Genomic DNA, 227,153 nt, shown 5'->3' with positions numbered 1-227,153 from the left:
GAGCAGCGTGGCGCACCGGCCGGATTCGTTTGTCTGCGTGCGGCGTTGCAGGACGGTCGCGCAGAAGTGCGGTCGTGGACGCTCACCACGTATCGCCCGCTGGTCCGCTTCACCTCGGCCCGCGCGGAGGGCACGTACCATCGGGCGGGCTGGACCGCCAGGGAAGGACAGGGGCAGACACGGCCCTGGTCACGCGTGGCTGAGGATCGCCAGCAGTGCCACGCCCTCGGCGAGGACCTGGGCGGCGAGCGCCCACCGTCGCACCACCGCGGCGGGCGCGGCAAGCGCGACGAGACAGGCCACAGCGCCGAAGCCGAGCCCCCAGGAGAGCAGCGACCCGGGGAGCCATGTGCCGCACTGCTCTCCGTACGTCACACAGCGGGAGGCCCGCTCGGACGCCAGCGTGAGCAGACCGGCGACGAGGGCAGCCGGTGCGAAGAGGAGGGCGCACACGATGGCCCAGAAGCGGGTGCCCCGGGCCTGGGGCATCGGAGCGGGAACTGTTTGGTTCATGTCCCGATCCAATGTCGGCTTCACCGGCTCGTACAGCCGTTGTCCTACTCATCCGGGATGTGCGCCGTACTCAGGTCGGTTGGCGGCAGAGTTGACGTCCGCGACGATCTGATCGGCTCGCATCGCCGAAGCTGAACGCGAAACCTGCACGCACCCATCATTCGACGTAAGCCCATGCGCGCGGGTTCGCTCGGGTACACCAGGGAAGTCCCGGATCGTTCGCGATCGCAGCCTGTATCCGCCGCCCTGTCCTCCAGATCGACCCGCGGCAGCGGCAGCCCCCGGCTCGTTGTGCCCGCTGGACTGGCGGCTGTTCCTACCCCAGGAGTGGGCGGATGACGCCGTCCGGCGCCGGCGGACCGGCGTCCCCGAGGACGTCGGTCACCGGGAGAAGTGGCGGCTGGCACTGGATGCCCTGGACGAACTGGCCACATGGCACCTTGCGCCGCCGGTCGTGGTGGCGGATGCCGGCTACGGACAGAACGCCGACTTCCGCGCCGGCCTGGCCGGGCGGGACATCCGTTACGCAGTCGGCATCCGCGGCGATATCACCGTCCAGCGCCACGAGGGTGGTCCCCGCCGTCCCCGCCTGGTCCGGCACCGGCCGCCGGCCGGCGCCCCGCTACCGACAGCCACCGGTGACGGTAGCGGAACTGGCCGCGGCCGCCGGACGGGAAGCCTTCAGCGAGGTGACCTGGCGGGAAGGCTCCCGCGGACCGATGACCTCCTGCTTCCTCACCATGCCTGTCCGGCCGGCCGGGGTACGCTCACGCCGGCCGGCCCAGGCAGCCGCGGAGGCCGAGCACGGCCAGTGGGACGGCGTCCTGCCCCAGGTGCGGCTGCTCGCCCAATGGCCCGACGGCGAGGACGAACCGACCCGCTTCTGGCTGTCGGACCTGCCCGAGGACACCGCCGTCGCCGACCTGGTCCGCCCGGCAAAGATCCGCCGGCGGATCGAACACGACTACCGCGAACTCAAGCACGGCCTCGGCCTGGACCACTTCGAAGGCCGCTCCTGGAACGGCCGGCACCACCACGCCACCCTGGTCACCGCCGCCCACGCCTTCCTCACCGAACAGCGCCTGTCCCCAAAAGCCGACACACCGGACTCACCCTCTACCAGACCCTCGACGCCCTCCAAGACCTCCTGAACTGCTGGACCGACATCTGCAGCACCTGCCACCAACCTCTGCCCAGCAGGGCCACACCAAGATCAAGACAGACCTAACGGAGTCCTACTAGTAGATCGTCGCGGCTTAATTTTGCTGTGTGGTTGGGTAGAGGTGGCGCAGCGCGTGCGTCGTCGGTGGTGAAGTGCCAGTCGACTTGGCGCTGGTTGCTGTTGGTGTGCTGCTGCCAGGCGGCGAGTTCGGTGTTGAGCACGGCGAGGTCGTCGATGCGGCGGTCCAGGCACTGGCGGGTGAGGGCGGAGAGCTCGATCTCGGCGATGTTGAGCCAGGACCTGTGTTCGGGGGTCGCCGCGGTGGTCGCAGACATCGACAAGCGGCTGCGGGCTGAGATCCGGGAGCGGCAGCGACACCGCGAGCGGATCGCCCGTCTCACCTCCGGGGACAACCTGGCGCTGCCCCCGGAGGTGGTCGAGTTTCTCGACCGGCTGCGGGCGCTCGGGGTCGACGAGCGGATCGTCCAGGTCGAACGCGACGGCTGGAACCCGCTGGCCGCGCACTCACCCGAGCGAGTCCCGGAGTGGATGGCACGCAAGCGGGAGCAGATTGCCGACCCGCAGCTCATCGACTTCTATCTCACCCTGGGCCAGGCTCTCGACCGGACCGACGACGATCCACGGATGGTCGAACTGGCCGACAAACTGGCCGCCTACCTCACGCAGTTGGCCGAAGAGCAGGGCGAGGACTACGTCGACGATGCCGATATCCAGCCGCCCTTCGCCAAGCTGATGGACACCCTGGCGTTTGACACCGTGCCGCCGGCCCGCCGGCTGATCGAACTGCTGAAGCGGCGAGGCTGGACCGGCTGGACCAAGCTCGAGCGCGTGGACCCTAGTAAATCGTCGCGGCTAAGTATTGTTCTGGTTGGTGGGGTTGGGGCCGGGCAAGCTCCCCTTGTCGCTTCCGTTCGGCCGGGCAGGGGTGCCGTGTCCTCACAGAAGAAGTATCCGGTTGCGTTGAGTGCCGAAGATCGTCTGGCGTTGGGACGCGTGACGACGACGGGGGTCCGCAGCTCCGGACGATCGGCAAGCGCGGCATCAGCCACCACGCAGGAGCGGGCCTGCCCCGCCTCGCCACCTGATTGCCGACGGCCCGGCCATGGTAACGCCGAGTGCCCCTTCAGCGCGGGTGGGCTGAGATACTTCGGCCATGGAGGCTGGGGTGACGGGGAGAGGCACGCAATCGGACCCGCCGCCGCACGGTGCCATGTCTCATCTCCCTCGTGCGGCGTCTCCCGCGCCGCGAGCCCCCTGCCTGGGACCACCCATATCGGCATCATGAATTTATGTTGAACCACCTCTGAAGAGCGAATGTCGCATCGCGGCTGATCGGCCAAACGTCGCTGGTCAGCGAACATTCCGGCCGACGGTGTCACGACTGCGCGGAGGTATGTCGCGCGAGCTGGAACACAACCAACCGCAAACCCCGGGTGTCACACGCAATTGTAAGAACCGCATACGCCTCATGGAGGTTTGCAATGCCCTCTCCTCTTCTCGTCAGCCGCCGGGCTTTACGTGCTGCGTCGGCGCTGACGCTGGCTCTGGGTACGGGGCTGGCCGCTCCACTCTTCCTGACCGGGACGGCCGGCGCCGCGACGACGTCGTCGGCCACCGCCGCGTTCAGCGCGAGCGACCACGCGATCCTCTACACGGCCGCCTCCGGCCAGACCAACAAGGTGACCGTCACCGCGTCGATGACCAGCGGCTCCACGCAGATCACCTATGTGATCGACGACTTGGTTCCGATCAGCTCGGGGTCCGGCTGCACCTACCCGAGCAGCGCGGACCGAACCAAGGTCTCCTGCACGGTCGAGACCCTGGAGAGCCAGGACCCTTACGCCACCCTGAAGCTGGCTCTCGGTGACGGCAACGATGTCGTCACCTACAACAACGCCACTGACCAGGCGTACTACTTCGCCTCCATCGACCTCGGTGCCGGCAAGGACACGCACACCGACACCGGGGGCGTCAACGGCAACGATGTCGACGGCGGAGCGGGCGACGACACCCTCACGGCGGGCGGGGTCACGGTGGCCCGCGGCGGTGATGGCAACGACACGATCCACGCCGCCGACGGAACCATCGCCCAGGGTGGCAACGGCAAGGACACGATCTACTCCAAGGGCGAGGACAGCGCCGTCGACGGGGGAGCGGGCGACGACGAGATCCACGGCGAGGCGGACAGGCAGAGTCTGTCCGGCGGCGACGGCAACGACACGATCTACGGCGGGGCTGGAAACGACTTCCTCTACGGTGGGAAGGGCAACGACGTCCTGTACGGCAACAGCGGTGATGACACGATCTACGGAAACAGCGGTGACGACGAGCTGTACGGCGGCCCCGGCAACGACACACTCTCCGGGGGCCCCGGCAGGAACATCGTCCGCCAGGACTGACCTCTTCACAGCGCCCTCGGGCAGGAGTCAGCGCGAACGCGGTGATCTCGTTGGTCTTGTCCCGCACCGCAACTGGCTGACGGTGCGGCCGGCCGCACCGGCGGACAGTAGGTGGGCAGCGGGCGCGGCACCGGTGTGCGAATCGCGGGCGCTCTTGCCGCCCACCGCGACCGCCTGGGCCCCGTCCGGGGCGTGGCCGAGCAGGTCAGCGAACCCTCCGGGGCACACCAGGGCCAGCACGCGGCGCAGGTGGCACATCGAAGCTCCGATGATCAGGCGACTTGGTAGGTCTCCTTGATCATCGGGGCTTCGTTGCGTGTGCTCTGCTGTGATGAAGGTGGGTCATATCGGTGTGATCTGCCGGCGCTTGGAGTCGTCAGGACTATGGATCAGCCCTGGGTGTGCGGGTCAGGAGGCGCTGCGAGCGCATAGGCGGTGACCAGCCCGGCCACGCCGAGTACGCAGTTCAGGTAGATCGACGTGGATTCCGATATTCCGTTCCCTGTGATGATCAGGATGATTCCGATCACGAGAATCGCCAGGAATGCCATGTAGTGATCGTGAAGCACGTCTCTGAAAGTGATGTGCACGCATCCTTACCTCTTCCTGTCTTGTTCTGCCAGGGGTGAGGTTCATTCGATCAGTTCCCCCGTCGGCCGTCCACGGATTCCCGGATGTCCCGATCGGCACGGAACCCCGGCGCATTCTGTGCGTGCGATGCCGAACGTGGGATCTCAGGCGCCCGCAAATATGGCACTCTTCACCGAACTTCAAGGAAGCTCCGTGAAACTCTGCGCCTTCGAGGGCTCTTGTGGGAAGATCTCAGTCGCCCGGTGGGGTATGCATTCGAGGGGGCACCATGGGCACCAACCGACATTCCGAGACACCGCCCGTGCGGCGCTTCGCCGCGGAGTTGCGACGGTTACGCATCACCGCCGGCGAGCCTCAGGTCAAAACTATCGCCTCGCGGGCCCAGTGCAGCCCGGCGACCGTTTCCGAAGTGCTCAACGGCCACCGCCTCGCGAGCGAGACGGTCACCCGTCGTCTGGTGGCCGCGCTCGGGGGCGACTGGGCACACTGGGGCCAGTTGTGGCGTGCGGCCAAGACGGAACTCGACGATCTGAGGCAGGACACCCTGGGCGCGCGGCGGGACTCACGGACTTTCGGCACGGCGCCGGACCTTTCCGAAGCGTTCCGGAGCACCTCCCAGATGGAGATGGTGTGCTACCCGAACCCGCCCGCCTTCTTCAAGGCCGCAGCCGATCACATTCGCGCGGCCCGGTCCGAAGTCCGCCTTACCTACGTGCGGCTCCACCCTCCCACCCAATGGGGATCCACGGAACCCACCTCTTACTACGACACGGTATTACAGTGGGCCAGAGACAACTCGGCCGAATGCGCGAGCGTGCGGCGCATCATCGGCGTCCCCGAACGCAAGGGCGTACCGAGAGCAACCTACTTCGAGTGGCTGAGGCAACACCAGGACGAGGTCACGGATCTCTATACCTACGAGGCACGCGTCATGCCGTGGAGTGCTTCCTGCGCCTGGTACAACAGGGGCCTCATCGACGACACGGTCACCTTCCTCTCCTTCTCCGGTGCAGGTCGCCGACAGCTCACGGGATTCAGCGTCGACAATCCCCAGTTCCTGGCGCACTTTGCGGACAGTTTCGATCAGGCCTGGGGTGCGTTGGAACCCCTGGACGCCTACGTGTCCAGGCACTCCGCACCGACCACCCGCGCAACCGAGACCCCGGCACCCGAGGACCGAAGGCCCGGCACAGCCGCGGCAACACCATCGCCGCACAAGGGACGCTGAGTGTCCCTTGTGCGAAGGGCTCGGTCTGGCCTCCAGCGCACCGAATGCCGCCACACTCGGACGGCTCCTCGCCCGCGTGGACGGCGGCGCCCTCGACGCCGCCGTGGGCGCCTGGCTCGCCCGGTACTCCGCCGACCCGGTCGGCGAACCCGGCGACACGCTGGTTGGTCTTGCCGCCGACGCCAAGACCGTGCGTGGATCCCGCACCGACAGCCAGGCCGTCCACCTGCTCGCCGCCGCGTTCGACTACTGCCAGACCCTGATCGCGGCAGGATCGAGACGAAGACCATCTACGCGATCAGCAGCCTGATCCTCCGAACAGGTCAGGCGGGCACGGCTCGCCGAACTCGTCCAGAACCACTGGACAGTTGAAGCCCTGCACCACGTCAGAGACGTCACGTTCCAGGAGGACGCCTCGCGAGTACGCACCGGCCCCGCACCCCGTGCCATGGCCGCCCTGCGCAACGTCGCCATGGGACTGATTCGCCGGGCAGGCTGGACCAACATCGCTGCCGCAGCCGGTCCCGCCCCCCAACACGCGAGCGCCATGCTCGGGCTCACAGCGTGAGAACGCATCGACCCTGGGGCAGGAGTGAGCGCTGCTCAAGACGTTCAGCCACATACCGACACCGTGTACTCCGAGGTTGCGACACCTATACGAGCTCCTACGCAGGGGCGGCAAGCCTCGTGCATGTGAACGGTTCGTCGATCCGGTAGGTGTCGTGCTGCTCGTCGTAGACGATCGGGCACTCGGTGTTCGGGTCGCAGAGTTTCTCGATCTGGCCTCGATCAGCGGAACTGATGGTGAACCAGTACGTGTTGGTGTCCCGGGCAACCCGCTCGCATCTGTAGAAGAAACCCTTCACGCCAGGCCCGAACACGTCGCTGGCGGCCAGCTTCTTGTTGAGGTTGATTTTCTCGCAGTCGGCCTTCATACCGACGTTGGTGGTGTCGGCCGCCTCGGTCGTATATCCCTTGGCGGTGTGGGTTCCCACACCGTCCAGGTCCGCTCCGGCAGGGCGATCTGTTCGGCGACCTCGGCAAGCAATGGGCTGTGGGGTGCGGGCTTCTCAGACCGCGGTGTGGCGCCGACCTCCGAGAAGCCTCCGGCGGCTGCTCACGCGACATGTTCCTGCTGGAGCCTCGTTGGGGTTCGGCCGTATGACCGATCGCGTTCGGAGCGCGGGAGGAGTTCGCCCCCGTACCGGGCCAGCGGGAGCATGCTGCGCAGGTGGAATGTCAGGCGTGGCCAGCACCACGGAAAAAACGCTCGGCAGCAGACGAAGGCACGGGGCAAAGTGACCCCATGAGCGCAAAAGGCCTGGAGAAGGATGGGACGATCGCGCGTGAAGGTGCGCTGAGCCGCGTGTCAGAGGCCTTCGACCCCGTCATCGTTGCCGCCCGGGCTCTGATCACCGAGATGTTCGACAGCACCCGGCTGCACAGCGCCTACGTCTACGGCAGCATCCCCCGCGGTGCCGCCCTCCCCGGCATATCTGACCTCGACCTGCTTCTCGCCCTCCGCCACGAACCCACCGAGGCGGACCGAGCGGACACCAAGACGATCGAGGCCACTCTCGACCGTTCCTTCACACAGATCGACGGCGTCGGCATCCTCTTGTCCAGCGCACGCGCCCTGCTCAGTGACCTCGAGCGCTATGACGGTGGCTTCTTCGTCGCTTGTCTGTGCACCCCGCTGCTGGGCGGCGACCTTGCCGAACGGCTTCCCCGCTACCGCCCAACGGCCCTGCTCGCCCGCGAGACGAACGGTGACCTCTCCCTCGCGCTCCCACGCTGGCGTACCCGAGCGGCCGAAGCCGCCACGGAAGCGGACCGCAAGACCCTCAGCCGTCTTGCCGCCCGCAAGGTCGCGCGCACCGGCTTCACCCTGGTCATGCCTCGCTGGGGCGGCTGGACCAGCGACCTCGGCGAGTCCGCCGAGCTCTTCGGCCGCTACTACCCTAGGCGCCGGGAGCAGATGCGCCTGGCCGCGGCCACAGGCCGCACTCCCTCGGCAGATCCGGCGGTACTCAGCATGCTCATCGACGACCTGGGGCCCTGGCTCGCGGCGGAATACACAGCCGTGCACGGCGAGAAAGCACCCCGCCCTGAACCGGCCTGAGTGGCGTCGATTTGCCATTGTCAACTTGCCCTGCGGATGGGCCGCTTCGTGAACCTCAACAAGGTTCCGGCCACGGAAAATCCAGACGGACCTGCCTCCCGTCGCGCCAGGTGCCGATAGTGCAGCAAAAAAGGGAGAGGGTACGGGCCGCCGACTCGGCACGCACCCACCTCCTGGTCATCGTGCTCGCGCCCTCCGCGGCGGACCGGTCACGCGTGTCCACGCTCCAACGGCGTGGGGTGGTCGGTCCTTTACCCTGTGGTGATCATTACAGTCTGGGCATGGCCATACGAGACGAACTGCTCATCGATCTGATCAACCGTACGGAGATGGAGGGCGGTGGTCCTCGTATCACGGTCGTAGCGGAGGGCGCGGTGGTGACCGGCCGTATCGTGCCGCACCGGCACTGGGCAACGCACATCGCCGGTCGGCTCGGTGAGGCCGATCTGCCGGACGAACGCTTCGCCGAGGACTTCGAGCGGGAGGCGGCGGAGCCCCTGGCGTATCCGCCGGCGTTTCTCCACCTCCAGGGCTGTCACCTGATCTCCGGCTCCAGTAGCCTTCCCGCCGCGCTGGGCGAGTTCTTTCGGGTGTCACTGTCCGCGGTGAGCGCATGGAGCGTGCGCTGAACCACGCGGGAGCCGGTGCATCCCGACCGCGGCCCCGCTGTTGATCCACGTCCGTCGGCTGGAAGTGTGCATATCCACGGCGCGCATTCCGGGCCGGGGCACCCCGGTCATTACCTGTCGGTTGCGGCGGTGTCGCGTTCGAGCACCGCGGCGGTGCCAGCCTCCGCGGCGATGTTGTGAGCGAGCCCGACTGCCCGTTGCGGGTGAGCGGGCTCGGCGGTCGGCTGAGCCGGCAGCACCTTTGCCGACCACCACTGGTTGCAACAGGCGGCGGCGCTGCTGCTGCTCAGCGGTGACATGGACGCGACCACGCAGCATTGCGCCGATCAGCCGCCGCATGGGCGTCGGGGACAGCGGTACGTGTGGCTGGAGGCCGGGCACGCCAGCCAGAACATCTCCCTCCAGGCCGCCGAGGTCGGACTGGGTGCGGCCCTCGTCGCCGGGTTCGACGACGACCGGCTCTGTGGGCTCACTCCCGCTGTCGTTCCATCCGGTCAGCACCCGCTGGGGCTGCTCGGGATCGGCCAGCCGGCCGATCGGCAGGGCTGATCAGCGAGCTTGGGTGGTCTTCATTTCGTCGGCGCACGCATCGTTGAAGGCTATTCAATTGCCCCTCGCATCGAAATGACTGACGGTGCGTCAAATCAACACATGCTTCCGCCCTTCAGCATGTTCATGGTAGAAACTCCTTCCACGCGGGGGGTCTTCTTCCGTGGTCTCCGTCATTCACCTGAGGTCGTACGCCTCCTCCCTCCCCGTTGTTGGTGGTGGTCTGTTGGCGTGCCATCGGATGGCAAGAGAAAGGTGCTTTCATATGGCCCTGCGCCACAGAACACGGAACGCGAGCCGGATCCTAGTGATATCCCTAGCGATGTGCGGACTCGCGACGGCGGGTACGGCTGTCGCGTCCGCGGCTGATGAGCCGACGCGTGAGCAGCTCCTGGCGGACTGCGAATCCGGGGAGGGAAAATGCACTTTCAACTCCCCTCAGATCAGTGAGCCGTACCTCGGTAATTTCCAGCAGGTCTCGGACACGCTCTACAACTGCAGTACTTCGGACAGCACCAAGAAGCTGAGCTGGACGCAGAAGGTCGGTTCGACCGACTCCGTCGGAGTCTCCATCACCGCCGGCGGAAACATCATGGGCATCGTCGACATCAGTGTGACGGCGAACTACGGCCACACCTGGACCAGGGAGTCCTTGGCGTCGGACGAGCAGAACGTGACGGCAAAGCCCGGGGAAGTTGCGTGGATCTCCCGTGCCCAGTTGATGCGTGATGTCTCCGGTACGTGGCAGACGCACTACGACAGCCCCAAGTGGGATCACTACTTCTGGTTCGTTCCGGACACCATTTCCAGCCCGGCGGAAAACGGAACCGGCGGAAAGAACAGCGCGGTCGTGGTCCGGAGCCGTCCGATGACCGAGGCGGAGAAGTCGTCCTGCGAAGCCAGCGGAAAAGCGGTGTTCGCCAAGGAGGGGTGACCCACTGGCAACCAGGATGATGAGACGGACGACCGGAGGACCCCGGTCGGTCCGGCATCGGCGGTCAGCGGTCGTTCGGGGTTGACCAGCCCGGCGTCCGAGAGGGCCGCCCACGGGGGAGGGGGGAAACGGCCCCCTGGTACGGACATCGTGCGGTCCGTGCCGAGCGTGATCGCGCTCAGCACGGACCGCATCCCACCAGCGCTGGAGCGGACTTCGGCGCGGGCACCACATCCCCAACGCAAAGTGGCCCGCCGTCAGCGGATCTGGGCGCCGTCGGGGAAGTCGGTGGAGCGGGAGAGTTCCTCCCAGGTGCGGATGTCCTCGTCGACGGCTGCACGGCCGGTGGTGACCAGACGCAGGGCGTCGGAGCCGAGGACGAGGTGCGCCGGCGGTTCGGGAGAGTCCAGCACGGTCAGCACGGCGGCGGCCGCCTTGGCCGGATCGCCGAGCTGGTTGCCGCTGGCCGCCTGGCGGGCCGCCCTGATCGGATCGAACAGCTGGTCGTAGTCGCTGATCGAACGCTTCGCCCGCACCATGGAACGGCCCGCCCAGTCGGTGCGGAAGGAACCCGGCTCGATCGCCGTCACGTGGATGCCGAAGCCCGCCACTTCCTTGCCGACGGCTTCCAGAATGCCTTCCAGGGCGTACTTGCTTCCGCAGTACGCCGACATCCCCGGCACGGTCATCAGCCCGCCCATCGACGTCACGGCAAGGACATGTCCGCGCCCGCGTCGCCGCATGCCCGGCAGCACCGCCTGGATCGTGGCCGCGGCACCGCCATGCCCGCTACTCTACACAGTGCAGATTTTCTTCTGCGTCACGTAGATTTTCGTGAGTGGGCGATAACCTGGGCCCATGGTGACGGACAGGCCCCGGACGGGCAGGAGGCAGCGGGAGGCACCGCGCAAGGGAGACCTCCGTGAGCAGGCGATCCTCGACACCGCGGAGGCGCTCCTGGAGAAGGTGGGAGTGGAGGCGATGACCGTGGAGGCCATCGCGGCGGGCGCCGGCATCTCCCGCGGCTCGCTCTACTTCTACTTCGTCTCGAAGAAGGACGTACTCACCGCGCTGGTCGCGCGCACCCTCGACACCCTGCGCAGGGGAGCACTCCTTCCGACGACCGACGCCACCCTGGCCCCTCGCGACGCCATCGCGCGGGCAGTTCGCGGAACCGAGCGCATGTGGCGGGAACACGGCCGGGTCATGCGCACCGCCGTCGACTACTCGGCCGCCATCCCCGAGATCGGCGCCCTGTGGTCGTCCACGGTCGACGACTTCGGCCGGGGCATGACCGCGATCCTGCTCCAAGGCGGCCTGCCGGACGGCCCCGCTCCCACGGACGCGCCGGCCCTCGCCGAGGCGCTGTGCTGGATGACGGAGCGAACCTTCTACCGGGCCTTTGTCCAATCCCCCGAACAGCTTCCGGCGGCGGCGCGAACCTGCACGGAGATCTGGCATCGCACGCTTCCGGCCCCTGATCTCTGACCGGAGCAGGCAGGCTGGTTCCCCTGGGATGCTGCGCAGCGGGCGAGGCGAGGGCGGACGACGGTGCCGACCGCCCGCCCGGCTTCGGCGAATGCGAGATGCGCCGCCACCACGCCGGCCGGCCCTGGGGAGCGGGTACTGCTGACGGCCTGCTGGGCCCTGTCGGGTTACGGGCTGCTGCCCATCCGCGCGCTGGCCTGGCTGGTCGTGAAGAAGCTGGGTGCACGCGCTCCATCAGATGTGTCGCGCGCGTGGTCCACGCGCGCTTCGCGGTCTCACCGGGAGAACGCGTAGGTCCGCAGGGGGTCGACGTGCAGTTCGTAGGGCCCGAAGCAGTCGGCCGTGAGGGTCGCGACCGGAGCGCCGCAGGGACAGGCCCGGTTGAGCCCCTCGTTGCCTGCCGGCCCGCAGCACCCATTGCTGTTCTCCCAGTGGGGCAGCGGCTGGAGATCGGCGGCGTCGTCGGGATGGACCAGCACCGTGTGTCGCGTGCCCGCCGAGATGACGAAGCCTTTTGCGCGGCAGACCACAGGTCCGCGTGACTGAGCCGGCTTCGGGTCATCCTGATCGTCCTGCACGACGTAGGGAGGTCCCCAGGGCTCAGGGTCGATCGCGTAGTGGCCGCGCGGAACGGTGGAACGTGCGCGGCGTGTCTTCTCGTCCCGGTCGCGTTCGTCGTCCGAGACGTCGGGGACGGCGGCAAGCTCGGCCAGATCCGGCGTGATCGTGGCGCCGCACTTGGAACAGAGGAAGACGGTCATCCCTTCGTTGTAGCGCTCAGGACTGCTGCCTCGCATCCCCGTTCCGCTGCTCTGGGTCGACGCGCGCGAGGGCGCCACGGAAATCGGGCCTGCCGAGGCGGACGGCGGTGTGGTGGGCCGCGGGGCCGCGTATGGCGGCGAGCTTCTGCGCGGCGAGGCCTGGCCTCGATCGCGGCGACCTTGCCGGGCCAGCCCTACTCAACTTGGCCTGCCTCCTGAAGCCGGTCGAAGGCAACGGCTGCCCCGTCGACTGAACGAATCATGGAGATTTCGCAGTTCAGGGGCAGATGCTGCCTGCTGTCGCTACGGTCACCGGGTGTGATGGACGTTTGAGCCACTCGTCCGGCTGTTGCGGGCTGTGCGCGCAGGGTAGTTGGATGATGAATGTCCGTGATCGACAACGTTGGAGGTCCATCGCCGTGGCTGACGAGATCCGCTCCGACATCCCGCATTCCGCGCGGATCTGGAACTACTGGATGGGCGGTAAGGACAATTACGACATCGACCGTCAGGTCGGCGACGCCTCCCTGGAGATCGACCCCGACATCGGAGAGATGGCGACCGAGAGCCGTAAATTCCTGATCCGCGCCGTCGATCATCTGGCCGGCGAGGTCGGTATCCGGCAGTTCCTCGACATCGGCACGGGTCTACCCACCATGCGAAACACCCACGAGGTGGCTCAGGACATCGTCCCCGACGCCCGCGTCGTCTACGTCGACAACGACCCCTTGGTGCTGACCCACGCGCGGGCCCTGCTGACCAGCACGACCGACGAGGGTGTCACCACCTACGTAGAGGCCGACTTCAACAACCCCGAGCACATCCTTGAGGAGGTCAGAAGCATCCTCAACCTCACTCAGCCGGTCGGCGTGATGTTCATGGGCGTGCTCGGACATGTCGAGACCTACGATGGCCTGCTGCGCATCGCGAGAACGGTGCTGGCCGCGGTACCACCGGGCAGTCATCTGGTCTACTGGGACGGCACCACCGATAGCCCGTACTACGTGCGGATGTGTGAGGAGTACGCCAAGTCCGGTGGTGTGCCCTATATCCCGCGAACGCAGGATCAGCTGCGCGCCGTCTTCGACGGTCTCGAGCTGCTCGAGCCTGGTTTCGGGAAAATCACGCACTGGCGCCGACCGCATCCTGAGCTGGCCGGGGTGCGCGATATCGCCGCCTATGGCGGGGTCGCGCGCAAACCCTGACGGGCCATCACGGAGGTCTGGCTCCCGTGAGGGCGCCGGATGATGGACGCGATGACACCGAGCGGTTCCGCGGACGTACCTCCGAGCAGAAGGGGGTCGCGTGAAGGTTGCTCTTCATCGCCAACGAGATCCAGCCAGGACCGGGCCGCACCGGCACGACGTTCGCCTGCGACGCCGAGGACGTCACCTTCGACGCGGTGAGCAGCAGGCGCGGGCGGCCGAACTCGGCAAACCGCTCCAGGGTCGGCTGGAAGCCCTGGTCGGGCACGGTGCCGTCGCGGTCCGATGCCGCGGCCTGTGGACCGGCATCGACATCGACCCCGCCCTCATGACCGGGCGTCGCGGGCGGGGTGTTCACCGGCCCAGTGCGGTGTTTCCCTGCCGGGAGGCCTCAGCGGAAGGCCGAGAGGTGTCTCCGCACCCATCCGCCGAAGTTCTGGGGTGCGCGGCCGAGGACTCGTTCGACATCGGGAGTGACATCGGGACCGATCCGCTGTTCGGCGGGGGTGGGGTCGCCAGTCGCCTGCCCGGTCAGTCCGGTCGTGGCCATCGTGTTCAGCCGGTGGACCACACCGATCCTGTGGGCCCTGCGCACCTACGGCCGTCAGCGGTTCGTCGGGCTGGAACGGCGGATCACCCGGGTCACTCCGAAGGTGCTCACCCAGCGGCTCAGACGACTGGAGCGGGACGGACCGATCGTGCGGACGTATCACCCCGAGGTTCCCCCGCGGGTGGAATACGAGATCAGTGAGCTGGGGCGCAGCCTCGGTCCGCTCTTCGCCCACCTCACCGAATGGGCCGTCGACACCACGGAGAGAGTCGGGCGGGCGCGGACGGCTTATGACACCGATCCGGCGCGGTGAATTCCGGAGTCGGCCGCGCCGGACGCTGCGGCCGTCGTCGAGGCGCACCGCGACGCCGCCCCCTGTCTCTCGCGCGGCCTATTTGGATTCGACTCGTCCGAGCGGGTCGGGGTCGGCGGCCAGCGCGTCACGCTCCGCCTGCCAGGCGGAATCCCCCGGGTAGAGCTCGCTGCGGAGGTAGGCCCAGGTGAGCCGCTGGACCGCGGACACTCGCCCGGGGTTCTCGTCCGTGGTCTCGGCGACGTCGTATCCGGAGACCCCGCCGAGCCCGTGCTCCGCGTCGAACAGGGTGAGCAGGGACTTGGGGCCGGGGGAGAGGACGTAGGGATCGGTGTGCCAGTCCGGGCCCCGAACCGTCAGGTGGGCAGAGGTGTCCTTGTCGCCGGCGACCACGAGCGCGGGCGTCGTCATCTTGGAGAAGTCCGTGGTCAAGAAGAAGGAGTAATGCTCGGCCACGAACTCGGTGAGGGCGTCGCCGCCCCTGCCGGGCGCGGCAAGCAGGACACCCGCCGTGATCCGGGGCTCGGCCAGGTTCACTTCGGTCCCGTCGTCCGGATCGGTGAGCCGGGCACCCAGCAGCAGGCTCGCGGTGTGCCCGCCCATCGAGTGCCCGGCTACGGCGACCTTGCTCTGGTCCAGGCGTCCGAGGAGCTGCGGGACGGCGGCCTCGATCACGTCGATCCGGTCGAGGATGCGCTGCATGTCCTCGGCTCGTGATCGCCAGTACAAAGGCGCCCCGGGGGTGTCGGGAGCCAGGCTCAGCGTCCTGGAGCTCAGATGGGTCGGCTGGATCACGACGAAGCCGTGTGCCGCCCAGAAGTTGGCGAGGGGGGCGTAGCCGTTCAGTGAGGAGAGGTTGTTCGAGGGCCCCTGGCCGTGCGAGAGGAGGATGATCGGCAGGTCGTCCCCGGTCACGGGCGCGGAGACTCGCACCTTCAGGTCCACGGCTCGGCCGGGAGCCGGCAGCACGACCGGACTGACCGAGAGGACGGGAGTGGGCGAGCGGAAGGTGCCGCCTGGGTGAGTCGGTGCACTCATGATGCGTATGTCCCTTCAATGGCCTCCGCAGCCGGTCTCATGCGGCCGGTGGGGGAGGCGGACAGGAGCGTCCGGCTTCGACTAAACTGAAAGCGGAGCGTTGTTCCATTTAATATAACGGAGCAGTGTTCCGCTTTGTCAACGGCCATCGGAAGGAGAGCGCGGTGCCCACCACAGGCCAGTCCGGGGAGGTGCCGTCCCGAAGCAAGCGGGCCGACGCGCTGCGCAACCAGCGGACTCTGCTCGCCGCTGCCGCCGAGGTGTTTGTCACCTCCGGCGTCGACGCGCCGATCCGTGAGATCGCGGCCAGGGCGGGGGTCGGGATGGGGACGATCTATCGCCACTTCCCGAATCGGGCGGATCTGGTCGTCGCTGTCTACCGTCACCAGGTCGAGGCCTGCGCCGAGGCCGGCCCGAACCTGCTGGACAGTGCCGACTCTCCGCTCGCGGCACTCCGTCAGTGGATCGACCTTTTCGTGGATTTCCTGGTCACGAAGCACGGACTTGCGAACGCGCTGCAATCGGACAGCAGCGGCTTCGACGCCCTGCACGCCTACTTCCTCGACCGCTTGGTGCCCGTCTGCGAGCAGTTGCTCGACGCCGCGGTCAACGCTGGTGAAATCAGGCCCGGTACGCACGCCTACGAACTGATGCGGGGTATCGGCAACCTCTGCATCGGACGGGACAGCGATCCCCGGTACGACCCTCGTCGTCTGGTTGAACTGCTCCTTCAGGGACTGCGGCGACCGCGGTCATCCTGATGTCGACGCCGAGCCCGTGAGTGGCGAGGTGCTGCTCCGGTGGGTGGCGGAACCCGCCGGTAGGCGGCCGGGGGAGAGGGAGGCGAACGGATCAGTCGGTCACTGCCGTGCGCAGCATCTCCCGGTGCGCTCGGGCCATGGCCATCAGCTCATCGAGTGTCTCCCGCGTCCCCATGAGGTCGGTGATGTGCTGGGAGAACCGGTCGCGCTCCTGCGCCATCCGCTCCAGGGCGGCATCGGAACTCTCCTCGCCGGCGCATCCACACAAGGCACCGAGACCGACGGGCGCTGCGGCTCTGAGGGCAGTTGGCCGGGCCGGGTCGAGAACCGCACCGAGCCCCAACTCGCCAGCCTTCTCTGCGCCCCCGCCCGGGGCGATCAGCCCCCTCTCGTAGGCGTAGACGACAGCCTGGACGCGGTCGCGCAGGTCCAGCGTCGACAGGATGCCGCCGACGTGGCTCTTGGCCGTGGTCGGGCTGAGGAATAGCCGGGAGGCGAGTTCGGCATGACTGAGGCCCGTCGCGAGTAGGCGGAGCACCTCGAGCTCGCGCGGGGTCAGGCCGGACAGGTCGCGCGTGCTTGATCGTGTTGGTCAGTGCCCCCTGTACGACGCGATACGCCGCGAGGTCCACCCCCGGTGGCAGCGGATCCGGCGGCAGCGACACCCCGACGCTCACGGGCGTACTGGCGGCGCGTACTCGTGCGACGAGCGCCCCGAGCTGTGCGAGCCCCGGCTGGGGCTCCAGGCCGTCGGGCCTCTCGTGGTCCGGTGCGGCCTGCAGGCCCATCACGTGGCGGAGTTCGGCCATGGCGGCCCGACCGCCCGCCTCGACGGCCAGCATGCCTCCTTGGGCTGCTCGGGCGCCGTGTACCCCACTGTGCGGGCCGCGCCGGCCTGGATCACCATCACGCTCACATTGTGGGTCACCACGTCGTGCGGTTCGGCGGCAATGCGGGCACGCTCCTTCTCGACGGCGCGGCGCGTGGCCTCCCCCTGAGCGGCCCGCAGTTCTGTCACCCGGTCCCGGCTGGAGACCGGCCGCAGTGGCAGAAAGTGGCAGAAAGCGGACGAGACTGGCCAGCATCCCTGCCACCAGGAGCACGAATCCCGGGCTGGACCATCCCGGGAGCACGGGTTCCGCGTTGCGGAAAGCGAGCACCCGTCCCGCGGTCAGGATCGTCCGGCAGTGCTGCTCACGGTGGACGATCACGGGCCCGGTGTCCCGACCACACGGCGCGAAGAAGTCTTCGAACGCTTCCGAAGGGGCCCGAACAGCTCCGGCTCCGGCCTCGGCCTGACGCTGGTCGCCCAGCAGATCGCCTTGCACCAGGGCCGGATCACCGTAGGGGACCGCCCCGACGGGCGCCCCGGAGCACGCTTCGAGGTGTGGCTGCCCGTCACCGACATCTCGGCGGGGGAGGGCACCCTGCCACTCGTGCGCCCGTATTGGCTGACGGATGCCACAGGGCGGCAGGATCCTCGTACGGCCGCTGTCCAACACATTCCGCCGACCCGGTGACCGGGCTCCGATCCATCGTCCTCTGGTGCGCCGATGATCCGAACGAAAACCCCTAGGTCCGTTCCTGTCCCGTGTCGGGGGTGCCCGGGGTGCCGGGGTCGGGGGAGTGCTCGGCGAGTTCGGTGGCCCAGGTGGCCGACCAGTCGACGAGGGGGCTGAGTGCCGTGTAGGCCTGTCGTCCCAGCGGGGTGAGGGCGTAGTGGCTGTCCGGGGTCTGGTGCACCAGACGTGCCTCGATCAGTTCGACGAGGCGTTGACGCAGCACGCTGGAGGACATGTCCCCGCAGCGTCCTCGAAGGGCTCGGAAGCCCAGGGCGCCCTCGTGCAGTTCCCACACCACTCGCAGGCTCCATCGCCGGCCGAACAGATCGAGCGCGGCCATGAGAGGGCGTCCGGTGGTCGAGCCACGTACCGGCCGTCCTGGTGTCGGTGTGACCATCGCGGCCCTCCTTGTGCTCCGGCGGATCCACAGCCCCTGGTGTTTCGGTTTCCGAAACACTAGCATCGCTTGGTGATTCGGAATCCGAAACACTCCACGTGGGGGGCAGCATGACGGCGTTGACCACACCGGTGTGCCGGCAGTTGGGGATCGAGGTGCCCGTGGTGCAGGCACCCATCGGGTCTGCGGTCACCACGGACCTGGTGGCTGCGGTGGCGGACGCGGGCGGGCTCGGCACCCTCGCCCTGACGTGGGTCACCGCCCAAGAGGCGGTGCGCCGGATCCGGGAGGTCCGGCGGTTGACGCCGAGGCCCTTCGCCGTGAACTTGGTGCTGGACTTCCCCGTCGACGAGCTTCTCGACGCCTGCCTGGCGGAACGGGTGCCGGTCATCTCGACGTTCTGGGGTGACCCCTCGGCCGTCGCCGGACGCGTGCGCTCGGCCGGCGCCGTTCACCTCCACACCGTCGGTTCCGTCTCCGAGGCCGAACGCGCCGTTGCCGCAGGGGTCGATGTGATCGTGGCCCAGGGGTGTGAAGCGGGCGGCCATGTGCGCGGGGAGACCACCACGATGGCGCTCGTGCCCGCAGTCGTGGACGCCGTGCACCCGGTGCCCGTCATCGCCGCCGGCGGCATTGCCGACGGGCGCGGGCTCGCCGCCGTACTGGCTCTCGGGGCCCAGGCCGGATGGCTGGGCACCCGATTCCTGACGGCAAGCGAGGCGGCCACGCACGAGGTCTACCGCCAAGCCGTGATCCGGGCGGCGCCGCAGGACGCGGTGCACACGCGCTGCTTCGACGGCGGCTGGCCCGACGCCCCGCATCGTGCACTGCGCAACTCCACGCTCAGCGCCTGGGAGGCCGCGGACCGTCCCGCCGCGCCGAACCGTCCCGGAGAAGGCGCCGTAGTGGCGCGCGGCGCCGACGGACGGGCCTGGCCGCGTTACGAGGACATGGTCCCGGTGCCCGGCATGTCGGGCGACCTGGAGGCCCTCGCCCTCTACGCGGGCCAGAGCGCCGGGCTCGTCCACGACACCGCCCCGGCGGGCCGCATCGTGGCCGACATCGCCGCTCGTGCCGCAGCCCTCATGGGGCGGATGCGGACACCCTGAGGCTGTGTCCACGTCGCGGTCGAGCTCGTGCACTCCTTCCGCTGAATCAAAGAAGTGGCTCTCGACCACGATCGTGGTCGAGAGCCATCCGCGTGCCCGCACGGGCCACGGCAACGGGCGTGCGCGCGGCGGGGCTCAGCTCTTGGTCACGAAGACGTGTGCGGCACTCTGCGTGGGGAGTTCGGCGGTCTCCCCACCGCAGCCGACCATCACACCGCCAGGCGACGACGTCACGCTCACGACCGCGCCGGGCCGCACTCCGGCGCGCCGCAGGGTGTACATCAGCCGGGGGTCGGTCTGGATCGGCTCCCTGATGCGCCGTACGACCGCGCTCGCGCCGTTCGGCCCGGGCTCCAGGTTGCTGAGGCTGACCATGGTCTCGTCAGGGAACGGACGCACCGTGCTCTTCTCGCCGAGCTCCTCCAGGCCCGGGATCGGGTTGCCGTAGGGCGACTGGGTCGGGTGCCGCAGCAGATCCAGGACGCGGCGTTCGACGGCCTCGCTCATCACGTGCTCCCAGCGGCAGGCTTCGGTGTGGGCCTGCTCCCACTCCAGCCCGATCACCTCGACCAGCAGGCACTCAGCGAGCCGGTGCTTGCGCATCACGCGGGTGGCGATCCGCCGTCCCTGCTCCGTCAGTTCCAGGTGCCGGTCGCCGGCGATGTGCAGCGGGCCGTCGCGCTCCATACGGGCGACGGTCTGGCTGACGGTGGGGCCGCTCTGGTCCAGGCGCTCGGCGATGCGAGTGCGCATGGGGACCACACCTTCCTCCTCGAGCTCCAGGATGGTGCGGAGATACATCTCCGTGGCGTCGATGAGTCGGGACATGCTGTTCGTCAGGCCGGGGTCTCGGCGGTGGCGGTCAGGACCGCGCGGCCGAGGATGTGGCCGGCCATGGTGAAGCCGAGGACGGCCGGGGTGGCGTCCGCCGGGATGCCGATGGACTCGACGTCGAGGGCGTGCACCACGACGAAGTAACGGTGCGGGCCGTGCCCGGCCGGCGGGGCGGCGCCGATGAAGCGGGCTGCGCGGGCGTCGTTCGGCAGCTGGAAGGCGCCCTCGGGCAGGCCCGAGCCGGTGTCGTCACCGGCGCCCTCGGGCAACTCGGTGACGGTGGCGGGGATGTCGGCGACCGCCCAGTGCCAGAACCCGGACCCGGTGGGGGCGTCGGGGTCGTAGACGGTGACGGCATAGCCCTTGGTGCCTTCCGGCGCGCCGCTCCAGGACAGCTGCGGGGAGACGTCCTTCCCGCCGGGGACGCCGGAGGAGAACTGCTCGGGTGACCAGGCGGCGCCGTCGGTGACGGTGGTGCTGGTAACGGGGAAGGGGGCCGCCTCGGGGAGACGGGCGAAGGGGTCGTTGGCGCTCATCGCGTCGTTCCTTTCAAGTCGTGCTGTGGGGGGCGGTGATGCGGTCGGCGGAGGGCCCGCAGCGTCGCGTAGCGGCGGGCACTGCCGTCGCTTTCATCGCCTGTCGATCGACCATAGCATCAATAATCGATTATTCGCTGGATCGTCTATGCTGGAGGCATGACAGAGACGGCCCACACCTCGACCTCGTCGGGGAAGCAGATGCTCTCCGAGCAGGTCTACGCACACCTGCGGGACGCGATCATGCGCGGGGACTACGCCCCCGGAGACGCCCTCAAACCGCAGGACCTCGCCAAGGAACAGGGCGTCAGCCTGGCCGTCGTGCGCGAGGCGCTCGTGCGGCTGGTCGGCGAGGCCCTCGCCGACCGGCTGCCCAACCGCGGCTTCGCCGTCCCGGCCTTCTCCGACCGCCGCTGGCAGGAGATCGCGGAGGCTCGCCGGACCATCGAACCGGTCGTGCTGCGCATGTCCATCGAACGCGGCGACATCGACTGGGAGGCCCGGGTACGAGCCGCCCACCACCGTCTGGCCCGCACCCCGGCGTACGTGCCCCAGGAGGGCGAGTACTACAGCGGCGCATGGTCCGAAGCCCACCGGGTCTTCCACCGCACCCTGCTGGAGGGTTGCGGCAACCCCGTCCTGCTGGAGACCTTCGACCGCATGTGGACCGCGAGCGAGCTGGCTCGCCGCTGGTCGGCGCGACGCAACCCCGACCGGGACGGCGTTGTCGAGCACCGCCGCCTGGAGGAGGCGGCGCTGGCCCGCGATGCCGATACCGCGGCTGAGGTGCTGGCCCAGCACCTCACCATGACCGCGGCCGTCCTGACCGGCTGCACCGACCACGAACCCTCGAAGGAAGGCTCGCGCGGCGAGCAGCCACCGGGCTTCGACCACGAGCGGTAGAAGAAACGGGCGCTGCTGCGTCTTCCTCGGCACCGGCCGCATTCAGCGACCGGGAGCGTCAGGCCAGTCCAGCCGGAACAGTGCCTCCGCGTTGCCGGAAGCGATCTTGGATCGGTCCGAGGGCCCGGGGATGGCGTCGAAGAACCGCTCGACCGCCGCCGCGCCGGGCCGGTGGAAGGGGTAGTCGGTGGAGAACAGCACCCGGTCGGCACCGGTGAAGTCGAGAGCGTGGCGCAGCAGTCGCTCCTGGAGCATCCCGCTGCTGGTGATGTGGATGTTGGTCGTGATGTAGTCCGACACCCGGCGTTCGAGGTGCTTCGCCATCGCGGAGAGGCCGTCGGCCCGATCCATCCAGAACAACAGCATCTCGCCCCAGTGTCCGAGGACGAGCTGAAGGTCGGGGTGGCGGTCGAACGTGCCACGCAGGATCAGCCGCAGCGCGGACAGGCCCGCCTCCACGTGCCAGCCCCAGCCGAAGGTCGCCAGACCGAGGTCGGTCAGTGGATCCAGGCCTCGGTACGCGACATCGCGCAGCTCGTTCGACGGGATCTGCGGGTGGATGAAAATGGGCTGGTGCAAGCGGGCCGCGGTGGCGAACAGGTCGTCGTAGGCGGGATCATCCAGCGTACGGGTGCCCGTCCGGCCGTGGATCATCGCGCCGACGTGACCCAGCCGGGTGGCGCACCGTTCGAGTTCTGCGGCCGCGGCCTGCGGATCGCTGGTCGGCAGGGTCGCGAACGCGCGGAAGCGGGCCGGATGCGCGCCGACGGCCTCGGCGGCCTCGTCGTTCGCCTCCCGGGCCAGCGCGATGGCCTCCCGGGCGGGGAGTGCCTGGGTGGCGGGCGTGACGACCGACAGGATCGAGACGTCGATCCCGGCGGCGTCCATCGCCTCGATGCGTCCCTGGCCGATGTCCTCGAGCCGGGCCTGGTTGTCGCCTGTGGTGTTGAAGGCGATGCTTTCGTCCCGGGCATCGTGCTGAAGGCGCTCGAGCGCGTCGCGGATATCGACGCTGTTCCAGTGCTCTTCGATCGCGATGATCTTCACGTTGATGTCCTCCGGGCCGTCAGTGGCGGACCGCATGCGCTACCAACGGACGCCCTCATTCTGGTGGTCCGGGTATCGCGGTCCGCCCCTGGCGGCCTGGGCCTCGATCGTGTCGATCGCGCCCAGGGATGTTTCCGGCCGGTCGTCAGGCGCGCGGCGGGGCCGTCCAGGTCGGTGGGTTTCACCACGGGACGGTCTGACCGAAACGATCCAGATACTCGAGACCAGGCTTCCCCAGCCTCGACAGCAGAACGTCCATCACCCGCGGCACACTCTCGTCGATGGTGAGTGGCGCATCCGGCCCCCCCAGGGCCGTGCGGACCCAGCCGGGCGCCATGAGTGCGAATGCGCGCTGCGTTTCGGACTGCCGGGCCGAGAAGCTGCGCATGAACATGTTCAAGGCCGCTTTGCTACCCCGGTAGACCTCGCGCAATCCGGTCGTATTGTTCGTGATGCTGCCTTGTCCGGAGGACATCACCCCGATGAGTCCAGTCGGAGACACGAGGCCTTCGAGTGTTCCGATGACGCGCATGGGGCTGAGCGCGTTAGTGACCATCACCTCCACGAAGTCGTCCGTCGGAACCGCACCGATCGGCGTCTGCTCGTTGTTCGTGGTCCCTGCGTTGACGAAGAGCACGTCGAGTCGTCGTTGCGCGAGACGCTCGTGCAGGGGCGCCAACTGTGGGGGCTCGTTGATGTCGAGATGCTCGACGGAGACGCGCCCGTCGGAGCGGTCCGCGAGATCGTGCAAGAGGGTTCGAGCAGTTGCGTCTCGGACCGTGCCGATGACGTTCCATCCTCGGTCGAGAAATTCGGCGGCCATCGCGTACCCGAGACCGCGGGATGCCCCAACAATGAGAGCGGTCGGCGTGTGCCGGTCCGCGTCAGTCGATGACACTTGGCGTCATCCCCCTACTTCGAGTTTTGAGCTCACAGCGAGCTTCGTCGTGAACGTGTCGCGACCCGAGACGGCGTCCGCCGGCGTCGAGGTCGCCATCGGAGTGCCAACCGCCGCGAGCGGCACCCCGATGCGCTCGAAGTGTTTCCGCCACGCCGCCCTCGGGGCACGTCCGGGGCGTGGATTTGTACGATTGCCCACGTGACTGGAGTGTTCATGGCTGAATCCGCCGCTGTGCAGCCGGACGATGTGCGTGTCATTCGTGCGCTCCAGGTGGCTCCGCGGGCCTCGTTCGCCTCGATCTCGGCTGTGCTCGGCCTCACCGAAGGCGCCGTCAGCCGCCGTTTTCGTCGGTTGCGCGCCGATGGCGTCATCCGCGTCGTCGGCGTCGTCGATCCGGGGGCGCTGGGACAGAGCAGGTGGCTGGTGCGACTGCGGTGCCGCCCCGGCAGCGTTACGGCGATCGCCGACGCACTGGCGAAGCGCGACGACGTCAGCTGGGTGGCCCTGGGCGCCGCGGGCTCGGAAATCACCTGCGCGGTCCGGTCGCGGACTCGGGAACAGCGCGAGGACCTGCTCGGTCAGCGACTTCCGCGCACCGCAGCCGTCATCGACATCAACGCGTCCGCGATGCTCCGTCAGTTTGTCGGAGGCCGCGGCCACTACTGGGCCGCTCTGCACGGCACGCTGACCCCACAGCAAGAGTCGATGCTCGGGAGCGATGGCACCCCTTTCATGGAATCCCCGGTTGTCGCTCGCGATCCGGTGCGCCTCACCCCCGAGGACGAGAAGATGCTCGACCTTCTCGCGGCGGACGGTCGCGCCAGCCTTGTCGATCTCGGCGCAGCGGCGGACCTCACGCCTGGGCGCGCATCACGCCGTCTTCAAGCGTTGTTCCGGCTCCGGGTCGTCCACGTAGATGTCGAGATCGTCGCAGCAGCACTCGGCTATCACGCTCGGGCGAACCTTTGGCTCCGCGTGCACCCGTCGGCAGTCAAGAGCGTCGGACGCACACTCGCGCGGGAACCCGAAATAGCCTTCGCCGCGGCCGTCTCCGGCCCCTACAACATTCATGCCGTGGCGCACTGCCACGATCTCGATGAACTGTTCGAATTCACTGCGGAGCGCATCGGGTCTCTGTCCGGACTCGAGAGCATGGAGGTCTCTCCTCTGCTCCAGCAGATCAAGCAGGCCGGCACACTCGTGTCCGGCGACCGCCTCGTCGAGCCGCGAAGCGCTCGAGCGCGACGCTGAAGGTGCGGACCGCGACTCGACCACCCAGCGCGCACAACACGACTTCGTCGACGAACACGGCTCGGGTGCAGGCGTCCACTTCCCGGTGGAAGACCGAGACTCCCGTCCTCGTACCGGTCCTCGGCGCATGTGGCTGAAGTGGTGCTGGACCGTGTACATCTCCCCGTGCCACGTTCAAAGTCGCTGGGGAACAGGCTTGCGAAGCCATGGGAAGTCGACGACGAGCTGTGGGTGGTGATCGGAGTTGGTGGACGGTAAAGGCGTCGACAGCGCCCCTCGGCACCTGGCAAGGTGGCCGCCCGTGACAAGCAGTGAGTTGTGGACCCGTGCGACCGCCGACCGGTACGACGCCGAGGAGACCGAGATGTCCTCGGCCGCCGTTCTCGGACCGACTCTCGCCTTCCTCGCCGAGCTCGCCGGAGACGGCCGGGCACTGGAGTTCGCCATCGGGACCGGACGAGTGGGCGTCCCGCTCCGGGAACGCGGCGTGCCGGTAGTCGGCATCGAACTGTCCGAGCACATGGCAGCGGTACTGCGGCGCAAGATCGACGAGGACACGCTCCCGGTAGTCATCGGGGACATGGCCACCACCGTCGTCCCCGGAGAGTTCACCCTGGTCTATCTCGTCTACAACACCATCACGAACCTGCTCACGCAGGACGAGCAGGTCGAGTGCTTCCGCAACGCCGCGCGTCATCTGGAGCCTGGCGGCCGATTTGTCATCGAGCTGGGCGTGCCGCCGGTGCGGTTCCTGCCGCCTGGCCAGGTCGCGGTGCCGTTCGACGTCTCTGAGCAGCATCTTGGCTTCGACACCTTCGACCTGGTCGAGCAGATTCTCGTCTCGCACCACTTCACCCGCGACGGCGACGACGGCCGCTACCGCCGCGGCAACTCCCGGCACCGGTACGCCTGGCCGACGGAGCTCGACCTGATGGCTCGGATCGCAGGGCTCGAGCTGGAACGTCGCGTCGCGGATTGGGGCGGGGGGCCGTTCACCCAGGACTCCGCGAAGCACATCTCCGTGTGGCGCAAGCCAACCTGAGGTCGGCCACCGGGCCGTCAACGTGAGCCGTGCCTGACGTGCTTCCAGAGGTGGCCGCCCATGCCAGAGCGGTTCGCAGCGCTGATGGCCGGAAATCGCGGCCTTCAAGATCGCGCTTTCCGGAGCATCGCACCAGCCGCCGACCGGCCACGCCCGGAAAGGCGTGGCCGGTCAGCGGCTCGGGGGCACCTTCGCCAGGAGGTCTCTTCCCACCCGTGCGGGCTCAGGCGTGCGGTGACATCAGCGTGCGTGCCCCAGACGGGGGGCGGGGTATTGAGATCCGCATCGCGAGGGTGTGAGATCACAATCGCGTTGAGGTGCGGGCGGACGACATGGACGGGCGAATGTCACGCGAGGGCCGGTGGCCGCATGGTCATCGCGCGCTTCGCCGACGGCACGGAACGGCATGTCACCACCGTCACCCCGGCCAAGCTTCCCCGGGCGGTCTGCTGAACCGGCGCATCGGTGCCGACACACTCGAACGCGTCGGCACGCGTCATCTTCCTGGACGTCGACGCCGTACCGTCACCCGCTCCGGTGCCCGGAACGACAGCAGGCCCAGCATCGGGGGTGACTCCACCTCCGCGAGCTCCACGTCCGGAAGCAGGGACGCGGCCATGCGCAGCGCCACGGCTGCTTCGGTACGAGCCATGTGCGCCCCCGGGCAGAGATGGCGGCCGAGGCCGAACGACAAATGCTGTCGGCCGTTGGGCCGGTGCGGACAGAGCTCTGCGGGGTCGGCGAAGACCTCGGGGTCGGAACCCGTTCCCATGAGCATCAAGAGGAGCTCGTCCCCAGCGGGAATCCGTACCCCCGACAGTTCCACGTCCCGTGCGGCCACTCTCCGCCAGGTCGTGACCGGTGGCTCGCGGCGTATGACTTCCTCCACCCACCGTTCGCTGAAACCGTCTTCCGTGGCCACCCGCGACCAGATGTCCGGGTCCGCTGCCGCTCTGCGCAGCACGGTGGAGATCAACTGACCGGTCGTGGACTGGCCGGCGATCAGGACGAAGAAGCACGCGGCCACGGCGGTCCTCCGATCGAGCACATCGCCGTCCGGCAGGCGATGCTCGCGCAGTGCGCCGAACAGACCGCCCACGGAGGCATCGTCGGCCTGTGCCATCAGCCACCGGTAGAAGGCTCCCACCTGCTCGGCCAGGTGGACCTGGCGCTCCAGCCGGGGTCGGCCGTAGAACAGTTCCAGCGCCGCGTCGCTCCAGGACACCAGCAGTCGCGGCTCGACGTCCTCGATTCCGAGCACCCGCATCATCACCCTGCAGGGCAGCTGCCGTGCGTACCCGGCGGAGAGGTCGTACACGGAGTGCGCCGTGACATGGGCTTGTGCCTCGGACAGCAGCTCCCGAGCACACTGCTCGATCAGGGGTACCGCGGCGGCTACCCGGTGTGGGGCGAAGAACCGCGTCACCAGCCGTCGAAGCCCCGTGTGGCTGGGGCCGCCGTTGTTGGCGAGGGCCGGCGGCAGTGCGAACCCGTCCTCGGCGAGAGTGCGCAGGGCCGGTATCGACAGACGTGAGATCGCCTTCTGAGCGTTGTCCGGAAGGTAGGATTCCGGTTCCAGCAGCACTCGACGCACATCGGCGTACCGGCTGATCAGCCACAGGCCGGTGCCGGGGTCGTGGTGAACCGGTGTGGAGTCCCGCAGAGTCCCCAGGGTGGGAAACGGGTCGGTGACGAAGGCCGTCCCGAGGAGATCCAGGAGCGCGAGCTCGCTCTCCTGGTCGATGCCTGGGGCAACACCGCCGACCATCATGTGCTCCTTCGCCGGGTAGTTAGTTAACGTTAACTAGCGGCGACACTAGCGGGCCGTCGCTTGACCTGTCCAGATCCGGCTCAGGCGAACCCGTGGTGACCCGCACCGGCGGGATGTTGGACCACGCGACAGCGACATGCGCAGGCGGCCTTCGCCGCCTGGGAGGAAGCGGGCTCCGAACCCATGGGCGACGTAAGCGTCCAGGTCGAGGAACCCCGGGTCCTGAACGTGCTTTCCGGACCCGGGGTTCCTCGGCCTGTTCGAGGTGTGAGGCGAGAAGGGGTGGGGTGGTGTCAGCAGGTGTTGATCATGCTTTGCAGGGCCGACTTCTCCGAGGACTGCACTTTGAGCCCCCAGTGGTACTTCACGTGGACCCACATCTTGGCGTAGGTGCATCGGTAAGTGGTTCTCGAGGGCTGCCAGGTGGAGGGGTCCTGGTCGCCCTTGGCCTGGTTGACGTTGTCGGTGACCGCGATCAGCTGCGGGTAGCTCAGGTCGTTGGCGAAGGACTGCCGCTTGCTGGTGGTCCAGCTGCTCGCCCCCGAGCGCCAGGCCTCAGCCAGCGGCACCACGTGGTCGATGTCCACGTCGGAGGCCGCGTACCAGGTGGCGCCGTCGTACGGGCTGTACCAGCTGCCCGAGGTCGGGTAGCAGGAGCCGTCGACGACCACGTTCGTACCGTCCCGCTTGAGCACGGTCTCGCGGGTGTTGCAGGTTCCGGAGATGGTGATCCAGTGCGGGAAGAGGTCGCGGGAGTACCCGGTCATCGACCCCTCGGATGCCACGGTCAGCGTGTTGAGCTCGGTCTGTGCGGTGGAGGCGCTGGGGATGTTGGGCGGCGTGGCGGCCGCGGGAGAAAGCACGGTCAAGGACAGCGCGATGGCGCTCAACGGCGCCATCAGTAGGCCAAGTCGGCGTCGGCGTTGCAGGGTGGGTGCACGGAACACAGGAGCCTCCCCGTAGGCGGAAGGGATGGTGCCTGTGACTGTGGGGCGTCCGGATGGCCGCCCGGTCGCCACTGCGTGACCGAGTCATGACAACAGGTGAAAGCCTCGTAGCCCAGCGTTATCGGCGGGGCATGCTGCCCTGTGCTGGGGCATGCGTGTTCGGTCCCGCTCGCTATGATGCGGCTCCGTTTCCGGTCCGAGAGGGATTCACGTGTCGACTCGCATGCTGACGGCGCTTGCCGTGGGCTCTCTTGTACTCGTCGCGGGATGTTCGGACGGCGGTGATGACGCCAAGAGCGACGGGCCGCCCACCAGCACGGAGTCGTCACCGGTGGCCTCGCAGTCCAGGTACACCAAGTTCGCGGACTTCCCGGGCAAGGACTTCGTGACGACCGAACCGGGGATGCAGCTTGGCGTACGGGTGAAACCTGTGGACACCAGTTGGACACCCGAATGGGCAGGTGTCGGCTGATGCCGGAAAGCACTATGTCGCCGTCTATGTCGCCGTGACCGGGGAGGACCGCAGGTGAGCCGGCGTGGCTTTCTCGCGGGTACGGCGGCCGCCGCAGCCACGGCCGGGGTTCCCGCGAAGCCCAGGTGGCGGCCGCCGGTTCCGCTGCTGCCGCCACCCGCCCGAACATCCTGCTGTCGCGGTCATCGGTCTTCAGCGGCCGCTACGCCCACAACCACGGGGTCCGCAACAACAAGGCCTCCTGCCAGCTGGACCAGAGCACCACGGTGCAGCGCTACCTGAAGCAGGCGGGGTACCGCAGCGGCCTGTTCGGCAAGTACCTCAACTCCTGGACTCTCTCGGACAACCCACCGCACTTCGAGGAGTTCGCGCTGCTGCAGCCGGGGTACGTCGACGCCCAGTGGAACGTCAACGGCACCGTCCAGACGATCAACGGCTACACCACACCGTCGTCAAGAACCGGACCCTGAACTTCATCGACAAGGCCGTCACGGATCCCCGCCCCTGGTTCGCGTACGTCACCCCGTACGCCTCGCACGGCCCGCGCACGCCCGAGGCCAAGGACGCGGGCACGGCCGTGCCGGACTGGAACGGACGGCCCTCCGTGCCCGAGAACAACCGGGACGACAAGCCGGCGTACATCAGGAACGCGACCGGGACGCCGGCCGACGGCCAGACGATCCGGGCGGAGCAGCTGCGAACCCTGCTGTCGGTCGACGACGCGGTGCAGGCGTTCAAGGACAAGCTCCAGGCCCTCGGACAGCTGGACAACACCCTTGTCATCTACACCGGTGACAACGGCTTCAGCTGGGCCGACCACGGCTGGACCAAGAAGTCGGTGCCTACCGCCCGGCCCACGAGGTGCCGTTCTACCTGTCCTGGCCGGGCGGCGGCCTGGGCGCCGGGACCACCGACAACCGCATCGTCGCCAACATCGACATTGTGCCCACCATCCTGGACGCGGCCGGGATCACCCCGACCCACTCGCAGGACGGGAAGTCGCTGCTCTCCTCCCACACCCGCGACCACCCACGCCCGACAGCTCCACCGGGAACATCGGCTTCCGAGTGGCCGCCTCATTCTTGGCCGATTGTGCAAAGTGAAGCTTGCTTTCTTGGCTGATGCGCACACCCCTCCGCGCGCTCCGTTCCGCATCATCAGGGGCCGGACAGTGCGGCGGCGGAGGGAGCAGCATCGTGGACGGTGTGCGGACACACCCGCGCGGCGGGCAGCAGAGCCCGGGGGAAGACGCGGGTGGCAAGAACAGGTTGACCAGGCGACGCAGCGTGTCGAGCCTGGTCGCCGACGCGAGCGGCGGCCCGCTGCGCCGCACCATGGGGCTTACCCAGCTCACGCTGCTCAGCGTCGGTGCCACGCTCGGCACCGGAATCTTCGTGGTCCTCGGCCAGGCGGTGCCGGAGGCCGGTCCGGCGGTCGTGATCTCCTTCGTGCTCGCCGGGGTCACAGCGCTGTTTTCCGCCCTCTCGTACGCCGAGCTGGCGGGCATGATCCCGGGCGCCGGATCCTCGTACAGCTACACCTACGCCACCCTCGGCGAACTGGTCGCCTGGGTCTGCGGCTGGTGTCTGATCCTCGAGTACGGCGTCTCGGTGGCCGCGGTCGCGGTCGGCTGGGGTCAGTACGTCAACGAACTGCTCCAGCTCACCGTCCACTGGACCCTGCCCGACTCGCTCGCGGCACCGCCCGGCACGGGCGGGGTGCTGAACATCCCCGCCGCCGCGATCGTCATCCTCGCCATGGTGGTGCTGCTGCGCGGCGCCCGGGAGAGCGCGGTCGCCAACACCATCATGGTGGCGGTGAAGATCGCCGCACTCGCGCTGTTCTGCGCGGTCGCCTTCACCGCGTTCCGCGCCGGGAACTTCCAGCCGCTCTTCCCGCTCGGCACGGCCGGCATGAGCGCGGGCGCCGCCTCGCTCTTCTTCTCCTACATCGGCTTCGACGCCGCCTCGACGGCGGGCGAGGAGGCCAAGAACCCACAGCGCGACCTGCCACGCGCCATCATCCTCTCGCTCGGCCTGGTCACCGCTCTGTACTGCGCGGTCGCGCTGGCGGCGGTCGGGGCCATGCCATGGCAGCGGTTCGAGGGCACCGAGGCCACGCTCAGCGAGGTCCTGGTCCGTTCGGTCGGCGGCGGTGCGCTGTGGCCGATCCTGCTGTCCGCCGGCGCGGTCGTCGCCACCACGAGCGTCGTCCTCACCGTGCAGTACGGGCAGACCCGCATCCTCTACTCGATGTCCCGCGACGGGCTCGTCCCACCGGTGTTCTCCACCGTCCATCCGCGGACCGGAGTGCCACGCGCCAATATCGTCATCGTCTCCCTCTTCGTCACGGTCCTCGCCGCGCTCGTGCCGCTGGGCGCGCTCGCCGACGCCACCAGCATCGGCACCCTCTTCGCCTTCACCCTGGTCAACGTGGCCGTCCTGATCCTGCGCCGCCGCAGCCCGGAGGCACCGCGCAGCTTCCGGGTGCCCCTCTCGCCCGTGACACCGCTGCTGGGAGTGGCCTGCTGCGGCTATGTGATGTACGGGCTCGGTGCCGACACCTGGATCGCGTTCGGCGCCTGGATGGCCGTGGGGCTGGCCGTCTACGGGCTGTACGGCATCAGGCACTCCAGGCTCCAACAGCTCGGCCAGGCCGACCCCGACGCCGCCACCGAGGAGACCGCACGATGACTCGTCTCGACCCGTCCACCGACGTCGTGGCCCTCACTCGCGCCCTGGTCGACACCCCCTCCGAAAGCGGTGACGAGGCGGCACTCGCCGACGCCGTCGAGGCCGCGCTGCGCGCCCTGCCGCATCTCACGGTCGAGCGGATCGGCAACTCCGTCGTGGCCCGCACCGGCCCGCGCCGCGACCAGCGTGTGATCATCGCCGGGCACCTCGACACCGTCCCCGCCGCCGGGAACCTCCCCTCCCGTCTCGACGGGGACCTCCTCCACGGCCTCGGAGCCTGCGACATGAAGGGCGGCGTCGCGGTCGCCCTCCGTCTCGCGGCGACGCTCACCGCCCCCGTGCGCGACGTCACCTACGTCTTCTACGAATGCGAGGAGGTCTCCGGCGACCGCAACGGACTCGCCCGGATCGCCGCCGAACGCCCCGACCTGCTCCAGGCCGATCTGGCGATCCTCATGGAGCCCTCCGACGCCGGTGTCGAGGCGGGCTGCCAGGGTGTGCTGATGGCCGACATCACCGTTCGCGGCGAGCGCGCGCACACCGCCCGCTCCTGGATGGGCGTCAACGCCGCCCACCGTGCCGCCGTCGTCCTCCAGCGGTTGGAGGACCACACCGCCGAGCGCGTCGTCATCGACGGCCTGGAATACCGCGAAGGGCTCAGCGCCGTCGCCGTGCGCTCGGGCGTCGCCGACAACGTCGTCCCCGACCTGTGCGTGATCACGGTCAATCTGCGGTTCGCGCCCAGTCGTTCGCCCGAGCAGGCCGAGGCGTACCTCCGCGATCTCTTCCCCGAGCCCGTGTACGAGGTCGAGATCACCGAGGTCACACCGGGCGCCGCTCCGGGCCTCGGCCGGCCCGCCGTGGCCTCGCTGGTCGAGGTCCTGGGCGTGGCACCCCGGCCCAAACTGGGCTGGACCGACGTCGCCCGCTTCGCCTCGCTCGGCACGCCCGCGCTCAACTACGGCCCCGGCGACCCGACCCTCGCGCACACCGCGGGGGAGTACGTCCCCATCGCGCAGCTGCGCGAGTGCGAGCGGCGGCTCACGGACTGGCTCGGCGGCTGAGATCCCTACGGCGACTCGTCACCCCGCAGCCCGGCGAGCGTCCGCAGCTGGAGCCACAACACCAGGCGCTCATCCGGATCGTCGATGTCGATACCGACGTGCGCCTGCGCCTGCCTGAGGCGGTAGCGGCAAGTGTTGGGGTGCACGGCGAGCAGTTTCGCCGCCCGGGCCATGTCGCATCCGGCGTCCAGCCAGCACACCAAAGTCCTGGCGTAGTCCGTGCCGTGTTCGGCGTCGTACGCCAGGACGTCCCGCCAGCCCCCCGCCGTCAACTCCCGCCGGGCGCCGATGACCTCGGCGAGCCGGAGCAGGACGGCGCGGGGGCGGACCTCGGCCACCGTCGCGACCGACTCGCCCGGCCCGAGGACCCGCAGCACCAGGTCGGCGTCGTCCCGTGAGCCGCGTATCTCCGCGAGGCCCGTCACCACATCGCCGATCCCGGCCCGCACCGGCACCCGCAGCGCCTTCCCGGCGCGCCGCACGATGTCCTCGGCGAGGCGTCGCTGCCGCTCGCCACCGCGCCCGCCCGGCTCGCCGGCCACCGGCAGCAGCGCGTACACCACCCCGTCGACGAGGACGCACGCGTGCCGCCCGTACCGCGCCTCGCACTGCAGCCGTACGAGATCCAGCAGCCGCAGCGCGGCCTGTTCGCCGTCCGGCGCGGAGGCCGCACCGTCGAGCGCGAACGCGGCCACCCGCACCGGGCTGCCGGGGGCCAGGCCGAGGCGGTCGGCGGCGGTGGCGGGCTCGGCGGTGCCGTCCAGCAGCCGGCGCAGCAGATCACCCGTCAGATGCCGGGACAGCTCCTCGGCCGCTCGCGCCCGCAGCAGGAGCAGGGCCGCCGTGGAGGCGCCCTGGGCGAGGGCCTGCTCGGCGTCGGGGGCGAGGGTCCCGTCGTCCACGGTCCACAGCGAGCCGAGGGTCTCCCCGCCCGCCCGGACGGCGATGGCCAGCCGCGGCAGTTCGTCACCGCCGAGGGCGGCGAGGCGCACGGGGCCCTGCGAGGCGAACAGCACGCGGTACTGCTCGGTGTTCCCGGGGCTGCCCGGCACCTGACGGCCGAGGATGCCCTGTCTCCGGGGCTCGTCGACGGCCTGCCCGGGGACGGTGGAGTAGGCGAGGATGCGCTGGCGCGGGTCTTCGATGACGGTGGCGCCGCCCACGGCCGTGGCCACGGCGTTGACGAGCGAGAAGAGGTCGCCGAGCGCGGCACCGCCGGCCGTGGGAGAGGGCCGGGCCCCGATCGCCTGGGCCAGCAGCAGGTGGACGTGGTGCCAGGCGGCGTCCTCGTCGACGGCGAGCAGGGGCAGCCCGTGCTCCTCCGCCTCCGCGAGTGTCTCGGTGGGAGGCTCGTCCTTGCCGCGTACGACGAGTCCGGCCAGACCGGCGCCCGCCGCCTCGCGCACCAGCGGTCCGGCGGCACCCGCCCGCACACCGACCGCCAGCAGCAGGGCGCCCGGCGCGCGAGCCGGAAGCGGGGCCTCGGCGTCGTACAGCAGGACCTCGGTGACGGGGGCGGCGAGACCGGCCGGGGCGGTGAGCAGCCGCAGCGTGGACTCACCCAGAGTGTCGAGGAGCTCGCCGAGGGTGCGGGCGTCCATGGCGTGCCCCTTTCTGTCCGCACGGATTGGCTGATCGCAACAGGACTCTAGGTCTCGCTTGTACTCATGGACAAGAGGGATGAGGTCACGGCCCTGGACACTCAAGGACATGACATCTGTGACGATCTCCGACCTGGGGCGCACGCCGGACGAGGCGCCCGCGGCCGAAGCCGAGGCGGTTGCCTCCGCCGCCGCCCGCACCGCCGGAGTCACCGTCCGCACCGTGGACGACGTGGCCGGTATACGGGCGGTGGCCGACTTCCTCGCCGATGTGTGGCAGCTTCCGCGCGCCACCCCGCCCTACCCGACGGAGGTGCTGCACAGCCTCGTCCACGCGGGAGGCGCGGTGCATGCCGCGTACGCCGCCGACCAGCGGAGTGAGCGGCCGGTCGGGGCGTCGGTCGCCGTCTTCGGGCCGCCCGCCGAGCGTGCCGTGTACTCGTTCGTGGCGGCGGCCACCGCCTCGGACCGGGGCGTCGGCTACGCGGTCAAGCAGGCCCAGCGGGCGTGGGCGCTGGAGCGCGGGGCGCACACCATGCGCTGGACCTTCGACCCGCTGGTCAGCCGTAACGCCCGGTTCAACCTGGTCAAGCTGGGCGCCGTCGGAGCCGAATACCTGGTCGACCTCTACGGACCGATGAGCGACGGTGTGAACGACGGCGACGAGAGCGACCGGCTCACCGCCGACTGGGACCTCGTCACGGGGACGGCGCGGGCTGCCGACCCCGCCGAGGGCCGCGCGGACGCCACCGTCTTCCGGCACGCCCCGGACGGCGGCCCGCTCGCCCTCCGGGACGACCGGCGCTTGTGGTGCCGGGTGCCCGAGGACATCGTCGCGCTGCGCGCCGCCGACCCGGCCCTGGCGCTGCGCTGGCGGCACGCCGTACGGGAGGTCTTCACCGACGCGTACGGAGAGGGTTTCCGGGCGACCGCGATGTCACGCGACGGCTGGTACCTTCTCACCCCGCACACCCCGCACACCCCGCACACCGTGGACACGTCCCCCACCCCGGACACCCCTGCCCTCGAGGCCACTTCGGAGGACCCGCGCACATGAGGATCGAACGGGTCGAACTGCTCCATGTCTCCCTTCCGCTGGTCACCCCCTTCCGTACCTCCTTCGGGACGATGACCAGCAAGGACACCTTTCTCCTGCACATCGTCACGGACGAGGCCGAGGGCTGGTCCGAGTTCGCCGCCGACCCGGAGCCGCTGTACTGCTCGGAGTTCGTCGCCGGTGCCGAGATCGTGATCCGCGACTTCCTGCTGCCGCGCGTCACCGCGCTCCGTGAACCGACGACAGCGGCCCTCGCGCCCGCCATGGCCGCGGTCAAGGGGCACGAGCTCGCCAAAGCGGCCCTGGAGACCGCCCTGCTCGACGCCGAGCTGCGGGCCCATGACATGCCACTCGCGGCCTTCCTCGGCTCGGTCCACGAGCGGGTGCCCGCCGGGGTCTCCGTCGGCATCAAGAACTCCCTCCCCGAACTTCTCGATGACGTGGAGAAGTACCTGGCCGAGGGCTACACCCGCATCAAGCTGAAGATCGAGCCGGGCTGGGATCTGGAGCCGGTGCGCGCGGTGCGCACCCGGTTCGGTGACACGCTGCCGCTACAGGTCGACGCCAACACCGCGTACACTCTCGCCGACGCCGAACACCTGCGGAAACTCGACGCGTTCGACCTGCTGCTCATCGAAGAGCCCCTGGAGGAGAACAACCTCCACGCCCACGCCCTGCTGCAGCAGCGCCTGACCACCCCGGTCTGCCTGGACGAGTCCATCCATACCGCGCGTGACGCCGCGGCAGCGATCGCGATGGACGCCTGCCGGGTCATCAACGTCAAGCCGGCCCGGGTCGGCGGCTACCTCGAAGCACGCCGCATCCACGACCTCGCCGCCGCCCACGGCGTCCCGGTGTGGTGCGGCGGCATGCTGGAGACCGGCATCGGCCGGGCCCCCAACCTGGCGCTCGCCGCGCTGCCCGGATGCACCCTTCCCGGCGACACCTCGGCCTCCAGCCGGTACTTCGCCGAGGACATCACCGAGCCGTTCGTCCTGCGGGACGGCCACCTGCCCGTGCCGACCGCGCCCGGCATCGGCATCGCCCCGCTGCCGGACGCCCTGGCCCGATTCACCACGGCCACCCGGGAGTTGTACAGCGCCGGACCGGGGAACCGGCCCCGGCCGACCCGGGTAGGTTGACGCATCGCCCGTGATGGGACCGAACGACGGTTGGCCGTGGGATGCCTCGCAATCCACTGACCTGCTGCGGGTGACGTTCGCCCGCGAGCCGGCGCCGCTGATGGAGCTGGGGGTGACCCTGGCCGCGATGCAGCGCCTCCGGCTACCGCCCGTCTTCGGCAGATGGCAGCGGTCGCTGCGGCGGACCCTGCCGCGGGGGCGCGGCCGCTGCTCGATCTGGTGCCGCCCTCGGGCCGGGGGCCGCTGCTCATGGTTCCGCTCAGCCGGGGGCTGGACGACGGACTCGATGCAGTCCTGTCCACGCCGGGCGGTTACGTGCGTTCGGGGCTCGACCGGGTCTGCTCGGCCGGTGACCCCCTGGCTTCGCGCCCTGGCCGATCAGGATCGCCACGCCTGGCGGCTGCTGGTCGGCTCCCCGCGCACCGCGTACGACCGCGTGCTCGGGGAGGCATGGGGCACCATCCGGTCCGCCTTCGACGCCGAACGCACCTGGCTGCTGGCCGAGGAGGGCATCCGGGCCGCCCTGGCCGGGCTGGCCCCGGGGCCCGGATGGCGCGGTACGACGCTGGCGTTCGACTGGCCAGAGGACGCGGTGTTCGAACTCGACGGGCGGGGCCTGGTGCTGCTGCCGACCACCGTGTGGAGCGGCTGGCCCATGCCGGCCCCGCGGCCCGGCCTGCCCAGCGTCCTGGTCTACCCGGAGCTCAGCCCGCTGCCGCTGCTCGGCGAGGGGCCGAGTGCCGAGCCGCTCGCCGCCCTGCTGGGGTCCACCCGGGGCGCCGCCCTCGCACTGCTCACCCGGCAGCGCACCACGACCGACCTGGGCCGAGCTGTCCACCGCCAAGTCCTCGGCTTCCGAGCACGCCAAGGCGCTGCGGGCGGCCCGGCTGATCATCACCGAACGCGACGGCAAGGCCGTCTGCACTCCTGCACCCCGCTCGGCCTGGACCTGCTCGCCGGGACGAGTGGCCCGGGGCACCGCGTCCCGCGCCCCGGCGGCGGGCTGGAGCAGCACGACCCGAGGTCACGGGGTTCCCTCTACCGACCGGCTCCCCAACGCACGGCCGGCGGATGCCGCCCCGGGGCGGAGCGGGGGGCCGTGACGCTACCGCTCCACTGTGTTGCTGGAGGGGCTGGGGGCGGTACGCGCCGGTCGGCGGGTACCGCCCCACCTGCCCAGGGCCGGGTTACGGCAGGGGCGCGCGGCTCGTGCGCACGGTCCACCGGCCGTCGGTGCGTGTGAGCCGGATCGGGTGGTCAAAGCACTTGCTGACCTGATCGCTGGTGAGAACCTCGCCGACGGGGCCGGAGTTCGCAGCGCGGCCGTCGCGCAGCAGCATCACATGCGTGGTGCCCGGAGGAAGCTCCTCCATATGGTGCGTGACCAGCACCGACGACAGCTCCGGAAAGGTGCGCTGCAGTGTGTCGATCCGTTCGATGAGCTGCTCGCGGCCGGCGACGTCAAGCCCGGTGGCGGGCTCGTCGAGCAGCAGCAACCGCGGATCGGGCAGCAGCGCCCGCGCGATCAGCGCACGGCCCCGCTCACCCTGGGACAGCGTCGGCCACCGTGCCTGGCGACGGGCCCCGAGACCGAGCAGTCCAATGAGGTGGTCGGCCCGCGTGACCTGCTCGTCCGCCGGGCGCCAACGGGGCACCGGCTCGATGGTGCTGGTCAGTCCGGTGAGCACCACGTCGCGAACCCGTAGGGGGGAGCGCGGTGCGTGACGCGGGTCGACATGGCCGACGTACGTGCGCAGTTGACGCAGATCGACCCTGCCCAGCTCATGGCCGAGGACCTCGACCGTGCCCCGGGTCGGGTGGGTGAGCGCCCCCATCAGGCTGAGCAGCGTGCTCTTGCCCGCGCCGTTCGCGCCGAGTAGCGCCCAGTGCTCACCGGGCCGCACCGTCAGGGATATCTCGTGCAGGATCGGATTGCCGTCGCGGACGAAGTCCACGTCGCGCAACCGCAGTACGGGAGCCGCGTTCACGAGCGGGCCTGCCGGGCGCGATTGACTCCGGCCATGACCGCGTTGACCGAAGCGGCGAGCGGGGAGGTGTCCCAGCCGGCACCCCACCAGGTGGCGCCATCCACTTCGCACTCGACGTAGGCGACGGCGGGGCTGCCGGGCCCTGCCGTCGTCGCATGCTCGGCGAAGTGGCGGATGTCGGCACCCATCCCCACGCTGCCGAGTGCGTGGGTGAGCGCCGACAGCGGACCGTTGCCGATGCCCCGCAGCCGCTGCTCCTGCCCGTCGGCGCACAGGACACAACTGAACTGGTGCTCGCCGGGACCGGTCTGGACGGTTTCCCAGGACGTGAGGGCGAGCGGACCGTCGTCGGCCGGGGCAATGTAGGTGGTGCGGAACAGCTCCCACAGCTCGCTGTGCGACAGTTCGAGGCCGCTCGCGTCGGTGGCCCGCTGCACCGTGCGCGAGAAGTCCGGGCGCATGCCCCTGGGCAGGTCCAGGCCGTAGTGCGTCTGGAGCAGGTGCGCGATACCGCCCTTGCCGGACTGAGAGTTGATCCGGATGACTTCCTCGTACGTGCGGCCGATGTCACCCGGATCGATCGGCAGGTACGGAACCTCCCATGCCGCCTCCTGCGGAGCCATGCCTGCCACGGCGGCCTGCTTGGCGTGGTGGTCCATGCCCTTGGAGATGGCGTCCTGGTGCGTACCGGAGAACGCGGTGTGCACGAGGTCGCCCCCGTACGGGTGGCGGGGGTGGACCGGCAGCCTGTTGCAGTGCTCGACCACCTCGCGCACCGCGTCGATGTCGGAGAAGTCGACCATCGGGTTCACGCCCTGCGCGTACAGGTTGAGGGCGAGGGTGACCAGGTCGACGTTGCCGGTCCGCTCGCCGTTGCCGAACAGGCAGCCCTCCACTCGCTGGGCGCCCGCCAGGACGGCGAGTTCGGCGCAGGCGACCCCGGTGCCGCGGTCGTTGTGCGGGTGCACCGAGAGGATCACCGCGTCGCGGCGCGCCAGGTGGCGGTGCATGTACTCGATCTGGTCCGCGTACACGTTGGGCGTGGCGATCTCCACCGTGGCCGGCAGGTTGTGGATCACCGGCCGGTCGGGGGAGGCGTCCCACAGCTCGGTGATGTTGTTGCAGACCTCCAGGACGAAGTCCGGCTCGGTCAGATTGAAGACCTCGGGCGAGAACTCGAACCGGATATCGGCGCCCTGCTGTTCCTCGGCCCGGCGCATCAGATAGGCCGCGGCCTCGTGGATCAGCTGGTGCACCTCTGGGCGCGAGCGCCCCAGGACGACATTGCGCCACGCCGGCGCGGTGGCGGTGTAGAGGTGGATGACGACGCGGGGGAGCCCCTCGATGGAGGCGATCGTCCGGTCGATGAGGTCATTGCGGGCCGCTGTGAAGACGGAGATGGTCACGTCCTCGGGGACCGCGCCGCTCGTCGCCAGGTGACGTACGAAGTCGAAGTCGGTCTGGCTGGCGGACGGGTAGCCGACCTCGATCTCCTTGAAGCCCATCGTGACCAGGAGGTGGAACATCCGGCGCTTGCGCGCGGTATCCATCGGTTCGGCCAGCGCCTGGTTGCCGTCGCGCAGGTCGACGGGCACCCACAACGGAGCCTGCTCCAGACGGCGGGACGGCCACGTCCGGCCCTTGAGGGGGAGGGCGACCCGCTCGTGCGCGGCCTGGTAGCGGTGGTGCGGCATCGCGCTCGGCCGCTGCGGATTCCAGGCCGGAGCACCGGCCGGGCGTGGCGCGGACGGAGTGCGCAGCGTGGGAAATGTCGTGGTCTCTGAGGAAGTCATGGGGCAGAACTACTTTCACTGGGCCAGAAGCTGACCGGCACACCAAGCCCCCGCTGCGGGGAGCCGGTCGAGTCAGGCCCCGCAGCGGCGGCCAAGGAGAAGAAGCTCGCGCAGCGGCATGTCGGGTACGGTAACCTCGATCCAACTCCTCAGACAAGCTGAGGTGTAAGAAGGTGCAGGACCATGCCACTGAGCGCGCTGAGACCAACCCCCCTGGTCGAACAGGCCACCGACCGCCTGCGTGAGGCGATCGCGGGCGGGGAGTGGCCCGTAGGTACGAAGCTCCCCGGTGAGACCTCCCTCGCCAAGATCCTTGGCGTCGGCCGCTCCACCGTCCGCGAGGCGCTCCGCGCGCTCGCGGGGGCCGGACTGGTGCAGGCGCGCCATGGCGCCGGTGTATTCGTCATCGCCACCAAGCCCCAGGAGAACTGGTCGACCCGGCTCCGCCAGGCCGCCGTCACCGACGCCTACGAGGTCCGCATCGCTGTCGAGGTCGAGGCCGCACAGCTGGCCGCGAAACGCCGCACCGTAGACGACCTCGCTGCCCTGGATGCCGCCCTGGACCGCCGCCGTGAGGCGGCGACAAGCAGTGACGCCGAGTTCGTCGACGCCGACATCGCGCTGCACGCGGAAGTCGTCGCCGCGGCCCACAACCCTGTGCTGACCGCGCTGTTCGCCGAATTCCTCCCCGTGCTGCGGCAGGCACTGATCGACCTCGTGGAATTGCTCAACCTGCGCTCCGGCGACCCGAACCACGGCGACGAGAGTCATGCCGCCCTCGTCGACGCCATCGCGCGGGGGGATGCCGAGGAGGCGGGGCGTCGGTTGAAGGAGGAGCTCCAGCAGACGCTCACCCAGCTGCAAACCATCTGAGCTGAGGCCATCGACAAGCACGCTGCGCTGACAGTCAGGGTCTTCTGGCGCGCCGGCGCGTTCTCGGCGTGCTCATCCGCGAGTTGTCAGTGCCGGGCCATCCGGCCGACGGCCCAACGGCCACAGAGGGGAGCGGCGTACATCCAAGGGGCCTTGAGTGGTTTCAGCGGCACGTGTAGGTGAAGGAGACGGACACGGTACGCGGGGCCGGCGAGGTGATGAGCAGCTGTGCCTTCGCGTCGTCCGTTCCCCTGCCGTGGAATGTCCATAGCAACCGCAGTCGAGCCTCGTGCTGCCCTTTGCCGAAGCGTTCTTCAAGCGGTCCTGATGAGGTGCCATCGCTGCGGTTCCATCGATAGGTGACCGTTCCCGGTTGCCCGTTGGTGCCTACCACGGCGACCACTTCCGCGGTTTGGTCACAGGTGAGGGTCGCGTTGGTGTGCGCTGTCACCTTAGTGATCCGCATGTCCGGTGTATCCCGTGGCCAGAGCAAATAAATCAAGACTGCGGTCAGCACCGCTGCCGCCAGACGGTACCGCCGCAACCAGCGCAGACGACCGTGGCGTTTGCTGTGGTCTGCGCCTGGCACAGCGCCGTGCCAGACCTCAGCTGCGGTACCCCCCACCCCCGAGGGGGGGACGCCTGGGCCGAAGCGGAACACACCGGACTCATGTGCCGTGGGAGTTGCCCCGATGGGTGGGGGCATGCTCTCGGTCTGTACCTCGGTGGCGCCTGATTGGCTGCTGGACCAAGCAGTGTCGAGAGCGGTGGCACAGTAGGCGTCGTCGTCAACGTTTCCACCCTGGGCTGGAGGGTGGATTCGTACGGTTTCTTGCAGGTCGGGGTCGGGCACGGTTGGCTGCAGATCCGGGTCAGGCACTGTCGGGTGCAGTTCCGGGTCCGGTAAGTGCCACGGCAAACCTGATTCCTCGACACCGTCCGTCATGTCAGCCCTCGCATGTGCATCATGGCCTCTCTCGCGCCGGCCGCAAGAGGATCAGCTCCACTTAGGTCCCTTGTTGATCACATCGCTGATGATGGCTGTCTGATCGTCACCGACCCGGGCGATGACTCATGGGGCGCGCCAGTGCCAGGCCGGGAATGTCCTGTCCCGGCCTGGCATCGGTCATCTTGATCACCCGGGCTCGCCCTCTACCCCGGAGTGGCTGGGGTCAGGGGTGGTGGGTCCGGGGGTGGGGGTCCCGGAGGGGTCGTCATGGTGACCGGTGTCAGGGGTGGTGGGTCCCGGGGTGGGGGTCCCGGAGGGGTCGTCATGGTGGCCGGGGTCAGGGGTGGTCGGCCCGGGGGTGGGAGTCTCGGAGGGGTCGCCATCATCGCCGGGACCAGGAGTCGTCGGCCCGGGGGTGGGAGTCTCGGAATTCCCGTCACCCGTGTCCGAACCCGCCCGTGACGGTCCTTCGGGAGCGGTAGCTCCTACCGACGGTGATGGTCGTGGTGTCCCGGTGTCCCGACCTCCGTCGTCTGTAGAGGTGTCCTCCCTGGAGTCTGTGTCCGTCCTCCCCGAAGGACTGCTGGAGTCGTCGTCGCCCGGCTTGAGGGTGGTGACGGCTTGTGCGTGCGCCCCGGTCTGTTCCGCGTGAGCCGCTTCCTGACCGGCCCAGCCTCCTGGCATCAAGCTCATGATCGCAGCTACCCCCAGGGCAGCCGCTCCGGCGATCAGGGCATCTCGCTTGAGGAGTTGTGTGCGGCGGCCTCCTGGTAGCACGGTGAGGGCCAGGTCCGCGGCAGCGCCTACTGGGGTCGTCTTGAGGTGTGAGAACACCAGGGGCAGCAGGGCCGCTAGGGCGGCCAGGCGGCTTTGGCCACGCTCTTCCCAATCGGGCCCGTACGCGGACGCGGCGACCCGTTCCAATTCTTGGAGGAAGGCAAGGGCGTTCTCCGGTCGCTGTGCCGGGTCCTTGGCCATGCCGTGCAGTACCAGGCTGCGCACCGCTTCTGGCACGTCGTCCAGCGGCACCGGCGCGTTGACGTGCTGCGCGAGGAGTTCCCACGTCGTGCCGTTGAATGGGCGTACGCCGGTGAGACACTCGTAGAAGGTGACGGTGGCGGCATAGACGTCGGTGGCCGCGGTGGCGGACTCCTGCCTCCACTGCTCGGGTGCCATGTACGCCGGTGTGCCGTACTTGCAGTGGTCACCGGTACGCGCGGCGATACCGAAGTCCGCCAGTTTGGACTGGCCGTCCATGCTGACCAGCACGTTTTCGGGCTTGTAGTCCCGATGCACCACGTCCACGCTGTGAGCGGCGGCCAAGCCCAAGAGGGACCCTTTGAGTACGACCAGCGCGGCCTCGGGTCCGGTTGGGCCCTCCTGGCGCAGCAGCGCGCGCAGGGCAGCACCGGCGATCAGTTCCATGACGATGGCGGCGCCCTGCTGCGCTTCGACATACTCGTACAGCTGCGTCACATGAGGCGAGTTCAAACTGCTGAGGAGCTTGGCCTCGGTCTGGAAGGCGGTGCGAAATGCAGTGCTCGTGCCCAGTTCTTCATTGAGATACTTGATCGCGACATGCCGGGCGGTCGCCGTGTGCAGGGCGATCACGACCCGGCCGTTGCCTCCCCTGCCCAACTCCTGGACGTTGGCATAGCCGGGCACGGTCCATTCTTCAGAATGTCGTCCGGGTGACGAGTTAGCGGAATTCCTTAGTCCTGTCATTGCTCCCCCTGGGACCTCGGTTATCACGACCCCTTCCGAAGTACCATAGGAATGTGCGCCAGATGAGCGCAAGCTTGAACGGTCCCCGTGCGGTAACAGCAGTCTGGCAGATCCGTAACTGTCGCGTGATAAAGATTCTGGATCTTTCAAAAGTGGCCACATGTCGACAGCATTGAAGGTTTATGGTCAACTCGCCGCTAAGACGGTGTCCTATGTGGCGAGGGGGCATTCGGCTTCGTATGGGGGCGGGATGTGTGGAGCTGAATCGCTTCGGACGGGCTGTTCGTCTGTAGGAGATCACCAGGCCGTTGGTAGCAGCGGAGTGGGTACGGCTGCCACGTGGGGCATGCTACGCCGGCTGTCCTTGGCGAGGAGTACGCCAGGGATCTGCGTCGCCTTCACCGGTCTCGGGTCGGGCTCACCCGGGGCGCTGGCCGGCCTGCAGGTTGTGCAAGGAGGGGGCGTAGGAGATCCCGACGATCAAGCCGTCCGCCGTGAGAAGTCTGGCAACTGTCTGGCCCCACGGCTCGGTGCGGGCCTGGTGCACCAGCTCGAAGCCCGCGCGCTGAAGCTCGGCACCGGCGGCTGTGACGGCCCGGCGCGCTGCCACCGCCGGAACAGCACCTACACCGCCCGCCAGGAGCGATAGCAGTCCGGGACGTCGCGCCAGGGCGCACCGACCCCACCCGCCCTCTGATCGCGTCGACGAGCTGCCGTTTCGTCCACGCCGACGGCCGACCACGACCGCGTGGGCACAGGCAACAGCGGTTCAGCCGCGTCCACTGCTCATCGGTCAGGTAAAGCCGCCTCGTCACCGCTTGGGTGGCCACGAGGTCTCCGGTGTTCAGGTTTTTCTTGGTCGATGAACCCTTTTCCTGAGACCTCACTTACCTCATCACGACACGCCCGTCACACCGGACTTCGAGGCAGACCCCAGAAACCTGGTGCCGAGGCGTGACCGATGGGCATCAAAGTGGGTTGAGGCGGGCCTTGAGCAGGCAGAACTCATTGCCTTCGGGGTCGGTCAGGACATGCCACTGCTCCTGCCCCGTCTGACCGATGTCGGCCGGGCGCGCACCAAGCTTCAGAAGGCGTTCGAGTTCGGCGTCCTGATCGCGGTCGGTGGCGTTGACGTCGATGTGCAGCCGGGATTTCCCCTTCTCCGGCTCATCCCTGCGACTGAGGATGATCGTCGGCTGCGGACCGCCGAACCCTTCGCGCGGCCCGATCTCCAACGTGCCGTCGTCCTCGCGATCGAGTACGACGAAGTCCAGGACCTCGCACCAGAACCGCGCCAGCACCTCAGGGTCGCGGCAACCGAGGACGAGTTCACTGATACGACATGCCATTGACGAAACCTGCTCTCAGCCCGGGAACTGCCAGGGAAACCACACGCGAACCTCATGGGCTCCCAGCAGTGAAAACAATCCCGCGATCGTACCGGACCAGGCGAGCCGGGTGAAATGATTTCAGAGCCGGGCCGACCCTGTCCGGGCGGCCGGGCAAGGCCGGTGGCCATGCAGTAGGGAAGCTGAGAGGACGGCTCCGCCTCACCTGGGATCGCACGGACACGCGGGCCGGTCGGTTCTGTTGACTCAAGGTCTCTACGGGTCAGGGGTACATCGACCTTGCGATCGGCGCCTTCGGCGAGGACGCGGACGACCGCCCGCAGTTGGTGCGTACGGCTCTTGAGCGGGCATGCGTTTTTGCGGATCGCGCTGTGCTCGTTGGGGATACCCCGGCTGATGTGAGGGGTGGGCTGGCCGGTGGCGTGCGTGTGGTGGCGGTGGCGACCGGGCGCAGCAGCACGGAGGATCTGCGGGAGGCTGGAGCTGAGGTTGTGGTTGACGACCTCTCCGACACACGGCAGGTACTGAAGTTGCTGACGAGTTGAGCGACGAAGAATGGCCCCATGAGGCCGGTGTGCCTCAGCCTCGGTCGATTGGGTTCTGTCCGGCGGATCATGTGACTGCCTGTTGGCAGGGTCGTTGTTCGCGGTGAAGGGCGGGCGATCTCACCGGATGCCGAGCGGGAACGGCTGCGCCGTTTTTGCCGGTGAGCAACGGGCGTTGTGGCGGGTGGCGGGACCACCGGCAGGTCATCGATGGGACGGGTCGCCCCGTAACGCCAGGGGAGACCCGGTGGAACCCGGCGCTCACACCTCTCCCGGCTCACCCTCTCCGGCGTCCTCTGCCGGATTGACCACGCCCAGCAGGGCGAGACAGATGTGCAGCACGGCGTCCTCCAGGGCGGGGACCTCGCCGATGCGCCCGCGGCGCAGACAGCGGCAGACGGCTTCGTGTGTGGCGTCAGCCGCGGCCATGTAGGTCTCATCGGGGACACGGCGGTGACCGGGAACCCTGGTGTGCCAGGCGCGCATCGACTCGGCGAACCAGGAGCGGCAGGAGTCCTGGTGCTCCTGCGCCCGGCCGCCGGCCGCCGCCGTCTCCAGGAAGAACGCCCTGGCGAATTCCGGCTCTTCGGCGATCAGCCCGAGAAAGGCACGGATCGAGGCACGAAGCGTCGCCACACGGGAGAGCGACTGCGCCGACGAGCGGGCAAACGACGCCTCAAGCCGCTTGACCATCAGCTCGCGGCCCGTCTCCGCAGCGGCGATGAAGCACTCCTCCTTGTCCGCGAACAGCTCGTAGAACGTCTTGCGGGACACGCCTGCCCGTGCCGTCACATCGGCCACGGTCGCGGCGATGTAGCCCTTTTCGGCCACCACGACCGTCATCGCGTAGAGCAGCCGCTGACGCTGCGAACCCGTCACACGCTCCCGCGCGAGCCCGTGTGGCCCGCGGGGAAGGTCGGTCAGGCTCGGCTGCAGCAGCGGCGGGATTGGCTCTCTCATGAGTGAGAAACATTCTGGTACACGTTATAGACGCAAGCGTTTCTCACTACGAGTAGGAGCGCACCCCCATGAGAAGTTCGACTGCCCTTTCGGCGCTGACCGCCTCGCTGGCGGCCCTCGCAGGGATCGTGGCCGCCGCCCCGGCCTCTGCGCAAGCGGCCTCCGCGGCCACGACCTTTACGGTCGACTCCACCGAAGACGCCGTGGATGCGGACGCGTCCGACGGTGTCTGCCGCACCGCCCGAGGCACCTGCACCCTGCGCGCGGCGGTCATGGCCGCGAACGCCCAGCCCGGCAGCACGATCGAGCTGTCCGCCGCCCACTACCGGCTGACCATTCCCCCCGACCCCGACCAGCTCAACGGGCGCACCGCCGACCCGACCAAAGGCGACCTGAACATCCTCGAGCCGACCACCATCCGGGGGGCCGGGGCGCGGGAGACCATCATCGACGCCGACCACATCGACCGGGTCTTCCGCATGGGCGCCGACACGCAGCTGTCCGACCTCACCATCACCGGAGGAGACGCCAAGCAGCGGGAGGTGCCCATCACCGACCCTGGCGGGGGCGGCATCGCCAACAGCAAGAACATGACGCTGCGCCGGGTGACCGTGACGGGGAACCGCGCCGGCTACGGGGGCGGCATCTTCAACATCCCCAACTCCCACCTGTCCCTGATCGACAGCACCGTCAGCCGCAACATCTCGGGCGAAGCCGGCGGCATCCGGTTCGACGACACCGGCACCGTGGTCAATTCGACGATCGCGGACAACCGCGTGACCGACGACTGGGACCGGCCGGGCAGCCTGTCCGGATACGGCGGCGGCATCGACATACGCGGCACCGGCCTGGTGGACATCCGCAACTCCACGATCACCGGCAACACCGCCACCGACGGCGGCGGCGGGATCAACATCGCCCCCGCCTACCTGGACAGCCTGCCGGGACCCATAACCGACCCCATCAACCTGCCGCTGGGTCACCTCGCCCTGAAGAACACCATCATCGCCGAGAACACCATCGGCGAGGCCACCAGCGACTGCAAGAACGTCTTCGCCACCATCGAGTCACGAGGCAGCAACCTCGACAGCGGAAACAACTGCCATCTCACGGCCAAAGGCGATCTCCCCAGCCGTGATCCCCACCTCGGGCCCCTCGGCGCAAACGGCGGGCCGACGGACACCGTGGCATTGCTGTCCGGCAGTCCCGCCATCGACGGCGGCGCTGACTGCCCGTCCGCCGACCAGCGCGGCGTGCTGAGGCCTCAAGGCCCGGCGTGCGACATCGGAGCCTTCGAATACGAGCACTGACCCCCGTCCCTGCTCCTTCCCCTCGCCCCTCAGGGACTCCACGAACGCGTGGAGTCCCTGAGGTCGGCACGGGTCGGGCAGGCCGCGGAAGCGTTACACGGTGGATCACGAGGGCCTCCTGCAGAGGGGTGTCTGCTCGGCGCCCCCGGGGGTTGCCGGCGGCATAGGAAGTGTGGGCGTTCAGGGCGGTGGCCAAGGCCAGCCGCGTCCTCGAGTCCAGGTGGCGTCGTCCACGCCGGGCGCGGCGCGGAAGGCGGCCCGGGGGTCCGGCGGACATCAGGGTGAAGGCGATCGTCAGGTCGCAGGCCGGGGCGCCGATGCCGAGCCCGCCGAAGTCGATCACCGCGCTGAGGCGGCCGTCTCGCCGAGGATCCTGCTTCTGCACCGTCACCAGCAGCACGCCGACGTGCTCGCGGGCCCGCGCTCCGCCGTCGAGCAGGGCACCTGCGGCGAGGACCTGGTTCGCCGCTGATCAGCCACCTCACTCCGCGCCGCACCGCCAGGCCCCCGCTCGAAGACGTCTGCCCGCTGCCCGCCCGGAGCAGGGGGATGAACGAGTCCATGGCTTTCCTCGAAGCGTCCTGTGATCGGGCCCGCCGCCAGGCCAACGGCCCGTCGAAACAGCGATTCGCTCCGACGGGCCGAACACGGCGGAACACGGCCGAACACGGGCCGGGAAAGCGGGCCGGACAGCGGTGGGGTGCCAGGCCGGCGTCAGGTGCCAGACCCTGAGGGCGCGCTACTTGGTGAGGTAGGCGTTGTAGATCGTCTGGTCCACCGCGTTCCCCTGCTTGTCCACGGCGTGGGCCCGGAACGAGACGGCCTTGCCCGCCGCCGGGTTCCTCACCGTCACCTTGCCCGCGGTGACGCTGAGTTTCTTCCAGTGCGCCCCATTGTCGCGGGACACATACACGGCGAGTGACGTGAGGTTGCCGCCCGCGGCCGAGCCCTGCACGCTGACGGGGACCTTGACCGTAGCGCCCGCCTTGCCGGTGCTGCCGAGGCTGAGCGATGGCGTGAAGCACACGACCGAAGCCGGGAGCTTCGTAGCGTTCGTGACCTTCTTGGAGGGGAAGCTCCAGCTGGCGGCGATCTTGGTGGAGACCGAGGCGACCTTGCTACGGGTGACCGATGTCGTGAGCTTGTAGTCGGCCCGCGCAGCCGGCACCTTGAACGGGAGAGTGCCGGTCATGGGATCGTCGTTGGACCCGACCTGCACGCCGTTGCGGTAGAGCGTCGTCTTCGCCTTGTCGTAGACCGAACCGCCGGTGTGATGTGCGCCGTCGGCGAAGAGCGGCACAGTGCCGGTGATCTCGTTGCCGTCGCGGAAGAGTCCGAACTCAGACCCGAGCTTGGGGCCGAAGACGCCGACGTTGAAGACCTTCGCGTACGCCTTGCCTGGCTGGTAGACCGCGTAGCCGGTGTCGTGCGCGACTTCGGCATCGCCGTTGGCATCGACCTGCTCGAACGACAACGCCCACCGCGGACCTTTGCCGTTCACATACAGCGTGCCGGTATACGGCAGCTTGCGGAGGACGACCGCGGCGCGAGCGATGCCGACACCCGTTTCCCCGAACGCCGCGATGGAGCCGCGCTTGCCCGCGACCGAGGCGCCCAGCTTCGCGGTGAGTTTCGCGAAGTCACCCTGGGCCGCGTGCCGGGTGAAGCCGGTGGCGAACCTCGTCTCGCTCCGGCCGTAGGTCACGAAGTACTCCGGGCCGTTCCCAGCGGTCCGGTAGTTGCTCTGGAACTGCTCGCGAAGCTCTCCGGGCGCCGCCTTCGGCCCGAGATGAGCGGTGCGGAAGCCTTGGTAGGAATCCAGGTTCCAGGTGGTGGACATGCTGTAGTCCCCGACCGACACCATGACGTCGGCAGAGGCGAGTCCGGGGGTCGCCGCGGCGTTCGGGACCGTGATGTCAACGGGCTTGGCGGTGCGCGCGTCGACCATCACGGCGGTGTCCTTGGTGACCTGGAGGGTGGGCTGGTTGATCCAGTCCGCACCCTTCCAGTCGTCGTCGATCCCATCGACGAGAACGGTGCCGCTGAGGATGTACCGCCCCTTGGGGACCCGTACCTTCCTGTCGCCGCCCTCGCTGGTGATGGAGAACTGCTGGCCCTCGGCGGCGCCCGTGAGTCCCACCAGATCGGTGGTGTAGTTCTTGGCTGCCCGGCCGTTCCGGCCCAGATGCGTGACGGTCACGTCGTACGACTCGATCTCGCGCTCCACCCCGGCAGCCGTACGGACCGTCTGCCCGCCGCCGGTCGCGGTGATGTACGCGCTGTACGTACCGTTCACATCGCCGCCGAGCCGCGTGTCTGCGGTGATGGACGTGGTCTTCTCGCCCTTCGGCGGGATGGTGATCTGCTTCTTCCCCAGGGTGAAGAACCCCTTCGGCGCGGGCTTTCCGTCCGGCCCGGTCCCCGTGATGGCGAGAGTCAGCGTGACCGGCTTGGTACCGAGGTTGCGGTAGGTGATCTTCTTGGTGACCGGCTTGTCGTCGGTGTGCGGGTACAGCTGTTTGCCCAAGGAGACCGAGCCGGGCTTCGCGAGGACCGTCTGCTTGACTGCCTTGCGCAGGTCGATCCGTCCGGTTCCCTGCTGGAAGGGGCTGTAGCCCTTGCCGGGCGTGGTGGAGCCGGTCAGCAAGGCCTTGATCTGATCACCGCTCCAACGGGGGTGCTGCTGGGCGAGGATCGCGGCGGCTCCCGCGACGTGCGGGGTCGCCATGGACGTCCCCGAGAGGGCGACATAGCCGTCCGCGACCGGGGTGCCCTCGCGTTCCATGAGGCTCCCGGGCGCGGCCGCGGCGCCGATGGACACGCCGGGCGCGGTCACATCGGGCTTGACCGCGCCGTCGCCGATGCGCGGGCCGGTGCTGGAGAAGTCCGCGAGCCTGTCCTCCTTGTCGACGGCGCCCACGGTGAGCGCGGCGTCCGCGCTGCCGGGCGAGCCGATTGTGCCCGAGTCAGGGCCGTCGTTTCCCGCCGCGATCACGAACAACGTGCCGGTGTCCGCCGAGAGCTTGTTCACGGCCGCTTCCAGCGGGTCGGTTTCCGGGGTGTCCTCGCCGCCGAGGCTGAGGTTGACGACATCGGCCTTCTCGGCCGCCGCCCACTCCAGGCCCGCGAGTATGCCGGAATCCTCACCGGAGCCGGTGTCGTCGAGGACCTTGCCGTCGAGGATCTTCGCGCCCGGCGCCACGCCCCTGTACTTGCCGCCGGACTTCGCGCCCGTACCGGCAGTGATGGAGGCGACGTGGGTGCCGTGGCCGACACGGTCGTTGTTGTCCGGGGCGCTGGAGAAGTTCTTCTCGGCGATCTCCTGGCCGGCCAGGTCCGGGTGGGTCTGGTCGACGCCCGTGTCCAGCACGGCGATCTTCGTGCCTTTGCCGTCGTACCCGGCTGCCCAGGCCTCCGGCGCGCCGATCTGCGGCACGCTCTTGTCCAGGCTCGCCGTACGGATGCCGTCCAGCCATACCGTGTCGATGCCGGCCGCCGCCGCACGGAAGGGCCCGGCGTCCCGCGGCGTGCTGGTGAGGGCGTTCCAGACCGCCGTGGCGCCCTGAGGCGGCGTGATGACGGCGTCGGCGTTCAGGCGCGTGAAGCTGTGCCGCACCTTGGTGGCACCGGCGGTACGCAAGCCAACCCTGGCAGCGGGTTGTTCGCCCTGGTAGCGGACGATGAGCTTGAGCCCTTTGCGCTGCGACGCGCGGTAGGCGGGCTTGCTGAGCGAGGTGACGTCGAACAGGCGCCGGTCGACGCGCCCGCTGCTGATGAGCCGTGCGGCGTCCAGTGGCACGGCGTAGAAGTCGCCGTCGACCTGCTGGAACTGTATGGGTATGCGCTCACGCCCCTTGGCCCGCGTCAGGCCGGCCGGTCGGCCCCTGGCGTCGACCGCGATCCGGTCACCGGTGATCAGCGTGATCCAGTGCTTGACGGCTGGCGGCTTTCCGGCGTCAGCCTTTGCGACGGGGGCCTGAGTGTTTCCCAGCATGCCGGTGTCGGCCCGGGCGGCTCCTGCCTGGGCGGCTCCCGGTTCTCCGCCGGCTGCCGGCTTCCCTTCGGTGGCCGGAGCCGCTCCTCGGTTCTGGGCCACCGCCGATGCGGTGGTCATCCCGGCTGTCAGTGCCACGGTCGCAGCCCCGGCCGCCGCAGCAGTCCATAACTTCCTTACATTTTTGCGCACCTTTCCCCCACATGAGAGAGGTTGATCAAAAAGGAAGGGGAACATCCTGTTCCCCCGGCTCAGTATGCTGTTGATGGGGCGAATACTCAACCGTGAGTCAGTAGTGGGTAGTTGGGGCTGCTGCTACCTGCGGCTCTCCACCTCGACGCCGCGCTGCCCGCACGCGCCTGACACGGATGCAGTCTCCACCCGGCTTGCCCGACGGATGCATCACCGAGACCGGACTCATCGCGGTCCGACCGTGACGTGACCCCGGACGGAAACCTCAGGAGCGCCGATAGGCCGCCGCGATCCAATCCCGGAACGGACGTCGGTGTACGGCTTCTGCTACCTCCGTCAGCAGATGCCCCAGCGGCAGCGCGAGCTCTGCGTCCAGCTCTGCCATGGCCGAGTTCGTCGCATACCACTCCGCCTTGATCTGGGGCAGCAGAGAGTGGGCCTTCGGTGTGAGCTCGATCAGTCGGCGGCGTGCGTCTCGCGGGTCGGGCGTGTGGGTGACCAGGCCCGCGCGGGCCCTCTGGGTCGCCGTCTGGCTTGCGGCCGAGTGCGTGACCCCCGCTGCGGAAGCCAGGTCACGGACCGAGAGTGGACCTTCCGTCAGCAGTGCGCGTACGACGGGGGAGAAGCGGGGCCGGTACCCGGCGAGACCCTGCTCCTCGTAGACCTTGGCCACGTCTCCGTCGAGAAGCTCGAGGACGTGGCGGAGCAGGGTCCCGACGGCAACGGGGTCCGGGGTCTTCCTCATCCCGTTAAACTCACAGCGCTGTGAGATGAACAGGAGGGTGCGTGCCCCATGGCCGAGCTCTATCCCCCCATCGAGCCGTACGAACACGGCGTGCTCGATGTCGGCGACGGCAACCTTGTGTACTGGGAGACCTGTGGGAATCCCACGGGCAAGCCCGCCCTTGTCCTGCACGGCGGACCGGGCTCCGGCGCAGGACCGTTCTGGCGTCGGCTGTTCGACCCCGCGGCGTACCGCATCGTGCTCTTCGACCAGCGGGGGTGTGGGCGGAGCACGCCCGATGCCGCCGATCCGCAGACCTCGCTCGCGGCCAACACCACGCAGCATTTGATCGCCGATATCGAGTTGCTGCGGCAGCGCCTCGGCATTGAGAAATGGCAGGTCATTGGCGGCTCCTGGGGCGTGACCCTCGCGCTGGCATACGCCGAGCGGCACCCCGGACGCGTATCCGAGCTGGTGCTCTTCAGCGTCACGAACACCAGTCGCCGTGAGGTGGAGTGGATCACCCGGGACATGGGGCGGATCTTCCCCGAGGAATGGGCCAGGTTCCGTGACACCGTGCCGGAGCGGGAGCGCGACGGCAGCCTGGTAGAGGCATACGCCCGGATGCTCGCGGATCCCGATCCACATGTACGGGAGCAGGCGGCACGGGAGTGGTGCCGGTGGGAGGACGTGCACGTGTCCACCCACCGGGGGTACACACCCGATCCCCGTTACGAGGACCCCCGCTTCCGGCTGCGCTTCGCCCGCCTCGTCACGCACTACTGGCGGCACGCCGGCTTCCTCGAGGACGGTGTGCTGCTGCGCAATGCCGAGAGACTCGCAGGCATTCCCGGCGTGATGGTCCACGGACGGATGGACATCAGCGGGCCGCCGGACGTGGCGTGGCGGCTGGCACAGGTGTGGCCGGACGCGGAGCTCGTATTGATCAGCGAGGAGGGACACGGGCTGTCAGGGGAGGCCACCACACATGCCGTGTTGACGGCCACGGACCGGTTCCGGCCGGCCACGGGTACCACCCGCAGCCCTGCGCAACAGCCCACCACACCGACGGGACCCCCGCAGAACGGGCGACCTTCGGCAGGTCGTCGCGGAGGCGGGGGAGGGGTTCGCAGCGGCGGTCGGTGATGATCGCGACGGGTCCGCGTGCGGCGGTGGCCGGGCGCCTCGGTGACCGTCGTCGCCGTGACGGCCCCTCCCGCCCTCAGCCGGGGCGCTCGGTGAGACCATCTCCACCACGATCTACGAGGGGGTTGGGCGTACATGGCACGCCGGTCCGGTGCAAAGGCCAGAGAAGCGCGGCGCGCACGGGAGGCGAAGCGGGCCGAGGAAGCGAGGCTGGCGGCGAAGCGGGCCGCGCCCGGCGGCGAGGGCGAGAAACGCCGGGGGAAGCTGCGCGGGAACCTCTGGTAGGTGGTCGGCGTGCTGGTCCTGCTGGTGCTCATCGGCGGGACGGTGCTACTGGCCTTCTCGCAACTGCTGGAAGACATGTGGCGTGACCTCGCTCCGCAGTGGCCCGGCGGCGGGTACGGCTTCGCGGCCTCGGCCGGGTTCGTACTCTTCCCGTGCGTGACCGGTGTCGTCGTAGGGCTGGGCGGCCTCTTCGAGGACGTCACGGGATGGCGGCGGAGACCAGGGCCACGCCGCATCGCCAGGGCGGCGGTCACGGGGTGCTCGCGGCGGGGAGCGGCCTGCTGGGCACCGTCGGCCTGGTCGTGGTGACGACGACGCTCGAGGGCAAGGGGACCACCCGCTCGGACAGCCTCGCCGTCTTCCTCCGGAGCGAGTACCCCTCGGTCGGCCATGCGGCGCTGGGCGGCCTCGTGGCCCCGCTCGCAGCCGCCCCGGCGACGGTCAAGCTCCAGGAGCTGCTGAGGCGCCGGGGGCGGCGGCCCGCCGCGCCGTCAGCACCTACGGCGGACTCGGTGGACTGAGGTTGCGTTGCTCGTCCGGACACCCGTCCGCGCGGTCGGCGAGGGGCGCGGATAGCTGGCGCCATGGGGCCTCCGGGGGACGAGCCGGGAACGAACCCTGGCGCGCAATGCGCGCCAGGGTTCGACGACAGTCTCAGTGGGACGTGGGGGACAGCTGGAGCTTGGCCTTGCGGCCGGAGACCGACTTCACCCAGATCTTCAGGTTGTTGAACATGACGGTGCCGCCCGGACTGGTGCTGCTGCTCAGGTGCGCTCCGCCCGTGGTGACGGTCGCCATCTTCACGGACCGGGAACTGACGTGCGTGATCTTCAACTTGCCGAATCCGAACGTGCGGCTGTTGACCTTGAGGGTCCTGGGCGCTGAGACGGAGGTTTTGCACCGCCCGTCGTAGCAGGGGCCGTTACTGGCGGCAGACGCCGCCTGCGTCATAAGGCCGAAACCCAGTGTCCCCGCCAGGGTCAGCGTCACCACAGTCGTCGCGGCTCGCCGGCACATGCCCACATTCATCCGCTGGACCTCCTGTTTTGAGGGGTTGATCCCGTTTGGGCATTTCTAACCCGCCGACTCTGGGACCCCTCCCAAGGACGCGCGCGATGTGTGTGAAGAACTGGCTCGCCTTGTTGCGAGGTCGCCGCTGGCGATGCCACCGGTCGGTGCGGCGTCGGCCTCGCCCGCACCGCCCTGCACCAGGCCGGTCCGCGCCGCGTCCTGGGCGCAGCCGCACCGCGTCCGCCCCACCCACCAGCGGCACGGGCCGCGAACCCGTCGGTGCCCGCGTGTCGTCGGCCGCCCTGGTGGAGGACCACTGCGCGGGCGACCAGGATCATGGCGATGACGCTGCGCCTGTCAGTGCGGCAGCCGCGTGCTGATCGGAGGTGGCCGTGAGGGCCCCTCGTGCGGGTACTGGTCTGAGGTGGAAGGGCCGGTATCGGTGTCGTACCGGCCTCCCACTTCCTCGTGCCCGTCAGCCGGGCCAGGTTCCGGTCAGGCGGCGGACGGCCGTGGCGCCGGCGCGGTCAACGGCCGCTTTGACTGCGGCGAAGAGTGCGCCTTGCAGCGTGGCGGCGAGCAGCACCTCGCGCCAGGAGCGCTCTTCGTCGGTGGCGTCCGGGGCGTCCTCGTCGTGGCCGAGCATCTTCCACATCTGCGTGAACGCCGCTCTCGCGGCCATCCCGCTGACGGCACCGAGCGCCAGACCGACCGGCTTGTAGGCGATCTTCGCTGCCTTCACCCGACTCACCCCTTCCGGCGGCGGGCCAGCCACACCAGAACGGCCGCACCCACTGCCGCCAGCAGCATTTTGCGGTTGCCCCGCGCCAGCCGTGCTCCCTGGGCTGCCTTCTGTCGCATAGGCTCCGGCGCCTTCTCCTGCCAGATCAGCCCGGCCTGGATCGCACTCGCACGGGCCTGCTCGGCGGCTTGCGCGGCTTTGTCCTTGACCGGGTCGGGCAGCTTGTCCTGCGCCTGGTGTGCGAGGTCGGCGGCCTTCGCCTTCAGTTCGCCGGCCTTGACCGCGGCATGCTCCTTCAGCTCGTCGGCCTTTGCGGCAGCCTCTCCCTTGACCTCGGCGGCCTTTTCCTGGGCGCGCGTCTTGATGTCGGTCCTGGTCGCCAGCTCCTGGACCGTCTGCCCGAGCTTGGTCCGGGTCTGCTCGACCTGCTCGCGCAGCTCCTCGGTGCCGGCGGCGGTGGGCTTGTCGTGAGGCGACTGGGTCATCGGTGGGCACTCCCCTTGATCTCGGCCACGTCGGCCTTCACGTTCTCGATCGTCTGCTCGGGCGCGGGCGGTGCGGCCTGGTCGACCTGCTTCTTTCCGCTCATGGCCATCACCGCGGCGATCACACCCAGCACCGCCGTGACGATCAGCGCCGCCGCCCACACCGGCAGCGGCACGGCCAGCGCGGCGATCGCGGTGGCGACCAGCGCCTGCAGCATCAGGAAGCCGACGATGCCGGCGCCGCCGAACAGACCACCGCCTTTGCCGTAGCGCTTGCCCTTCTCCTTCATCTCCGCCTGCGCCAGCTTCATCTCGCCGCGCACCAGCTCGGTCAGCTGCTGCGAGGCGCGCTGCACCAGCTCGCTCACCGGCGCCTGGCCCGGCTGGTCCGTGCTGTGGCCGGATCCGGAATAGTGCGGCTGCGTGCTCGACACGGCGGTCACCTCCCGTCCCTCTGGGATCCTGTGGGCCGGGCTGTGTCCTGCGCCCGACCATCCGACGAGCGCGCGAGTACCCAGAACCGGGGAGTTCAGGGCAGGGGGTGTGACCTGCTTTCCACCCCGGACGCGGTGCTGCGGGGTTTGACCGCGGTTGTATGGGTGAGCGGTAGGGCGCGGTCTGGCGGGTTGCGGCGGCCGTGGCCGGCTTGTCCCTGGTGCGCCTGGTGGTTGGGGCTGCCGGGCACACCGAGCTGGTCCGCTCGAGCAGGTTGCGGGCGGGCCGGCGCCATCACGCAGATCCGCTACCAGTTCCGGACGAACGGTCGCTGGGTCACCCACTACCGCAAGGCCGCCATCGACTCCACGACAGGCGACACCGTGGAAGGGGACGCCCGCTACGACAACCGGCACAAGACGCGGAGCGTGGGGGGTCCGCTCGTGCCTGGTGGGCACCCTGCTGCATGTCATCACGAGCGCCGCCAACGTCAACGACATCATCCTGACCGTCAACCTCGTACGACGGCATCTCGCCCCGTCGCCGGACGACCCCGGTCGGCCCCGACGGTGGCCGAAGCCCCTCCTGGGCGACAAGGCGTACGACTCGAAGGCTCTGCGCGGTGAGCTGCGACGCCGCCGCATCCAGGCGTGATCGCCCGCAAGGGCATTACGAGCTCACAGAAAAGGATTTGAGCGAGGCGGCGCCCCGTTGCTAGTTTCGTGGTGGACCGTGAAGTCGTCGTATGGAGGTGAGCCCCGTGAACACAGTTACCCGTGGGTGCTCCCTCAACCCGTCACGGTCCGGCGGCTGACGTTCGGTGTCGCCAGGAGCGCCTGAGATCGAGGCACTCCTGGAAGGAGACTCCGATGAACACGAAGCCTTTCACATCTGGCCTGAGCGAGAACGCGGTGATGATCACGCGCGTTGCGGACAGGCAATGGCATGCACTGGATGACGACCTGGTGGTTGGCCGCGGGCATGCGGAGCACCGGCCCGACGGACGCTTGTTCGTCAGCATCGACGCCTGGCACGACGCCACCTTCGACCGGCTCGCCGAGGCGATGCTGGCGGAACTGCCAGCGCCGTTGTACACGGTGGTCGACGAAGCCGACGTCGAGCTGACGGCCGGCTGGCGGCGGGCCGGTTTCACGATCGGGCGCCGCGAGTGGGAGTACGTCGTGCCGACCGACCCGCGGGGCACGGGGCTCGAAGCAGTCCTGCTGCCTTCGGGCGTGACGATCGTGCCCGCCGGTCAGGCGGACGAGAGTCTGCTGCGGGCGGTGGACCGCGCGATCCGTGACGAAGTCGCGGCGACGGTCGGGTGGAAGTCGATGCCCGCGGAGGTAATTCCCCGCCCCGAAGGCGACACCATCGTCGATCCGTCGAAGTACGCGGTGGCCGCGGCGCCGGACCGCTACCTGGGTCTGATCCGGGTGGTGACGGTGAGCCGGCCGCGTATCGGGCTGGTCGCGGTCCGGGCCGGCGAGCAGCGCCGCGGCATCGCGCGGGCGCTGCTGGCCCACGCGCTGGGGACGTTGCACCGCTCCGGGTTCCCCGCGGCCCGGACCGAAGTCCAGGAGTCCAACCAAGCAGCCTCGGCGCTGTTCGAGGGCATCGGCGCCCGGCCGATGAGCAGCAACCTGGAGCTGGTGCGATGACGAAGAACAAGAACGTCATCGAAGTCGAGGGCAAGGTCGTCGAGTGCCTGCGCAGCGCCATGTTCACCGTGGAGCTCGAGAACGGCCACCAAGTGCTCGCGCACATCAGCGGGAAGATCCGCAAGAACTACATCAAGATCATGCTGGAAGACCGGGTGCTGGTGGAGCTCCCGCCGTACGACCTGACGCGCGGCCGGATCGTGTTCCGGTACCGGAACTAGCGGCGGTCGGGCGCCTTCCGCGGTAGCTGATCCTGGGGTCCCGGTCGCGGCGTTTCCGTGACCGGGACCCCGATGATGGCGCGCCCGGCCGCGGCGCCACCACTCCAGCCGCCGCCAGCAGCTCTGGCCCGAGCCGAACCTCAGCTCCAGGGGCAGCAGTTTACGAGCTCTCAGAACGGCTAACACAATGAGCCGAATGGTCAGTGGCTGACCAAGCAGCAGGGGTGAGGGACGATGTGGCAAGCGTTCGACAGAAGCAACTGTGGGCGCGTTTCAATGCGTTCAGGATCGCTCCTCGCAGTCCGGACCGGTGAGGCGTTGGGCGAAGCGAGCCCCTACTGCCAGGACCATGAGAACCGCGGTGCATCCGCCAAACAGCATGACCGCGGATGGAGAGGTGCGGTCCAGGATGACTCCCGCTACGAGTGCACCAATAGAGAAGGTTGCCTGGAAGGAGGCGGTGAACAGGACCGATGCCGCTTCCGGGGCATGCGGTGCGGCCTTGGAGAACCAGGTCTGCGACGCGACTGGCACGGCGCCATACACCATGCCCCATACGATCAGCAGTATCACTGCGCCGGTCTCCCAGCGGCCCAGCGCTGGAAGCAGGAGGGTCACCGTGGCGATCAGTCCGGCCGCGAGCCCGAAGATGGTCCGGGGATACCGGGCCACCCAGGCGCCGCCCAGGAAGTTGCCGAGGATCCCGGCGGCACCGTAGAGCAGCAAGAATGTAGTGATCAGACCGCCACTGGCGTGGGTGACCTGCTCCAAGAATGGTGTCACGTAGGTGTAGGTGCCGAAGTGAGCCAGCACAACAAGGAACGTCAGCAAGAGCGCGAAGCGGATGCTGACGCTGCGGAGCATGCCGCCCAGGACGCCCAGCCGTGTGTCCCGGACCGGAGGAAGCGGCGGCACGAGCAAGAGCAGCATGATCAGTACGCCGACCGTCAGCGCTCCCATGAGGGTGAAGGCCGTTCGCCATCCGGCGAGATCTCCGATGAGGGTGCCAGTCGGCACGCCGAGGACGGATCCCAGCGGGACGGCAGAGAAGATCACAGCAGTAGCCCTGCCGACCGAGGCCGGTGGCACCAGTCGTTCCGCCAACCCCGCACCGATCGACCAGAAGCCGCCGATACCCGTGCGCGCTCGCCGTGATGGCCCTCGGGGCAGGACTGCTGTACCGGGCCTTCCGCCGCAACGGCTGGCTGTGACAGCGAACGCCGCCCGGAGCCTGCTGCCTCCGCTCCCGGGAGCCGCCAACGGCGACCCTTCCCCAAAGCTGACCGGCACAGCGGCATACGGGAGTTCGCGGAGCGGGGCGAGGTGGAGCGGGTCGGGGCCGTGGACGGGTGCTTCTTCGAGTTGGCGTCGTTGATCAGCAGGTGCGGATTGGGGATGTCGGGCCGGCGTCAGCGCCGGTGTTCCTGCCGGGCACCGACGGTTCGCCGTCGCGCCTCGGGTTACAGCAGGCGTGTGAGAGGCAGCGCCGCGATGTCGGGAGCGGGCCGGGAGACATACAGGTCGGTGTGGTAGTAGCCGTCCGCTTCCTTGTCTGCCGTGTGCAGTCCGTTCGCAGCCAGGGTGTCGAACGCCGCGTGTCGTTCGGCGCTGTTGGCGAAGCGGCGCTGCCGGAAGGTGCGGGTGGACAGTTTCTCCGTCACCAGCCCCGAGCGGGCGAGCAGATCGGCGATCGGCTGGTAGGGCACGGTGCGCAGTACGAAAGCCGCGACCCACGGCGGGGTCGGCATGGAGTCGAGAAGCCTGGTGAAGGTGCGGGTGAAGACGTAGCCGACGCCGCCCGTGACGGTGATGAGGTCCGTGCCCGCCAGTGTGCGGCGCAGGGCGGGGCTGGGTTCGGTGACTTCGAGGTTCTCCGCGAAGGCGTGGTCGAGCAGGCCGACGGCGCGGGCGTATCCGACGGCTCGGGCTGCCGAGTCGATGCCCGTGGCCGTTGCGGCTTCCGGGCGGCGGCGCTCCGCGAAGAAGGTCCGGTCCTCGGCCGCGAGGTGCCGGGTCGGCAGGGCGGAGAGGTGGTGGGAGGTGTACCGGGTGTACAGGTCCGGCAGAGTGACACGGTGGTTGAGGAGAGCTGTGTTGATCCCGTAGGAGCAGCACAGGTCCACCACGTTCAGTGGCGTCCGGTCGGGGTGAAGGCAGCGTAGGGCGTGGGCCAGTGCCTGGAAGACGGCCTGGCCATGGTGGGGTATCTGGTACTCGAGGGATCGCAGGGTTGCGAAGTACGGGCGTGGGTCGGGACAGTCGTAGATGTCGTTGAAGTTTGCTTTGCCCCAGTCGGCGTTCGCGGTGATGTTGCTCGCTCCTGCTGCCATGAGCGGTCTCCTGACCTGCCTGGGCCGGTGGGAGGGACCCGATGGCCGCAGGGATAAGGCCGGCGCCTGTGCGCTCGGCGGGCCGCGCCACGGCTCCACTTTGTCCTCTCCGGCACCCGGCGGCAGCCTGGAGGGGCCGAATGGGTGATGACGGCCCGTGACCAGGGCCTTGGTACGGCCGGGGCCGGCCGGGGCGGCGGGAGTGTGTGGCGTCCCGGTTCAGCTCCCGGTCCGCGTCATCGAGGACGAGGTGCAGGCATCGAACCGCCGAGCCGGAGGCTCCGACCGCGCCGGAGGGAGGGCCGTGGAGGTGCGTCACGAGACAGGATGACGAGTGGTGCAGCTGGTCCGCGCGTCATGATCACGGAATGAGACGCCGATGTGATCGGTGCGGATGGGGCGAAAGTATCGCTGGAGAGGAGTCGACATGTCGTCGAACCGACGTCGCAAGAGGAAGGCCCGACGCAAGGACGGAGCCCACCACGGTGGCCGCCCCCAGTCCTGACCGGAGGCGCTCTACCGAGTGACACCGACGGGCCCCCCGAGCATCTGGGGCCACTGGCCCGCGTGCTGGGGAGACCCGTCAGTGAACGTGGAGCGGCCCTGCGCCGGGCGCAGGGCTCGGGGAACCGATCGCGCCGTCACTTCGCTGCCGGCGCGGCCCCGGCCCGGGACGAACGCTCCTGCCACCGGTCAGGGGACGCACGCTCGAGTTCGGCCCGTATCGAAAGGGACGGGGATCAGCGGTGCGGGCGTCGCCCCACTGGCCCGGTGGGACCACGGTCCGCGATCGATGCCAGCGCCGCCACGAGCGCGCAGGCTCCGGCGGCCGCGAGGATCGCCACCGCCGGGGAGGCGGTTTCGATGAGCACACCGGTCAGCGGGCCCGCGACCGCCCCTCCGGCCATGATCGCCGAACTGTGCAGCCCCGTCGCCGTCCCGCGGGCCGCGTCCGGGGCAAGCCGCCCGACTCTTTCGGCGGCGGCGGCGAGTGCGGGCGCGCAGAAGAATCCGGCGGGCATGAGTAGCAACGTCATCAACCACCACGGTCCGCCGAGCGCCACCGGCACCGGCCCGGCCGCAAACAGCCCGAGCAGTACCGGCAGCGGAAGCGGGCGCGCTGCGGCGCCGTACAGGAAGCCGCCGACCAGGGACGCCGCGCACCAGACGGCGTTCGTCAGCGCGAACCACCCGGTCTCGCCACGCCCGGTCAGCGTGGCCACCACCGACAACTCGGTGGCCGACTGGAGCAGGATCGCCGCCGCCGCCCCGGCGAGCGCCGCGACCATGGGGCGGCCCAGCCAGCTCCGCACGCGGGGCGCGGCCGCGGTGCCGCCGGGCCCGGACAGGTCGCGTGTGGGCGGGTCCAGCAGCCACAGCGCGAGCGTGGTCACCAGGAACCCGCCGCCGACCAGCCACATCGCCACCGTCGTCGGCAGAGTGAGAGCCGCGGCGCTGCCGAGGGCCGGCCCCACGATGTAGGACACCTCGGCCGACATCGCGTCCAGGGCGAACGCGGGGCGGCGGTGCGCGGGGGTGGTCATGGCCCCGAGCGCTTGGCGTACCACCGAGAACGCCGGCAGCGTCAACGCCCCCGCCGCGATGGCGGCGAGAGCGAGCCACCTGGGGTCCAGGAACGGGCCGACGCCCCAGAACACCGCATCCGCGCACCCGCACAGCGCGAGCACCGGGCGCAACCCGAAGTGGTCCACCATCCGGCCCAACCCCGGGGCGCCGACCGCCATGCCTCCGGCGAACGCGCCGCCGACCATCCCGGCCACGGCGAACCCGCGACCGTGGCCCACCGCGACGTGCAGCGTGAGCACGACACTGGTCGCGGTGAGCGGTAATCGGGCGGCGAAGGCCACCCCGTAGAGCGCCCGGATCGAGGGCAGCGCCAGCACCTCGCCATAGCTCGCCGGCGCCGCGCGCACCGGATCGAGTCCGATGTGCCGGGTGGCCGCAGTGGGTGCGTGTTCGGTGCTCATGCCGCTGTCTCCCGCTTCGTCGTCGTGGCCCCGGTCGTTTCGGTCCTGGTGGTTTCGGTCCCGGTCGTTTCGGTCCCGGCCGTCTCGCCACGCGTCATGCGGGCGTGCAGGGGGCCGGTCATCGCAGTGGTCACCAGCGTCATCAGCACCAATGCGAGGTACAGGGCGGGCGGCAGGATCCCCGCCGCGTAGGCGGCCTGCAGGACGACCAGTTCGGTCAGGCCGCGCGTGTTGAGCAGCACCCCCAGTTCCAGCGCGGCGTGCGGGGAGCAGCCGCCCGCGCGGGCACCGAGGTAGGTGCCGCCGACTTTGCCGACGATGGCGAGGACGAGCGCGACCCCGGTCGCGAGCCACGGCAGGACGTCGATCTCCGAGGTGAACACGCCGGTACCCGTCACGAAGAAGAGCACCGGCACCAGCGCCTGGCCCACCCGCGTCACCGGCTCCACCGCGGCGCACCACGCACCCCCGCGGCCGTCGTGGGGAATCGCCAGCCCCAGCGCCAGGGCCATCAGAATCTCGTTGACGCCCAACACCTTGGCCACCAACGACAATCCGAGGGCGACCACCCCGATGAGCACGGCGCTCAGCGTCCTGGACCGCCCACCGGGGACCCGGCGCAGCGCGACCGCCAGCAGCGCGGCGAGCAGTCCGATGCTCAGCAGGGTGCCGATCCGACCCAGCACCGCCGGCACCGACCCACCACCGGCGATGGCGATGGCCAGCGCCAGCACAGCCCAGGCGACGAGGTCGATCAGCGCTCCCGCGCCCAGGGCCAGCCGCGCCGCCGCGGTGTGCACCTGCCCACGCTCGATGAGAATCCTGGCCAGCACCGGCACCGCGGTGACGCTCAGCGAGACCGCCAGCACCAGGGTGAAGGCCGGTGTGGGGGCGGTACCGCGCAAGGCGCTGCCCTGCCCCTGCAACCACACGGCCATGCCCACGCCGAGCGCGGCGGGCGCCAGCAGTGCGCCGATCGCCGTGCTCACCAGCGGGCGTGCCCTCGGTGCGGTGGCACCGGATGTGAGCTCGTGCCCGACGCCGACCATGAACAGTACGAGCCCGCCGTGCGCCACCAGGTTCAGCGCATCCCATCTGCCGTCGCCGAACAGAACGTGGCGGAGCCCGGTTCCTCCCGCCCACACCAGCAACGGACCCGCCAGCAGGCCGAGGGAGATCTCCCCGACGACCTCCGGCTGGCGCAGCAGCCGGGCCAGCCAGGCACCGAGGCGCGCGGTGGCAAGCACGATGATCAGCGCCAAGACCGCGAACACGGTCCAGCGCAGTACGTCGGACATGCTACGACTCCGATGGTCGTCTCGGGGCAGGAAGAAGGGTGATCGGACGGTCGTCGAGAGAACCTCGCCCGTGGTGGCCGGATACCGGGCGACCACGCCGGCGACACCCGCGCGGGCCGAGGGCGTCGAGCATGTCGGGCCAACCCGGCGCACGCTCCCGCGTGCCCGCGGCCGGCTCGGCGCGGACCAGCACCCAGCCACCTCGGCGCGGGTGAGGGGGAAGATCAGGGTCGGCGCCGCGCCGATCGGAGGCTGGTCGCCCAGGGCGACGTCGAGCGCGCCCCGGGCGTTGCCGCAGGCCGGCCTGGTCTCGACCAGCGCCGGCCACACCAGCGACCACCCCACCGTCCGCGCCCGCCCGGTGACCCGGGTGGCCGCCGGTCGGAGGGTGCGAAAAGGTGCTCCATCGCGTGCGCAGGCAGTCGAGCGCAGCGTCGGCCCCGCCTGGTAGCGGGGGACTCAGCGTTCCGCATCCTGGGGTCCTGGCTTCCTCTTGCGGTAGGTGTAGATGCCGACTTCGGTGGAGTCGAAGATCGTGACGGTATTGACCGTTTCGAGGGTCCAAGGCACCGTCGTAAACACTTCACGGAGTTCTTCCTGTGACTCGAGGTAGTCCCGCAGGATCGCGACGACCACGGCCCCGTCCGGTTTCAACCACCTGTCCATGTTGCGCACTGAACGGTGTCCCGCGTGGTTGCGCGTGATGACGCCCGTGGTCACGATTCCGTCGAAGCTCGCGGCCGGGAAGAATTCAGCGTCCTCCTCCAAGTCGCAGCGGTGGTAGTCGCGGTACACACCTTTGCGACGTGACACCGCGAGCATCTCGGCGGACATGTCCACCGCTTCGACGTTCGTCCAGCCGAGCTCGTGCAGTTCCTCTCCGCACAATCCCGTGCCTGCACCCGCGTCGAGGATACGGCTGTCCCGACCGGGGAGTGCGCGAGCGAGAGCGCGTGCGGCCGCGATCGGTGAGACGCGATAGCCGGCCCCAAGGTCGTCGTCGTAGGTGGACGCCCATGTGTCGTACTTCTCCGCGAGGACGTCGCGCTCCACCGGCTCATAGATCCAGGAGAGGAGTTCATCGACGCTACGCGGCATGTCGGGCCACCTTTCGGCATGTGAAGCCGGACCATCCGACTTCTCCCGCGTCGATCCCGTCGATCATGGCCTGGTACGGGACCGCGAGTTCGGGAGCCAATGCGGTCACCTGCTTCACCAGCAGCTCGTAGGTGCCCTTGAGATGCCGGCTCAGGTCGATGGTGTCCTCCACCTCGAATCCGGCACCGGCAAGGCGCGCGACGTACTGCTCCGCGCTGAACGTCGGCTCGAAGAGCAGGCGATCGTAAATGAGCCGCTGGGACGTGGGGCCGACCGGCGTTCGCGGCGTGGTGAGGTCGTCGAAGGCGAACACACCGTCGTCCCGGAGCACGCGGTGCACCTCCGCGAGCGCACGCGAGCGCTCGTGCACGTGGTAGAGGGTGGCCTGGCTCCACGCGTGCGAGAACGCCCCGTCGGAGTACGGGATGTCCGTCGCGGACGCCTTTCGGAACGTCACCCGTGCATCGGGATTCGTCTCGCCCAGGCGTCGTGCGTTGTCGGTCCGGACCTGACTGAGGTCGATGCCGGTCACCTGACACCCGGTGTGCCGCGCCAGCCAGACCGACGTGGTGCCGTTTCCGCAACCGACGTCCAGCACGGTGGAGCTCCCGGTGATCCCGCTCCGCGCGAGCAACTCCTCATCCCAGTCGCGGAAGGCGGTGAGGAGCTGCTCGGCTGTGCTCTGTGACCGCTCAGCGGTTGGATCGGGGAAGTAGCCGTAATGCAAGCCTCCCGCCGGATCCCAGAAGGACCTGTACAGATCGTCCTTGTGGTCGTAGTACTGCTCCGTATCCTGTTCGGTGAACAAAGCACATCACCTCCGGTTGTGCAACAACGCCGCGACCCTGTTGATTTCGTTGGCCAGCGTGACCAAATAGTCCGAAGCACTGCTCTCTTGAGTGATCACAGTGCAGAAGATCCCGGTCGATCCGATGTCGTAGGCCAATCCGTAACCGTCGACCGAACCGGGGCTGAAGGGAACAACCCCCATCCTCGGCACCGAGGTCGTTGACAGCTCGAGCCGGGAATGCAGTCGCTCCCATGCAACGTCGTCGAACATTTCCGCATGGTCACCAAAAATGTGCTCGCCAAATGTCTTCAACGCGAAGAGGTGACGCTCCGAAGCCGAGCCGGTTATGCACTCGGTCTGCCGACGGCGATGTTCGGTGGCGGTACGAATCAGGGCCGCGCGCCGGTCCTCCGCGGACGCGTTCTCACCCTCCAGCCGGATGAACTCGAGCATCTCCGGCGACACCGGCCGCATCACTTCGATCCGACCGCCCGCATAGCGCGACATGTCAACCGGCTGGTACGCCCAGGCCGGCCTTCCTCGTAGCCCGACGTGAGCCAACTGTGCCGCCACGTGGACAACGGCGTCGGCCAGGAGCCCACAGGTCTCCGTGCCCGCGTTCTCCACACGGGCGGCAACCGTGGTCAATCTGCTCTCCTGTGCCAAGGCGAACTGCTGCGCCTTGCTCGCGGCCCGCTCCAACACGGGGCCGACGTCGTCCCAGCACAGTTCCTCGCGCCGCACATCGGACCGGCCGCCCTGCGGGGCCACCGCGATTTCCGGAGATTTTTCCCGGACATGTGCGGTGAGCGCCTGGAAGCTCGCCATGTCCCCGCGGGAGTGTTCGAAGCTGAAGCCGATGCGCCCGTCGAGGTCGAGCATGATCTGCGCCGCCTTGTCGTGCCACCGACTGGCTGGATTGCCGACCATGAAGCGATGAGCGGCCTCCGCGACGCTCTGTCCCTCGGCGTCGTCGAGGCACAGCACGAACATCGCCGTTTCCACCGTCTGAAGAACGTGCGCGTTGTGGGGGCCACTGTCGACCAGGACGTCCCGCCACACCGCCCACTCCGTTCGCCGCGCCGCGGTCAGCGCCGCGATCGGCGTATGCGTGGCGGGCGGAAGCCGGAGGATCTCCTTCATGATCTCTTCCAGCTCATGCGGGCCTCGACTGCCCCATCGGGCGCGGACGCGGTGCATACGGCCGGCGCGCAGAACCACGAAATAATCGGATGCGGGATGGTCGGCGATGGTGTCGCGTTTGAGTCCCGGTATCCGGGTCGCGCGGAGGAGTGCGGGGTCGCCGTGGTCGTCTTCCCCCTCCCGCAGCGTGTACTCGACCGCGGCGAGCGCCACGGCCGCGACCCACCGGGCGTAGCCGACACCGGTCGGCCGGAGGATCTGGGTTGGCACCAGGACGGCGCTCTGGCATGCGGGCAGCGGACGCCGGTCCTCCAGGTACGTCTCCACCCACAGCGGTTCCAGCCAGCCGGATCCCGTGGTCCGGCCCCACGCCGCCAGGGCTTCGTGCAAAGCGGGCCCGTCCCCGGTGAGGAGCTTCTCCACCAACGTGCTCGTCCTACGGTGCTGCTCATCGGTCTGCAGCGGGCGGACCGCCCGCAGGTACTGCCGGCAACTGGCCTCCAATGAGGGCAAGGGCAGCGGCGGCTTGGCCTTATTCATGGCCCCCCGCCCTCGTCGCCCGCAGGGCTTGCGCGACGGCCCGCGACCACACCGCCACCGCGTCGTCGATCTGCCCGGCTGTGACGATCAAGGCCGGCATCATCCTGACCACGTTGCTGTGCACGCCGCACGTGAGCACCACCAGGCCGAGTTCCGCCGCGGCCTGCTGAGCACTCCGCGCCGTCGCGGGGTCCGGTGAGCCGTCGGGATGGCAGAACTCGCTGGCAGCCATCAGGCCCAGTCCGCGGACATCCGCGATGGCGGAGTGCTCGGCGGCGACACCGCGCAACCCCTCGACCAGCCTGCTGCCTTGCCGCGCGGCGTTGTCCACGAGCTTGTTGTCCTCGATGACGTCGAGCGTGGCCAGCGCGGCGGCGCACGACACCGCGTTGCCGCCGTAGGTGCCGCCCTGCGACCCCGGCCAAGCGCGTTCCATCACCGTGGCGGAGGCCGCGATCGCCGACAGGGGGAAGCCGCTGGCGAGCCCTTTCGCCGTGACCAGCACGTCCGGTGTCGTGCCAGGGCTGTGTTCATGTGCCCAGAATCTTCCGGTGCGGCCGACCCCGGTCTGGATCTCGTCCAGCACCAGCAGGATTCCGTGTCTGTCGGCGCGTTCGCGCAGTCCGGCGAGGAAAGCGGGTGGAGCGGGGACGTAGCCGCCCTCGCCCAGCACCGGTTCAACGAAGAACGCCGCTGTCTCCTCGGGCGCACTCTCGCTGGCCAAAACGGTGTCCAGTTCCCGCAATGCGAAAGCGACGGCCTGCTCTTGGGTCATGCCAAGGCGGAACGCGTGCGGGAACGGTGCCACGGCCACGCCGGGCATGAGGGGACCGATGCCCGCGCGAAACCGGGTGCCCGCCGTGGTCAGCGCGGCGGCCCCCATGGTCCGGCCGTGGAACGAGCCGGAGAAGACAACGGCGTTCTGCCGGCCCGTGGCGTGCCTGGCGAGTCTCAGCGCCGCTTCGACCGCTTCGCTGCCGGAGTTGACGTAGAACAGCGCATCCAGGTTCGCCGGCAGCACCGTGCCGAGCCGCTCGGTCAGCGCGAGCAGCGGCTCGTGTCGCACCGTCGTGTACTGTCCGTGGATCAGCTTCGCGACCTGGGCTTGCGCGGCTTCCACGACGCGGGGATGGCAATGCCCCGTGCTGGTCACTCCCACACCGGCGGTGAAGTCGAGGAAACGGCGATCGTCGGCGTCGAAGAGGTACATGCCCTCGCCCCGCGTCGCCACGATCGGTACGGCCTGTTTGAGTACCGGGGACAGTTGTGCCACCTTTTACCCTCACTTCTTCGCGATTGCGGTCAGGCGGAGAACTGCGCTGAATCCGCGCCGTGCGGCGGCGGGAGGAAACCGACGTCGACCGCCCAGTCCAGTGCGGCGGACCACCACTGGCGGGTGGGCTCGGCGAACCGCACACCCAGCCGCTCCAACGCCGAGGCCGTGCGGGTGCGTTCGATGACGACGTTCTGTCTCTCGAGTTGGGACCACAGTGCGGCCAGTCCGGTGGTGGCGCCGAAGGCGGATTCGTCCACCAAACGCACGGGGTAGCCGTAGTCGACGAGCCACCGCACGAGTTCGTCATGGTGGACTTCGTGCGGTGTTTCGATGTGGTACACGCCCGGAGCGGCGTACGGATGCAGTGCGATCGCGGTCATCGCTGCCGCAACGGTGTCGACGTGGGAGAAGGCGAAGGTCACCGACGGCCGGTGCGGCGCCACGCCGGCCTGGACGTAGTCGTGAATGATCTGGTAGATCCGATTGTTGTCGATGTTGTGCTGGAAGGCGCCGGTTCGGCTGTGCGCCGCAACATGGCCGCTGCGGTGGATGTACACCTGACGGCCCTGCGCCGTCCAGGACCGGATCAGCTCCTCCGCGTCGTACTTCGTGCGCTCGTACGGGTTGCGGAAGGACTGCCCGATGCTGAGATCAGCCTGGCTGAAGCGACGCACGGAACCGTCGACGTGACCGGCCACCGCCAGCGTCGAGACGTGGTGCAGCCGCACATCCGCCCGCCCCGCGTCGATCCACGACAGGAGGCGGCGTACGCCCTCGGTGTTGGTGCGCTCCAGTTCAGCGGGTGGGGCCACCAGTCGGACATCCGCCGCCGCGTGCACGATCACCCGGGCGTCGCGAGCGGTTGCGGCCTCCGCCTGGGACAGTCCCAGGTTCTCCTCGGTGATGTCACCGACGACGATGTCCACGGCTCCGCGGAGCGGCTCGACGCGCCGCATGGCTTCGTCCCGCTCGCCACGGACCAGGCACGTCACATGGGCGCCTCGGCTGACCAACTCGGTCAGCACATGTCCCCCCAGGTAACCGGTGGCTCCCGTCAGCAGCACCGGTACCGGTTCGTGCACCGCCTCGAGGCGCGGCTGCTGCTGGGCGACGGTGCCCAGGTGCAGGACCGCTCCGGAGGTGGATATCGGCGAGACCACGAGTGGGGGGACCTCGGCCAGACCTGCCCGTGCCGCGACTCCGTGGCTGAAGGCGGTGAAGATTCCTTCCGCCCGGTCTGCGGCAACCTTCGACTCGTCGTACACGAGATCGGTCACGAGTTTGCCGTGGATGATACGAGCCGTGAGCCGGACATCGTAGAGCGGATCACCACTGGGACAGCGTGCGGCGCCTGCCGTCTCGGTGGCGACGGTCCACCGCAACGACTGTTCCTCCGGCAAGCGGAAGGTTCCCAGGAAGTTGAAGCCGACGTTCGGACGGGGGCCTGCCGTATCCATCGGCAGTTGCGGCGCCTGGTGGACGCCTCGCTCGATGTCCCGCGTGCGGTCGTGGGCCTCGTCCGCGCCGACGAGGTCGATTCTCACCCGCTTGACGGCGGTGAACCAACCGACGGTATCCATGTAGTCGGCTTCGTCCCGTCCATGCGTCTCGACCTCGACGGTCACCTCGCGTTGGGCGCTCCACGTCCTGAGGCCATCGCCGAACGCGGCGAGCAACACTGCCTCCAGGTCGTGTGCTTGCCCGCACCGCGCGGTGAGAACGGTGGTGGCCACCTCGTCCAGCCCCCAGGTCAGCGCGGCCGGTCGCGGTGCGTGGCCGCCGGCTCGTGGCACCGTGCGCGGACTCAGGTCCGCGGTGCGCGACGGCGTCACGATCTTCGCCCACTGGTAGTAGTCACCCGACGAGGTGAAGCGCGGCGTCTGCCCTGCCCGTGCCTGCGCGTATGCCGCGGCGAGATCGTTGAAGATGATGCGCCAGGACACGCCGTCCACAGCCAGGTGGTGCACGGTGATCACGAGCCGGTCGTCGATGCCACGACCGCCGATGAACAGATGTCCCCGGACGAGCCTCCCGGCCTCCAGGTCCAGGCCGTCTTGCAGGGCGCCGCCCATCTCGTTCACGGCAGCGCTGATCTCGGTCGGCGTTGCGGGCAGAAACGAGAAGGTCAGAACGTTCAAGTCCGGCGCGCGCCGAGGATCGCCGATGGGGCCGGCCGCACCGATCGGTTGCCGCAGCACGGGATGCTTGTGCAGCACCGCCACGATGGCCTCGGACAGCGCGGGTGGGTCGACCGACTCGCGGCACAGCAGCACGACCGTCTGGTTCCAGCGGTGTGGCTCCCGGATGGGTTGCCGGAAGAACCATCGCTGTGGCGGCGCCAACGTCCGGTCACCGGCGGAACTCGGCGAGGGCGAGAGCGGAGTCTCGCCGGACCGGCGGGCTGCCTGGGAGAGGAGCGTGCAGGTGGGGTTCCGGTACACGTCCTCGACGGTGATGTCACATCCGCGACGACGGAGGAACGCGACGGTGCGCATCGCCAGAATCGAGTCGCCACCGAGCGTGAAGACGTCGACGTCCGTGCCGAGTCCGGAGATGCCGAGCGCATCCGACCAGAGCTTCGCCAGGTCCTCCGCCAGGTCCGCGGTGTCGCGACGCGGTGTCCCGCCGAGTGCGGCGACCGGTGCTCGGGCGCGCTGTTCGATGATCTCGTTCACCTTCGCGGACAGGGACGCGGTGTCGAGCTTGCCGCTCGGGCCGACCGGGAAACGCCGCACAGCGATGATCTGGGCAGGCACCGCGTGCTCCGGCAACAGGCCCCGCAGATACGTACGCAGTGGATCGACGATGTGATGAGGGGGGCGGTTGCCGGAAACCCGTACCGCCGCGAACAGTTGATCGCCTGCGGGGGCCTTGCGGACGATCACCGCCGACTGCAGCGCATCCGGATGGCTGTCGATGGCCCGCTCGATCTCCGAAGGATCAACCCGAAAGCCACGGATCTTGACCTGGCGGTCGGATCGGCCGATGAAGACGAGGTTCCCGTCCGCGCGGCGCCGACAGACGTCACCGGTACGGTACATGCGGTCGCCCTGATGGTCGATGAAGTGGCGAGCCGTCGTGTCGGGCTGGTTGTAGTAGCCGACAGCTACTCCCGCCCCGCCGATGAGCAGTTCACCCGGCCGTTGGCCGCGCTCCTCCCCGCCTTCCGGATCGAGTATGCGCACCGTGGCCGCGCCGATGGGGGTGCCGATGGGAACCGTCGCCTCTTCCGCGGGCATGTCCGTGGTGTCCGAGGCGATGAAGCACGTGGCTCCGACGGTCGTCTCGGTCGGTCCGTAGTGGTTGACGACGCGTCCGGCCACATCGTTGCCGAGGAGGTCGGCGGCAAGGGATCGCGACAGCGACTCACCGCCCAGGATCAGCGTGGGAATGCGCGGTTGTGATGTCGGGCGGGCTTCGAGCAGGGCCATGAGGTGCGAGGGCGTGGTTTTCACACACGACACCCCCGCCTCCCACAACGAGCGCCAGAACTGCTGCGGTTCTCGCGTCAGCGCGTCCGAAACAACGTGAACGCGCCCCGCCGTGGCCAACGCGAGCAACCAGGCGGTGTGCCCCAGATCCGCGGCCAATGGGGTCACATGTGCCATGCACGGTTCGTCGGCCTCCATGAAGCCGAGCCGCTCCCGCAGCGAGAACGCGTAGTGGAGAGCGTTGGCATGACTCACCGCGACGGCCTTGGGCCGGCCGGCCGAACCAGAGGTGAAGGACAGATACGCCAACTCCCCGGCGGTACCGGGATCGGCGTCCTGATCGGGCAGATCGGCCAGATCAGGCAGATCAGGCAGATCAGGCAGATCGGTGGCTGACACCGCATCGATGTCATAGAACTCCACGGGCACCGCGCCGGGTATCTCGACCGTGGGGTCGGTGGTCACGACCCGGCTCGCGGTGACCGCGTCCAAGCGCCGCAACAGTTCCCGGGCATCCCATCCATCGCTCACCAAGACCGCTGCCGCGCCCGCCCGGAACGCGCCGTACAGCAGGGCGAACATGCGAGCGTCCCGTGCACCTGCGAGCACCACGCGCTCGCCGCGTCCGACGCCTCCGGCTCTCAGCCGATCCGCCACGTGACTCGCGAGGCCGTCGAGTACGCGGTAGCTGAGCACCCGTGCACCGTCGGTCAACGCGATCCGGGTGGGGTATATACGAGCCTGTCGGGCCAGTAGGTCGGAGACGGACCCGCAGGATCCCAGCTGAGCGTCACCACGTCCGTGGGAACCCCGCGAGTTGGAGGGGGCGCACTCCACACCAGAATCGTGCCCTCCTTCCTCCATCACACTTGCCTCCTCTTTCGATAGGTTCCACGCACTTTTTCCGGCGAGCGAGAACCGCTCATGCGACTGAGTTCGCTGCTCATCGAAGAACCGCGTATGTGCCGGTGGTGTGACGGCGTATGAGTCAGACCTCGTAGTCCACCCCGACACCGCCGAAGTCCAGCCGTCCCTGGACGGCGACCTCCTCACCGTCCTTGTCGTAGCCGGTGAGCAACCCCCGCTCGATGAGGCGCAGGACGATGTGGGATGCCTGCCCCTGCCGACCGACGGACGCCAGCCGTCGTGCCAGGGTCCGGTACCCGAACTCCGTTTCGGCCAGGTCGGCGAAGACCTCGCGATCCGCCTCGGTCATCGGATGTCCCGGCAGTGCCCGTCCCAGCTCGTTGGCCAGCACATGCGAGGACTCCAGGCGGAAGCTCTCCGGCTCGACCTTGTAGTCGGGTTCGAGAACGACCTTGCTGCCGTTCCAGCACAGTCGCGTGATGCCGTTGAGACGGCTTGTCACCTCGCTGATCCACGTCATGCGCGCCGCGTTGAGCTCGGACTCGCTGAAGTCGTCGCTGAGCGTGGGGCGCTGATGGCCGCCAATGGCGATCATCGTGGCGGCCCGGCCGTGGAACTCGGAGAGCTCCGCGCCGGCTCCCGACTCACCATGGGCGAGCCGCTCGAACCACTGTTTGCGACTGAGCCGGGAATCGTCGGACTCGGTGATACGCCGACGCCGCCAGAACTCCGAATCGGGCTCGGTGAAGGATGCGTAGGTGTAGAAGGAGGCAAGGAATTCGTGGTATTGCTCGTAGGCCGCGCGGTAGGTCCGGTTGTACCAGTCGTGGATCGCCGACTCCTCGCCCACGGTGCGGCTGATGCGGTCGATCGCGGTCGCTGCGCACACCGCGGACTGTGTGGCGAGGTGGACTCCCTGGGAGAACAACGGGTCGGTGAAGCACGCGGCGTCGCCGCAGAGGAAGAACCGGCCGGCCGAGAAGAGCTCGGCTTCGTATGACCAGTCCTGCACGATCCGGACCTTGTCGACGATCTCGGCATCTCCGAGCAGTTCCATCGCCCGGCGGCATCGTGGCAGCTCCGAACGGAAGAAGGCTTCGGGCCCTTGCTCGCGGACCTCCGCAGCACGGTCACGGTCGATGACCACACCGACGCTGTAGAGATCACCCTTGAGCGGGATCATCCAAACCCAGCCGTTCTCGTACGTAATGGAGAACGTAGTGCCTTTGAGGTCGCCCTCAAATGGATCTGCGCGACGGAAATAGGACCAGACCGCGAAGTTGCGGTAGAACTCGTCGTATCGGCGCACCCCGAGCTTGCGCGCGACCGGTCCGCCCGAACCGCCCGCGTCGATGACGAAGTCGGCCTCGACCGTCTCGACGGCCCGCCCCTCGCGGCGCACGCTCAACCGGACGCGCTCGGGGTCCTCGAGGTCGACGTCAGTGACCGAGCACTGGTTGTGGACCCGAACCCCGCGTTCGCGGTTTGTCTCGAGCAGCAGGGTGTCGAAGTCCTCGCGTTTGACCTGGACGGCGTGCCGGAACACCCAGGGTTTGGTTTTGGGCGCGGCAAAGGAGAACGTCCAGGGGGGCTGGTCGACGCCCCAGAGAAACGTCGCGGAGGGCTTGCGAACGTACTCCTGGTCGTCAATAGCCTTCTCCATGCCGAGACGACTGAGAATCGAAAGCGTTCCGGGCAGCAAAGACTCGCCGATCCGGTAGCGAGGGAAACGCTCGCGTTCGAAGATCTCGACGTCATGACCCAACTGCTGCAACGTCAGGGCCGCGACCGACCCGGCCGGTCCGCCACCGATGACGGCAACCCTGCTCGACGATTCCACGGGGGTTCTCCCTTCGACACGGCGGATATGCACCGCGGGGTGGCGGCGTCTTGCTGTTCGTCGCGGTTCACCGGCCGCCCGGAAACCCGCATACACGCGCTACCCTCAGCGCGAGCCCCGCACTTTCTTGAATCGCTCGGACACGGCAACGGTGTCCACGACATTGATTTTTGCCGGAACCTTGTACGGCGGGACCCGCTCGGCCAGGAACGCCCTCACGCGTTGCCGGACGATCCGGTCGGGCATCGACGTGGCCGGCTTTACGTCGACGCAGACCGACTGGCCGGTGAGTGCGTTCGGCCGACCGTAGACCACACACTCTTCGATGAGCGGACTCGTCAGCAGGATCGACTCCAGCTCGAAAGGCAGTAGCTTCTCACCGCCGACATTGATCACCTCCGTGGCGCGTCCCAAGATGCGGAGGTAGCCATCGCCGATCTCTTCGACGATGTCGCCGGTGCGGAACCAGCCGTCCTCGGTGACGGCCTCGTCGGAGGCATTGAGATAGCCCAGGAACTGGGTGGTGCTCCGGATGTACAACTCGCCGTCGATGATGCGGTGTTCTACGTCGCGGTCGGAGAACCGGAAGAAGGTGCTGTCGGACGCCGCGCTTGTCGTCGTGGCGATCCCGGTCTCGCTGGTACCGAAGGTCTGCAGCAGCCGCACGCCCGGGAAGGCGGCGTGCACCCGGCCGAGGAGTCCGTCCGGCATGGGCTCTGTGCCGTAAGTGATCATACGGAGACTGCTCACGTCATGACGGCGGTGGTGACCTCCGACGAGCATCAGGTTGAGGAACGTCGGGCTCGTCGGCAGCACCCGGACCTGATGGCGCTCGATCAGCCGGCAGATCTCCGCGGGGGTCCGCGTGGCGGGCAGGACCGCGCGGCCTCCGCCCAACACGGTGCTGAGCAGCGAGTTGATGCCGCCGATGTGGTCGAACATCAGGACCATGAGCACGGCGGGCGCCCTCGTGCCGCCGCGTGCCCGCCGGCGTAGCTTCGCCGCGATCAAAGCGTCGAAGTCGTGGAGAATCATCTTCGCGGTGCCGGTGCTCCCGCTGCTGAGCAACACGAGACCGGCCGCCCCCGACGCGGCGAGCCGGCGCCGGGTCGCACTGTGCCGCCCGGCTGATTCGCCGCGACCGTCGCGGTCACCGGCCACCGCGGGGAGGGGTTCCAGTCGTGGTCGCGAACCTGGTGTCAGGACGTGACCGGCTCCGCAGACCTCGGCGATGGCCGCGAGGGTTTGCCTGTCGGGCACCGCAACGGGGACCACCACCGCACGGTGCCAGAACAGGGCGAACAAGGCCGCCACGGACCGCGCCGACACGTCGCCGGCGAGCACCACCACGTCGTGGGGTCGCACACCGTACGCGTCGAGGGCGGCGCGGACCGTCTCGATCTCGGCGAGCAGGTCGGCGAAGGACCGGTCCCCGTCATCCTCGACCAGCGCCGGACGGGAACCGAGATCGGCGAAGCGGGCCGCAAGGTCCTCGCGGAGTTGTGGTGACATCAATTCACGCCTCCGAGGAATAGCGTTTCACCGGTGACGAAAGCCGAGCCGGGACCGAGGAGGAACTCGACAGGACCCACGATGTCGGCGACCGTGCACGGTCGTTTGATCGTCTGGCGGTCGACCAGGGCCCGCAGCTTCTCCGCCGGAACGCTTCGGGCCAGCCCGGTGTCGACCGGGGGGAGCCCGATGCCGTTGATCCTTATACGGTGGTCCGCCAGTTCCTTGCTCATGACCCGTACCACTTGTTCGACAGCGGCCTTGCTCGCGCTGTATGCAAGTTGCCCCTCCAGCGCCCACGGCACGGCGACCGTGGAGACAGCAAGGATCGCCGTGGTCGACCCGGGGGAGTGGCGCATGAGTTTCGCGGCCTCGCGGCAGCAGCCCAGCACCGCGAAGACGTTGACATCGAAGATCCGTCGGGTCAGGTCCTCGGGGACGAGCATGAAATGGTTCATCGTGGACGTCCCGGCATTCGCGACCAGTGCGTCGAGGTAGCCGTGACTGCGCTTCACGGCCCGGAACATTCCGCGGACCTGGTCGGACTCGGTGACGTCGACCTCGTGGTGCTCATAGCGCGGGTGCTCGACGGGGGAACCGCGCCGGCTGCACCCGATGACGGTATGGCCCGCGCCGAGGAAGTGTTCGGCGAGTGTGCGTCCGACGCCCTTCCGGGTGCCCGTGATCAGAATCTTCATGGGGTGGTGGCCGCCGAGGCAGGGGCGGCACCAGCAACCCCGAGTTCTTCGGCGACGAAGTCGACGAGCCGACGCACGCTCGAGAACGGGCTCACCATGCGCGACAACGCCCGTTCCGAGGCGAGGACGACCTCGACGTCGTACTCGTCGGCCAGGGCGTCCTCGACGAGGGTGAGGAAACTGACCAAGTACATCGAGTCGAAGACGCCCGCATCGCCATACAGGGAGATCTCGAGGAGATCGTCGTTGGTGACGCCGTCCACGGCAGCGACGTTCAGCTCCTCGAGGGCCGAACGGAGGATTTCCAGGATTTTCTCGTACACGAACGACTCCTCGGGGAACTCGTAAACCCGGGACGATTCTGTGTGTGATGGGCAATCCGATTACGTCAGTGGCTCAGTCGCGTGCGAATCCACCTTCGCTTGCTCTGTGCGGAGCCCACCGCAGTGTCATATCGGCAATCCATTGAGGCATTGGTGACGACTGGAAACTCGGCACGCCCGATCGGGCTGATATTCAGGGTAGGCGGGCGGTTGTGCCCAGCAGAAGCGCAGTGCCGGCAATGAGGGGCATCATCGACAGTGATAGAGGACAAAACGCCCGGGAGTGGTGGTCGGGGTTCACAGGTTCCCGGCCACGTGCTGGAGGCGCTCCCGCAGCCATCGGTGGCCCGGGTCGATCGTGTTCTTGGGGTGCCAGTACATCGCTTCGATCAACTGGGGGAACGACGGGTCCAAGGTCACCGATCGCAACCCGAGGGCCGCACCGAACCGATCGAACAGTCGTCGCGGAGCGATCAGGACCTTGCGGGTGCCCTGGACCAACAGGATCCCGTTGGTGAACGTACCGGTGGTGGCCACCACTTGCCGGGATACGCCGCATTGGTCCAGCCGCGCCTCGGCCACCGACAGGGTGGGACCCACGATCTTGACGTAGGGGAGGGTGGACAACTGCGCGGTGGACAGAGTCGTGCCGACGTCCGGGTGGTGCTCGTCCATCACCGCGACGAACTCGTCGGAGAACAGAGCTGTGTTGGGGAAAACCGACAACTCCTCGCCCAGCAGACCGGGTGGCCAGATCAGCATGTCGAGCTGCCCTCTGCGCAGGTGGTCGGCGAAACGGGACGGGAGCGCGACGATGTTGATCCGCACGTTCGGAGCCACGGCGCTCAGCTCACGCAGCAGCGGATGCAGTAGCACTGTCGCCACGTAGTCGCTGGCCACCATGGTGAAAACGCGGTGATCGACGCTGGGGTCAAAACGCGCTCCGGCGCTCAGCACGGCCCTCATGCCGGCAAGCAGCTCATCGACCTGCGGCGCCAGCGACTCCGCCAGCGGGGTCAGCTCCATCTGACGGCCGTGCCTGACCAGCAACGGATCGTCGAACCACCGCCGGAGCCTGGCCAGGGATGCGCTCATCGCCGGTTGGCCGACAGCGACCCGCTCGGCCGCCTTGGTGACGCTGCGTTCCATGAGTAACGCGTGCAGCGGTATCAGCAGATTGAGATCGATGTTGCTCAGACTCAGTGTCATCGGGGCGAGTTGCCTTTCCGCGCGCGATGGCCGGGGTGGTCCGCGATGCTGATCAGCACGCTCGACGTCTGAGCGGCTTGGGTGCAGTGCGCTGTTGATCCTTTGATGCGCGCGTTGGCGGTTCAGGGCTTGGCCGACGGCGGTACCGACCGCCTCGGCGGTGGTGTGGACGCACTCGGGGCAGACCTCGTACATCGCTGGGTGCCACATTCGTTCAATGGCGTTGAGCTCGGGACCGCGGGGCGGCGGAGAACAGAGTTCGGCGCCGATGGCGGCCAGTTCCTCGCGGGGGCCTTTGAACGCCCGGGCCACGTGTGCGGAGGCGTTGTCCAGGACGACGGTGCACGGCCGTACGCGTGTGGAACCCGTGGGGGCTGCTCCGGAGCGGCGGCCCCGCCGGGCAGGCGGACCAGGCTCGTGCACACGAACTCCAGCGGCATGGCCCGGTCGGCCTTGCCGCATGTCCTCTCCCACACCGGACCGGCATGCCGCCCCACGGACAGAGCCCCGAGCACGTTCACGCGTCGGCCCTTCGTGTCCTCACGGCGCACCACGGCCCGCTGTCCTGCCCGTGGTCAGGTCCATCCCGTGGGCATGGTCGGGACGGACCCGCTCTCGTCGAGGAAGTACAGACCCGTCACGCCCGTACTCACCTCCAGACGCCACCTCGGGGACGGTCAGGCCACCCCCCATCAGCCGTACGCGGTCCAGACGCAGTCTGGTACCCGGTGCGAGATCACGTGCCCGCAGACGCTCCCGCACCTCGCGTTCCTGGTCCGACGCCAACTCCACACGCAGGATCTTCGGCATGGGCAGGCTCTCCCCGCCCGACCTCATACCCGAACGCCACGGCCCCCATCTCTAAGAGACCGACTAGTGTCTCCCGTCGATCTGGGGGACGGCATCTACGCCTTCCGGGCCGTCCGGCCGGCTCACCACCACCGGTCGGCACTGCGGGGTGACGGTGCTCGACTCCTACGCCCACCACCCGAGCTTCGCGAAGAAGGTGCGGGACCACGTGTCGCCATCGCCGGCGGGCGGCGAATTGTCGGTGGCCGGAAAGAACATGATGGGTATTGAGACATCCGTCCCGTTGCGCGAAGCGGCATTTTATGACCTGTTCCCCAGGCCAGTACGGTCGGATTTATGGAGTGGAATTTTCAGACGGCCGAAAAACTCGCGGCTGCCTTGCGTGCCGGTGAAGTGACCTCGGCGGAACTGACCGACGAGGCGATCGCCCGTATCGAGCGGGACGACAAAGCGATCAACGCGATCTGTGTGCCGGACTTCGACCGTGCACGGGCCGCCGCGCGCGGTGCCGACCAGGCGCGTGCCCGCGGTGAAGACGGGCCGATACTGGGCATTCCGGTGACGGTCAAAGAGTCCTACAACATCGCCGGGCTGCCCACGAACTGGGGCATGCCGCTACACCGGAACCACATGCCGGCCGAGGACGCGGTGCAGGTGTCGCGGCTCAAGACCGCGGGCGCTGTGGTGCTCGGCAAGACCAATGTGCCCGTGGGGCTGCAAGATATCCAGAGCTTCAACGAGATCTACGGCACCACCAATAACCCGTGGGATCACGGTCGCACGTCGGGTGGATCCTCCGGCGGGTCGGCGGCGGCCCTGGCGTCCGGATTCGGCGCGCTGTCCATCGGCTCCGACATCGCCGGTTCGTTGCGCACCCCCGCGCACTTCTGCGGTGTCTACGCCCACAAGCCGACACTCGGGCTGTGCGCGAACCGCGGTATGGTCCCGCCGCCCGCGCCGGCATTGCCGTCCGACTTCGACCTCGCCGTCGTCGGTCCGATGGCGCGCACGGCCCGCGACCTCACGCTCCTGCTCGACGTCATGGCCGGACCGGACCCGCTGACGCTCGGCGTCGCGTACGACCTGACGCTGCCGCCCGCGCGCCACGAGCGGCTCCGCGACTTCCGGGTCCTGGTCCTCGACGAGCATCCGCTCATTCCGACCGGGTCCGCCGTGCGGGCGGGCGTGAACCGGGTGGCCGACGCGCTTGTCGACGGCGGCGCCCGCGTCGAACGGCACAGTCCGCTGCTGCCCGACCTGACCGAGGCCGCGACGCTCTACACGCATTTGCTGATCTCGAGCTCCATCGCGCGTTTTCCCATCGAATCCTACGAGCAGCTGCGGACCCGCGCCGCCGGACTGAGCACAGACGACCAGAGCCTGGACGCCGCGCGGCTGCGTGCCATGGTGTTCAGCCACCGCGACTGGATCGAGGCGAACAACCGTCGCGAACTCCACCGCCACGGCTGGCGGCAGCTCTTCGCCGAGTTCGACGCCGTGGTGTGCCCGATCACGCCGACGCCCGCGTTCCCGCACGACCACGACCCCAATCTGTTGGAACGCCGCATCGACATCGACGGCGTCGCGTATCCGTACCTCGACCAGCTCGTCTGGGCCGGTCTGGCCACCATGCCCGGCCTGCCCGCCACCGCTGTGCCAGCGGTCCGGTCCCCCGAGGGTCTGCCGGTGGGAGTGCAGCTCATCGGTCCGATGTTCGAGGACCGCACCCCGCTGCGGCTGGCCGAACTGCTCGAGGAGAAGATCGGAGGCTTCCAGACACCGAAGTAGGGCGAGGGCGTACCACCGGGTGTCCGTCGAGGACGGGGTGCGGAACACGACGAGATCCCCCGAACGCGCGCAGTCGCCCCCGGCGGCGATCGGGGGCGTCGGCCGGGGCGTCCTCGTCGCCGAACGGGATCGCCCCGGGCGCTCTTACGAGCCGTCCGGAACGGGCGTGATGGTGGCGGGCATCGGGCCGTCGGGGCGGACGGTGAGCCCGAAGACGGCCGAGGTCGGGGTGGTGTGGAAGGAGGGGGTGAAGGCGGGCAGCAGGTGCTCCAGGAGCACCGTCATCTCGCGCATGGCGAACTGCGCGCCCAGGCAGGCCCGGGCTCCGATGCCGAAGGGGTAGTACGCGCCGTGCCGGGAGGAGGGGCGGTCCTCGTCCGCCGCGGTGAACCGTTCGGGGGCGAACCGGTTGGGCTCGGGCCACAGCGCCGGGTCGCGGTGGGTGAGGTAGGGGCACACGAAGATGTCGGTGCCGGCCGCGATGCGGTAGCCGGTGAGGGTGTCGTCCTCGATGGCATGACGGGGCATCAGCCATGCTGGCGGATAGAGCCGCAAGGTCTCCGAGACGAGAGCCCGGATGGCCCTCTCGCGCCCGGGCGAGCCCATGCCTCCCGCGCCCAGGGCCCAGCGGCGGGCTTCGGGGTGGCGGGCGAGCAGCAGATACAGCCAGGACAGCGTTGTGGCAGTGGTCTCGTGACCGGCGGCAAGCAGAGTGACCAGCTCGTCGCGCATCAGCTGGTCGGTGTATTCGGGCCGAGTCTTCCCGGCGTCCACCAGGACGTGCAGCAGGCCGGGGCCATCCGGCCCCGCCTCTCCTCGACGGGCGGCCGTGATCGCGTGTTCGGCGACGGCGTCGATCCTCGCGAGGTCCGCGGCCACGGCGGTGCGCAGCTCGGTGGCGTCGGCCGACGCGGAGGGGGTGCTCGGAAGGGCGGCCCCCACCGCCTCGACGGCGGCGAGTTCGCGGTCAGTGGTCTCGTCGAGGGGATGGCCGGTGAGGGAGCGCCAGATGGTGTCCAGGGCGAAGAAGCGCATGTCCTCGCCGACGTCGGTCGGCGTGCCAGTACGGGCGCACTGTGCCCAGCGGTCGGCGGCGCGGCGCGCGGCGCCGGCGATCCGCTGCTCGTAGCGGCGGATCCCCGCTCCGGTGAACTCGGCTTGGAGGAGTCGGCGCTGACGCTTCCACGGTTCCCCGGTGGCCGAGAGCACCCCGTCTCCGACCAGCACGCGGGCCCGGTGGGAGCGTTTGACGTAGCGGTCGGGATGAAGGGCGAGGACGTGCCGCACCGCCTCCGGGTCGGTGACCAGCACCGTGGGGCGCGGGCCGAGCCGCACAGCGCAGACCCCGCCGAGCTCGCGCGCCTGGGCCAGCAAGTCGACCACCGCCCCCGAGGAAGAGCGCCACCGCTCGACGGCCGCCGGGGCGAGCTCCGGAGGCAGGGGCGTGGCACCGGGCCCGGGGGACGGGCCGGGAACGCCTTGCGGGGCTGTGGTGGCCAATGTGCTCTCCTGCTCGATGACTCGTGCGCCACGCCACGACTCTGCGCCAGCGGCTCCAGGAACAGACCACCGCATGATGACACAGCGGACCACCGGCGCGGGCTGTATGCCGCGTGGGCGGGCCGCTTCCCACACCGCTCGCGGGGGCGCCGCTGGCGGCTTTGAGGTAGGGCGCCGTCATGCCCGGGTTTCCTGCGACAACCAGGGGAGACAAGCGCCTGATCGGCAGGCGTGGCCCGGTCGACGAGGATCGGCGTGAACGTCCTTGCGCCGCGTCCCCGTGGGGGGCCGCCTTTCGCGGGTCGATTTCTTGGCCCGTCTACCCGGGGCCTCAGGTGCGTCTGCGATGGGGTGTGGTCCGTCCGACTCGCCTTCGCCACACCGTAGTTCACACCGCTTCGACGCAGGTCAGTTCGCTGAGGAAGGGGCACTGGCCGGCACGTTCTTCCTGGTGCCCGGCGGACGAGCCGGCTAACGCGCCACGCGGTAGCGGAGGTAGACGACTCTCGAGCCGAAAGTGCGGGTCTCGACGAGTTCGACGTCCACCCGCCTCTCGCGCCGGGGAAAGAACGGGATGCCACCGCCAACCAGCACCGGGTAGACCCTGGCCCGGTACTCGTCGATGAGACCCAACGCGGCCGCCTCGGCGGCGAGGGTCGCGCCGCCGATCGCGATGTCGCCCTCCCCCGCCTCGGCTCGCAACCGCTCGATCTCCTCCGCCAGGCTGCCGGATGCCAGGCGGGCATTGCCCCGCACCGCCGACAGCGTGGTGGAGAACACCACCTTCGGCAGCGGTTTCCAGATCGAGGCCCACTCGAGCATTGAGTCGTCGAGCGATGGATCCTGGTCGGCGGTCTCCCAGTACAGCATCGTCTCGTACAGCCGTCGTCCCAACAGGTGGACGCCGACCTCTCGAATCTCGTCGGTGACGAAGCGAATGATCTCCTCGTCGGGCGCTGTCCAGTCGAAGGCGCCGTCCGGCCCGACGATGTAGCCGTCAAGTGACACGCCCATCGAATAGGTCACGTTACGCATCAGAAGTCCTCCTCGGTAACGGGTTCCGAACAGTACGACCGCGGGACGCGGCAGGACTCATCGCGGCTCGCGGGATTCCCTTGGTCGCGCAGCGATATGGCCCCCGTCCGCACTTCGTCACCGGCAACTGAACGCTGTCGCCGGACAGCTATCCGAAATACGCGAAGGAGAGAATTGCGCAGCCGGGAAAGGAGTGTGGTCGGCCTGCGCGGCGAGCCGGGTGGGGGTGTGTGCGTCGGCCGTACCGGAAAACCCATCGTCGCGGTATCCGGTGCGCGCGGCGAAAACGCCCGGATGGCCTATCCGCCCGGGGCCCGGAAAGCAAGCGGCCGGACGTATTGTCTGGCGTCATCGGAAAGCGTGCACGCACACATAGGCCGGACCGGGATGTCCGGCTGGAGGAGACAGACGATGGCGGAGCAGAATCGACGGGCTCGTATCAGGAGAAGGAGGGCGCTCCGAGCCGCGGGGTGCTGCGTGCTCGTGGTGGGATTCACCCTCGCCAGCGGTGCGTCTCCGACCCTGGCAGGTTCCCGCACCCCTCTCCCGCCCCGACCGTGCGCCACGGAACCGGCGCCCCCGTCGGGCTCCGGGGAGGGCCCGGCGCTGGTCACTTCGGGCAGCGGGGTGTGGAGTTTCGTCTCCGCCCCAAATCTCAACCCCATGCGGGTCACCGTCACCACGCGGCGGCCGGGAACGGCTCCCGGTCACATCTTCGTCGCCCCGTACACCATCGAGAGCACGATGATCGGCCAGACCGGGTCGCTGATCTCCGATGACGCGGGAAACCCGATCTGGTTCCGTCCGCTGTCCTCCACAAGCCTGCAAAACGCCGACTTCAAGGTGCAGACGTACCACGACTCCCGGACCGGGGCCTCGCAGCCCGTGCTGACCTGGTGGCAGGGTTCCATCGCCATTCCGCCGAGATACACCAACCTGCCGGGCGGCGCGCCGGAACCTGGTGGGTGCTATTACATCTACGACAGCCACTACCGGCTGTTCAGAACGGTCTCCGCGCACAACGGATTCAATGCCGACGAGCACGAATTCATCCTGACCCGCAGGGGAACCGCGCTGTTCATCGCGTCCAGAACCGTACCCATGGATCTGCGCCCTTACGGCGGTCCGGAGGACGGGGCGATCCTGGACAGCGAGGTCCAGGAAGTCGATCTGGCCACCGGCAAACTCGTCTTCTCCTGGGACATGCTCCGGCACGTGAACCCCGCCGATTCCGAGGTACCGGCCTCGGACGCGTCGTCGTCCGGCGGGGTATGGGACGCCTACCACCTCAACTCCATCGATGAGAACGACAAGGGTGAGCTGCTGATCTCGTCCCGGAACATGTGGGCCATCTACAACATCTCCCGGAAATCCGGAAAGATCCGCTGGCAACTCGGGGGAAAGAAGAGCGACTTCACCTTCGCCCCCAACGCCCGCTTCTACTGGCAGCACGATGCCCGCTTCCGCCCCGGAAACCGAATCAGCATGTTCGACGACGGCTGCTGCAACCAGCCCGACGGCACCCCCGAACAGCAGTCGCACGGTCTGATCCTGAACCTCGACGCGCGCACCCACCGGGCGACCGTGGACAGGAGCTATTACCACGACCCGGCGCTGTTCGCGCCGTCGCAAGGCAACACCCAGGCGCTCCCCAACGGCAACCAATTCATCGGGTGGGGCCAGGAGTCCTACTACTCGGAGTACGCCGGAGCCGGGAACACCGAGAACACCCCTTCGCGCAACCTGCTCTACGACGTCAGGATGCCGGGCTCCGACATCTCCTACCGGGCGTTCCGCAACACATGGGTAGGCACTCCCTACTACCCGCCGAAAGCGGCCGCACGGACGGCAGACGGCCACAGCGTGGTCTACGCGTCCTGGAACGGCTCGACGCAGACGAGAGCCTGGCGGGTACTCGCCGGACCGGACCCCCGCTCCCTCTCCGTGGTGGTCAGGCACGCTCCCCGCTCCGGATTCGAAACGGCGGTCACCACCCGCAGCAGGGGACCGTACTTTCAGGTGAAGGCGTTGGACGCGTCCGGGAAGGTCCTCAGAGCCTCCCATGTGGTGAAGACGGGTTGAGAGAGCGGCCGGCGGCATGCGCACCGACTCCGCCGTCGGCCACGTCGCCGGCCCCGCTGCCGCCTCGGCCGCGGGGCCGGCGACACGAGCAGACAGACGAGGTGCCGCCCACGAGCCGCCCATCGCCGCCGACCACGGCCGGCTGGGTGTGGTGGGGGCGCGGTGGGCTCAACGATCATGATTGGCCGGACCGAAGCCGGCCGACATCGACGCCCTCCACCGCGGCGGGGACGAGCACGACTTCCTGCGGGGTCCAGCAGTCCGAACGCTCGGTGGCCACTTCGGCCGTGCACCATCGGCACACGAGGTTCGGGCCGTCGCAGCCGTCCAGGCCGCAGCAGCCGTTCCGCCGTCCGCGCAGTGAGGTGAGCTCGGTGCCGTGCACATCGGCCCGGGCCAGGACGATGCCGTTCAGCCCCGCGCGGTGGAGGCCCAGGGCCGCCCCTGCGAAATGTGGCCGGTAGATGCGCTCCCCGGCCTCGGGCGGATCGTAGGCGAAGGTGCCCGGACGCATCCGCGGCGGGCACTCCTCGCCCTTCGGCAGCGCGTACGGCGCCGGGGCATTGTCCGCATCGGGCAGCGGCACCTCCCGTACGGGTGCGGTGACATCACCGTGACAGCGGCGGCAGCGGAAGACGACCATGCGCGCCATTGTCCGGTCCCGGGTGGGCCCGGCGCCTCCGGATTCCGGGGAGGGGGCATGACGGCGGCACGCGCAGGCAAGAACGACCTCATGCCGCCCATTCCACGCCCGGTTCGGCCGGAGCGGCACGCTGGGCCCGATGGGCGACCATCAGTCAGAGCACTGGGAGTCCGGTATCGGGATATCGTGGTGTGTCGGAGTATCCGGCAGGAGAGGTGGCGCATGACCGTGGTGGGATCGGGTCCGGGTGATCTGATCGAGGTGTTCAAGGCCCTGGGCAACCCTGCCCGTTTGCAGATCATGCAGTGGCTGAAGGATCCCGACACTCACTTCGGTGAGTACGAGTCGATCGCGGACCGTCGGTCGGTCGGCGTATGCGTCACGCACATCCAGGCGAAGTCGGGACTCGCGCAGTCGACTGTCTCCAGCTACATGAGCACGCTCGAACGGGCGGGACTCGTGCATCCCACCCGGGTGGGCAAGTGGACCCACTATCGCCGCGATGAAGAGCGGCTGGCGCAGGTGGCGCGGGCGATCGACACCATCCTCTGATTGACGGATCGCTATATGTCGATATGATTTTCTCATGTCAACCCTGGATGCCGTTCCCACTGCCCTGATCGTTCACGCTCACCCTGAGCCCCACTCGTTCAGCACCGCCCAGATGACCACCGCGACTCAGGCCCTGCGCGAGGCCGGGTACCGAGTCGATGTCCTCGACCTCTATGCCGACGGATGGGCCCCGGTCCTGGACCGCCATGAGTTCCCACCTGTGGACGGACCGTTCAAGCCGCAGGTCGAACAGATGCGCGCGGTCAAGGACGCTACGCTCGATGCGGCCGTCAGGGCTCATCTCGACCGGCTGCTCGCCGCTGATCTGCTCGTGCTGTCGTTCCCGATGTGGTGGTTCTCGCTGCCCGCCATCCTCAAGGGATGGATCGACCGGGTCTTCGTGATGGGCGGGGTCTTCGGCGGGGACCACGGGCTCTTCGGCGACGCGGCCCTCGGCGGGAAGCGCGCGATGCTGCTGCTCACGACCGGCGGGTCCAGTGAGTCGTTCCAGCCTGGTGGCCGCTTCGGCCCGATGAACGAATTCCTGTTCCACATCCACCGCGGCATGCTGGAGTTCGTCGGCTTCCAGGTCCTCGACCCCGTGGTCACCTATGGGCCGGCCCACATGACCGGCCAGCAGCGAACAGCAGCACTGGACGCGGTCAGAAAGTCGGTCGCGCTCATCGCGCGCTGAAGATCAACCCCGTCCCGGACACAGGGTCCACGTCGACGTGAAGAAGGTCGGCCGACTCCCTGACGGCGGTGGGTGGAGAGCGGGTTGAGGCGGCTCGCCCTCACCGAAGCGCTGCCGGAGGAGACGGCCACGACCGCCATCGCGCTCCTGCACAGGACGAGAACCTGGTTCGCCGCCAGGGCGTCATCCGCATCGAGCGCATTGCCACTGCCAACGGTGCCTGCTACCGCGCCAGCCTTCCCCCGTGTGCTACTCGGGTCACGCCACCAGCGGATCACGCCATACACACCACGGCAAGACGGCGCAGACGGTGGTGATGGTGGGCCTGACGGTCTTGCGGTCGGTGCGGCGGAGTTGATCTGGATGGTCTGGCGGGCGCCGGGGAACAGCAGGTTCCTGACGATGGCGACCTTGATGCGGCGGACCTCGGATCGTCCGTGGCTGGTCTGCTTGGCGCGGCCCGGCGGCGGGATGTCCTTCCAGGCCAGGGATGTCAGCTGTCGGCGCAGGTGCTTCTGCTTGCCCTTGACGATCATGATGTAGTGGGCCTTGCGGTCCAGCAGGTGGGCGGCGTGTTCGCGCTGGGTGTGCATCGCGTCGGCGGTGATGACCATTCCGGCCAGGTCGGCGACGGTGTCCAGCAGGGGAGGGAAGCAGGTGATCTCCTTGGTCTTCTCACCGACGTCCATCTGGGCCAGGGCCGGGCCTGTGGTGTGCTCCACGACGGCGAGCAGGAGGATCTTGCGGCCGGTTGCCTTGGCGGCGCCGCTCTTGCCGTCCACCGACACTCCGCGCAGGCCGGTGGGGCCGGCCGCCTTCGGGCGGCGGCCAGCCAGCCAGCGGCCGACTGCTCGATCCAGTGCGTCGCCGTCGACGCGGGCCAGCAGTCGGCGCACCGTCGATTCCGCGGGCACCAGCCGCCCAGTCAGCAGCGGATCACAACGGATACCGAGACGTTGTGCGACGCTCGACGATCTTGGCCCGAGCGCTGCCACGTCCGTGTGCTCTCCAGCCCCCGGCCGTCAGGGATCCGTCCCACCTTCTTGACATCGATGTGGACCATGTGCCCGGGACGGCGGGCGGTGATCTTCCGCGGCTCCCGGTTCGATTCGCCGCTCGGGTCGATGAAGCGGCGCCTGTTCGGCCCGAGTGCGAGCAGATGCCGGGACACCGTGCGGCGACTGATCGAGACGCCTTCGGCCTGGAGCTCGAAGGTGATGCGAGACGCCGACCACCTCTCGGCACGGCGGAGCGTATCGATCCGGGCGACGATGTCAGCATCGGTCGCGGTCGGCTGGCGTCGGGGTGTTGAAGGACAATCCAGCAAAGCGAGTTCACCGTGCCGTCGGTAACGGTTGACCCACTTCGACGCGCACGCGCGGGAGATCCCCATCTCGGCAGCCGATGTCGGCGTCCCCGGCCGCGTTCGGATGAACGCGGCCGGTTCCAGATCCGTCGGCGAAGCACGCGATGTACCTCAGAAGGTGATGACGACCTTGCCGAGGAGGCCGCCGGCTTCGAAGCGCTCGTGGGCGGTGCGGATGTCGTCGAGCGAGAAGCGGTCGGCGATCCGCAGCCGCAGCTCGTCGCTGTCGACGAGCTCGGCGAGGTGGGCGAGGTCGGTGGCGTTCTCCTGGACGTAGCTCTTGCGGGCGCCTGGCACGTCGGGCAGGGGATGGTCGGCGATGGAGACGAAACGCCCTCCGGGGACGAGGGCCGCAGCCACGTCCGCGCCGACGGTGTCGAGGACGGCCGCATACCGGCCGCGGGGCAGGTCCTGCGGACGGTGCCAGGCCCGCTCCGCGCCGAGCTCCACCGCGGCCGGCTCATGGCCGTGCCGGGAGACCAGGGCATCGACGTGGGCGCCGGTCAAGCGGGCGAGTTGGACAACCAGGCCGCCGACCGCCCCGGCGGTGCCGACGACCAGAATGCGCTCCCCGGCGCTCAACTCCGTGGCCCGCAGAGCCTGCAGGGCGGTCGTCCCGGCCAGCGGAAGGGACGCCGCGTCGGCCAACGGCACGGTGGCCGGTGCGGATGCGAGCAGGTGGCCGGGCAGGGCGACCAGCTCCGCCCAGGTGCCGCGGCCGGTGGCGATCTGCGCGGACATGGCGATCACGTGGGCGCCCACCTCGTGGGCGGGGTCGTTGCTCGCGACGACCTGGCCGGAGATGTCCCAGCCGAGCGTGGCCGGCAGCGGCGGGCCGACCTGCCAGGCGCGGGTCTTCCAGTCCACAGGGTTGAGGCTGCTGGCCGCGGTGCGGATGAGGACTTCACCGGAGGCGGGTTCGGGTGCGGCGACCTCGCGGAGGACCAGGACGTCGGTACCGCCGTGTCGGTCGATCTGGACAGCGCGCATGGTCAGAAGGGACCTTCCAGAGAGGGTGGGTTCGGGGGTCAAACAGCGGTGCCCACCGGGGCACCGCCGGTGAGCTGCGCGGTCCCGGTTCGGGGCAGAGCCAGGTAGGTCAGGGCCAGGCCGCTGAGGCTGAGTACGGCCCCTGCCAGGCCGGTCCAGCGCAGCGCGCCGACGGCGACGATGGCCCCGCCGATGGCAGAGCCGGCGGCGGCGCCGAGGTTGAAGGCACCGACGTTGGCCGCGACGGCCAACGTCGGAGCGGAGCCGGCATGGCGCAGGATCAGGCCCTGCAGCGGGGCGATGGTGGCGGTGGCCAGCAGGCCCAGGACCAGGACCGCGAGTACAGCGGTGGGCTGCCAGGCGACGGCGAACGGCATGGCCACCAGCACGCCGGTCAAGCCGCCGAACACCCCGCGCACGGTGGCGGACATGGACCTGTCGGTCAGCTTGCCGGCGGCCAGGTTTCCCAGAAAGCTGCCGGCGCCATAGGCGAGCAGGAGAGCGGAGACGGCGGCCGGGGAGAAACCGCCGATACGGGTGAGCAGCGGCGCGATGTAGGTGAAGACGACGGCGACGCCGGAGAAGCCGACCGCGGTGGTGGCGATAGCCAGCAGCACCGGTTTGCGGCTCACTACGCGCAGCTCGTCGCGCAGGCTGGCGGACGGCGCCTGCCGCTTGGGCAGTACCAGCGCCAACAGCGCGATGGCGGCCAGGGCCAGCGCGGTCAGCACCGCGAACGGGGCCCGCCAGCCGGCCGCGTGTCCCAGCAGCGAGCCCAGCGGTACCCCGAGCAAGGTAGCGACGGTGAACCCGGAGGCCACAGTGGCGATCGCCGAGCCGGTCTTGTGCTCGGGCACCATGCTGGTGGCCATCACCAGCGCCAACGCCAAGAACGCGGCGTGGCTGAGCGAGGAGACCACCCGCCCGGCCAGCAACATCGTGAACGAGGAGGCCAGGGCGCTGAGCGCGCTGCCCGCGGCGAACAGCAGCATCAGCCCGAGTGCCAGGGGCTTGCGGGGCAGCCGCGCGGTCAGCATGGTCACCGCGGGCCCGCCGATCACCACGCCGAGCGCGTAGGCGGTCACCGCCTGTCCTGCGGTGCCTTGCGGTACCTGAAGATCCGCGCCCACCTCGGGCAGCATGCCCGCGACCAGGTATTCCGACGTACCGACAACGAAGACACTCGCGCACAAGGCCGCGAGTGAGGCGTAACTCTTGTTCATGCCGGGGAAGCTAGAGTCTCACATCGGTGTGAGAGTCAAGCGGCGTTGCCCGCTCGAGACATCCATGAGGAGGATGACGTGCGGATCGGTGAGCTGTCCCGCAAGACCGGCGTACACGAACGGTTGCTGCGCTACTACGAAGAACAGAACCTGCTCCAGCCCGAGCGGCGGCCCAGCGGCTACCGCGAATACAGCGACGCGGACGTGGATACCGTGCGCCGCATCCGCAGCCTGCTCGCCGCCGGCCTGAACACCGCCACCATCGCGACAATCCTGCCCTGCCTGCGTGACGAGGGCGAACGCCTGGTGCCGACCTGCTCCGATCTCCTCGCCGACCTGACCAAGGAACGCGAGCGGATCACCAAGGCCATCACCGATTTGCAAACTTCCCGCTCCGCACTCGACGAAGTCATCGCCGCGGCTCCCGCCGATGTCGCAGAACGCGCGACAAGCGGGGCAACAGACCGCATCACACGGGCATGACCGCCACCAGCCCCGAGTGTTCCCCAAGGCCGGGAGGGCTGCTTCTGGTTCGGGCTGGTCCACGGCGGGCCGGCGCTCCCACCACGTGGGGCGCACGCATTGATGGGCCGGGCGTGGCCCGGCGCGCTTCCAATGACCTGTGCTATGGCCATGTCGGTCTGGAGATCTTCGAGTGCATCAGCGGGGAGAGGGCCTTCGCCCGCGCTTACCCGTTCCTCTGCCGACTTCTGGGTTCGGCCCGGTCCGGCAGATAGGCACTGAGCCAGAGATCGAGCTCAGTGAAGATGAGCTCGCGCGCCTCGGCTGTCGACAGGACCAGGTCGTGCACCCCGTCCCGGACCCGCACGGTGGTGACCCGTGGGCCCAGCCGGGGTGCGAGGCTGTTCTGATTCCACATCGGTGTGGAAGATTCCCCGAACGGGGATTCGTCCGCTGGTTGATACCCATCTGGTGCTGTAGCCGACGTCATGTCATGCGCGATTCACGCCCGTGCGAGACGCCCTCGGTTCCGCCCCGAGGAGATGTACGACTGGGAGCGCTCGCGCTGGGCGGCGCAGTCGACGGCGTTGGGCTACTCTCGCCCGACACAATCGGGTTGATCTTCGAGGAAAGAGCCACGGAACCGATCTCGTCCTCGGCATCCCCCTGCGATGGGGTATCGGGTACGCGCTTCCCGAGAGTGAAACAGTGCCCTACGTGCCTCAGGGACGAGCCTGTTACCGGGGAGGATCGGGCGGCTCGCTGATCGTCGTGGACCTCGACACCCGCACCACTTTCAGCTCCATGATGACCAAGATGGCACCGGGCATCATCGGTTCCGATCGCTCCGAGAACTACGTCCGCGCGATACACAGGTGCCTGAACCGACATCGTCGTCCTGAAGCGGGGCGGTAGTCGCCGACAATCTCATCTGTGCTGGTCAGGAGGGCTTTCGGTGCGCGTGGAGGGTGCCGCCAAGGCGGTCATGGCGTCGCGCACCCTGCCCGCGCTCCGGCTCCTCGACCGAGGCGGTTCAGAGACCCAAGCGGGTGAACGTCACATGCGTGACTCCGCTGGGCGATGAGGCGGCCTCGACCTCGTAGTCCTTCTCGAGGCCCTCCAGTCCGTCCCAGAGGCGTACGCCTCGGCCGAGCAGGATCGGGACCACCACGATGTGCATGCGGTCGATGAGCCCGGCGGCAAGGAAGTTGCGGATCACGGTGGGCCCTCCGCCGATGCGTACGTCCTGGCCGTCCGCAGCCTCGCGGGCGGTCTCGAGCGCCTCGGCGGGCGAAGCGTCGAGGAAGTGGAACGTCGTGCCGCCCTCCATTTCGATCGACGGGCGCGGGTGATGGGTGAGGACGAAGGTCGGTGTGTGGAATGGCGGGTTGGGCCCCCACCACCCCTTCCACTCCGGGTCCTCGTGCCATCCGGGATGGCCGAACTTCCCGGCGCCCATCATCTCGGCGCCGATCCCCGGCGTGAACTGCCGCACGAAGGCGTCGTCGAGGCCGCCGGTCCCGCCGGACCGGCCGATCATCTTGTGCCACCACCGGGTGGCGAACATCCACTCGTGCAGCCTTTCGCCGGCATGGCCGAACGGCGCGTCATGGCTCTGACCCTCCCCGGTAGCGAAGCCGTCGAGCGAGATGGAGAAGTTGTGGACGCGGGCGAGTGACATGGCCGGCCTCTCCTTTCCGTCTGTTGTCGAGCTTCGTCGGATCAGCTCGGTCAGGCAGCGATGATGGCCGCCCCGATCTCGTGACGTCCGATGCCCATTCTTCCCAGGTCTCATGGAACACCTCAATCCATACTGAACCCGACTCACCTCTGTGGTGGACCGCTGGCCCGACAGGAGAACGTGCTGTTCTGCTCGTTCACCGGAAGTACCTACACGCGAGCCGCTACATGAAGGGCTGGGTGGGATGGAGCCCGAAGCTCTCACCCGTGAGAACTGTGCTGCGCCGTCCGCGCGTGCCCTGGGACGGGACCGGCCTGTGGGGAACTCCGCTGCTGTCGTGGGCGCATGAACGCGGTGGCGACAGCCGTGGCGAGGACCAACCCGGCCGCGACACAGAAGGCGTTTCGGGCACCCGCCGACGCGGGAGCACCGGACGTGGTGGTGTGGAAGAAGACGCTACCGAGCAGGGCGACGCCGAGGGTACCGCCGAGTTGCTGGACGGCGTTGAGCAGGCCGGCCGCTGAGCCGGTCTCGTGCGGGCGGACGTGGTGCAGCGCGGTGGTGAAGAACGGCACGGCGTACAGGCCCTGGCCGAGCCCGGCCACCGCCAGCGCCGGGAGCAGCGGCCACGGGTAGGAGTCGGGCCGGCCGGTGGCGTACACCACCGCCGCGGCCACGGTGCCGGCGAGCAGGGCCAGCAGGCCGGCGGTCATGACGCGGGCCCCGTATCGCGGTACGAGCCAGGCGCCGGCGGTCCAGGACGACAGGGCCATGGCCACTGACCATGGCAGCAGGGTGAAGCCCGCTGCCAGTACGTCGCTGTGCGGACCCACGTGCAGCTGCACCGCGATCACCAGCATCAGTCCGTTGACCGCGGCGAAGAACAGCACGGATGCGATCAGAGCGGCGGGGAAGCCGCGGTCGCGGAACAGGCTCGGCTCCACCAGCGGGCTGCGGCCGTATCGCCCGCGCCACCGCTGGTGGAGCGCGAAACCGGCCAGCAGAGCGCCGCCGACGGCCAGCAGCGCCCAGCACCAGCCCGGCCACCCCAACGCGCCGGCTTGGACCAGGGGGTAGACGACCAGGCCTGTGCCCAGCACCGCCAGCGCCGTACCGGTGACGTCCGGACGCGGCCGCCGGGCGGCCCGGTCCTCGCGCAGCAGCGGGCAGGCCAGCAGGACCGCGGCGCCGAGGGGGACGTTGACGAGGAACACTGCGCGCCATGTGGAGCCGAAGAGATCAGCGTGGGTCAGCAGGCCGCCGAGGGCGGGACCGGTGACGGCGGCCAGGCCCATGACGGGCCCGATGGAGCCCATGGCCCGGGCCAGTTCACGGCCGTCGAACAGGGCACGGATCATGCCGATGGTCTGGGGGACGATGAGCGCCGCGGCGGCTCCCTGCACGGCGCGTACCGCGATCAGTGCCGCGGTGGACGGGGCCAGGGAGCACGCCAGGGAGGCGAGGGTGAACGCGGCCATACCGGCGCGGAAGACCCGTCGGCGGCCGACGATGTCGCCCAGGCGCCCGCCGGTGATCAGGAAGACCGCGAAGGGCAGTGTGTAGGCGGCGCTGAACCACTGGATGGCCGCGTCGGAGCCGCCGAGGTCGGCGCGGATCACCGGCGCGGCGACGGTCATGATGGTGGCGTCGAGGAGGTTCATTGCCTCGGCGAGCAGAAGCACCGCCAGCGCGGCCCACCGGTGCGGATGGGGCGGGGTCGTGGATTCGTACGGCATGGGTCGACGGTGCGCAACACCGACAGCCGGCTTCCACTTTCGTCGGTGAAGTGAGCGAACTTTCCACATTGCCGCCTTCAGTGCATGATCCTCACATGCTGGACGACATCGATCGCGGCCTCATCCACGCTCTGCACATCGACGGCCGGGCGCCGTTCAGCACGATCGCCGACGTCCTCGGCGTCTCGACGCAGACCGTCTCCCGCCGCTACCGGCGGCTGTGCGCCGACGCGTCGCTGCGGGTGGTGGGTCTGGCCGATCCCGACCGGGCCGGGCGCACCCAGTGGCTGCTGCGGCTCACCGCCGGCCCGCACGCCGCCCAGGATCTCGCGGCCGCGCTCGCCCGCCGTCCCGACACCTCCTGGGTCATGCTGGCCTCGGGCGGCACCGAGATCGTCGCGGTCGTGCACACGCCCACCGCCGACGGCCAGGCCGGGCACGCGCTGCTGCTGCACGACATCCCGCGCACGGCCGGCATCACCGCCGTCTCCGCGCACTGCGTGCTGCACACCTACCTCGGCGGACCCACCCCCTGGCCCGGACGCGTACAGAGCCTCGACGCCGAGCAGCGCCGCCGCCTTCAGCTCGCCACCACGCCCGCCCGTTCCGGGCAGCAGGCCCTCACTCCCGCAGACGGCGGCCTGCTGGCCGCCCTCCAGCGCGACGGCCGTGCCAGCCTCACCGATCTCGCCGCGGTCACCGGTTGGTCGGCCGCCACCGTCGCCCGCCGGCTGGCCGACCTGCGGGCCGGCGGCGCACTCTTCTTCGACGTCGAGCTCGACACCACCCTGCTGGGCGTCACCACACAGGCCATGCTGTGGATGGCCGTCGCCCCCGCCCACCTCGACCACGTTGCCCGGACGCTGGCCGGGCACCACGAACTCGCCTATGTGGCCGCCGTGACCGGCCCCAGCAACCTGGTCGCCGAGGCCTTGTGCCCCGACCCGGCGGCCCTGCACCGCTATCTCATCGAAGAAGTGGGCTGCCTGGAAGCGATCCGCAGCCTGGAGACCGCCCCTGTCCTGCGTACGGTCAAGGCAGCTGGCCCGCTCCCGCCCGCGGCCCGGACCGGTGCGACCCGCCGCGCCGGGACCCGTACCCCGCCGGCCGGGTAGGCCGCGAAGCGCGGCACGCCGTCACAGCCCGCAGGCCGGGCGCGTTTCCCGTCGGTGTGCGGGCTTCGAACGGCGCGAGGCGTCGGTTTTCGAAGCGCGGGTGTGGGACAAGCCCCGCCGTCTGGTCCCCCCTCGCCAGTGCACGTCAGCTGTTGCGTGCCAGTTCTCGTTCGGCGACCACCCGGAAACTGTGCGGCGGGCGACCGGTGAGGCGCTGGACGGTATCGGTCGTACGGTCTTCGGCTCCCTCGGCGATGGCGCGGTCCATGCCTGCCAGCATCGCGGCGAACTCCAGCGGCATCTTTGCGGCCAGGTGGTCCCGCATCTGTTCGTATGTCAGGTGGCGGTGGACCACGGGGCGACCGCTGACCTGGGTGAGGATGTCGGCGATGTCGTCGTGGCCGAGTGCTTCCGGTCCGGTCAGGACCAGGCCGGCATTGGGTGCCTGGTCGTCGGTCAGCGCACGGGCCGCGACGGCGGCGATGTCGTCGGCGTCGACGAACCCGACCCGGCCGTTGCCGGCCGCAGTCCGGATGACGCCGTACGCGCGGATGCTGTCGGCGTGGGCGTGCGTGCTGGTGAAGTTCTGCATGAACCAGGACGGCCGCAGTACCGCCCACTGGTCGAACAGGCCGGGCAGGGCCTGGTGCACGGTCCCCACGGCCGGTCCGCCCTCGGGGATGGCCGAGGAGCTGAGGAGTACCGCGCGGTGTACGCCGACGGCGCGGGCCTGGCGGAGGAAGGGCAGCATGACCGTGGCCGGGGCCGGGTCGCCCAGGGGCGGGATGAGGTAGAGGCGGTCGGCTCCGCTGAGGGCGGCGGCGAAGGTGGTGGGGTCGTACCAGTCGAAGTGGACCGGTTCCGCGCCCGGGAGCGGGGCGCCGCGACGGCCGGCGGCCTTGACGCGGTGGCCGGCGGCGACCAGCTGCGCGGTGGTACGGCTTCCGGTGGTGCCGGTGGCGCCGATGACCAGGATGGAGCCGGTGGCGGTCATCGGGTGCTGCCCTTGGTGAAGTCCGTGCCGGTTTCCTGGACGGCGAGGGGGTTCCAGTAGTCGCGGTAGGAGGTGAAGCGTCCCTCCCGGACGGTCACGACCGCGATGTAGGTCATGTCGAAGGGGTTTGCCGTCTCGACCAGTCGGCCCACACCGCGCATCTCGGCCACGATGGTTGAGGGATCGGTGGTCTGGTGGATCTTCAGGTCCGGGAAGTCGTGCAGGTCGATGTGGTCGGGGTAGTCGCTCATGTAGGCGGCGATGGCCTCCCGGCCCTCCAGCCTCCGGGGCCACCCCTGGGGAGCGAAGGGGAACTCCATGATTCCGCCCTCGGTCCACAGGCCGACCCAGGCGGGAATGTCCTTGTTCAGCAGGAGGCGCAGGCTGTGGCGGTACAGATTCGTCGGTGAGGTGTTTTCGGGCATGAGGATCTCCGTCCCATACGATACGGACCAGCAGTCCGCTTCGATGAAGATACGGACCGGTGGTCCGGATCGCAAATGGAGGAAACCGCATGCCCGAGCGAAAGCCACGCAAGGACGCGGCTCGTAACCGGGCAGCCGCCCTTGCGGCCGCCGACACGCTCTTCGCCGAATGCCACAGCCCCGAGGACGTGACCATGGCCGACATCGCGGCCGCGGCCGGCGTCGGCAAGGGAACGCTCTTCCGCGCCTTCGGCGACCGCACCGGGCTGATCCGCGCGCTGTATGAAGCACGGCTCGAACCGGTGAGGAAGGCCGTCGAAGAGGGCCCGCCACCGCTTGGCCCCGCCACCCCGCCGCTTCAGCGCGTGCCTGCCCTGCTCGACGCGGTCCTGTGCTTCAAACTCGACAACCGCCACCTCGCCCTGGCCCTGGAGGGCACCGGCACGGACAGCCCCTATCGGACGGATCAGTACGAGCGATGGCACACCCTGCTCCGCGACCTGCTGGAGCAGATTCCTGGTCCGACCGACAGCGACTTCGCCGCCCATGCACTGCTCGCTGCCACCCGGGCCGACCTCGTCGAGTATCTGGCCGGCGAGAAGGGCATGGCCCACGAGGAGATGCGCAGGCAGCTGGCGATCTTCACCGACAGAGTCCTCGGCAGCCCTGTACGGGGACCGGCCGCTGAGGGCTGATCACGGACCGGGGCCCAGCCGACGGGCAAGCCGGCCGCTTGGCCGGGGTTGCCGGAGCCATGACGGGCGCGCTCCGCCGGCGCGGCGTTCGGGAACCGACCGCGGGCCTCGCCGCCGAACTCGGCGTCCGCGCCTTCACGCGGCACCCCAGGAGGGACCCGTCACCGGGTGTCGCGCAGCTGAAGAAGGTACGCCGCGGTCAGCGCAACCGCACGGTCCACGTCGTGCGACAGCTCCACGAGGGCACGTGAGGCCATCGTCCCCGGGATGTCCGCCAGCGCCTGGGTCAACCGTCCGCGTGCGGGCGCTCCCGTGGTGTCCTGAGCGAGGCGGCCAACGATCCTGGTCGCGATCTGATCCCCCGTCGCGGTGTCGCTCGCCAGCACGCTCAGCGCATCGGCTGCATCGGTGTCGTTCTTTCCTTCCACGATCAGGTCGATGAGCGGCGGGACCGCCTCGGCCACACCACGCGTGCCGAGTGCCAGAGCCGCATACCCGCGCACAACGGCATCGGGGTGCGCGAGTGCGTGCCGCAGTTGCGCGGTGGCCTCACCGCCGGGCATCTCGGCGAGGGATAGAACGGCGCGTTCCCGCACCGCGGCCACCGGTGAGCCGAGGCCTGCCGCGAGCAGTGCCGGGCCGCCGTCGCCCGATCGCGCCAGCGCCCATCGAAGGGCTCCGGCGACGTTCGGCTCCGTCTCGGTCAGTACCGCCTCGACCAGGGCCTCCACCGGCACCGGAACCTGGTCGGCCGAGGACAGGGCCGCCCGCTGGCGCGCGTCGGCGCTCTTGGACGCCAGTGCCTGGAGGAGCGCAACGGCCTGGAGGACGTCCTGCCAGCCGGCGGGGTCCGCGGTATCGATCCGGCGCAGCCGCGTGAGCAGCTCGGTCTCGGCCGCGATGCGTTCGCGTGTCTGACGGATGAGGTCGCCGACGAGCGCCGAGGGCGTGAAGCTGGGATCGTCGAGCGCGCACCCGATCTCACGCAGCGACAGCCCCAGCGACCGCAGGCTCTCGATATGGAAGATCCGCCGGATGTCCTCCCCGGAGTACTCCCGATAACCCGAGCCCGTACGGCCCGAAGGCCGCACCAGACCGAGCGACTCGTAATGCCGGAGCATGCGGGCACTGACCCCGGACCGTCGCGCCACCTCACCGATCAACACGTCCTGTCATCCCTCCTGGCCGGACCCGCCAAGGGCCACGACGCGCTTCGCCTCCTCGATGGCGAACTCGAATCCGGTGTCCGGCTCGCGCAGCAGCCGTTGCGTGGCGAGCGCGTGCGCGCGCACGCGCGGGTCAGGGGCCGCCGTCGCAGCATGCACAGTCGGCACGATCACTTCCCCCAGCGCGACCAGCGCCCGGCTGAGACTCAACTGCGTCTGGCGCCCGCCGCGCCCGAGCTGCCTTGCCAACACCGCGGCCAACGCGGACTCCTCGCCTTCCGGCACGAGCACGATCGCGGCCCGCCACGCGCTCCGCGCCACCTCGTCGTCGGCGTCGGACAACAGCGCGCGTGTGATCGCCGGCCACGCCTGCCGGTCCCCGATCTTGGACAGCGTGTGCAGCGCCTGGCTCCGTGCCTGTGCACGCTCCGAGCGGACTTCGCGCACCAGCCTCGGAAGCGTCATGGACACCGGGTGGCGGGTGAGCGCCCAGGTCAGCATGTCGCGGACGAAGAACTCCGGCTCGATCGCGCACCGCTCGACGAGCTTGTCGACAAAGCGCGGGTCAGGCGTCGTGCCGACCGCCAGGGCAGCCCGCAGCCGCACGGACGAGCGGCCGTCCTCCAGTCCCTGGAGCGCTCGTATCGCATCCGTGTCCTGTCTCGTGATCGTCATCGAGACCACCTCCTCGGCGAGCAGTGAAGGCCTTGTCACCGTGTCAAGGTCAAACAGGATCCGCCGCACGAGCACCAGTTACCTGCTGCGTCCCGAGCGCGTCCTTTGCGCACAGCGGATCGTGAAGTTGCCGGCCCGCGGGGAGGGTTCGCGCCTGACGGCTTTGAGCGCGGACATGCCGAAGGCCAGCCCACCGACGATGAACCAGGGGTTCCACAGCGCCAGGGTCCAGAACCGCTGCCCCGCACTCACGCTGCTGTCCAGGTGCGTCACGTCCGTCAGCAGCAGGAACTCAACAGCGATGCCTCTCGTCAGCAGGACAAAGGCGAGCCCCCAGCCCAAACACCTCAGGATCCGCCTCGCCGCCCCGCGTGGACGTGGCTGAGCGAGTAGCCAGGCCAGCAAGGCGCCGACCAGGCAGAGAGTTCCCACCCCCCACAGACCTACCAGCACGAACCAGAGCGGGCGCGCAGTAGCGAGCTGTTGCCCGGCGGACACGCTCAACCCCGCATCGCCGCCGACAGCCCAGTAGAAGTGTGCTGCGGCAAAGATCAACGCCCATGAACACGCGGCGTACTCCCACTGCCAGACTGATTTCGTCCTCAGCGACACGCGTCCCACCCCTCGATGACGATCAGCGCTTCGGCTCATTCTGTCTGCTCGTGCGACTCCGGATTCACCGGACGTGAGGAAACCCAAGCGACGACGTGGGGACGGCCGCACACCTTCTTCGCACCTGGTGGTGCGTGAGCTCCACGACCCCGGCCGGCCCGAGTCGCACGTCGTCGCGCCGCTGTACACCTCCTCGAAGGCGGCGCTGACGATGTTGACCACGCAGTACGCCAAGGGGCTCAAGTGCAACTGACGGACACCGAAAGGGAGTTCATCGTGCCATCCGTATCCTGCCTATCGGCGGGTACGGTCCCTACCCCGAGCGGCTGCGACAGCGGTTCGAGGGTGTGATCTGGCGGTTCAGGACCGGCGGGAGGCCGCGGGAGATGCCGACCGAGTTCGGTGCGGGCCGACCGTCCACAACCGATTCCGGCGACGGCGAGAAACCGGTGTCTTCCGAAGCCCTGCTGGAGGGACTGACCACTCTGATCCACAGCCCCGGCACTATCACCTCCTCCTGGGACATGCCGGCACGACCGGCCCGGCTGCGGGACACCCGGTTCTTCCGCGATGGCACTCCGACCCGGCTCCACGCCACGACCGCACGGATGCGCCAGGTCGTGGCGTGGAGCCGGGTCGTGTAAGGGGGGCGACGTTGGTCTATACGCGTCCGGCGAGCCGGTCCAGGGTGCCGGTGATGTCGTCCTCCGTGGTGAGGGGTTGAGGGTGCACAGCCCCAGCACACTGCGACCCCGCAGCGTTGTGGGTGTGAGGGCCGCGTAACCACTGGCGACGACCTCGGCGGCCCGGGGCACGTGGATCCGTCGCTCGGCGCGGGCGCCGCGCAGTTCGGCACCCGCTGCATGGCCAGTACGGAGGCGAATCTGCACCCCGCGTACAAGGCAGCCTCATCCGCGCGGGGATCGAGGACACCCGCACGGTCGGTCACGGCCTGGGAGTGGTCCGTGCGCTGCGCAACCCCTTCACCGAGCGGATGACCGACCTGGAGCAGACCGGGGCGGATCTGGAGGAGCGGCGCGCGGCGTTCGCCACTGCCAGCCTCAAGCTGGCCGCCGTTGGCGGCGACGTCGAGGCCGGCAAGGTAGAGGCCGGCCAGTCCGCCGGGCTGGTCGGCTCGATCGTCCCGGCGGCGGAGATCGTCCGCAGGCTGGGGGGAGGAGTACGCGACGGCCCTGGCCGGGCTGCCGGCCGTGGCCGGACCGTCTATGACGAGACCGTGGTCGACGGGCTGGCGAGCGCGCCACAGGCGCTGCTCGATCTCGTCCAGGGCAGGTACACCGGGAAGACGGTGGTCTGGCTCGGGAGTTGACCTTGACGTACATGTGAAGGCGCACAAGAGGCCCGGAGGCGGCTGCTTTGCTGAACGGTGAACTGGCTGCGCAGGCGGGGACCACAACCCGCGCCCTGCGTTACTACGAGGAACAAGGGCTGCTGGAGTCCGAGCGGACGACATCGGGCTATCGCGTGTACCGCCCAGGAACGGTGACCCGGGTCCGCAACATCCGCGACCTGCTGGCCTCGGGTCTCACCGTCGAGGATGTGAAGTCCTTCGTGCGCTACCTCGACACCGAGCTGCCCGGCGTGTTCGAGTACTCGCCGTCGTGCGCCGAGGGCTACGCCGTCGGCGCACGACGGGTGGCCGAACTGGAGGAAAAGATCACAACTCTCACGAAGATGCGCGACGCGCTCGTCCACCGGATGCCCTGGTTGGCGGTCGGAGACGATGCCGCAGACAAACAGTCCGCTTGATCCAGCCGGGTGCCCCGACTCGGGAAGCGGGAGACCGACACCGGCCAGGTCTGCCGGCGAGGCAGACTCCACTGCCCGTGGCGTCCACGGCCTCCGCCAGATCCATACCGCGGCCACCTGATCGACAGTTGGCCTCGCCGCAACCGGATCGGGCCGCCCGTACCGAGGCGGCTGGACGCCGGGGCCTCGTTCTTCTGATCCCGTCCCTCACCCACGCGTACCGAGATGGTGCTGTTCAGCCGGAAGCTACGGATGGGGCTTCTCGGTGTGGTCGGTCAAGGCAGGATCTCGACGTACCCGTCGGTTCCGTGCACGCGGATCCGCTGCCCGTCCCGGATCAGCCGAGTGGCCTGCTCCACGCCCACGACGGCCGGCAAACCGTATTCCCGGGCGATCACTGCGCCATGGGTCATCAGGCCGCCCACCTCCGTCACCAGGCCCGCGATTCCGACGAACAGCGGCGACCAGCTGGGGTCCGTGAAGGCCGTGACCAAAATGTCGCCCGCTTCGAGATCGGCCTCCGCCATGTCACGGATGACGCGGGCCCGTCCCTCGACGGTCCCCGTGGAAACCGGTAGGCCGATCAGGGCGCCGGCCGGTACGTCGTCGCGCCGGTACGCCCCGGTGACGGCCTCGCCATCCGATGTGAGCACCCGGGGCGGTGTGAGCGCGTGGTACGACCGGAACACGTCCTTGCGCTGCTGGATGAGCTGGTCGTCCACCTGGTTCGAGCGCACGACGTCGTGGAGTTCCTGGAACGTGAGGTAGAAGATGTCCTCCTTTTCCGGAAGCACGTTGGCCTGCACGAGGCGCTCGGCCTCCCTCAGCAGGGCCTGCTTGTAGACGAAGTAGCGGCTGACGATGCCGTACTTCGGGTACTCCCGGTACCCGATGAAGGTTCGGACCCGGTCGATCATCCGCTTGGCCTCGTCGGCTCTCCGCTCCCCGTCCGGCAGGGCCCGCAAGCGTGACAGCACCTCCTGTTCCTTCTTCTGCGCCTTACGCCGGCCTTCCTCGAAGCGCCGCCCGGCGGCGCCCGGCTCGAAGTTCCGGACGTTGTCGAGGATCACGGGCACGAGCGTGGTGGGGCGCTCGCGCCAACGTGGCCGCGTGATGTCGATCTCGCCGACGCAGCGCATGCCGTACCGGTCGAGGTAGGCCTCGATGGCGTCGCGCGCTTCGGTCCCGCCCGGGAGCTTCGCCAGCTCATCCAGGAAGCCTTCGTCCTCGACGCACTCGACGCCCCGCAGGAACGCCACCACCTCCGACCGCGGGCGGATCACGTCCGCGACGTCGAGCAGCGCCAGTCCCATCTCCGACGTGACGTTGTCGGGGGCGGAGAGCGTGAGCGTGTCAGCCGCGTTCTTCTCGCCCAGCCACTCCTGGAGCTTGTCGTTGAGCCACCACGTGGCCTCCATCCCCGCCATGATCGCTTGAATGTTCAGCGGATCACTGAGGACGCGCTTGTGCTCCTCGAAGGCATCCAGCAGGAAGTCGAACAGCGCCGGTCCGGTCTTCGTCCGGATGCCGCGCTCCAGGGCGGCGATGGACGCCTGGCTGCGCTCGATCAGCTCGGCGACGATGGCCGGATCGGTCTCGATCGGAGCGGACGCGCCGCCGGCCGACGGCCCGCCGGTACCCGCGTCCGGGAGCGACGGGACGAAATCGTCACGGTCGAGGACAGTCTCCAGCGCGTCCCTGACCAGCGGATCGCCTCTCCCCATGAGGTCCAGGAGACTGGCGCGGTTCGCGGGCGAGGCCAGGCGCCGGGTGACGTCGACGAACAGTCTTCCGCCGGCCTCGTGCATCGGCACCATGGCCGTCAGCTGCCACATGGAGAGCCCCAGGGGCTTCATGGGGTCGGTCATCATCTGCTGATGACCGACGGAGACGTAGACGTGATTCTCCTGGTCGCCGGTCTCGGGGATGGGGAACAGCGTCGTGACCGGCCGGCTCTGAACGATCTGGAAGCCATCGTCGTCCAGGCACCATTCGATGTCCTGCGGGCGGCCGAAGTGCGCTTCGATCCGCCGCCCGAGCCGCACGAGCCGCACGACCTGCGCATCCGTCAGCGACGGCTGCTCCTGGCGCCGCGGGTCGATCGCCACTTCCCGCGTACCGCCGGCCGGCAGGGCGTGGACGGCACGCTGTTTCGCGGCGATCGTCTTGGCGACGACTTCGCCGTGTCGCACCGTGAAGACGTCCGGGTTCACCAGGCCGGAGACCAGGGCCTCGCCGAGGCCGAAGCCGGCGTCCACGGTGGCGACCTTCCGGTTGCCCGTGACGGGGTCGGCCGTGAACAGGATGCCGGCCGCATGCGGGAAGACCATCTGCTGCACGACCACGGCCATGTGGACCGTACGGTGGTCGATGCCGTTCCGCTGACGGTAGGTCACGGCCCGCTCGGTGAACAGCGAGGCCCAGCACCGGCTGACGTGCTGGAAGATCGCCGTCGGCCCCACGACGTTCAGATACGTGTCCTGCTGGCCGGCGAAGGAGGCCGTCGGCAGGTCCTCTGCCGTCGCGCTGGACCGGACGGCGCAGGCGGCCTGCTCGCCGAGCTGGGCGAGCGCCCGTGTGATCGCCGCCGCGAGATCGCCCGGGATGGGGATCCCTTCGATGGTGCGGCGGATCTGCGCGCTGAGCGTGCGGATCGCCTCCCGGTCGTCCGGGTTCAGACGCGACAGCTGATCGAGCTGATCGTCGATCGACGGCGCTTCCGCCATGATCCGCCGGAAGGCGTCCGTTGTCACGCAGAAGCCGGCCGGCACACGGATGCCATCGATCCGCGACAGCCCGCCCAGGTGCGCGCCCTTGCCGCCGACGACCGCGATCTGCGTCTCGCCAACCGCTTGAAGATCCCACACGTACCGCTCGATCATCGCGATGCCTCCGAGGCCGTCGTGTCCCGTTGCACCGCACTGGTCGATCGCATCACCGGCGCCTCCAGCTCTGTCGAACCTCCTGCCGGACACAGGCAGGTCCTCGTCGCCGGCTGTCCGCCCTCTGACGACTCGGCCGACCGCTCCGCCCAGTCGGGCGGCGCGCACTCCCGCAACACCGCCCCGAGCGCTCGCGACCGCACCGCCGGTCCCACCACTGGTTCGACGTCACCACATCCCCCATACGCCGACAGCACACGCACGTCATGCCCCCCATTTCCGCAGCTTGTGGCCTCGGCCGCCGATTTTGTGCCACCACCCGGATCTTGCCGCAAGCCCCCCAGTGCGCTATAAGTTAAGAGAGGCGAGGAGAGACATCTCCTTGCCTTCGCCTTTGCCTTTTGCCGTCCGCTGGAGCCGACAAGCTGCTCGAGCAGCGGTGGCGCGCCGCGTACGGTGCGTGTCGTTGGCCCAGACGGATGTCCCGTCGGCCCACGGACGCGGCCGCGGAACCAGCGTGGTATCCCTCGTCGGCAAGGCCAGAACGCCGTCGGGCGCGCCGTCATCTCCCGGAGGAGGTGCGGGCCGGTCAGCCGACACGCACGCCCCCGCCAGGCAACGTTCGCCCGGCCACGCCAGACGAGCCCGCGGGGTCGTTCAGGGCCTGCGGCCGTGGAAGGTTCGGCGCAGGTCGCTCACCCAGGCGTCGGGGTTCTCCCAGGGGATGAAGTGGCCGCCGTGGTCGTGGGCTTTGACGTTGACGTTGACATGGTTGAACCAATCGGCCTGTGGGCCGGTCCTGAACGCCCGGACGCGCTCGTTGGCGGTGTGGATGCCGGGCGGGTTCTCGTACGTGACGAAGGTGAGGCCGGCCGGGGCCCGCACGACCGGCGTGCGGTCGTGGGCGGGGGTCCATGGGTAGCGGTTGGCGTTGGCGTAGTAACGCATCGACGTGGCGATGGAGTTGTTCACCCAGTAGATCGTGGCGTGGGTGAGCAGGTCGTCCTTGGTGAAGACGGACTCGACGTCGCCGCCGTTGTCGCTCCAGGCGTTCCAGCGCTCCAGCAGCCAGGCGAGCAGTCCGGCGGGGGAGTCGCTCAGCCCGTGGGCCAGGGTGGCGCCGTCGAGCATGTGCACGGCGAGGTCGGACGCCGAGCGGTGGTCCAGCTCGATGATGCGGGCGCGGACGTCGGCGGATTGATCGTCGGTGAGGGGCCGATTCCGGGCGAAGTCCCAGGCGCGGGGGCCGGTGAAGAAGTCGAGCGACGGGCAGACGGGGGGCCCGCCACACCTCAGTGAGATGGTCTTGCCGTGGCTGGTGTGATCACGGCGTCCGAGTCGTGCCGGATAGCTCCGTACAGTGAACTGAGCCAGCGTCAGTTCGCCGAGCCGATTGCCGCGTTGCGGCGAGGGTGCGGACCCGGTCCGCGAGGGGGCGGCCCTGGAGCCTGTCGCTGGAACACCGGATGCTGCTGATCGCCGCGTACTGGCGCACGAACCTCACAACGCGGCAGCCGGCACCGCTTTCGGGGTGTCGAAAGCGGCCGCCAACCGCATCATCGACCACCTCGGGCCGTCGCTCGCGCTCCAGCAACGCAAGCGGTTCCGTAAGGACACCGTGCTCATCGTGGACGGTCGTACTCGGGCCGAACGCGAGGGTGCCCGCCTCGGAAGCCGGCACCCTCGACGTCTCCATGTGCCCGATGATCACTGGTGCCGCGAGGGGCGGGTGCGGGGCAGCCGGATGGCGACGAATATCAGCCAGACAAGGCCGCCGAAGCGCACGACCGGCAGCAGGAAGCTGAACGGGTCGGCCACCAGCGAGAGCATGGAGACCATGCCCGCCGCGGCCAGCATCAGCCCGGTCCAGGTCAGCGGGCGAGGCAGCAGGCGGGTCATCAGCCCGGTCACCGAGACGCCCGAGATGAGCATCGCGAACGTCACCGAATAGGCGACGCCGCCGGTCAGGAAGGACAGGTCGGCCAACGCGCGGGCCAGCGCCGGATCGGCATCCATGGGCAGGCGGCCGGCCGCCCATCCGAACAGCCCGCTGCCGCTCAGCGCCACGGAGGCCAGTACCCCGCCGACCATCGTGATCGCCGAGCCGGGCGCGGTGATGCCCAGCGCGCGCAACCGCCGGTAGAGGACCGCCGCCATGAGTGCGAGCGGGGTGGCGGAGGCGAACAGCAGGAGCGATCCCAGCTCGATGCTCGTGCCGTGGTCCCGCGCGTACCTCAAGACCTCCTTGCCGCTTGCGTCGGGGCGCGGCGTCGAGCTGTTGACGACGACGTAGCCGATGGTCAGGGCGACAAAAGCGAGTACGGGCGCCAGCAGCGGCGGCCCGCCCTGCGGGCGGCGGCCGGGGGGCTGCTCGTCGGAGGCCGTCCGGGTGGAAGGTGCGGGGGGTGTCCGGTGGGACGTGGTGGTCATGTCTTCTCCTCCGTTGGTCGGCCAGCTGACCGTTTCAAAATATAATGATTACAGAGTGGAACGATTGTCAAGCGACTATGATGTCCCTATGGGAATGACCAATGAAGGTGAACGTCCGTCCGGCCCGCCCCCGGTCGGTGCCGCCTTCCAGCTTGCTCAGCTCGGCGCCCATGCCGCCGAGCTGTTCGCCGAACGCCTCGCGGAGCTGGACCTGACTCCGCCGCAGGGCGGCCTGCTGCGGCTGCTGGCCGGTTCCCCGGGCCGCAGCCAGCGCGAGCTCGCCGACGATCTGGGTATGCCGCCGAGCCGGTTCGTCGCCTTCGCCGACGAGCTGGAGCAGCGCGGACTGATCGAGCGCCGCAGGAACCCTTCCGACCGTCGCCTGTACGCGGTCCATCTGACGGATGAGGGAAGGAGGTTGCTGGGAAAGTTGCGGAAGGTGGGCGCAGCGCATGAGCGCCGGCTGGCCGAGGGGTTCTCGGAGCAGGAGTGGGAACAGCTGACCGCGCTGCTGGGGCGGATGGCCGAACGGCAGGGCCTCAGTCCGGGCGTGCACCCCGGCTTCCGCTCCGTGCGTGCGGAGCACTCCGGTCGCCGGACAGGGCGTCAGAAGGGGTCGTCTGCCGATGACGCGGAGACCGATCCGTCCTCGTGAGCAACCGGCTCGGGCCAGGTTCAGCCTCCCGCAGCTCACGCCGCCCGGCAACCTCCGTCCGGCGGATCATGTGACTGCCGGGGTGGAGCGAGAGGTGGGTTGACCTCAAGTCCAGTTGAGCTTCTAGGTCCGGGTGCGCCGATGTCGACGTACCGGAGAGGAAGAGGCATTGAGGACGCTGGTGCTGGGAAGGACGCCCGCCAGGGTGGCGCAGGTGCTGGCCACGCTGCGCACGGACGGCTTTGACGCCGAGGGAGTGAGCACCGACGAGGCGGCCCGGAAGCTGTGGGAGACCGAGGAGTTCGGGGTGCTGATCGTCGGCGGGGGCGTGGAGCCGGACTCCCGCGCAGCGATCAAGGGGGGGAGTTCGCGGCAGAGCACGGGGTGCGGCGGGTGATCGACGGCGCGCTGACGGAGCCGTTCGACGCCTAGGTACGGCGGGAGTTCGAGCCGCTGATCCGGGAGGCCCGCCTCCAAGGGGTGACGGTCGTGGAGCGCCTGGGCGTCGATCCGGCGCCCCTCACCCGCACAGCGCCGGCGCAGTCCCGACCCGACGAGGCGCTACCAGGTTCCGTCCGGTGGATCACGGGCGGAGCCGGAGTCGGATCGCTGCGAGGATGACGGTGGCGCGGAGGATGCGCCAAGCGGAGGAGGGCACGAACCCGCGGCCGGCAGACCTGCACCACATGGGTGGGAGAACGCCGTTTTCTCATCGCGGACGAGGGAACCCGGGGAGCCCGAATTCCACGTTGGAGGCCCGATGGCCGAGTACGGCTACTTTTTGGCAGCAGAGGAGCACAGCCCCGCGGACCTCATCGAGCAGGCGCGGATGGCGGAACAGGCCGGTTTCACCTCCCTGTGGATCTCCGACCACTACCATCCCTGGAACAGCGCCCAAGGCCAGAGCCCGTTCGTCTGGTCCGTGATCGGCGCCCTCGCCCAGGCCACCTCCCTGCCGGTCCAGACCGCTGTGACCTGCCCGAGCACGCGGATCCACCCCGCTGTTGTCGCCCAGGCCGCCGCCACCAGCGCGGTGCTGCTGGAGGGCCGGTTCCGGCTGGGTGTGGGAAGCGGAGAGGCGCTCAACGAGCATGTGCTCGGCGACCCGTGGCCGCAGGCGCCCGTCCGGCTGGAGATGCTGGAGGAAGCCATCACCGTGATGCGCCAGCTGTTCCAGGGAGGCGAGGTCAGCCACCACGGCAAGCACTACACGGTGGAGAACGCTCGGCTGTACACCGTGCCCGAGCAACCGGTGCCCATCGACGTCGCCGCCTTCGGCCTTGCCGCCGCCGAGCTGGCCGGCCGGGTCGGCGACGGCTTCACCACCATGGTCCCGGACAAAGAGCTCGTGGCCCGCTTCCGGCGTGGGGCAGGCGTCGGCGGAAACTCCAAACCCGTACGCGGTGGACTCAAGGTCTGCTGGGGCATCGACTCCCATGAGTGTCTGCGCACCGCCCACCGGCTGTGGCCCAACATGGCCCTCCCCGGCGAGCTGGCCCAGATCCTGCCGACCCCCGCCCACTTCGAGCAGGCCGCGGAGCTCGTCAACCCAGAGGATCTGGCACCCCTCGTGACCTGCGGCGACAACCCAGATGACCACCTCCGCGCCTTGGCCACGTATACGGAGGCCGGGTTCGACACCGTCTATGTCAACCAGATCGGGCCTGATCAGCGCGGCTTCTTCGACTTCTACCGCACCCATGTCCTCCCTCACCTTCCCGGCTGAAAACCACGCCGCGCACACAGCGCACGCTGGCCGATGCCGACCGTCTCGCCCCAACGCGACACACCGCGGTGCGGCTGGCACATTGGGGAGGGGGCCCGCCCGAGCGCCTCGGCGAGGGCTGTCGGAGCCGGACGCCGGGGCTGCCCCGCCGATTGCCCGAGCGCATCGGCCGCTCACGCCTCACACGCCGTCGTAGAGAGGTGGCTGATGACCACTCCTGATGGCCACACGAACGCGCACGTCCAGCGGGATCCGGACGCACCCGGTCTGCGAGTGGTCGTGGTGGGCGCCACCGGCAACGTGGGCTCTGCGGTAGTCCGGACACTCGGCGAGGAGGCGGCCGTCTCCTCGATGCTGGGGCTCGCGCGCCGCGTCCCGGACTGGACGCCGGAGAAGACGGCATGGCGGACGGTGGACCTCGGCGACCCGGACGTGGACCTCGTACCGCACTTCCGCGGTGCGGATGTGGTGGTGCATCTGGCCTGGCTGTTCCAGCCCACGCACGAGCCGGTCACCACATGGCGCGGCAATGTGCTGGGCGGCGTCCGTGTCTTCGAGGCGACGGCAGCCGCGGGCGTGCCCGCCCTGGTGTACGCCTCGTCGGTGGGCGCGTACTCGCCGGGCCCGCAGGATCGCGCAGTCGATGAGTCCTGGCCCACTCACGGGTGGCCGGAGGCCGCGTACACCCGTGAGAAGGCGTATCTGGAGCGTTTCCTCGACGCCTTCGAAGCGCGCCACCCGGACCTCCGCGTGGTGCGGATGCGGCTCGGCTTCCTGTTCCAGCGGCAGTCCGCCTCCCAGCAGCGACGGCTCTTCGGCGGGCCGCTGGTACCGGGCCGCCTGGTGCGGCCGGGCCTGGTGCCCGTCGTCCCGGACGTGCCGGGGCTGCGTTTCCAGGTGCTGCACACCGAAGACGCGGCCGCGGCCTATCGGGCCGCGGTCACCCGGGACGTACGCGGCGCGTTCAACCTCGCGGCCGAGCCACCGGTGGACGCCGGGGTCCTCGCGGAGATCCTGGGCGCACGGGTCCTGCGGGTGCCCCGGACCCTCCTGCGCGGCGGTGTCGCCGGCGCCTGGAAGCTGCGGCTGGCACCGGCCTCCCCGGAGCTCTTCGACGCGGTGCTGCGGATCCCGCTGATGGACACCTCGCGCGCCCGCCGGGAGCTGGGGTGGGAGCCCCGGCACACGGTCACCGAAGCCCTGGAGGAGTTCCTGCGCGGGCTGCGGGAAGGGGCGGGCGGCCCCACGCCCCCACTGGCCGAGGACTCGGCCGGGGGACGTGTCCACGAGGTGGCGACCGGGGTGGGCAAACGCCCTTGAAGCGGCCGGCGGGCCGCTTTTCCGTCGTCGAAGCCACGCGACCACTGGGCGTTGCACCGCTTGGGGCCCACCAGCCTCACCGTCTGTCGCCGTGGCCCGCTTCACCGGTACTGGTGGCTGCGGTGTCGTCGTAGACGAGCAGTCCGTCGGGACGCAGCCGCAGTCCAGGCGTGGGTGGGTGGGCCACGAGCCGCTTGTCATGCATCAGGTGACGCACCGCGACGCCTCTGGCCACGGCAGCGAAGTCAGCGATCAGGCGTCGGTGACAGCGCCACCAGACCGCCTCCCCGCACATCACCGCGGTGCGGATACCCAAGGCCCCGTCAAGTAGCCGGTCCATCGCGGCCACGAACGCAGGCTCCCGCATGTAGGAGGCGTAGCCCCGGAAAGAGGCGTTGCGCCAGACGATGTCGGGGGAGTCGGCTGGAGCCTTGCGGAAACCGCCCAGGTCTGGTTCCCAGCGGTAGTTGATACCGGCCTGAGGCATCCACCGCGCGAGGTTGCTCCGGAACAGATGGGGGCTGTGACGGCTGCCAGGACCGATCCGTACGTCGACCACCGACCTCACGTCCGCCCAGTGCAGCAGGTCAACCAACTGGTCCTGCCTCGCCGTACTGTGCCCGAGAGTGATCAGCTCCGTTTCCGCCATACTGCCACTCTCCACCTCCACCCCTTTGGCTTCCGCGTTGCGGCGCGACCTTCCTGCTCCGGGCTCTCCATTCTGTGACGTTCATCTCGGGGTTGGAGGCACGGATGTGCTCGTCGCGTACGTGGCGGGGGGCTGGACGTCGCCCCCATGGATTCTGATACCGACGCGTCCGCGGGCACTCGTTCAGGGCTTTCTTGCGCGACAGTCGGGCAGCGGTAGAAGCGGCGGATAGCAGGCTCGCGGCCCGGGCCAGCCGCCGCTTCCTGGCACCGCTGCCCCGGGCGTGTGCGGCCGGAGTAGGTCGCGTGACCGGTCATAGCCGCTCAGCGGCAAGCCCAGGACGGCATTGCCCGAAGGGCGCCGCGGCACGATGGGGTGCGGGTGGGTGGGGGGCTCTCAGACGAACGGTCAGCTTCCCACCCCCAGCAGGAGAACCAGGCGGCATCCCAAAGGCTTCCGCCTGCGGTAAACGGCTGCTCGTGGCCCCAGTTGTCGCCCCTGTCGCCCCTGTAGCCGCCGGGCTCGGAAGGTCGTGTGGGGCACAGGGCTGCCGGCTAGGGGACAGGCCGGGACAATGGACGCGCACGCATCGCATCCATCACGATGGTCTCGCTCCCTGAACCAGGGGCCGGGTCGCTTGTCAGGCAGTTGGGGCAGCCTCGAAGGATGTGCTGTTTGCTGAACGGCGCCCGATCGCCTTCGGGCCCCAGTCGGTCTCAACCGTCCGCCGCTTGGCGTACCTCGTCCACCACCGACTTGTCCAAGGAAGCCCGTACCAGCGCCGAGGCGAAGCCCGTCACGTCGTCCTCTTCGACCAGCCGTGCCAGTTTTCCGCTGTCCGTTGGCAGCCCCAGCCGCTCGGCACCCTGCACGGCCTTGCCGTCGAGGTAGGGGGAGATCTCAGGCCAGACGCCTTGCACCTCACGAAGGAAGATGTCGGAGCCGGCTGACCCCAGGCCGGGTACTTTCCGCAGGGCGCTGCGCAGCTCTTCGAGGTCACCGCCCGCGGCGTCCCGCATCCGTCGCAGATCGCCGCCATATTCCTCCAGCAGCAGCTCGGCCGCGTCGCCAAGCTGCGTGGAGGTGCGCTCGTCATAGCGCCGGTAACCGCCCGCGCCCAAGGCATCGACCCGATGCTGCCAGGTGGCGTCGGCCATGCGACGAGGGGATCGCAGCCCCGCGTCGAACAGAGCTCGCGCCGATGCCACCGCCACCGAAGCCCGGATGCGGGCACTGAGCAGATGCGCCAGCACTAGCGTCTGATAGAGCGGCTGCGGGGTATCGCGCATCCTGATACCGCTCTCCTCCGCGTAGGTCTTGCCATGCCGTTCGAGCAGCGTACGGGCAAGGGCCCGGTCCGAAGTGCCGCCCATGGCCTCCTCCTCTCATAGTCGCGGTCGCCTCGACTGCGGGCTGTCTCTGATTCCAGACTGACCCTGGAGCACAGGGGCCACACGTGGCTTGCGGTGACATGGTTGCCCCCGCTCCCCACCTACACCCAGCACATCGCATCGGCCGAAGGCCCGGAATCGATCTTTGTACGGTGTTCCAGAGGCCTTGAGGTACAGCCGGGGGCGCTTGGCTCCGTGGCACGCCGCCATCATCAGCAGCGCTGAGATGACCACTGACGCGAACACGGCTCCGCACAGCGCGGCCGGGGCCGGCCGTCGCGGCGGCTCGAAGCCGATTCCCTGATCAGCTGGTCATCCTCGGATCGCGTGAGGCGCCGGGCCTTCGCCCGACACCAGGCCCGCCGCCGCGGGACGGACGGCGAGACGAAGCGGTGGTCACCGTACCGTGGACACCAAGACCCCCGAATGACGTACATCACCACGTCCGTAGGGTCGGCGCACGTCCCACCCCGGGGGCGGCGAACGGGGACGGAGGGCGGGACGAACCCGGGCTCCCCGCTGATGCCGCCTCGGTGCGACGCCACCGTCCGTCGGCGGACAGCGGCGGTGGTCGGCGTCGCACCACGGGTAACGCGTGCTGCGGCCGGACAGACACACGGCGGCCGTGAAGCGGTGGGAGCGGACCACGCGGCCGTCCGGCAGGGCCACCTCCACGGGACCCTCGATCAGCATCGGGCCATCCGTCCCCAGCGTCACCCGCACGACAGACTCACGCCTGTCGCAGCTCCGGCGTTCCGGACGCGTCCCGTCGTTGTCGTCGCACTCGTTCGGCACGGATCACCACCAGCTCTTCCTTCTCCTCGTCCGGCTCGATCAGCCCGCGGGCCTCCAGCCACGCGGCCTGTCCGCGCAGCACCGGCCCGAATGGGATGAGACGGCGGTCGACCACGGCCGCCCGCATATCCGCCCGCCCGAGCCACTCCACGGTCCCCTCAACGCCGCACAGCGCGGATTGGACCAGAAGGAGCACACCGCCGGGTCGCAACAGCGGTGGCGCGTCCCGGCAGATCCGGTCGATCATTGCCCGGCCGTCGACACCGGCGTTCCACGCCACGGCACGGCCGTGACGGGCGTCCGGAGAGGGAACGTAGGGCGGATTGGCGACGATGAGATCGAAGCGGCGGCTGGCCACCGGGTCCAGGAGATCGCCGCGTATCACCTGGATCCGCAGCCCCTCCAGTCGGGCGCGGAACCAGGCCGTCGCCACGGCCAGGGCCGATACATCGACGGCCGTCACCCGCCCCGCGCCGCACCGGGCCGCGGCGACGGCCAGGGCCCCGCTACCGGTCCCGACGTCCAGGACGGCGGTGTCCCCGGTGAGATTCTCCCGCTCCAGAGCCTCGGTCAGCAGCCACGTGTCATGTTGCGGCGCATACACCCCGGGAGGCGTCCTCAGCATCATCTGCAACGAGTACCCACAGACGCCACGAGCACCCATTTCGTGTGATCGGTTGGAGAACAGGGATCAGGAGCCGGTGGTCGTTGTGCGATCAGGCCGTGGACGGCCGCTGGGGGTGCCACTGAGACGACGCGTGATGTGCACGTCCCATCGGGGAAAAGGTGAGGCCGGCGCAGGCACGTCCCAGTGGGTTGGGAACGTCCGCCACCTTCCTCGCGGGCGGTGTGATCTGCGTGCCCACCGGCCGGGCACGCAGTGCCCAGGGGCTCCACGCGGTGATCGAGGCGGGTGGGTTCGCCGCTTGGTGGTGCGCACCCGTCGCACACCCGGCCGGCCGGGCTCGTCGATGTCGTCGAACGACCGGGCTCGGTCTTCGCGCGCTGGTCGGAAGGCCCGAACCGGGATCTTGCCGATGCCCCCGGGAGCCGGGAAGGGCTCACCGGCGTCCGGGTGCCCGGCTTCTCCACGGCCGGCAAGCCGCACCCCGCCCTCATCGGTTCGGAAACCCCCAGCCGGATGTTTGGGGGCCGGTCGGGACTGGGAACCCGGGGGACTCCACTGGCACGGGGTGCTCGACACCGTCGACACCCGTGGACAAGGAAAGGGGCCTGGAGACATGGGCCATGGCGGCAACGTCATCGAGGAACTGACCACTGACCACCGTGAGGTCGAAGAACTCTTCCATCAGATCCGGCAGGCGCCTTCGGCCGACGAGCGCAAAGGTCTGGCAGATCAGCTGACCATCGAGCTGGTGCGTCATTCCGTCGCGGAGGAGATGCACCTCTACCCCGCCGTTCGCGAGCACCTTCCCGGCGGTGATGCCCTGGCCGACAAGGAGATCGCCGATCACACCGAGGTGGAGAAACTGCTCAAAGCCCTCGAGGACCAAACGGCGGACAACCAGGAGTTCGACCGCCTCATCGCCCGGCTGGAGACCGAGGTCACCTCCCACGTACGGGACGAGGAGACCAATCTCTTCGCACAGCTGCGCGGCGCCTGCTCCCCGGGCACCCTCGAGGAGCTGGGAGAGAAGGTCCGTACGGCGAAGAAGGTGGCCCCGACCCGGCCACACCCCAGCGCGCCCAGCACCCCGCCAGGCAACAAGCTGCTCGCCCCCGGGGCCGGCCTGGTCGACCGCGCCCGGGACTTCGTTTCCGGACGTGGCAAGTAGATCCCGACTCAGCGGGGACTCAACGAAACGGAAGGTTGACTCATCGTGACCACCGCACGCGAGATCATGACATCTGGCGCCGAATGCATCGGTTCTGAGGACAGTGCCCTGGACGCCGCTCGTAAGATGACCCGCCTCAGCGTGGGCGCCCTGCCCGTCTGCGGCACCGACAACAAGCTCAAGGGCGTCATCACCGACCGCGACATCGTGGTCAAGGTTCTCGGCAAGGACAACGATCCCGCTCAGATCAAGGCGGGAGAACTCGCCCAGGGCGAAGCCGTCACGATCGGGGCCGATGACAGCGCCGAAGAAATCCTGACCACCATGATCAACCACAAGGTCAGGCGTCTGCCCGTCATCGATGGCCACGACCTGGTGGGCATGGTCGCCCAAGCCGACGTCGCCCGTGCCCTCCCCGACCCGAAGGTCGGGGAACTCCTCCAGGCGCTCTCCACCGATTGACGACTGCCGTGGGGGTCAGGAGGCGGGACGCGGTACCGGCTGCGGATACCAGGGGTCACCCGCGTAGTCGCCGAGATGCCCACTCGCCGGGGCGTCGACTACGGCGTCGGTGTTGGAACACCGCCCTGTGCTGATGACCACGAGTCTCCCGCCGTGGGCGGGCGCTGTCCGAGGAGGCGACATCGGCCATGTCCTCGTCGCTGCGTGACCGGGGTGCGAGGGGGCGGCGGATGCTGGCCGGTCTGCTGGCCGAAAGCCATGTGATGCCACTGGAGATGCTGCCGGTCAGAGTGAGCGAGTACGCGGCACTGGTCGGTCTCACCCAGGTGGTGATCTACCTGTGTGATCTGCAGGGGCATGTCCTGCGTCGGCTCTCCGGCGCAGGGCTCGCCGTGCCGTCGGCAGTGCCGGACGCGCCCGAGGAGTTGGCGATCGACGAGACCGCGGCGGGGCGGGCGTATCAGCTGGGACAGGTCGTCACCGACGACGTACCGCCCGGCGTGAAGCGGCGTTGGTTGCCCCTGCTGGACGGTACCGAGCGAGTCGGGGTCATGCGGGTGACCGTCGACGTCGCCGACGCGCATGCCCAGGAGGACATGGAGGCCCTAGCCGCGCTGCTGGCCCTGCTGATCGTGAGCAAGGCGGACACCAGCGACACCTACGCACGCCTGTCGCGTACCAGAGCGATGGGCATCACCGCCGAGATGCAGTGGAACCTGATGCCGGAGGGCACGTTCGTGGACGGCAGGGTGGCGATCTCCGGTGTTCTGGAACCCGCCTACCAGATCAGCGGGGACGCCTACGACTACGCCACCGATGGCCCGCTGATCCATCTGGCGATCTACGACGCCATGGGCCACGACACGGTCGCCGGTCTGGCCACGGCGCTGGCGATGGGGGCCGGCCGCAACGCACGCCGACAGGGCGCCGGGCTGGTGGATTTGGGGCAGGCCGTGGACGACGCGCTGCTGGAACAGGCCCCGCAAGGCCGCTACGTCACCGGTGTGCTGTGCTGTCTGGACACCCGCACCGGCGGTCTGACGTGGATCAACCGTGGCCACCCACCGCCGCTCGTCATCCGTCACGGAAACGGCGGTTGGACGTCACTGGAGTGCCCGCCCGCTCCTCCCATGGGCATCGGCATGGGCCCCGAGGCCACCTTGTGCCACACCCGGCTGGACCCGGGAGACCGTCTGGTCCTCTACACCGACGGCATCACCGAAGCACGCCGCCCCGGCGAAAAGGAATTCGGCATCGACCGCTTCACGAACCTGCTCATCCACCATCACGGGATGGGCTTGCCGGTTCCGGAGACCCTGCGCCGTGTGATCCACGCCGTCCTGGACCACCACGACGGAGATCTCCGGGACGATGCCACCATCCTGTTCTGCGAAAGGCTCAGCACCTCCGCCACGCCCAGTGGGCAGGCGGCCCGACTGGGAGGGATCCCGCACACGTGAGCGGGGATTCCGCAGGGTGGACGCACAGGTGAGCTCCGGAGCACGGAGCCCCGCTCATCACCCCCCGACCTGCCGCTGAGCGCGCAGTCGCGGCCACCACGCGAGCCTCGCGAAGGCCCGCGTCAGGGCGACCCTGCGCTTGGTTACCGTGACGCCGACCGGGTACTTGCCCGACCATGGAGGCGGTCTGCGACCCGGGCCGGTCGCGGTAGTGCGGTGACGCCTCCGCCATGCAACGCCAGCCGCCCGTGACCGCAGCCCGGCGGACACGGCCCCGCGCCGGAAGGAGGAAGCCATGCCGACCACCGATGCCCTCGAGGAATATCGACGCAAGCGGGACTTCGGGAAGTCAACGGAGCCGAAGGGCGGCGCGAGCCGCGGCGGACGCCGGGGTCGTCGGCCCTCCTTCGTCGTGCAGATCCATGAGGCGACCACCACGCACTTCGACTTCCGTCTCGAGGTGGACGGCGTCCTCAAATCGTGGGCCGTCCCCAAGGGGCCCTCCGGCGATCCGCACGAGAAAAGGCTCGCCATGCCCACAGAGGACCACCCGCTCGAATACGCGGACTTCGAGGGCACCATCGCCGAAGGCGAGTACGGAGCGGGCACCGTCATCCTGTGGGACGAGGGGACCTACAGCGGCACCTCCACGGACCGCCGCGGCAAGGAGATCCCGCTAGCCGAAGCCCTTGACCGCGGCCACGCCTCGTTCCTGCTGCACGGCCACAAACTGCACGGCGGATATGCGCTCACCCGCATCCGCCAAGGCACGGACCGCGAGGCATGGCTCCTGGTGAAGAAGGACGACGCCCGTGGCTCCCGACACCGTACCCCCGACCCGACGAGGGCCCGGTCCGTACGGACGCGGCGCACCCTGCGCCAGGTGGCCACCGAAGCAGACTCCGGGCAGGAACAATGAGCCCCTCCGTCCTGGACCGGCTGCCTCCGGACCAGCGGGAACGTCTCGGACCAGCCGCTTCGACCAGGAGCGGCCAAGTGGCCGAGCAGCCCATGCTGGCCGTGCTCAGCGACCGACGTTCCTTCGACGACCACTGGCTGTTCGAGCGGAAACTGGACGGCGTACGCGCCCTGGCCACCCGAGAAGGCAGCCAGACGCGGTTGTTCTCGCGCGGTGGCCTGTCACGTGAGCGCACCTACCCGGAGCTCGTGGAAGCCCTCGAAGCCCAGACGTGCTCCGATTTCACGGTGGACGGCGAGATCGTCGCCATGCGGAACGGGCGCACCGACTTCTCCTTGCTCCAGCAGCGCAGCGGCCTCACCGAGGCACGGGCCGACAGCGCCACGAGCGTTCCCGTCTTCTACTACCTTTTCGATCTGCTCCGTCTCGACGGGCAGGACACCAGCCGCCTCCCCCTACGAGTCCGCAAGAGGGTGTTGCGCGATGTCTTTGCCTACCGGGATCCGTTGCGCTTCAGCACGCACCGTAACCAGTGGTCGGCCGAGCTGCTCGACGACGCCTGCGCCCGCGGTTGGGAGGGGCTGATCGCCAAACGCGCGGACGCGCCGTACGCCCACCGGCGTTCGACCGACTGGCTCAAGCTGAAATGCGGCGGCGGTCAGGAACTCGTGATCGGCGGATTCACCGAACCCACCGGCAGCAGAGTCGGCTTCGGAGCGCTCCTGCTCGGCTACTACGACCAGGGTCGGCTGCGCTACGCGGGAAGAGTCGGGACGGGCTACGACCAGCGAACGCTGCGTGAGCTACGCGGCCGTCTCGAGCGTCTCCGGACCGAGCGGTCGCCCTTCGACGAGGCCGTCCGCGAACGAGCCGCTCACTGGGTGCGTCCGGAGCTGGTGGCACAAGTCGGCTTCACAGAATGGACCCGCGCCGGCCGACTGCGCCATCCCCGCTTCCTGGGGCTGCGCGATGACAAGCGGCCTGCCGACGTAGCCCGTGAGCGCCCCGGCCGTGAGCGCTCTGAGGCAGGGTCGTGATGGGCCTCTGCCGATGCGGTCGTCGGGCGGTGATCACCCCGCCGCAGCCGCCCTGCCCGCCCTGACGCGGCGGGTCATCTCCTCGGCATACGCCAGGGCCGCACACGCTCCGACAGCACGGGGTTTCGCTCTGTGCGGCGGGAGGAAACGGGTGTGTGACATCCCCTCCCGGGGCTGCCCCTCAGGGGCCGAGCGCTGGTGCATCGAGGGGCTCAGACGGGTGCCGGCCGTCGGCTGTGCGGCCACACTCCGCTTGACCACTGCCCTGCACAGCCGCCCCGCCGGGGTGCTGGCACACCCAGCCACCAGGAGGGCCGTCACTCTCAGCCGGTGCGGAAACGTGCGGCTTGGGCGTGCCGGAACGTGAGTCCGTGTCCCGGTTCTCCGGACGCGCCGGGTCGCACGCTGCCCCCGGACGGGTCGAGTCCCCCCTCGAACAGCTCCTGCTCGATGCGGACGTGGTCGTGGAACCACTCCAGGTGGCGGAGGTTGGGGACGGCGGCCGCGACGTCGGCGTGCAGATGGGGGGCGCAGTGTCCGGAGATCTGGAGGCCGAGGCCCTCAGCGACGGCGGCGGCTCGCAGCCAGACGGTAATGCCCCCACAACGGGTGACATCGGCCTGGAGGCAGTCAACGGCCCCACTGGCCGCCATGCGTGTCAGATACGGCAGGTCGTAGCCGTACTCGCCCGCGGTGACATCGGATCGGACGGCGTCGCGCACCATCCGGAGCCCGGTCAGGTCGTCCGAGGAGACCGGTTCCTCGTACCAGGTGACGTTCTGTCCGGCGAAGGCATCGGCCATTCGGACGGCCTGTTTGCGGGTATAGCCGCCGTTGGCGTCGACGTACAGCTCGCAGGAGTCTCCGATGACCTGACGCGCCTGGCGCACGCGGGCGAGGTCCCGTTCCGGCTCCTGCCCCCAGGACTCACCGATCTTGATTTTGACGCGTGGAATCCCCCGCTCCCGCGTCCAGTCGCGCAGTTGCCGGGTGAGCTGGTCCTCGTCGTAGGTGGTGAAGCCACCGCTGCCGTACACCGGGACATCGGTGACGGTGGCGCCGAGCAGGCGGACCAAGGGAAGCTTGAGGAGGTGAGCCTTGAGGTCCCACAGGGCGATGTCGACGGCCGAGATCGCTCCGGCGACGAGACCGGGCCGTCCGGTGTTGCGCACCGCGCGAGACATGGTCTCGTTCGCCCCGGGCACGTCGAAAACGGAACGGTCGGTCACGACCTCGACCAGTTCCTTGCTGATCACCTCTGCGGTGGCGGGGGAGCCGTAAGTCCACCCCGTTCCGATCGTCGTCCCGCTGATGGCCTGGGCGAGGACGAGCGTGGTGGACCCCCAGGCGAGCGTGCCGTCCGCCTCGGCAGCATCGGTCGGCACCGTGTAGACAGACACCTCCACACGCTCCACCGTCGGTGCGTCCCGCGCAGGACCGGGCATCAGTCCTTCCGTTCCTGGCGGTGGCTTTTGCCGGGGAGGAATTCCTGGATCTTGGCTTTGACGCCTTGCCGGACCATGTCCGTGCGGTCGGTGTCGCCTTGGATGATGGCTGAGGCGGCGGCTTCGATCTGGTCGAGGGTGGCGTGTGGGGGGATGGGGGGCACGGCGGGGTCGGTGCGGAAGTCGATGACGAAGGGGCGGTCGGCGCCGAGGGCTTTGTGCCAGGCGGACTCCACTGCCTCCGGTGTCTCCACCCGCACGCCCTCCAGACCGATGGAGCGGGCGAAGTCGGCGTAGGGGACGTCGGGCAGGGCCTGGGAGGGCAGGAACTGTGGAGCGCCGGACATCGCGCGCATTTCCCAGGTGACCTGGTTGAGGTCCTGGTTGTTGAGGACCGCGACGATCAGGCGGGGGTCTTGCCACTGGTTCCAGTATTTGGCGGCGGTGATGAGTTCGGCCATGCCGTTCATCTGCATGGCCCCGTCGCCCACGAGTGCCAGCGCGGGCCGGTCGGGGTGGGCGAATTTGGCCCCGATGACGTAGGGCACGCCCGGTCCCATGGTGGCGAGTGTTCCGGAGAGCGATCCGCGCATGGTTGCGCGGATACGGAGGTGGCGTGCGTACCAGTTCGCGGCGGAGCCGGAGTCGGCGGCCAGGATCACATCGTGGGGGAGCAGGGCGTCGAGTGTGTGGACGACGTATTCGGGGTTGATCGGATCGGCGTCCACGGCGGCGCGTCGTTCCATGACCTTCCACCAGCGGGCGGTGTTCTTCTCGATCTTCTTGCGCCAGGATCCGTGCTTTTTGCGCTTGAGTTTGGGAAGCAGGGCTTTGAGGGTTTCGCGGGCGTCGCCGACGAGGTTGACTTCGAAGGGGTAGCGCAGGCCGAGCATGAAGGGGTCGATGTCGATCTGTACGGCCCGGGCCTGGTCGAGTTCGGGCAGGAACTGGGTGTAGGGGAAGCTGGAGCCGATGACGAGCAGGGTGTCGCAGTCCTGCATCATTTCGTAGGAGGGGCGGGTGCCCAGCAGGCCGATGGCGCCGGTGACGTGGGGCAGGTCATCGGGGTATGCGTCCTTGCCCAGGAGTGCTTTGGCCACTCCGGCGCCGAGGACGTCGGCGAGTTCTTCGACTTGGGGCCGTGCTCCGCGTGCGCCCTGGCCGATGAGGAGGGCCACTTTCTCTCCGGCGTTGAGCACTGCGGCGGCGCGGTCGAGGTCGGTGGTGTCGGGGACGGGGGCGTAGGAGGACACGCCGAGGCTGGAGGGCACCATTTTGAAGGCGTGTGTCGGTGGTGAGTAGGTGAGTTCTTGTACGTCGGCGGGGACGATGACGGCGGTGACGGTGCGTTTGGCGTGGGCGGTGCGCATGGCCCGGTCGATGACGTTGGGGAGTTGTTGGGGGACGGTGACCATTTCGCAGAAGTCGGCGGCGACGTCCTTGTAGAGGCTCAGCAGGTCGACTTCCTGCTGGTAGGAGCCGCCCATGGCGCTGCGGTTGGTCTGGCCCACGATCGCCACGACTGGTACGTGGTCGAGTTTGGCGTCGTACAGGCCGTTGAGCAGGTGGATGGCGCCGGGTCCGGAGGTTGCCGCGCAGACGCCGACGCGGCCGGAGAACTTGGCGTAGCCGACGGCTTCGAAGGCGGACATCTCCTCGTGCCGGGACTGGATGAACTGTGGTGTGTTGCCGGCCCGGCCCCAGGCGGCGAGCAGACCGTTGATGCCATCGCCCGCGTAGGCGAAGACATGCTCCACCCCCCACTCGCGCAGGCGCTGGAGGATGTAGTCGGATACTTTCAGCGACACAGGTTCTTCCTCTCGTCAAGGCATGCGGGGGAGGGCGGCGCCCCGTCCGCGGCCACGGCGGACCACGGCGTGGATGCCAACGGCCGAAGCTACGGCCACGATGAGCGCCGTGGCCGCGGCCACGCGCGCATCACGAGGCGAAGGCTCTGGGCGCAGGGCGAGCTTCTCCGGCAGGTGGGCGGGCAGGTGTGTGGCGTCCAGGCCGAGCGCCAGCACCTCGGCCAGATGCATCGCCCGACGGCCCGTTGCGCCCTGCTCGATCTGGGTGCGGCAGCTGAAGCCGTCGGCGAGGACCAGAGCACCGGGGGCGGTGCCGCGTACGGCCGGCAGGACACCCTGCTCGGCGATGGCCATGGAAAGGCCGTGGTGTCCGCGCTCGAACCCGAAGTTCCCGGCGAGCCCGCAGCAGCCCTCGTCCAGGACATCGGCGTCGATACCGGCACGGCGCATCAGCTCGCGGTCGGCATCGGCTTTCATCACGGCGTGCTGATGACAGTGCGTCTGCACCGTCGCCACCCTCCCGAGGGTTGGGGGCTGCCAGCCCTCGGCGTCATGGAGGAGCAGTTCGGAGAGCGTACGGAACTGACGCGCGAGCCGCTGGACGTCCTGGTCGTCCGGCAGCAGCTCGGGTGCGTCGGCGCGGAAGACGGCGGTACAGGAGGGCTCCAGACCGACGACCGGGACACCGGCCTCGATCCATGGCAGCAGTACTTCGACCGTGCGACGAAGGACACGCTTGGCCACGCCGAGCTGTCCGGTAGAAATCCACGTCAGCCCACAGCACACCGCCTGACTCGGTACCGCCACGCGGAACCCCGCGTCCTCCAGTACCCGGACCGCCGAGCGCGCGATGCTGGGGTGGAAGAACGCGCTGAAGGTGTCCGGCCACAGAACAACCGCCTTGTCGTCCCCCGGCTCCGGCTGCGGGGTCTCCCGGCTCCGCCACCACTGAAAGAAGGACTCCTCGGCGAAGACGGGTGCCTCCCGTTCGGTTGCCACCCCAGCCATCAGCTTGCCGATCCTGGCCAGCCCCGGGGCGCGCAGCACGGCGTTGACCAGCCGTGGGGAGAGACGGGAAACCCGCGCCCACACCGGCAGCCATCCCATCGAATAGTGTGCGGCCGGTCGTGGCCGCCCCGCGTAGTGGTGGGAGAGGAACTCGGCCTTGTACGTGGCCATGTCCACCCCGACGGGGCAGTCCGACTTGCACCCCTTGCACGCCAGGCACAGATCCAGCGCGTCACGGACCTCGGTGGAGCGCCAGCCGTCGGTAACCGCCGAGTCGCTGTGCCCCTCCAGCATCTCGAACAGCAGTCGCGCTCGGCCGCGAGTGGAGTGCTCCTCCTCGCCGGTGGCCCGGAAGGACGGACACATGACGCCACCCTGGCGGGTGCGGCAGTTGCCGATACCGACGCACCGCATCGCCGCTTGGGTAAAAGAACCCTGGTCATCGGGATAACCGAAGTGGGTCTGGAGGGAGCGCGGCCGCCAGTGCGGACCGAGCCGCAGGTCCTCGTCCACCTCGTTCGGTGCCACGACCTTCCCGGGGTTCATCCGGTTGTCCGGATCGAAGAGGGCCTTCACCTCACCGAACGCGGCAACCAGCCGATCGCCGAACATCCGGGGCAGCAGTTCGCCCCGCGCCTGACCGTCCCCGTGCTCACCCGAGAGCGACCCACCGTAGGAGACCACCAGTTCGGCCGCCCGGCCGAGGAAGTCCCGGAACGCGGCCACCCCCTCGGCGCTCCTCAGCTCGAAGGGGATGCGGGTGTGGACACACCCCTGCCCGAAGTGACCGTAGAGCGAGGACTGGCCGTACCCGAACTCCTCGAACAGCCGCTTGAGGTCACGCAGATAGTCCCCGAGCCGCTCGGGCGGCACGGCGGAGTCCTCCCACCCCTCCCAGGTCTCCCGCCCGTCCGGTGGGCGGGCGGTCACCCCCAGTCCCGCCTCCCGGGCCCGGAGCACCTTCTCCTCCCGGAGCGGATTGTCGGAGAACGCCACGGTGCCGTCGTCCTCGCCGCGGCCGAGCGCACGTAACAGAGCACGCCCCTGCGCGTCGACGTCATCCTGGCTGTCGCCGCTGAACTGCGCCAGCAGCCAGCTCTCTCCCGCCGGGAACTGGTCCAAGGAGTCCAGGAACGCTCGCTCCTCCCGCATCAGCTGCGCCATCCGCCCGTCCAGCGCCTCCAATTGGGTGGGACGGCTGTGCGCGAGCAGCCGCGGTACGTCGTCCGCCGCGGAGCAGATGTCGGGGTATCCCAGGACGAGGACCGCCTCGTACGGCGGGACGGGTACCAGCTTCAGTTCGGCGCGCAGCACCGTCACGAGGCTGCCCTCGCTGCCCACCAGTGCCCGGGCCACGTCGAAGCCGTTCTCGGGCAGCAGTGAATCCAGGTTGTATCCCGATACCCGGCGCGGAATCGCCGGGTATCCCTCCCGGACGTCTTCGAGGTACCGGTCGATGATCTCCTTCAGGCCCAGGTACAGCTCCGCACGCCGACCTCCGGCGGCGACGATCGCCTGGAACTCGCTGTCCGGGGTCGGGCCGACCCAGCACCGTGTGCCGTCGTAGGTCAGCACCTCCAGCCGCCGCACGTTGTCCACGGTCTTCCCGTACGCCTGGGCCGAGGCACCGCAGGAGTTGTTGCCGATCATGCCGCCGAGCGAGCAGTGACTGTGGGTGGACGGCTTGGGGCCGAACTTCAGCTGATGCGGTGCGAGCAGCCGGTTCAGCTCGTCCAGCACGATGCCGGGCTCGACCACACAGGTGCTCCGCTCGGCATCGACCGATACCAGCCGGTCGCAGTACTTCGTCCAGTCGATCACGACTGCCGCGTTGGTGCACTGGCCCGCCAGGCTGGTCCCGCCGCCCCGGTTGAGTACGGGGACGCCGGACTCCGCGCAGACCGCGACCGCCTCCGCCCCCGCGTCCACGTTTCTGGGCACCACTACGCCGATCGGCACCTGACGGTAGTTCGAGCCGTCGGTGGAATACGCGCCACGGCTGCCCGCGTCAAAGCGCACTTCACCGTCCACACGGGAGCGCAGAGCCTTCGCCACTTCGGCAGCGGATCGCTTCGAGACGCTCCTGCCGGGCATTGTCTGCCGATCTTCGGTGGCCATGGACGCCTTCCTGTCCTCCGTTGTGCTCGTCATTGCTGCGGACATCGATACTCAAGATCTACACATTGCGTGCCGTCCCGGCTTCCCGCACCACGCCGACATGCGCATTCGGCCGAAGCGCTTCGCCCGCGCACCGGGACGAGGCATGACGCGTGTCGTGGCACGAGCCGGCTGACTCACCCGCTCGGGGATGCTGGGGGGAGCGAGATTCGCGCCGATGGGAGGCAGCGGAAGCGGCATACAGTGCCGGGCGCCGTACAGCACACATAACCCCGGGGTTCCCAGCAATCCGGGTCCCAGTCGTGCCGGCAAAGCTGGAGGCGTGCAGGGAGCCCCGACGGCGGTGTGACTGTCAACAAGGAACGCGCCCGTTTGGGTGAGGCCGAGCGCGCCGGCAAGAGCTCCGGATCCGCAGGCATCGGTCATCGAGGGCTCCCAGATGAAGAGCTACCGACGCAATGCGGCTCGTCAGGTGACGGAATGCCGTCAGCGGTCCGGACGGCCGGCTCGTGTCCGACGGAGTTCCCGCCGAGGTGGGTTCCGGTTTTGGGAACGCGGGACCGGGCGGGGGATCTCCGATCGCTCCTGGTATGTGAATTCCGTGGCAGGCGCGAGGGCGCGGCGGGCTTCATCTGCCGTGGGGAAGGGCTCGTTGCGTTCCCGGGCGTGGCCGTGGATCGCTCGTGTCCCCGGGTGCACTTCCATCCGCTGGCGTTATCGGTGTGGGTGGTCCGTGCCGGTTCCCGGACGGGGAACCGGCTGGAGGCGAAGACTGCGAGGGTCGTCAGGGAGCCTTCGACAGCCGTCAGGAAGCCCTGTCCGAAGCGAGCCGCAGTCGCTTCCACCTCAGTGGCGCCTGCGCGTGCCTACCGCCGCCAGGGTCGAACTGCGGTCCCACTGGTGGCACCAGCCGTGCCCGGACCCGGGGACCGTCACAGGTGTCCCCCGGAAGCATCCGATCGAGTACGGATACTCCCCGTTGAGGTGGTAGTGGTACATGACGACCTTCTTGCCGTCCCACGTGATCGCGTGCGTGTGGCCGTGGCAGACATCCAGGTCCTCGTTCCTGACGATCTTTCCGTCCTCGCCGCGCGGCCCGTAGATCCCGAAGCCGTCGATGGCGTAGCCCACGAGTGGTGAGTGCCCAAGAACACCGTGCTTCGGCCGTCCGGACGCCTTGTCGAAGCAGGTCTGCGAGGGGCCGTGGTAGTGATACTGGGTCTCGTACGGATGGCCCCAGCAGCGGTCGAGAGGCAGGGCCGCGTTCGGGTCGACCGGGCGGTCCGCCGCGTCGGTCGCCACCTCGAGGTGGAAGGTGCCGCCCGCCAGAGCCATCCCCGTCGTGAGCTGGTCGATGCAGGTGGGCTGTGCCGCGACGGTGGGATTGCGGGGAACCGTGACGTCGAGGTTCCACGACTTGATCGGGATCGCGGCGGCGTTGGGGTACCCGGGAGAGGGAATCTCCGCGTAGTACTTGTAGGCGGGAGTGCCCTTCTGGACGGGGAAGCGCCCGGTGAAATGGTCCGGGAGACCGTTGCCCCTGAAATGCCTCTTGGTCGCTGTCGTCCACACCCGTAGCACCTTGTGCCAGCGCATGGTCCCCGACACGAAGGGGCGCTTGAACACGTCGATCACACCGTGCGCGTCGATCCAGGGGCGGTCGGGCCGGGTGAGGGTCCCGCCTTTGCAGGCATAGAGGGTGTCCCGTGCCGGTGACGCGATCGATGTGCCGGTGGGGGGTGTGAGCAGGCGGGTGATCAAGGTGCCGTCTCCGCCCTCTCCCCTGCCTCGCACGTCCTCCCCCCGCACCGGATGGGGCGCGACGACTGCTACGGCGACGGAGTCGGCCGGGGCCAACGCCGGGCTCAGAAGCACACAGGCGGCACCAGCCGCCACGACAACGGATCTGAGCCCGCCGCACACGCCATCCATGGACGCTCCTCGACTCCCCGATCCCGGTCCGGTTCCCGCCGTCCGCATCACCTCACCACACCCGACTACCGATGCCTCGTCGACACGTACGGGCGGTCGGGTGAGCCCGTGGCCGAAACGGGCCGCGCCAGCGCCTGCCTGATCTCGCCGAGCCGGAGCCGGGGGACGCTTCGGACGGGGCTTCCTGACGGCCATCGAGGGCTTTTGCCGACCCGGACGGGCTTCCCCATAGGCCTAGTCCTGCACCCTGGCGCCCCGCTCTGACTCTCACGGTGCCGCCGGACGACGGCGGTGACCGCCGCCACACGGCGACGGCACCACCGCGTGGAACCGTGCCGCCGGCGCTACCGCCGATTGCGCTGTTCATCTCCAACTCGAACCGGCAGTCGACCTGCTTCGTAGCACGTGCTTCTTGCACCGTGTTCGGCTGGCATGGGCGGTCGTGGCCGTCTTCACGCCGCACTGGTCGATGAACTGGGGCGGCAACTGGGCGCGATGCCAACTGGTGCTCGCCATTGGGGAACAGGCTGTGTAAACACCCAATGGTGGGTAACTCGCGATGTCATGAACGAGTCGACGATGAGGCTCCCGAAGGCTTGGAAGGCGTGGTTGTTGCCCAACGCCCGCGCCACTGGCCGGGGGAGGTGACCGTGCTTTTCCTGGTAGTGAGCCTGCTCCTGCTGGCGATCGTTGTGGGGACGGCCTCCTACATCCCCTGGCCGGTCACCGTGGCGCTCGGTTTGCTCATCGGCGTCTGGCTCCTCGTCTTCACTGTGCGTGAACGACGACGCCGGAATCGACCGAGGAGGGTCTAGCCGATGCAACTCACCGCCCAGCCCTCACGTCGTACGGGTCGACGGGACACCGAAGGTATGGCGGTGGCCTCCTTCGTCCTCGGACTCATTGGGCTACTCGTTCTCAACCTCGTCCTCGGCCCTGTCGCGATCACCCTGGCAGTCATCGCATTGCGGCGGGACACTCCGCGCCGCTTCCGCGCGCTGCTCGGCCTGGGGTTGGGCATCGCCGATCTGGCTGTCCTTGCCGCCCTGATGGCCGCGCACGGGACGACCTCGTGGTCGATCTTCGGCGGCTGAAACCGAGACCGGCGGCCGAAGCACCGGGGGGAGGTACTTCCGCGACAGCGGGTGCCTCGGAACTTGTGACTGAGCGCCTCAGCCGGCCGGTGAACGCTTCAGCCGGCCACTTCGGCGCTCATGTCGTCCTGCTCGGTAGCGAGGGGGTATTTCAGTTCCAGCGGCCCGCGGCGGCGGTGTGGGTGACGAAGGCCTCGAAAGTCCTGGGTGGCCGGCCAAGGGCTCGTTCCACGCCGTCGGAGAGTGCGGCGCCCGAGCCGTTGCCGATGGCCACCAGGAGTTCGGTGAGTAGTCGGGCGACGTCGGGTGCGACGCCGGCGTCGACCTGTCGCTCGACGAAGGCCACCGGATCGATGCCGACGTGACGGATGGTACGGCCGGTGACCCGGGCGATCATGCCGGCCGCTTCACCGACGCTGATCGCCCTTGGGCCGGTCAGGTCGTAGACCCTGCCGCTGTGGCAGGCAGCGCCACGCCGGCTGACCGAGCCGGTGGCGGTCGTCGTCCCGGGCAGCTGTTGGGCCCTCGACCGGCTGCGGGCAGGCGTCGCATCCGCCTTCACGGTCCAGGTTCATCGGGTCTGCCTCCGGCGATCAGGAGCAGGAGGTCCAGCTACGACTGGACAACCGTCAGGCGTACCTGGCACCCCTCATCGCTGGTCCGCCGTTCCGGCGGGTGCGTGGCACAGTGGCGGTATGTGCGGCCGCTATGTGTCCACCCGCAGTCCGAAGGACCTGACTCGGCTCTTCGGCGTCAAGGACTGGCACTCCGAAGAGACGCTGGACCCGAACTACAACGTCGCCCCCACGGACGACGTCTACGCCGTCCTCGAGCGCACCTCGCGCGGAAGCGACGACGAGGCGTCTGTGCGTAGGGAGCTGCGACCGTTGCGGTGGGGTCTGGTGCCCTCCTGGGCGAAGGACCCGAAGATCGGTTCCCGCATGATCAACGCGCGCGTGGAGACCGTGCACGAGAAACCCGCTTACCGCCGCGCCTTCGCCCGGCGCCGCTGTCTTCTCCCCGCCGACGGCTTCTACGAGTGGCAGCGGCTGAAGAACGAACAGAGCGGGAAGGCGCGCAAGCAGCCGTACTTCATCCATCCCGTTGACGGGCAGGTGATGGCCCTCGCCGGCCTGTACGAGTACTGGCGCAACCCGGACATGGAGAAGGACGACCCATCCGCCTGGCTGATGACCTGCACGATCATCACCACCGAGGCCACCGACGCGGCCGGTCGCATCCACCCCCGCATGCCGCTCGCCCTGACACCGGACCACTACGACGCCTGGCTTGACCCCCATCGCGACAACGCCGACGAACTCCGCGGGCTGCTCACCCAGCCCGCAGACGGCCACCTGGACGCCCGACCCGTCTCGACGGCGGTGAACCACACCGGCAACAACGGCCCGCACCTCCTGGATGAGGTCGCCTGGTAAGGCGGGTCACCAAGAGTGAGCAGCGGGTGACGATGTGCGATCAGCAGCGCACGGCCTTCGGGAACATCGACTCCCTCCCGGACGCCTCGGCGCCTGGTCCAGCCCGCCCCGGTTGTCCGAAGCCGATGGAGCGGTCCGCCCCATCGGCTTCGGCGCTGCTCATGCGGTTCGTTGGTGATCGTTGTGCCGGGCTGCTCCGGTGCGGCTCTGGTGGTCAGCCGGGGCTGATGCGGCCTCGCCAGCCGCCCTCCTCCTGGCCCCGGTGTTCGATGAAGTCCTTGAACCGGTGCAGATCGCCCCTGATCCGGCGGTCGAGTGTCCCGGTCATGTCCGCGGCCTTCTCCGCACCCCCGGTCGGTTCGTAGTCCAGGGCCAGGTTGACCTCGGTGTGGGTCTTGTCCACGGTGCGGAACGTCACCACGCCCCGCTGTTGGACGTCGCCCGAGGTGGTGCGCCAGGCGATGCGCTCGTCGGGAAGCTGGTCGACGATCTCGGTGTCGAACTCGCGGCGCACTCCGGCGATGGAGGTCGACCAGTGGATGTGCCGGTCGTCGATCTGGGTCACCTGGTCCACGCCTTCCATGAACCGTGGGAACTCGGTGAACTGCGTCCACTGGTTGTAGGCGGTGTGCAGCGGCACCTCTACCTCGACGGACTCCCGCACAGTGCTCATCACGGACTCCTCTCTCCGTAGTCACAGCAGCGGGTTGCCGAGCAGCGGCTCCGTAAAACGAGCCTGGTCAGCGCCGCCGCAGAACCCGGTCCGGACGGCATACGTCGCAGATCGCCACTGTCGGGCCCGCGCACAGCTCGGCTGCCCGCTCGGTGGTGATTCGGGTGTGGCTGTCCCGGGCCTGCCAGCAGTCGCGGCGGTGCAGGCGGCGGGCGGGGGAGTCCTCGCTGTACTGGTGGATCTTCTGCAGCGCCCACTGGCGGCCCGCGACCGCTCCTTCGGTGGGCAGCGCCGAGTAGTCCTCGCCGGGGATCGGGGTGATCCGCTCGGCCTGGACACTGATCGGGGTAGGGGCGCCCATCGACTTGGTGGCACCGTCGGCTGCTTCGTGCCGGGCCGGGAGGATGGCTTCGCACTCGTACCACCAGCGGCCGTCCTCCGACCGGTAGCGGGAGGTCACGACGACGTCGAGTTCCTGGCCGTCCGGGAGTGTCGCCCGCGCCCACGGCCCCGCCTTCGACCGCCACTCCTCCTCCATACTCACTGTTCGATTCTAGTTCGATTACCTGGATGAGGGCTGACCAGGGGGGTACTCCCGGACCGTCGGAGGTTGGGCCCGTGCCGACGCCAGGCGCGAATCCAGCCTGGGGACGGACCGTCGGTCGGCCTCTTCGGCCACGCGGGCCCGCGGCCCTACGCGGCCTGACAGGATCAGGACATGACGGACTCATCCATGCGGATCAATGCCCTCATCGTCGATGCCACCGACCCCGAACTGCTCGCAGTGTTCTGGTCCAAGCTGCTCGGCAGGCCGATCGTGGGCCGCACGGGACCGTATGTATGGCTGCGTCGTGAGAACAGCCTGGCGCTGGGCTTCCAGCAGACCGCCCAGCCCAAGTCGGGCAAGAACCGCATGCACTTCGACATCACCTCGCCCGACCCGGCCGCCGAGCAGCAGCGGGTCGTAGCGCTCGGCGGACGCAGGCTGAAGCAGTACGACGACGGAGGGTTCCTGGTGATGGCCGACCCCGAGGGCAATGAGTTCTGCATCATCCCCGAGGGCTCCGTGGGGCTCGACGACGAGGGACGCGCGCACTACCTCAGTTGATGGGCCCGCCCTCCCGCGGGAACCCGAGGCCCCATCGGTCATGGTGGGATGTCGCGGGCCGGACACCAGTGCCGCATCTCGCCTACGCTTGACAGCCGCAGGCAGGTGCTTCTTGGGAGGCCGTCATGCGCCCCATGTGGTCCGGTGCCGTGAGCTTCGGTCTCGTCACCTCTCTGAACTGCTGAGGTTTCGACGTCGGCACCCAGGTGCGCGCCGCCCGCCCGCTGCTGCCGGCGCGTACTCATGCACCGTCTCCGTGCCGGTGCACTCATCTCGATCACCCTGATGTTCGTTGCGAGTTCGGCTTCTACCTGTTCATGAGCTACTACCCACAGACCGTCCGGGGCGAGCCTGCGGGCACCGGTGGCTTTGAAGCCGGGGACGACCACGGGGTCGTCCCCGTCGTCGTCCAGGCCGATGAAGCCCAGGTCGGCCAGGCCGCCGAGACCGGCAGCGCGCAGGCGGCGGCGAGCGTGCACCAGCCCGGTGTTCGATCCCGTCACACCAGCAGCGGGACAGGACCGTGACACAGACCACGAGGAAAAGGTGACAGGGCGTTGTCGCGGGCAGCTGTGACTATCGACGGCATGACGATCACAGATGAGGACTGCCTCCCCGAGACCCTGGCATTCAACGAGCAATTCGAGGCTGCCGCCGCGAACCGTCCAGCTCGCGGGCAGGCACCGAGCGCGGCCACGTTGGCGGTTCTGCGGCGCAACCGGCTCGGCGGCGACACGCCACCGGTAAGACTGCCGCACGGCCAAGACCGCGTCGTCGAGGACGGAGTGAAGGTACGGATCTTCGCGCCGGACCACGTCGACGGCGTGTACCTGCACATCCACGGAGGCGGCTGGGCCTTCGGGTCTGCGGACGGACAGGACAAGCGGCTCTGGCGGCTCGCCGAGCAGGCACGGCTGGCCGTGGTGAGCGTGGACTACCGCCTCGCGCCGGAACACCCCTTCCCCGCCGGGCCCGAGGACTGCGAGGCGGCTGCCCGATGGCTGGTGACACATGCCGCGGCCGAATTCGGTACCGAACGGCTGCTGATCGGCGGTGAATCGGCCGGTGCCCACCTGAGCGTCGTGACACTGCTGCGCCTTCGCGACCGGCATGGCGTCACCGGCGCGTTCCAGGCGGCCCACCTGCTCTTCGGCCCCTACGACCTGTCGATGACACCGAGCCAGCGGTTGTTCGGCCCACGACAGCTGCTGAGCAACACCGACACGCTGCGGCGCGGCTATGAGCTGTTCACGCCAGGGATGGGAGAAGAGCAGCGTCGTAGCCCGGAGGTCTCGCCCCTGTTCGCTGACCTGACCGGGCTGCCGCCCGCCCGGATCGTCGTCGGCACCGAGGATCCGCTGCTGGACGACTCGCTGTTCCTGGCCGCACGGTGGCAGGCGGCGGGTGCGCCTGTGCAGCTCGGCGTCGTCGCCGGCGCGATGCACGGCTTCACCCTGTTCCCCCTGACCGTCACCGAGCGGGAACTACGGCGTGAGCGGGACTTCCTGGTCTCCGCGTGACGGTAGCGTCGGCAGCATGAATCGCACTGCCCGGCTGTACGCGCTGGTGGAAGAGTTGCGCGCGGCGGCGCCGCGGCCGCTGACGGTCGCGGCGCTCGCCACGCGGTTCGAGGTCAGCACACGCACGGTGCAGCGCGACCTTCAGACGCTGATGGAGACCGGTGTCCCGGTGCGCTCCATACCCGGGCGAGGCGGTGGCTGGTCGACCGACCCGGAGATGACCCTGCCCCCGATCCACCTCACCACCGATGAAGCCTCGGCGCTGACCGCCGCGCTCGCCGCGGCCGGCGCCTCCACCCCCTTCGTCAGCGCGGCTCGCACGGCGGCTCAGAAGATCGTGGCCTCGATGGCGGGCCCCGCCTCGGCGGCGGCCCAAGAACTCGCCGCACGGATCGTTACCCTGCCGACGCACGGCGACTCCGCGATCCGTACCGCGGTGGAGCAGGCTCTCACCCACAACATGGTTCTGCGGCTGTCCTACACCGACGCGGCAGGACACGAAAGCAACCGCGTCGTGGAACCGGCCGGACTGCTCACTGCCGACGGCCGCTGGTACCTCATCGCCTGGTGCCGCACACGCCGGGCCGGCCGGGGCTTCCGGCTGGACCGGATCGCAGCAGCGGCCCCGACCGGTGAACAAGGACAGCCCCATAACCTGACCGAACTCCTCCTCGGCTCGGCCGCCGCCGGCGCAGTACAACCCGCCGCACTGGCCTCCCTCACACCCCCATCATGAGAATCCGAAGGCACCAACCCGGCGAAGCTTTCCGGGGGTACAGCGTTTTGTTACGACACCTCTCTCCCTTGTTGCTTGAGCTGGTCGTCGGTGGTGGAGGAGATCACCGGATCCGGCGGGCCCCATGTCCTCTGCCGCCGGGGAGGAACGAGGGCCCGTCCGGAACCTGCCGCATCGCGATCTGCGCGGCGAAGCACGTGAGCTCATCCAGCCCGTCTGCCAGATGGACGCTCCCGGCCCGGTACGCCTGCTCGCCCGCCAGGGCACCGGCCGTTCCCAGGGACCGCGAGTGTCCCGGCGGATGGTGCCGGGGTACCGGCACGTGCACGGGTGGGAACGGCGCCCAGGGCCGCCCGCCCGGTACGCGGTCTCCGGATGCGGATCATGTTCCTGCCATCTTTGCCCGGCTTCACGCCGCTGTCGCCGAACCACCTCTACGATCACTGCGGTTGGCAGTGGACGTGATCTCACCACGCTCCGGCGTGCCGTCAGATCGAGTCGAAGGGGCTGGAGAAGTGAAGAGCGGAATCGGAATCGTCGTCGCGTCGGCCGCGTCCCTGGCGGTCCTGCTGGGCGGGACAGGGACGGCGACGGCACAGGACTCCGGCACGGGTGGGAAGTCCTGTGACGGCGTCCGGCTGACCGGCGACCTCCCGGCCCCGTCGGCCGGCCGGGCCGTTTCACGGCAGATCACCATCGGCCCCGATTGCAAGGCCACTCTCGGGCCGGTGCGGCACACTGCGGCGTCCCCCGCCGCTCGTCGGGCCGCGGCCCCGGCCGCCGCCGGTGCGGGCCATCAGCTGCGTGGCTGGAACGAGATGTACGACTGCTGCAACATCCGCATGACCGGTTTGTACACCACGGCCGCCTGGGACACCACGGACCAGCGCATCACCGAGGCCACCATCACCCCGACGCAGGAGTGGAACCGGGAGCCGTGGGACGCCGGGTGGTCCCTGGCGTCCCGGACCTCCAAGGACGACTGCACGGCCGACTGCCCCGTGGTGAACTCCCAGGCGCACGCCGACTTCACCTACAAGGGCATCTTCGACCCGATCGGCAGCTGGTACGCCAACACCCACCACTCCACCGTCCGGTTGAACGCCGACGGGACCTCCAGCTGCCACTTCGATGTGGAGCTGCGGCACACCTTCGTCGGCTGGAACTGGCGGTACGGCTGCGAGTGAGCCGTCCCCCCGGCCGGTCCGGCCCCTCGGCGGATCGGCCCGGCGTGCACGCGCCCGGCACCGTGCTGGTGTGTCAAGGCCTGCGGAAGGCGCCGCTCGGAGGGGCGCTCACGCGAAGGCATAGCGCCGACGATGCGGGGGCACGCTCTGAGCTGACTGCCGACCGGGGTTTCCGACGCCCCCGGCGGCCCGTGGTGCGTGGTGCGTGGTGCGTGGAGCAGCCTTGGGCACCAGGCTGAAGCACCCGGCGGCCGCGGCTGCCGGAGATCAGGTTCCTCGCAAGCCCGGCCAGGCTGGCGCTGCTCTGGCCGGTTTGGTGCTCCGCGAACCGGCGCCGGAACTCGTGGAACGCGGTTCGACAGGGGGCCATCGATGACCTGAGGCGGCCCGCTGCGAAGGCATCGGCATGGGCGGAGCCATGGCGGCATGGCTCCTACGGGCCGGTGTGGCGTCCGGGGTGCTTCGGCCGTCGGCCGGTATACCCCCTGCTGGGGCGCGAGCCCATCAAGGGATATGCCGGTGTTCCTATGAGCGACGTCCTTGGTCAGGCGTTGCCGCCGTGGCCCGCCCACACCACGGGAGTCCGCCGGTTCCAGGGACTGGCTTGCTCGAGCTGTCCTGCGAGGCGGAAGAGAACGTCCTCGCCCCCGAAGCCGGCGGCGAACTGCAGGCCGATGGGGAGGCCCGTCGCGGTGTCGGACGCCAGGGGCACCGACATGGCGGGCGTACCGGCGACATTGAAGCCCGCGGTGAACGGGGAGCGGTCGAAAAGGCGGACCAGCCATCCGGGGCCATCCAGGTCGTCCGCTCCCTCGGCATACGTTCCCAGAGGCACGGGCAGCTCGGGCAGAGTCGGCGTGAGGAGTATGTCGTACGTGGCGAAGTACCGCGCCACGCTCCGGGCGACGCGGTTGCGCATCGCAAGCGCCTTGACGAACCGTACGCCGGTCACCTGCTGCCCATAGCGGTAGCTGGCAAGGATGACGTTCTCCAAAGTGGTCGCGTCCACGGGCCGGCCGAGGGCGGCCGCCAGGTCATCCACCCACGCGGTGAGATTCGCGCTCCACAGGGCGGCGTTGCCGAGGATGAATTCGTCCCAGCCGACTCCCAGGTCGAGGTCCGCTTCCCGCACGTGGTGACCGAGCGACTCCAGCAGCTGCATGGTGGCGGCGACGGCGTCGGCCACGGGCGCGGTGGTGCGGCGTCCTCCCCAGGGCTGCGTGAGGACACCGATCCGCAGCGCGCCCGGATGCCGGGTGGCTTCCTCGGCGTACGGCCGCGCGGGTTCGGCGGCGAAGTAGGGGTCGCCCGGCTCCGGGCCCCTCATCCGGTCGAGGAGGACGGCACTGTCACGAACGGTGCGGCTGACGCTGCCGTGCACGGCGAGCCCGTTGAAGATCTCGTCCACGTCGGGTCCCATGGACACCCGCCCCCGGGTGGGCTTCAAGCCGAACAGCCCGTTGTAAGCGGCCGGAATGCGGATCGATCCCGCAGCGTCGGTGGCGTGTGCGACCGGGACGATCCCGGCGGCGACAGCGGCCCCCGCCCCTCCGCTCGAGCCGCCCGCACTCCGTTCGACGTCCCAGGGGTTGTGAGTGGCCCCGTAGAGCACCGGTTCGGTCGTGATGCTGTAGGCCATCTCCGGCGTGGTGGTACGTCCGAGCGTCACCAGCCCGGCCTGCCTGAACCGTCGCATCAAGGACGAGTCGGCCCCCGCGACATGGCCGGCTGCGAGGCGGCTGCCCAGCTCCATGCGCTTGCCCGCCATCGCGACGCCCAGATCCTTGATCAGGAAGGGCACTCCTGCCAGCGGTCCCCCTTCCTCCTGCGCCTCATCCGCCGGCCATGTCTCCGCCACGGCGTTGATCCGCGGATTGACCACGCGCACCGCCTCAAGTGCCGCGGCCTCCAGCTCGGCGGGTGTCACCTCGCCGCGGGCGACCAGGTCGGCGAGCCCTACCGCGTCGAAGCTCACGTACTCGGAAAGTTTCACTGCGGCACTCCCTCCTCACGTACACGACAATACTGCATAGTTCTGTACGATACCGAACGGTATCATCAAGGATGGTTTGGTACCGTAGCGGCGATGGGACAAGGTGACAACGCCGATCGCGCAGCGGAGGGGAGCCGCGTGACAACCACCTCGAGAAGGCCGACGAGGGTGGCGAAGCTGCCCCCGCGGGAGCGCATCCTCGACGCCGCCGAGGAACTTTTCCTCAACGAGGGCATCGGGCGGGTCGGCCTACAGGCGATCGCCGATCGGGCCGGTACCACCAAGATGGCGATCTATCGGCACTTCGAGACCAAAGACGCCCTGATCGTCGAGTGGCTGCGCATCGTCGTCCATGACTACGCGGCAGCCTTCGACAAGGTGGAGGAAGAGCATCCCGACGACGCCCGCGCTCAACTGCTCGGCCTGGCACGGTTCATCGCCGACGGGCTTCCGGCGATCACGCACCGGGGCTGTCCCTTCATCAACTCGATAGCCGAGCTGCCCGACCCGGCGCACCCGGCGCGCCAATTGATCCAGAACCATAAGGCCCGGCAGGCACGCAGACTCACCGACATGTGCGCACGGGCCGGCCTGCCGGACCCCGAGCAGGCCTGCGCCTCGATCACCTTCCTCCTCGAGGGCGCGCAGATCAGCGCCCAGAACGGGAGCATCGATGAGACAGGGGATCGTCTCATGAGAGCGGTCGAGGCCATCGTGCTGCCTGATGCTGTTTGACGGGGCGGTGAAGTCCGCAGTGGATCTGACGCTGCTGCCCGAGCAGCGCCGCGGGCAGGAGCGATGTACGCCGGGCTCCACCACGGCCGGATCCGGTTGCCCGGCCTCCGGTCCGGCCTCAGGCCCCGGCTGGGGGGAGGCGCCTACCGGTCCCCTCGCCGCACGGCTCTGGAAGTCCCCTTGCGGTACAAGACGTCCTCTCAGGACCGCAATCCCCGGTCAGTCTTCGGCGTGCCGGCCGCCGGCGGACGCCTTCTTGATCGCTTCGCGTATCCGGGAGTAGGTGCCGCAGCGACAGACGTTCTCGATGCGGTCGATGTCGGCGTCCGTCGGCCGGGGCGTCTTCTTCAGCAGGGCTGCCGCGGCCATGATCTGCCCCGGCTGGCAGAAGCCGCACTGCGCGACGTCGCAGTCGAGCCAGGCCCGTTGTACGGGGTGCAGTGTGTCTCCGTCGGCCAGGCCTTCGATGGTGGTGACGGAGCGGTCCGCGCAGTCCGCGGCGGGCACGACGCAGGGCTGGACCTCCTCGCCGTCGAGATGGCTGGTGCAGGCGCGGCAGACCCCGACACCGCAGCCGTACTTGGGGCCGGTGACCCCCAGCATGTCGCGCAGCACCCACAGCAGCGGCATGTCGGCCGGTGCCTGGACGGTGACCCGCTTCCCGTTCAGGACGAAGGCGTAGGAGGGCATCGGTACCTCTCAGAAGTTGACCGGGAAACGGCGGGGTCGGGTACCGGTCGCCTGGGCATAGGCGTTGGCGACGGCGCCCGCCGCGGCCGGAACGCCGAGTTCGCCGGCTCCTCCGGGGTCACGCCGGGAGGGCATGATGTGCGCTTCGAAGTGCAGAGGCGCGTGCCGCCCGCGGGCGTAGCGGAAGTCGGAGAAGCTGCTCTCGCGGACCGCGCCACGGTCGATGTGGAGGCCGGCCTGCAACACGGTGGAGATCCCGTCGATCGCGGTGCCCATGAGCTGAGCCTCGAGGCCGCGCGGGTTGACGACCGTTCCGACGTCGGCCGCCATCACCACCTTGGTCACCCGGGGCTTCTTCGGGTCGGTGGCGTCGATTTCGACCAGGCAGGCCACGCACGAGCCGTACTCCTCGTGGACAGCCACGCCCTGGGCCTGGCCCGTCGGCATGGTCCGGCCCCACCTTCCGGCGGTCGCGACCTTGTCGAGTACGGCCTTGACGGCCTTGCCGCGGAGTGTGGTGCGCCGGAACGCGACCGGGTCCTTGCCCAGGCTCCTGGCGACCTCGTCGACGACGATCTCCTCGGCCGTCCTCGTCGTCCCGGAATCCACCGACCGCCAGGCGCCGAGGGGCATCGCCAGCCCGACCTCACCCGAGTCCCGCGAGACGCGTCCGAAGTTGTACGGTCCGGTGTCGCTGGGGAGCGGGCCCGCCGCGGGAGTGCGCCCGGCGCGTGCGACGGCGGCGGTGGTCGCACCTCCCTGCCCGGCCGTGCCCTGCTGGGCGGAGGACTCGGTCACCGAGGCCATTGAGTGCGCGAAGGCCACCACCCTTCCCCGCGCGAGGCTGGCCCGGATCCTGTGGTGGCTGGCCGGACGCATCCTGCCGTGCCGTATGTCGTCGCCCCGGCTCCACATCAGCTTCACCGGCCGGCGTGCCGCTTTGGAGATCAGTGCCGCCTCAATCGCAGCGTCGAAGTTCAGCCGCCGGCCGAACGAACCCCCGCCGCGCACGACATGCACCCGGACCTTGGACTTCGGCAGTCCGATCGCCTCGGCGATGCTCTCCCGCGCGTCCATCGGCGTCTGCGTGGAGAACCAGAACTCCGCGCGGTGGGCGCGCACATCCGCCACCGCGGTCAGCACCTCCATCGGGGCGTGGCTGACGAAGGCGAACTCGAACTCGGCTTCTTTCTGCGCCGATCCGCGCGGCGGGGTGCCGAGCCGTGGAACGGCGGCCCGCAGCCGGGCCCGGATGGCGGCGTCCGACAGGGGCGCGAGCGGGCCGGGGCCCCATGTGATCCGCAGCGCGTCCCTGGCCTTGAAGGCGTGGTGGAAGGTGTCCGCCACCACGGCGACACCTCCGGCGATCCTGACGACGGCGCGGACGCCCGGCATGGCGCGGGCCGCACTTTCGTCGACCGAGACGACCTTCCCCATGATCGTCGGCGGCCGGGCCACCACGGTCGGCTTCGCTCCGGCCACCGAAAGGTCTCCGGCGTACTTCGCCTGGCCCGTGACGATGTCCCGCGCGTCGATCCGGGTCGTCGGCCGCCCGATCACGCGATGCCGGGACCGGGGCTTGGGCCTGCTCGACACGGTGGGCCGATGGATCCCGGCGGCGCTCGCGGTCAGTGACCCGTAGCTGGCAGTGCGCCCGTCCGGTGCGATGACCATGGTGTCCCGGGTGCGCAGGGTCCGGGCGGGGAGGTGCCACCGCCTGGCAGCCGCGGTCAGAAGCCTGGCGCGGGCGGTGGCGGCCAGTTGGCGGGCCGGGTCGTACAGCGAGCTGACCGAGCTCGAACCGCCCGTGTACTGGTTGCCCTTGTCCCGGGCGTCGGCGAGCGGGATGTCGACGTCGACGAGCCGGGCGTCCAACTCCTCGGCGATCATCATGGCGACCGCGGTCGTGATGCCCTGGCCGACCTCGACCCGGGGCAGCCGCACGATCACCTTGTTCGCCGCCGTGACGTGCAGGACCAGCATCTCGTCGTCGGCGCCCGTCACCAGGACGCCGGACGGTTTGCGTACAGACTCCGGGGTGCCCTCGGCGCCTTCCGCCGAGAGCGTGTCGCAGCCGATCGGTGCGGCGACCGTCAGGGCGGACGCCCCCAGCGAATAGACGATGAATCGTCGACGGGACAGCCGACCGGCCGGACGGGACTGCCGGGACGCTGTCTGCCGTGGCACCCCCTCCTGGGGCGTACCGGCGCCGGTGACGAAAGACGCGAAACCGTCCAACAGGTATCCCTCCCAGTACGTCGCCCTCTACTCGCATCGTGCGTCGGGCCCGTCCATGACCTGAGTACCCGGGTCCGTCCAACTGGTATGAGGTGTCCTTTCCCTTCCGGGTTGCGTGCCGAAGCGGAATTGCTGCCGCGGGAGTTGACGCGAGGCAGATGCTCCACCCACAGACACCGAACCCGCCCTTCTCGCCGTCTGTTTCCTTCCGCATCTTCCTCCCGGTGCGTCAACCTGACGGTCTCCGTGGCCCTCTTGTTCTTCGACGGCTCTCGCACACCTGACCGGAGGGCCGCGGGAACAAGGAGGGGAACTGTGCGTACGCACCGATGGAGGAACATCGCGCTGGCGACCGGCATGGCGGGGGTCCTTGCGTCCACGGGCGCCACCGCCGTCGCCGAAACCGGTACCTCGGCCATGCCCCAGGTACCCGACCTGCGCGCCGATGTGAACCGGGACGGCTCCGTCGAGGGCGCCACCGACACGGACGGCGAGAACACCTGGACCCCACGGCGGGGCGCGATCGTGCTGCCGAACGTCGACGACGACGCCAAGCGCTGCCCGGTCAAGGACGCACAGGGCAGGCCGCTTTCGGACGCCAAGCTGGCCCGGTGCAACGACGCGTCGGACGCCAAGGTGAACGGCGCGCGCGACGCCGCCGACCTGGCTCGGCTCAAGACCGCGCCGCTGCCCAAGACCCCGGCGGGCAGTCACGGCACCGTCAAGGCGGTCGGCACCGGCGCCAAGAAGTCCCGCCTCTTCATCCAGCGCGAGGGCCGCTGGTCCCTGCTGCGGCCCACCGACCGGCTCTCCACGAAGGAGCTGCGCTCCGGTGTCGAGCTGGGCATCGAGGCGACCGACGTCGTGCGCGACGCCCGGAAGTGGAACGGAGAGGTGAAGGTCCGCTTCACGGTCACCGACGGCGGCACGTCACGCTCCGACGACGTCGTGCTGCGCACCGCCCCCGTGCTCACCCACCACCACCTCCAGCGGGCCGAGGAACTCCTCGTCACCAAGGTGTCCGGCGGCGGCGCCTACGGCCGTGCCCGGCGAAAGTTCGTCAAGGACCTGGCCGAGCAGGCGAAGGCCGCCGGGATCAGCAAGCCCCTGACCACCTTCACCGCGTACCACGACGTCTGGGCGCAGGACTTCGTGGAGCCCGCGTACGCGAGCATGCCGGGCCCGGGCGGCAAGCAGCGCATGATGCGCGTCCTCATCCGCTCCGCGCAGCCGGACCGGGACGCCGGGCGCGAGCTGTTCGAGAAGCTGCGCGGTCCGGACGTGGGCGTGGTCCAGGTCAGCGGGGTACGCGACAACGAGGAGTGGACGCTCAACTCCATGGGCAACCTGGAGACCATCCCGCCGTACACCCTGGGCGGCAAGAGCTACCCCGCCGGACGCATCATCCAGGGTTACCGCGCCGACACCGGTTCCAAGCCCGCCAAGGCGATGCGTACGTTCCTGTCCTCCCAGGGCGTGCAGGCGCCGCTGCTGCTCGACACGTCCTGGCTCTCGGTCGGGCACGTGGACGAGTTCATCCAGTTCCTGCCCGCGGACACCGAGCGCGGCTGGCGCGTAGGCGTCGCCGACCCGGCGGCCGGCGTGGAACTGCTGCGCAAGGCCAAGCGGGACGGCCACGGCGGTGAGAAGATGTTCTCCGTGCCGAGCTCGGCCGACATCCCGGCGCCCAAGGAGACCATCGACCAGGTCCTCGCCAATGCCACGTTCCACGCGGACAACAAGCTGGCGGCCGACCGCATCAAGGCGAACCTGGACATCCTCAAGCGCGAGACCGGCATCACCGACGCGGAGATCGTCAAGGTGCCGGGCCTGTACACGCGCGACGGGGCCGAGCGCGGCGATCTCAGCGGCAGCCGCAAACTGCGGCGCATGGGCCCCGACACGCTGCGCCGGTTCAGCCAGCTCGGCGGTGACGACAGCCGTACCGACGGCGGCGCCACACGGCGGGCCGCCGCCTCACGGAACAGCGCCTATATCCCCGGCGCGGTCAACGGCGTCCTGCTCAGCCCGACGCGCTACCTCGCGCCCCAGCAGTGGGGCCCGGTCATCGGCGGCCGGGACATCTTCACCGCGGCCGTGCACTCCGTGTACGCGAAGGCGGGCTTCACCACGTCCTACGTCGACGACTGGTACACGTACCACATCGGCATGGGCGAGGTGCACTGCGGCACCAACACACTGCGTGACGCCACCGCTCCGTGGTGGCCCACGGCGTAGGGCCTTGCCCCGACGGATCGGCGCGCCACAGCCGACGCCGACGAGGACCTGAACTGGGCCGCACACCGTGCGTCCGCACGCCAGTGGCGGTCACCGGGCGGCGTGGCGAACCGGCCCGTCAACCGCTGCCGTCGGTCAGGGTCGGCAAGCGACGCCCGGTGACCCACTCACCTCGGCAGAGCGCCATCAAGCCGCGTCAACTCCTCCGTGCTCAGCTTGAGGTCCGTGGCCCTGGCCGAGTCGGTGATGGAGGCCGGGCGGCTGGCTCCCGGTACCGGGATCACTGCGGGGGAGCGGGCGAGCAGCCATGCCAGGGCGATCTGCTGCGGGCTGACGCCGCGGTCGTCCGCAATGCGGTGGCAGGCAGTGCCGGCCGAGGTGGGGCCGCAGGGGCCGTCGAGGGAGCTGCGCGAGATGCCACCCAGCGGACTGGTGACGTTGGAGATGCCGGCGGCGCGGATCGTGCCGGTGTCGAGCAGCTCGCGCAGCGCGCCGACGGACTCCGCCCACGGCACGGCGGGGTCCGGCTTGTGCAGCTGGTACAGGCCGATCGCGTCGATGGCCAGGCGCTTGGCGGAGGCCTCGGCTGCTCGCTTGAGATGTTCCGGGGGTGGCGGTGACGGTCCAGCTGCCGTCGCCGGGGCGGCCGCGGCCGCCCTTGGTGGCGACCAGGATGGCGGAGGTGTCGCCGCCGTAACGGGCGGCCAGGGCGCGGGCGATCAGCAGCTCGTTGTGACCGGCCTCGTCGGCGTGCCAGTGGTAGCTGTCGGCGGTGTCGATGAGCGGGACACCCGCGTCGAGGGCGGCGTGGATGGTGGCGATGGCCCGCCTCTGGTCCGGACGGTGCTCGACGGACAGCGGCATGGCGCCCAGGCCGATGGCCGCTGACGGTGGTGGCTGCGATGGTGCGGTACTGCATGGTGGCTTCCGCAGGCGGTGAGGGACGGTTCGGTGGTGAGGCTTCGGCGACGGCGCCGGGCAGCCAGTCGGTGGTGCGGGAGAAGGGGAAGCCCAGCTCCTTGGCGCGGGTGTTGCTCATGGCGTAGCGGCGGTCGAAGGAGAACGGCGAGAAGCCTCCTGGCCCGCCGGGGGACGGTCCGGTAGACGGGCTCCCGCCCCGCCTGCGTGGCGATGATCCCCTCGGTCGCGCTCGCCCCGGAGATCCCTGGCCTTCGCACCGTCCGATCAAGGCGCCGGGACCGATCCGGCACATCGGTGTCGCCGCGATCAGCCGCAGCGACTGGCCTCACGTTACGCCGCTGATCCCTTCGTGAGCAGGCGGTGCAGCAGCACCAGGAGAGGCGTTGGTCCCGCTTCGCTTCGGGGACGGGTGAAAACACCCTCATAAACGATCCGGGGGGCTCTGCTGCCGCCAACTGGTGGGGGGGTACGGAACTTGTCGCCGTCGGCGCAGCAAGCGTCGCGGATGCGGGCGGTGGCCACGCTGGTCGGGCACTGTCGGAGACCGAGCAGCAGGCGGTACGGCAGCCGGCCCCGGACTACCCAGCCGTGTGACCTCGGTCCCGCGATCGGCACCAAGGGACGCATCCCCTTCGTGGTCTTCACGCAGACCTTCGACGCGAGTACTATCTGCCGCTCCTGGGACGGCTCATCGGTCACTTCGGCCGCATGGGACACCTCGTCGTGGACGGTCAATCCGCCCACTGCTCCCACGCGGTCTGTGACCGGCTGTCCGAGCACGCCGACCGGATCGATCCGCGCTTCCTGCCGTTGTACCTACCAGAGCACAACCTCGATGAGCTGGTCAACGCCGACCTCAAGCTGTAACCCGCCCACGCGCAGCCGACCCACAACCAAGCCCAACGCGCCGCTGACAGCCCGAAGTTCTTCCACCGGCGCCAGCGCCGCCGCACATCGTCCGCGGCTACTTCCACAGGCCACACGTCCGCTACGTCCTCGAAGAGAACCAGCAGCCATGGAGCAGTGGTGACACCCTTAATCGTACCCGTCATGATCACGTTTGGGATATTCCTGATCACCATGGTGTTCGTGGGTGTCCTGACGTATCAGGACACGTTGACATTCTCCGACTTCGCGCTGGGCGGACGCCGGCTGAGTGCGCCCTTGGCGGCCCTGTCCGCCGGAGCCAGTGATATGTCCGGCTGGCTGTTCCTGGGACTGCCCGGCGCCGTCTATACGGCGGGGATCGGCGCCTCGTGGATCGCCGTCGGTCTCGCCGTCGGCACCTATCTCAACTGGCTCCTGGTCGCGCCGCGATTGCGCACCTACACCGAACTGGCCGGTGACGCGAAGACCCTCTCGGCCTATCTGGAGGAGCGGTTCGAGGACGGCAGCAGAATGCTTCGCGTGGTCTCGGCAACGGTCACCGTCGCCTTCTTCACCGTCTACGTGGCGAGCGGACTCCTGGCAGGGGGTGTGCTGTTCGAGGGCATCTTCGGCGGCGGCTTCGACTTCGCGCTCACCGTCTTCGCCACGGTGATCGTGGTCTACACCGTGCTGGGCGGCTTCCGAGCGGTGAGTGTGACGCACTCGGTGCAGGCGACGGTGATGTTCTGCGCGGCCGTGGCACTCCCGGCGATCGGCATGGTGACGCTGGGCGGACTCGGTGCGCTGCACGGCGTACTGACGCGCAAGACCCCGTCCCTGCTGAACATGGGGGAACAGGCCGGATTCGACGGCAGCCAGTGGACCTCCGCCGGGCCGCTCGGTGCGGTGGCGGTGATCTCCCTGCTCGCCTGGGGACTGGGCTACTTCGGTCAGCCTCACATCCTGGTGCGCTTCATGAGCATCCGCAGCACCCGCGAGATTCCCCGGGCCCGCCGTATCGGTGTGGCCTGGGTGGTCGGGTGTCTGGCGGGCGCCTCGACCGTGGGACTGGTGGGGATCGCCGCGCTCGACCAGCCGCTGAAGAATCCGGAGACCGTCTTCATCGCGCTCTGCGCCCAACTGGTCAATCCCTGGGTCGCCGGCATCCTGCTGGTGGGCGTGCTCGCCGCGATCAAGTCCACCGCGGACAGCCAGCTGTTGGTCTCGGCGATGGCCCTGACCGAGGACTTCTACCGGGCCTTCGTCAACCGGCGGGCCTCTGATGCGTCGATGGTGCTGGCGGCTCGGGCGACGGTGGTGGCCGTCGCCCTGGTGGCCTACGTCATCGCGCTCAGCGGCGGCGCCGTACTGGACATCGTCGCCTACGCCTGGGCGGGTTTCGGCTCAGCCTTCGGGCCGGTGATCCTGTTGTCGCTCTACTGGCCGCGCATGACGCGGGCTGGGGCGATGGCCGGCATCGTGACGGGAGCGGCCACCGTCCTCCTGTGGAAGCACATCGACCCGCTCCTCGGTCCGCTGCAGTCGGGCGTCTACGAGATGGTGCCGGGGGTGCTCGCGGCCACCGCGGCGGCGCTGCTCTTCGGCACGTTCGTCGGCCGCCCGCCGCGCCGCACCTGGTCGGGCGCCATGGAGCCGGACCCCACGGCGAGGGTGCCGGTCAGCTGAACGTCGCACGACAGCGTCCGACCGCTGCGGGGCCGCATACCCGAACGCCCACACATCTGCGCCCCCTACGTTCATGCGGGGACGGAGGCCGCACTCGACCGGCGGCGCCCATGGTCCTGCCGGGTGGTGGCGGAGCGGGTGGTGCGGGCGAGCCCGGGCCGCCACCCGAACCAACTGACCGTCCGGTCAACGCCCCGCCCCTGTGGGTGCCGCCGGGAAGTGGCGGTGCGCGGTTGTCCGGGTCAGGGAGTCTCACGGGCATCGCTCCCGGCGGTGCGTCCCTCTTCGGCTCTGAAGACACGTCCGTTGATACGCCATCCGGGGCATGGGCACACGGTGCTCGCGGCAGCGTCCAACTCGCGCGGTAAGGAACAGGTGCCGGCTGCGACGAGTGAGTGGGAGATGTGCATGCCGAAGTACCTGGTGACGGCCAGTTACAGCGCCGATGGTGCCAAGGGGCTGCTCGCCGATGGAGGGACGGGACGCAGGGAGGCCGTCAAGCGGGAGATCCAGTCGTGCGGGGGGACGCTGGAATGGATGTACTTCGCCTTCGGCGAACACGATCTGTACGTCGTCGTCGACATTCCCGATAACGTGTCGATGGCCGCTATCTCCATCGTGGCACGGTCAAGCGGTGCTGTGCACTCCAAGGCCGTACCGTTGCTCAGCCCCGAAGATCTCGATGCCGCGACGAAAAAGCAGGTCGACTACAGGCCCCCCGGCGCTTGAACCGAGGGCGACGACGAGGGCGCGTATCGAATCGTGATCGATGGGCGGTCCGGGTGAGACGGGGCAGGTGTGCTTTTCCCGGAGCTGCACCAGCCACCCGGGGAAGGACTCGGCACGGGTGGGTTCGGCCGAGACCCACGACCGCGCCCGGCCGCAGCCTTCGACGACACGCTTCACGTAGCGATATGGACATCGCTGGTAGGGACTGCGCGGTACAGCAGCACAGTTCCCTCGGGCGGTGGCAGCGCCGGGGGCTCGCGTAGGCGACCCGGCCGTCCCGCAGGGGCTGTCGGCACAGTGGGCAGCCGCCGCTGCGACAGCCCGACGGTGCGCGGACGCCTGCGCGCATCGGCCGGGTCGAGCCGGGTGCCGTCGTCCGGTGTCCCTTGCGCGGTGATGCCGCTGACGGTGAAGGACGCCCGGAAACGGTCCGGGTTCCGGTGCCGGTACGCCGGGCGACTTCGCCCACATCCGGTCGTCCTGCCGCCGCCTGGGCCCGGTCGAGTGAGCGGGGGCCGGGGCGGTGAGGACCAGATGTGCTCCGGCATGGGGGAGGCCGTCGATGAGGGCCTGGGCTTCGGGCCAGGGAGCGAGCGTGTGCTCGGTACGGGCGGTATGGCGGAACACCACCTTGCGCGCGGCGGCACCGGGATTCCGCTGGGCCACGACATCGCGCGTTCTGCGCGGACGCCGGGGCGATCTGCTGGTTCGAGGACCCGCGGGAACAGCCTCATGTAGGCAAGGCGGCCACCGGGCACACGCCTTCGTCCGAGCCCGCGGCGCCCGGCGTGCCGGACCCCTCATCCAGAGGCCCGCCGCAGCACGGTGGACCCGTGCCAGCGGCAGATGGCCAGGGCCAGCTGCAGCTCGAAGGTGTTGCCCTCCAGCGGTACGCCGTACTTCTCGACGGTCTGCTGGATGCGGTAGTGGACGGTGTTGCGGTGGACCGTGAGCAGCTCGGCGGTGGCGGCGTAACTGCGATGGGTCGCGAGGAAGATGCGCAGGGTCTCGCGCAGCGACTGCCGCCAGGGATCGTCGATGACCAGGCTGCCGAGGGTGTCGGCGACGAAGTCCGCCAGCTCGCCGGGCTCGTCGGCCAGCAAGGCCACGGGCGCCACCTCGGCGAAGGACACCACGGGCGGCGCGTCGTCTCCGGCCGCCAGGGCGAGGGTCTTCGCCCGGGAAGCGCCACGGATGCTGCGGCGGAAGCCGTCGAGTCCGGGACGCGGGTTGCCGATGGCCAGCCGCACCGGCAGCCGGGCGCGCACCAGCTCCAGCGCCACCGTCTCGGCGTCCACGGTCAGCCCTGCCTTCACCGGGAACCAGAAACGGACGTCCGTCTCGTCGGTGGGCACGACGAGCGGGTGTTCCCGCGCCTTGAAGACACGGCGCAACACGGTGCTCAACCGCTCCAGGATGGTCATCGCGTCGTACGGGTCGCTGGAGCGGTCCATCCAGCCCTCCACCGCGAGATGGGTGCCGGCCAGCCGGTAGCCGAGGGCGGCTTCCGCCTGGGTGAGATTGGGCGAGGGGTCCTGCAACAGCTGGGTCACCCAGTGCTGTCGCAGTACGCCCCTGCTGCTCACCCAGCGCTCGCGCTCCTCCTCGTACGCCCGGGCGACCTGTTCCGATACGCGGTCGATGTACGCCGCGGAGATGTCCATCAGGGAGATGACCACGCTCGTGCCGTTCTGGCCCGGCAGGTTCGCGGTTTCGCTCAGTGCCCTGTGCAGGAAGGCGGACGCTCCCAGCCGGTAGGCGCGCAGGAGGGCTGACATGGGGACGTCGCGCTGGGCGAGGTGGCGGGCGTACGAGATGGCCGACGGCGGCGCGTCCACGGTCCGCGGATCGATGCCGTTGCTCAGCACGTGCAGTCCCGCGACGACGTTCTCGGTGATGCTGGCGTGAAGCAGGCTGTGCAGCCGCTCGTCATGGTCGAGGACTGCGATCTCCTTCTCGGTGGCCTCGACCAGCTCCGCTATGAACGCGTCGCGATGGGGCAGCACGGCCGCCGCGATCCGGGCGACGGGATCCGTCGGCACGTCCATATCGGTGTCCTTTCGGCGCGGCGGCCTTCCTGCCGGTACGGCGGCTCAGCGGGCGAGGTACCGCAGAGCGGACCGCGCCGCGTGGTAACCGCCCATCCCGTGCGTGCCGGGGCCCGGTGGTGTGGCCGCCGAGCACAGGAAGACTCCGGGAACGCCGGTGCTGTACGGGTCCAGCGCCACCCGGGGCCGCAGTGTCAGCTGCCGTATCGTATTGGCCCCGGTGATGATGTCTCCGCCGGTGTAGTTCGGGTTGTACTGTGGCATTTCGGTTGTACTGCGGACGAACCTGCCCACGATGCGCTCCCGGAAACCGGGGGCGTACTGCTCGATCCGGTCCAGTATGGCGTCCGTCGCGTCGCCCGTGTAGCCGTGCGGGACGTGGGCGTACGCGTACACGGGATGGACATCGCCCGACGAGCGCCCCGGATCGGCGAGGTACTGCTGGGCGACCAGCACGAACGGGCGCTCTGGCATCCGGCCGCCGTGGGTATCCCGTTCGGCCTGTACGACCTCCTCGAGGGTGCCGCCGAGGTGCACCGTGCCCGCGCGGCGGCAGGAGGCATTGGTCCACGGCACCCCTCCCTCGACGGCCAGATCGATTTTGAACGCCCCCGGGCCGTGGCGGTAGCCCCGGTAGGCGCGCCGGACGCGGGCGGGCATGCGGTCCCCGCAGATGTCCACGGCGGCGCCCGGCCCGACATCGAGCAGGACGGTCCGTGCGGGGGCCAGCTCATCGAGCGAGCGCACCGTGATGCCTGTTTCGACCGTGCCGCCGAGCTCCTTGAGCAGGGCGGCCAGCGCCTCGGCCATCATCCGGGAACCTCCGCGGACGACCGGCCAGCCGTACCGGTGTCCGGCGGTGGTCAGCGCCAGCCCGATCGCCGAGCTGAAGGGGCCGGTCAGCGGATGGAAGGAGTGCGCCGCGACACCGGCGAACAGGGCACGCGCCTCCTCGGTGCGCCAGCGGCGGGCCAGGACGGTGGCGGGCTGGAGGGCCCGCAGCCCGAAGCGCACGAGGTGGACGGGGTGGGCCGGAACACGGACGAGCGGCCCCAGGAAATCCTCGGCCAGGGCGTCGAACCCCGCCGCCACCGGGCCGAAGAGCCGACTCCACGCCGGGCCGTCGGGACCGAGCCCGGCCGCCGTCCGCTCCACGGAGCGGACCATCACCCCGGCACGGCCCGAGTCCAGCGGATGTGCGAGGTCGACCTCGGGGAAGGCCCACTCCAGTCCGTACCGCTCGAGGCCGAGTGTGCTCAGATACGGCGAGGCGATGCCCATCGCGTGCACGGCGGAGCAGTGGTCGTGGAGTACTCCGGGCACGGTGAGCTCACTGCTCCGGGTCCCGCCGCCGATCTCCTCAGCGGCCTCCAGCACGGTAACGGACACACCCTGCCGCGCCAGGGCGACGGCGGCGCTCAGCCCGTTGGGGCCGGAGCCCACCACGATGGCGTCACTCATGGGCGGGCACCGCCTCGGCGCCCGCCGGGAGCGGGTCCCCGTCGACGCTCCGGACGGGAATCGCCGGATCGTCGTCGGCGAGCCAGGGCTGCCGCGACAGCATCTCCCTGACATCCACCAGGCCCTCCTCGATCCGACCGGTCGCCGCGTCCAGGATGCGATAGTGCTGCTGCTGCCGGTGGATGGGCTGGGACTCCAGGACGATGACGCGCAGTTCGCCTGCCGCGAATCCGCACCGCTCCTGGACCGCGTGCAGCAGCTGGGCGTTGTGCAGATGGCCCTCGCCGAAGTTCCAGCCGAGGACGGTGCCGGCCACGTATTCCCCGTCCCGCACGTCGTATTCGGCGATGTCGTCCACGGCCCGGGGGAGCAGTCCGTTCAGCGCCCGGCCGTGCGTGTGCATCGAGCGCCACGCCATTCCCTGATGCAGCATCAGCTCTGTCGTCTCCTCTCCGTACAACCCGGTGAGCTGGTCCTTCGGCGTACCTGCCGCCTTGACGATGTGGGAGTTGAGCTTCGCCTCGGAGCCCTTGCGGAAGCACCAGAGGCTGGTGGCCCAGTTCCCCGCGTAATAACGCATCGAGGGGAGGAACGACACCAGGTGCGGCTTCACGTTGCCCAGGGCCGGAACTCCTACCAGGCAGACCACAAGCAGCGCTGCGAGCAGCGGGGACTCGAGCCCGGACACTCCGACCCCGGCATAGTGGCCGAAGAGGAACAGTGCGGAGTAGATGAAGAAGATGTTCCACTCGAGCGGCACGCCCATCGGGAAGGTCGAGAGGATGTGCAGGTGGAAGACGACCATGATGGCCAGCGCGACGGTCGTGGTGATGCCGCCGTGGGAGAAGAGCAGCACCAGGGGCACCGAATACTCGATGACCGTGCCGCCGTGCGCCGCGAGAGCGGACACCCAGGAGGGGCGCAGATCGTCCGGGAAGCGGCGGTAGAGCCTGCGCTTGAACCACTTGCTGCGCTGGAGCGGGCTGTTGCTGAGCATGATGGCGCAGACGAAGGGGAAGTGGTGGTTCAGCTTGGATGTCGCGGCGCCCCACCACAGCCCGAGCATGACCAGCTTGAGCCCGATGAGCATGTCGGTGACAGGGAAGCAGAAGACCAGCAGGGTCAGCCCGTAGTGCTCGGCCCGGGCGGCCAGGAAAACCGTCTTGTCCCGCAGCCCCAGCAGCGCCAGCGCGACCACCAGCGGGACGAGGCGCAGGGGATCGATCAGGCCGGCCGTGTGCTCCCCGGAGGCCTGACCGGGGGAGCACAGGAGCCACACCGCCGAGGCCAGGACGGCCCCGTACAGCGCCGCATCGAGTACGGTGCGGCGCGTCCCGCGAGTGAGCGGAACGGCGTTCGGCCACGGGGGAAGCCGGACGGTACCGGGCCGGAGCCAGTGCAGAAACGCGCTGACGGGAGGGGCGAAACGCAGCGTCAGCGGTCCGGAGCCACAGCCGAACCCGAGCACTTCGTACAGCAGCGTCCAGACCACGATCTTCTGGTACGCGATCGGCTCGGTCCACCAGGACGCGAAATCGCCCACGGACCCGAGCCCCGGCGTGGCCGCGGTGACCGCGATACCGCCGAGTACATAGACCGCGATCTTCACGAGGTAGAGCACATACACCGCGCCCGGTGTGCCGAAGCCGTTCTCGGCCCAGTGCTGCGCGAGCGGGCGGATGCGTTGAAGATAGGGCCGTGACCGCCATTCCTTCATATGGACGTCGGCCAGATTCGGCGTGCGGAATCCCATGATGGGCCTGCCCTTCTCGCCGGTGCGGCGGGGGAGGAGGGAACGACCGGCTCAGGCGGCCGGGGAGGGGGAGGAGGTGACCTGGGTGCGGAGCGTGGGCTTGTCGATCTTGCCGACCGGGTTTTTGGGGAGGTGCTCCAGCGTGATGACGCGCTCCGGGAGCTTGTGCCGGGCCAGCACACGGCGGCAGTGCTCGACCAGCTCCTCCGGGGTGACGGTCGCGTCCGCCCGCAGAGAGACGAACGCGACGGGCACTTCGCCGAACACCGGGTGTGCGCCCCCGACCACGGCCGCTTCGAACACCTCCGGGTGGCCATGGAGGACCGACTCGATCTCCTTGGGGTAGATGTTCTCCCCACCGCGGATGATCACGTCCTTGATGCGGTCGACGAGCACCAGATAGCCGTCCTCGTCGAACCGGCCGACGTCGCCGGTGTGCAGCCATCCGTCGATGACCGTACGGGCCGTCTCCTCGGGCCGGTTGAGGTAACCGCGCATCACATTGGGGCCTCGCACGACCACTTCACCGGTGGACCCCGGCGGCAGCAGCCGACCGGACGCGTCCATCACGGCGACGTCCTGGCCGGGCATCGGCAGGCCGACCGTCCCCGGTTTGCGCGGCCCGTCGATGGGGTTCACCGTCGAGGCACAGGTGCCTTCCGACAGCCCGTACCCTTCCAGGACCGGGAAGCCGTACCGGCCCTCGATCCTCTCGATGAGCTCGGCCGGCATCGGCGCCGCACCGCACGCGGCGAATCGGACGGAGGAGGTGTCGGGCCGCTCCGACTCCGGCAGGGCCGCCAGCATCGCGTAGATCGCGGGCACGGCCGAGAAACAGGTGGGCCGCACCGCCTCCACGGTCCGGAAGAACGTCTCCGCCTTGAAGCGCCCGGCGATGGTGACCCGGCCCCCCACGAGCAGCGGTGACAGGACACCGACGACGATGCCGTTGACGTGGAAGAGGGGGAGGACCAGCAGGCTGTGCTCGTCCTCGCGCAGCCGTGATGTCTCGATCATCATCGTGGCCATCGCGGACAGATTGGCGTGGGAGAGGATGACACCCTTGGGCCGCCCGGTGGTGCCGCTGGTGTAGATCAGCAGCGCCGTGGCATCGGCATCGTCGCGCGTGTCGTCGGCCGGGGCGGCGAGGTCGGCGGACTCCTCCACGCCGCGGAGGAGTTCGTCGGTGCCGACGCGGTCCGCGCCCAGGCCCGGCCCGCCGTCCGTACCCGGTGCGTCGTCCGGATCCGGCGGCGTTTCATCCGGACGGATGACGACCCGCGCGGCGGAATCGGCGATCTGGTACGCGGCCTCGGTGGCGGTCAGCGCCGGGTTCACCGGTGTCACCGCAGCGCCGAGCCGCCAGGCCGCGAAGAGCGCGACCACGAGATCGACGCGGTTGGGCAGCATCACCGCCACCACATCGCCGCTCCTGATCCCGCGCCGCCGCAGGGACGCCGCCGCCGCGCGGACTCGTGTCAGGAATTCGGCATTGCTCAAGGACACCGTGTCGTCGGCGATGCACAAGGCGTCGGGGGCGTCCTGCGCCCGCAAGTCGGGCAGCAGCGCAAAGCGCATGTGGGCTCCTTAGTCGCAGCGCGTGTTCGGAAGCGGTGATGCCAGAGACTACGAACGCTCCCTGGCGCGGGCCCATGGGCGTGCGAGACGACTGCGTCGGCGCTTGTTGTGCGTCCCGCACAACAAGCGCCGACGCAGTCGGGGCCGTGCATGCCCTCGGTCGTGAGGGGTGACCGGGTGCCCTGTGCTCTGCTCGCGCCGATGAGAGGTCGTCGTGGAACGTCAGCCACCGATAGGTTCGCTCCACGGTCCACCGCTTGGGCAGGGGGAGTGAATCCCCTGCTCTGGGCTGCGTTGGACGACTTCCATGGTGATGCCAGAGCCCGCGGCAAGAGCGACCCCGACGACATGTGAAGTCCGTGTCTCGGGCCGCCCGCGGCTCGACGCAGGCTGGGCGTCTTCGCGGGCGAAGAGTTCGACGGTCGCTGTTCCGAGGCCGCCGGTCGCGCCCGTGATCAGCACGAGCTGGCCGTCGAGTCGTCCCGGATACCGCCCGTGGGCAGGTCCACGGCCGCCCACCAGGACATGTGCTGTCTGGACGGGGCACATCCGGGCAGCGCACCGAAGCCACCGGATCAGTGCATTTCCACCCGCTGGCGCCCCGCCACTGGCCAACCACAACAACGGGGAGGGCTCCGGCAGGCTGCACCCGCCGGAGCCCTCCCCGTCGAGATCAAGCGGTGAGCGCCAACGGCTGTTCCGTTCTCCCCCAAGGCTGGCCGGGCCAGCCGTGCGACCGTCCAGGCGGCCCGGTGGGATTCAGGGTTTCACCACGCTCCAGCGCTCGGCCGGGATGTCCTCGCACTTGTAGAGGCTGACCTTGCCCTGGTTGGCGTCGGGAGCCAGCAGGCACAGGTGGTTCGCCTCGTTGCGGAAGCGGATGGTCCCATTCGGGTAGCTCTCGGCCAGCCAGCGCTGGCCGGCCCCGTCAACTCCGCGGGCGTCGTCACACGTCTGGAGCACGGCATCTGTTTCCGTGCCGGCGTGCTCGTCCCGGCTGCCCAGGCACCAGTCGTCGCCGTCCATGCTCTGGAGCCGGACCAGGTTGTCGTCCGGGCTGATCCGCTGGACGTTCCAGCCGTAATACTGCCGCTCGTAGAGCAGCCAGAAGATCCACCACCACTTGGGCGGGGTGGGCCTGGTGTAGACGCCGGTCCCGGCGACTTTGCCGGCCCGCCACAGCCGGCCGCCTCCGAGCCACTCGGATTCGAGTCGCACGTTCTCGCTGGCCGTCTGCCAGTTCGAGGGGATGGACGAAGGACTGTCCCACCACCGCTGACCGGCTTCCTGGGTGCACGGTGCCGCGGTCACCGACGTGCCGGCCGGGGTCAGACAGATCCCGGGGACGGCCACGTTCTGCCAGCGTTGCGGTCCGCCGTTGTCTTCGTTCGGTGCCGGGTCGTCCTCAAGGTGGCTGACCGACCACTGCGATCGCGGATCGTCACAGTTGCCGGCGACGATCCGGGAGGACACGTCCCGGCGGGTGTCCGGCGCGACCGCGACGCAGTCTCCTGTGCGGACGTTCTGGAGGTAATGGGCGAGCGCGTCGGTGGTGTACATCCGGAAGGTCTGGTTGCTGTCGTAGCGGGCGTCCCCGATCGTGATCGAGCGGTCCGGATTCTCCTGCAGCAGGCTGCCGGTCGGTGTGGCCAGCACGGTGCTGTAAGCGTGGGACGGGCTCGGCGCCTGGGCCGGCGGCGATGTACGGGCGAACTCCACGGGCACGTGGTCGGAACTGGCGCCCCTCGGAATGGTCGCGGCGAACCCCGGCACGCCGTGCGTGATCGCGTAGTCCAGCTCGCTCGGGTTGTCGCCGTTGATGAACGTCGGCTGATGGGTGCGGACCAGGGTCTCGTCGGCGCGCAGATGCAGCGACCGGTCGCGGGCCTCGTCGTCGTCGCGGTTGAGGATGTTCACGTTGAAGTCGCCGACCATGACCCAGTTCCGGCGGTCCGTGGCCGCGAAGCGCCGGACCTCGTGGAGCAGTCCGGGCACGTCCCCGCCGCGGGCGTGCGTGTTCCAGTACCAGGTGTTGCCGAACCGCAGACCGAGCAGGGGGCGCGCCCGGTAGCGGTTGTTCGGGGCGTTCGGGTCAGGGTCGTAGGCCGGGTTCTCCAGCACGCGGACCTCATCGGCCCGGGAATCGGTGACCATCGCCAGGTTCATCTGGCCGCCGTCCCACGTGTCCTGGCCCGTATCGCCGACCCTGCGAGGGTCGGTCTGCAGGAAGTACACGTAGCGGTGGCTACCGTCGCGGCCAACCGGCCAGGTCACCTGTGTGACGGAACCGGGAAAGGGAGGGCGGGCGGGATTGAGCCGGATCTGCCGGAAGTTGCTCCGGTTGATGTTCTCCGGCAGGGGCGGCCCGCTGCCGGCTTCCTGCAGTGCCACCACCGGGTGGTTCGCGGTCAGCCGCTCGATCTCCGACCGCCAGGCCAGACCGTTGTCGGAGCCGTGCATGTTGTACGTGGCGAACGGTGAACTGCCGTCGTTGTTCACGGCCCGCGCCGCCGTGGCGGTCAGTGTCACGTTCGTGACCAGTGCCGCCAGCACGGTCAGAACGGTGACCACGGCGGCGATCCCCCGCCGTCGACGGTACCGCGTCGTCAGATGGGTGTCCCTCGTCAATGATCCGTCCTTTCACGTCGTCCCCGTGCCAAGCAGCCCGGGGGACCGCTAAGGCGTCGGACTCCCGGTGGCGGCACCGGGCTGTCGTACCAGCGGCGGCCGACCGGCCGCCCACGCCAGGAAGGGCGGCCCGGAATTCGGCAGCGGTCGCCCCGCGCGACCGCCCTGGCGGGCCGGCACGTCGCCGCACCACGGTGGTGAGCATGTCGATCCATGGCATGAGCGGTCCTTCCGGTCGATGTAGGCGGTGCGACCTGTGGTGCCTGCCGACGGCACCGCCTGGCGTCGCCAGGCGCCTGCGTCTCGGAACACGTCGGAACCTCCTGGGTTCGGGTGGACGCTCGCTCCTCGCATCGGTGGTCGTCCGATCTGCGGCGGGTCCGGAGTGCGGAGCACGCTGGGCGCACGATCCGACACGGGTGTTCCGCACACCACGGGTTTTCCGCACACCCCCATCTCGCGACGGGACGTATGTGCCTTTCCAGCAGCTCCCCTCGCGGCCGCACGCCTTGGCATCGCGTTCAGCCCCTCGTCACCAGGGCCCAGCCGATCGTCCCTGCGGTCGAATCCACCTCAGATGGTCCTCCTGGACCGCCTCGCCCCGCTGGTATCTCCCGGCACTTGACTCAAAGTGGGCGGGCAACGTCGTCTGTCACGACGAGTCTCAGCCCCGCGCTCCGGGAGCCATGCGAACACCGTGGTCGGGGAGGGCTTCGACGGGCTCGCCCTGGCCGTGACGATCTGGTCCCGGCGCCGAACTCTCCGACATGGGGGTATCGATGTTGGTGATCACGGCGATGGAGGGGGGAGCGAGGGGGGTCAGGTCGCGGATGTGGCCTAAGTGCCGGGCCGCGGGCACACCGACAGGGCGGTTGCCAGGACCGCGACGGCGCCGACAGAGATCAGCACGGCCACCGGTTACGTCGCGGCCGCCGGGCAGCAAGCCACCGACCCTCGACCGCGGGGCTCGAGGCGGGACTTCGGGCGAGCACACGAGGTGATCTCGGAGATCTACAGGGATACGAGCCGACCGAGACCTCACCGGTGGTCGCCTACAACCAGCCAGAAAGCGTGGCGTGCAAGCCCGGCACCGTGGGACGCCCGGTCTGGGGCGTCCGGGGCGGAGACAGATGCTGCCGGTGTGGAGGACCGCGTCGAACGGCCGCCCGCCCGGGAGGTGGGTGAGATCGTCCTCCGCGGTCACGACGTGATGGGCCGATGCCTCAACCAGCCGGAGGCCACCGCCGAGGTGCTGGTCGACGAGTGGTTCCGCTCCGTTGACCTGGGAGTCCCGTCGGCCTGGGAGCCAAGGACACCGAGCGGTGTCCGTACGGCGAAGAGGCGCGTGCCGTGGTGCAGAGGCCTCCCGGCACGGCGCCGGACGCGGACTCACCGCGCGGACGGTGGTGTGGAGCGAGTCGCCGCGTACCCGTACCCGACGTCCGGTGGAGTTTCCCAACGCGCTCCCGCCGGGCCCCGGCTGAAAGGTCCTGAGCGGTGAGAGCCGGCCGCCCGGTTCGCGGACCGCCGGGGGTCTGTCGGGCGGCCAGTCCGACGGCTGGAGGGCCGGGGGAACGGCCACGGGGTGAGCCGCCATCGCCTCGCCCCGCGTACGCGGGGCGAGCACGGCAGGCTCGGGCGAGCCTGCCGTGCGGGTGCTCACATCGCCGTCATGACGTGCTTGATCCGGGTGTAGTCCTCGAAGCCGTACGCGGAGAGGTCCTTGCCGTAGCCGGACTTCTTGTAGCCGCCGTGCGGCATCTCGGCGACGAGGGTCATATGGGTGTTGATCCATACGCATCCGAAGTCCAGGGCCTTGGACATCCGAATGGCCCGCGCGTGGTCCTTCGTCCACACCGACGAGGCGAGCGCGTACTCGACGCCGTTGGCGTAGGCCACGGCCTGATCCTCGTCCGTGAAGGACTGGACGGTGATGACCGGGCCGAAGACCTCGTTCTGCACGATCTCGTCGTCCTGCTTGAGCCCCGAGACCACGGTGGGTGCGTAGAAGAAGCCCTTGTCGCCGACCCGGTGGCCACCCGCCTCGATCTTCGCATGCGCGGGCAGCCGCTCGATGAAGCCGGAGACCTGCGCAAGCTGGTTGGCGTTGTTGAGCGGGCCGTAGAGCACATCCTCGTCGTCGATGCCACCACCGGTCTTCGTGGTGGCGGCCGCCTTGGCCAGGGCCGCGACGAACTCGTCGTGGACCGACTCGTGGACCAGCACCCGCGTGGCCGCCGTACAGTCCTGGCCCGCGTTGAAAAAGCCCCCGACGGAGATGCCCTCCACCGCCGCGGCGATGTCGGCGTCCTCGAACACCACCGCGGGGGCCTTGCCGCCCAGTTCGAGGTGGACGCGCTTGACGTCCTTCGACGCGGACGCGGCGACCTGCATGCCCGCGCGGACCGAACCGGTGATGGCCGCCATCACCGGGGTGGGGTGCTCGACCATCAGCCGACCGGTCTCGCGGTCTCCGCACACCACGTTGAAGATCCCGGCCGGGAGGCCCATCTCCTTCACGATGCCGCCGATGATGCCCGCGAGCAGCACGGTGGATGCCGGAGTGGTGTCGGAGGGCTTGAGAACGACCGTGTTTCCCGCGGCGATAGCCGGGGCGAACTTCCACACGCCCATCATCAGCGGGTAGTTCCACGGTGCGACCTGGGCGCAGACGCCGACCGGCTCCCGCCTGATGATCGATGTCATCCCCGCCATGTACTCGCCCGCAGACCTTCCCTCCAGCATCCGCGCGGCACCAGCGAAGAACCGGAGCTGGTCGACGATGGGTGCGATCTCCTCCGTGAGGGTCAGAGCGCGCGGCTTGCCGGTGTTCCGGCACTCCGCGTCCGCGATCTCCTCCGCCCGGGACTCCACCGCGTCCGCGATCTTCAGCATCAGCTTCTGCCGAGTGGACGGCGTGGCATCGCGCCAGAGGGGGAAGGCCGCCGCCGCGGCGGCCATCGCGGCGTTCACGTCGGTGGCGCCCGAGAGGGGTGAGTGTGCGTACACCTCGCCCGTGCCGGGGTCGGTCACCTCCAGGCGGCGTCCGTCGGCCGCGTCGACATATTCGCCGTTGATGTAGTTGCGCAGCGCGCGAAGCTCGCTCATCGGAGTTCTCCTTCGTGGATGCCCCGGCCTTCAGGCCGGGGAGGGCGTCCCTGGTGGTGGCTTACGCCGCCGAGAGGTGTTCGTGTACGGCGAGCCAGCGGCCGGAGTCCCGGCGGCGGAATACGATCGTCTCGCGCTCGTGGAGGGTCTCCTCACCGGCCGTGGTGCTGACCGTGGTCTCGACCCGGTGGCTGAACACAGCGGTTTCACCGAGGAGTTGGATGAGCTGATCGGTGGATGTGCAGGCCAGGACACGGAAGTCGTCCTCGGTCACCCAGCGGTCCCACAGGGCGCGGTAGTCCGCGGTGGAGGTGAGACGTTCGGGGGTGGTGTGGAAGACGAACGTCGCGTCGGGCGCGAACATCGCGAAGTAGTCGTCGAGGCGGCCTTCGCCGAACGCGGACACCAGGGCATCGGCGGCCTTCAGGACCTCGTCGTTCATCGGTGGTGCTCCTTGCGGGTTTCGGAGTGGTTCAGCCGACGCGGGCCACGGCGCGCACCGGGGCGCCATCGGCGGAGGGCAGCCGCAGCGGCAGCAGGGAGACCTCGATGGGCTCCCCGGCCGTCTGCGCGTCCAGCAGCGGGGCGAGACCGGTGAGGTTCTCGGCGATGACGGCGTGGGCGCCGCACAGCACCCGGTGGGCGGGGAAGTCGTCGGCGGGGGTGGCATCGACGCTCAGCGCGTCGATGCCGACGGTGCGCACCCCGGCGGCCACCAGGAGTTCGGCGGCTTCCCGGGTCAGATACGGGTGGGTGAGGTAGTCGTCCGTGCCCCAGTGGCGCGACCACCCGGTGGCGATGAGCACGATCGCCCCGGCCCGCGGCATCCCTTCGAACAGGGACGGTCCGAGCGGCGAGCGGGGCCGCGCGCCGCGGGCGTCCACCACGACGGCCTCGCCCCAGAAGCGCTCCAGGGGCAACTGGTCCAGGGTCGGCAGCGCCTCGTCGATGTGGAACGGCGCGTCGACATGGGTGCCGGACTGCGAGCCCATGTCCAGGTGCAGGACGTTCACACCGTCGGCGGCGACACTCAGCGCGGGGGCGATGGCGACCTGCGGATCGCCGGGGTACACCGGCATCCCGGTGGCGATCTCCACGGAGAGGTCGATCAGGCGCACGACGCCCTCACACTCCTTCCGCCGCCGCGACCACGGGCGCGCCGGTCTCCGTCGTGATCGGCGGAACGGGCGTGTCCGAGGCGCGGACCAGGCGCGGCCCCTCGGGCCCGTAGACCTCGCGCGGCTCGGGGAAGATCCACAGCAGCGCCATGTAGACGAGCGCGGCGGTGCCCAGCCCGACCGGCAGCGAGAGGTCGACGCCGTCGGCCAGGTCGCCGAGCGGGCCGACGAACTGCCCCGGCACATTGACGAACGTCAGGGCGAGCAGCGCGGAGATCAGCCAGGCGCCCATGCCACGCCAGTTCCAGCCGTGGTTGAACCAGTAGCGGCCGCCGCGCTGGCGCCGGTTGAACACCTGGAGCGAGTCGGGGTCGTACCAGCCGCGGCGCGTCAGGAAGCCGAGCATCATGATCACCATCCAGGGGGCGGTACAGGTGATGATCAGCGTCGCGAAGGTGGAGATGGACTGCGACAGGTTGGCGGCGAAGCGGCCGAGGAAGATGAACCCGGTGGAGAGCACCCCGACGAACAGCGTCGCCTGCACCCGGCTGAACCGGGTGAACACGCTGGAGAAGTCCAGGCCGGTGCCGTAGAGCGAGGTGGTGCCGGTGGACAGGCCGCCGATGAGCGCGATCAGGCACACGGGCAGGAAGTACCAGCCGGGTGCCACGGCCAGCAGCCCGCCGACGTAGTTCGGGGCGCTCGCGTCCATGTACGTGGCCGCCTTCTGCGCGATGATCGAGGCGGTGGCCAGGCCGAAGAAGAACGGCAGGATGGTGGCGGCCTGCGAGGCGAACGCCGCCGTGATGACCTTGCGGCGCGGGGTGTCGGCCGGGATGTAGCGCGCCCAGTCGCCGAGGAAGGCGCCGAACGACACAGGATTGGACAGCACGATCAGCGCCGAGCCGATGAACGCGGGCCAGAAGCCCACCGAGGACGACGAGGGGAACACGCCCTGGTAGCCGGAGTCGAAGTCCCCGGCGAAGGCGAAGAGGCCGAGGACGAACAGCGCCGAGGCGGCCACCACCGCGATCTTGTTGACGAAGAGCATGAACCGGAACCCGTACACGCACACCGTCAGCACCAGCAGCGCGAAAATCCCGTACGCGACAGCGAACACGCCGTCGTTCTGCGGTACGCCCATCAGCCGGTGCGCACCGCCGACGAGCGCGTCGCCGGAGGACCACACCGAGATCGAGAAGAACGCGATGGCGGTGAGCAGTGACAGGAAGGAGCCGACGATCCGTCCGTGCACTCCCAGGTGCGCAGAGGAGGAGACCGCGTTGTTGGTGCCGTTGCGCGGGCCGAACACCGCCAGCGGCGCGAGGATCGCCGCACCGGCCACCAGGCCGAGCACGGTGGCCGCGAGGCCCTGCCAGAAGGAGAGTCCGAACAGGATCGGGAAAGCGCCGAGCACGCAGGTGGCGAAGGTGTTGGCACCGCCGAAGGCGACCCGGAACAGGTCGAGGGGGGTCGCGGTGCGGTCCGCGTCAGGGATGCGTTCGATGCCGTACTGCTCGACCTCGGTCAGAGCCGGGGAGTCAGTCATCGGAGTTCTCCTTGAGCGCGAGCAGGCTGATCAGGTCGTAGGCGACGTGTGAGGCCGCCACGGAGGTGAGCTCGGCGTGGTCGTAGGCGGGCGCCACCTCCACGACGTCCGCGCCGACCAGGCGGCTGCCGGCCAGGCCACGCAGGATCTCCAGAAGTTCCCGGGAGGTCAGGCCGCCCGCCTCCGGGGTGCCCGTGCCGGGGGCGTGGGCCGGGTCGAGGCAGTCGATGTCGATGGAGATGTACAGCGGCCGGTCCCCGATGCGCTGGCGCAGCTGGTCGGCGACTTCGTCGGCGCCGCGCCGGTAGACATCGGCGGAGGTGACGATGCCGAAGCCCAGCTTCTCGTCGTCGGTGAGGTCCTGCTTGCCGTACAGCGGGCCGCGGGTGCCGACGTGCGAGAGGGCGGAGGTGTCGAGGATGCCCTCCTCCACGGCCCGGCGGAACGGGGTGCCGTGCGTGTACTCGGCGCCGAAGTAGGTGTCCCAGGTGTCCAGGTGGGCGTCGAAGTGCAGCACCGCGACCGGGCCGTACCGCCTGGCGGCCGCGCGCAGCAGCGGCAGGGCGATGGTGTGGTCGCCGCCGATGGTGACCAGGCGGGTGCCGTCGGCCTGGAGGCCGTTCGCGGCGTCCTCGATGGTCTCGATGGCCTCGTTGATGTGGAAGGGGTTGACGGCGATGTCCCCGGCGTCGGCCACCTGCTGGGTAGCGAACGGCGACACGTCGAGGCCCGGGTGGTAGGGGCGCAGCAGCCGGCTGGCCTCGCGGACCGCCGAGGGTCCGAAGCGGGCACCGGGCCGGTAGGAGACGCCGGTATCGAACGGGACGCCGACCACGGCCACGTCGGCGCGGGCGACCTCGTCCAGGCGCGGCAGCCGGGCGAAGGTGGCGGGCCCCGCGAAGCGCGGGATCCGGGAGGAGTCGACAGGCCCTCGGGGTTCGGTCATCTCGGGCAATCCCTTCACACGTGCGGCCGGTGCGGTCCGGTCGCAGGAGTGTGCCCAGCGCGGTGACCACGCGACAATCGTCATGGCAACAAATAGCTACGCTGTCTTTGTGGCAGAGAACAAAAAGCAGCGGGTGACCGTCGGAGACCTGTTGTCGTACCCGGCGCTGCAACTGCGCCTGCTCGCGGGCGACGCCGGCCTGCACCGTTCCGTCTCCTGGGCTCATGTCAGCGAGCTGGACGATCCCACCCCCTGGCTGCTCGGCTCCGAGATGATCATGACGACCGGGATCGCGGTGCCCCGCTCGGCCGCTGGTCAGCGGGCCTATCTGGAGCGGCTCGACGACGCGGGAGTCGCCGCCCTAGCCGTCTCCGCGCAGCTGCGGATGCCTCCGCTGCGCCAGGCGTTCATCGACGCCGCCGAGGAGCGCGGCATGCCGGTCCTCGAGGTCCCGCTGGCCGTGCCCTTCATCGCGGTGGCGCAGGAGGTCGCCGCCGCGGTCCAGGAGGACGCCCGCCACCGGCTGGGCGCACAGCTCCAGGTCTTCGGGGCGCTGCGCTGGCTGGCGGCGGAGAATCTGGACACCGCGACGCTGTTCAGCCGCCTGGAGAAGCTGTCGGGGTACGACATCTACCTGTGCACCCCGCAAGGCCGCCCCCTGCTGCCCGGTGTGCCCGCGCCCGCGCCGTCCGTGATCCCGGGCTCGGCGGATGCCCCGCCGACCATCCCGGGCGGATTCGCCCTCCCGGTGCCATCGCCCGGTGGTGCGGCGGGCTTTCTCATCGCGTTCGGGCGGGAGGGCGCGCGCCCGGCGGGGCTCGCCGTGGTTCAGCACATCGCCACGGTGGCCGCTCTTCAGCTCGCCATGGTCCGCACCCAGCGCGAGGCACTGCGGCGTGAGGGCGCGGAGATCCTCGCCGAGCTGCTGCAGGGCGCGCTCGACCCCGCCGTCGCCCGGCGCCATCTGCACCGGCGCTCCATCGAGGGCGAGACCGTCCTGGCGGTGATCAGGGGCGTCACTGAGGACGCGGTCCTGCGAGCGCTGGAGGACGAGCCGTATCTCCTGCTCAACCGCGGCGAGGACCGCTACCTTCTCGGCTCGCCCCGGCTGGGCGACGCGGTCGCGGCCCTCCCCGGCGTCGCCGCCGGGGTGAGCCGCCCCTTCAGCCCCGGTGCCTCCCTGCGGATCGCGCAGCGCGAGGCCCTGTGGGCGGCCTCCCACGCCGCCGCGAGCGGGCGGGCGCTCGTGCGGTACGGCGACGACGCCACCGGCCGCTGGCTCCCCGACGACCCCGCCGCGCTCACCTCGCTGGTCGACCACGTACTGGGCGAGGCGCTGCGCTACGACGCCGGTCACGGCTCCCGGCTCCTGCCCTCGGTCCGCACCTGGATGGAACGCGACCGCCGTACGGACGAGGCCGCCGCGGCGCTCCATGTCCACCCCAACACGCTCTCCTACCGGCTGCGCCGCTTCAGCGGGATCACCGGCCGCGATCTCTCCTCCACCAGCGCGTTCGCCGAGGTCTGGCTGGCGATCCGGGCCGCGGGACAGCTCGGGCTGCTCGACTGAGCGGCAGGGGGCGACGGCGGCTGCCCCGCTGCGCACCGCCGGTGGGCGCGGCCGGGGACCCGTCCCGTGCGGAGGCCGTCGGTGTCTGTGACTGCGGCGATGTCAGGCCGCACCGGGCGAGCGGGTGCTTCCTCTCGACCACGGACGTCGTGCTGTCCGAGGCGACCACGACCCGGCGTCCCCGCCACTCCACGCCGAGTTCGTCCAGCTTCCGGCGCTGGAACGACTCGCCCTGACCGATCGATGCGTTCCGGCAGGTCACCTCGGGTGGTGGTGTGTGGGGCCGCGGTCAGGGCGTGACGTTCACGACCGGCAGGTGTCGGCTCAGGACCTGTGTGATGTCGTGATCAATCTTGCCGATCCGGATCCGCCTTCGACGGCGGATCCGGGCTGTGCCGTCGCGGCGTCGCTGCCGCCCTTCCGGACGTACGACGGCCCGGCCCCGATGTGACATGGGTGGGACGTGCGCCGCGTCGCATGTCCGCTTCCTCCAGCGTCCCTCCGCGGTGCTCATCGCCGTAAAAAAGACTTGGTCTAGACCTTGACTGGTATAGACCAAAGCGGTTGAGTGCCCTCAGGACTCCGCAAGAAGGAGATGGTGGTATGAGGAAGAGACGTGTCACGGCAGTGTTCGCCACGCTGGCGGCGGTATGCGCGGTGATTGTCATGCCTATGACTTCAGCCTCGGCGGCCGGGACGGCCGCCGGCGCAGCCTGTAGCTATCCGGACTGGGCCGCGGGCAGGTGGTATGTGACCGGCGACATCGTCCGGTACACCGACGGCAAGTACTACCGCGCCGAGCACGACAACCCGGGCTATGACCCGGTGATCAGCACCTGGTACTGGGAGCCGTTCGACTGCGGCTCCGGCACGCCCAACCCGAGCGGCTTCGTCGTGAGCGAGGCGCAGTTCAACCGGATGTTCCCGAGCCGGAATGCGTTCTACAGCTATCAGGGCCTGACCGCCGCCCTGAGCGCCTACCCCGGCTTCGCGAACACCGGCAGCGACACCGTCAAGAAGCAGGAGGCGGCCGCTTTCCTGGCCAACGTCAGCCATGAGACCGGCGGTCTGGTCCACATCGTGGAGCAGAACACCTCCAACTACCCGCACTACTGCGACTGGAGCCAGCCCTACGGCTGTCCCGCGGGCCAGGCGGCGTACTACGGCCGGGGGCCGATCCAGCTCAGCTGGAACTTCAACTACAAGGCCGCGGGTGATGCCCTCGGCATCGATCTGCTGCACAACCCGTGGCTGGTGGAGAACGACTCCGCGGTCTCCTGGAAGACCGCCCTGTGGTACTGGAACACCCAGACCGGGCCGGGCACGATGACCCCGCACGACGCCATGGTCAACCAGCGCGGCTTCGGTGAGACCATCCGCAGCATCAACGGCAGCCTGGAGTGCAACGGCGGCAACCCCGGCCAGGTGCAGAGCAGGATCGACGCGTACCAGAGGTTCGTCCAGATACTCGGTACCACCCCCGGCTCCAACCTGAGTTGCTGACCGGCGGAAAACGAGGTGCGTCGGCGGGGCGCCCGCGCGAGCCTGAGCGCATGGCGTGGACGGCGGCGTACGACTTCGGGACGTTCCCGGCCGTGGCGGGCGCCTTTTGCGCGCCCGCCCGGTTCAGCACACCCGCCCTGCCGCGACGGTCGCCTCCTCGCTGGCGGCGGCGCGCAGCGACCGTACGGGGAACGGCCGCCCTTCTTCGGCTGGTGGCGGCGGGCGCGGCGGCAGCGGCGGACGGGGCCGGGGAGGGGACGTTCTGCGCACCCCGCGCTATCCGCCGCCGCTCTCGCCGATGTCCGGCGACGCCGCATCGATGCCCGCTTCTCCCTGGACGGCGAACACCTGGCCCGGCCGGTGGGCCCGTCGCAGGGCGAGACCGACTACTCGCTGGTCCACGCGTCCCCGCACCCCACCGTCGTGTCAGCCCTGGCCACCGCCCGCCCGGGCGTCGCGGGTTACGACGGCCTCCCGACGGGACCGTGACCGCCCGCTACTGAGGTGTGCCGCGCAAACCCGTTGGGGTCGGCCCCGGATCCATCGCCTGGCGTGGGCGTTGAGTTGACGGGTGGCCAGGGCCGTGGGTTGGGTGATGCCGTCGGGGTTGGCGAAGGACGCGCCGGAGAGAGGGCCTTCGTCTGAAGGTTCCGGAACCCCGGGCGGACTCCGGCCGGAGTGAGCTTGTTCGGCCGCCCCGGCGTCCGGTCAGCGGGTGGCGAGCAACTCGAGCGTGTCGATCACGCGGTTCGAGAAGCCCCACTCGTTGTCGTACCACGCGACCACCTTGACGTGGCGGCCATCGACGCGGGTGAGGGCCGAGTCAAAGATCGACGAGGTCGGATTGCCCGTGATGTCGGACGACACGAGCGGGTCTTCCGAGTACTCGAGGATTCCGGCGAGAGGGCCCTCCGCCGCGGCGCGGTACGCCGCCAGCACGTCGTCGCGCGTCACGTCGCGCGCGACGGTCGTGTTGAGTTCGACGATCGAGCCCACCGGCACCGGTACGCGGATCGAGTCGCCCGACAGCTTGCCGTCGAGGTTCGGCAGCACCAGGCCGATCGCTTTGGCGGCGCCGGTCGTGGTCGGCACGATGTTGACGCCGGCGGCCCGGGCGCGACGGGCGTCGCGGTGCGGACCGTCCTGCAGGTTCTGCTCCTGCGTGTAGGCGTGCACTGTCGTCATGAACCCGTGCTCGATACCGGCGAGTTCGTCGAGGACCGCGGCCAGCGGCGCGAGCGCGTTGGTGGTGCAGGAGGCGTTCGAGACGATCGTGTGCATGGCCGGGTCGTAGGCGTCGGTGTTGACCCCCCACGCGAGTGTGACGTCGGCGCCGTCTGATGGCGCGCTGACGAGTACCTTCCTCGCGCCCGCGTCGAGGTGGGCACGGGCGGCCTTGGCCGAGGTGAAGCGGCCGGTGGCTTCCAGGACGACGTCGACGCCGAGTTCGGTCCACGGCAGCTGCGCCGGCTCTCGCTCGGCCAGCACCGTGATCCGACGGCCGTCGACGACGAGGGCGTCCCCGTCGACGGTCACCGGGCGTCCGAGTCGGCCGGCCGTGCTGTCGTAGGCGAGCAGCCGGGCGAGAGCGGCGGGCTCCGTCAGGTCGTTGACGGCGACGATCTGGAGGGCGCTGTCGCGTTCGAGCAGTGCCCGCAGCACATTGCGTCCGATGCGGCCGAATCCGTTGATGGCGATGCGAGTCATGAGTGATGTCCCTTCTCTTCGCCATCAGGCTCGCCCGCGGCTCGCACCGCTGACAGTGGCGGAATCGCCATGGTTCAAAAGGATCCCGCCACGCGCTGCTACGTGCCCCGGGTGAAGGTACGCCGGTACTCGCTCGGTGTGGTGCCGAGGATGTGCTGGAAGTGCAGACGCAGGTTCGCGCCGGTGCCGAGCCCGACGTCGGTGGCGATCTGTTCCACGCTGCGCTGCGACCGCTCAAGCAGTTCGCGGGCCAGGTCGATGCGGGCGCGCATCACCCACTGCATCGGCGTGTAGCCGGTCTCCTCGACGAAGCGCCGGGAGAACGTGCGCGGCGAGACCTCGGCCTGCCGCGCCAGTATGTCGAGGGTGAGGGGCTCGCCGAGCCGGTGCAGCGCCCACTCGCGGGTGGCGGCGAACCGCTCGCCGAGCGGTTCCGGCACGCTGCGCGGCACGTACTGCATCTGACCGCCGCTGCGGTAGGGGGCCGCGACCAGACGCCGGGCCGCGTGGTTGGACGCGGCCACCCCGAGGTCGCCGCGCAGGATGTGCAGGCACAGGTCGATGCCGGAGGCGGCGCCGGCCGAGGTGAGCACGCTGCCCTCATCGACGAACAGCACGTTCTCGTCGACCTGGATGAGCGGGTGCCTGGCCACGAGTGCCCGCGTGTAGTGCCAGTGCGTCGTGGCGCGCCTGCCGTCGAGCAGGCCCGTGGCGGCGAGTGCGAAGGCGCCCGTCGAGATGGCGGCGAGCCGCGCGCCCCGAGCGTGGGCGGCGATCAGTGCGTCGACGACGGCCTGCGGCGGGTCATCGCGGTCCGGGAACCGGTAGCCGGGGACGAAGACGATGTCGGCCCACGCAAGCGCGTCGAGGCCGTGGGCGACGTCGTACGACAGGCCATCGCCGCCGGTCACGAGACCGGGTGTCGCCCCGCACACCCGCACCTCGTACGGCATGCTCACGCGGGTGGAGAAAACCTGTGCGGGAATTCCGACATCGAGCGGCTTCGCGCCCTCGAGCACAAGGACGGCGACGCGATACAGGCGGGAGGTTGGCACGGAAAAGAGATTACGTGAGGCGTGACTTCGATACGCCCACTGCGCGGACGGGGCAAGGTAAGCGGCATCCAGTCCTCACACGACGAGCTTGTGGCGGAGATGGCCTCCACGGGTCGGCCTGTGGCAGGTGTCCGGACTGCTTGCGTCGGGCGAAATGGGGGTGCACAGCCCGTATCAACGTCGCTTCGCCGAGCGGCCTGTAGGTTCCCGGCAGATGGTGCAGGAGCGGCCCGATGCCGCCGGGCCGGTCCTCCTGCATGAGGTGCCGCTGTTCCGTTGGTTCCCACGGCCGTTGACCGTCCGCTGGCGGGGGCCCGGACGGCCGTCCGGGCCCCCGCGGCATTCACGCGCGACGGCGGCGCGGTCGAGACTGCCGCCTCCGGCAACTGGTCGACCCGGGGGCTGGAGTGCACGGGTTCCTGAGCCTGAGAGGGACACCACCGGGGCCGTGCCGGGGCGGCTCCTGCCTGTCCCAAGGGCGGATCCCGTCCCCGAAGACGGGCGCAGGTAGCAGCACCTGTTCGAGGAGCCCGGCCACCGCACGCTGCGGTAGCCGGGTGTGGAGACAACGACGAAGAACGAGCGGCAGGCAGGTGGGCACGGCCACCCAGTTTTTGAGCACAGAAGTACACCGGTTTCAGTGAGAGTCCGCAGCAGAAAGGAGCGCGGCGCACATACGCGACGCGTGACGATTCAGCGCTCGGGAGGTCTCACAGGCTGTACAACGGAACGTCCCTGACTTGACGACTTGGTTCGGCAGCACGGTAATGGCGCACAGCGGCGCTGCTCCACTGGTTTTCGAGCGTCTCGCCCAGCCGCCGGCGACCCGGGTCGCCGGCGGCGGAGCCGGGACCACGGCTGCCGGTTGTGCAGGCGCGGCAGCGTCGTGGCGAGCACACTCACGGCGATGCCTTGGACGTCCCGAACCGTTGGTGGTCCGGACCGGGTGATTGCCCGGACCACCAACTCCTCTCGCCTTCTGTCCATGGGGTGCACCCAACGCGACAGAGGTGTCGCGGGCGTGGGGCCCACTTGGATGTACCGAGGGTAACGATCACTCCGCTGATCTGGGCTTTTTGCGCTGATTGGCATTGAAGCGCGCCTTCTTCTGACGATTTCCGCACGTGTTCATGTCACACCATTTGCGGGTGCGGCTTTGGCTGGTGTCGAAGAAGGCGGCTTGGCAGGTTGGTGATGCGCACAAGGCCAATTTTCCGTCTCGTTCGCCCGCGATGATGCTGATCGCGTCGGCGGCGATCACGCCGAGGGCATCTTCCACGCAGGAAGCGGAGCTGAGCCGCCATCGCCGCTTACCCTCGGGCGTCAGGATGGCCGCGGCCCGCCCCTGAGCGCTGCAGTCATTGATGACGTGGACAGCGGACGCAGGGAGAGCGTCCTGGATCGCGGCCGCTGTCGCGGCGGCGTGAATCGACTCCCTCAGCTCCCGAGCGAAGTCGAGCTGGGCAGTGGTGCAGGAGTCCACTGCGAGGCCGTTCACTGCCAGCCAGTCGACGAGTCGGTGCGGTGTGGGAATGCGCTCCACGGCGTCGCCATAACGCTCCGACAGAGTCCCCGTGAAGCTGGTCGCCAGCACGTTGCCGAGGCGGAAGTCAGGGAAGCCAGCACGCATGGAACCACCTTAGCTGGTTGCAGCGGGCTTGGAGAACTGCTAGAACCGTCTTAGCCGGTTCGCCATGGGTCGTAACCGGTTCCACGACGGCCAGGAGGTCTCATGCCCCGTCCAACCAGCGACGTGCAAGCATTTGAAGCCCACGCAACTGACGCTGACCTCGACGAACTGCGCGCGCGACTGGCCGCGGCGCGGCTACCGGAGGCCGAGACGGTCTATCGCGCCGCGCCCGGCCCTCGCCGATGGGAGCAGGGCGTTCCGCTCGCCGACCTCGTCGATGTCGTGAACTACTGGCGCACCGGGTACACGTGGCGGTCGTTCGAAGAGCGCCTCAACCGGATCGGCCAGTTCCGCACGACCATTGATGATCTGGGAATCCACTTCCTGCATCGCCGATCCGCGCGCGCGGATGCCACTCCTCTGATCTTGACGCACGGCTGGCCGGACAGCATTGCTCGGTTCATCGATGTAGTGGACGAGCTGACAGATCCGAAAGATGCGGACGCGCCGGCGTTCCACGTCGTGATCCCGTCGCTACCAGGCTTTGGTTACAGCGACAAGCCGTCCACCACCGGGTGGGGAACCGAAAAGATCGCGGCCGCATGGGTGGAATTGATGGGAAGGCTCGGCTACAGCAAGTTCGCAGCCCACGGCGGCGACTGGGGAGGCAATATCACCACGGTCCTCGGCGGCAGGTTCCCGGCGCACGTTCTCGGCATCCACACCACGTTCGCGGAGGGGCCGCCCGGGTTGACAACGGACGGGCTGACAGCGGTCGAGCGCAAGTGGACCGAGGAAACCCGCGATTTCTGGCGCCACCGCGCGGCGTACGCGAAGCAGCAGGCGACCCGACCGCAGACCATCGGCTACTCGCTCGTCGACTCACCGGTCGGGCTTCTTGCCTGGATCCTTGACAAGTTCGCCGAGTGGTCGGACACCGAGGACAGCCCGTTCGAGACGATTTCCAGGGACCGCGTTCTCGACGACGTCACCCTGTATTGGCTGACGCGGACCGGCGCATCGTCGGCCCGCATCTACTACGAAAGCCACAACTCGCTCGATCCCGAACTCCGGGTCGACGTCCCGTCAGCAATCACTATGTATCCCCGCGACGTCGAGAAGTGTCCGCGCCCCTGGGCGCAGGAGCGGTACCGACAGATCGTCCGATGGGGGTCGCCCGAAATCGGTGGACATTTCCCGTCGCTGGAGGTTCCCGATTACTTCGTCAAAGATCTGCAAGAGGGCCTCGCGGCGGTGCTGGCCGCTCATCGGTGAACGCGGCTGGGTTTTGTCGGCACTCCTTCAGCGCCGGATCCGGACCAAGGCGTTGCCCGACGGCTTCCAGACCGAGCTCATCGAGACGGCAGAACGTGGTCGGACAGGGCTCGACCTCACCGGCTTCTCCGGCGACCGCCGCTACGTCGCATACCGCTGGTTCACCGACCCCGCGGCCCGCGCCGTCGCCCCGCCCGAGGAACAGGAACGCCGCGCCCGCCAGCTCGTGGCCGACTTGCGTGCGGCCGTCGGCCGCCGGACCGGCGACGCCATGGTCGCCGGACTCGTCGACCGGTTGCAGGACGCGAGCACTTCCGCCGGATCTGGGCCGAGCACGAGGAGGCGGTCCGGCGCGCCGACCGCAAGACCCTGCTGCATCCGCGGGTCGGGGGCCTGCTGATGGACTGCGAGACCCTGGTCACTCCCGACCAGGGCCAGCAGCTGCTGGTGCTCACCCCGGCGGACACCGAGGCCCGCGAGCGGCTGCAGCTGCTGCGGATCATCGGTCTCGAGGAATTCCCCACGGGGGCAACGGGCCCGACGGCACGGTGAAGCGGCCGGCCCTGGGGCACCGGCCCGGTATTCGGCGGTCAGGTCGGCGGAGTGGCCGCCCCTGAACTGCAGGATGCGGGAGGCCACTTTACGGGTCCGCGTCAGCCGGAACCGGTGGCCGCGAACGCACCGGCCGCGTGGTCGGCAGCGGTCGCGACGATCAGGCTGATGGCCGGCGCGGCACCGTCAGCGTCCTGTGCCGCACCCCGAACGACTGGGTTCCATGTCGTACATCTCCATGGGATACCGGTGAGCAGCGCGCACACTCCACGAGCGGGCGGTGCCGGCCGACAACGCACGCGACGCTCGCTGGAACTGGCTCGGTCCGCAGTTCGGTGATCGATCTTGATGCATCACTGGCGAGCGTCGCATTGTAGGGCACTCGTACGCCGGCTTCCGTAATTCTGCCCCAAATATGTACCGTGCCCGCATCCGGTGGAATCCTGTGCCTGTACGCCGTGGAAAGTTGTCCGTTGTGAGGGGGGAACGGATGCGGGTGTGCTTGGGCGCCGTGCTCGGGGGCCGGACTGCTGCAGCCGTTGTCATGACGGTGGTCCTGGGCTACGGAGCCGCAGGGTGTGGTACTTCGGGCGAGCCGCCTGGGGGAAATCAACCGGGGGGAAATCAACCGGGCAGTATATCGGCCCCGGAAGCGACAGCCGCCGGTCAGAACGGCAGCGGATCCGTTGGCGGTCAAGATGCCAGTGGTGCGGCAAATGGGGACCCGGGCATTCCCTCTGTGGATCTGCCACCATCGGATACCGGGCCAACCGATGGGCCTGGCGCCGGTATCACCGGCAGCCCCCCGGCGCATCCAACAGAATCCCCTTGCGGACCGGCGTCGGCCCCGGGTGACATCTGTTCGACACCTCCGATTGCGTCGGAAAGCAGCATCTCCCCCGGGGCAAGCTGACGGGATGGGAGCATCCGCAGCCCAAGGCCCGGCACATCCCCCCGCCTCGCCGAGGCCGCCCACCGGATCGCGCCGCCGCGCGGTCCGCCGTGGGGCCGCCTCTCATCGCCTCCGGCGCCTCCGTGACAGGCACGCGCCACCGCAATCCCCTCCCGCCCCGCGGACCGAGAGTGGCGGCCGCCTGGACCTCGTCAACTCGGCTGCCGGAGCGACATCGTTCGTCGGCGTTCTGATGCTCTACGCGGGCTACATCTACACCAACGCCTACTTCGACTACTTCCACTTGGACAGCCTCGCCATGGGCTTCAGCACCTTCGAACTGGTGATGCGCAGCCTGCGGCTCGCCGCCCTGCCCGCCCTCGAAGTCATGGCTCTGGCGCTCGTAGTACCGGCCGTTCCCCGACTGCTGATCGCCATGCGACTCCCCGAGCGCCACATCCGCCGCATGCGCACGCTCGGGCGCGCGGTGGCGCGAGCCCATCTCGGGTTCGTCGCCACGGGGGTCGTCCTGATGATGCTGTGGCGCCGGATCCAGCCCTTCGCCTGGTCGGCGCCCCTGCTCGTGGCGGCCGGACTGCTCCTCAGCCAGACCAGCGCCGCCGCTCCCGCGGGCAGGCCACGCCAACCGGCGTGGGAGCGCGCCCTGTCCCTTCTGGTCGCGGGCCTCTTCCTGGTCTGGGTGGTAGCCCTGGTAGCAGGGCAGCTCGGCCGTCAGGACGCGGACCGTGACGCGGATCGATTGGTACGCCGTGTGGCCGTGGTCGTACTGAGCACCGAGCCGCTGAGTATCGCTCCGCCGGGGCCCCGCGTGGAGGATCTGGGACGCGATGCCCACTACCGGTACCGCTACAGCGGCCTACGCTTGCTGATCGAGCGTGATCACCGGTACTACCTGCTACGGCTGGGATGGAAGAAGGCCACGGATCCCACGTACGTCATCGAGGACGACGACACCATGCGCATCGAGCTCAGGCCCGGCACCCAGCCGCGCTCTTGATCGGCCGTGAGGAAACGTGCGGCCACGGGGGCGGCGAAGCCGCCACCTGGGTTCGCGCCTGAGTGCGTGTGCGGAGATGGGTATGGTACTCCTGGGGAGTCTCAGAGGCAGGTTTGTTCTTATGTGGAGTTTTTGTCGATGGCCGTTCGCCGTGTCATGCCCATCATCCAGTCCGAGGCTGTGCCGGAGAACCGCGAGTTCTACGGCCTGCTGGGGTTTGAAGAGGTCATGAATCACGGGTGGATCATGACGCTCGCCTCCCCGTCCAGTCCGGCAGCACAGGTCAGCTTCATGACCAGTGACAAGACTGCGCCGGTCACCCCGGACATGAGCGTGGAGGTGGACGACGTGGATGCCGCCTACGCGGTCATGCGCGAGAGGGGTGCGGAGATCGTTCACCCCCTGCAGGACGAGGAGTGGGGAGTACGGCGGTTCTTCGTCCGCGACCCCAACGGCCGGGTGGTCAACGTACTGAGCCACCGCTGATGCCTCTGCCTGGCACTGCCGGGCGAGACGTCTGTCTGTATGCAGCGCCGCCACCTCACCCGGGGCTCACGCCCACTACGACCGGTGACGCGACTCCGGTGACCACTACCACGCCGTCCTCCGCCATCTGTTCAACCGCATGCTCGGGTAGCTCCCCCACTGCCTGACCGGCCGCCAGAAGTCCGATCCAGCAATCGCCTTCACCCGTCCTGAGCCCTCCTCGCTCGCGACATCTGCTTGACCCCATAACTGCATGGAGTGTCTTGTCGGCGCCGACGCTGTCCGGCAGCCGCCGTGGTCGGCCGGCGCCGGGCCGGGGGACGCTGATCTTGTCCATGACCGGTTCGAACTGGGTACAGTCCGCCCGCTGGCCGGGTGTGACGACCAGCCGGCTGCCAGGTCACCGTCGTGGCGCGTGGCCGTGCGAAGCGGTCGGAGGTCTCAACTTCCCTGTGCCGTCGGTGAGCCCTCGCGTGGTGGGCGTTCCGGCCTCAGCCGGGCCTGGAGGCGCATGACGACATGGCCAAGGCCGGACAGTGCGCAGGCGATGGCCAGGTCGGTGGGCGGAAGCGGCTCCGTACCCAGGAGGTTCCGCAAGCCGGGCAGATAGACACCGGCCGCCTGGAGGCTCAGTGCCACGGCCACCGCGACCAGCAGAAACGGATTGGACAGGCTGCCCGGGCGAGCCCGGGATCCGAGCGCCACGCCGAGCTGCGTGGCACCGAGGATCAGGAACATCATGGACTGCCAGGGGCGACCGGTCTCCCGGGCCCAGACCCCGGCCACGAGGGTCACCGTGGCCACGAAGGCCCCCATGACGAGGATCCTCGGCCACAGGCCGGCGCCCAGCACGCTCTCTTCAGGAGGCCGGGGCGGGTGGCGCATCGCGTCCGGGGCGACGGGCTCGGCGCCGAGAGCGACACCGGGCAGACCGTGGGTGAGCAGGTTGATCCACAGGATCTGCGCGGGCAGCAGCGGCAGCGGCATCCCCAGGAACGGGCCGAGCAGCATGACCAGGATCTCCGCGGTGCCCCCGGCCAGCGCGTAGAGCAGGAACCGGCGCACGTTCGCATAGACGCGGCGCCCCTCCTCGACAGCCGACACGATGGTGGCCGGGTTGTCGTCGGCGAGGACGAGATCCGCCGCCTGGCGTGCCACCTCGGTGCCGCGCCGCCCCATGGCGACGCCGATGTCGGCCCGGCGCAGAGCCGGGCCGTCGTTGACACCGTCCCCCGTCATCGCCACCACATGCCCCGCCCCACGCCAGGCCTGAACGATGTCCAGCTTCTGCTCGGGAGTGGTCCGGGCATAGACACGAACGCCTGTCAGGTCGCCCGCTGTGCCTTCCCGGATCCGCACACCGGTGGTGACCTCCTCGTCGCGGGAGGCAATGCCGAGGCGCTCGGCCACGGCCCGTGCGGTCAGCGGGTGGTCTCCGGTGACGAGGACGGGCACGATGCCGGCCCGTTTGCAGGCGACCATGGTCTCCTGCGACGCGCTCCTGGGCGGGTCCAGGATGCCGACGAGGCCGAGCAGTGACAGATCCGATTCCCATGTCCGCGGCTGCTCCGCCGTGTCCTCGTGGTCGGCCGAGGCGACGGCAAGCACGCGGTACCCGCGGCGTGCCAGCGCCTCCGCCTGGGCCGCGGCCCGGGCCAGCACGTCGGGGCCGTCGGCCAGAATCGGCGGCCGGAGCATGGACTCCGGCGCTCCTTTGCACGCGACCCGCAGCCCGCCCTCCGGCCGACGGTGCACCGTCGTCATCCGCTTGCGGCCGCTGTCGAAGGGAATCTCCTCCACCCTCGGCAGCTCGCGCTCCAGCGCCGCCCGGTCCAGCCCGAGGCGGGCCCCGGCCACGAGCAGGGCCGCCTCCGTGGGGTCCCCCAGCGCGCGCCATCCCGTGGAGCGGTCCGACGGCGGCTCCAGCGCCGCGTCGTTGCACACCATCGCGACCCGCAGCAACGCGACCAGGTCGGGCGCGTCGTCCGCGGTGACCGCCTCACCATCGCGGATGACCCGGCCCTCGGGTTCGTAGCCCGTACCCATGACCGTGGCCTCGCCGCATGGTGTCCACAGCCGCTCGGTGGCCATCCGGCCCTCGGTCAGGGTGCCGGTCTTGTCGGTGGCGATCACGGTCACCGAGCCCAGCGTCTCCACCGCCGGCAGTCTGCGGACGATGGCCCGCCGGTCCGCCATCCGCCGTGCTCCCAGTGCGAGAGCCAGTGTCACGACAGCGGGAAGGGACTCCGGAACGGCGGCGACGGCGAGGCTGATCGCCGTCACGATCATCAGCTCCACGGGCTGTCCGCGTACCAGCCCTAGCGCCAGGACCACAGCACACAGCGCCACGGTGACAGCGGCCAGGATCCGGCCGAACCGCGCCAGCCGATGCTGTAGCGGCGTCAGACCGGGCGCGGCACCCACCAGGGAAGCGATCCGGCCGAGCGCGCTGTCGGCACCGGTGGCCGTGACCATGACGCGCCCCCGGCCACGGACGATGACCGTGCCCGCTGAGACCGTGCCGCGCGATGTGTCACCGTCGGGGGCCTTGTCCACCGGAACGGACTCGCCCGTCAGTGAGGACTCATCCGCCAGCAGCGACGCCGCGGCCAGTACCCCTCCGTCCGCCGGAACGATGTCGCCCTCGGCCACCAGGACCAGGTCGCCGGGCACCACCTCGGCGGCCGGGAGGGAACGTTCCCCGCCGCCCCGTACCACCCGGGCGGTGGGAGCACTCATGGCGGACAGGGCCATGACCGCCTGTTCTGCCCGGGCCTCCTGCACGACGCCGACCGCCGTGTTCACGGTGATCACGAGCAGAATCACGGTGGCATCGGAGAGATCGCCGGTGGCGGTCGTCAGAACGGCGGCCACGAGCAGCACCAGGATCAGCGGATCGCGCAGCTGCCGCAGCACCCGCCGCCACACGGGAGTACGCGGCTCCGCCGGGATCTCGTTGGGCCCGTAGAACTCCAGTCGCCGCGCGGCCTCGTCCGGCGACAGCCCCGTCGCCGCGGATGCCGTGCGCCGGAACCGGCCGACCCCCGAGTCGGCCCTCCGGCTGCCCCTTCGCCGCTCGTTCACACCCGCAGCGGAACCGCGTACGCGTGCGCGTCGGGAACGTGCGGAGCGGGAGCGCCGTGATCCGGTCGCTGCTCGGCGCCGCGCCGACCAGGAGCAGGAGTGTCCCACCCGGTCTCTTCGCTGTGTGCCACCCACCGCTCCCGTCGCCTGTCGAGCTGCCGTCCCGGAAGAGCGGGACCTGGCTCTCAGGGTGCCACCGCGGAGGCCGACAGCCGGTGAACGACGGACCGCGGGACCCCATGACGGCCCGCCGTACAAGGCCGCTCGTCCGTATGGCCGTCCGCCCCAGGTGGCGCTGAGCCGGCAGCCCGGAGACAGGGATCAGGACTACGTCGGGCTGCGGCCGTGGTCAGCGGCGTACGCGGCGAAGACGTCCTGCGGTGTGCCGCCAGTGTGGAGAAAACGCTGGTCAAGGACGGAGGCCAGATCCTTCAGCGCGCCGGCGAGCAGGTCGCCGGCCAGAAGCACATCCGCCCGCCGGGCTGCCTGCCCACGCTGGGCAAGGTCGGCGGCATAGCCGACCGTGGTCGCCAAAGAGGAGTGGTCGTCCCCGTCGTGGAAGTAGTAGGCCTCCGCGTACTGGGTGAAGTCGATACGGACGCGCACGACCTCAGTGGCCAGACTGTCCAGCAGCAAGGCCCCCATAACGCAGTCGAGCTGCCCAGTCGTCGGATCTGCGTCGCGCAGGAGCGCCAGCCGGAGGGCGAGGGCCCTCCTGCGGGTCAGGGCCGGGTAGACCTCAAGGACCCAGGAGACCGTGGCCGTCAGGAGGACGAAGCCGACCAGGGCCTCCAGCGGCGAGACCAGGCGCAGCCAGCCGTCGGCGGGGACGACGTCCCCCAGCCCCAGGGTGGCAACCGTGACGAGCGACAGGTACACGGAGTCCAGCAGCGCCGGCTGCTCCGCCGCCCTGGAACCAGGGGCGAAGGTGAACGCTCCTGGCATGTGGGGCCAGTAGATGATGGCCCAGCCCAGGATGATGACGACCGCCCACATGCCGACCACCGTCACCATGGCCAGTGGCCCGACCAGCCCGACCACACGCCCGCGCGCCCGCACATGCCGCGCCAGTTTCCACAGCGCCGTCATGACGAGTCGGCTCAGGCCGCCGTGGCGGGTGGGATGCCAGAGCGTATGGAACAGATCTCGCAGGGCGGCCATGACCAGGGCCACCCCTACCAGCGAGACCAACCACTCCATACGCGTCTCCCGAGGCCCTGTTGAGTGAGGCGGCCCGGGCAACGAAGGCCGCTGCTCCTGCCGCCCGAATCGACCCCGCGCCCGGAGCGTAAGCCGAAGCCAACCCCGCAGAGCGCCGAATCGCCGGACCGTGCGAAGCGATCGGGGACGACCGGCGCGTACACGAGGTGGCGGCACCTGGTGCCGGGCTGCCTCGTCCGCTGCCCGGTCCACCGCCTCGAGGCTCGCTTCGGATCCGTCGATGCCGACCACAGGGGCATGGCCGCTGCCCATGTCTCCTCTCGTGCCGGACTCCACCACCCCCCCCGAGCCCCGGCCCACACGGTCCGCATGCGCCGGGGAACGGTTTGAGGTACTCCTCGATGGAAGGAAGGGGCCGTGTTCGGTGAGCGGACGCGGTATGGACGGGCGGACTCGTTCCACTGTCCTTCCAGCTACTGACGAGACGGAGGCAGTCGCCATGGAGCCGGTCGTCACCGTGGGCCTCGACGGCTCACCCGAGAGTCTCGGCGCCGCTCGATGGGCCGCAGAGGAGGCCGAACGGCGCCGGCTCACGCTGCGCCTGCTGCACGCGTGGCCGCTGCTGGCGCCGGAGCCGACGCACGTCCCCTCCGAGATCGACCAGAACTACTGGGCGAAGCGGCTCGTGCACAACGCGCAGACGGAACTCCAAGCGTCCCACCCGGGCCTCGCCATTGTCGGGAACCTGGTCGCCGATGACGCCCAGAACGCTCTGCTGCAAGCAGCATCGGAGTCCGAGGTGACCGTGCTCGGTTCGCGGGGCCTGGAGCCCGTCGAGAGCTACTTCCTGGGCGACATCAGCATGGCCGTCGTGGCCCGCGCCGAGCGGCCGGTGGTCCTGGTCCGTGCCGGGACAGGCAAAGAAGGGCAACCGGTCACAACAGGAGCGGTCGGCCCGGTGGTGGTGGCGCTGAAATTGCACGGGCCCTGCGACGAGCTGCTCGCCTTCGCCTTCGCCACTGCCGCGGCGCGGGGCGTGCCTCTCCGGGCCGTCCATGGCCGGAGTGTGCCGCTTCACGCACACGTCCCCTGGGGCGTGGACCACGACGTCACCGAAGAGATCACGCAGGAGGCGCAGAAACACCTCAGCCAGGCACTCCGCCCTTGGCACGAGAAGTTCCCGCGGGTGGAGGTGGCCGACAGCATCCCTCTCGAAAGCCCCGCCAAAGCCGTCGTAAGGGCGGCCGAGGGTGCCGGGCTGGTGGTCGTGGGCCGACGCAGACACCGTCCCGCCCTGGCACCACGCCTGGGCCCCGTCGCACATGCCGTCATCCATCACGCGCGTTGCCCCGTCGCCGTCGTCCCCCATGACTGAGCTGGGACCACTGCGGGGCGGAGCGAGGCCGGTGCGAGGAGCAGGAGCCCGGCACACGCCGTCCTCGCGTCGGGAAGCCGGCTTCGCCCAGGGCAGCGCCCTTGCTGACGACAGCCTCCGGTCCGCCGGCATCGACGAGGTCGAGCGGCGGTGCGCCGCGGTCTCACCGGCCACGAGCCGCTGTCCGGCACCCGCATCGGGCAGTGGCGCATCGTCGACGGACCCCCACGACATCGCCTTCCTCGCCATGGCCCGGCGGGAAATCCACCTCGGACGGCTCCGCCGGGGCCTGGGATACGGCGGTCCTGCTCGCCCCGGGACGGTCCCCTCGGCTTCTCGGGCAGGGCCGGTTGGTCCCTCGGCCGGGGTCGTGCGGCCCTACGGGATACCGGCGGCAGGTGATGGTATGGAAGTGAGCCGAGGGCAACGGTAGACACGGAGAAGCGGAGTGACATCGCGCACCGTGCAATTCGGGTCCGCAAGAAGCGGGCGGCCCCCGGCTCCATCGATGTCCGCAAGCGCGCGCCGGCTGTCCACAGAGTCGAATCCCGGCCCCGAACCCGTCGGGCTGGACGCCGTCCGCGCCGGATCGCCCCCACCGAGGCCGTCACACGCGTCCCGATCGGGGTCGTCCGTGGTGCGTCCCACATCGGCTTCAGCGACTCTGTAGGCAGAGGCAGGTGCCGGGAGGAGCGTCCATGCGCTGGGAGACGATCCAGAAGGACACCGCACCGGGCGTCACGCCGAATCTCACCGCCTACGACCGGGCCCGTGCCGACTTCGCCTGGTCGAGGGCGCGCACCGCGCTGGACGGTCTGCCCGGGGGCGGGCTGAACATCGCGCACGAAGCGGTCGACCGGCATGTGGGCTCAGATCACCCGGACAAGGCGGCGCTACGGTGCATCACCCGCGACAACACCGTCTCGACCGTCATGTATGCCGAGCTGGCCCGCCGTACGTCCCGCTTCGGCAACGTCCTGCGGTCGCTCGGCATCGGTCACGGCGACCGGGTGTTCACCCTGCTCGGCCGCTGTCCCGAGCTCTACACGGCGGTGCTGGGCACTCTGAAGAACACCAGCGTGCTGTGCCCGCTCTTCTCCGCCTTCGGCCCGGACCCGGTGGAGCAGCGGCTGCGTCTCGGTGACGCCCGGGTCCTGATCACCACCGCGGCCCTCTACCGGCGCAAGGTGGCCGACCGCCGGGCGTCGCTGCCCGGACTCGACCACGTCCTGATCGTCGGGCCCGGCGCCGAGTACCTGCCGGGCACGGTCTCCTTCGAGGAGGTCATGTCCGCCGCCCCGGACACCTTCACCATCCCGGAAACATCGCCCGAGGACATGGCCCTGCTGCACTTCACCAGTGGCACCACCGGCACTCCCAAGGGCGCGGTCCATGTCCACGAAGCCGTAGTCGCCCACCACGCCACCGCCGCGTACGCGCTCGACCTGCATCCCGAGGATGTGTACTGGTGCACGGCCGACCCCGGCTGGGTCACCGGCATGTCGTACGGCATTATCGCCCCGCTCGTCCACGGCGTGACGGTGGTGGTCGACGAGGGCGACTACGACGCCCGGCGCTGGTACCGGATCCTGGGCGAGCAGCGCGTCACCGTCTGGTACACCGCGCCCACGGCCCTGCGGATGCTCATGCGTGCCACACCGCGCCAGGGCCCGTACGACCTGCCGCGCTCGTACGACCTGTCGGCCCTGCGCTTCATCGCCTCCGTCGGTGAGCCCCTCAACCCCGAGGCCGTCGCGTGGGGCCAGGACGTGCTGGGCCTGCCGGTGCACGACAACTGGTGGCAGACGGAGACCGGCTGCATCATGATCGCGAACTTCGCGGCCTGTGACATCCGGCCCGGTTCCATGGGACGCCCGCTGCCCGGTGTCGAGGCGACCGTGCTGAAGCGGGGTGAGGACGGCCGGGCGCTGGTCGTCGACGGCCGGGTCACGGAGGTGGAGAACCCTGATGTCGAGGGTGAGTTGGCGCTGCGCCCGGGCTGGCCGTCGATGTTCCGCGCGTATCTGCACGACAAGGAGCGTTACGAGGCCGCGTTCGCCGACGGCTGGTACCTGACCGGCGACCTGGTCAGGCGGGACGCCGACGGCTGGTACTGGTTCGTCGGCCGTGCCGACGACGTCATCAAGTCGGCGGGGCACCTCATCGGTCCGTTCGAGGTGGAGAGCGCGCTGATGGAGCACGCGGCGGTCGCGGAGGCCGGGGTGATCGGCCGGCCCGACCCTGTCGCCGGGAACGTCGTCAAGGCCTTCGTGTCGCTGCGCCCCGGCATCGAGCCTTCCCCGGCTCTGGAACGGGAGTTGCTGGCCTTCGCCCGTCGACGCCTGGGCCCCGCTGTCGCGCCCAGGGAGATCGCGTTCGATGCGAACCTGCCCAGGACCCGCAGCGGCAAGGTCATGCGCCGGCTGCTGCGTGCGCGTGAACTCGGCCTTCCCGTAGGGGATGTGTCCACATTGGAGGGATCGGTATGAGCGTGGCCCGTTCCACCAGCGCCCGGAAGTCCTCCACGGCCCCGAAGTCAGCGAAGAAGACCGCGACAAGCAAAGAGAAGGGGCGGACCAGGCCGCCTGCCGGCCAGTCGTCCGCCGAACACCGGGGGGATCTGCTGGAGGCGATGCTGCGCATCCGGCGCTTCGAGGAACGTTGTGTCGAGTTGTACAGCGCCGCGAAGATCCGCGGCTTCGTCCACCTCTACATCGGTGAGGAGGCCGTCGCCGTCGGCATCAACGAGGCGCTGACACCCGAGGACGCGGTCGTCTCCACCTATCGCGAACATGGCCACGCGCTGGCCCGGGGTGTCACCGCCGAGGCCGTCATGGCCGAGATGTACGGCAAGGCGACCGGCTGCAGCGGAGGGCGGGGCGGGTCCATGCACCTGTTCGACGCGAGCCGCCGCTTCTACGGCGGCAGTGCCATCGTCGCCGGTGGGCTCCCGCTGGCCGCGGGGCTCGCACTCGCCGACCGGATGCGCGAACAGCCCCGCGTCACCTGCTGCTTCTTCGGCGACGGGGCCTTCGCCGAGGGCGAGTTCCACGAGACGGCGAACCTCGCCGCGCTGTGGAACCTGCCGCTGCTGCTCGTCTGCGAGAACAACCTCTACGCCATGGGTACCGCGCTCGCCCGGGAGCATGCGCAGACCGACCTGGCAATGCGCGCCGCCTCCTACGGCATGCCTGCCTGGGCCGTGGACGGCATGGACGTCGAAGCCGTCGAGCAGGCCGCCAGCCGGGCCACCGAGGGCATCCGGGCCGGTACCGGACCGCACTTCCTGGAGCTGCGCACCTACCGCTTCCGCGCCCATTCCATGTACGACCCGGACCGCTACCGCAACAAGGCGGAGATCGAGCAGTGGAAGGCCCGGGACCCGGTCAGCCGGCTGACGGACCGCATGCGCGAGAACGGTGAGCTGGGCGCCAGGGAGCTCGCCCGGATCGAGCACCAGATCACCGACGAGATCGACCGTGCGGTCGAATCAGCGGAACAGGCGCCTGAGGAGCCGGTGGAAAACCTGCTCCGCCATGTCACCAGCGCTCGAAGGCGGGTGGTGAGTTGACCATGGGCGCCGGCGGGACCGAGGTGTCGAAGACGACCTACCGGGAGGCGATGCGCGAGGCGATGCGGGAAGCCCTCCGCTCCGACGACCGTGTTTTCCTCATGGGCGAGGACGTCGGCCGGTACGGTGGCTGCTTCGGCGTCAGCCTCGGCCTGCTGGAGGAGTTCGGACCGGAACGCGTCCGCGACACCCCGCTGTCGGAGTCCGCTTTCGTGGGCGCCGGGATCGGCGCCGCGCTGGCAGGGATGCGGCCGATCGTCGAGATCATGACCGTCAACTTCAGCCTGCTCGCCCTCGACCAGATCCTCAACAACGCCGCCACCCTGCTGCATATGTCGGGGGGCCAGCTGCCTGTACCGCTGGTGATCCGCATGACGACGGGTGCCGGACGGCAGCTCGCCGCGCAGCACTCGCACAGCCTGGAGGGCTGGTACGCGCACATCCCCGGTATCCGCGTCATCGCTCCCGCCACCATCGAGGACGCGCGCCACATGCTTGCCCCGGCACTGGCCGACCCCGACCCGGTGGTGATCTTCGAGCACGGAAGTCTCTACAACGCCTCCGGTGAACTCGCCCCGCCTGCTGCCCCCGTGGATCTGGACCACGCCGCGATCCGCAGACCCGGCACCGACATCTCCCTGATCGCCTACGGCGGTTCGCTGCCCAAAGCCCTCGTTGCGGCCGACGAGCTGGCCGCCGAGGGCATCAGTGCCGAGGTGATCGACCTGCGCACGCTCCGACCCCTCGACACCGAAGTCGTCACCGCTTCCGTGGCCCGTACCCATCGTGCGGTGGTCATCGATGAGGCGTGGCGCACCGGCAGCCTCGCCGCGGAGGTCTCCGCACGCATCGCCGAGGAGTCGTTGTACGAACTGGACGCGCCCGTGGAACGGGTGTGCAGTGAAGAGGTGCCCATTCCGTACGCCCGGCAGCTGGAGGAGACCGCCCTGCCGCAGATCGCCGATGTCGTCGCGGCCGCACACCGGGCGGTGGATTGAACCATGGCCGAGTTCACCATGCCGTCCCTCGGCGCCGACATGGACGAGGGCACCCTCCAGGAATGGCTCGTACAGCCCGGTGACCTCGTCCACAAGGGGGATCCGGTCGCCGTGGTCGAAACCGCGAAGTCCACGATCGAAGTGGAATGCTTCGAGACCGGGACGGTGGGACAGCTACTCGTCGAACCGGGCACGACCGTGCCCGTGGGCACAGCGCTCGCACTGATCGAGCCGACGAGGGAAGAGCGCAGGACGAAACCCAAGCAGCCCAAGCAGCCCAAGCAGCCCAAGAAACCCGGGAAACCCCAGGAAGCCGAGAGGGCCGAGGAGAGGCTACCGGTCCAGCCCGCGCCCAAGCAGACGAAGCCCCTCACGCCGGCCGAGCCCTCCCCGGCCCGAGTGCCGGTGCCGCCCGCGGCCCAGGTCCGCGGGCACATCGAGGCGGGCCCGTTGATCCGACACCTTGCGGAGACGAGCGGCGTCGACCTGGCAACCGTCCATGGCTCCGGGCCCGGAGGGCGGGTCACCCGAGCCGACATCGAGCAGGCGGCGGCAGCCGCGACCGCTGCTCGGCAATCGCGCGTACGGGCCAGCCCTCTCGCCCGTCGGCTCGCCGTCGAACTGGACGTCGACTTGGCCGCAGACCGGCACCGGCAAGGATTCCGCCGTCCGGGCCGCGGACGTACGCAGGGCAGCCGCCGGTCCGGTCACCGCGGCCCCGTCCCGGCGCCACGTCTCCGCCCGGGAACGTCCTTCGCGTCCTTCGGGGGACCAGGCAGCGGCCATGCGTCAGGCGATCGCAGACCTGATGACGCGCGCCAACCGGGACATCCCGCACTACTACCTGGCCACAACCGTCGACATGGCCGCTGTGATGGACTGGCTCCATGAGCACAACCGGCGCAGCCCGGTCGCTGAGCGGCTGCTCCCCGCGGCCCCGCTGCTCAAGGCGGCCGCCCTCGCGGTCCACGAGGTACCGCAGCTCAACGGCTTCTGGATCGATGACCACTTCACAGCAGGCGAAGGCGTACACCTCGGCGTAGCCGTGTCCTTGCGCGGCGGAGGGCTCGTCGCCCCCGCGCTGCACAACGCCGACACGCTCGAACTCCCACAGCTGATGACAGCGCTGAAGGACCTGGTCGCACGTGCCCGCACGGGCAGGCTGCGCGGTTCCGAAGTGTCCGACGCCACGATCACGGTCACCAATCTTGGGGACCAGGGCGTGGAAACGGTCTTCGGCGTGATCTATCCGCCACAAGTGGCCCTGGTCGGCTTCGGACGGGTTGTCGACCGGCCATGCGCTGTCGACGGCCTGCTGGGCCTGCGGCCCGTCGTCACGGCCACCCTGTCGGCAGACCACCGGGCGACGGACGGTGTCGTCGGGGCCCGCTATCTGACAACGGTCAACCGCCTCTTGCAGAACCCGGAGCAGCTGTGAACCGAACCGACGCACTGGATGTGGTCAGGGAGTCGATCGCCTGCGTCATCCCCGACGCCGACCTGACCTCGGTAGGGCCCGACGACACCTTCCGCGAGGCTCTCGAAATGGACTCGCTGGACTTCCTCAGCTTCATCGAGACCCTCGGCGAACGCACCGGCATCCGCATCGACGACGAGGACACGCCGCAGCTCACCACGCTGTCCAGCAGCGCCGATTTCCTCGTCGCCCGCACGCAGTGAGCTCCGCCGGCCATTGCGGTGATCAGCACCTCGTGGGCGCACAGGGCGTGCGGGGACGGGTTCTGCTGCGCGACGCCGGAGAAGGTCGCGCGTGCCGCTTCGTCCACCGCCGTCGCGTTGCCGACCCCTCGCGGCATGCGGACCAATTCTCAGACCGGCCTTCCGCCGGGTGGCACAGCCCCGGTTCGGGGCGATGGGGGAGTCATAGGGCCGGTTGGCCTACCTTCGTGCCCTTTCAGACCTTGGGGTCGAGCGTGGTAGCACCGGAGGCTGAGGCTGAGAGCAGGACAGTGGCGAGCGGGCCACCCCTGCGAGAGGAAGCCAGCGATGAAGCACAGCAAGATTGGCAACCTGATGGTGGCCGACGTCGTCTCGGTGATTCCGCAGACCCCGTTCAAGGAGGTCGCCAAGCTGCTCGCGGTGCACCGGATCAGCGGTCTGCCAGTGGTCGATACCGACGACAAGGTGCTCGGCGTGATCTCCGAGAGCGACCTCATACTCCGGCAAGCGGGCGTTCCACCTGAGTCGGAACCCGCCCGCAGAAGATCGCTTGCGTGGCGGTCACCGCCTGCGGGTGACGACGCCGAAAGGAGCGCCGGCACCATGGCGCAGGCGATGAGCGCACAAGAGTTGATGTCGGAACCCGCGATCACCGTCCACGCCAACGACACCTTCGCCGTGGCGGCCCGCATCATGGCGGAGCATCGTGTCGAGCGGCTGCCCGTGGTGGACGGGGAGGGCCGACTGGTGGGCATCGTGACCCGCCGCGACCTGCTTCAGGTTTTCCTACGGGCGGACTCCGACATCCGCCGGGAGATCGTGGACGAGATCCTGGACCAAACGCTGTGGCTGTCCCCGGGCGCGGTTCAGGTACATGTGATCGACGGTGTGGTCACCCTCGAAGGGCAGCTGGAACGGTTCAGCGACATCCAGGTCGCGGTCCGGCTGGCGCAGCAGGTGGACGGCGTGATCTCGGTCAGGGACAAGCTGACCTACCGCTATGACGACTCCGGCTCGCGGCCCGCTCGGCAGGCGTCACCCCCTGCCCCCGACGACGCCGGGCGCAGCGGGATGCTAGGGGAGGGATCCCTGTGATCACGGGGAGGGGTGCCCTGAGCGCGCTGCCCGAGGGTCGGCGCGGTCGAATCACGCCGCGGGTCCATGAATGGTCCTTCGCAAGAGGCGAGCGTGAGTACGACGGGTTGTGAGGGCGCGCCGGCACTTCATCACCGTCGACAACCTGCGGGCTGCCGTGACGAAGCTGCTCAACGCCACCTCCGCGGTCCGCGACACCGCATGGCGGGGTCGAGGCACGGCGTGTTCGTCGGACTCGAAGAAGTTCGGGTCCTGGTGCAGCAACTTCATGACCGAGTACCACGCCCGCTTGCTCAACTTCGGCCTGCTACCCCGGATGAAGAACATCGGCAGCATGCGCCTCCACCGGCCCGGCGACGCCTTGCCCGCGGCCGGCCGGCACTCGGCGGCCTCACCCGTTCGATCCGGTGAGAGCTGATCGCCCAGCAATACGACCGGATGGTCAAGTACGCCACCGCCCTCCGCCTGGGCACCGTCGAGAGTAACCGTTGCGTTTCCTCCCTGCGGTGCTCACCCTTCGTCGGGGATGGGCGCTGTCTCCTTACGGATAGAGGGACGGGCCGCTTGCTCGCCCGCCCATGCGCGCCGTCGCTGGTGGCGTGCATGGGCGGGCGCTTGAGTCGCCCGGCGCAGCACCCGCCGCACCGGGCGCTTCGAGTACCGTGCCCTTCTTCCCGCCGAGGTCAAGGCTGACGAGGTCAACGCGAGGCTCAGCGACGGCGTACTGACCGTCACGGTGCCCAAGACACAGACCGCCAAGCCCCGGCACATCGAAATCACCGGATCCTGACGGTCCCGGCCCGGCACGTCACGGCGCTCCCGCGCGGCAGCCGGTGCTGGGCAACAGCTCTCCCGCCCAGCTGCCGTGCGACATTCGGTCTTCTCCCCGGGCGGTCCTCCCGAGTCGCCACGGTGTTTCGAGCTTCTCCTCAGCGTGCGCCGGGTCCGCTCGGGCGGCGGCGCTGAGGCAGACGGCAACCGTCGGCCCTGACAGCGCCTTCGTTCTCGCCGAGGACCGGGGCCCGCTCATGCATTCGACGTCACGACGGCGGGCGCCATGCAGGCGATCCGCGAAGGACGGCTGTTGACCGCCACCGGGAGCGGCCCGTGAACCGCTGGCTGCGGCTGACGCTGCTGGGTGTGGGACCGATGAACTCGCCCCGGTTCGCTCCCGCCGGTCTGCTGCTGCGGTACGCCGGGTACCGTGCGGCCTTCGACGCCGGGCCGGGGTCCGAGCCGCCGCCGGGTCGGCTCGACGCCTGGCTGGTCACCGACGAGCAGTGGGAGCTGCGGTCCCGGCTGCGGAGGCTTGCGGCTACGCACGGTGTCCAGGTGCGAGCAGGGGACCTGGAACTTGGTGCCGTGACGGTGCGGTGCCGTCCGGTGGCGCACACCTCGCATCCCGCCCATGGCTACCGCATCGAGGCACAGGGGCTCGCGGTGGTGTGGGCGCCCGAGTTCTGGGAGTTCCCCGACTGGGCTGCGGGGGCCCACCTGATGTTCGCCGAGGCCGCCGCGTGGAACCGGCCGATTCGGTGCCACGGTGGCGTGGGTGGCCACGCGAGCGTCCGCACGGTCGGCGAACAGGCCGCACGGCATGAGGTGCGGCGGCTGGTCTACGCGCACATCGGGCGGCCCACCCTGCGGGCGATCGACGCCGGCGCGAAGCCAGAGGTGGGGGTTCAGCGCCGAGGCCCGCGCAGCCGTGATCGTCCATGCCCTGGGCCATTGCCTTTCCACCAGGCTCACCAGCGATCCTGTGCGGTGGTGGTGACCGTGGAGGCTCAGGCGGGTGCGTAGGTCAGGCAGTCGGCCCCGGTCTGCTGGTAGCCCACGGTGATACCGGGGGCATGGCATTCGAAGGCGACGTTGTGCCGGCAGTCGGACATCTTGCAGGCGCCGACCCGGCCGATGACGGACGGGTCGCCGCCCTTGGCCCGGGCGGTGAAGAAGGTGTCGCAGTGTGCGTGCTGAACGTCCCCCACGGTGATGGCCATAGCGTGGCAGGCGCGGTCCCGGTTGTAGGCGCAGTCTTCGACTGTGCACTCGGTCACGACGGGCATTTCCATGACGGCGGTCTCCTCGTACGGGTATGTATGTCCGGCTCGCCGACGGTGAGCGGCGGGCGACTGACGTGAGCATGGCCCACCGGGTCGAGCGTGGTCGTCAGCAGCGCCGACGGACAGCGGACTGCCGCCGAATGGGGCAACGCCATGGGCGTTTGACAGCGTGCTGTCAGGGAGAGGTGGGTTCGGGGCGTGGGCGGACGACCGCGAAGGGGCCCTGTTCCTGTGGAGCGGCCGACAGGTGGCCCGGAACTGGACCGACGGCCTCAGCGTCATCGGGCGGGCCCGAGCCAAGATCATCGAGACTGAGCGACCGACCACCCGGTTCGAGGACGTCGCTGGCTGTCGTCGGCGAGGGCGGGCTCGACCGGAGCCGTCGACGACCTGGTCGGCGCCACCCAGATCGCCGCCCGCATGGTCCGCGAGTTCGGACTGTCCCCGGCCCTCGGCCCGTCGGATAGGGCTCCGGCGCCCCGGCTGCCTCGGCGGCGAGAGCACCGAGCCCTGCTCGGAGCAGACCCAGCATGTGGTCGACGAGGAGATCGCCCGCCCGGTGCGGCACGCCGACACAGTGCTGCCCCGGCTTCCGCCTCGGCGGGGCCACCGTGGACCGGCGATTAGGTCAAGCTTGCTTGTCGGTACCGGCGCGGCATCCGGCGTCCCCAGGGGCCCGCTGTCAGGGGGATGTCCGCGTTTGCCGCCTCAGGGGAGGCCGGCTATGCGGCTGTCAGACAGGGCGGTCTGGCGGCGTGGGCGAACGACTGCCAAAGGGCACAGGGAGAACTGCAGGAGGTGCTGGCTGACGGAACCGAGAGCCAGGCCGCGGAAGCCACCGCGTCCACGGGATCCGACGACCAGGAGATCGGCCCGGTCGGAGGCACGGGCGAGCGCGAAAACCGGTGATTCATCAGAGAGTTGCTCCACCACCTCCACGTCGGGATACTCCTCGCGCAGCGGGGCCAGCCACTCCTCCAGGGCCTCCTGGTGCTCCTTGGCCATGGCGTCCTGGGCAGCGCTGACCACCGCATGAGGTACCGGGGGACTCCAGGCGTGCAGGGCCCGCAGTTGGGCGGAGCGCAGGGACGCCTGTTGGAAGGCGTAGGCCAGAGCGGCGTCGGAGTGCTCCGACCCGTCGACGCCGACGACAATGCGACGATGGCCGGTGGTGATGTGGTTGACGATGACCACGGGGCAGGCTGCGTGGCCAACGACCTGCAAGGCCACCGAACCAAGCAGTAGGCTCCCGAAGCCGTCCCGGCCCTTGGCGCCGAGCACCACCGTGTGGGCATGCTCGGCCTCGGCCAGGAGCACAGGTGCCGGGGCACCGGAAGGCACGGCGGATGTCACGTCCAGGTCCGGGTGGGCGTCCAGGGCGATCGCGGTGGCCTCGGCCACGATCCCCTGGTCACGTTGGCTTTCTTCCCAAGCGCGACCCTCCGCGGTTGTCGCGTATTCACGTGCGGGGGGCACGACGTGAATGATGCGCAGCGGGCACCGGCGCAGCGCCGCCTCCTGGGCGGCCCACACAAGAGCGCGCAGACTTCGCCCGGAACCGTCGACCCCGACCAAAATCGGACCAGTCATTACCTCTCCCCGGATTGCGGTCGTCAGCGTGGGCTACCGCCGGGCTCCTTTCCTTCTTCTTCCACCGTCGGTCAATCCCGCTGCCAGGGCATCTCGGCATAGCCGTGGCGGCCCGTGGGCCGTACTGGCTCGGCCCAGGGTTCCACGGTGGTCGCGTCCACGGACACACCGAGGGCGGCAACGCTGTCCCTGAGCCTGACCGTCCGCCGGTAGCGGCGACAGCGATCAGACCGGCGTCCGGGGACCGCTTCCGGGTATCGGTGCGGGGTGGCCGAGGCGGTGAGCAGCACATCCGGTGACGCCGCCGGAGCCGCGTTCCCGCCCAGCGGGACTCGGCCGGACATGGGCGTCCAGGCCGCTGCCCGGTGCGGCGTGAGGGTGATCTCCGCCGCAGGCGTGGACCAGGTGGCGGACGATCGGCAGGCCGAGGCCGGTGCCGTTGTGGTGGGCATCGGAGGCGCGCCAGAAGCGGCGGTCGAAGGCGCGTTCCCGGTCGGCCTGCGGCATGCCGGGGCCCCGGTCGGTGACGTGGAGTTCGGCACCTGGTGCCCGGGTGAAGGTGATGGTCCTGCCGGGGTGGGGAGACGCCCAGCGCGTTGGCGATCAGGTTGCCGATGATCTGCTCCAGCGCGCCGGGAATCGCCCATACGCGGCCGGTCGCCGCTCCGGTGACAGCGACGGTGACGTGCTGCTCGTAGGCGAGTGACTCCCACATGGCGGCGCGGTCGGCTGTGACGGTGTCCAGGTCGACGGCTCGGGGGTGGTGGCGGTGTCTTCCAGTCGGGCGAGGCGAGGAGTCCGTGGACCATGCGGCTGAGCCATTCGACTTCCTCAATGGTCTCGTCGGGGCTGGTGTGGGCACGTGGATCGAGGTAGGGCTCGAAGTTCTCCAGCCGGAGCCGCAACGAGGCCAGCGGGGTTCTGAGTTGATGGGATACCTCGGAGGCGAGACCGTGCTGGGCTCGGAGCGGGTGCTGCCGGCGTGTGGCGGTGTGGGTGAACGAGGTGGCCGGTCCGCGCAGTTCGGGCGGTCCGGTGGCGGAGTCGGGCGGGTTGTCCAGGTGTCCGTCGGCGGGCCGGGTGGTAGCCCGCTCCAGGGTGCGCAGGGGACGGGGTGATCCAGCGGGCCAAGGTGAACGCCACAACGGCCACGGCGGCCAGGACGCCCGCTCCGGCGAGGGCGGGAGTGAGCCAGACGCGGTGCTCCCGGTCGGTGGCCATCGTCACCGGGTACGTCACCTGCGCAGTGCGCCGCGGATGGTGGTTCCGGAGGAGCCCGGCATGGTCGCGGCCAGGACATCACCGGCTTGGGGGTCCGTGTGGGTGGCGGTGGTGGCCTTGTTGCGCAGGGCGTCGGCGATGTCCGTCTGCCTGGATGAATCCGCTCCGATGGCAGTGGTGCCTGCGGAGTCGACGAGAAGGCGGCCGGTGCGGCCGACGATCAGTCCGGCCGATGATAAGCACCTCGGCGCCCGCGGCAGCGAACTGCTGGGCCGTCGCACGGCCGATCCCGGTGCCTCCCCCGGTGATGAGCACTGCTCGGCCGTGAAGGGTGTTCGTCTCTTCCACGGGCGGGGCGCTAAGTCTTGACCTGGCGTCAAGGCCTAAGCTCTGACCTGGCGTCAAGGTCAAGGGCGGGGCCCCGAGCCGACCGGGTGCGTGTCACCCACGCACTGAACTGGCCGGCCTGGCGCAGACGCCACCAGGCCGTGGCCTGCCGCCTCCACTACCGACGAAGAACCGGCTCAGGCGCGGTTCCGTATGTCATCGGCGGGTGGATGACCACAGGATCGCCGACGGCCCGGTGGGAGGCTGCCGGCCGCTCTCCTTCCGCCGGGTGCTCCGTACCGCGAGGTAGATTGAGGGTGTGGACATCCTGCACCTGCGGTACTTTGTGGCCGTCGCGGAAGAGCTCAACTTCTCGCGGGCGGCGCGCAGGCTGCACATGGCGACCTCCCCACTGAGCCAGCGGATCAAGGATCTTGAGCGTGAACTGGGCCAGGTACTGTTCGAGCGCACGACCCACCGGGTCGAGCTGACGTCCGCGGGTACGGCTCTCTTGCCGATGGCCCGCGAGGTGCTCGACAGCGTCAACTCGATTCCCTGGCGGCTGAGCGAGGCCGTCCGGCTACGGCGCGGCACGGCGCTGATCGGGATGCCCGCCGGAGTGCACCCGGATCTGCGTGAGCGGGTCCGGCTGCTCGAAGAGGCCTGCAGCGAGACCTTCGAGCTGCGACGCTGGCCCGGCACATCCGCGGATCTGGTCACCGGCGTGCGCGACGGCAGGCTCGCGCTCGCGCTGGCGCGGCTGCCGGTCGCCGACCCGGCGCTGGAGATCATCGAGGTGATGAGGGAGCGGCTCGGTGCCGCTGTCCCCGCCGACCGGTTCGCCGGCCGGTCGGCGATCACTCTGGACGAGCTGAAGGATCTGCCCTACGCGGCTACGCCCCATGACGCGCTGCCCGCCTATTTCCAGGAAATCGACGCCCGGCTCAATCACGCCGGAATCAAGAAGAGAATACGCATCAATACCGCGGACTATTCCGGCTCCGCCGAATTGATTTCCAGCGGCCTCGCATTCTCGATGACGATGCTCTCCGCCGAGAGTCCGATGAACCGGTACCGCCTGGACAACGTGCTCGTCCTGCCCGTCGAGGACTTTCAACCTTCTCTGGTGACCGGCCTGTTGTTCCGTAAGGACAGGGCGGTGGAGGGGGCCGACCTGGCGGATCTCGCCAGGCGCGCCCGGGCTGTCTTCGGTTACCCGATTTCCGTTTAAGAAGATCAAGAACCGTTTGGCTTGCCCTATGGAATCGGCATGACCGCTGTGGTCATGCCGTTGTTCGTCACATGATCATTCCATATTCATGTATCTGCCACTAACTTCGGTTGAGGAAAAAGATGGCACGAGACAGGAGTGATGATGGACATCGCGGCGCGGAACGCGGCCGGACCCCTGGACGGGGTGCGCGTGATCGATCTGTCGACAGTGGTGATGGGCCCGTACGCGGCACAGATCCTGGGGGACCTCGGCGCGGATGTGATCAAGATCGAGTCACAGGCCGACAGCGTACGGGTGGGCCCGTACCGCCACACCCCGGGGATGACGCCCCTCACCCTCAGTGTGAACCGCAACAAGCGCAGCGTGGCGCTGAACCTCAAGCGGGAGGACGATCGCGAGCGGGCGCTGGAGCTCATCGAGACGGCCGATGTTCTGATCACCAATGTGCGTCCAGGCGCGCTGGCTCGCCTCGGCCTTGACTACGAGCGGGTCGCCGCACGCAACCCGCGCATCGTCTACGCCCACGGGCAGGGTTTCCGCAGCGACTCCGACCGGGCGGGCAACGCCGCCTACGACGAGACCGTCCAGGCGGCCTCCGGCCTGGTGGACATCACGAACCGGGCGCTGGGAACCCCCGCCTATATCCCGACGATCCTCGCCGACAAGGTCGCAGCCCTCACCATCGTCTACTCGGCACTCGCCGCACTGGTGCACCGCGAACACGCGGGGACCGGACAGTACATCGAGATCCCGATGGCCGACACCCTCCTGGCCTTCAACCTCGTCGAGCACCTGTCCGGCCACGCCTTCGAGCCCCCCGCCGGACCGACCGGCTTCCCTCTCTCGCTGACCGAGGGGCACCGCGCGGTATCCACCAAGGACGGGCTCGCCTGCGTCATGCCGTACACCTCGCGGAACTTCCGGGACTTCTTCGCCGCGGCGGGACGCCCCGATCTCGTCGAGGACCCACGCGTGACCGGCGATGCCATCCGCGATGTCGACGTCCCTTCGCTGGTGGCGCTCATCGAGGAGTGCGCGCCGGCCCTGACCACCGAGGAGTGGGAGGGAGTCTGCGCCGAGCACAGCATCCCCATGGCGCCGGTGCTGGAGTTGGACCGGGCGGGCGAGGACCCGTACGTGAGGGAGGGACATCTGCTCGAGGTGGTGGACCACCCGAGCGAGGGCGCCACCCGCTCGATCGGCATCCCCGTGCGCTTCTCCGTGACCCCCGGCTCGGTCCGGCGGCTCGCCCCGCTGCCGGGCGAGCACACCGACGAGGTCTTCCAGGAACTCGCCGAGAGCCACTGAGCACGCCATCACTCGTAGAGAAACGGCACAAGGACGTACGCCATGAACACCACCCCTGAGGTGCGGACCGAGAGAATCGGTTCCACTCTGCTCATCACCATCGACCGGCCGAAGGCACGCAACGCGGTCAACGCGGCCGTCGCCGGCGGACTCGCCGGCGCCATCGACACCTTGGAAGGTGACAAGGATCTGCGCACCGGCGTACTGACCGGCGCGCAGGGCACCTTCAGCGCCGGAATGGACCTCAAGGCCGCGCTGGCCGGGGAGTCGCCGGAGATCCCGGGACGGGGATTCGGCGGGCTGACCCAGGCCGCGACCACCAAGCCGCTGATCGCCGCGGTGGAAGGCTGGGCACTGGGCGGCGGTTTCGAACTGGCGCTCAGCTGCGACCTCATTGTGACGGCCGCCGACGCCACCTTCGGCCTGCCTGAGGTCACCCGCGGCCTGGTCGCGGCCGGCGGCGGTGCGATCCGCCTGCCCAAGCGGATCCCGTACCACCTCGCGATGGAACTCCTGCTGACCGGTGCGCCGATCACCGGCGAGCGAGCCGGCCAACTCGGCGTCGCCAACCGTGTGGTGGCCCCGGGCGAAGCCGTCAAGACGGCCCTGCGGCTCGCCGAACGGCTCGCCGCGAACGCCCCTCTCGCTCTCGCCGCCGTCAAGCGGATCGCACGCGCTGCCGACGGCGTTCCCGAGCCGGACGCCTTCCGCGCCCAGGAATGGGAGATGGCCGCCCTGAAGTCGACCGCCGATGTCCGCGAAGGCATGACGGCCTTCGCCGAGCGCCGCGCCCCGCGCTGGCAGGGCGAGTAGAGCCCGGAGAGAACAGATCATGAAGGAAGCAGACGTCGTCCGGCACATCGCGACCCCGCTGGTCAACCCGGCCTATGCACCGGTCGTGCCACGCTTCACCAACCGCGAATACCTCAACATCGTGTACCGCACCGACACCGACGCACTGCGGGCGGTGGTGCCTCAGCCGCTGGAGATCGGCGAACCGCTGGTGCGCTTCGAGGTCATGCGGATGGGCGATGTGACCGGGTACGGGCCGTACACCGAGTGCGGGCAGGCGATCCGGGTCCGCTACAACGGCGAGTGGGGCGAGTATCTCCACGCGATGTACCTGGACAACTTCCCGGCCACCGCCTCCGGCCGCGAAGCGGGCGCGTATCCGAAGACCGTCGGACTGCCCGGCCTCTATGTGGACCACGGCGCTCTCGTCGGTGTCCTGGATTACGGCACCCTGCAGGTGGCGACCGCGACGATGGGCTACAAGCACTACGAAATGGATCCCGAGGACGCCGCGCGACAGATCACCGTGCCGACGTATCTCCTCAAGCTGGTCCCGGGGTTCGACGGTACCCCGCAGGTGGCACAGCTGGTCCGCACCGAGATCAGTGACATCGAGGTGAAGGGCGCCTGGACCGGCCCCGCGCGGCTGCAGCTGTTCGAGCATGTGCTCGCCCCGTTGGCCGATCTGCCCGTACGCGAAGTCGTCTCGGCGAGCCACATCGTCACCGACCTGACCCTGGCCCCGGCCACCCCGGTCCACGACTACCTGCGACAGCAGAAGGAAGACATGTGATGAGCAAGCCATTCACCACCGCCGCCGTGATCGGTGCCGGGACCATCGGGCTGTCCTGGACCGCGCTGTTCGCAGGCCATGGCATGCGGGTGCGGGTCACCGACCCGCGTCCGGACCTCGCCGAGGCGGTTGAGGCGGCACTGACCGCCTGCGCCCCCCAACTGGCCGAACAGGGCCTGGACATACGCGACATCGCCAACCGGGTCCAGCTGGCCTCCGATGTCACCGAGGCGGTGCGGGACGCCGATGTCGTCCAGGAGAACGGACCGGAGAACATCGGCTTCAAGCAGGAGCTGTTCGCCACTCTGGTCCGCGAGGCCCCGGCGCACGCGCTGCTGCTGAGCTCGTCCTCGGCCATCCCCGCCACGGCCTTCTCCGGTGAGCTCGACGACGCGAGCCGCGTGCTCATCGGCCATCCCTTCAACCCGCCGCACCTGGTGCCGCTCGTGGAAGTGGTGCCCGGCGAGCACACCAGCGAGGAGTCCGTTGCGCGGGCGGTGGAGTTCTACCGCTCCGTGGGCCGTACCCCCGTGGTGGAACGCAAGGAGATCCCCGGCTTTGTCGGCAACCGCCTGCAGAACGCGCTGAGCCGTGAGGCCATCTATCTGGTCGAACAGGGCGTGGTCGGCCCCGCCGAACTGGACACTGTGGTGACGAACTCGCTCGGCCTGCGCTGGTCCACGGTGGGCCCGTTCCTCGGCGCACACCTGGGCGGAGGCCCCGGCGGCTACCGGCACATGGATGAGCACATCGGCGTGTCGATGAAGCGCATGTGGGATGCGCTCGGACAGCCCGACCAGGGTCCGGAAGAGACCGAACGGCTCATCACGGCCGTGGAGAAGGCATACGGCCACCGCTCCTACTCCGAACTCACCCAGGAGCGCGACCACAAGCAGACCGCCGTGCTGGCCGCACTGCACGCCACCGGCAACACCACTGAGGAGAACCAGCGATGACCACCACCCTGCCGGTCGAGGAGAAGCACTTCCAAGCCGCGCTCACCGCCGACTTCTACGGCTACGAGAACCTGCTGCCCGAGGAGGAGCGCAAGCTGCTCCTCAAGGCCAGGGACGTGGTGCGCAGCGAGGTGAAGCCGCTGGTCAACGAGTATTGGGCCAAGGGGGAGTTCCCCCGCGAACTGGTGGACATCTTCCGCGGCCTGGGGCTCGCGGGGCTGCCCTACGAGGGCTACGGCGACCCGCTGCCCGCGGCGAGCAACCTACTGGTCGGCATGGTCTCCATGGAGTGCACCCGCACCGACGCCTCCTCCGCCACCTTCTTCGGCGTACACAGCGGGCTGGCCATGTACAGCATCTACCGGGGCGGCGACCAGCGGCAGCGGGACCGCTGGCTGCCCGCGATGGCCGCGATGGACACGATCGGCGCCTTCGCGATGACCGAACCCCTCGGCGGCTCCGACGTGGCTGGCGGTATGCGCACCACCGCACGCTGGGACGGCGAGAACTGGGTTCTCAACGGCGCCAAGAGGTGGATCGGCAATGCCACCTTCGCCGACCTGGTCGTGGTCTGGGCCCGTGACGAGGCCGACGACCAGGTCAAGGGCTTTGTGGTGGAGAAGGGCACCCCGGGCTTCTCCCCGGTCAAGATCGAAAACAAGATCGCGTTCCGGATCGTGGAGAACGCCGAGATCACCCTGACCGATGTCAGGGTGCCGGAGGCCAACCGGCTGCAGGAGATCAACTACTTCCGGGACGTCGCTGAGATCCTCCGCGCCACCCGCAGCGGCGTGGCGTGGCAGGCCCTGGGTGTGATGATCGGCGCCTATGAGCTGGCGCTGGACTACGCCAAGGAACGCAGGCAGTTCGGCCGGCCGATCGCCCGGTTCCAGATGGTCCAGGATCTGCTGGTCAAGAGCCTCGGCAACATCACAGCCTCCTGGGGCATGCTGGTGCAGCTGGCCCGTCTGCAGGACGCCGGGATCTTCCGCGACGAGCACTCCGCGCTGGCCAAGGCGTTCGTGACCTCGCGGATGCGTGAGGTCGTGGCATGGAGCCGGGAGATCTTCGGAGGCAACGGCATCGTGCTGGACTACGACATCGCACGGTTCTTCGCCGACGCCGAGGCGATCTACTCCTTCGAGGGAACCCGCGAGATGAACACGCTCATCGTGGGCAAGGCGATCACCGGCAAGAGCGCCTTCGTCTGAGGCCGTGGGTGAACCACCGGGTGCGCCGGGCCCTCCTCGGGGCCGCCCGGCGCAGCACGGTCGCCCGGTGCCAGCGGCAGATGGCGAAGGCCGGCCGCAACTCGAAGCTGGTGTCCTCCAGCAGCTCTCCGTACGTCTCGACGGTCTGCTGGATGCGGTGGTGGACGGTGAGCAGGTCGGCGGTGGCGGCGCAGCTGCGGTTGGTGGCGAGGAAGACGCGCAGGGTCTCGCGCGGCGACTGCCGCCGGAGGCCGTCGACGACCAGGCCGTCGAATGTGTCGGCGACGAGATCCGCCGGCCCCGCGGGGCCGTCGGCCAGCAGGGCCAGGGGCGCCACACCGGCGAAGGACACCACGCGCGGCGCGTCCTGCCCTGCCGCCGGAGTCGGGGCCGTGCACGAGCGCAGCCGTGAGGGATAACCGGGCCTGGCGGCCGGGCTGTTCGCCGTCACCAACATCGACGACATCCTGCTGCCCGCGCTGTTCTTCGCCCAGGGAGCCGGGCACCCCGGTTCCACCCGGGGTGTCGTGCCCGGTCAGTAACGCGGACTCCTCGCGAACCTCGCCGTGGCCGTCGCCACTGGCTTCGGCGGGTACCTGGGCCTGCTCCCGCTCGGCCTGGGCCTCAAGCAGGCATGGCAGCACCGCGGGGAGGACGGCGAGGTCCACTCCAGGACCGCCACTCCCACCAGCTCCGAGCCGGCCGCGGAAGCCATCGGCCAAGCAGTCACCGATGGACGAGTCGGCGACACCGGCTCCGCCCGCCGGAAACCTCTGGTGGAACGCCGGTCAGTCGCAGAACCGGCAGCGGGCACCTGGCCGCGATCGGCGTCGGTCGGCGCCGATTCATCGACCCCCAACGGTGAAGCCACTCGCAAGGCGCGCTCCATCTGCGCTCGACGCCCGACTCGGGTGCCATGGCCGCGGAGAATCCTTGTTCCAGCGTCGCCCTGATGGAACGGGTCCCAGGAGGACACTGTTCCGGCGCGCATCAGGCCCAGGTGGCGCTCTTCGCAGGGTCGTCCGTCAAGGGTGGCCGACCGCCCAGCCCATGGGCGGTCGGCCACATGCGCAACGGTTGAAGCGGGTCGGCCAAGGTTCAGGATGCGACGGGGACCGGCTCGCCGAGCTGTCGGGCAGCGACGTACCAGGCCCGGGTCAGTGCCCTGCGGGCCAGGGCAAGGGCCTGGCCCTGTTCGCTGCCGAGGAACAGCGGCGCACCGACGTGCACGTGCAGTTCCGGGCGGCACAGTGGAGCGGTGACCAGCCTGACCAGTTGTTCGACGGGGCTGCCTGACGCCAGCGCGCGTGCTCCGGCCTGACCGAGGGGCACGACCTGGGCGCCGGTCGACCGCGCGAGGTGGAAGAGGCCCGGATGCAGGGCCCGGGGCGGGGCTTCACAAGTGCCCTTGCGGTGCGGGAGCCCGCCTTCCGGGTAGAGCAGGACGGACCGGCCCGCGGCCAGTGCGGCCTGGGCATCCTCCAGGGCTTGCGCGGCTCGCGGGTCGTGACGGTGAACCGGGATGTTCCCTTCCCGGGTGAGGACACGGCCGAGCAGGGGGATGCGCCACAGCCCCGCGGCTGCCAGGACGATGGGTTCGGTACCGAGGCGGCGCAGCGCTGCGAGGACGATCGCAGGATCGCTGAGGGAGGTGTGGTTGGCGATGATGATACTGCCTGCGGACGGTGGGGCACCCGTCTCCGTGGTGACTTTCAGATGGCCGAAGACGGGCACCACGACGCCTGCGAGGCGACTGAGCACGGCACCACCCCCAGGGCGACGACAACCAGTAGTGGGCGCTTGGCGCTGCCGCGGCGGCGAACGCTTCGTGATCACCTTATGCCGCACGCGGCTGCCGACGGCGGCATCGTGGTCGGAGTACGCGCCGAGCGGGATGCCGATGCAGTGCGGTTCGCCCTGGAAAGCGGCCGCGGCACGGCGCCGTTACGCCTGGTGTGTGCCGGGCACCCGCTCTCGGAAGCGGGGCTCAAGGGTGACCGAGGTGAACGGGACGGGGGAGCAGGAACGCGCGGCACGCGCACGCCGTCAACCGTGCCGCCCGGCCCATTGCCGCCCCCACCGCCCGGCGATACCGAAGCGGTTCGGGATCTCATCGACAACGATCGGCGTGGGCCGATGGTCATCCAGCGTGAACAGGGCCTGGGCGGTGTCCTCCAGCCGAGCCAGTGACTTTGCGGTGCTGTGCCCTCGTACCGGGCGAGATCGTCGCCGCGTCGGCGCAGGGTCGGCCCGAGTCGCCCAGCTCTACTGTGCCCTCCTCACCGGGACACGAGCCGGTCACCCGGCTGATCGGAACGTCGGCCTGCCCTGGGTGTCGTCCATGCGGTAGGTGAGCTTGTCGACGACGTCGACCACACCGTCCACGCCGCGGGTGAGCCGCACCGCGACGGGGACGGCACTGCGCTGTTCCAGCGCTCCGGACAGGACGACAACACCGTCGGACACGTCGATGGTGAAGTGTGCCGGGTCCGCCCACAGCACACGCATGAAGACATCGCGCAGGATCTCCTCACGGATCTCGTCGTCCGACCGGAGATAGCGTCGCAGCAGGTCGCGCCGGGAGACGATGCCGACAAGGCGTTCCCTGTCGTCCACCACGGGCAGGCGTTTGAGCCCCCGGCGAGCCATGGTCCGGGCGGCTTCGGCGACGTTCGCCTCAGCGGGTACGGTGACCGCGGGCGCGGTCATGAGGGCCCGAGCCGTGAGCCCCCGTGCCTTGCGCGCTTTCTTCCGTGACCCGCGGCGGAGACCCAGCAGCCCGGTCGGACGGGCACCAGGCGCCTTGTCCAACAGATCAGCCTCCGACACGACACCGGCCAGGCCGCCCTCGTCGTCCAGGACCGGCAGTGCGCTGAACCGTCGTTCCTCGAGGATGCGCACGATCTCCTTGTAGGGCGTATGCAGGCGTACGGCCGCCACGTCCTGCGTCATCACGTCCCGCACTCGCGAGTCGGCCATGGGGGACACCTCCCGAGTCGTTCGGTCTCCGGTCAAGGCCTCATTCGATTTCAGGCTAAGCATCCCGGTCGTGATCGAGGCAAGAGCGGAGGGCTCCGGCTGCCACGTCGCGACGACCGGGAGCACGGGGGAGGGCGTGGTGGGCTGACCGGTCATGCGGGCCATTCCCATGCCGTCCGGGCCCGGGCACCGGGGGGCGTCCGATTCCCTCGATATCGTGCTCCGCGGCGACCAGCAGTTGCTCACCCAGATCGTGCAGCGCCCTCCCCGCCGCCAGCTCATCCCCGATCTCGGGCACGTCAGGGTCCTCTGGATGGCATCGGGCGGCCCCGTGGCCGGTGAGCGATGTGTCGTTGGTGTCGAGCACCACGCGTGCCTTCGTGGTTCCTTCGTCCTCGAAGAGGTGGAGGTGGATTTTCCATTCCACGGTGTGCATCGTCCGGTCCTCACATAGTGGCTGTGTGCGGCATCGCTCAGTGAGCGCTCGGACCCACTGGGTTCGGTGTCCAACCGTGCGGACCTCCGGTGACCCAGCAGATGGAGGAGAGCGGTCGAGCCGGGGAGACCACTCCCACTACGACCGCGTGGGTGGTGACCGCCAGTGATCCAGCCGGTGGCCCCTCGCGGTGGACAGCTGAACGGGCGCCGGGTGAGTCGCAGCGCTGAGAGGTCAGCGTCTGAATCTCCTGGACTCGTCCCAAAGATCTCCCTTCCAGGATCGGACATGTACGGGCCCCGTCACAGGGCCGAAGGGACCACGGCGATGGCTGAACCGCCCTGCCCCGGGATTCCTTGGGCGAGGTCCGTCGGCGCGCGGTGCCTCGCGGCGGGAACGTCCGAGGGATGCGACACTGGGCCCATGGGCGACCGGCCGCGTTCGTGGGGAGGTTGCCATGAGCGACTTCGAACGTCACACTCCGGGGAATCCGGGGAAGCAGGCCCGTGGTGCGGTGCCCGCGCGTCCCCCGGCATCGGGAGCGGAAGGGCGTGAGGACAGGCTGAGGCGTTACCTCGGCGCCGTGGCCGCTGCCTCGTCGAGTGTGGTCGAACGAGCACGGGCCGAGCCTGAGAGGACCAGGCCCGAACGCTACGAGCGAAGGAGCCGGAGGCGTTCGAGACCGCCGCGGGTAGGTGACGTGATGCAGGCGCCCGCCGTGTCGGTGCCGGACGATACGCCGTTCTTCGATGTCGCCCACACGCTGTCGCACGAGCACCTGAGCGCCGTTCCGGTGGTCGATGCGGGGAGGCACGTCATCGGTGTGGTGTCCGAGTCCGATCTGCTGGCCAAAGCCGCCGTGATGGCGGCCACCACGCGTCGGCCCGGCCCGCTCGGAAAGCTCAGGCAGCGCCGCTTGTACGCCAAGAGCCAGGGCGAGACGGCGGCCGCGCTCATGACGTATCCCGCGGTCACTGTGCGTCCGGCGGACACGGTGGCAGAGGCCGCCTGGATCGCCGCGCGCTCCCGGCTCAAGCGGCTGCCTGTTACCGACCCCCAGGATCGGCTCGTCGGCGTGGTGACGCGGGCAGGGCTGCTGCGGGCGCTCGTCCGCGACGACGCCGAGCTTCGCGGGGAGATCGAATCCCGGGTCCTGAGGGAGGAATACCACCTCGATCCGGGCACCGTCGACGTGTCGGTGGAGGGTGGTGTCGTGACCGTGGAGGGCCGCGTGGACGTCGCGCTCGTCCCCCGGCTGCTCGAATCGATCCGGGCGATCGAAGACGTCGACGACGTGGTCGATCACCTCACGGGGGTCACCTGACCCGGTTGGACACCGGGCCGGTTGCGGCCGGCGCGGGGCCGCCGGGGAGCTTCCGGGCCGCCGGACGGGCAGAGGCGACGCGTCCGTGCTGACGCAGCTTTCGTGACCCCGTGCGTGGTGGGGCTACGGCTCGATGTCCAGCACGTCGTGGACCGGCCGTCGGGGGGTGTGCGTCGACGGGGCGGCCGTGGCGTCCCGCACCAGAGCCATGAGCCCATCGGACAGGGTTCGAACGCTCAGGGACGTCCGGGGGCCGTAGGGCGCGGAGGTCTTTCCGACGGATGCCCGATGTGGTGAACGTGAGCGTCCGGGCCGGGGAACACAAGGGTGATCCGCTCGGAATCCGACCATCGCACATCGTAGGGAGGCGTTCCGTCGTCATGGTGGAGCCCGACGATCTCACCGTCCCGCCTGGCCGCGCCGGTGGTCGGGCTTTCGATGATCAGTTGGTCACCGACATGGGCACGCATCACTCATCCCGCCTTTCCGGCTTCCTTCCGCCTTTCTCCACCATGTCACAGCGGGTGAGCGCTGTCCCGGGTGCGAACGGCCGGTCCGATCGGCCGTGAGGCCCCTGCGAGCTGCGACGCTTGGCAACCGGAGGCTGCCGGGGTCGTAGGAGGAAGGAGGCAGCAGACGCATCACGGTCACGGCCTGGTGGGGCACCACGCTGACCGCGGCGGAGTCAGATCAACCCCGTCTCCCGGCAGCCCAGTGACGGCGTACGTGGTCCTCGTGTTCGCCCTCTTCGAGGGCCAGGTTGATCCGGGCGAGCGTCTCTTCCAGCCGGGGTATCCAATGGCGCCGCAGGGCACGGACCCGCCGGCGGGTGCGGGCAACCTCCGCTCCGACGATCCGGGCGGCATGCCGCGCGACGGCGTACTCGGCGCCGGCCAGCAGCACCTGACGGTAGGCGGTCTCGGCGTGCACCAGGGCGGTGTTGCCGGGCGTGGCCACGTCGGGGGAGCGGTCGGGGATGCGGCATGAGGGGAGCGCGGGGTGGCGCACCCCCACCGTTGACTCCTCACGCCAGGTGAAGTCCGCGGCGCCAGCACCTTCCGCCGCCGCCTCCAGGGCGTGCTCGCCACCCAGGAAGAGCCCTCTCAGCAGCCACGTCTCGGCATCCCTTACCCGCTGCCGCCATGCGTGCGCACCGGCCTCCTCGGCCCGCAGCAGCGCCTCGTGCCGCGCCCGCAGGATGCGCAGTTTCCGCTCCAGGAGCTCCGCGCCGCGCAACGCGACCTCCAGGCTGTGCCGAACACGAAGCCGGCCGGCGCGGGAGGGTGGGGGGCCGGATGCGGTGGTCATGGCTCCGCCCCGTCCCGCTTGCCATCGCCGTCCGGTTCCGCCCGGGCGCCGTGTGCGTCCAGCAATGCTGCGGGCAGCATGGTGAGCTCACCGCGGGGGAGGGTGAGCAGAACCTGCCAGGCGGCGTCCAGCGTCCGGTCCAGGGGGCGTGCCTCGTCGTGCCGCTGATGCAGGAAATCGCGCAGAAACGCCTCGTCGAAGGAGAGGTAGCGGCGGTCGGTCGGGCTCAGGGCCGCCTCGCCCATCAGGTCCGACAGCTCCCGGACCTGCCTGGCCCGGGCGAGCGCGGCCAGCGTCTGGGCCGCGAGATCCAAGTGGTCGGGCCGGGTGCGCCCTGGACCGGCTCCCTTGCGCATCAGGCGGGAGAGTGACGACAGGGCGTCCACCGGCGGATACACCCCCCGGGCGTGCACCTGGCGGGAGAGCACGATCTGGCCCTCGGTGATGTAACCGGTCAGGTCCGGGACCGGATGGGTGATGTCGCCCGCGGGCATGGTGAGGACGGGCAGGACCGTGACCGAGCCCGCCCGGCCGCGGATCCGGCCGCAACGCTCGTAGAGCGAGGCCAGGTCGCTGTAGAGGTACCCGGGATAGGCACGACGTGCCGGGACCTCGCCCCGGGCCGCGGAGACCTCGCGCAGCGCTTCGGCGTAAGCGGTCATGTCGGTCATCACCACCAGCACGTGGCGGCCGCCGGAGAAGGCGAGGTGTTCGGCCACGGTGAGCGCGACGCGCGGGGTCAGGGTGCGTTCGATCACGGGATCGTCGGCGGTGTTGAGCAGCAGCACCAGTTCACCCGCGGCCGAACGCTCCTCCAACACGTCCCGTACCGAAGCGGCGTCCGGATGGGTCAGGCCCATGCCGGCGAAGACGACGCTGAACGCCTCGCCACCGGCGGTGGCCTGCGCGGCGATCTGGGCGGCGAGTTCCAGATGTGGCAGCCCGGCCGCGGAGAACACCGGCAGTTTCTGTCCGCGGACCAGCGTCGTCAAGGCGTCGACGGCGCTGACGCCGGTGAGGATCGGATCGGACGGGGGCTCCCGCCGGACCGGGTTGATCGGCGTTCCGCTCACCGCCGCGCTGGTCTCGCCGAACACCGGCGGCCCGCCGTCGACGGGCTCGCCGCGGCCGTTGCACACCCGGCCCAGCCAGCCCGGGCCGACCGGGATGCGCAGCGGTTTCCCGGCGAAGGACACGCGCAGGTGTGCCGGGTCCATTCCGGTGGTGTCCTCCAGCACCTGCACCACGGCGAGTTCGCGGTCGACCTCCAGTACCAGGCCGTAGCGCCGCTCGCCCGAGTTCAGGGTGATCCGTACGAACTCGTCCCACCCCACCCCGGACACGCCTCGCACGACGGCGAGCGGGCCGCGCAGTTCCTGTACGGCCGTGTACTCGACTTCGCCCCATGTGGTCACGGCGCCTCGCCGCCCGCCCCGCCGGGGACGGTCGGGAGTTGGCTGCTCACCGCAGCTCCTCGAGCCGGGCGAGCATGGTGTCCCGGCGCGCCGCCACTCCCGCCGTGTCATGCGGGCCCACCTCCTCGCGCGCCCGCAGCACCGGCCCGAAGTCCACCGCCTCGACGGCTGCCGCGGGGACGTCGGACCCGACGCGTTCCCGGCAGCGGTCGATGACCGCGAGGACGGCGTCGGCCAGTGCCGCGGCCTTGTCCGGGCCGCAGTACGCGTCGTTGGCGGACAGTGCGTTCTGCTGCAGCACTCCTTCGCGCACCAGACGCCCGGCCAGCACGCTGACGCGTTCGGGGTCGGGCAGGGCAGTGATACCGACCAGGTCGACCAGGTCCGTCAGCCGGTCGGCCTCCGCCAGCACCGCGGCCAGTCGGTCGCGCCGGGTGGACCAGGCGGGTTCGCCCGCGGCCATCCGCCGCGCGGTGAGCGGTGCCGCGTCCCGGGAGAACGACCCCGCCCAGGACAAGGCCGGGTAGTGGCGGGCGTAGGCGAGGTCGCGATCGAGCGACCACAGATCGCGCACGAAGCGTTCGGTGTGAGCCGTGACCGGTTCGGTCAGATCCCCGCCGGGCGGGGACACGGCCCCGATGACGGTGACCGAGCCCCGGTGGCCTCCCAGCGTCGTCACGGCTCCCGCGCGTTCGTAGAAGGCCGCGATCGCGGACGCCAGCCCGGCCGGATAGCCCTCCTCGGCGGGCAGCGAGCCGGTACGTGAGGCGAATTCGCGCAGGGCCTCGGCCCAGCGCGAGGTGGAGTCGGCGATCACGACGGTGTCCAGACCCATGTCGCGGAAGTACTCGGCGACCGTGGCGCCCGTATGGATGCCGGCCTCACGGGCCATCAGCGGCATGTTGGACGTGTTGGCGACGGTCACCGTCCGGTCGGCGAGCCGTCCGCCGGTGCGCGGGTCCTCCAGCGTGGACAGCTCGGCGATGACGTCCGCCATCTCGTTGCCGCGTTCCCCGCAGCCGATGTACACGATCACATCCGCGTCGCACCACTTGGCGATCTGCTGCAGCAGCATGGTCTTCCCCGTGCCGAAACCGCCCGGTACGGCCACCGTGCCGCCGCGCGCGACGGGGAAGAGCAGATCGATCACCCGTTGCCCGGTGTGCAGCGGCTCCGGCTCGCCGCCTCGCGCCCGTACCGGACGCGGCCGGCGGATCGGCCACACGGCGCTGATCCGGACCTCCGCGCCGTCGACGACGGCCACTACCGCGTCCTGCCGGTAGCGCCCCGGGGAAGCGATACCGTTCACCGCCCCGCTGACCCCCGGCGGCACGAGAACCCGGAGCCGCAGCGGCCCCCTGCCCCGGACCTCCCCCAGCACGCCGCCCTCGGCGACCTGTACTCCTTCGCCCACGGTCGGCGCGAAGGACCAGCTGCGGTCCGTGGTCCGGGCCCGGGTGGCGGCCCCGGGCAGCAGCCAGTCCCCGCTGCCGGACAGCGGCCGCAACAGGCCGTCGAACACACCCCCGAGGAGCCCTGGACCGAGCGTCGCGGACAACGGTTCCCCGTGGGAGCGTGCCGCGTCGCCGGGGGCCAGGCCGCCCGTGTACTCGTACGACTGGGCGGTCACCACACCGCCGCTGATCGACACCACCTCGCCGGGAATTCCGGACTCGCCGAGGGAGACCACATCATGCATCGCGGTGTCGCCCGCGTACTCCATTTCCACGAGGGGTCCGGCGACCCGCAGAACGCGGCTGGGACGCACCGGCCCTTCCCGGTCCGCGCGCCGTCCGCGTGCTTCGCCGGCTCCCTTCACTGTGACCACAGCGTCTCCACCTCGGCACCGAGCCGGTCCAGCGCACGGGCAGTGAGACTGTCCGGTGTGCATTCGGCCCGCCGGCCCGCCGCACGGGCCACCACACCTCCGCCGGGGGCCTCGATGATCTCGGCGTCCGGGCCCAGCAACCACAGGGCACGTTCCCGCAGCCGGTTCCCGACGGCCGGTTGGCCTGCCGGGCCCCACTTCTGACGGACATGTGCGAAGGCTCGGCGGCGCAGTTCTTCATACGCCGCTTTGCGGGTGGCCAGTTCACATGCCCGGGCGGTTCGGCGCGCGTCCGCCCGGATGCCGTGGGCGGCTGCAGCGCCCTCTTCCTCGCCCTGCCGGCGGGCCCCCTCAATGATCGAACGTGCTCTGGTCCGCGCTTCACCGATCACCGCCCTGGACTCCTGGTCAGCCCGGTCGAGGACCTCCCGCGCTTCGGTCCGCGCGGTGCGCAGCAACTCCGCGCGTACCGGCGCGAGCGCGGGTACCGCCTGATCGGACGGTGGCTTCCTCATGACGGCATCACCACGGTGAGCGGGTGGAGACCCTCCAGCGGTTCCGGACCGAGCGCGTCCGCTGCGGTGGGCGTGAGGATGACCAGCTCGGTCCCGGGCGGAAGGGCACGCCAGGCTTCGCGGACCGCGTCCGGTTCCTCGGCGGCCACGACGGTGACCCCCGCCAGGGCGAGCCCCGCCACTCGCGTCCGCTCCCCGAGGGCCGCCACCCGTCCCATGATCAGGACTTCCCGATCAGGATGATGGCGACGACCAGCCCGTAGATGGCGATGCCCTCGGCCAGTCCGACGATCACCATCGCACGGCCGAAGAGTTCCGGGCGCTCACTGAGCGCCGCCACCGCGGCGGCACCGGTGTAGGCGACGGCGATCGCCGCGCCGATGGAGGCTCCGGCCACCGAGATGGCTGCCCCGATCAGAGCGGCCGAGGCGGCACCGGAATCGCGAGCCGCGGCGGGTGCCGCCGCCTGCGCGGATTCGTTGCCGAGGGCCAACACCAGCAGGGCCACCGCTCCCGTGAACAGCATGGCGTTGGCGGCGAGCACCCACCGCAGAGCTGTGTGGCGGGACCGTCGCAGCAGCAGCCGACCCATCGCCAGCATCACGCCGACGACCGGGAGAGCGATGAACCAGGCGATCACATGGCCTCCTCGTACGTCGCCCCGCCTCGTGGCGCGGTCGCCGCGTGCCCCTCACCGTTCAGCACAGGCAGGCGCCAGGGACGGAAGGGCCGCCCCTGGGTCTCGAAGACCCGGGAGAAGAGCTCGTAGAACTCCAGCCGCAGCGCCTGCACCCCGGCCACCAGCGCCTCCAGCGCGAAGGCGAGAGCGTTGCCGGCGACGAAGAGCGTCGCAGCCGCGAGCAGTGCCGCACCGCCCCGTTCCGCCAGTGCCGTTGTGCCATGCCACACGATGGCGCCGAGCGCGGCATGTGTGAGTCCGAACGCCGCGAGCCGGGCGAAGGAGATGACGTTGGACCCGATGCGGAGCACCCCGTCGAAGAGCCGGATCCCGACCTGCACGGCGCCCTCCACGCCACCGCCGGTCACGGCGGACAGTCCGGATCCGGCCATGAGGAGGCCGGCACTCGCGATCACGGCGCCCGCCACGACGGCGGTGCGGCCCAGCCAGACACCGCCGCCCATGACGACGAGGCCCAGGTAGAGCATCGCCCCGGCGATTCCCGTGAGTGCGAACAGAGCGTTCACCGGCCCGCCTTCCCGCCAGCGGTTGACGATGCCGGCCACGTACGCCAGGGCCAGCAGCACTGCGCCGAATCCGATGGCCGCGGTGAGCAGTCGCAGCGGGTCCCGCAGGGGGTTCAGCCAGAGCACCGGCAGGACCCCGGTCGGCCCGAAGAACTCGCCATAAGCGGCACCCGCCAGGGAACTGGTCAGTCCCGCCCCGGCGATGAACGGCCACAGCGGGCGCAGGGACTCGGCCCGGTGCGGTAGGCCCAGACGCAGCGCGAGCCCCGCGAGCAGCAGCAGGGCCCCGTGCCCGGCGTCACCGAACATCACCCCGAACATCACCACGTAGGCGATGCCCGCGGGCATGGTGGGGTCGAGATCCGGGTACGGCACCGTCCCGTACGTCCGCACCAGGGGCACGAACGAACGCCGTACCACACCGGCTTCACGGAGCAGCGTCGGCGGCTCCGCTCCGCGCGGTGCGCGCAGGGGCACCAGCGCCCCTCCCGCCGTGGTCAGACGTTCCGCCATGGCGGGAATGTCGGCGGCGGGACACCACCCGGCGACTGCCGCGACGGTGCCGCGCCGTACCGCGCTTTCCCGGCGTTCCTCGAGTTGAGCCTCACCGGCCAGCAGATCGGTGCGGCCCGCCCGCTCGAGCGCATCGAGGTCGGGTGCCCGGGCGCTGAGCACGGCACGCTCCGGCTCCGCCCGCGAGCGCCGTAGCCGATGGGAGGCGGATCCCTGCCCGGGAACGCCCGGACCTCCACCCTCGGTGTAGTCGATCTCGACGCAGCCGGCTTCGGCGACGCGCACCAGCGTGTCCCGCAGCGCGTCCCGCGGGGCGACGATCGCCACCCGGCGCATGCGGACCGGGACCATCGCCTCAGGCCGGCGCATCGCATGCCTCCACACATCCGCCGCCCCGCGCGGCGCCCTCCAGCGCGCCGCGAACCCGCCAGGCATCCGCGGAGAGCACGGCGACCGCGCCCAAGACCGTCGCCCGGCCGGGGCGGGAGCCGCGCAGCAGTGCCCGACCGTCTTCGTCCAGACGGTCCCACCACCACCCCTCCGCCCGCCACAAGTCGGCCTCACCCGCGAGTCCGGCCACGGCCCAGCGAGCGGCGGGCGGCAGCTCGCGCCGGTAGTCGGCGAAGGACGCCGCGGCCACGGCTTTCGCTCCGAGAAGCCGCTCCGCGCGTTCCGCGGACACGCGCGGCAAGGGGCGGCGGGCGACGAACACGTGCCGCCCCACCAGCAGGGCGAGCCGCCCCGCCGCCCAGCGCGCCGCCTCCGGCACGGCCGTCGCCGTACGCACCGCGGCGGACACCCGCATTCCGACGGCCACCGCCGCCGGCGTGGCCGCCCCGGGGTCCCCCCATCCGGAAGCGGCCAGCGCGGCCCGCAGCTGCCGCGGCGAGCCGGTACGGGCCAGCCGGGGCCAGGCCATCGCCAAAGCGCCCAGCCGGTACGGCGCCCGGGCTCGGCCGGTGCCCGTCAGCGTGCGCAGATGGTCCTCCGCGTTGGCGATCTCGAACCCGGAGGCGAGGAGACGGATGGCGCTCGCGCCACTGAGTGGCTGCCAGCCGGCGAGCACCCGCAGATGCCACAGAAGGGCAGCCGTCACCGCTCGCTGGGCGTCGTCCAGCGATGTCCCCGGAAGCATCCCCCGACCGTAGGGCGAGGCGCTGAGGTGGCGAACGGCGGCGTCGAGCCCTGGTGCCGAAGCCACCTCCTTGGCCTCCGCCCTGCCGAGGGCCCGCGAGAGCATGGCCCTGGCACGCGTCACCCCGGCCACCCATCCGGCGCCCATCACGGATCCCTCCGTCCAGAGTCCGGCCCTCCGGACGATGGGGGCTCCCCGGTGGGGGTTCGCGGGGTGCCGATGTCCTCGGCGACCAGGCGCGCCACCCGGTCCAGGAGAGCGGGCATACGCTCCTCGGCCCGGCGGCGTACCGCGGCCGCCTCCCGCTGGGCTGTGGCGAGCAGTTCCGCCGCCTCGGTCTCGGCATCCCGGCGGACCCTCGCCGCGCTCGTCGCCCGCACCTCCCGGGCCCGGTCCCGGGCGTGCTCCACGATCTCTTCGGCCCGGCGCTCGGCCGCGCGCCGCTTCGCCGCCGCCTCACGGGCCGCGCTGTTGCGGATGTGCCGGGCTTCGTCCTCGGCTCCTTCCAGGAGCGCCAGCGGCGGTTCCAACTCGGCGGCGAGCTCCGCGGTACGGTCCGCGGGCACGCCACCGGGCGACGCCCGGCCCGGCGACCCGACCGGGCGGAACCGCAGCAGAAAATCCCGGAGTCCGGCCACGGCCTCTCCTCAGGTTCGGCCCTCGATCCCAGTGTCCGTACCGCGCGCGGCCCTGTCGCGCCGGACTGGGCCATTCCACGGGGCGTCGCGGCCCGGCGGCGCGGCCGCCCGGTCGGCGCGACCCTGGCCGCGGGATGGCAGGCCGCGCCCACGGGAAAGGGCACGAGCGCGATCGAGTGCCGTATCGCGGGCGATTCCGGTGTGGTGACGCGCTGGGACCACGCGGTCAGCTCCGCTGCGGGACGATGGCGACCGGGCACGCCGCTCGGTGCAGCACGGCGTGGCTGACCCGGCCGAGTTGCAGCCCGGTGTGGTCGCGGCGGCGCAGGGCGCCGACGACCAGCAGGTCGGCCTGGACCGACATGTCCTGCAGGACCCGGTGCGCCGGACCCTCGACCACATCGCGGTGGCATACGATCGCGCCACCCTGCTCACGCTCCACCTCGTCCAGCCCCTCGTTGAGGACAGTCGCCGCCTGCTCCTCGTAGACGAGGGTGCTCGCTTCGTGCATCAGCAGCGACTGGCCCGCGTGTGAGTGCGACGGGCGCCGCCAGGTGCGTACGGCGCGGAGTTCCGCGTCCCTCGCCCGAGCCTCGCGGAAGGCGAACCGGACGGCCCCCGCCCCCTCCGCGACATCCCCGACCGCGAGGACCACACGTCCGAAGGCACCTTGGCGGTTGCGCTCCGCGCCGCGGACCACGACCACGGGGGAGAGTGAACGTGACGCCACCGCCAGACTGACCGAGCCCAGAAGCATGTCCGCCATCTCGCCTCTGCCGCGGGATCCGGTGACCACGGCGAACGCCTCACGGCCCTCGCGCAGCAGAGCCGACACCGTGTCCTCGGCCAGGACCTCGGCGGACACCTTCACCTCCGGGTTGCGTGACGCCGCGCGGTCCGCGCAGGAGGCGATGATGTTCTCGGCCACGACCTCCGCCGAAGGACGGCCGGTGCCGAACGAGGGGAGACGTCCCTCGTAGCGCTCCCATCGGGAGGCGTAGACCAGGCGCAGGGGCACCTCATGGCGCGCCGCCTCGTCCACGGCCCAGTCCACCGCCTGAAAACTGGATTCCGATCCGTCGACACCCACGACCAACGGAAGCGCCATCATCCCCACCGCCTCTCCTGCGGCCGACTCGTCCGCCTTGAGTACCCCCGGGCCACGCTCGCACCGCCCCGGTTTCCGCCGGACGGCCAGATCGGCCCTTATCGCGGGGATGACGGGCTCCGGCGCCGGACACCGGATGCGGCTCACGAAGACCGGCCGCACGATGAAGGCATGCCGGCCCCGCGCCCTGCCGAGCGCTACGACGCCTTCCGGGCCCTGGCCGCCCGGCGAGGGCGGCCGGGGGACCGGTTGATGGCAGATCTGGCCGACGCCCGGGCCGGGACGGCTGACCCTCCCGGGACCTGGGCGCCCGTGGCCGGCACTCGCGTCGGCCTGTCGGCCGCCGCCGCGCTGGGCCCGGCTTCGTACTTCGCGGATCTCGCCACCCCACACGGCCGCCGCCATGTCCGGGTGTGCAGTGCGGCGGCCTGCTTCGCCGCGAGATCCGGTAGCCATATCACCGAGGTCGAGGCCGGGCTAGGGGTCGCCGCGGGGAACGCCACACCGGACGGGGAGACATCACTGCAGGCCGTCCGCTGCCTCGGGTACTGCTATGCGGGGCCCGCCATCCTCGACGGTGACACGCCGCGCACTGGCCCCGACCTGGCCGACCAGCTCACCGGCCGAGTGCCGCCGCGGGCGGCGCCCGAGATCCCCGCGGCCGACGCCACCGGCGACCCTGTGCTGCTCGGTGGGGTGGTGTCGGGGGAGCGTCCGTGGCAGGTGTGGCCGCACGTGGTGGCCACGCGCCGGCCGGAGGACGTCCATCGGCAGGTGGCGGAATCGGGGCTGCGGGGGCGTGGCGGCGCGGGATTCGGCGTGGCCATGAAATGGTCCACCGTTGGCGGTGCTCCGGGCGCCGTGGTGGTGGCCAACGGGGACGAGGGCGACCCCGGTTCCTACGCCGACCGGCTGCTGATGGAAGCCGATCCGGACCGGGTGCTGGAGGGGCTGGCGCTGGCCTGTTTCGCCTGCGGGGCCGCCCGGGGCGTGGTGCTGGTGCGCTCCGAATACCCACGGGCGCTGACGCGCATGAGGGAAGCGGTCACCAGCGCTTATGCCACGGGCCATCTCGGCTTCCGGGTGCACGGGACGGACACCACGGTGGACGTCCAGGTGGTCGGGGGCGCCGGATCGTATGTGGCGGGTGAGGAGACCGCCTTGATCGCCGGTCTGGAGGGTGGCCGGGGCTGTGCCCGGCCACGCCCGCCTTATCCGACGCAAGCCGGGCTGTGGGACGCGCCGACGGTGGTGAACAACGTCGAGACGCTGGCGGCCGTGCCGTGGATCGTTTCCAGGGGTGGTGCGGCATACGCCCGACGCGGGACCTCCGGGGAATCCGGCACCAAGCTGGTGTGCCTGTCCGAGCGGTTTGCCCGGCCGGGCGTGTACGAGGTCGAGCTGGGCACCTCGGTGCGGTGGATCGTCACCGTACTCGGCGGTGGTCTGAAGGGCGGCGCGGAGCTGGCAGCCCTCCAGGTGGGCGGCCCGCTGGGCGGCTTCCTCGCGGCCGACGCGCTGGAGGTGCCGCTGAGTGAGGCGGGGCTGGCGGCCCGCGGCGCCGCTCTCGGCCACGCCGGTCTGGTCGCCTTCGACCGTCACGTGGCCCCGCAGGACGTTCTGCGGCACCTATGGGAGTTCGCCGCCGCTGAGAGCTGCGGGGCCTGCTCGCCCTGCCGGGTCGGCTCGCGCCGAGGCCTGGAGCTGGCGGTCGCGGGTGCCCTGCCCGGTGCGGAGTACGGAAGGCTTTCGCGTGTCCTCGCCGAGGCGAGCCTGTGCGCCTTCGGGCTGCGGATCCCGCTCGCCGTCCGCAGCCTTGCCCGGGCTTACGGAGAGCCCCTCGCGGGGTGGGACCAGTGACTCCGATCGAGGTCGACGGCGTCGTCGTCGACGTGCCCGAAGGGGTCCCGCTGCTTGCGGCCGTTCGCGGGGCCGGGATCGAGCTGCCCGCGCTCTGCCACGACGACCGGTTCAGCCCGGCGGGTTCCTGCCGGACCTGCCTGGTACGGGCCGACGGCCGGGTCGTGGCGTCCTGTGTCACCCCGGCGGCCGCCGGCGCCAGGGTCGAAGCCGCCACCGACGGTCTGCGAGCGCTGCGCCGGCAAGCGGTCGAGGTCATCGTCTCCGCCCTGCCGCCCCGGGCCCTGGCTCCCGGCAGTCGCACCGAACTGGCCGAGGTGTGCCGGTCGCTGGGGATCGGGCCGGGGAAGGCCACCGGAGCCGGAGGCCGCGGTGGCGACGACTCCCACCCGTACGTCCACCTCGACCGGGATCTGTGCATCGCCTGCGACCGGTGCGTGCGCATGTGCGCGGATGTGCAGGGCACCTTCGCCCTCACCCTGGTCGGTCGGGGCGCCGACACCGTCGTCGCCCCCGGCACCGGCGGGCCGTGGGCCCAGTCCGACTGCGTCGCGTGCGGCGGCTGCGTCGACACCTGCCCGACCGGAGCGATCGTCGAACCGGGACCCGCGCCCGGACTCACCACAGCGAGCTCCCGGGCGGCTACCCGGACCCGCACGACCTGCGGCTACTGTGGGGTGGGCTGCACCTTGGACGTGGTCACGGAGGACGGCGGGATCGCAGCCGTCCTGCCGGCTCGCGACGGGCCGGTCAACCGGGGACACGCATGCGTCAAGGGCCGCTTCGCCCGCGGATACCGCACCTCGCCAGAACGGCTCACCCGGCCCCTGCTGCGCCGCGAGGGCCGTCTGGAGCCGGTCGGCTGGGACGAGGCGCTGCGCCACGTCGCCGAAGGGCTGCGCACAGCCGTCCGGGCAGGCGGCCCGGACGCCGTGGCGGCCATCTCCTCCGCCCGCGCCACCAACGAGGAGAACTACCTCCTCCAGAAGTTCATGCGGGTGGTCATCGGCACCAACAGCGTCGACAACTGCTCCCGGCTGTGTCACTCACCCTCCGCCGCCGGCCTGACCGCCACCTTCGGGCTCCCCGGCGGCACCGACACCTTCGACGACGTCGAGCGCTCCGACTGCCTGCTGATCGTGGGCGCCAATCCGGTCGAGGCGCACCCGGTGGTCGGCGCACGACTACTGCAACGGGTGCTCCGGGGCGCCCGCCTCGTCGTCGCCGACCCCCGTGCCGTGGGGCTCGCCGCGCACGCCGATGTGCACCTGCGGCCACGCCCCGGCACCAACGTCGCACTCTTCCACGGCCTCGCCCATGTGCTGCTCGCCGAAGACCTCGTCGACCACGCGTTCCTGCGGGACCGGGCCGCCGGTCTGCCGGAGCTGACCGAGCTGCTGGATGACTATCCACCGGACCGGGTGGCGGCCATCACCGGTGTGCCCGCGGCGGACCTGGTGGCGGCCGCCCGGCTCTACGGGCGGGCCGAGTGCCCCGCCATCGTCTACGGCCTCGGCGTCACCGAGCACCTCCACGGCACCGACGGCGTACGGACCCTGGCCAACCTCGCTGTCCTGCGCGGCGCCGTCGGCACCGGCCGCGGTTTCGGTGTCAACCCGCTGAGGGGGCAGAACAACGTCCAGGGAGCCTCCGACATGGGCGCCCTGCCCGACGTCCTGCCCGGCTACGGGACCGTGACCGACCCGGCCGTCCGGTCACGGGCGGAGGACGTGTGGGGTGTCACCGTGCCCGACCGGCCCGGTCTGCGGATCCCCGAGATGTTCGCGGCGGCCCGGGCCGGGAGGCTGCGTGCGCTGTGGGTCGTCGGCGAGGACGTCTGTGCCACCGACCCCGACGCCAACCGGGTGGCCCAGGCCCTGGACGCCTGTCCGCTGGTCGTGTGCAACGAGCTGTTCCTGTCCGAGACCGCCCGCCACGCCGATATCGTGCTGCCGGCCGCGTCCTGGCTGGAGAAGGACGGCACCTTCGTCAACTTCGACCGCAGATTCCAGCGGGTCCGCCCGGCTGTCGCGCCACCCGGCCAGGCCCGTTCCGACTTCGAGATCGTCCACGCTGTCGCCGCGGCCATGCACACCGACCTGGGGTGCCCCACCCCGGCGGCAGCCCTGGCCGAATGCGCCCGGCTCACCCCGCACTTCGCCGGACTCTCCCATCAGCGGCTGAACCGGGAGGGCGCCGTCCCCTGGCCCTGCCCCGACCCCGCACGTCCGGGACAGGCCACTCTGTACCGGGAGCGGTTCGCCACGGCGGACGGACGGGCCCGCCTGGCGGCCACCCGGTATCTGCCGCCGGGGGAGCAGCCCGACGACCACTTTCCTCTGATCCTGGTCACCGGGCGGCGCTGGGCGCACTACAACTCCGGCTCCATGACCCGGCGTGGCGGCAACCTCGCCATCGACCCCGTCGACCACCTCGACGTCCACCCCGACGACGCCGCCCGGTACGACGTGCGGGACGGCGCGCCGCTCACCGTGGAGAGCCGACACGGCCAGGCCAGGCTCATCGCTCGCGTCAGTGAACAGACACCCCCGGGCCAGGTCTTCTGCTCCTTCCACTTCCCGGCGAGCGGAGTCAACCGTCTTACCTCCGACCACACGGACACGGCCACGTCCTGTCCCGAGTACAAGGTCACTGCGGTACGCGTGGCCGCGCTGTGACGAAGACGGGCAGAGGCGCACGCCGATGGGTACCGGAACCCCCGTACTGACGCCCGGGGACGGGGGCCGCCGCGGGCCGGCGGTCCCCGCCGGCCCGCGGGGCCCGGCGGTGCAGACCCTGCCGAGCGGGGAGGTCTTTGCCGCACTGGACACCTCGCCGCGTGGTCTGACCTCGGCAGATGCGGAGGCGCGGCGCGACCACTTCGGGCCCAACGAGCTGCCGACAGCGGGGCGTAGGGCGCTGTGGCGGGATCTCGGCCGACAGTTCACCGACCTTTTCGCCATGGTGCTGCTCGTCGCGTCGGCGATCACGTTCCTGGCCTATGTGCTCCAGGAACCGCGTGACGTGGGCACCTTGCAGCTGGCCTTGGCGATTCTGGCTGTGGTGGCATTGAACGCGGCCATCGGTTTCGCGCAGGAGTACTCGGCCGAGCGGACGGCGGAGTCGTTGCAGGCGATGGTGCCGCACACCTGCCGGGTCCTGCGCGACGGGGAGCCGCAGGAGCTGCCCGCCGAACACCTGGTGCCCGGTGACATTGTCGTCCTGGATGCCGGTGATGCGGTGTCGGCGGACTGCCGGCTCATCGAGGCACACGAGGTCTCGGTGAACAACGCGGCCCTGACCGGGGAAAGCGACGCCGTCGGCCGTACCGGGGAACCGGTGGCGGCAGGGCCAGTGCTGCAGGCCCGCAACTGCGCCTTCATGGGCACCGATGTCGTGGCGGGATCCGCGAAGGCCGTGGTGTTCGCCACCGGTGCGGCCACGGAGTTCGGACGCATCTTCCGGCTCGCCGCTGCCGCACCGCGGCAGAAGACCCCCCTGCAACGTCAGGTCGCCTTGATGGCCCGTCGGGTGGCGGGGGTGGCGTTGGCCATCGGAGCGGTCCTGTTCGCGGTGCGGGCGTCCATCGGGCAGCCGTTCGTGGAGACCTTCGTGTTCGCGCTCGGGGTGATGGTCGCGCTCGTCCCCGAAGGGCTGCCCGCGGCGCTGTCGGTGTCCCTGGCGATCGGCGTACGGCGCATGGCCCGTAGACACGCGCTGGTCAAGCAGCTGCTGGCGGTGGAAGCGCTGGGGTCCACCACCGTGGTGTGCACGGACAAGACCGGGACACTCACCCAGGCCGAGATGACCGTGGTCCAGGTGTGGGCCGGCGGCGAGTCGCACGCCGTGTCCGGGGTGGGGTACGCGCCAGTCGGTGAGGTCACCGACCGGGGCAGGATCCGCGAACTGTTCAAGGCGGCAGGGCTGTGCTGCAACGCCCGGTTGGTTCCGCCGTCGGGTCACGAGGGCTGGCGGGTGCTCGGCGACACCACCGAGGGGGCGCTGCTCGTCGTCGCGGCGAAGGCCGGTCTGGACCTCGCCGCCGAAGAAGCGGCCGCACCACGGGTGGCGGAATACCCCTTCGACTCGACCCGCAAGCTGATGAGCACTGTGCACACCGAGACGGACGGGTACCACGCTTACGTCAAAGGCGCACCGCAGGAGCTCCTCGCCCATTGCACCGTCATCGACCGGCGAGGTGAGCGGCGGCCTCTGACAGGCGGACTCCGCGCGGCGGTGACCGCCGTCAACGACCAGCTCGCCTCCCAGGGGCTACGCGTGCTGGCCGTGGCGACACGGCGCCTGCCCGACCCCCGCCCCTCCCGGGACGAGGTCGAATCGGAGCTCACCCTGCTCGGCCTCGTCGGCATGCTCGACCCCTCTCGGCCCGAGGTCAGCGACGCGGTGGACGCCTGCCGACGGGCCGGGATCCGCATCGTCATGGTCACCGGCGACCACCCGCTGACCGCGGAGGCCATCGCCCGCCGCGTCGGGATCGTGCGTCAGCCCGCGCCTGCGATCGTGACCGGCACCCGGCTGGACGCCCTTGACGACGGCGGTCTCGACGCCGTGCTCGCCACTTCGGGTGAGCTGTTGCTGTGCCGGGTCAGCCCCGAACACAAGATGCGGGTGGTCACCGCGCTGCAGCGGCGTGGAGAGGTCGTCGCGGTCACCGGCGACGGGGCGAACGACGCCCCGGCCCTCAAACACGCGGACATCGGCGTGGCGATGGGGGCCTCCGGCACGGACGTCGCGCGGGAAGCCGCCGTCATGGTGCTGCTGGACGACTCGTTCGCCGCCATCACCACGGCGGTCAGGCTCGGCCGATCCGTCTACCAGAACATCCGCAAGTTTCTGATCTACCTCTTCAGCCACAACATCGCCGAGTTGGTCCCGATCCTTGCCGCGACCTTCGTCGGCTTTCCGCTGGTTCCGATCACCGCCGTTCAGATCCTCGCGATTGACCTCGGCTCCGACGTCCTGCCCGCACTGGCGCTCGGCGCCGAGCCGGCGGAGCCCGATGTCATGGACCGGCCGCCGCGCTCCCGGCGCGAACGGCTTTTCTCGACCGCGGTGCTGGGGCGCATCCTGTTTCTGGGCGGCATCCAGGCGCTCGGCGTGTGCGCGGTGTTCTTCTGGCACGTCCACGCCTCCGGGATCCCGTACTCCGACTTCACCGAGGACAACGCCGTCTACCGCGAGGCGATCACGCTGGTCCAGGCAGGCATCGTCGTCAGCCAGTTCTTCAACGCCCTGGCGGTACGCAGCGACCGGCAGAGTGTGTTCCGGATCGGGTTGCTGTCCAACCCGTGGCTGCTGGCCGCCGGATGCTTCGGCATCGCCCTGATGGCGGCCATCAGTTACCTGCCCCCACTCCAGGCCGTCTTCAACACCGCGCCGCTGGACCCCGCCGACTGGGCGGTGCTCGCCGGTTTCGGAGCACTGCTGCTGACCGCCGAGGAGATCCGCAAGGCGTGGCTGCGCCGCCACCGGCCGACCAGCCCGGAAGGAGAAACGGGATGAGAGTGATCATCGCGGGCTGTGGACGGGTGGGATCCACGCTCGCTGCCCAGCTCGTCGCCGAAGGCCACGACGTACGGCTCATCGACCGCAGCCAGAAGACCCGCAGGCTGCTGCCGGCCGGCTTCCCCGGGCAGTTCCACGAAGGCAACAGTTACAGCCGCGCGGTGCTCGAGGCCGCCGGAATCGAGCACGCCGACGCGCTCGTCGCCGTCACTTCGGGGGACAACAGCAACATCGTCAGCGCACGGACAGCCAAGGAGACCTACCGGGTCCCGATCGTCCTCGCCCGCATCTACGACCCCCGCCGAGCCGACATCTACCGCGAGCTCGGCATCCCCACCATCGCCAGCGTCCGCTGGACGGTGCACCAGATCCACCAGATGCTGCTGCACCGCCACCTCACACCCGAACTCACCTTCGGCAACGGCGAAACACTCCTCGTCCGCTCCGAGCTCCCCGCTTACCTCAACGGGCGGCGGCTGACCGAGTTCGACGTCGACGGAGAGATCCGCGTCGTGGAGGTGACCCGAGCGGGCCGCTCACTGGTGCCTGCCCACAGCACCCCGGCCGAACCCGGCGACCTGGTCACCTTTGCTGTCGCCGCCACCGCCGTCGGCCGCCTGCGCGGCTTCCTGGACAAGGAGCTCGGGACATGAAGGCCCTCATCACAGGCGGCGGGCGCCTGGGCACCCAGATCGCCCAGGTCCTCGCCGCGGCCCGCAACGACGTCACCCTCGTCGACATCGACGACGATCGCATCGCCGAACTCGAAGGCCACCTGCCCGTACGACTCGTCGCCGGGGACGCCTGCGAGCCCTCTCTGCTCGAGCACGCGGGCGCGCGCACCGCCGACCTCCTCATCGCCACCACCGGCAATGACGAGGACAACCTCGTCATCAGCCTGCTCGCCAAGCGGCAGTTCGTGGTCCCGCGCGTCGCGGCCCGTGTCAACGACGCGGAGAACACCTGGCTCTTCGACCAGCGGTGGGGTGTCGACACCGCGGTCCCCGCTGCCACCCCCCTCATCTCCCTCATCGAGGAAGCCACCGGAGCCACAGATACCGTGGCCCTCCTCCGCCTGAGCAAAGCCGGCGTCGACGTGATCGAGACTGCCATTACGCCGCAGTCCCGCGCCGCGGGCCACAGGCTCGCCGAGATCACCCTTCCCGAGGGCAGCGTCATCGCCACTGTCATCCGCGAAGGCCGGCCCACCGTCCCCACCCCCGAGATGCGGCTCCGGCCCGGTGACGAACTCCTCGTCGTCTCCCACGCCGCCACCGAGCAGGAGATCCGCGTCGCCTTCCAGTGACGACCTGGCGCTCGGCCGAGTGCTCAGGCAGTCGCGCAGACGGCCTCGACGAAGTGGCCCACCTGCTCATCCGGCAGGCGGCGTGCGAGATCCGCTTCGCTGATCATGCCGACCAGGCGATGGTTGTCGATGACCGGCAGGCGCCGGATCTTGTGCTCCTCCATGGTCCGGAGGACCTGGCCGGCGTCAGCCTCGGCGTCAATCGTGATGGGCTTGCCCTGCTCGAGCTGGCCCGCGGGCATCGTCCTGGGGTCCTTGCCTGTGGCCAGGCACTTCACCACGATGTCACGGTCGGTGATGATTCCGTGGAGCCGGTCGTCCGGTCCGCAGATGGGGAGGACTCCGATGTTCAGCTCCTTCATTGTGCGCGCCGCGGCGTCCAGCGTCTCGTTCTCCTGGATGCAGGTGGCACCGGCGTGCATGATTTCCCGTGCTGTGGTCATGGTCGTCTCCTTCGAGCGTCGCGATGTGCTCAGGGAGAGCCCCGCAAGGCCTGGCCCCGCCCCGACCGGTACTCCTTCAGGCCAGTGTGGATTCTTCGCATCCTGTGCGCATGCCGGGGAACCGGCTGAGCGGGGCGGGGTCCGGGGACTTCGCCGACCTGGAGGGCGGCGGAGTCGGCGTGGGCCTGTTCGACGGCTTCGGGGGTACGCCTCGCGCTTGGCGTGCTCGGCGAGCGCGAGGCAGATGCTGGCCACCGCGAGGTTCTGGCCCTTGCGCTTGCCGGTGGGGATGATCAGGTCGGGCTGGATCTGCTCGACGGACTCGCCGCCCGCGCGGCGGCGGAGCGCGGTGTGGAGCATGCCGTCGGTGCCCGCACCCGGGTGCTGATCTTCTCGCTGAAGATCTTGTCTCTCGGGGCGCCGTCCCCGCGAGCGCGTCGAGCTGGGAGTCGAGTTCCGTCACGGCGAGTCCGTTCAGGTCGCCGTGGCGGGTGAGATGCCAGAGCGTAGGGAACAGCTCGCGCAGGGCAGCCGTGATCAGAGCCCACCCTTAGCAGCGATACCGACTACTCCATACACGTCTCCCGAGGCCGTGCCGTTGGGGCGGCCCAGGCAGCGAAGGCCGCTACTCCTACCGCCCGAATTGCCCCCGCGCTCGGAGCCCAAGCCGAAGGGCGATCTATGTGGGCAGCACAAGTGTGCAGGTCTCTCCTGGTGCGATGGTGACGGCTCGGTCGGCCAGTACCACGCGTAGCGGTGATTCCTCCGAGTCGGGCACACCGATCCGCAGCTGCCCGCTCCGCAGCCGTACACGGACACCCCAGTGCCCGCGATAGCGCAGCGAGAATCCGTACTCGGACATCGCCGGAAGCGGCACGGGGTCCAGCCACAAGGCGTCCTCGCGGGTCTCCAGACCGGTCAGGCCGCGCTGGACCAGGTCAAGGGTGCCGGCCATGGCGCCGAGATGGATGCCTTCGCCGGTCGTGCCGCCATGGAGATCGGCGATATCCGCCTCCAGGGCTTCCTGGCAGTACTTCCATGCCTCGGCACGTCTGACCCGCGCGAGGACCCAGCCGTGGACGAGTCCGCTGAGTGTGGAGCCGTGGCTGGTGCGCTGAAGGTAGTAGTCGACGGTCTTGCGCCAGAGGTCGTCGTCCAGGCTGTACCCGAGACGCTGGAACAGCTGCCGCAGCTCCCTGGGCGAGAACAGGTAGCCGAGCATGAGGACGTCGGCCTGCTTGGAGGCCTTGTAGCGGTTGACCGTATCTCCCTCGGCCTCAAGGATCCGGTCCAGCCGCCGGATGCTGTCGTACCGCGCGCGGTAGGCTTCCCAGTCCAGCTCGGCGAGGTCGTCATAGCCCTCGAACTGACTGATGACTCCCCGGTGGTACGGCACCCTCAGCCGCCGGGAGACCTCCTGCCACTTCGGGAGTTCGTCACCGTCCAGCCGCACGCGCTCGAACAGTTCCTCTCGCCGCCATGCCGGAAGGCGCCGCAGAAGGTCCAGGGCGCGGCTGAGGACCCAGGCTGCGGTGACGTTGGTGTACGTGTTGTCGTCCAGTCCGGGCCGGGCGGCGTTCGGGTAGCTGTCGTGGTACTCGTCGGGTCCGACGACGCCGCGGATGCGGTAGCGGCCCGACCCGGGGTCGAAGACCGCTGTGTCCGCCCAGAAGCGGGCGATCTGCAGCAGCATTTCCGCTCCCTTGGTGTGGAGGAACTCGGTGTCGCCGGTGGCCTCGTGGTACTGCCACACGTTGTAGGCGATCGCTGAGCCGACGTGGTGCTGGAGCCGGGAGTGATCCGGCAGCCAGCGGCCGGAGCGGGGGTTGAGATGCAGCTCCTGGGTCTCCTCACGGCCGTCGCTGCCGCTCTGCCATGGATACATCGCCCCGGCCCTGCCGCTCGCGGCCGCTGCCCGGCATGCCTGCGGCAGGCGCCGGTACCGGTAGCTCAACAGCGCCCGGGAGACCTCCGGGAAGTGCAGGTTCAGATACGGCAGCGCGAACAGCTCGTCCCAGAAGACATGGCCCCGGTACGCCTCGCCGTGCAGCCCCCGGGCCGGTACACCCACGTCCAGATCCGCGGTGTGCGGCGACAGTGTCTGCAGGACGTGGAACAGATGCAAGCGCAGGACGCGACCGGCCTGGCCGGGTACCTGGATCTCCGCGCGCCGCCACAACTGCTCCCACGCGGCGGCATGGGAGTTCAGCAGGGCTGAGAAGTCCGCGGCCGCGGACGCCCGGTCGACCGCCGCACCG

The 227,153-nt window shown here is 69.7% G+C and carries 197 protein-coding genes and 22 pseudogenes (1 of these 219 cut by a window edge); 102 read left to right on the top strand and 117 right to left on the bottom strand.

The genetic code is table 11. The annotated features are described in order from the left end of the window. Positions 1-189: 189 nt before the first annotated feature. Positions 190-513, bottom strand: coding sequence for a hypothetical protein (locus tag HUT19_RS02500; RefSeq protein WP_176178846.1), 324 nt, complete (start codon positions 511-513; stop codon positions 190-192). 286 nt (positions 514-799) lie between these two features. On the opposite strand from HUT19_RS02500, the pseudogene HUT19_RS02495 reads away from it, so the two are divergent. Continuing rightward, positions 800-1,664: pseudogene (locus HUT19_RS02495) on the top strand (IS701 family transposase); the annotation flags it as partial. A gap of 73 nt (positions 1,665-1,737) precedes the next feature. Here the strand turns inward: HUT19_RS02495 and HUT19_RS02490 are convergent. Beyond that, positions 1,738-2,010 carry a hypothetical protein gene (locus HUT19_RS02490; protein ID WP_217712234.1) on the bottom strand — a complete coding sequence of 91 codons (273 nt, stop codon included), beginning with the start codon at positions 2,008-2,010 and terminating at the stop codon, positions 1,738-1,740. Between HUT19_RS02490 and HUT19_RS42680 the strand changes: the two genes are divergently transcribed. Together HUT19_RS42680 and HUT19_RS02480 are read left to right on the top strand one after the other, a co-directional pair. Then, positions 1,997-2,992, top strand: a complete 996-nt coding sequence (locus tag HUT19_RS42680; protein WP_254885389.1) for a hypothetical protein — start codon at positions 1,997-1,999, stop codon at positions 2,990-2,992. The genes HUT19_RS02490 and HUT19_RS42680 overlap by 14 nt on opposite strands. Before the next feature lie 185 nt (positions 2,993-3,177). After that, on the top strand, positions 3,178-4,095 hold the full coding sequence (locus tag HUT19_RS02480; RefSeq protein ID WP_176178845.1) for a calcium-binding protein: 918 nt from the start codon (positions 3,178-3,180) through the stop codon (positions 4,093-4,095). 389 nt (positions 4,096-4,484) lie between these two features. Here HUT19_RS02480 and HUT19_RS02475 read toward each other — a convergent pair whose 3' ends face one another. After that, positions 4,485-4,646, bottom strand: a complete 162-nt coding sequence (locus HUT19_RS02475; protein WP_176178844.1) for a hypothetical protein — start codon at positions 4,644-4,646, stop codon at positions 4,485-4,487. Between the two features lie 308 nt (positions 4,647-4,954). On the opposite strand from HUT19_RS02475, the gene HUT19_RS02470 reads away from it, so the two are divergent. After that, on the top strand, positions 4,955-5,914 hold the full coding sequence (locus tag HUT19_RS02470) for a helix-turn-helix transcriptional regulator (protein WP_176178843.1): 960 nt from the start codon (positions 4,955-4,957) through the stop codon (positions 5,912-5,914). 7 nt (positions 5,915-5,921) lie between these two features. Beyond that, positions 5,922-6,224: a hypothetical protein gene (locus tag HUT19_RS02465; protein ID WP_176178842.1), complete on the top strand. Its 303-nt coding sequence runs from the start codon at positions 5,922-5,924 to the stop codon at positions 6,222-6,224. Positions 6,225-6,579: 355 nt separating this feature from the next. On the opposite strand, the gene HUT19_RS02460 is transcribed toward HUT19_RS02465, so the two are convergent. Continuing rightward, entirely contained in the window at positions 6,580-6,909 is a 330-nt protein-coding gene (locus tag HUT19_RS02460) for a hypothetical protein (RefSeq protein ID WP_176178841.1), read from the bottom strand. Between the two features lie 311 nt (positions 6,910-7,220). Here HUT19_RS02460 and HUT19_RS02455 point away from each other — a divergent pair, with 311 nt between their 5' ends. The 4 genes from HUT19_RS02455 (at position 7,221) to HUT19_RS02440 (ending at position 10,148) form a co-directional block, all read left to right on the top strand. Then, complete coding sequence (locus tag HUT19_RS02455; protein ID WP_176178840.1) at positions 7,221-8,036, top strand: nucleotidyltransferase; 816 nt, start codon at positions 7,221-7,223, stop codon at positions 8,034-8,036. Between the two features lie 281 nt (positions 8,037-8,317). Then, positions 8,318-8,665: a hypothetical protein gene (locus HUT19_RS02450; RefSeq protein ID WP_176178839.1), complete on the top strand. Its 348-nt coding sequence runs from the start codon at positions 8,318-8,320 to the stop codon at positions 8,663-8,665. A gap of 258 nt (positions 8,666-8,923) precedes the next feature. Next, positions 8,924-9,214, top strand: coding sequence for a nitroreductase family protein (locus tag HUT19_RS02445; RefSeq protein WP_176178838.1), 291 nt, complete (start codon positions 8,924-8,926; stop codon positions 9,212-9,214). Positions 9,215-9,536: 322 nt separating this feature from the next. Next, positions 9,537-10,148, top strand: coding sequence for a hypothetical protein (locus tag HUT19_RS02440; RefSeq protein WP_176186389.1), 612 nt, complete (start codon positions 9,537-9,539; stop codon positions 10,146-10,148). Positions 10,149-10,405: 257 nt separating this feature from the next. Here HUT19_RS02440 and HUT19_RS02435 read toward each other — a convergent pair. Next, positions 10,406-10,927 (bottom strand): annotated as a pseudogene (locus HUT19_RS02435) (SDR family NAD(P)-dependent oxidoreductase); the annotation flags it as partial. A gap of 79 nt (positions 10,928-11,006) precedes the next feature. Between HUT19_RS02435 and HUT19_RS02430 the strand changes: the two are divergent. Further along, on the top strand, positions 11,007-11,636 hold the full coding sequence (locus HUT19_RS02430; protein WP_176178837.1) for a TetR/AcrR family transcriptional regulator: 630 nt from the start codon (positions 11,007-11,009) through the stop codon (positions 11,634-11,636). A 275-nt stretch (positions 11,637-11,911) separates the two neighbouring features. Here HUT19_RS02430 and HUT19_RS02425 read toward each other — a convergent pair whose 3' ends face one another. Further along, entirely contained in the window at positions 11,912-12,397 is a 486-nt protein-coding gene (locus HUT19_RS02425; RefSeq protein ID WP_176178836.1) for a hypothetical protein, read from the bottom strand. A 419-nt stretch (positions 12,398-12,816) separates the two neighbouring features. On the opposite strand from HUT19_RS02425, the gene HUT19_RS02420 reads away from it, so the two are divergent. After that, positions 12,817-13,602, top strand: coding sequence for an SAM-dependent methyltransferase (locus HUT19_RS02420; RefSeq protein WP_254885388.1), 786 nt, complete (start codon positions 12,817-12,819; stop codon positions 13,600-13,602). A 107-nt stretch (positions 13,603-13,709) separates the two neighbouring features. Beyond that, positions 13,710-13,942 (top strand): annotated as a pseudogene (locus HUT19_RS42675) (hypothetical protein); the annotation flags it as partial. A gap of 51 nt (positions 13,943-13,993) precedes the next feature. On the opposite strand, the gene HUT19_RS02410 reads toward HUT19_RS42675, so the two are convergent. After that, positions 13,994-14,152: a hypothetical protein gene (locus tag HUT19_RS02410; RefSeq protein WP_176178451.1), complete on the bottom strand. Its 159-nt coding sequence runs from the start codon at positions 14,150-14,152 to the stop codon at positions 13,994-13,996. Here HUT19_RS02410 and HUT19_RS02405 point away from each other — a divergent pair. After that, the gene (locus HUT19_RS02405) at positions 14,076-14,465 is read left to right on the top strand and encodes a helix-turn-helix domain-containing protein (protein WP_176178834.1); all 390 of its coding nucleotides are present in this window, start codon (positions 14,076-14,078) and stop codon (positions 14,463-14,465) included. The two genes, HUT19_RS02410 and HUT19_RS02405, sit on opposite strands and share 77 nt — an antisense overlap. A gap of 78 nt (positions 14,466-14,543) precedes the next feature. On the opposite strand, the gene HUT19_RS02400 is transcribed toward HUT19_RS02405, so the two are convergent. Next, positions 14,544-15,503, bottom strand: coding sequence for a chlorophyllase (locus HUT19_RS02400; RefSeq protein ID WP_176178833.1), 960 nt, complete (start codon positions 15,501-15,503; stop codon positions 14,544-14,546). Between the two features lie 164 nt (positions 15,504-15,667). Here HUT19_RS02400 and HUT19_RS02395 point away from each other — a divergent pair, with 164 nt between their 5' ends. Beyond that, complete coding sequence (locus tag HUT19_RS02395) at positions 15,668-16,264, top strand: TetR/AcrR family transcriptional regulator (protein ID WP_176178832.1); 597 nt, start codon at positions 15,668-15,670, stop codon at positions 16,262-16,264. A 361-nt stretch (positions 16,265-16,625) separates the two neighbouring features. On the opposite strand, the pseudogene HUT19_RS02390 reads toward HUT19_RS02395, so the two are convergent. Continuing rightward, positions 16,626-16,838 (bottom strand): annotated as a pseudogene (locus HUT19_RS02390) (response regulator transcription factor); the annotation flags it as partial. After that, positions 16,837-17,421 (bottom strand): annotated as a pseudogene (locus tag HUT19_RS02385) (sensor histidine kinase); the annotation flags it as partial. The pseudogenes HUT19_RS02385 and HUT19_RS02390, both read right to left, overlap by 2 nt. Before the next feature lie 30 nt (positions 17,422-17,451). Between HUT19_RS02385 and HUT19_RS02380 the strand changes: the two are divergent. Beyond that, entirely contained in the window at positions 17,452-17,784 is a 333-nt protein-coding gene (locus tag HUT19_RS02380) for a sensor histidine kinase KdpD (RefSeq protein WP_176178831.1), read from the top strand. Positions 17,785-17,836: 52 nt separating this feature from the next. Here HUT19_RS02380 and HUT19_RS02375 read toward each other — a convergent pair whose 3' ends face one another. Continuing rightward, positions 17,837-18,223 (bottom strand): helix-turn-helix domain-containing protein, encoded by a 387-nt coding sequence (locus HUT19_RS02375; protein ID WP_176178830.1) that lies wholly within the window; start codon positions 18,221-18,223, stop codon positions 17,837-17,839. A gap of 110 nt (positions 18,224-18,333) precedes the next feature. Here HUT19_RS02375 and HUT19_RS02370 point away from each other — a divergent pair, with 110 nt between their 5' ends. After that, on the top strand, positions 18,334-19,332 hold the full coding sequence (locus HUT19_RS02370; RefSeq protein ID WP_176178829.1) for a nitronate monooxygenase family protein: 999 nt from the start codon (positions 18,334-18,336) through the stop codon (positions 19,330-19,332). A gap of 135 nt (positions 19,333-19,467) precedes the next feature. On the opposite strand, the gene HUT19_RS02365 is transcribed toward HUT19_RS02370, so the two are convergent. Both HUT19_RS02365 and HUT19_RS02360 read right to left on the bottom strand, forming a co-directional pair. After that, complete coding sequence (locus HUT19_RS02365; RefSeq protein WP_176178828.1) at positions 19,468-20,160, bottom strand: metal-dependent transcriptional regulator; 693 nt, start codon at positions 20,158-20,160, stop codon at positions 19,468-19,470. Between the two features lie 8 nt (positions 20,161-20,168). Continuing rightward, on the bottom strand, positions 20,169-20,702 hold the full coding sequence (locus HUT19_RS02360; RefSeq protein WP_176178827.1) for a YbhB/YbcL family Raf kinase inhibitor-like protein: 534 nt from the start codon (positions 20,700-20,702) through the stop codon (positions 20,169-20,171). Between the two features lie 159 nt (positions 20,703-20,861). Between HUT19_RS02360 and HUT19_RS02355 the strand changes: the two genes are divergently transcribed. Then, positions 20,862-21,605: a GntR family transcriptional regulator gene (locus HUT19_RS02355; RefSeq protein ID WP_176178826.1), complete on the top strand. Its 744-nt coding sequence runs from the start codon at positions 20,862-20,864 to the stop codon at positions 21,603-21,605. Between the two features lie 42 nt (positions 21,606-21,647). Here the strand turns inward: HUT19_RS02355 and HUT19_RS02350 are convergent, their stop codons facing one another. Both HUT19_RS02350 and HUT19_RS02345 read right to left on the bottom strand, forming a co-directional pair. After that, on the bottom strand, positions 21,648-22,688 hold the full coding sequence (locus HUT19_RS02350) for an amidohydrolase family protein (protein WP_254885387.1): 1,041 nt from the start codon (positions 22,686-22,688) through the stop codon (positions 21,648-21,650). Positions 22,689-22,833: 145 nt separating this feature from the next. Then, positions 22,834-23,550, bottom strand: a complete 717-nt coding sequence (locus tag HUT19_RS02345) for an SDR family NAD(P)-dependent oxidoreductase (RefSeq protein ID WP_176178825.1) — start codon at positions 23,548-23,550, stop codon at positions 22,834-22,836. Between the two features lie 216 nt (positions 23,551-23,766). Here HUT19_RS02345 and HUT19_RS02340 point away from each other — a divergent pair, with 216 nt between their 5' ends. Together HUT19_RS02340 and HUT19_RS02335 are read left to right on the top strand one after the other, a co-directional pair. Beyond that, positions 23,767-24,804 carry an Lrp/AsnC family transcriptional regulator gene (locus HUT19_RS02340; protein WP_176178824.1) on the top strand — a complete coding sequence of 346 codons (1,038 nt, stop codon included), beginning with the start codon at positions 23,767-23,769 and terminating at the stop codon, positions 24,802-24,804. Positions 24,805-25,105: 301 nt separating this feature from the next. Then, on the top strand, positions 25,106-25,846 hold the full coding sequence (locus HUT19_RS02335) for a class I SAM-dependent methyltransferase (protein ID WP_176178823.1): 741 nt from the start codon (positions 25,106-25,108) through the stop codon (positions 25,844-25,846). 496 nt (positions 25,847-26,342) lie between these two features. Here the strand turns inward: HUT19_RS02335 and HUT19_RS02330 are convergent, their stop codons facing one another. Both HUT19_RS02330 and HUT19_RS02325 read right to left on the bottom strand, forming a co-directional pair. Then, complete coding sequence (locus tag HUT19_RS02330) at positions 26,343-27,617, bottom strand: cytochrome P450 (RefSeq protein WP_176178822.1); 1,275 nt, start codon at positions 27,615-27,617, stop codon at positions 26,343-26,345. A 293-nt stretch (positions 27,618-27,910) separates the two neighbouring features. Next, on the bottom strand, positions 27,911-28,516 hold the full coding sequence (locus tag HUT19_RS02325) for an HNH endonuclease family protein (RefSeq protein ID WP_176186381.1): 606 nt from the start codon (positions 28,514-28,516) through the stop codon (positions 27,911-27,913). A gap of 259 nt (positions 28,517-28,775) precedes the next feature. Here HUT19_RS02325 and HUT19_RS02320 point away from each other — a divergent pair, with 259 nt between their 5' ends. From HUT19_RS02320 to dapE, 7 genes and pseudogenes are all read left to right on the top strand, one after another. After that, positions 28,776-29,036 (top strand): hypothetical protein, encoded by a 261-nt coding sequence (locus HUT19_RS02320; protein ID WP_176178821.1) that lies wholly within the window; start codon positions 28,776-28,778, stop codon positions 29,034-29,036. A gap of 54 nt (positions 29,037-29,090) precedes the next feature. Then, a pseudogene (locus tag HUT19_RS44170) lies at positions 29,091-29,147 on the top strand (twin-arginine translocation signal domain-containing protein); the annotation flags it as partial. 14 nt (positions 29,148-29,161) lie between these two features. Beyond that, on the top strand, positions 29,162-29,506 hold the full coding sequence (locus tag HUT19_RS42670) for a sulfatase-like hydrolase/transferase (RefSeq protein WP_254885385.1): 345 nt from the start codon (positions 29,162-29,164) through the stop codon (positions 29,504-29,506). Further along, a pseudogene (locus tag HUT19_RS42665) lies at positions 29,437-29,787 on the top strand (hypothetical protein); the annotation flags it as partial. The gene HUT19_RS42670 and the pseudogene HUT19_RS42665, both read left to right, overlap by 70 nt. A gap of 56 nt (positions 29,788-29,843) precedes the next feature. After that, the gene (locus tag HUT19_RS44165) at positions 29,844-30,158 is read left to right on the top strand and encodes a sulfatase/phosphatase domain-containing protein (protein ID WP_368661740.1); all 315 of its coding nucleotides are present in this window, start codon (positions 29,844-29,846) and stop codon (positions 30,156-30,158) included. A gap of 83 nt (positions 30,159-30,241) precedes the next feature. Further along, a complete protein-coding gene (locus HUT19_RS02310; protein WP_254885384.1) occupies positions 30,242-31,729 on the top strand; it encodes an amino acid permease in 1,488 nt (495 codons plus the stop codon). Beyond that, on the top strand, positions 31,726-32,793 hold the full coding sequence (dapE, locus tag HUT19_RS02305; RefSeq protein WP_176178819.1) for a succinyl-diaminopimelate desuccinylase: 1,068 nt from the start codon (positions 31,726-31,728) through the stop codon (positions 32,791-32,793). The genes HUT19_RS02310 and dapE overlap by 4 nt, the downstream gene beginning before the upstream one ends. Before the next feature lie 5 nt (positions 32,794-32,798). On the opposite strand, the gene HUT19_RS02300 is transcribed toward dapE, so the two are convergent. Continuing rightward, the gene (locus HUT19_RS02300; RefSeq protein ID WP_176178818.1) at positions 32,799-34,394 is read right to left on the bottom strand and encodes a PucR family transcriptional regulator; all 1,596 of its coding nucleotides are present in this window, start codon (positions 34,392-34,394) and stop codon (positions 32,799-32,801) included. Between the two features lie 109 nt (positions 34,395-34,503). Between HUT19_RS02300 and HUT19_RS02295 the strand changes: the two genes are divergently transcribed. The 3 genes from HUT19_RS02295 (at position 34,504) to HUT19_RS02285 (ending at position 37,836) form a co-directional block, all read left to right on the top strand. Then, positions 34,504-35,451, top strand: coding sequence for a chorismate synthase (locus tag HUT19_RS02295; RefSeq protein ID WP_176178817.1), 948 nt, complete (start codon positions 34,504-34,506; stop codon positions 35,449-35,451). Then, positions 35,448-36,593, top strand: coding sequence for an o-succinylbenzoate synthase (gene menC / locus HUT19_RS02290; RefSeq protein ID WP_176178816.1), 1,146 nt, complete (start codon positions 35,448-35,450; stop codon positions 36,591-36,593). Before HUT19_RS02295 ends, menC begins: the two co-directional genes overlap by 4 nt. Before the next feature lie 349 nt (positions 36,594-36,942). Next, on the top strand, positions 36,943-37,836 hold the full coding sequence (locus HUT19_RS02285; protein WP_176178815.1) for a hypothetical protein: 894 nt from the start codon (positions 36,943-36,945) through the stop codon (positions 37,834-37,836). Here the strand turns inward: HUT19_RS02285 and HUT19_RS02280 are convergent. Beyond that, positions 37,781-38,581 (bottom strand): ABC transporter ATP-binding protein, encoded by an 801-nt coding sequence (locus HUT19_RS02280; RefSeq protein WP_176178814.1) that lies wholly within the window; start codon positions 38,579-38,581, stop codon positions 37,781-37,783. The genes HUT19_RS02285 and HUT19_RS02280 overlap by 56 nt on opposite strands. Further along, complete coding sequence (gene leuA / locus HUT19_RS02275) at positions 38,578-40,374, bottom strand: 2-isopropylmalate synthase (RefSeq protein WP_176178813.1); 1,797 nt, start codon at positions 40,372-40,374, stop codon at positions 38,578-38,580. Before leuA ends, HUT19_RS02280 begins: the two co-directional genes overlap by 4 nt. A gap of 183 nt (positions 40,375-40,557) precedes the next feature. Here leuA and HUT19_RS02270 point away from each other — a divergent pair, with 183 nt between their 5' ends. Then, complete coding sequence (locus HUT19_RS02270) at positions 40,558-41,247, top strand: FadR/GntR family transcriptional regulator (RefSeq protein ID WP_176178812.1); 690 nt, start codon at positions 40,558-40,560, stop codon at positions 41,245-41,247. A gap of 163 nt (positions 41,248-41,410) precedes the next feature. Here the strand turns inward: HUT19_RS02270 and HUT19_RS42660 are convergent, their stop codons facing one another. The 3 genes from HUT19_RS42660 to HUT19_RS02255 all read right to left on the bottom strand — a co-directional run bounded on the left by HUT19_RS42660 (position 41,411) and on the right by HUT19_RS02255 (position 45,270). Next, on the bottom strand, positions 41,411-41,764 hold the full coding sequence (locus HUT19_RS42660) for a hypothetical protein (protein ID WP_254885383.1): 354 nt from the start codon (positions 41,762-41,764) through the stop codon (positions 41,411-41,413). A 618-nt stretch (positions 41,765-42,382) separates the two neighbouring features. Then, on the bottom strand, positions 42,383-43,861 hold the full coding sequence (locus tag HUT19_RS43890) for a serine/threonine-protein kinase (protein WP_303331586.1): 1,479 nt from the start codon (positions 43,859-43,861) through the stop codon (positions 42,383-42,385). A 1,028-nt stretch (positions 43,862-44,889) separates the two neighbouring features. Then, entirely contained in the window at positions 44,890-45,270 is a 381-nt protein-coding gene (locus HUT19_RS02255) for a VOC family protein (RefSeq protein WP_071967176.1), read from the bottom strand. A gap of 326 nt (positions 45,271-45,596) precedes the next feature. On the opposite strand from HUT19_RS02255, the gene HUT19_RS42655 reads away from it, so the two are divergent. Further along, a complete protein-coding gene (locus HUT19_RS42655; RefSeq protein WP_303331585.1) occupies positions 45,597-45,815 on the top strand; it encodes an HAD family hydrolase in 219 nt (72 codons plus the stop codon). 261 nt (positions 45,816-46,076) lie between these two features. Here HUT19_RS42655 and HUT19_RS02245 read toward each other — a convergent pair whose 3' ends face one another. Then, the gene (locus HUT19_RS02245; protein ID WP_176178810.1) at positions 46,077-46,694 is read right to left on the bottom strand and encodes a TetR/AcrR family transcriptional regulator; all 618 of its coding nucleotides are present in this window, start codon (positions 46,692-46,694) and stop codon (positions 46,077-46,079) included. 149 nt (positions 46,695-46,843) lie between these two features. Between HUT19_RS02245 and HUT19_RS02240 the strand changes: the two genes are divergently transcribed. Beyond that, positions 46,844-48,085 (top strand): choice-of-anchor Q domain-containing protein, encoded by a 1,242-nt coding sequence (locus HUT19_RS02240; RefSeq protein WP_176178809.1) that lies wholly within the window; start codon positions 46,844-46,846, stop codon positions 48,083-48,085. A gap of 145 nt (positions 48,086-48,230) precedes the next feature. On the opposite strand, the pseudogene HUT19_RS02235 reads toward HUT19_RS02240, so the two are convergent. The 3 genes and pseudogenes from HUT19_RS02235 to HUT19_RS02225 form a co-directional block, all read right to left on the bottom strand. Beyond that, positions 48,231-48,446: pseudogene (locus HUT19_RS02235) on the bottom strand (phosphotransferase); the annotation flags it as partial. A gap of 378 nt (positions 48,447-48,824) precedes the next feature. Further along, positions 48,825-52,199, bottom strand: a complete 3,375-nt coding sequence (locus tag HUT19_RS02230) for a S8 family serine peptidase (RefSeq protein ID WP_176178808.1) — start codon at positions 52,197-52,199, stop codon at positions 48,825-48,827. A 337-nt stretch (positions 52,200-52,536) separates the two neighbouring features. Continuing rightward, entirely contained in the window at positions 52,537-53,016 is a 480-nt protein-coding gene (locus HUT19_RS02225) for a MarR family winged helix-turn-helix transcriptional regulator (RefSeq protein ID WP_176178807.1), read from the bottom strand. Between the two features lie 48 nt (positions 53,017-53,064). On the opposite strand from HUT19_RS02225, the gene pip reads away from it, so the two are divergent. Continuing rightward, entirely contained in the window at positions 53,065-54,141 is a 1,077-nt protein-coding gene (gene pip / locus HUT19_RS02220; protein ID WP_176178806.1) for a prolyl aminopeptidase, read from the top strand. A gap of 491 nt (positions 54,142-54,632) precedes the next feature. After that, on the top strand, positions 54,633-54,947 hold the full coding sequence (locus tag HUT19_RS02215; protein ID WP_176178805.1) for a hypothetical protein: 315 nt from the start codon (positions 54,633-54,635) through the stop codon (positions 54,945-54,947). Between the two features lie 133 nt (positions 54,948-55,080). On the opposite strand, the gene HUT19_RS02210 is transcribed toward HUT19_RS02215, so the two are convergent. The 4 genes from HUT19_RS02210 to HUT19_RS02195 form a co-directional block, all read right to left on the bottom strand. Next, on the bottom strand, positions 55,081-55,455 hold the full coding sequence (locus HUT19_RS02210; RefSeq protein WP_176178804.1) for a hypothetical protein: 375 nt from the start codon (positions 55,453-55,455) through the stop codon (positions 55,081-55,083). A gap of 457 nt (positions 55,456-55,912) precedes the next feature. Next, positions 55,913-56,179, bottom strand: a complete 267-nt coding sequence (locus tag HUT19_RS02205; protein ID WP_176178803.1) for a DUF4235 domain-containing protein — start codon at positions 56,177-56,179, stop codon at positions 55,913-55,915. A gap of 5 nt (positions 56,180-56,184) precedes the next feature. Next, positions 56,185-56,664 carry a DUF3618 domain-containing protein gene (locus HUT19_RS02200; RefSeq protein WP_176178802.1) on the bottom strand — a complete coding sequence of 160 codons (480 nt, stop codon included), beginning with the start codon at positions 56,662-56,664 and terminating at the stop codon, positions 56,185-56,187. Next, entirely contained in the window at positions 56,661-57,032 is a 372-nt protein-coding gene (locus HUT19_RS02195) for a phage holin family protein (RefSeq protein WP_176186377.1), read from the bottom strand. Before HUT19_RS02195 ends, HUT19_RS02200 begins: the two co-directional genes overlap by 4 nt. Before the next feature lie 517 nt (positions 57,033-57,549). Between HUT19_RS02195 and HUT19_RS02190 the strand changes: the two genes are divergently transcribed. The 3 genes from HUT19_RS02190 (at position 57,550) to infA (ending at position 58,981) form a co-directional block, all read left to right on the top strand. Then, a complete protein-coding gene (locus HUT19_RS02190) occupies positions 57,550-57,753 on the top strand; it encodes a hypothetical protein (RefSeq protein WP_176178801.1) in 204 nt (67 codons plus the stop codon). Positions 57,754-57,968: 215 nt separating this feature from the next. Next, positions 57,969-58,760: an N-acetyltransferase gene (locus HUT19_RS02185; protein ID WP_176178800.1), complete on the top strand. Its 792-nt coding sequence runs from the start codon at positions 57,969-57,971 to the stop codon at positions 58,758-58,760. Further along, the gene (gene infA / locus HUT19_RS02180; protein ID WP_010981942.1) at positions 58,757-58,981 is read left to right on the top strand and encodes a translation initiation factor IF-1; all 225 of its coding nucleotides are present in this window, start codon (positions 58,757-58,759) and stop codon (positions 58,979-58,981) included. Before HUT19_RS02185 ends, infA begins: the two co-directional genes overlap by 4 nt. Positions 58,982-59,263: 282 nt before the next feature. On the opposite strand, the pseudogene HUT19_RS02175 reads toward infA, so the two are convergent. From HUT19_RS02175 to HUT19_RS02110, 14 genes and pseudogenes are all read right to left on the bottom strand, one after another. After that, a pseudogene (locus tag HUT19_RS02175) lies at positions 59,264-60,115 on the bottom strand (MFS transporter); the annotation flags it as partial. A 326-nt stretch (positions 60,116-60,441) separates the two neighbouring features. Further along, positions 60,442-61,311, bottom strand: coding sequence for a hypothetical protein (locus HUT19_RS02170; RefSeq protein ID WP_176178799.1), 870 nt, complete (start codon positions 61,309-61,311; stop codon positions 60,442-60,444). Between the two features lie 740 nt (positions 61,312-62,051). Continuing rightward, positions 62,052-63,299: an MFS transporter gene (locus HUT19_RS02165; protein ID WP_176178798.1), complete on the bottom strand. Its 1,248-nt coding sequence runs from the start codon at positions 63,297-63,299 to the stop codon at positions 62,052-62,054. After that, positions 63,296-64,597, bottom strand: a complete 1,302-nt coding sequence (locus tag HUT19_RS02160) for a cation:proton antiporter (RefSeq protein ID WP_176178797.1) — start codon at positions 64,595-64,597, stop codon at positions 63,296-63,298. The genes HUT19_RS02165 and HUT19_RS02160 overlap by 4 nt, the downstream gene beginning before the upstream one ends. A 459-nt stretch (positions 64,598-65,056) precedes the next feature. Beyond that, positions 65,057-65,695, bottom strand: coding sequence for a class I SAM-dependent methyltransferase (locus HUT19_RS02155; protein ID WP_176178796.1), 639 nt, complete (start codon positions 65,693-65,695; stop codon positions 65,057-65,059). After that, positions 65,685-66,503: a cyclopropane-fatty-acyl-phospholipid synthase family protein gene (locus HUT19_RS02150; protein WP_176178795.1), complete on the bottom strand. Its 819-nt coding sequence runs from the start codon at positions 66,501-66,503 to the stop codon at positions 65,685-65,687. Before HUT19_RS02150 ends, HUT19_RS02155 begins: the two co-directional genes overlap by 11 nt. A gap of 6 nt (positions 66,504-66,509) precedes the next feature. Next, positions 66,510-68,168 carry a choline/carnitine O-acyltransferase gene (locus HUT19_RS02145; protein WP_176178794.1) on the bottom strand — a complete coding sequence of 553 codons (1,659 nt, stop codon included), beginning with the start codon at positions 68,166-68,168 and terminating at the stop codon, positions 66,510-66,512. Then, positions 68,161-69,441, bottom strand: a complete 1,281-nt coding sequence (locus HUT19_RS02140; protein ID WP_176178793.1) for an aspartate aminotransferase family protein — start codon at positions 69,439-69,441, stop codon at positions 68,161-68,163. Before HUT19_RS02140 ends, HUT19_RS02145 begins: the two co-directional genes overlap by 8 nt. 29 nt (positions 69,442-69,470) lie before the next feature. Continuing rightward, entirely contained in the window at positions 69,471-73,739 is a 4,269-nt protein-coding gene (locus tag HUT19_RS02135) for an AMP-binding protein (protein WP_176186375.1), read from the bottom strand. 124 nt (positions 73,740-73,863) lie between these two features. Further along, positions 73,864-75,582, bottom strand: a complete 1,719-nt coding sequence (gene cmlS, locus HUT19_RS02130) for a chloramphenicol-biosynthetic FADH2-dependent halogenase CmlS (protein ID WP_176178792.1) — start codon at positions 75,580-75,582, stop codon at positions 73,864-73,866. Positions 75,583-75,687: 105 nt separating this feature from the next. Beyond that, complete coding sequence (locus HUT19_RS02125; protein ID WP_176178791.1) at positions 75,688-77,094, bottom strand: class I adenylate-forming enzyme family protein; 1,407 nt, start codon at positions 77,092-77,094, stop codon at positions 75,688-75,690. Further along, positions 77,094-77,792 carry an SDR family NAD(P)-dependent oxidoreductase gene (locus HUT19_RS02120; RefSeq protein WP_176178790.1) on the bottom strand — a complete coding sequence of 233 codons (699 nt, stop codon included), beginning with the start codon at positions 77,790-77,792 and terminating at the stop codon, positions 77,094-77,096. The genes HUT19_RS02125 and HUT19_RS02120 overlap by 1 nt, the downstream gene beginning before the upstream one ends. Continuing rightward, the gene (locus HUT19_RS02115; RefSeq protein WP_176178789.1) at positions 77,789-78,115 is read right to left on the bottom strand and encodes a hypothetical protein; all 327 of its coding nucleotides are present in this window, start codon (positions 78,113-78,115) and stop codon (positions 77,789-77,791) included. Before HUT19_RS02115 ends, HUT19_RS02120 begins: the two co-directional genes overlap by 4 nt. A 297-nt stretch (positions 78,116-78,412) precedes the next feature. Next, a complete protein-coding gene (locus tag HUT19_RS02110; RefSeq protein WP_176178788.1) occupies positions 78,413-79,636 on the bottom strand; it encodes a LysR family transcriptional regulator in 1,224 nt (407 codons plus the stop codon). Between the two features lie 834 nt (positions 79,637-80,470). On the opposite strand from HUT19_RS02110, the gene HUT19_RS02105 reads away from it, so the two are divergent. Then, positions 80,471-81,922 carry an amidase gene (locus HUT19_RS02105; RefSeq protein ID WP_176178787.1) on the top strand — a complete coding sequence of 484 codons (1,452 nt, stop codon included), beginning with the start codon at positions 80,471-80,473 and terminating at the stop codon, positions 81,920-81,922. A gap of 144 nt (positions 81,923-82,066) precedes the next feature. On the opposite strand, the gene HUT19_RS02100 is transcribed toward HUT19_RS02105, so the two are convergent. Together HUT19_RS02100 and HUT19_RS02095 are read right to left on the bottom strand one after the other, a co-directional pair. Next, on the bottom strand, positions 82,067-83,422 hold the full coding sequence (locus HUT19_RS02100; RefSeq protein ID WP_254885381.1) for a cytochrome P450: 1,356 nt from the start codon (positions 83,420-83,422) through the stop codon (positions 82,067-82,069). Between the two features lie 471 nt (positions 83,423-83,893). Then, complete coding sequence (locus tag HUT19_RS02095; protein ID WP_176178785.1) at positions 83,894-84,457, bottom strand: dihydrofolate reductase family protein; 564 nt, start codon at positions 84,455-84,457, stop codon at positions 83,894-83,896. Positions 84,458-85,120: 663 nt separating this feature from the next. Between HUT19_RS02095 and HUT19_RS02090 the strand changes: the two genes are divergently transcribed. Then, positions 85,121-86,539: an arylsulfotransferase family protein gene (locus tag HUT19_RS02090; protein ID WP_176178784.1), complete on the top strand. Its 1,419-nt coding sequence runs from the start codon at positions 85,121-85,123 to the stop codon at positions 86,537-86,539. Between the two features lie 175 nt (positions 86,540-86,714). Here HUT19_RS02090 and HUT19_RS02085 read toward each other — a convergent pair whose 3' ends face one another. Continuing rightward, positions 86,715-87,182, bottom strand: a complete 468-nt coding sequence (locus HUT19_RS02085; protein WP_176178783.1) for a hypothetical protein — start codon at positions 87,180-87,182, stop codon at positions 86,715-86,717. Positions 87,183-87,404: 222 nt separating this feature from the next. On the opposite strand from HUT19_RS02085, the gene HUT19_RS02080 reads away from it, so the two are divergent. The 3 genes and pseudogenes from HUT19_RS02080 to HUT19_RS42650 all read left to right on the top strand — a co-directional run. Beyond that, on the top strand, positions 87,405-87,734 hold the full coding sequence (locus tag HUT19_RS02080) for a helix-turn-helix transcriptional regulator (protein WP_176178782.1): 330 nt from the start codon (positions 87,405-87,407) through the stop codon (positions 87,732-87,734). 34 nt (positions 87,735-87,768) lie between these two features. Then, positions 87,769-88,428 (top strand): NAD(P)H-dependent oxidoreductase, encoded by a 660-nt coding sequence (locus HUT19_RS02075; RefSeq protein ID WP_176178781.1) that lies wholly within the window; start codon positions 87,769-87,771, stop codon positions 88,426-88,428. A gap of 1 nt (position 88,429) precedes the next feature. Further along, a pseudogene (locus HUT19_RS42650) lies at positions 88,430-88,602 on the top strand (IS481 family transposase); the annotation flags it as partial. A 275-nt stretch (positions 88,603-88,877) separates the two neighbouring features. Here HUT19_RS42650 and HUT19_RS02070 read toward each other — a convergent pair. From HUT19_RS02070 to HUT19_RS02055, 4 genes and pseudogenes are all read right to left on the bottom strand, one after another. After that, positions 88,878-89,324: pseudogene (locus HUT19_RS02070) on the bottom strand (ISAs1 family transposase); the annotation flags it as partial. 67 nt (positions 89,325-89,391) lie between these two features. Next, positions 89,392-89,830, bottom strand: a pseudogene (locus tag HUT19_RS02065) (helix-turn-helix domain-containing protein); the annotation flags it as partial. A 75-nt stretch (positions 89,831-89,905) separates the two neighbouring features. Then, complete coding sequence (locus HUT19_RS02060) at positions 89,906-90,784, bottom strand: NADP-dependent oxidoreductase (RefSeq protein WP_176178780.1); 879 nt, start codon at positions 90,782-90,784, stop codon at positions 89,906-89,908. 38 nt (positions 90,785-90,822) lie between these two features. Continuing rightward, positions 90,823-92,007, bottom strand: a complete 1,185-nt coding sequence (locus HUT19_RS02055) for an MFS transporter (protein WP_176178779.1) — start codon at positions 92,005-92,007, stop codon at positions 90,823-90,825. Positions 92,008-92,085: 78 nt separating this feature from the next. Between HUT19_RS02055 and HUT19_RS02050 the strand changes: the two genes are divergently transcribed. Beyond that, positions 92,086-92,490, top strand: a complete 405-nt coding sequence (locus tag HUT19_RS02050) for a MerR family transcriptional regulator (RefSeq protein WP_176178778.1) — start codon at positions 92,086-92,088, stop codon at positions 92,488-92,490. Between the two features lie 205 nt (positions 92,491-92,695). Here the strand turns inward: HUT19_RS02050 and HUT19_RS02045 are convergent, their stop codons facing one another. The 3 genes from HUT19_RS02045 to HUT19_RS02035 form a co-directional block, all read right to left on the bottom strand. Beyond that, the gene (locus HUT19_RS02045) at positions 92,696-92,887 is read right to left on the bottom strand and encodes a hypothetical protein (protein WP_176178777.1); all 192 of its coding nucleotides are present in this window, start codon (positions 92,885-92,887) and stop codon (positions 92,696-92,698) included. A gap of 615 nt (positions 92,888-93,502) precedes the next feature. Continuing rightward, a complete protein-coding gene (locus tag HUT19_RS02040) occupies positions 93,503-94,150 on the bottom strand; it encodes a dihydrofolate reductase family protein (RefSeq protein ID WP_176178776.1) in 648 nt (215 codons plus the stop codon). 260 nt (positions 94,151-94,410) lie between these two features. Beyond that, positions 94,411-95,886 (bottom strand): MFS transporter, encoded by a 1,476-nt coding sequence (locus HUT19_RS02035; RefSeq protein WP_176178775.1) that lies wholly within the window; start codon positions 95,884-95,886, stop codon positions 94,411-94,413. Between the two features lie 95 nt (positions 95,887-95,981). On the opposite strand from HUT19_RS02035, the gene HUT19_RS02030 reads away from it, so the two are divergent. Then, a complete protein-coding gene (locus tag HUT19_RS02030) occupies positions 95,982-97,001 on the top strand; it encodes an Lrp/AsnC family transcriptional regulator (RefSeq protein WP_176178774.1) in 1,020 nt (339 codons plus the stop codon). 145 nt (positions 97,002-97,146) lie between these two features. Here HUT19_RS02030 and HUT19_RS02025 read toward each other — a convergent pair whose 3' ends face one another. After that, positions 97,147-97,995, bottom strand: coding sequence for an NAD(P)H-binding protein (locus tag HUT19_RS02025; protein ID WP_176178773.1), 849 nt, complete (start codon positions 97,993-97,995; stop codon positions 97,147-97,149). Then, complete coding sequence (locus HUT19_RS02020; protein WP_176178772.1) at positions 97,992-98,420, bottom strand: nuclear transport factor 2 family protein; 429 nt, start codon at positions 98,418-98,420, stop codon at positions 97,992-97,994. The genes HUT19_RS02025 and HUT19_RS02020 overlap by 4 nt, the downstream gene beginning before the upstream one ends. Before the next feature lie 89 nt (positions 98,421-98,509). Between HUT19_RS02020 and HUT19_RS02015 the strand changes: the two genes are divergently transcribed. After that, complete coding sequence (locus HUT19_RS02015) at positions 98,510-99,115, top strand: TetR/AcrR family transcriptional regulator (protein ID WP_176178771.1); 606 nt, start codon at positions 98,510-98,512, stop codon at positions 99,113-99,115. Positions 99,116-99,276: 161 nt separating this feature from the next. On the opposite strand, the gene HUT19_RS02010 is transcribed toward HUT19_RS02015, so the two are convergent. The 3 genes from HUT19_RS02010 to HUT19_RS02000 form a co-directional block, all read right to left on the bottom strand. Beyond that, positions 99,277-100,281 carry a MerR family transcriptional regulator gene (locus HUT19_RS02010; RefSeq protein ID WP_176178770.1) on the bottom strand — a complete coding sequence of 335 codons (1,005 nt, stop codon included), beginning with the start codon at positions 100,279-100,281 and terminating at the stop codon, positions 99,277-99,279. A 6-nt stretch (positions 100,282-100,287) separates the two neighbouring features. Beyond that, a complete protein-coding gene (locus tag HUT19_RS02005) occupies positions 100,288-100,956 on the bottom strand; it encodes a HEAT repeat domain-containing protein (RefSeq protein ID WP_176186373.1) in 669 nt (222 codons plus the stop codon). A gap of 78 nt (positions 100,957-101,034) precedes the next feature. Continuing rightward, entirely contained in the window at positions 101,035-101,568 is a 534-nt protein-coding gene (locus HUT19_RS02000) for a DUF3995 domain-containing protein (protein WP_217712232.1), read from the bottom strand. 142 nt (positions 101,569-101,710) lie between these two features. Here HUT19_RS02000 and HUT19_RS01995 point away from each other — a divergent pair. The 4 genes and pseudogenes from HUT19_RS01995 to HUT19_RS01980 form a co-directional block, all read left to right on the top strand. Further along, a pseudogene (locus HUT19_RS01995) lies at positions 101,711-101,812 on the top strand (short-chain dehydrogenase); the annotation flags it as partial. Further along, positions 101,812-102,031 (top strand): annotated as a pseudogene (locus HUT19_RS42645) (transposase); the annotation flags it as partial. The pseudogenes HUT19_RS01995 and HUT19_RS42645, both read left to right, overlap by 1 nt. A 495-nt stretch (positions 102,032-102,526) precedes the next feature. After that, positions 102,527-102,898: a hypothetical protein gene (locus HUT19_RS42640; RefSeq protein ID WP_254885380.1), complete on the top strand. Its 372-nt coding sequence runs from the start codon at positions 102,527-102,529 to the stop codon at positions 102,896-102,898. Positions 102,899-102,945: 47 nt separating this feature from the next. Further along, a complete protein-coding gene (locus tag HUT19_RS01980) occupies positions 102,946-103,338 on the top strand; it encodes a MerR family transcriptional regulator (RefSeq protein ID WP_176178767.1) in 393 nt (130 codons plus the stop codon). 275 nt (positions 103,339-103,613) lie between these two features. Here the strand turns inward: HUT19_RS01980 and rph are convergent, their stop codons facing one another. Both rph and HUT19_RS01970 read right to left on the bottom strand, forming a co-directional pair. Continuing rightward, positions 103,614-106,220: a rifamycin-inactivating phosphotransferase gene (gene rph, locus HUT19_RS01975; RefSeq protein WP_176178766.1), complete on the bottom strand. Its 2,607-nt coding sequence runs from the start codon at positions 106,218-106,220 to the stop codon at positions 103,614-103,616. 657 nt (positions 106,221-106,877) lie between these two features. Next, a pseudogene (locus tag HUT19_RS01970) lies at positions 106,878-107,483 on the bottom strand (epoxide hydrolase); the annotation flags it as partial. Positions 107,484-107,531: 48 nt separating this feature from the next. Between HUT19_RS01970 and HUT19_RS01965 the strand changes: the two are divergent. Continuing rightward, positions 107,532-107,856, top strand: a pseudogene (locus HUT19_RS01965) (transposase family protein); the annotation flags it as partial. 71 nt (positions 107,857-107,927) lie between these two features. Here HUT19_RS01965 and HUT19_RS01960 read toward each other — a convergent pair. Beyond that, positions 107,928-108,650, bottom strand: a complete 723-nt coding sequence (locus HUT19_RS01960) for a DUF4386 domain-containing protein (RefSeq protein WP_217712231.1) — start codon at positions 108,648-108,650, stop codon at positions 107,928-107,930. Between the two features lie 88 nt (positions 108,651-108,738). Here HUT19_RS01960 and HUT19_RS01955 point away from each other — a divergent pair, with 88 nt between their 5' ends. The 4 genes from HUT19_RS01955 to HUT19_RS01940 all read left to right on the top strand — a co-directional run bounded on the left by HUT19_RS01955 (position 108,739) and on the right by HUT19_RS01940 (position 112,351). Then, positions 108,739-109,305 (top strand): MarR family winged helix-turn-helix transcriptional regulator, encoded by a 567-nt coding sequence (locus tag HUT19_RS01955; protein WP_254885378.1) that lies wholly within the window; start codon positions 108,739-108,741, stop codon positions 109,303-109,305. Positions 109,306-109,474: 169 nt separating this feature from the next. Next, positions 109,475-109,702 (top strand): hypothetical protein, encoded by a 228-nt coding sequence (locus HUT19_RS01950; RefSeq protein ID WP_254885377.1) that lies wholly within the window; start codon positions 109,475-109,477, stop codon positions 109,700-109,702. 363 nt (positions 109,703-110,065) lie between these two features. Then, positions 110,066-111,031: an LLM class F420-dependent oxidoreductase gene (locus tag HUT19_RS01945; RefSeq protein ID WP_176178765.1), complete on the top strand. Its 966-nt coding sequence runs from the start codon at positions 110,066-110,068 to the stop codon at positions 111,029-111,031. A 207-nt stretch (positions 111,032-111,238) separates the two neighbouring features. Beyond that, on the top strand, positions 111,239-112,351 hold the full coding sequence (locus HUT19_RS01940) for an NAD-dependent epimerase/dehydratase family protein (RefSeq protein WP_176178764.1): 1,113 nt from the start codon (positions 111,239-111,241) through the stop codon (positions 112,349-112,351). A 76-nt stretch (positions 112,352-112,427) separates the two neighbouring features. Here the strand turns inward: HUT19_RS01940 and HUT19_RS01935 are convergent, their stop codons facing one another. The 4 genes from HUT19_RS01935 to HUT19_RS01920 all read right to left on the bottom strand — a co-directional run bounded on the left by HUT19_RS01935 (position 112,428) and on the right by HUT19_RS01920 (position 115,814). Continuing rightward, positions 112,428-113,000 (bottom strand): DUF488 family protein, encoded by a 573-nt coding sequence (locus tag HUT19_RS01935; RefSeq protein ID WP_176178763.1) that lies wholly within the window; start codon positions 112,998-113,000, stop codon positions 112,428-112,430. Between the two features lie 716 nt (positions 113,001-113,716). Beyond that, positions 113,717-114,373 (bottom strand): endonuclease, encoded by a 657-nt coding sequence (locus tag HUT19_RS01930; protein WP_176178762.1) that lies wholly within the window; start codon positions 114,371-114,373, stop codon positions 113,717-113,719. A 414-nt stretch (positions 114,374-114,787) separates the two neighbouring features. Continuing rightward, positions 114,788-115,084, bottom strand: a complete 297-nt coding sequence (locus HUT19_RS01925) for a CDGSH iron-sulfur domain-containing protein (protein ID WP_176178761.1) — start codon at positions 115,082-115,084, stop codon at positions 114,788-114,790. A 37-nt stretch (positions 115,085-115,121) separates the two neighbouring features. Continuing rightward, a complete protein-coding gene (locus HUT19_RS01920) occupies positions 115,122-115,814 on the bottom strand; it encodes a HemK2/MTQ2 family protein methyltransferase (RefSeq protein WP_176178760.1) in 693 nt (230 codons plus the stop codon). Between the two features lie 285 nt (positions 115,815-116,099). Between HUT19_RS01920 and HUT19_RS44160 the strand changes: the two genes are divergently transcribed. From HUT19_RS44160 to ligD, 6 genes are all read left to right on the top strand, one after another. After that, positions 116,100-116,468, top strand: coding sequence for a DUF6098 family protein (locus HUT19_RS44160; RefSeq protein ID WP_368661677.1), 369 nt, complete (start codon positions 116,100-116,102; stop codon positions 116,466-116,468). Then, positions 116,428-116,982: a hemerythrin domain-containing protein gene (locus HUT19_RS01915; RefSeq protein ID WP_176178759.1), complete on the top strand. Its 555-nt coding sequence runs from the start codon at positions 116,428-116,430 to the stop codon at positions 116,980-116,982. The genes HUT19_RS44160 and HUT19_RS01915 overlap by 41 nt, the downstream gene beginning before the upstream one ends. Positions 116,983-117,027: 45 nt before the next feature. Continuing rightward, entirely contained in the window at positions 117,028-117,444 is a 417-nt protein-coding gene (locus tag HUT19_RS01910; RefSeq protein WP_176178758.1) for a CBS domain-containing protein, read from the top strand. 188 nt (positions 117,445-117,632) lie between these two features. Continuing rightward, a complete protein-coding gene (locus HUT19_RS01905; RefSeq protein ID WP_254885376.1) occupies positions 117,633-118,904 on the top strand; it encodes a PP2C family protein-serine/threonine phosphatase in 1,272 nt (423 codons plus the stop codon). Between the two features lie 295 nt (positions 118,905-119,199). Further along, positions 119,200-119,823, top strand: a complete 624-nt coding sequence (locus tag HUT19_RS01900) for a DNA polymerase ligase N-terminal domain-containing protein (protein WP_176178757.1) — start codon at positions 119,200-119,202, stop codon at positions 119,821-119,823. A 77-nt stretch (positions 119,824-119,900) separates the two neighbouring features. Continuing rightward, positions 119,901-120,860: a non-homologous end-joining DNA ligase gene (gene ligD, locus HUT19_RS01895; protein WP_368661676.1), complete on the top strand. Its 960-nt coding sequence runs from the start codon at positions 119,901-119,903 to the stop codon at positions 120,858-120,860. Between the two features lie 323 nt (positions 120,861-121,183). Here the strand turns inward: ligD and HUT19_RS01890 are convergent, their stop codons facing one another. From HUT19_RS01890 to HUT19_RS01875, 4 genes are all read right to left on the bottom strand, one after another. Next, positions 121,184-122,305, bottom strand: a complete 1,122-nt coding sequence (locus tag HUT19_RS01890; protein ID WP_176178755.1) for an enolase C-terminal domain-like protein — start codon at positions 122,303-122,305, stop codon at positions 121,184-121,186. Next, entirely contained in the window at positions 122,305-124,113 is a 1,809-nt protein-coding gene (locus HUT19_RS01885; RefSeq protein WP_254885375.1) for a thiamine pyrophosphate-requiring protein, read from the bottom strand. Before HUT19_RS01885 ends, HUT19_RS01890 begins: the two co-directional genes overlap by 1 nt. Before the next feature lie 15 nt (positions 124,114-124,128). Then, positions 124,129-127,215, bottom strand: coding sequence for an FAD-binding and (Fe-S)-binding domain-containing protein (locus tag HUT19_RS01880; protein ID WP_176186363.1), 3,087 nt, complete (start codon positions 127,213-127,215; stop codon positions 124,129-124,131). Between the two features lie 870 nt (positions 127,216-128,085). Next, complete coding sequence (locus tag HUT19_RS01875) at positions 128,086-129,000, bottom strand: YHYH protein (RefSeq protein WP_176178754.1); 915 nt, start codon at positions 128,998-129,000, stop codon at positions 128,086-128,088. Between the two features lie 989 nt (positions 129,001-129,989). On the opposite strand from HUT19_RS01875, the gene HUT19_RS01870 reads away from it, so the two are divergent. Continuing rightward, positions 129,990-130,265, top strand: coding sequence for a DUF4190 domain-containing protein (locus HUT19_RS01870; RefSeq protein ID WP_176178753.1), 276 nt, complete (start codon positions 129,990-129,992; stop codon positions 130,263-130,265). Between the two features lie 151 nt (positions 130,266-130,416). Here HUT19_RS01870 and HUT19_RS01865 read toward each other — a convergent pair whose 3' ends face one another. Beyond that, the gene (locus tag HUT19_RS01865; protein ID WP_176178752.1) at positions 130,417-130,827 is read right to left on the bottom strand and encodes a hypothetical protein; all 411 of its coding nucleotides are present in this window, start codon (positions 130,825-130,827) and stop codon (positions 130,417-130,419) included. A gap of 133 nt (positions 130,828-130,960) precedes the next feature. On the opposite strand from HUT19_RS01865, the gene HUT19_RS01860 reads away from it, so the two are divergent. Then, positions 130,961-131,701, top strand: a complete 741-nt coding sequence (locus HUT19_RS01860) for an SOS response-associated peptidase (RefSeq protein WP_176178751.1) — start codon at positions 130,961-130,963, stop codon at positions 131,699-131,701. A gap of 214 nt (positions 131,702-131,915) precedes the next feature. Here the strand turns inward: HUT19_RS01860 and HUT19_RS01855 are convergent, their stop codons facing one another. Both HUT19_RS01855 and HUT19_RS01850 read right to left on the bottom strand, forming a co-directional pair. After that, positions 131,916-132,374: an SRPBCC family protein gene (locus HUT19_RS01855; RefSeq protein WP_176178750.1), complete on the bottom strand. Its 459-nt coding sequence runs from the start codon at positions 132,372-132,374 to the stop codon at positions 131,916-131,918. Between the two features lie 67 nt (positions 132,375-132,441). After that, on the bottom strand, positions 132,442-132,912 hold the full coding sequence (locus tag HUT19_RS01850) for a DUF6233 domain-containing protein (RefSeq protein ID WP_176186361.1): 471 nt from the start codon (positions 132,910-132,912) through the stop codon (positions 132,442-132,444). 180 nt (positions 132,913-133,092) lie between these two features. On the opposite strand from HUT19_RS01850, the gene HUT19_RS01845 reads away from it, so the two are divergent. From HUT19_RS01845 to HUT19_RS01825, 5 genes are all read left to right on the top strand, one after another. After that, a complete protein-coding gene (locus HUT19_RS01845; protein ID WP_176178749.1) occupies positions 133,093-133,482 on the top strand; it encodes a VOC family protein in 390 nt (129 codons plus the stop codon). Between the two features lie 317 nt (positions 133,483-133,799). Next, a complete protein-coding gene (locus HUT19_RS01840) occupies positions 133,800-134,009 on the top strand; it encodes a hypothetical protein (RefSeq protein WP_176178748.1) in 210 nt (69 codons plus the stop codon). A gap of 60 nt (positions 134,010-134,069) precedes the next feature. Beyond that, positions 134,070-135,002: an alpha/beta hydrolase gene (locus HUT19_RS01835; RefSeq protein ID WP_176178747.1), complete on the top strand. Its 933-nt coding sequence runs from the start codon at positions 134,070-134,072 to the stop codon at positions 135,000-135,002. Positions 135,003-135,018: 16 nt separating this feature from the next. Continuing rightward, positions 135,019-135,738, top strand: a complete 720-nt coding sequence (locus HUT19_RS01830; RefSeq protein WP_176178746.1) for a YafY family protein — start codon at positions 135,019-135,021, stop codon at positions 135,736-135,738. A gap of 515 nt (positions 135,739-136,253) precedes the next feature. Continuing rightward, positions 136,254-136,925, top strand: coding sequence for a hypothetical protein (locus HUT19_RS01825; protein WP_176178745.1), 672 nt, complete (start codon positions 136,254-136,256; stop codon positions 136,923-136,925). A 544-nt stretch (positions 136,926-137,469) separates the two neighbouring features. Here HUT19_RS01825 and HUT19_RS01820 read toward each other — a convergent pair. Next, positions 137,470-138,918, bottom strand: coding sequence for an amidase (locus HUT19_RS01820; RefSeq protein WP_176178744.1), 1,449 nt, complete (start codon positions 138,916-138,918; stop codon positions 137,470-137,472). 138 nt (positions 138,919-139,056) lie between these two features. Between HUT19_RS01820 and HUT19_RS01815 the strand changes: the two genes are divergently transcribed. Beyond that, complete coding sequence (locus HUT19_RS01815) at positions 139,057-139,653, top strand: TetR/AcrR family transcriptional regulator (RefSeq protein ID WP_176178743.1); 597 nt, start codon at positions 139,057-139,059, stop codon at positions 139,651-139,653. 219 nt (positions 139,654-139,872) lie between these two features. Here HUT19_RS01815 and HUT19_RS01810 read toward each other — a convergent pair whose 3' ends face one another. Continuing rightward, a complete protein-coding gene (locus HUT19_RS01810; RefSeq protein WP_176178742.1) occupies positions 139,873-140,343 on the bottom strand; it encodes a (2Fe-2S)-binding protein in 471 nt (156 codons plus the stop codon). A gap of 9 nt (positions 140,344-140,352) precedes the next feature. Beyond that, positions 140,353-142,467 carry a xanthine dehydrogenase family protein molybdopterin-binding subunit gene (locus HUT19_RS01805; RefSeq protein ID WP_176186359.1) on the bottom strand — a complete coding sequence of 705 codons (2,115 nt, stop codon included), beginning with the start codon at positions 142,465-142,467 and terminating at the stop codon, positions 140,353-140,355. 531 nt (positions 142,468-142,998) lie between these two features. Between HUT19_RS01805 and HUT19_RS01800 the strand changes: the two genes are divergently transcribed. Next, positions 142,999-144,819, top strand: a complete 1,821-nt coding sequence (locus HUT19_RS01800) for a protein-arginine deiminase domain-containing protein (RefSeq protein ID WP_254886106.1) — start codon at positions 142,999-143,001, stop codon at positions 144,817-144,819. Between the two features lie 167 nt (positions 144,820-144,986). Here HUT19_RS01800 and HUT19_RS01795 read toward each other — a convergent pair. After that, positions 144,987-145,738: pseudogene (locus HUT19_RS01795) on the bottom strand (aldo/keto reductase). A 710-nt stretch (positions 145,739-146,448) separates the two neighbouring features. Here HUT19_RS01795 and HUT19_RS01790 point away from each other — a divergent pair. The 3 genes from HUT19_RS01790 (at position 146,449) to HUT19_RS01780 (ending at position 149,022) form a co-directional block, all read left to right on the top strand. Next, positions 146,449-146,607 (top strand): transposase, encoded by a 159-nt coding sequence (locus HUT19_RS01790; protein WP_176178741.1) that lies wholly within the window; start codon positions 146,449-146,451, stop codon positions 146,605-146,607. Between the two features lie 183 nt (positions 146,608-146,790). Next, complete coding sequence (putP, locus tag HUT19_RS01785) at positions 146,791-148,293, top strand: sodium/proline symporter PutP (protein ID WP_254885374.1); 1,503 nt, start codon at positions 146,791-146,793, stop codon at positions 148,291-148,293. A 408-nt stretch (positions 148,294-148,701) separates the two neighbouring features. Then, complete coding sequence (locus HUT19_RS01780) at positions 148,702-149,022, top strand: GYD domain-containing protein (RefSeq protein WP_176178739.1); 321 nt, start codon at positions 148,702-148,704, stop codon at positions 149,020-149,022. Positions 149,023-149,822: 800 nt separating this feature from the next. Here the strand turns inward: HUT19_RS01780 and HUT19_RS01775 are convergent. The 10 genes from HUT19_RS01775 to speB all read right to left on the bottom strand — a co-directional run bounded on the left by HUT19_RS01775 (position 149,823) and on the right by speB (position 165,211). Continuing rightward, positions 149,823-151,070, bottom strand: coding sequence for a CdaR family transcriptional regulator (locus HUT19_RS01775; RefSeq protein ID WP_176178738.1), 1,248 nt, complete (start codon positions 151,068-151,070; stop codon positions 149,823-149,825). 45 nt (positions 151,071-151,115) lie between these two features. Continuing rightward, entirely contained in the window at positions 151,116-152,531 is a 1,416-nt protein-coding gene (locus HUT19_RS01770; protein WP_176178737.1) for an NAD(P)/FAD-dependent oxidoreductase, read from the bottom strand. After that, positions 152,524-154,284, bottom strand: a complete 1,761-nt coding sequence (locus HUT19_RS01765; protein ID WP_176178736.1) for a DUF3556 domain-containing protein — start codon at positions 154,282-154,284, stop codon at positions 152,524-152,526. The genes HUT19_RS01770 and HUT19_RS01765 overlap by 8 nt, the downstream gene beginning before the upstream one ends. Before the next feature lie 51 nt (positions 154,285-154,335). After that, positions 154,336-155,862 carry a class I adenylate-forming enzyme family protein gene (locus HUT19_RS01760; RefSeq protein ID WP_176178735.1) on the bottom strand — a complete coding sequence of 509 codons (1,527 nt, stop codon included), beginning with the start codon at positions 155,860-155,862 and terminating at the stop codon, positions 154,336-154,338. Between the two features lie 759 nt (positions 155,863-156,621). Further along, on the bottom strand, positions 156,622-158,490 hold the full coding sequence (locus HUT19_RS01755; protein WP_254885373.1) for a ricin-type beta-trefoil lectin domain protein: 1,869 nt from the start codon (positions 158,488-158,490) through the stop codon (positions 156,622-156,624). A gap of 1,659 nt (positions 158,491-160,149) precedes the next feature. Then, a complete protein-coding gene (locus HUT19_RS01750) occupies positions 160,150-161,598 on the bottom strand; it encodes a gamma-aminobutyraldehyde dehydrogenase (protein WP_176178734.1) in 1,449 nt (482 codons plus the stop codon). Positions 161,599-161,659: 61 nt separating this feature from the next. Further along, positions 161,660-162,040, bottom strand: coding sequence for a nuclear transport factor 2 family protein (locus HUT19_RS01745; RefSeq protein ID WP_176178733.1), 381 nt, complete (start codon positions 162,038-162,040; stop codon positions 161,660-161,662). A gap of 31 nt (positions 162,041-162,071) precedes the next feature. Then, positions 162,072-162,716, bottom strand: coding sequence for a cyclase family protein (locus HUT19_RS01740; protein ID WP_176178732.1), 645 nt, complete (start codon positions 162,714-162,716; stop codon positions 162,072-162,074). 7 nt (positions 162,717-162,723) lie between these two features. Further along, on the bottom strand, positions 162,724-164,265 hold the full coding sequence (locus tag HUT19_RS01735) for a cytosine permease (protein WP_176178731.1): 1,542 nt from the start codon (positions 164,263-164,265) through the stop codon (positions 162,724-162,726). Then, the gene (speB, locus tag HUT19_RS01730; RefSeq protein WP_176178730.1) at positions 164,258-165,211 is read right to left on the bottom strand and encodes an agmatinase; all 954 of its coding nucleotides are present in this window, start codon (positions 165,209-165,211) and stop codon (positions 164,258-164,260) included. The genes HUT19_RS01735 and speB overlap by 8 nt, the downstream gene beginning before the upstream one ends. A gap of 109 nt (positions 165,212-165,320) precedes the next feature. Between speB and HUT19_RS01725 the strand changes: the two genes are divergently transcribed. After that, on the top strand, positions 165,321-166,781 hold the full coding sequence (locus HUT19_RS01725; RefSeq protein ID WP_217712230.1) for a PucR family transcriptional regulator ligand-binding domain-containing protein: 1,461 nt from the start codon (positions 165,321-165,323) through the stop codon (positions 166,779-166,781). Between the two features lie 603 nt (positions 166,782-167,384). Then, positions 167,385-168,284: a glycoside hydrolase family 19 protein gene (locus tag HUT19_RS01720; protein ID WP_176178728.1), complete on the top strand. Its 900-nt coding sequence runs from the start codon at positions 167,385-167,387 to the stop codon at positions 168,282-168,284. Between the two features lie 276 nt (positions 168,285-168,560). Here the strand turns inward: HUT19_RS01720 and HUT19_RS43885 are convergent, their stop codons facing one another. From HUT19_RS43885 to HUT19_RS01705, 4 genes are all read right to left on the bottom strand, one after another. Beyond that, on the bottom strand, positions 168,561-168,686 hold the full coding sequence (locus HUT19_RS43885) for a hypothetical protein (RefSeq protein ID WP_303331584.1): 126 nt from the start codon (positions 168,684-168,686) through the stop codon (positions 168,561-168,563). A gap of 306 nt (positions 168,687-168,992) precedes the next feature. Next, positions 168,993-169,991, bottom strand: coding sequence for a type I glyceraldehyde-3-phosphate dehydrogenase (gene gap, locus HUT19_RS01715; RefSeq protein ID WP_176178727.1), 999 nt, complete (start codon positions 169,989-169,991; stop codon positions 168,993-168,995). 98 nt (positions 169,992-170,089) lie between these two features. Continuing rightward, entirely contained in the window at positions 170,090-171,046 is a 957-nt protein-coding gene (locus HUT19_RS01710; protein ID WP_176178726.1) for a GlxA family transcriptional regulator, read from the bottom strand. Positions 171,047-172,100: 1,054 nt separating this feature from the next. After that, complete coding sequence (locus HUT19_RS01705) at positions 172,101-172,676, bottom strand: ABATE domain-containing protein (RefSeq protein ID WP_176178725.1); 576 nt, start codon at positions 172,674-172,676, stop codon at positions 172,101-172,103. 102 nt (positions 172,677-172,778) lie between these two features. On the opposite strand from HUT19_RS01705, the gene HUT19_RS01700 reads away from it, so the two are divergent. From HUT19_RS01700 to HUT19_RS01685, 4 genes and pseudogenes are all read left to right on the top strand, one after another. Further along, positions 172,779-173,951, top strand: a complete 1,173-nt coding sequence (locus HUT19_RS01700) for an epoxide hydrolase family protein (protein ID WP_176178724.1) — start codon at positions 172,779-172,781, stop codon at positions 173,949-173,951. 112 nt (positions 173,952-174,063) lie between these two features. Then, positions 174,064-174,503, top strand: a pseudogene (locus tag HUT19_RS44155) (transcriptional regulator); the annotation flags it as partial. A 1,145-nt stretch (positions 174,504-175,648) separates the two neighbouring features. After that, complete coding sequence (locus HUT19_RS01690) at positions 175,649-176,413, top strand: hypothetical protein (protein ID WP_254885372.1); 765 nt, start codon at positions 175,649-175,651, stop codon at positions 176,411-176,413. A 138-nt stretch (positions 176,414-176,551) separates the two neighbouring features. Beyond that, complete coding sequence (locus tag HUT19_RS01685) at positions 176,552-176,899, top strand: VOC family protein (protein ID WP_176178723.1); 348 nt, start codon at positions 176,552-176,554, stop codon at positions 176,897-176,899. Positions 176,900-177,161: 262 nt separating this feature from the next. Here HUT19_RS01685 and HUT19_RS42625 read toward each other — a convergent pair. The 4 genes and pseudogenes from HUT19_RS42625 to HUT19_RS42620 all read right to left on the bottom strand — a co-directional run. Beyond that, positions 177,162-177,287, bottom strand: a pseudogene (locus HUT19_RS42625) (IS5/IS1182 family transposase); the annotation flags it as partial. 53 nt (positions 177,288-177,340) lie between these two features. Continuing rightward, positions 177,341-179,983, bottom strand: a complete 2,643-nt coding sequence (locus HUT19_RS01680; protein ID WP_217712229.1) for a cation-translocating P-type ATPase — start codon at positions 179,981-179,983, stop codon at positions 177,341-177,343. A 327-nt stretch (positions 179,984-180,310) separates the two neighbouring features. Continuing rightward, positions 180,311-181,183: a potassium channel family protein gene (locus HUT19_RS01675; RefSeq protein WP_176178722.1), complete on the bottom strand. Its 873-nt coding sequence runs from the start codon at positions 181,181-181,183 to the stop codon at positions 180,311-180,313. A 171-nt stretch (positions 181,184-181,354) separates the two neighbouring features. After that, positions 181,355-181,456: pseudogene (locus HUT19_RS42620) on the bottom strand (universal stress protein); the annotation flags it as partial. Positions 181,457-181,643: 187 nt separating this feature from the next. Here HUT19_RS42620 and HUT19_RS01670 point away from each other — a divergent pair. From HUT19_RS01670 to HUT19_RS01625, 11 genes and pseudogenes are all read left to right on the top strand, one after another. Continuing rightward, on the top strand, positions 181,644-182,519 hold the full coding sequence (locus tag HUT19_RS01670) for a universal stress protein (protein ID WP_176178721.1): 876 nt from the start codon (positions 181,644-181,646) through the stop codon (positions 182,517-182,519). Between the two features lie 698 nt (positions 182,520-183,217). Beyond that, complete coding sequence (gene acsA, locus HUT19_RS01665; RefSeq protein WP_176178720.1) at positions 183,218-185,008, top strand: acetate--CoA ligase; 1,791 nt, start codon at positions 183,218-183,220, stop codon at positions 185,006-185,008. Continuing rightward, a complete protein-coding gene (gene pdhA, locus HUT19_RS01660; protein ID WP_176178719.1) occupies positions 185,005-186,090 on the top strand; it encodes a pyruvate dehydrogenase (acetyl-transferring) E1 component subunit alpha in 1,086 nt (361 codons plus the stop codon). Before acsA ends, pdhA begins: the two co-directional genes overlap by 4 nt. Positions 186,091-186,092: 2 nt before the next feature. Continuing rightward, entirely contained in the window at positions 186,093-187,088 is a 996-nt protein-coding gene (locus HUT19_RS01655) for an alpha-ketoacid dehydrogenase subunit beta (protein ID WP_176178718.1), read from the top strand. Between the two features lie 3 nt (positions 187,089-187,091). Then, positions 187,092-187,979, top strand: coding sequence for an E3 binding domain-containing protein (locus HUT19_RS42615; protein WP_368661675.1), 888 nt, complete (start codon positions 187,092-187,094; stop codon positions 187,977-187,979). Then, on the top strand, positions 187,873-188,526 hold the full coding sequence (locus tag HUT19_RS42610; protein ID WP_254885371.1) for a 2-oxo acid dehydrogenase subunit E2: 654 nt from the start codon (positions 187,873-187,875) through the stop codon (positions 188,524-188,526). Before HUT19_RS42615 ends, HUT19_RS42610 begins: the two co-directional genes overlap by 107 nt. Further along, positions 188,523-188,768, top strand: a complete 246-nt coding sequence (locus HUT19_RS01645; RefSeq protein WP_254885370.1) for an acyl carrier protein — start codon at positions 188,523-188,525, stop codon at positions 188,766-188,768. The genes HUT19_RS42610 and HUT19_RS01645 overlap by 4 nt, the downstream gene beginning before the upstream one ends. A gap of 327 nt (positions 188,769-189,095) precedes the next feature. Continuing rightward, complete coding sequence (locus HUT19_RS01640) at positions 189,096-189,863, top strand: CBS domain-containing protein (protein WP_176178717.1); 768 nt, start codon at positions 189,096-189,098, stop codon at positions 189,861-189,863. Between the two features lie 157 nt (positions 189,864-190,020). Then, positions 190,021-190,281 (top strand): transposase, encoded by a 261-nt coding sequence (locus HUT19_RS01635; RefSeq protein ID WP_254885369.1) that lies wholly within the window; start codon positions 190,021-190,023, stop codon positions 190,279-190,281. Positions 190,282-190,503: 222 nt separating this feature from the next. Continuing rightward, positions 190,504-190,653: pseudogene (locus HUT19_RS01630) on the top strand (Hsp20/alpha crystallin family protein); the annotation flags it as partial. Between the two features lie 317 nt (positions 190,654-190,970). Continuing rightward, positions 190,971-191,663 carry an MBL fold metallo-hydrolase gene (locus HUT19_RS01625; RefSeq protein WP_176178716.1) on the top strand — a complete coding sequence of 231 codons (693 nt, stop codon included), beginning with the start codon at positions 190,971-190,973 and terminating at the stop codon, positions 191,661-191,663. Here the strand turns inward: HUT19_RS01625 and HUT19_RS01620 are convergent. The 4 genes from HUT19_RS01620 to HUT19_RS43880 form a co-directional block, all read right to left on the bottom strand. Beyond that, a complete protein-coding gene (locus tag HUT19_RS01620) occupies positions 191,648-191,932 on the bottom strand; it encodes a DUF1540 domain-containing protein (protein WP_176178715.1) in 285 nt (94 codons plus the stop codon). The genes HUT19_RS01625 and HUT19_RS01620 overlap by 16 nt on opposite strands. A gap of 699 nt (positions 191,933-192,631) precedes the next feature. Continuing rightward, on the bottom strand, positions 192,632-193,513 hold the full coding sequence (locus HUT19_RS01615; protein WP_176178714.1) for a universal stress protein: 882 nt from the start codon (positions 193,511-193,513) through the stop codon (positions 192,632-192,634). A gap of 225 nt (positions 193,514-193,738) precedes the next feature. Further along, the gene (locus HUT19_RS01610; RefSeq protein WP_176178450.1) at positions 193,739-194,020 is read right to left on the bottom strand and encodes a HAMP domain-containing histidine kinase; all 282 of its coding nucleotides are present in this window, start codon (positions 194,018-194,020) and stop codon (positions 193,739-193,741) included. A gap of 792 nt (positions 194,021-194,812) precedes the next feature. Further along, a complete protein-coding gene (locus HUT19_RS43880) occupies positions 194,813-195,049 on the bottom strand; it encodes an SDR family NAD(P)-dependent oxidoreductase (protein WP_303332565.1) in 237 nt (78 codons plus the stop codon). 331 nt (positions 195,050-195,380) lie between these two features. Between HUT19_RS43880 and HUT19_RS01600 the strand changes: the two genes are divergently transcribed. The 6 genes from HUT19_RS01600 to HUT19_RS01575 all read left to right on the top strand — a co-directional run bounded on the left by HUT19_RS01600 (position 195,381) and on the right by HUT19_RS01575 (position 201,355). Beyond that, a complete protein-coding gene (locus HUT19_RS01600; protein WP_176178713.1) occupies positions 195,381-196,292 on the top strand; it encodes a LysR family transcriptional regulator in 912 nt (303 codons plus the stop codon). A 144-nt stretch (positions 196,293-196,436) separates the two neighbouring features. Next, positions 196,437-197,603 carry a CaiB/BaiF CoA-transferase family protein gene (locus HUT19_RS01595; protein ID WP_176186352.1) on the top strand — a complete coding sequence of 389 codons (1,167 nt, stop codon included), beginning with the start codon at positions 196,437-196,439 and terminating at the stop codon, positions 197,601-197,603. 42 nt (positions 197,604-197,645) lie between these two features. Next, complete coding sequence (locus HUT19_RS01590; protein WP_176178712.1) at positions 197,646-198,416, top strand: crotonase/enoyl-CoA hydratase family protein; 771 nt, start codon at positions 197,646-197,648, stop codon at positions 198,414-198,416. Positions 198,417-198,435: 19 nt separating this feature from the next. Then, on the top strand, positions 198,436-199,188 hold the full coding sequence (locus HUT19_RS01585; protein WP_176178711.1) for an acetoacetate decarboxylase: 753 nt from the start codon (positions 198,436-198,438) through the stop codon (positions 199,186-199,188). Beyond that, positions 199,188-200,144: a 3-hydroxyacyl-CoA dehydrogenase NAD-binding domain-containing protein gene (locus HUT19_RS01580; protein WP_176178710.1), complete on the top strand. Its 957-nt coding sequence runs from the start codon at positions 199,188-199,190 to the stop codon at positions 200,142-200,144. The genes HUT19_RS01585 and HUT19_RS01580 overlap by 1 nt, the downstream gene beginning before the upstream one ends. Beyond that, positions 200,141-201,355, top strand: a complete 1,215-nt coding sequence (locus HUT19_RS01575; protein ID WP_176178709.1) for an acyl-CoA dehydrogenase family protein — start codon at positions 200,141-200,143, stop codon at positions 201,353-201,355. Before HUT19_RS01580 ends, HUT19_RS01575 begins: the two co-directional genes overlap by 4 nt. Here the strand turns inward: HUT19_RS01575 and HUT19_RS01570 are convergent. Both HUT19_RS01570 and HUT19_RS01565 read right to left on the bottom strand, forming a co-directional pair. Continuing rightward, on the bottom strand, positions 201,330-201,812 hold the full coding sequence (locus tag HUT19_RS01570) for a hypothetical protein (protein WP_176178708.1): 483 nt from the start codon (positions 201,810-201,812) through the stop codon (positions 201,330-201,332). The genes HUT19_RS01575 and HUT19_RS01570 overlap by 26 nt on opposite strands. A 641-nt stretch (positions 201,813-202,453) precedes the next feature. Continuing rightward, positions 202,454-203,116 carry a lysophospholipid acyltransferase family protein gene (locus HUT19_RS01565; RefSeq protein WP_176178707.1) on the bottom strand — a complete coding sequence of 221 codons (663 nt, stop codon included), beginning with the start codon at positions 203,114-203,116 and terminating at the stop codon, positions 202,454-202,456. Positions 203,117-203,194: 78 nt separating this feature from the next. On the opposite strand from HUT19_RS01565, the gene HUT19_RS01560 reads away from it, so the two are divergent. Further along, positions 203,195-203,545 carry a hypothetical protein gene (locus HUT19_RS01560; RefSeq protein ID WP_176178706.1) on the top strand — a complete coding sequence of 117 codons (351 nt, stop codon included), beginning with the start codon at positions 203,195-203,197 and terminating at the stop codon, positions 203,543-203,545. A 108-nt stretch (positions 203,546-203,653) separates the two neighbouring features. Here the strand turns inward: HUT19_RS01560 and HUT19_RS01555 are convergent, their stop codons facing one another. Continuing rightward, positions 203,654-204,334: a CBS domain-containing protein gene (locus HUT19_RS01555; protein WP_176178705.1), complete on the bottom strand. Its 681-nt coding sequence runs from the start codon at positions 204,332-204,334 to the stop codon at positions 203,654-203,656. A 199-nt stretch (positions 204,335-204,533) separates the two neighbouring features. Further along, positions 204,534-204,770: pseudogene (locus tag HUT19_RS42605) on the bottom strand (DUF1876 domain-containing protein); the annotation flags it as partial. A gap of 703 nt (positions 204,771-205,473) precedes the next feature. Here HUT19_RS42605 and HUT19_RS01545 point away from each other — a divergent pair. Continuing rightward, a complete protein-coding gene (locus HUT19_RS01545) occupies positions 205,474-206,094 on the top strand; it encodes a CBS domain-containing protein (RefSeq protein WP_254885368.1) in 621 nt (206 codons plus the stop codon). Positions 206,095-206,330: 236 nt separating this feature from the next. Here the strand turns inward: HUT19_RS01545 and HUT19_RS01540 are convergent, their stop codons facing one another. The 11 genes from HUT19_RS01540 to HUT19_RS01490 form a co-directional block, all read right to left on the bottom strand. Beyond that, positions 206,331-206,564, bottom strand: coding sequence for a DUF1918 domain-containing protein (locus HUT19_RS01540; RefSeq protein WP_176178702.1), 234 nt, complete (start codon positions 206,562-206,564; stop codon positions 206,331-206,333). A 220-nt stretch (positions 206,565-206,784) separates the two neighbouring features. Further along, a complete protein-coding gene (locus tag HUT19_RS01535) occupies positions 206,785-207,402 on the bottom strand; it encodes a V-type ATP synthase subunit D (RefSeq protein ID WP_176178701.1) in 618 nt (205 codons plus the stop codon). Beyond that, positions 207,399-208,817, bottom strand: a complete 1,419-nt coding sequence (locus HUT19_RS01530; RefSeq protein WP_176178700.1) for a V-type ATP synthase subunit B — start codon at positions 208,815-208,817, stop codon at positions 207,399-207,401. The genes HUT19_RS01535 and HUT19_RS01530 overlap by 4 nt, the downstream gene beginning before the upstream one ends. 46 nt (positions 208,818-208,863) lie before the next feature. Then, positions 208,864-210,585: a V-type ATP synthase subunit A gene (locus HUT19_RS01525; protein WP_254885367.1), complete on the bottom strand. Its 1,722-nt coding sequence runs from the start codon at positions 210,583-210,585 to the stop codon at positions 208,864-208,866. Positions 210,586-210,632: 47 nt separating this feature from the next. Further along, positions 210,633-211,160 carry a hypothetical protein gene (locus HUT19_RS01520; protein WP_176178449.1) on the bottom strand — a complete coding sequence of 176 codons (528 nt, stop codon included), beginning with the start codon at positions 211,158-211,160 and terminating at the stop codon, positions 210,633-210,635. Further along, a complete protein-coding gene (locus HUT19_RS01515) occupies positions 211,157-211,378 on the bottom strand; it encodes a hypothetical protein (RefSeq protein ID WP_254885366.1) in 222 nt (73 codons plus the stop codon). Before HUT19_RS01515 ends, HUT19_RS01520 begins: the two co-directional genes overlap by 4 nt. A 2-nt stretch (positions 211,379-211,380) precedes the next feature. Beyond that, the gene (locus tag HUT19_RS01510) at positions 211,381-211,800 is read right to left on the bottom strand and encodes an ATP synthase subunit C (protein WP_217712226.1); all 420 of its coding nucleotides are present in this window, start codon (positions 211,798-211,800) and stop codon (positions 211,381-211,383) included. Then, positions 211,797-213,248, bottom strand: a complete 1,452-nt coding sequence (locus HUT19_RS01505; RefSeq protein ID WP_176178698.1) for a V-type ATPase 116kDa subunit family protein — start codon at positions 213,246-213,248, stop codon at positions 211,797-211,799. The genes HUT19_RS01510 and HUT19_RS01505 overlap by 4 nt, the downstream gene beginning before the upstream one ends. After that, positions 213,235-214,161: a V-type ATPase subunit gene (locus tag HUT19_RS01500; RefSeq protein WP_176178697.1), complete on the bottom strand. Its 927-nt coding sequence runs from the start codon at positions 214,159-214,161 to the stop codon at positions 213,235-213,237. Before HUT19_RS01500 ends, HUT19_RS01505 begins: the two co-directional genes overlap by 14 nt. Continuing rightward, entirely contained in the window at positions 214,161-214,652 is a 492-nt protein-coding gene (locus HUT19_RS01495; protein WP_176178696.1) for a hypothetical protein, read from the bottom strand. Before HUT19_RS01495 ends, HUT19_RS01500 begins: the two co-directional genes overlap by 1 nt. Positions 214,653-214,878: 226 nt before the next feature. Next, on the bottom strand, positions 214,879-215,760 hold the full coding sequence (locus HUT19_RS01490) for a universal stress protein (RefSeq protein ID WP_176186349.1): 882 nt from the start codon (positions 215,758-215,760) through the stop codon (positions 214,879-214,881). 171 nt (positions 215,761-215,931) lie between these two features. On the opposite strand from HUT19_RS01490, the gene HUT19_RS01485 reads away from it, so the two are divergent. The 5 genes from HUT19_RS01485 to HUT19_RS01465 are packed head-to-tail and all read left to right on the top strand — an operon-like array spanning position 215,932 to position 224,452. Beyond that, the gene (locus HUT19_RS01485) at positions 215,932-217,620 is read left to right on the top strand and encodes an NAD(P)H-dependent oxidoreductase subunit E (RefSeq protein WP_176178695.1); all 1,689 of its coding nucleotides are present in this window, start codon (positions 215,932-215,934) and stop codon (positions 217,618-217,620) included. Next, on the top strand, positions 217,617-220,298 hold the full coding sequence (gene fdhF / locus HUT19_RS01480) for a formate dehydrogenase subunit alpha (protein WP_176178694.1): 2,682 nt from the start codon (positions 217,617-217,619) through the stop codon (positions 220,296-220,298). The genes HUT19_RS01485 and fdhF overlap by 4 nt, the downstream gene beginning before the upstream one ends. A gap of 25 nt (positions 220,299-220,323) precedes the next feature. Then, positions 220,324-223,143, top strand: coding sequence for a cation-transporting P-type ATPase (locus tag HUT19_RS01475; protein WP_176178693.1), 2,820 nt, complete (start codon positions 220,324-220,326; stop codon positions 223,141-223,143). Then, positions 223,140-223,799: a TrkA family potassium uptake protein gene (locus tag HUT19_RS01470; RefSeq protein WP_176178692.1), complete on the top strand. Its 660-nt coding sequence runs from the start codon at positions 223,140-223,142 to the stop codon at positions 223,797-223,799. Before HUT19_RS01475 ends, HUT19_RS01470 begins: the two co-directional genes overlap by 4 nt. Next, positions 223,796-224,452, top strand: coding sequence for a TrkA family potassium uptake protein (locus tag HUT19_RS01465; protein ID WP_176178691.1), 657 nt, complete (start codon positions 223,796-223,798; stop codon positions 224,450-224,452). The genes HUT19_RS01470 and HUT19_RS01465 overlap by 4 nt, the downstream gene beginning before the upstream one ends. A 23-nt stretch (positions 224,453-224,475) precedes the next feature. On the opposite strand, the gene HUT19_RS01460 is transcribed toward HUT19_RS01465, so the two are convergent. Continuing rightward, positions 224,476-224,895 carry a CBS domain-containing protein gene (locus tag HUT19_RS01460; RefSeq protein WP_176178690.1) on the bottom strand — a complete coding sequence of 140 codons (420 nt, stop codon included), beginning with the start codon at positions 224,893-224,895 and terminating at the stop codon, positions 224,476-224,478. 679 nt (positions 224,896-225,574) lie between these two features. Further along, positions 225,575-227,153: the 3' portion of a glycoside hydrolase family 65 protein gene (locus tag HUT19_RS01455; RefSeq protein WP_176178689.1), read on the bottom strand. 818 nt of this gene lie beyond the right edge of the window; the window shows 1,579 of its 2,397 coding nt (coding positions 819-2,397); its start codon lies off the right edge, out of view; its stop codon occupies positions 225,575-225,577.

Source organism: Streptomyces sp. NA02950 (genome assembly GCF_013364155.1).
In the GTDB taxonomy this organism is placed as follows: domain Bacteria; phylum Actinomycetota; class Actinomycetes; order Streptomycetales; family Streptomycetaceae; genus Streptomyces.
The sequence above is the reverse complement of the archived record's forward strand: the minus strand, read 5'-3'. Positions and strand labels throughout refer to the sequence as shown.

What these genes read in the sequence shown, in the direction of transcription:
- HUT19_RS02500 (WP_176178846.1), bottom strand. Translation starts at nt 513, where the DNA reads ATGAACCAAACAGTTCCCGCTCCGATGCCCCAGGCCCGGGGCACCCGC.
- HUT19_RS02490 (WP_217712234.1), bottom strand. Translation starts at nt 2,010, where the DNA reads ATGTCTGCGACCACCGCGGCGACCCCCGAACACAGGTCCTGGCTCAAC.
- HUT19_RS02480 (WP_176178845.1), top strand. Translation starts at nt 3,178, where the DNA reads ATGCCCTCTCCTCTTCTCGTCAGCCGCCGGGCTTTACGTGCTGCGTCG.
- HUT19_RS02475 (WP_176178844.1), bottom strand. Translation starts at nt 4,646, where the DNA reads ATGGCATTCCTGGCGATTCTCGTGATCGGAATCATCCTGATCATCACA.
- HUT19_RS02470 (WP_176178843.1), top strand. Translation starts at nt 4,955, where the DNA reads ATGGGCACCAACCGACATTCCGAGACACCGCCCGTGCGGCGCTTCGCC.
- HUT19_RS02455 (WP_176178840.1), top strand. Translation starts at nt 7,221, where the DNA reads ATGAGCGCAAAAGGCCTGGAGAAGGATGGGACGATCGCGCGTGAAGGT.
- HUT19_RS02450 (WP_176178839.1), top strand. Translation starts at nt 8,318, where the DNA reads ATGGCCATACGAGACGAACTGCTCATCGATCTGATCAACCGTACGGAG.
- HUT19_RS02440 (WP_176186389.1), top strand. Translation starts at nt 9,537, where the DNA reads ATGTGCGGACTCGCGACGGCGGGTACGGCTGTCGCGTCCGCGGCTGAT.
- HUT19_RS02430 (WP_176178837.1), top strand. Translation starts at nt 11,007, where the DNA reads ATGGTGACGGACAGGCCCCGGACGGGCAGGAGGCAGCGGGAGGCACCG.
- HUT19_RS02425 (WP_176178836.1), bottom strand. Translation starts at nt 12,397, where the DNA reads ATGACCGTCTTCCTCTGTTCCAAGTGCGGCGCCACGATCACGCCGGAT.
- HUT19_RS02410 (WP_176178451.1), bottom strand. Translation starts at nt 14,152, where the DNA reads ATGGCCACGACCGGACTGACCGGGCAGGCGACTGGCGACCCCACCCCC.
- HUT19_RS02400 (WP_176178833.1), bottom strand. Translation starts at nt 15,503, where the DNA reads ATGAGTGCACCGACTCACCCAGGCGGCACCTTCCGCTCGCCCACTCCC.
- HUT19_RS02375 (WP_176178830.1), bottom strand. Translation starts at nt 18,223, where the DNA reads ATGGTCACACCGACACCAGGACGGCCGGTACGTGGCTCGACCACCGGA.
- HUT19_RS02370 (WP_176178829.1), top strand. Translation starts at nt 18,334, where the DNA reads ATGACGGCGTTGACCACACCGGTGTGCCGGCAGTTGGGGATCGAGGTG.
- HUT19_RS02365 (WP_176178828.1), bottom strand. Translation starts at nt 20,160, where the DNA reads ATGTCCCGACTCATCGACGCCACGGAGATGTATCTCCGCACCATCCTG.
- HUT19_RS02360 (WP_176178827.1), bottom strand. Translation starts at nt 20,702, where the DNA reads ATGAGCGCCAACGACCCCTTCGCCCGTCTCCCCGAGGCGGCCCCCTTC.
- HUT19_RS02355 (WP_176178826.1), top strand. Translation starts at nt 20,862, where the DNA reads ATGACAGAGACGGCCCACACCTCGACCTCGTCGGGGAAGCAGATGCTC.
- HUT19_RS02350 (WP_254885387.1), bottom strand. Translation starts at nt 22,688, where the DNA reads ATGCGGTCCGCCACTGACGGCCCGGAGGACATCAACGTGAAGATCATC.
- HUT19_RS02340 (WP_176178824.1), top strand. Translation starts at nt 23,767, where the DNA reads ATGGCTGAATCCGCCGCTGTGCAGCCGGACGATGTGCGTGTCATTCGT.
- HUT19_RS02330 (WP_176178822.1), bottom strand. Translation starts at nt 27,617, where the DNA reads ATGATGGTCGGCGGTGTTGCCCCAGGCATCGACCAGGAGAGCGAGCTC.
- HUT19_RS02325 (WP_176186381.1), bottom strand. Translation starts at nt 28,516, where the DNA reads ATGGCGCCGTTGAGCGCCATCGCGCTGTCCTTGACCGTGCTTTCTCCC.
- dapE (WP_176178819.1), top strand. Translation starts at nt 31,726, where the DNA reads ATGACTCGTCTCGACCCGTCCACCGACGTCGTGGCCCTCACTCGCGCC.
- HUT19_RS02300 (WP_176178818.1), bottom strand. Translation starts at nt 34,394, where the DNA reads ATGGACGCCCGCACCCTCGGCGAGCTCCTCGACACTCTGGGTGAGTCC.
- HUT19_RS02295 (WP_176178817.1), top strand. Translation starts at nt 34,504, where the DNA reads ATGACATCTGTGACGATCTCCGACCTGGGGCGCACGCCGGACGAGGCG.
- menC (WP_176178816.1), top strand. Translation starts at nt 35,448, where the DNA reads ATGAGGATCGAACGGGTCGAACTGCTCCATGTCTCCCTTCCGCTGGTC.
- leuA (WP_176178813.1), bottom strand. Translation starts at nt 40,374, where the DNA reads ATGACTTCCTCAGAGACCACGACATTTCCCACGCTGCGCACTCCGTCC.
- HUT19_RS02270 (WP_176178812.1), top strand. Translation starts at nt 40,558, where the DNA reads ATGCCACTGAGCGCGCTGAGACCAACCCCCCTGGTCGAACAGGCCACC.
- HUT19_RS02255 (WP_071967176.1), bottom strand. Translation starts at nt 45,270, where the DNA reads ATGGCATGTCGTATCAGTGAACTCGTCCTCGGTTGCCGCGACCCTGAG.
- HUT19_RS02240 (WP_176178809.1), top strand. Translation starts at nt 46,844, where the DNA reads ATGAGAAGTTCGACTGCCCTTTCGGCGCTGACCGCCTCGCTGGCGGCC.
- HUT19_RS02230 (WP_176178808.1), bottom strand. Translation starts at nt 52,199, where the DNA reads ATGACCACCGCATCGGCGGTGGCCCAGAACCGAGGAGCGGCTCCGGCC.
- HUT19_RS02225 (WP_176178807.1), bottom strand. Translation starts at nt 53,016, where the DNA reads ATGAGGAAGACCCCGGACCCCGTTGCCGTCGGGACCCTGCTCCGCCAC.
- pip (WP_176178806.1), top strand. Translation starts at nt 53,065, where the DNA reads ATGGCCGAGCTCTATCCCCCCATCGAGCCGTACGAACACGGCGTGCTC.
- HUT19_RS02215 (WP_176178805.1), top strand. Translation starts at nt 54,633, where the DNA reads ATGGCGGCGGAGACCAGGGCCACGCCGCATCGCCAGGGCGGCGGTCAC.
- HUT19_RS02210 (WP_176178804.1), bottom strand. Translation starts at nt 55,455, where the DNA reads ATGAATGTGGGCATGTGCCGGCGAGCCGCGACGACTGTGGTGACGCTG.
- HUT19_RS02200 (WP_176178802.1), bottom strand. Translation starts at nt 56,664, where the DNA reads ATGACCCAGTCGCCTCACGACAAGCCCACCGCCGCCGGCACCGAGGAG.
- HUT19_RS02185 (WP_176178800.1), top strand. Translation starts at nt 57,969, where the DNA reads ATGAACACGAAGCCTTTCACATCTGGCCTGAGCGAGAACGCGGTGATG.
- infA (WP_010981942.1), top strand. Translation starts at nt 58,757, where the DNA reads ATGACGAAGAACAAGAACGTCATCGAAGTCGAGGGCAAGGTCGTCGAG.
- HUT19_RS02170 (WP_176178799.1), bottom strand. Translation starts at nt 61,311, where the DNA reads ATGGCAGCAGGAGCGAGCAACATCACCGCGAACGCCGACTGGGGCAAA.
- HUT19_RS02165 (WP_176178798.1), bottom strand. Translation starts at nt 63,299, where the DNA reads ATGAGCACCGAACACGCACCCACTGCGGCCACCCGGCACATCGGACTC.
- HUT19_RS02160 (WP_176178797.1), bottom strand. Translation starts at nt 64,597, where the DNA reads ATGTCCGACGTACTGCGCTGGACCGTGTTCGCGGTCTTGGCGCTGATC.
- HUT19_RS02155 (WP_176178796.1), bottom strand. Translation starts at nt 65,695, where the DNA reads ATGCCGCGTAGCGTCGATGAACTCCTCTCCTGGATCTATGAGCCGGTG.
- HUT19_RS02145 (WP_176178794.1), bottom strand. Translation starts at nt 68,168, where the DNA reads ATGAATAAGGCCAAGCCGCCGCTGCCCTTGCCCTCATTGGAGGCCAGT.
- HUT19_RS02135 (WP_176186375.1), bottom strand. Translation starts at nt 73,739, where the DNA reads ATGGAGGAAGGAGGGCACGATTCTGGTGTGGAGTGCGCCCCCTCCAAC.
- HUT19_RS02125 (WP_176178791.1), bottom strand. Translation starts at nt 77,094, where the DNA reads ATGTCACCACAACTCCGCGAGGACCTTGCGGCCCGCTTCGCCGATCTC.
- HUT19_RS02120 (WP_176178790.1), bottom strand. Translation starts at nt 77,792, where the DNA reads ATGAAGATTCTGATCACGGGCACCCGGAAGGGCGTCGGACGCACACTC.
- HUT19_RS02105 (WP_176178787.1), top strand. Translation starts at nt 80,471, where the DNA reads ATGGAGTGGAATTTTCAGACGGCCGAAAAACTCGCGGCTGCCTTGCGT.
- HUT19_RS02095 (WP_176178785.1), bottom strand. Translation starts at nt 84,457, where the DNA reads ATGCGTAACGTGACCTATTCGATGGGCGTGTCACTTGACGGCTACATC.
- HUT19_RS02090 (WP_176178784.1), top strand. Translation starts at nt 85,121, where the DNA reads ATGCGGGTCACCGTCACCACGCGGCGGCCGGGAACGGCTCCCGGTCAC.
- HUT19_RS02085 (WP_176178783.1), bottom strand. Translation starts at nt 87,182, where the DNA reads ATGGTCGTCTTCCGCTGCCGCCGCTGTCACGGTGATGTCACCGCACCC.
- HUT19_RS02080 (WP_176178782.1), top strand. Translation starts at nt 87,405, where the DNA reads ATGACCGTGGTGGGATCGGGTCCGGGTGATCTGATCGAGGTGTTCAAG.
- HUT19_RS02075 (WP_176178781.1), top strand. Translation starts at nt 87,769, where the DNA reads ATGTCAACCCTGGATGCCGTTCCCACTGCCCTGATCGTTCACGCTCAC.
- HUT19_RS02060 (WP_176178780.1), bottom strand. Translation starts at nt 90,784, where the DNA reads ATGCGCGCTGTCCAGATCGACCGACACGGCGGTACCGACGTCCTGGTC.
- HUT19_RS02055 (WP_176178779.1), bottom strand. Translation starts at nt 92,007, where the DNA reads ATGAACAAGAGTTACGCCTCACTCGCGGCCTTGTGCGCGAGTGTCTTC.
- HUT19_RS02045 (WP_176178777.1), bottom strand. Translation starts at nt 92,887, where the DNA reads ATGTGGAATCAGAACAGCCTCGCACCCCGGCTGGGCCCACGGGTCACC.
- HUT19_RS02040 (WP_176178776.1), bottom strand. Translation starts at nt 94,150, where the DNA reads ATGTCACTCGCCCGCGTCCACAACTTCTCCATCTCGCTCGACGGCTTC.
- HUT19_RS02035 (WP_176178775.1), bottom strand. Translation starts at nt 95,886, where the DNA reads ATGCCGTACGAATCCACGACCCCGCCCCATCCGCACCGGTGGGCCGCG.
- HUT19_RS02030 (WP_176178774.1), top strand. Translation starts at nt 95,982, where the DNA reads ATGCTGGACGACATCGATCGCGGCCTCATCCACGCTCTGCACATCGAC.
- HUT19_RS02025 (WP_176178773.1), bottom strand. Translation starts at nt 97,995, where the DNA reads ATGACCGCCACCGGCTCCATCCTGGTCATCGGCGCCACCGGCACCACC.
- HUT19_RS02020 (WP_176178772.1), bottom strand. Translation starts at nt 98,420, where the DNA reads ATGCCCGAAAACACCTCACCGACGAATCTGTACCGCCACAGCCTGCGC.
- HUT19_RS02015 (WP_176178771.1), top strand. Translation starts at nt 98,510, where the DNA reads ATGCCCGAGCGAAAGCCACGCAAGGACGCGGCTCGTAACCGGGCAGCC.
- HUT19_RS02005 (WP_176186373.1), bottom strand. Translation starts at nt 100,956, where the DNA reads ATGACGATCACGAGACAGGACACGGATGCGATACGAGCGCTCCAGGGA.
- rph (WP_176178766.1), bottom strand. Translation starts at nt 106,220, where the DNA reads ATGATCGAGCGGTACGTGTGGGATCTTCAAGCGGTTGGCGAGACGCAG.
- HUT19_RS01960 (WP_217712231.1), bottom strand. Translation starts at nt 108,650, where the DNA reads ATGACCACCACGTCCCACCGGACACCCCCCGCACCTTCCACCCGGACG.
- HUT19_RS01955 (WP_254885378.1), top strand. Translation starts at nt 108,739, where the DNA reads ATGGGAATGACCAATGAAGGTGAACGTCCGTCCGGCCCGCCCCCGGTC.
- HUT19_RS01945 (WP_176178765.1), top strand. Translation starts at nt 110,066, where the DNA reads ATGGCCGAGTACGGCTACTTTTTGGCAGCAGAGGAGCACAGCCCCGCG.
- HUT19_RS01940 (WP_176178764.1), top strand. Translation starts at nt 111,239, where the DNA reads ATGACCACTCCTGATGGCCACACGAACGCGCACGTCCAGCGGGATCCG.
- HUT19_RS01935 (WP_176178763.1), bottom strand. Translation starts at nt 113,000, where the DNA reads ATGGCGGAAACGGAGCTGATCACTCTCGGGCACAGTACGGCGAGGCAG.
- HUT19_RS01930 (WP_176178762.1), bottom strand. Translation starts at nt 114,373, where the DNA reads ATGGGCGGCACTTCGGACCGGGCCCTTGCCCGTACGCTGCTCGAACGG.
- HUT19_RS01925 (WP_176178761.1), bottom strand. Translation starts at nt 115,084, where the DNA reads ATGCTGATCGAGGGTCCCGTGGAGGTGGCCCTGCCGGACGGCCGCGTG.
- HUT19_RS01920 (WP_176178760.1), bottom strand. Translation starts at nt 115,814, where the DNA reads ATGATGCTGAGGACGCCTCCCGGGGTGTATGCGCCGCAACATGACACG.
- HUT19_RS01915 (WP_176178759.1), top strand. Translation starts at nt 116,428, where the DNA reads ATGGGCCATGGCGGCAACGTCATCGAGGAACTGACCACTGACCACCGT.
- HUT19_RS01905 (WP_254885376.1), top strand. Translation starts at nt 117,633, where the DNA reads ATGTCCTCGTCGCTGCGTGACCGGGGTGCGAGGGGGCGGCGGATGCTG.
- HUT19_RS01900 (WP_176178757.1), top strand. Translation starts at nt 119,200, where the DNA reads ATGCCGACCACCGATGCCCTCGAGGAATATCGACGCAAGCGGGACTTC.
- HUT19_RS01890 (WP_176178755.1), bottom strand. Translation starts at nt 122,305, where the DNA reads ATGCCCGGTCCTGCGCGGGACGCACCGACGGTGGAGCGTGTGGAGGTG.
- HUT19_RS01880 (WP_176186363.1), bottom strand. Translation starts at nt 127,215, where the DNA reads ATGCCCGGCAGGAGCGTCTCGAAGCGATCCGCTGCCGAAGTGGCGAAG.
- HUT19_RS01870 (WP_176178753.1), top strand. Translation starts at nt 129,990, where the DNA reads ATGCAACTCACCGCCCAGCCCTCACGTCGTACGGGTCGACGGGACACC.
- HUT19_RS01860 (WP_176178751.1), top strand. Translation starts at nt 130,961, where the DNA reads ATGTGCGGCCGCTATGTGTCCACCCGCAGTCCGAAGGACCTGACTCGG.
- HUT19_RS01855 (WP_176178750.1), bottom strand. Translation starts at nt 132,374, where the DNA reads ATGAGCACTGTGCGGGAGTCCGTCGAGGTAGAGGTGCCGCTGCACACC.
- HUT19_RS01850 (WP_176186361.1), bottom strand. Translation starts at nt 132,912, where the DNA reads ATGGAGGAGGAGTGGCGGTCGAAGGCGGGGCCGTGGGCGCGGGCGACA.
- HUT19_RS01845 (WP_176178749.1), top strand. Translation starts at nt 133,093, where the DNA reads ATGACGGACTCATCCATGCGGATCAATGCCCTCATCGTCGATGCCACC.
- HUT19_RS01840 (WP_176178748.1), top strand. Translation starts at nt 133,800, where the DNA reads ATGAGCTACTACCCACAGACCGTCCGGGGCGAGCCTGCGGGCACCGGT.
- HUT19_RS01835 (WP_176178747.1), top strand. Translation starts at nt 134,070, where the DNA reads ATGACGATCACAGATGAGGACTGCCTCCCCGAGACCCTGGCATTCAAC.
- HUT19_RS01830 (WP_176178746.1), top strand. Translation starts at nt 135,019, where the DNA reads ATGAATCGCACTGCCCGGCTGTACGCGCTGGTGGAAGAGTTGCGCGCG.
- HUT19_RS01810 (WP_176178742.1), bottom strand. Translation starts at nt 140,343, where the DNA reads ATGCCCTCCTACGCCTTCGTCCTGAACGGGAAGCGGGTCACCGTCCAG.
- HUT19_RS01800 (WP_254886106.1), top strand. Translation starts at nt 142,999, where the DNA reads ATGCCCCAGGTACCCGACCTGCGCGCCGATGTGAACCGGGACGGCTCC.
- HUT19_RS01790 (WP_176178741.1), top strand. Translation starts at nt 146,449, where the DNA reads ATGGGACACCTCGTCGTGGACGGTCAATCCGCCCACTGCTCCCACGCG.
- putP (WP_254885374.1), top strand. Translation starts at nt 146,791, where the DNA reads ATGATCACGTTTGGGATATTCCTGATCACCATGGTGTTCGTGGGTGTC.
- HUT19_RS01780 (WP_176178739.1), top strand. Translation starts at nt 148,702, where the DNA reads ATGCCGAAGTACCTGGTGACGGCCAGTTACAGCGCCGATGGTGCCAAG.
- HUT19_RS01775 (WP_176178738.1), bottom strand. Translation starts at nt 151,070, where the DNA reads ATGGACGTGCCGACGGATCCCGTCGCCCGGATCGCGGCGGCCGTGCTG.
- HUT19_RS01770 (WP_176178737.1), bottom strand. Translation starts at nt 152,531, where the DNA reads ATGAGTGACGCCATCGTGGTGGGCTCCGGCCCCAACGGGCTGAGCGCC.
- HUT19_RS01765 (WP_176178736.1), bottom strand. Translation starts at nt 154,284, where the DNA reads ATGGGATTCCGCACGCCGAATCTGGCCGACGTCCATATGAAGGAATGG.
- HUT19_RS01760 (WP_176178735.1), bottom strand. Translation starts at nt 155,862, where the DNA reads ATGCGCTTTGCGCTGCTGCCCGACTTGCGGGCGCAGGACGCCCCCGAC.
- HUT19_RS01750 (WP_176178734.1), bottom strand. Translation starts at nt 161,598, where the DNA reads ATGAGCGAGCTTCGCGCGCTGCGCAACTACATCAACGGCGAATATGTC.
- HUT19_RS01745 (WP_176178733.1), bottom strand. Translation starts at nt 162,040, where the DNA reads ATGAACGACGAGGTCCTGAAGGCCGCCGATGCCCTGGTGTCCGCGTTC.
- HUT19_RS01735 (WP_176178731.1), bottom strand. Translation starts at nt 164,265, where the DNA reads ATGACTGACTCCCCGGCTCTGACCGAGGTCGAGCAGTACGGCATCGAA.
- speB (WP_176178730.1), bottom strand. Translation starts at nt 165,211, where the DNA reads ATGACCGAACCCCGAGGGCCTGTCGACTCCTCCCGGATCCCGCGCTTC.
- HUT19_RS01720 (WP_176178728.1), top strand. Translation starts at nt 167,385, where the DNA reads ATGAGGAAGAGACGTGTCACGGCAGTGTTCGCCACGCTGGCGGCGGTA.
- gap (WP_176178727.1), bottom strand. Translation starts at nt 169,991, where the DNA reads ATGACTCGCATCGCCATCAACGGATTCGGCCGCATCGGACGCAATGTG.
- HUT19_RS01705 (WP_176178725.1), bottom strand. Translation starts at nt 172,676, where the DNA reads ATGCGTGCTGGCTTCCCTGACTTCCGCCTCGGCAACGTGCTGGCGACC.
- HUT19_RS01700 (WP_176178724.1), top strand. Translation starts at nt 172,779, where the DNA reads ATGCCCCGTCCAACCAGCGACGTGCAAGCATTTGAAGCCCACGCAACT.
- HUT19_RS01690 (WP_254885372.1), top strand. Translation starts at nt 175,649, where the DNA reads ATGCTCTACGCGGGCTACATCTACACCAACGCCTACTTCGACTACTTC.
- HUT19_RS01685 (WP_176178723.1), top strand. Translation starts at nt 176,552, where the DNA reads ATGGCCGTTCGCCGTGTCATGCCCATCATCCAGTCCGAGGCTGTGCCG.
- HUT19_RS01675 (WP_176178722.1), bottom strand. Translation starts at nt 181,183, where the DNA reads ATGGAGTGGTTGGTCTCGCTGGTAGGGGTGGCCCTGGTCATGGCCGCC.
- HUT19_RS01670 (WP_176178721.1), top strand. Translation starts at nt 181,644, where the DNA reads ATGGAGCCGGTCGTCACCGTGGGCCTCGACGGCTCACCCGAGAGTCTC.
- acsA (WP_176178720.1), top strand. Translation starts at nt 183,218, where the DNA reads ATGCGCTGGGAGACGATCCAGAAGGACACCGCACCGGGCGTCACGCCG.
- pdhA (WP_176178719.1), top strand. Translation starts at nt 185,005, where the DNA reads ATGAGCGTGGCCCGTTCCACCAGCGCCCGGAAGTCCTCCACGGCCCCG.
- HUT19_RS01655 (WP_176178718.1), top strand. Translation starts at nt 186,093, where the DNA reads ATGGGCGCCGGCGGGACCGAGGTGTCGAAGACGACCTACCGGGAGGCG.
- HUT19_RS42615 (WP_368661675.1), top strand. Translation starts at nt 187,092, where the DNA reads ATGGCCGAGTTCACCATGCCGTCCCTCGGCGCCGACATGGACGAGGGC.
- HUT19_RS42610 (WP_254885371.1), top strand. Translation starts at nt 187,873, where the DNA reads ATGCGTCAGGCGATCGCAGACCTGATGACGCGCGCCAACCGGGACATC.
- HUT19_RS01640 (WP_176178717.1), top strand. Translation starts at nt 189,096, where the DNA reads ATGAAGCACAGCAAGATTGGCAACCTGATGGTGGCCGACGTCGTCTCG.
- HUT19_RS01620 (WP_176178715.1), bottom strand. Translation starts at nt 191,932, where the DNA reads ATGGAAATGCCCGTCGTGACCGAGTGCACAGTCGAAGACTGCGCCTAC.
- HUT19_RS01615 (WP_176178714.1), bottom strand. Translation starts at nt 193,513, where the DNA reads ATGACTGGTCCGATTTTGGTCGGGGTCGACGGTTCCGGGCGAAGTCTG.
- HUT19_RS01610 (WP_176178450.1), bottom strand. Translation starts at nt 194,020, where the DNA reads ATGCCGCAGGCCGACCGGGAACGCGCCTTCGACCGCCGCTTCTGGCGC.
- HUT19_RS01595 (WP_176186352.1), top strand. Translation starts at nt 196,437, where the DNA reads ATGGACATCGCGGCGCGGAACGCGGCCGGACCCCTGGACGGGGTGCGC.
- HUT19_RS01590 (WP_176178712.1), top strand. Translation starts at nt 197,646, where the DNA reads ATGAACACCACCCCTGAGGTGCGGACCGAGAGAATCGGTTCCACTCTG.
- HUT19_RS01585 (WP_176178711.1), top strand. Translation starts at nt 198,436, where the DNA reads ATGAAGGAAGCAGACGTCGTCCGGCACATCGCGACCCCGCTGGTCAAC.
- HUT19_RS01580 (WP_176178710.1), top strand. Translation starts at nt 199,188, where the DNA reads ATGAGCAAGCCATTCACCACCGCCGCCGTGATCGGTGCCGGGACCATC.
- HUT19_RS01575 (WP_176178709.1), top strand. Translation starts at nt 200,141, where the DNA reads ATGACCACCACCCTGCCGGTCGAGGAGAAGCACTTCCAAGCCGCGCTC.
- HUT19_RS01570 (WP_176178708.1), bottom strand. Translation starts at nt 201,812, where the DNA reads ATGTTGGTGACGGCGAACAGCCCGGCCGCCAGGCCCGGTTATCCCTCA.
- HUT19_RS01560 (WP_176178706.1), top strand. Translation starts at nt 203,195, where the DNA reads ATGCCGCACGCGGCTGCCGACGGCGGCATCGTGGTCGGAGTACGCGCC.
- HUT19_RS01555 (WP_176178705.1), bottom strand. Translation starts at nt 204,334, where the DNA reads ATGGCCGACTCGCGAGTGCGGGACGTGATGACGCAGGACGTGGCGGCC.
- HUT19_RS01545 (WP_254885368.1), top strand. Translation starts at nt 205,474, where the DNA reads ATGCAGGCGCCCGCCGTGTCGGTGCCGGACGATACGCCGTTCTTCGAT.
- HUT19_RS01540 (WP_176178702.1), bottom strand. Translation starts at nt 206,564, where the DNA reads ATGCGTGCCCATGTCGGTGACCAACTGATCATCGAAAGCCCGACCACC.
- HUT19_RS01535 (WP_176178701.1), bottom strand. Translation starts at nt 207,402, where the DNA reads ATGACCACCGCATCCGGCCCCCCACCCTCCCGCGCCGGCCGGCTTCGT.
- HUT19_RS01520 (WP_176178449.1), bottom strand. Translation starts at nt 211,160, where the DNA reads ATGAGGAAGCCACCGTCCGATCAGGCGGTACCCGCGCTCGCGCCGGTA.
- HUT19_RS01515 (WP_254885366.1), bottom strand. Translation starts at nt 211,378, where the DNA reads ATGGGACGGGTGGCGGCCCTCGGGGAGCGGACGCGAGTGGCGGGGCTC.
- HUT19_RS01505 (WP_176178698.1), bottom strand. Translation starts at nt 213,248, where the DNA reads ATGCGCCGGCCTGAGGCGATGGTCCCGGTCCGCATGCGCCGGGTGGCG.
- HUT19_RS01500 (WP_176178697.1), bottom strand. Translation starts at nt 214,161, where the DNA reads ATGGGCGCCGGATGGGTGGCCGGGGTGACGCGTGCCAGGGCCATGCTC.
- HUT19_RS01490 (WP_176186349.1), bottom strand. Translation starts at nt 215,760, where the DNA reads ATGGCGCTTCCGTTGGTCGTGGGTGTCGACGGATCGGAATCCAGTTTT.
- HUT19_RS01485 (WP_176178695.1), top strand. Translation starts at nt 215,932, where the DNA reads ATGCCGGCCCCGCGCCCTGCCGAGCGCTACGACGCCTTCCGGGCCCTG.
- HUT19_RS01475 (WP_176178693.1), top strand. Translation starts at nt 220,324, where the DNA reads ATGGGTACCGGAACCCCCGTACTGACGCCCGGGGACGGGGGCCGCCGC.
- HUT19_RS01470 (WP_176178692.1), top strand. Translation starts at nt 223,140, where the DNA reads ATGAGAGTGATCATCGCGGGCTGTGGACGGGTGGGATCCACGCTCGCT.
- HUT19_RS01465 (WP_176178691.1), top strand. Translation starts at nt 223,796, where the DNA reads ATGAAGGCCCTCATCACAGGCGGCGGGCGCCTGGGCACCCAGATCGCC.
- HUT19_RS01460 (WP_176178690.1), bottom strand. Translation starts at nt 224,895, where the DNA reads ATGACCACAGCACGGGAAATCATGCACGCCGGTGCCACCTGCATCCAG.